The organism is Draconibacterium sediminis (assembly GCF_000949475.1).
In the GTDB taxonomy this organism is placed as follows: domain Bacteria; phylum Bacteroidota; class Bacteroidia; order Bacteroidales; family Prolixibacteraceae; genus Draconibacterium; species Draconibacterium sediminis.
Map to the genome: position 1 here is coordinate 288,358 of NZ_JRHC01000001.1, position 230,686 is coordinate 519,043.

Consider the following 230,686-nt stretch of genomic DNA (forward strand, 5'->3'; position numbering starts at 1 on the left):
TCCGATGAAAGATAAAATATATGCAGCCGGAGGATTTGTCGATACCATTTATTCGGATGGAGAGATGGCGACTGGTTATGGTATGCGCGATATTTATCTGGCATGTTATAATTCGAACGGAACAACGGATTGGATTAAAACACTTGGAGGAAAGGAGGCCGATAATGTTACCCGTTTGGCCGTTGGTGAGAAGTGTATTTATATGGTTGGCGTATTAAAGGGAGAAGCTAAACAAAACAAAAAAAGCTTTGCCGGAGACGGACAATCACTTTTTATTGCATCGTGGTCGTTTAACGGGAAAATAAACTGGTTAAAACGATTTGATTATGAAGGTGTGGTTACCATAGATGCCTTGGAAGTCAGCCCTGAAGGGAAACTGATTACAGGAGGAATGTTGCAGGGAAGCTTGACAATTAATGATGAAAAATTTGGTTATTCGGACAAAAAACGGGCTTATGTTCTGCAGTTAACAGAAGAGGGAAATCCCGAAAAACATTTTTTATCTGACGGAACAGGAGAGCATCGTCTGGTATCGGTTACTTTAGATAAAGATAACAATGGGTATTATTTATTTAGCACTACCGGAGAGTTCTCCTTTGGTAACAACACACAAAAATATGCTGATTCAAATGGTAAAGACGGACTTTTTCTTACCAAAGCAAAAGACCTAAATAATTCCGATTGGGTTAAGTTTTTTGATGTTAAAGACTACGCTGAAGGAGTTGGGGTGGTGAACTCTTCAAAAAACCTGTTCGTTACCATAAATTTTAGAAAAGAAATAAGCACACAGGATACAACATTAACAACAAATTCGAGACAGGCTGTAGCGTTATTCGCATACAATTTTAAAGGTGACCCGTTGTGGGGAGAGGTAATAAACGGTTCATCGCGTTGCCGTGCCATGGATGTAATGTGTAACATGGCCGGCAACGTTCTGGTAACAGGGTATTATGATCTGGCTTATGAAGTTGGGCAAACAACTGTAGAAGCCAATAATCTCGAGGGGAGTATTTTTCTGCTCCAATTCGATGAGCACGGGCAGGTTGTTTGGCATAACGAACCTGGCGACAATGCCCCAAATTTTAGTAAATCGTTTACCCTTAGCCGCGATGGAGACATACTATTGGCCGGAGGATTTAAAGGAGAGTTAGAGCTTGAAGGGAAAAAATTAGTATCGGAAGGAAGTACGGACATTTTTATTGCCCGGTATTTTAACTGCGATCAGCTGGAAACAAAAATTCTCGATCCGGGGCCGATTTGTAGTGGTGGAACGTTAGAGTTAAGTACATCCGGTTCCTTTGTGTCGTATGTATGGAACAATTCGGAGTGGAGCAACACGTATACGATCCATGAGCCGGGAACTTATGTAGTAGCAGCCTACAATGAACTTGGTTGTGCTGCGAACGATACAATCGTAATTACGGAAGCTGAATCAGAACAATTGGGATTACCCAAAGAACTGGAACTATATCCCGGAAAACAAGAGGTACTGGAAGCCAATGCCGGATTTTTTGTTTACGATTGGATGGATGGGACAAAAGGCCGTTCGCGTATTATTGATTACGATTCGTCGGCAGATTCTGTTCTTTATATTTTAAATGCAACAACACTTAGTGGTTGTGACATTGCAGATACAACTCTGGTTATTTTCTATACTGACGGTGCAGGACCCGAACTTATGGACGGAGAAGGACTGATCGTTTATCCAAATCCGGTAAACGACGATCTTTTTTGGTCGTACAGTAGTGCAAAGGAAGAAATTAAAGTACTACTGATAAACGAAAAAGGAGAGACTATTCTTCAAAAAAAGCTACTCGACTATTTGCCCAATACACAACAAAAAATTGATATGAGGATGTTGTCGTCAGGGAACTACCTTTTAACACTTTCTTTTCACGAACGAACGATTTCTAAAAAGATTATAAAACGATAAATCAGCTCAAACATAACCGGATAATACAAGAATATGCAAAGGTCAAAACAAAATAGAGTTAGCTTAAAAGGAATAATGACAAGTGTGCTGCTGGGTTTTGTTTGTCAGTTTGCACATGCACAATACCTCGAAGACTCGAATATTTACGATATTCCCGACAGCCTCGAAATTGTTCATTGCAAAGAGGTAAGGTTAACTCCGGGTTTTTGGGCTAAATCGGGTTCCGATATTCATGTTTATACCGATAGCACTTTAATTTGTTTTGATCCGGAAGAAGGTGAAATAGCGCAGGAAATAAATTTCGATGCCCTAAAAGGACATAACTATGTTTATACGGTTGTAATGCGCGAAGCCGAGACGGATGAAAGTAGTTTAGGAAGCAGGGAAAGAATCGAAACCATTGACTATTTCGATGGTTTGGGGCGACCTCTGCAGTCAATTACCATACAAGGATCGCCTTTGAATAAAGATATTATTCGACCTGTTGAATACGATGAGTTTGGAAGAGAAAAATATAAATATTTACCTTATGTTGCCGAAAACAATACCGGAGCGTATGCTGAAAATGCAACTACAGCAAGTACTAATTTTTATGGTAGCGAAATTCCAGGAAAGGAAAGCGATACTAGCCCTTTTGCAGAGATTCTTTTTGATGGTTCACCATTAAATAGGGTTACCGGTGAACATGGTGTTGGTGAAAATTTTCATGCCCACCCAACCAATATTAAGTATTTAACCAATACCCAGGCAATAAAAAACTGGTCCGTTTCCGGGAATCCGGCAGTTTTTTCGTCCAACGATTTTTTGGAGCATCAGCTGTATTTAACCGAATTTACCGATGAAGAGGGAAATAAAACACGCGAGTATAAAGATAAACTTGGCCGTGTGGTTTGTAAAGCTGCCCGCGATGATGGTACCTGGTTGAACACGCATTACATTTACGATGATTTTGGTTTATTACGTTGTGTTGTACCTCCAAAAGCAACAGGACCCTCCGATTCAGAACTTTGTTACTACTACCAGTACGACTATCGTAAAAGAATGATTGTAAAAGATCTGCCCGGGGCCGAACCTGTTTACATGGTTTACGATGCACGCGATCGACTGGTAATGGTACAGGATGGTAATAACCGTAGTGCTAAAAAACCGATCTGGCAATTTACTGAATACGATAATTTTAACCGCCCGATTCGAACAGGATTAGTGGAATCCCTGCATACGCACGATAAAGTAATCGAAAAGTTTAAAGAAGTTGTACAATTTGCAGCCGCGAAGTACTCCGTAACAGAAATACTTACAGAAACCAGGTATGATGATTACGAATCCGGTCTTGCTATTGCTTATCAATTTTCAAACTATAACGATGGAGGTTTACCCGTAGAAAAATCTGATTCAACAAATGGTTTGGTAACCCAAACCATCAACCATGTGTTACAAAACGACGATGACAACATTGCCAGTACCACGCTTAAAAGCGTCATCTACTACGACCGTTATGCACGTGCATCGCGGATAATATCCGACAACCATTTTGGAGGTATCGATGTAGTGGACAATAGTTACAATTTTGCCGGTGAAATTGTAGAAACCTTATTACGCCATGATGACGGTATTGGAGATAGTATTATTGCTATACTTACTCAGTACGATTACGATCATCAGGGACGAATAATTTCCGAAACCGTTCAGATTAACAACCAAAAACCGATTATTGTGGCCGCCTACGATTATAACGAGCTGGGTGAACAAATTGGTAAATACCTGCACGGGAATCCTTCGTCGAGTGTTTTTAACCAAAAAGTGGATTATACCTACAACATAAAAGGCTGGTTGCGCCAAATAAACGAGGGTAACCTGGATAACGACAACGATTTATTTGCTCTTGATCTGGAGTATGCCACCGGAGGTTATTTTAACGGGAATATTGCCAAAATGAGCTGGCAAAACGAGGGAGAAGAGTTAAAAGGTTACAGCTTTAGCTACGATAATCTGAACCGCTTGTTAACAGCAAACTACGGCGAAACTGCAGATTTAAACACCAACACCGGGCTTTATAATACTGCCTACGATTACGATGCCAATGGAAATATGCTATGGCTAAACCGAATAAAAAACGGAGCGCCAATTGATGAACTGGTTTACGATTACGGAACGGGTAACCAGCTAATAACTGTAAACGAACAAGTGCCAAACGATACAGCAGGTTACCTTGCAGGAGCACTGGCTTACGATTACGATGCCAATGGAAACATGGTGTTTGATCCTTCGAAAAACAGTGCAGTTACCTACAACCGTTTAAACTTGCCGCAAAAAGTTGTTTTTGAAAATAACGATAACCTGCGTTACATATACAATGCAGGCGGAACAAAACTACGTAAAGCCATTGCCGACGAGTTTGGAAATGTAAACAAACATTTTGATTATATAGGGCCCTTTATTTATGAAAATAACGAATTAAAGGCTATTTTTACCAGTGCCGGGCGGGCGGTTCCCATTAGCCAAAACGGCGAAGTTCTTTACCAGTTTGAATACAACCTGCAAGACCACCTGGGGAATACACGTGTGGTATTTAGCGGAAACAGCAATGGCCGGCCCGAAGTGTTACAGCTTAGCGAATACTACCCCTTTGGTATGATAATGAATCAGCAAAACAGCTTTGCCGATGGTATATTGGCCAATAAATACCTCTACAACGGGAAAGAGCTACAGGATGATGATATTGGCGGCAGTAAGCTGGATTGGTATGATTATGGTGCTCGGTTTTATGACCCAAGTCTGGGGAGGTTTCATAGTGTTGACCCATTAACTGAAGATTACTATTCTTGGACTCCATATCACTATGTTCACAATAATCCAATTCTTTTGATTGATCCGACCGGTATGGGGGCTGACTGGTTTGAAAATGAATTGACAGGGGATGTTTACTATAACAGTAGTATGAAAAAGGGAGATGAAGGTACCGGGGCAATGAAAGGTGATGGATGGAAACACATGGGAGAGAATGGTATGTTCGGCACTGATGATAATACAGTAATTGAAGCCAATAAATCTTTAGCAACCGATTTTAAAACTACCGGAAAGGAATTCACTACTGAAGCTTCATTTAGAGGAGAAAATGCTAAAGGTTTTATGAAGGGACAAGGATATGAATTTAAACCTACCCAGCAAATACAGTATGAGGCAAATTCGTGGATTGGTATTCCACTACAAGGAAGACCAAGCTTAACAATTAATATAGGTCTAGATATTTATATAACGGAAAAATCAAGTTACATATCACAAAAAGCAGTTGAAACGTCAACAATTCCAATAAGTAAAACTATATCCGGGCGTGATAAAATATTTCTTGAAACGGTGAATAGATTTCAAATTAGTTATAGTAATGATCGAACTTCAATAGCTATATCAAGATTTAATTCGCATATGGAAAAGGGACTTGGTAACCGAAATTCAAAAGGTCGGATAATTTATAATAGTAGTAAGCAATACACAGGTAATAATAAGCTTATTAACGAATTTATGGAAGGTAATATTAGATGATTTCAAGATTTTTAATTATTGTTCTACTATCAATATTATTTAGTTCTTGTCTTGATAGTATTATAGGAGGAAGGTATGTGAAGTCGATTAAGATTGCACAACGAGGTATCGAGGAGTGTTATCAAATCGATGGGTTGTTTAATCAGTTTCCTAAGTCAATCTCGTACAAATCTTTTATAAGAATCAAATCATGCATCCCAGCTAAGACTTTTGATCCAGAGAGTGTCTATTCTGCATATTTATTGCTCTTTTTAGAAATGGAAGAGGATTATGAAGAATTCTATCCGGACACATTTTTATATAAGACTAAGTATGATAGATTAAACTTCATTTTGGACGATTCTTTTTCTTATTACCAATATACCGATACCTTAAAAACTCGTAATGTTGTTCAACCAGATGCTTATCCAATACCATATTTTGAGCGTCATGATTTTGGATTGGGTTTTGAAAGAATTGATTTAAGAGGCTCAGGAGTTACCCTTGTAAGAGATAGGCATAATGTTCCAGAAGATTTAGAAGTTTTTGTTTTTAAAGCAGGATATGGGAATTTCTGGGAAATAGAATTTGAGCAAGATCGCCCTGATACCCTTGGAAATTGGAAAAATGGTTACTCCAGTGGAATTGCCATTTCGAAAGAACTTAATATGGCTATTTATTGGATGATGGCTTGGTAAAAATGCCTCGCTACCACAAGATTTTAGCGTATGGTTTAACGAGTACAGTTATTCGAAAAATTAGTACGGCAGCTTTAAATCCTTTAATAAGTCAAACCTACTTCTCCCACGAAAAAAATAACAGTCCGCCAGTAGTAAATCATTCCCGGTCATCCGGGAATTAGTGCTGGCCATCCGGGAATCAATGCCGGTCGCCGGGAAATCGTTCCCGGTCACTCAGTAATTAAAAAAGGTTGCCTGGGAGTGATTGAAGGTCACTCAGAAATGATTGCCGCTCATCCGCAAATTAGTCCGGGGCATAAAGAAATGACTGCTGCCCTATTGGAAGTGATACCTGCTTACCAGGGAATTGGTTAAGGGCAGGCAGAAGTACTTCGCTGCTTTCCCGCTTTCATCGCCGCTCCCGCACGAATCCTTTCGCGTGGTTAAGAGTAAAACCAACAGTTTAACTTCTTAATCTATTTCTCCGGGTTTGGTAATGCAATAAATAAGCCCGTTTTGTTTTTTCATTTAGAAACGAACGTTGGGTTAGTTCTTCCACCATGGGTTGCAATTGGGTGTAAGCAGCCAGTATTTTATCACTTCTTATTTGCTTAATCTCAAATCTTTTTGCCAGTTCCCGGAAATCATCTAATCCGGGATGATGATTTTTTTCCATTGCTTCCGACTGAAATGCGTCGCTAAACAAGCCCTCGCTCAGGGCAAAATCCGAATCATCTACATGAATTCGTGTGTTCAAAAGGTCGTAGGCCGGGCTTAGCACATAATCGCCGGCCGATGTTTCCAATAATGAGAAGTTCTTTAGGTGCGCATCACCGTTCGAAAAAAGGTAGTTAAAAACAATCAGCGAAAACAACTTTTCAATCTCCACCCGCCAGGCAGAGGCATATTTTTTTAATAATTCTCCCAGAGCTTCATAGCTGTAATCGTATTTAAAATTCGGCCCTTCGTTTTCTTCTGTTTTGCCTGCAAGGGTGGCAAAATCTTCTTTCCCCCATTTCGAACCGTCTTTTTTTACATCAAATCTTTTGGTAATATAGGCAGGTTCGCCGTTATTAAAAAAGATCATCGCATTATCGGCTGTTTGTAACCCATACACTTGTTGGGCAATTTGCATGGTTAAATGTTCGTTGGCCGGAACCTGGTCGGTGTTTTTTAAATCTATGGGGATTGGCTTTAAAATGTAGGTGCCTTGCTCTCCCTTTTCGGTCAGCCGAAGTTTGTTTTTGTCGAGCAGCAAGGATATTTTTTCCTGCACTCCCGAAATGGAAATACGCTTCCGGTTTTCAATAAATTTTTCGGTATCTTCCTCATTGCTTCGAGGTGGGGCATAGGGTAAAATGTGGTTCACTTTTTTGCCTGCAAAAACCTTTCGCAGGCAGGTGGTGCTGTAGGTGTTAAATCCTTCAGCCAGTGTTCCCGGGCAGTATTTGATTTTAGGTAAACTCATTTTGTAATCTCTGAAACGGTTATGGCACCAATGGTATCGGTTTGGGCAGTAGCCAGCAATAACCCAAAATAATCATGCTCGTCAATCTTCAGATGACGGGACTGTAATTGCCTGTTCACTCCTTCCGATAACATATTAAAGAAAAAAGGGAACAAGCAGTTCGATTTGTAAATCTTCTGGCTTTTGGGCATCGTCAGACTGATTGGTGGAAGATCTTTATCAGCGAACCAGGTATCATCATACCTGAATTCATAATCGTTGGTAGAGTGTTGGGTGAGAACTCCAACCAATTGTCCGTTTCTGAATACCTTCGCTTTTCGCATGGTTTAAAGTTTTGGTTGCTTTACTTCAAGTTTTATTTCCATGCCCAATACATTGGCAATTTTGTTGAGAATCTCAATAGTTGGATTAGCCTGGCCGCGTTCTATTTTATAAAGTGTATTGACACTTATTTCGGCCATTTCTGCAAGGTCGGGTTGTGTAATCCGAAGTGTTTTCCTCCTTGCTTTTATTTGCTCACCAATTTCTAAAACTGACATTATAATATGATTTTGTAGTAAAGTTAGTTCATTAGATTTATAAAAGCAACAAATATCACATTTTAATGTGATTTACTGGCAATAGTGAATGATGTATTTGAAATATTATTCGTTAATCATATTTTAATGTGATTAATGGGGCTGGAAATTATATCAGATTCAACATAAGTTCTTTTGCATGGTTATTCTTTAATTATTAACAAAATTAATTTTAGAAATAATTACAACATATGAAGGCTTGATACAGAATTAATTACTATATTTAACAGTAGTTAGTCTATACTAATTTTCATGAGCCGAAAACACATATCTCATACCCGATAAAAGTAGAAGTTTACAGTAAACAATGTAACCAGATACATGCCTGAATAAACGGCTAAGTAGCCATGGATGAAGATAAGAATCGTGATCTTTCATAAGTATTATAAAAAATAAGAAAAATGGAAAAATCTAAACTTTTTATTGTAATCGTTTTAATTGTATTTGCCTTAATTGATGTAAATGGCAAAACGTATTCAAATGGTAAATTTCCGGAATTTAAAATGGAACCGGAGAATCAATTAAAACCGGATGACTTAATAAGCAGGGAGCTGCTGGCTAGTATTGAAGCGTATATTGCGGTGGCAGACACTTTGTTTCCTAAGGATAGCCCGGTAATTTACTCAGCTTATTTTTTTGAAAAGGAAGGGAAAAACTATTTCTCGATATGGGGAAATTATTTATTGCCTTATTACATTGAATCGCACAATCCAACAAAAACTTTTGACTATACCCTCTTTACCATTAATAACAAGAATGTTGTTCTGATTAATAGTAAGGATTACGATCAACCAAAACTGTACAAACTGGATTCAGCCATAACCGGAAAAGATAAGGTAGATAAGATTAAAAGGAAAGAATATTCATACGATGGACACAGTTTCCCAAAAACATTTGAGTATTATTTGGAGAACAATGAATACATCATATCTGAGATAAATTCGATGTATTTTGATTTTTTAGGAGAAGATTTTATGAAATACGGGAAATTGTTAAAAGAGAATAAATAAAAGATTGTTACTCTTAATTTGACAATCATAAAATAGATCAGACAAAGATCTTTCGTTCGCATTCTTTATACCCAGACGGTTTATCTGTCATTTAAAATCAAACCATAATCCTACCTACACATGCAACGCATAATAATCACCACCGCACGTTACTCAGAGCTTGTTAATACTCAGACTATTGTTTACTGTAAAGCAGAAGGAAGTTATACCCGGCTTGTACTTGAAAATAATAAACAGATACTTATTTCAAGAAATTTATCGTGGTTAGAAAATTTTATTGAATCATCTTTATTCATAAGGCCTCACAGATCTTTTCTTGTTAATCTCGGATATATTAACAGGGTTTTTGTTAATGAAGGGAAAATAGGTCTTACTAAAGGTGTTGATATTCCTGTTTCAAGGTATAAATCAAAGCAGGTCCTTGAAGCTCTTCATAAATTTTGTCTTGAATAAATATTTCTTTTCAATTGTTTAGAGTTAAGGATAAACAGGTTTATAAGTAATATTTAATCCTTCCAATTTAAGTTTATCTTTGCCTAAAAATTCAACAATTGAATCCTTTTAAGAAATTAGCAAGCGATACGGCTATTTACGGGGTTAGCAGCATTGTGGGCCGCTTTTTAAACTGGTGGCTTGTACCCTATTATTCGTTTATGTTTTTGCCCGGCGAATACGGTGTGGTAACCAACATGTACGCGTATGTGGCATTTTTACTGGTTTTACTCACCTACGGAATGGAAACCTCCTATTTCCGTTTTGCCTCAAAAAGCGAAAACCCCGAAAAGGTGTATTCCACATCGATGGTATCCTTGTTTTTTACCACTTTTTCGTTTGTATTGCTGGCAGCAGCTTTCCGACACGAAATAGCTGGCTGGATTCAGTATCCCGATCATCCGGAGTATATTTTGTGGTTTGCCATAATATTGGGTGTCGATGCGTTTACAGCTATTCCTTTTGCACGGCTCCGTTTAAAGAATCGACCCATAAAATTTGCCTTTATTAAACTGGTAAATATTGGTTTTAACATTGGTTTTAACCTGTTCTTTATTTCCTTGTGCCCGAGGATCTTAGCCAATAATCCCGATTCAATAATTTCAACCGTTTATTCAGCAGATATCGGCGTAGGTTATGTGTTTATTTCCAATTTACTGGCATCGTTGATTACTTTGGTTTTACTGCTTCCCGAGATATTTAGAATCTCGTTTCAGTTTGACAAGAAGTTGCTGAAACAAATGTTGAGTTATGGTTTCCCTATTCTGATCGTTGGATTAACGGGAATGATCAACCAGAATATCGATAAAGTACTGATTCCGTTTTTGGTACCTGATAATCAGGATCCGATGTTTCAGCTCGGCATTTACGGTGCCAATTACAAACTGGCAGTGCTGATGAATATGTTTATTCAGGCGTTCCGTTATGCTTTCGAACCTTTCTTTTTTGCCCGCGAAGGATCAAAAGACGACCCAAAAATATATGCCGTTGTAATGAAATACTTTGTCATTTTCGGACTTGTTATTTTCATAGGAATGGTATTGTTTATCGATGTGATAAAAGTGATTGTCGACTCACAGTACCACGAGGGATTAAAAGTGGTGCCACTTGTGTTAATGGCCAATCTTTTTTATGGTATGTATTTTACGCTGTCGTTGTGGTATAAGCTAACCGACAAAACGCGCTACGGCGCTTATATGGCTTTAATTGGTGCCACAATAACCCTGGTTTTAAACCTTGCTTTGGTTCCGGTGATAGGTTATATGGGATCGGCAATTGCAGTGTTTGTCTGCTTTTTGGTGATGCTGCTTCTCTCCTATTTTTTGGGGCAAAAACATTTTCCTGTGCCATACGATCTTAAACGCATTGGCAGTTATTTTTTGGCGGCAATGGTAATTGTGAGCATCGCTCAATTTACACTCGATTTACAGGTAATAATTAAATATTCCATCAACATAGTTTTATCACTGGCATTTATTGCACTTGTTTTTAAATGGGAAATAAATGAGCTTAAGCGATTTATTCCCTTTATAAATAAGTCATAATAATCAGAATATTAGGTTATTACTAAAGGTAAAATCTACTAATGTTATCCTCTCGTGCAACAAATATTAGGAATAAATGAAATAAATATCAAAAAGTATTAATTTTGTGCAAATGAAGAATTTAGAGGGAAAAGTAATAGCATTGGCAAGCGATCATGCCGGTTTTGCTAAAAAGCAGGTGATTATAAAATTTTTGAGCGATAACAATATTGCTTTCAAAGATTTTGGATGTTACACCGAAGAAAGCGTAGACTACCCTATTTATGCCCATAAAATGGGTGAAGCGATTGAAAGCGGTGAATACGAAATTGGTATAACATTTTGCGGAAGTGGACAGGGAATTAGTATTGCCGCAAACAAGCATCAGGGCGTACGTTCGGCAGTTTGCTGGACAGAAGAAATTGCTGCACTGGCGCGTCAGCACAACAATGCAAATGTGTGTGCAGTGCCCGGTCGTTTTGTGAGTGATGAAGAAGCCATTGCTATTGTTACAACTTTTCTGAATGAAGATTTTGAAGGCGGACGACACGCCAAGCGAGTAGATCAGATTCCTCTTGAGAAATAAATGACAGCGCAAAAAAATATATTTCTGAAGGATTCAAAAATTGCTTTCGATAAAAAACACCGGAAGACCTTAAATTTTAATATTTCGAAATACGATGAAGCCGTTGCCAAAGGCAAACTTCGTTACCGAAATATGGATTTGGCGAAACACCGTGCTTCTTATCTCAAAAAGAAAGTAGTTTCCAATCTTGCGCACTATCTCGAAACATTTGAAACAAATGCCAAAACCAACGGAATTGATGTGGTTTGGGCACGCGACAGCAAAGAAGCTGTTTCGGAAATCATAAAAATTCTGAATGAGAACGAGGCTAAGCTTTTGGTAAAAAGCAAGTCGATGATCTCGGAAGAAATAGAATTAAACGAAAACCTTGAGAAAGCTGGTTTTGAACCGGTTGAAACCGATCTGGGCGAATTTATCGTTCAGGTAGCGGGCGAAAAACCGTACCATATTTTAACACCGGCAATGCACAAATCGAAAGAAGATGTTGCCGAGCTTTTTCACAAAAAGTTTGATACTCCCGCGGATTCTACGCCAACAGAATTAACCGTTTTTGTGCGAAAAGTATTGCGCGAAAAATTTACTTCGGCAGAAGTTGGAGTAACGGGTGCTAATTTTTTGGTGGCCGATGTTGGAGGAGTGGCACTTACCGAAAACGAAGGAAACGGTTTTATGTCGGTGGCCTTCCCGAAAGTGCATATAGTAATTGCAGGAATAGAAAAACTGATTCCGTCGATCGACGATTTGCAGCTGATGTTTCCCTTGCTTTCGGCTTTGGGAACCGGACAACAGGTTACGGTTTATAATTCGTTGATTACCGGCCCTAAACGTGCTGATGAAGCCAACGGACCGGAAAAAATGGTGGTGGTTCTGCTCGACAACAACCGTACAAAAATTGCTGCCGAACCCAAACATGTCGACGCACTGAAATGCATTCGCTGCGGTGCCTGTTTAAACGCCTGCCCCATTTATAAAAATGTGGGTGGATACACGTACAACACTACTTACAGCGGCCCTATAGGATCGGTAATAACGCCTTTTATGAAAGGCTTTGATAAATACAATCATTTAAGTTTTGCCTGCACGGTTTGCGGGGCTTGCACCGATGTTTGCCCGGTAAAAATTCCGTTGCACGACTTGTTGCTTTTGAATCGAAAAATAGCGGTTGACGAAAACCACGGAACTTTTGCCTGGAATAAGGGAATGAAAGCCTATGAATGGGCATTTAAAAAGCGAAAAAACCTTGATAGGGTAAACGGGAAAGTGAAAAATGCGCTGCTAAAAGCCAACAAAAATGTATTGGGAAAACAAAAGAAGTTTCCTGCTTTTGCAGAACAATCATACAGTAAAACAATCTTAAATTTAAAATAGATGTTATCGAATACATGCAAATATGCACTCAGAGCGTTGATTTATCTAGGTAAATTTTCGAAAGAAGACAAACGAGTTGGAATCAAAAAGATTTCGGAAGATTTGGGTTTATCGTCACCGTTTTTAGGAAAGATCCTGCAAAACCTGGTAAAACAAAAATTACTGGTTTCAACAAAAGGACCAAATGGAGGATTCTCGCTTTCGCGCGATGCGTCTGATATTTCGTTGTGGGATATTGTGATTAAAGTTGACGGCGAAGAGTTTTTCACCAACTGCCTGATCAGTTTAGAGCCGTGTAAAACGCACGATCCGACGAAACCACTTTGTCCGGTACACGCACAATACGAAAGGTTACGCCAGGACATTTCAAATTTTTACAAAACCACTTCGTTGGAAACGGTTGGAAAAGACATCGACAAATACGAAGATCTGGTAAAACTTTAGGTGCGGCAGAATTTCTAATCGCGGAAGATCAGAAAAAGCGTTCCAGCCACTTTTTATTTACAAAGAGGGCATAAAAAAAGGTGGCAAACGATAATCCGGCGGCATTAGCCCACAGGTCGTAAACATCGCTGTGGCGGCTTGGCGATATTTTTTGCTGAACGTATTCAAGTACAATGGCAGCAACAAGTGTCAATAAGGGCGTCCAGAAATAAAAGTTCGGTGTGAACTGTTTTACCGGCCTGAAGCTTAGCATACAAAGGATAAAAAACATCCCGAAATGAACGATTTTGTCGAAATTCGGAATTTGTAAAAATGGTTTGCTTGGTAGTTGGTTTGCCGGCATAAAAAGCAGGTAAAGCATTATAAGGAACCAAATTGCAAGTCTCCAGTAGGGATCTATCTTCATGTTTAAAATTGTTTTATTAAAAATTTTTCAGGTCGTGTAATGGCGGGTATTTACATTCATATTCCTTTCTGTCGTCAGAAATGTTATTACTGCGATTTCTACAAAACAGTAAATACTTCGCTGCAGCACGATTTTATCGGCGCCCTGAAAAACGAGGCTAAAGTACGTAAAAACTACCTGAACAACGAAACGGTTGAAACCATATATTTTGGTGGCGGCACTCCATCGGTACTTACAGCACCGGAAATTGCTGAAATACTGGCTGTGTTGAACAAGGAATTTACAGTTAATTCGAATGCGGAAATAACCTTTGAAGCCAATCCGGACGACTTGAGCAACGCTTACCTGAAATACTTAAAACAAGAGGGAATAAATCGTTTAAGTATTGGAATTCAGGCCTTTCAAAACCGGCATTTGGAAAAAATGAACCGCCGGCACAACGCTGCTCAGGCTGTTGAAGCCATTGAAAATGCGGCGAAAAACGGTTTCTCGAATTTAAGTGCCGATCTCATTTACGGTCTCCCTGATTTAACGCCAAAAGAATGGGAAGAAAGTCTGAACCAGATGTTCAAACTCCCGGTAAAACACTTGTCGGCCTATCATTTAACTTACCACGAAGGAACAGCTTTTTACACCTGGCTGAAAAAAGGAACATTAAAGGAGCTGAAAGAAGCTGAAAGTGTTGCCCAGTTTAACACACTGGTTGATCTGTCGATTGCCAATGGTTTCGAGCATTACGAGATTTCAAACCTGGCAAAAGATCAGCTTTATTCGCGCCACAACACAGCCTACTGGATGGGCACAAAATACCTCGGACTGGGGCCTTCGGCACATTCGTTCGACGGTGTTTCACGCCGCTGGAACGACTCCAGCGTTGAGGCTTACATAAAAGCACAAACCAATAATCAAACGTATTTCGATGAAGAAAAACTGAGCGAAAACGACCAGTATAATGAGTATATTTTAACCCGGATCCGTACCAAATGGGGAGTGTCGGAAAAGGAATTAGAGCAACGTTTTGGCCATGAAAAGGCAAGCTATTTTTCCCGTCAGTTAGCCAAATACAACGATACCGGCGTACTGCAAATCAATAACGAAATCATTACGCTAACCCGAAAAGGGCTTTTTGTTTCCGACGAGATCATGGCCGACCTGATTATTATATAATTGTTATACAATCAGTTGATTCGTTTTGCTTCAATCATAAATCTTGTTAAACCTACTGAACGGACGCATTATTTATCTATCTTAGCGGTTCTTTAAAAAAAACAGATTGATGCAGGTTAAAATCGTTAATAAATCAAAGAATGAACTACCGGCCTACAGTACAGCATTTTCGGCCGGAATGGACTTACGCGCAAATCTTGATGAACCGGTTGTTTTAAAGCCGCTCGAACGGAAATTGGTTCCAACCGGATTATTTATTGAATTGCCACAGGGTTACGAAGCCCAGGTACGTCCGCGTAGCGGTTTGGCTTTGAAAAAAGGAATTACGGTTTTAAATACTCCCGGAACAATTGACGCCGATTATCGGGGAGAAATTGGTGTTATTCTTATCAACCTGTCGCAGGAAGATTTTGTTATAGAGAATGGAGAACGCATTTGCCAAATGGTTATTGCCGCACATGAAACTGTGGAATGGGATTTGGTAGAAGTGCTGGAAGAAACAGAAAGAGGAGCAGGTGGTTTCGGCCACACCGGAAAACATTAACATGAAGAGAATTTTTATAAAGGGACTTGGTATTGCATCTTTTACGCTGAGTTTACTGTCATGTTCAGGACCAAAACAGGTTACCGAACAGCAAGTGGCACAAGCTGCAATAAATACACCCACTACTGAATTAGTAGATCAAAAACAGATGGAGTTTGAGTACCTTTTTGTGGAGGCGCTAAAACAGAAAATGTTTGGCAACGCACAAAAGGCTATTCAATTATTGTCGAGCTGTTTAGAGATTGATCCAAACTCGTCGTCAGCTATGTACGAGTTGGCAAATATTCACGCCGCAAATAACGACTTTACCAGCGCTTCACTGTTGCTGGAAAAAGCCATCAGTATAAATCCTGATAACCCGTGGTACAAACTGTTGTTGGCACAAATCTATCAGCAAACACGAAAGTATTCAGAGGCAGCCGATCTGTATGCCGAGCTGGTGAAAATGGAGCCCGAAAACCTGGAATACATTTATATGAATGCTGCGCTGCTGGCCACTGCACAACGTTACGATGAAGCTATTGCCGCCTACGAACGTATGGAAAAAGAAACCGGCGTTAACGAGCAGATTTCAGTTGCAAAGCAGCAGATTTATGTATCAACAGGACAGGTAGATAAAGCTTTTGAAGAGATTTATAAACTGATTGAAAACGATCCGAACGAAGCAAAATATTACGGACTGCTGGCTGATTTGTATCAGAGCCAGGGCGATTCGGAAAATGCTTTGGCCAATTACAAAAAGATTCAGGAAATGGATCCTGAAAATGGTTTTGTACACTTTTCGCTGGCCAATTATTACCTCGAAAATGGTGATGCTGAAAAGTCGTTCGAAGAAACAAAAGCCGGTTTTGAAAGCGATGCAGTTGATATTCAAACAAAAATGCAGCTGTATATGATGTTAACGGCCAATCCGGCACAGTCGCATCTTAACGAACAACAACGCGGTGAATTGATTGGCATTTTGCTCGAAAAACATCCCGATGAATCGTTGGTACACACCATTCACGCGGAATCGTTGCTGAAAGAAAATAAGCTGGCCGAAGGTCGCGAAGCCTTGTTAAAAGCCATTGAAATTGAACCCAACGATTATATGGTTTGGGAACGGATAATGTACATCGACAACGATCTGCAACAGTGGGATAAATTGTACGAACATACCGGAAAGATCATCGAATTGTTCCCGAATCAACCGCAGGGTTATTTCTTTAAAGCAATTGCCTGTGTTCAGTTGGAAAAATTCGACGAAACCATTGAACTAAGTGAAGAAGGAATGGATTATGTAGTTGAAAATCCACAACTGGAAGCCAACTTTTTAATGCTTAAAGGCGAAGCCGTTTACAAAAACGGAAACAGAACCGAAGCCTTCAAAATATTTGACAAAGCCGTTCAGATTGATCCGGATAATTACCTTACCCTGAACAATTACGCATACTATTTATCGGTTGACGGTATTGAACTCGATAAAGCCGAACGTATGAGTGGCAGAGTGGTTGAGCGCTTCCCGGATAATGCAACTTACCTGGATACACATGCCTGGGTGCTGTTTAAAAAAGGCGAATACACGCTGGCTAAATTTTATATGGATTCGGCCATAAAAAACAGCCAGGATGAAAGTGATACTTTGCTGGAGCACTACGGCGACATTTTGTACAAAGTTGGCAAAGTTGACAAGGCTGTAGAGTATTGGATAAAAGCCAAAGAGATTGGTAGCGAGTCGGAAACTTTGGACCGCAAAATTGCAGAGAAAAAATACATTGAAGAGTAGTAGGCGATGAAGTTTTTTAGATATTTCAGGATTTCCCTGTTTATGGCGGCTGTTCTGCTTGCCGTTTCGTCCTGTAAAACACCGTCGGAATTAGCTGTTGTTGATGCGCGTCCGATAAGCACCAATAAGTTGCTGAAACGTATTGAGCAAAACGCATTCGATTACGATTACCTTACCATAAAACGTATTAATTGTAACTTTTCAAGCAGCCAGTCGAAAGCGGCTTTTAAAATCAATCTGAAAGCAAAAAAAGACGATCGTATTCTGGTGTCGATTAGTAAACTGAATATTCCCGTTGGCCGCGTTTTACTGACGCCCGACAGCGTGAAATATGTGAATTACATCGACCGCAATTATTTCATCGACGATTATTCCTACCTCAGTAGTTTTCTGAATATTGACCTTGATTTTGCCACCATACAGAGCATTATTTCTAACAATGCATTCTCGTACCGAAATGATCCGCGCGACAAGGATTTTAAAACGTTCGATGCTTTAATTGAAGACAACCAGTATGTTTTGCAATCGGAAAAAACACGGAAGCTCAGCAAACTGGAAGAGAAAGAAAACAAAGCCGAGCGCCGTTTAAAACGGCTTGATGACCAGGCGCTTATACTGCAAAAAATGTTTTTTAATCCTGCCAATTTTGCTTTGAACCGCCTTTTGATCAGCGATAAAACAAACGACCGGAATATGAACCTTGTTTTCGACGATTATACCGAAGTGGAAAACAAAGACTATCCGGGAAGCATTGAAATGAACTTTCATTCGCCTGAAGAAGAAATAGAAATGAAAATCAGGATGAGTGGATTTTCAACCGAGAAGATCACTTCTTTCAGCATTAAAATTCCTGAAAAATACGAGGAGATTCGTGTAAACTAGAAACCTTTTTTCCTGCAGAATTATAACTTTCTGTGAAAATATTTTAAAGTTGAACTCAGGTTCAATCCGAAATCAATACATTCGTAAACATGATTTTACGAATAAAAATACTATTCGTCACACTGGCAGTATCGCTGGTGAGTCTAACTGTGTTTGCACAATCCATCGAAGAGCTGCAAAAACAAAAGGCTGAAGCTGAAAAGGAAATCGAATACACCACGCGCTTGCTCAACGAAACGCAAAAGAATGAACGTTCGTCTTTAGGTAAACTGCGGCTCATCAATACAAAGATCAACTCCAGAAACACGCTTATCTCGAATATAAAGCACGAAATCGAAATTTATGAGCAATGTATCGCCAACAACGATTTGGCTGTGGAAATGCTTAAAAACGATGCTCAGCAATTAAAAAACGAATATGCCGAGATGATAAGGATGGCGTATAAAAATCTGAATTCGTATGATGAAGTGCTGTTTTTGCTGTCGGCCGAAAATGTAAACCAGGCATATCGCCGATTACTGTATTTTAAACGGTATAAAACCTATCGCGAAAATCAGGCACAGATGATTGGTGCTTTGCAGGAAGTTTTGGACGAAAGTATACAAAAACTGGAGCAGCAAACCGTTACAAAACAAACACTGATAGAACAAACCGAAAAAGAAATGGTCGCGCTGAACCAGGAAAAGAGTACGCAAAGCAGTGAACTGCAAGAACTGCAAAAACAAAAGAACAGCCTGCAAAAAACCTTGCAACAACAACGGCGGGTAGAGCAGCAGCTGGAGCGCGAAATTCAGGCTATAATTGAAGAGGAAGCAAGCAAAAACCGGGAAGCCGGCGGTTCAGGTTTTGCCTTAACACCTGAGCAAAAACTGATTGGTGATAATTTTGAGCAAAACAAAAGGCGCCTGCCCTGGCCATTGGAAAGAGGTGTAATTGTGGAGCATTTTGGTGTACACCAACACCCGGTTTTAACCAATGTACAGGTGCAAAACAACGGGATAAACATTGCCACCGATGTGGGAGCCGAAGTGCGTGCCGTTTTTAATGGCGAAGTCAGCCGCGTGTTTGGTATATCAGGTGGTAATACGGCCGTTATAATTCGCCACGGAACCTACCTGAGTGTTTATTCCAACCTTCGCGAGGTAGTGGTTAAAAAGGGCGATAAGGTATCTACAAAACAACCCATCGGCACGGTTTTTACCGATACAAAAGACGCGAACAAATCGATCCTGAAATTTCAGATATGGAAAGAAAGCACCAAACTCGATCCGGAAGACTGGATTGGCCGCTAGAATGGTGAATTTCGAATGATGATTAACGAATGAAGATTTAAGAAGTACGTTCTGACAAAGTTGATTGCTTATTAAAACAGATCCATCTAAAATCGTTAATCTAAATTCATGATTCATCATTCAACTTTGCTTTTATCTCTTTAATGTTCTGCAGAATTTCCATCGTAACCGGGTTTTCGCTGGCGGCATTGCGCATTTCCTCTTTTCGCAGGCCCAGCTTGGTGTCCAGCCGCCCGAGGATCAACGAAAATACCATAAACACAACCATCATTACCGGGTAGGTGATCATTTTGTTTTCATCGAGAAAAGTTCGGATCGTTTCGTCTTTAAAATCGTTTAAAAACATAAAGGCGATCATTACAAAACTAATGTAGCCAATGTACATCCGGGCACGGTCAACGTATATTTTCCACCGGATAAATGTGCGTCTGTTCAATTGAATACCAAAGAGTTTCATATTATTTGAGTATTAATTTCATTTTATATTGTCTCAGAAAAGGAGTCATTCCAATGGCTTTCAGAAAATCCTGTGTTTGCCCCGATTGGTCGGCCACATTTATCACCATCGGCGTGTTTGATGCCAGCCCGGCAAAATGGCAAAAAAGCGATGTGCCCAAACCTTTCCAACGATGCGCCGGATCGACAGCAAACTGGGCTATTTTCCCCGAATCAGGATTTCCGGTAAGGTAGGCAATTTGGGTGTTATCGCCATAAATACTCCAGGTTTTGTACTGCCCTGATTGTAAAATGGTTTGAGTGGTATTTTGCCATGTGGGTTGCCAGTCCCAAAATCGTTCCGGGGGGATGAATCTTTCGGTTGATTCTTTCACTATCAAAGAATCTTTTGGTTTTGAAATGTCAGGATAACCCTTTAAACATTCCAATTCGGAAAGAACGGTAAATCCCACTTTTTTATAGGATCTTATTGCGGGAGTGTTTCTATCGATAACCTCAAGAACCACCTCGTTTACGCCACTTTTAGCCAGTTTCGGGAGTATAAATTCGTATAACTGTACTGTGGCATTCTTGCCTCTGAATTCCGGGATAACACCGGTTCCGGCATTGTAAGCCATTTTTCCTGAAGCAGAATCGCGTAAAGCATGAAAGATAAAACCCACCGGTTTTCCTTGGCTAAAAATACCCACCGAGTGCTCAAGACTAACATTCTCCGAATCAAATTTATCTTGTAAACTTTCGGGCGTCATTTCAATCTTTACCAGATAATCGGCAAATGCAGCATTAAACAATTTGCTGAGTTCTTGTATACTTTGGTTTTCTAGTGTATGAAATTGCATTTTATAGTTTAGAACGATTAGGAAGAGGTTTAAGTATTAAACAAAAAAACCGGCCATTAGCCGGTTTCTGAAAATATGTAGCGTGCTTATAAATTAGCCACCCGTGTTAGTGCAGGAGTATCTAAAAATTTAATTTTTCGTCCCTGCAATTCAATCAGTTTGTCGCTCTTGAATTCTGATAATAAACGAATTACCGACTCGGTTGCGGTACCAACCATGTTAGCCAGTTCTTCGCGCGTTAACGAAATTTGAAGCGTGTTTTGGTTATCCAGCTCAAAGTTTTCTTTCAAAAGTAAAAGAACTTCTGCCAGTCGTTCGCGAACTGTTTTTTGCGCAATATCCGTAATGTAATCGTTGGCCTCGCGCAATTCGCGACAAACAATTTGCAGCATGTGATGCGAAAATTGCCAGTTGTTTTGGATAAGATACAACAAGGTTTGATAAGGAACATGACACAACGCGGCATCGTCGATTACCTTGGCAGTTGTACATGCCAGTTCCTGGCTTAGCAACGACCGATAGGCAATAATTTCGCCCTTTTTGGCAAAACGAATAATTTGTTCTTTGCCGTCGATTCCTGTTTTAAAGATTTTGATAATTCCCCTTGTAACACAGAAAAAACCGGTTAGCCGGCTGCCCTCGCGATAAATGATGGTGCCTTTTTTATAAAGCGAACAAGTTTTTTCATAATTCAGCCGTGTAAATTCCTCTTCGGTTAACTTCTTAAAAAGTTGAAAACCACTCAAATTTGTTTCTTCGTCCGACGGCCTTTTAATTGCGCTTCTCATTTCCTGAACTGATTATACGTTTAATACTGGAATAACCTTTTTTTATTTTGGCTTAAAAATACAATTATCTGCATTATTCGAAAAACTATTTATATAGATAGTTAGATGTTGTATATTTGTGTACAAATTTAATGTAAAGTATTTTAAAATAAGGATGTTATGAAGCATATAATAGATATGGCCTGGACCGACAAGCTGGCTTTTGAAACGGATATGGATGGACATAAGGTAGTTATCGACGCCACAGAAGAAGTGGGTGGCAGCGATTTAGGACCGCGTCCGAAGAAATTAATGTTAACTGCACTGGCAGGTTGTACGGGTATTGATGTGGTGATGATTTTGAAAAAAATGAAGGTTGAATTGGAAGCTTTTAATGTAATTGTTGAGGGTGAACTAACAGAAGATCATCCGAAATATTACAACAAAATGACCATCGTTTACCAGTTTAAAGGAAAGGATCTTCCGATGGATAAACTGGAAAAAGCAGTTAAACTTTCAGAGGAGAAATACTGCGGTGTTAGTGCCGTGTATCGTCAGGCTATGGAAATGAAAACAGAGATCAGGATAGTGGAATAAATTCTGGTTCGTGAAAATATATGAAAGCAATCTTTTTATGGGTTGCTTTTTGTCTTTATGCCAGACGGGCAGTTCCTTTTCCAATCGATGAAAAGGAACCAAAAATCTTGTCAAAAATAACCTTTGCGTTTTTTCAGTGTTGCCAATTAGCCCGACTGACGGATTTTTGACGGGCCCGCACAAAATTTGCGCTCAGATCCGCCTTCGAGAAAAAGCGTAAAGAAAATAAATGGAGGGAACGTTAAAAAATCAAGTCTGTTTGACGCTCGTTAGCCCTGAAGTATGAAGGGCTAAAAGGAGGAGTTTCTTGATTTTAGTGAAAGGAGTTTATTTTTAGCTTTTTATCGTCAGCGGTGGCTTTTTTGAATCCTTTTTCAGCTATAGGAAAAAGGATTTCCTGTCTGGAAAGACGAAATGATTTTCAACTTGAATTTGTTATGTAATAGAAATAAAGCTGATTACCTATTGCAATATTGAGGGAAGTTTATCAAACAAATTACTTTATAAGAATCATACTTAAATTAAAATGTTTTGGGGCTAACGAAGTCCTGAAACTTTTATAATTTTATAGATCAATAAAGAATCTCACTATGTTAAAATCGATTAATCCGGTAACAAACGAAATAGTAAAAACCTATCAAAAACACTCTGAAGAAGGCGTTGAAAAGATCATTAATTCAGTAGATAAAATATGGCATCACTGGCGAAGTACTTCCTTTCATCATCGGGGGCAGCTGATGCAAAATGCAGCCAGTATTTTACGCAGCAAAAAAGAAGAGCTGGCTTTGCTGATGGCTCAGGAAATGGGGAAAGTAAAAAGCGAAGGAATTGCCGAAATTGAAAAGTGCGCATGGGTTTGCGAGTATTATGCAGCCAACGCCGAGGCGTTTCTCGAAAACGAAACCATAGCCACACAGGCCAGAAAATCATACGTTTCGTACCAGCCAATCGGAACTATTTTAGCTGTTATGCCCTGGAATTTTCCGTTTTGGCAGGTGTTTCGTTTTGCAGCTCCAACACTAATGGCGGGTAACACAGCCGTACTAAAACATGCCAGCAATGTGCCGGGCTGTTCCATGGCAATCGAAGAGATTTTCCGTGAGGCCGGATTCCCTGAAAACGTATTTCGTTCGCTGTTAATTGGCAGCCCGATGGTTGAAAAAGTGATCAAACATAAAGCCATAAAAGGAGTGAGTCTCACCGGAAGTACACCTGCCGGTAAAAGTGTTGCAGCCCTGGCCGGAGCAGAATTGAAAAAATGCGTGCTGGAGCTGGGCGGCAGCGATCCGTACCTGATTTTAAAAGATGCCGACCTGGAAATGGCTGCCAAAAAATGTGCTGCAGGCCGCCTGCTAAATGCCGGACAAAGTTGTATCGGTGCCAAACGTTTTATCGTGGTAGAAGAGGTTTACGCACATTTCCTCGAGCTTTTTACCTACGAAATGAACGCTGCACACTTTGGCGATCCTTTCGACGAGGAAAGTACAATGGGGCCAATGGCACGTGAAGATCTGCGCGACGAATTGCACCAGCAGGTTGTTGATTCGGTAAATAAAGGCGCTGAAATAATTATTGGAGGCGAAATTCCGCATCGTAAAGGGGCTTTTTACCCGCCAACCATTCTTGAAAATGTGAAGCCGGGAATGCCGGCGTATGAAGAAGAACTGTTTGGTCCGGTGGCTTCGGTAATAAAAGTAAAAGACCAGGAAGAGGCCATTCGCGTAGCAAACGACACCGATTTTGGTTTAGGAGCAGCCGTGTTTACGCAAAATATTAAAAAGGGCGAACATATCGCCGAAATTGAACTGGAAGCCGGTGCCTGTTTTGTAAATGATTTTGTGAAATCGGATCCGCGTTTACCTTTTGGCGGAATAAAAACCAGTGGATTTGGCCGCGAACTTTCCGTACAAGGTATCAAGGAATTTATGAATGTAAAAACTGTTTTTGTAAAATAAGCTTTTAAACCTAAACTTATGCTAAAAACCTTTTACGGTGGAGTATTCGCTCTGCTTCTTTTGGTTTCCTGCACCCAGAAGGAAACAATCATTAGTCGTGAAGAATCATTTGATAAGGACTGGAAATTTATCAGATCCGATGTTCAAGGTGGACAGAATGTGGATTTTGATGATTCCGGTTGGAGAACACTCGATCTGCCGCACGATTACAGTATTGAAGACCTTCCTGAAAAAGAAGGAGTAATACAGATCGGACCATTTTCGGAAGAAAGTGCAGGAAAGGCTTCCACCGGTCACGTTGTAGGTGGAACGGCCTGGTATCGGAAACATATTACACTCGCACCTGAAGATGAAGGCAAAACGATTAAGATTCTATTTGATGGCGTTTATATGAATGCCGATTTCTGGATCAATGGTAATCATCTTGGCAACCATCCGTATGGATACACTGCTTTTGCTTACGATTTAACGGAGTATTTAAATGCATCGGGCGAAGATAATGTTTTGGCTGTTCAGGTGAAAAACGAAGGCAAAAACTCACGATGGTACAGTGGATCAGGAATTTACAGAAATGTAAGTTTGTTAAAACTGAATCCGGTTCATATTGATTTGTGGGGCGTTTATGTAACAACTCCGGAAGTTTCTGAGGAAAAAGCTACCGTAAAGATCGAAACAAAAATTAAAGCTGACGAATCAGTTGAACGACTGACATTAGAGGGGCAGTTGCTAAACCCTGATGGACAAATCGTGGCAAAATGGAATTCACCTGTTGATTTAAATCAGGCAACTGCTGTTTTACAAACTGAATTGGAATTTCCATCGTTGTGGTCTCCTGACAGTCCGGCTTTATATACAGCAAAAATGCAGCTACTTGATGGCAATATGGTCATCGACGAATACGATGAAAGGTTTGGAATCCGATCTATAGATTTTTCTCCGGGAAAAGGATTTTTGTTGAACGGCAAAAGCGTTTTACTAAAGGGTGGGTGTTTACACCATGACAACGGCCCGTTGGGATCGGCAGCATTTAAAGCTGCCGAATATCGACGAGTAAAAACCATGAAGGAAAATGGTTTTAATGCTATCCGTACTTCGCATAATCCACCTTCAAAACATTTCCTAGATGCCTGCGACGAGTTGGGAATTTTAGTAATGGATGAATCATTTGATCAGTGGCAACGCGGCAAAAACGATCAGGACTATCATCTTTATTTTGACGACTGGTGGGAGCGAGATCTGGAATCGATGATACTGCGCGACCGAAATCATCCGTCGATTGTAGTATGGAGTGTCGGTAACGAAATTAACGAGCGTGCCGATTCTTCAGGTTTGGAAATATTTAAATTTCTTCGCGAAAAAGTACTCACCATGGATAATACGCGTCCGGTAACACAGGCCATTTGTCATTTCTGGGATCATCCGGGATGGGACTGGGACCGCACAATCCCGGCTTTTGCGCAAATGGATATTCACAGCTATAATTACCAATGGAAAAACTATGAACCTGATCATGAAAAGCATCCTGAACGTATAATTGTGGGAACGGAATCTTTCCCTAAAGAAGCATTTGATAATTGGGATTTGGTTGAAAAACATCCGTATATAATTGGTGATTTTGTATGGACCGGAATGGATTACCTTGGAGAGAGCGGAATAGGACATAATAACCTCGATAATGAGAATGTTGGCTTCTTGCCTGACTGGCCATGGTATAATGCATATTGTGGCGATATAAGCATCCTTGGCTACAAGAAACCACAAATGTATTACCGCGATGTAGTTTGGCGCAACAGCGAGCTTGAAATGCTGGTTCATGAACCTGTTCCTGATGGCAGAACAGAAGTGGTTAGTATGTGGGGATGGCCCGAAGAATGGAAAAGCTGGAACTGGGAAGGAAACGAAGGAATACCGCTACAGGTAGCAGTTTATACACGTTGCGATCAGGTACAACTGGAACTGAACGGGGAGGTAATTGGAAAAAAAGATGTAGCTCAGAAAAACAGCGGGGCTCAACAAATGGATGTTCCTTCTGAATCGCGCCAAATAGAAGCATTAGCTGCTTATTTTGATGTGTCTTACCAGGCTGGAGAATTGGTTGCCATTGGAATAAAAGATGGAAAAGAAGTGGTTCGGCAATCTTTAAAAACAGCTGGGAAACCGGCAGCGCTAAAAGTAGTTGCCGAAAACGAAATTGCAAAAGCATCGGGTAACGACCTGGCGTATTTTAATATTGAAGTTGTTGATGCCAATGGAAATTTAGTTCCAAATGCCGAACTTCCTGTTGAATTTACGATTGAAGGAAATGGTAGCCTGCAAGCTGTGGCTAACGGAAATCCATCGGATATGAAAAGCTTTCAGCAGCCGAGAGTGAATACGTTTCGCGGTAAATGTCAGTTAATCGTTCGTCCGAGAGAGGACGGTGCAGAAATTAAGGTTACTGCTACTTCAGAAGGCTTAGAAAGTGGTCATTCCACGGTTATAGTTCAGTAATTCTAATTGTCTGTTTTCTTACGCCATGGTTTTAATCCATAGATTTTCCGGCCAACAAACTGGCCAAGGAAAAAACTTCCGAAAAGAAAAGGAGCGAGGCTCCAGCTTAGTTGTATATCGAAAAACTTCCGGATTAGAATAATCAGCGGAACAGGTGCATGAATGGCAACAAACCACCAAAAGGATAGCTTACGAAAACCACCGCGCAGGTATCCAAAAGGCAGGTTAACCACAAAAGTGGCCAGGCAGGTATAAAAAAGATGCCATTCGTAAGTGTGCATTGTTTCTGTTTTTATGAAATGCTTTTGCGAACCAGGTATGCAAGCGTTTCCACCCAGCTTTTTTCAGTGTTTAAACTATCAACCAATTGTAATTTTTCTCCTCCTTTTTCAAGGAATTCTTCGCCGTATTCCACGCCAAGTTCCAGTGTTGTTTCCAGGCAATCGGTAACAAACGAAGGTGCAGCAATCAGTATTTTCTTTTTTCCTTCAGCAAGCTTTTCTGCCAGCAGTTCATCGGTAAATGGTGTCAGCCAGTTTTTCGACAAGCGCGACTGAAAACCTACCGAATAATTTTCGGGCTGCAATTTTAATTTGGTGGCCAACAAACGCGAAGTTTCGTAAACCGTAGCGCGATAACACATAGCACCGTGCTCCGGCATTGCGTTTTGGCAACTGCAATTTTCCACTTTAATTCCCGGATGGCACTTTTCCAAATGCCGGTTAGGTAAACCGTGGTACGAAAAAATAATATGGTCGTAATCCTGCAAATTGTATTGTTGAATCCGTTCGGCAAAAGCATCAATAAATTTTGGATCGTGGTAAAATTGACCAATCTCAAAAACTTCAGATTTTATTCCCAGCTTTTTTATCTCTTTTTGCGCGGCAACCAGCGACGTTTCAGTGGTTGACATGGCATGATGCGGAAACAGGGGCAGTAAAATCAGCTTTTCAAAACCTTTCTTTTTTATGTCTGCCAGAGCTGCTTTGTAACCCGGATTTCCGTAACGCATTCCCATAAAAACTTCATAATCCTCACCCAGTTCTTCCTGAAGTTTTTGCTTTAACTCGTCAGAAATATAAATCAGCGGCGAACCTTTTTTGGTCCATAACTGCTGATATAATTTGGTTGAATTTTTCACCCTGAACGGGATGATTATCGCATTTACCAAAAATTTCCGAAGCAGATACGACAGATCGATAACACGTTCATCGTTTAAAAACTCGGTGAGGTATTTTCGAACCGCCGGAACGGTAGGCTCGTCGGGACTACCAACATTCATTAACAAAACAGCTATTTTCTCCATCATTTATAGTCTTCTGCAAATTGGTTCGCAATTGTTCTACCTTGTTTTATCCGGTCGGCCATACCAATTCCGTCGCGCATGTTTCCGGCAAGCTTGAGCCCTTTAAATTCGGTCTCCAGATCGGAAATGGCCTGTAGTTTTTCTTCGCTTTCGAAACTGTATTGCGGAATAGCATGCGGATAGCGGAAAATCTCCATCAGATCGGGCTCAAAACTTTCGAGGCCCATCATTTCGCGTACTTCGCGCTCTGCAATTTCTTTTATTTTATCATCGGAATACTCAAACATTTCGGGTCTTTTAATACCGCCCATAAACACCGATAGCAACGCGCCGTTTTCAGGCGCCCGGTTTTTTAGGAACGAACCCGGCAACAAAATACCCAGCACATCGCGTTTTTCGGCCGAAGGTACCAACCCTCCAAACGATTTGATCGGGATGCCTTTCCAGTTGTTAAAACCAAGCACCACCTGGGTAACTTTGGCATAGCTCATCTTTTCAATCGGCTGAAGCTTCTCTTTCGGTAAGAATGGAAACAGACCGGGCAAAGCATGCGATCCGGCTGCCGAAATTACATGGGTAAAACTTTCTCCATCCAACGAATATTCAAAATCTCCTTCTTTTTTAACCTCAAGGTTTTTGCAGCCCAGCTTAATATTTTCCTTACCAATATTTTTAACCAACGCTTTTGTCAGGTTATCCAATCCGTTTTCAACCGAAAATACCTGGCGATTGGCTTTGCGTGGTGGTTCCTTTTTACGTGCCTTTTTTTGTTTGATACTACCGCCGATAAAACTGCCGTAGTTTTGCTCCAACCAGTAAAGTTTGGGCAAAGCAAAACGTGTTACCAGTTTCTCCGGATCGCCCGCATAAACTCCCGACAGAAAAGGATCGATAGCATTTCGCAGAAAGCTTTTTCCCATTCGGCGGCGTACCATATCGGCAATTGTTTCATTCGGATCGGTGCCCGGTTTACGAAATGGCTCACCCAGAATACGAAACTTGTCGTACCATGTAAAAAGGGGAGTGGTGATGGCTTTTAAACCGCCCATTTCCATATCGTGCCACTTGCCGCCCATCCAAATCCAGCGTGCTTCGGCGCTTTTGTTGGCGTATTCAATCGTACAATCATCAGCCAGATCTTCAAAAAGCTCAGCAGCTTCTTCCTGTCCCATCGAGCCGGTATTTGGCCCCGATTCGAATACAAAACCATTTTTTCGGTGGGTTTTAATCACTCCACCAGCTTGGTCATCTTTTTCATAAACCTGTACCTTAAAACCAAATTTTTTAAGGTAATAAGCTGTTGTAAGTCCGGTTAGTCCTGCCCCAATAACGGCAATGTTTAGTTGGTTTTTTTGCATGGTTTTTATAGCGCTTTTGAGAATTTTAAGGTCGCATTCCGCATGTTCGGATCAAGGCTGGCAGCGATGTTTCGTACAAAAAAACGTCCTTGTTTACTAACGTGCAGTTCGTCTTTCGAAAGCGATAAAAGTCCTTCTTCAACAAAACCGGCAAGGAACGATTCGTCGTAAACTATGCTTTGTTTAATTACATCGGGAGAAGTTTTTAGCATTTGTGCCGCTTCCTCCCACGAAATATAATAGTTGCACATCACTTCGTTGATGACGTGGCGAATGATCTTCTCCGTTTCATTCAGCTGATAACCTTTTTCAATGGTAAATTTACCGGCGTTGATCTGGTCAACGTAAGTATTGGTGTCCTTGGCATTTTGTGCGTAAGCATTTTCCAGCTGGCTGATTCCGGTGGCTCCAAAAGCATAAACCTGTCCGGTAGTTTCGCGAGTGCAATATCCCTGAAAATTACGGTGCAGCGTTTTGTTTTTAAAGGCAATACTCAATTCGTCATCCGGGCGGGCAAAATGGTCGAGACCAATGGCATCGTAACCGTTTTCAGTCAGTAAACGATAACCAACCTCGAACATGGCCAGTTTTTTAGTTGCTGATGGTAATCCACGTGCATCCAGTATTTTTTGTGCTTTTTTTACCCAAGGCACGTGTGCATACGAGAAGGTTACCAAACGATCAGGCGACAGATTAATAGCGCGCTCGATGGTTTTTGCAAACGATTCTTCGTCCTGAAACGGAAGACCATAGATAAAATCGAAATTCACGCTGGTACCCTCGTGGCTGCGGATCATCGCCACCAAATCTTCCTCGGGAAGAATCGACGGATCGCGGTTTACATTATCCAGCACCTCCTTGTTAAAATCCTGAATACCCAAACTAAAGCGGTTAAACTTTAGTGCTACCAGGCGGTCGATGTAATCCTTATCCAGCATCGCCGGATGACATTCCATGGCAATTTCCGGTTTTGGAATAAACTCGAAAAGCTCGTGAATTACATTCATAATGTCTTCCACCAACTCGATCGACAACGAGTTGGGTGTTCCGCCTCCCCAGTGCACCTGCGACACTTTACGGTCGTCGCTAAGCAGCTTTTTCACCATGCGGATCTCTTTTTTCAGCGCATCAACATAAACTTCCATTTTGTTTTTGTCGCGTGTTAGGTGCGTGTTACAGCCGCAGAAATAACAGATCTTTGGGCAAAACGGGATATGAATATAAATGGAAATATTCTGTGGATTCTCTGAATTGGATTGTTCCAACACTTTAACGTATTGTTCCGGAGTAAATTCCGGTGAAAAGAAGTTGGCCGGCGGATAACTTGTATATCGCGGTACCGGGGTGTTGTATTTTTCTATTAGTTTTTGTGATACTTTCATACTATTAAAGTTGTATATTTTTAATGGTATAGTATGGAACTCACATATATTTTAATCATAATCTGGGGTTTGAATAATATACATGTTCGTTTCATAATACTAATTTAAAGAGTCTTAATCGGTTTCTTGTTCATACTTCAGGTAAAAACTTTTTCTGAAGACAAATGGCAACAGGACAAGGATAAGAATTCCGAGCCCTATTTCTATGGCAAACAGCCCGCGGTAGGTAAGCGCATCGGCCACTTTTCCGCTCATTATGGCAATAACAAGGCTGCTTAGGTGTGTAATTACTATTTGAATGGTAAAATCGGTTCCTTCGCGCCCTTTTCGAACTACGTGCATGCTCATGGTATACACAAATACCGACGACATGGCGTATGCTCCCCAAAGCAGGGCGACACCCAAATAAACCAACCACAAAGCATGGTTGGTATAGGTTAGTCCGAAAAAGAAAGTGGCCACCAGCACATTAATTACCGGAAAGATCCACACCGCTTTGGTAATCCCTTTTTTACGGAGCAGAAATCCTGCGGGTACGGTCATGAGAACACCGCAGGCCGTTCCGAATATTCCGGAGATGATTCCAATTTCTTTAATGTCGTAACCCAGGTCGACGAAGTAGGGTTTTATCATGGTTAAAATCCCGATAATTCCTGAATAAAACAGGAAGAGTAACAAAAGGTGAGCACCAATTTTTCTTTGCCTGAAAAAGTAGATAAACTCCAGTGGCGATACATTTTTTGTTGAACGATCGGGTTCGTTTCCGTTGCGTGCGTTGTACAGCGACACCGGAATGAGTGCAAACAACACAAACAAACCGAGCGAGCGCAACAACCATAACCAACCAAAATAATGGTAGATAATGAGTAAAACACCGCTGCCCATCATGGTTCCGATAAAACTACCAGCCGATTGCATGCTGTTTCCAAGGCTGCGTTCGTTTTTATTCAGAATAAGAATGGCAAAAGCATCAGTGGCAATATCCTGCGTTGCTGATGCGGTAAATGCAATTACCATCAGAATAATAATGGTGGTAAAATCGGTTTGTAGGTTTAAATAACCAACCGACATGATGATGAGCGCATAAAAAGCCTCCGACATGATGATCCACCTGCGGTAGTGCCGTTTGTTTTTACTGGTTTTATCAACCATTGGCGCCCACAGCATTTTCAGAATCCACGGCAGTTTTATCAGCTGGATATAACCGATGGATTCCAGCGAGTAATTCTCCATTCGCATGATCACGGGGATCACCGTAGAGAAAAAACTCATCGGGATCGACTGTGCCAGGTAGAGGCTCAGCAGCGTATAATATTTTTTTATTTCGCTTTGTTTCATTTTAGAAGTTTACCTTCAAATTTACGCCCATTGTGGCCGGTTTTCCCGATTGGGCATACGAGTTTCCAACAGCCTGAAAATAAAACGAATTGTACTCAGCATCAAGGATATTTTTACCCCAGAAAGATAACTGAATATTTTTTGTATCGAAACTGATACGTGAATTCAGCAATCCGTAATAATCCTGATAAGCAATATTCGTTTCTTTCCAATAATGTTTTCCAAAGCCATTATAAGTCAGGTGCAAGCGAATTTGTTCAAGCCAGCCTGAATTAACTTCAATTGTATAATTTCCGCCCATGTTAAACGAAAAGCGGGGAACATAAGGCAGGTAGTTTCCGTTGTAAATTTCGTTTTCGTTTTTTTCGTATTCCACAAATTTTGCATCGTTGTAACCAAAGGCCAGCCAGGTTTCAAGGTTTTTCGCCGGCAGAGCTTTAATTTCAAACTCAACACCTTTACTTTCCGATTTACCGGCGTTGGTTAGCATCGATCCGGTTCCGCTGGGCACGGTTTGGTAAATTTGCTGGTTATCCCAGTCGATATAAAACAGGGCGAGGTTAGCGTAAATGCGCTGTTTTAGCCACTTTGTTTTAATCCCGGCTTCGTAGTTCCACGATCGCTCAGGATCGAACGAACGGTCTTCCTCACGTTCAAAAGTTGAGTTAAAACCACCGGAGTTATACCCTTTTGCAATGGTTGCATAAGGAACTAAATATTCTGAAATGCTGTATTTTACAGCCAGTTTCGGAAGAATTTCGAAGAAATCCATGTCGCTTTCAAAAGCTTCCTCATTTTTGAGATTTCCGTTTAACGAACGATCGTAAACATAGTCGAGGGTTGCTTTTTCGTAATCGGCACGAATTCCGGCGGTTAGCGAAAACTCTCCGAATTTAAGTGTTGACTGGTGGAAAAAGGCAAGGCCCGAATTGCTGTTGTCGTAATATTTGGTGTACGAATATTCGGTAAAAGGCATTTTAGCCAATTGATCTTCACCCATTTCCAGGTGCACTTCTTTATCAAGGCCCTGGTGAAAAGCAAACGCGCCAAACAGCCATTCGTACGTTTCGTTTTCATACGACTGGATATTTATCTCCTGCGAGAACATGTCAATATCCTGATCCTGCGTTACAAAGTATAAATCGGTGGTGGTAAAATCCTGGTCAATTCCCTGTTCGTCGTTTACCGATTGGAAGCTGCTTACAGCGCGGATTTGAAAGTTATCGGCAGCATAAGCGAGGTTTAATCCTGATGATAAAAGCTTGCGGTCGTAACCACTTTCGCGATTGTAATTTACTTCGCTGATTTCGTTGGTTTCGTCGTTATAAATTGCGTAGGGATAACCACTTTGGCGGCTGTCTTCGTATTGCACATTTCCTGTTGCTTTAAACCGGTCTCCCGGAGTAAAAAGTAGTTTCAAACGCCCGGAATAAGAGTCGAGTTCGTCAGCTTTTTTGTTGTTGTATTGGTTGGTAAAAAAGCCATCGTTATGGCGAAGCCCAAGGTTTCCTAAAACTGCAAATGATTTGCTGATAGGCTGATTGTGAGAAACCTGAGCATTTAACTGGTTGTAATTACCGTAGTCGGTTGTGATTTCGGTAAAGCGCTCATCTCCCGGTTGGCGCGAAATGATGTTAATCAGTCCGCCCATTGCATTTCTTCCGTACAAAGTTCCCTGGGGGCCACGTAAAACTTCAATTTGCTGAATATCAAAAAAATCGAAGTTAAAAGCAGCTTTTTCAAAGTACGGAATACCATCGACATACAAACCTACCGATGGCGTGTTTATGCGGTTTCCAACCCCGCGAATGTACACCGGCGAAGTAAGTTTCGATCCGTAATCGGGCATAAAAAAGTTGGGAACAATAGCCGATACGCCGGTCAGGTCTTCTACACCGTTGTTTTCAATAAGCCGTTCGGGGACCATTGTTGCAGCTGCCGGAATATTAAAAATGTTCCGGTTATATTTTGGCGATTTTATTTCAATATCTTCTAACTGATAATGTTTGATGGAGTCGGTTTTTTCATCTTGTTGGGCATTTACTGTGCTGTTAATCAGCAATGCCATAAAGAGTAAGGCATAAATATTTTTCATGGATTTTCTTTAACAGAATAAATATGATTTGCTTGCAATAAGCAAAGGTTAATGGTATAAATAATAGGTTGAATGCAATCAGGCTATTGCGGGAGGGGGACGACAAAATGAACCTTCTAAAAAACAATCCTGACTGGCAAATGGAGTGAAGTAGGTTCTCCATTTTTGTTTGATTATTAAGTTGTTATAGTTTTTGAAACCCGAGGAGTCGTAGTTTTCGGGCTGGAAAAAATGGTACACACTAACTGACGAAGCTTTTGTTTGATTTACATGGTACTCGATCTGGATCGATTTTTCGGCAATCTGTATTTTCCCTTCCTGAACCTGCTCAACGCCAAAAAGCAAAAACCAGGCATAACAGGCAATAAACACCAGGTAGGGGAAATGCGTTGTAAATATGCCGACTGTAAACATTCTTGCCTTTAAGTTTCTGTAAGTCGCGCAAATATAATAATATATAGTTGGAAAAGGCCCTCGGATTTGCTGTTTTAAAATATGCCCGAAAAGGCTACATTTGTGGCTAACCAAAAAATAAACTATGAATTTTTTTAAGGCATTAATTCTATTATTTGTAATGACATCGTGTACACAAAAAGAAAAAGCAGACCTGATTGTTTCAGGAGCTTCGGTTTATACTGTTGATGAGGAATTCACAGTTGCTGAGTCGTTTGCCGTTAAAAACGGGAAAATTGTTGCTGTTGGTACCTCACAGGAAATCAATGATAAGTACGATTCGGATAATATTATTAATGCAGAAGGCAAGTTTATTTATCCCGGTTTTAACGATGCGCATTGTCATTTTAATGGTTATGCGATAAACTTGCTGCAATATGCCGATTTACGCGGAACAAAAAGTCAGGACGAAATTTATGAGCTTTTAAAAGCACACCACGATAAATTTGGTGGCGAATGGATTTTAGGCCGCAGCTGGGATCAGAACGATTGGGAAGACACCCGCTTCCCGGACAAAGCAAAACTGGATGAGTTATTCCCTGACATTCCGGTTTACCTGGTTCGTGTTGACGGACACGCGGGTTGGTGCAATTCAAAAGCGTTGGAACTGGCAGGTATTTCGGCAAATAGCAAAGTTCAGGGCGGGGAAGTGCTATTGAAAAATGGTGAACCTACCGGAGTTTTAATCGATAACGCCATGGGTTTTGTTGGAAAGCTGATTCCCGAGATGACTGCTGCTCAGCAGGAAAAGGGCTTGCTTGAAGCACAGAAAAACTGTTTTGCTGCGGGCCTTACATCGGTTACCGATTGCGGACTGGATAAAGCAACCATTTTACTGATGGATGAATTGCAGGAGGCCGGCACATTAAAAATGCGGGTGAATGCCATGCTGAATCCTACGCAGGAGAACTTCGATTATTTTGTGAAAAAAGGAGAAGCTTACAAAACCGACCGTTTGCTGGTGAATACCATAAAAGTTTATGCCGATGGTGCCTTGGGCTCAAGAGGTGCACTGCTGATGGAAGATTATTCGGATGACGAAGGAAACAGCGGTCTGCAAATTGAAACGCAGGATTATTACGATATGATTTGCCAGCTGGCTTACGATAATAATTTCGTGGTTGCCACACACGCCATTGGCGACGGTGGTAACCGTTTAATGCTGGATACTTACGGTAGGTTTCTGAAAGGGAAAAACGATCGTCGCTGGCGGATCGAACATTCGCAAATTGTTAATCCTGATGATTTTAAAAAGTTTGCCGAGTTTTCAATTGTACCTTCTATACAGCCAACGCACTGCACCAGCGATATGCCTTGGGCCGAAGATCGATTGGGGCCGGAGCGCATAAAAGGTGCTTATGCCTATCAAACCTTGCTGAAGCAGATTGGATGGGTGCCTGCCGGAACCGATTTCCCGGTAGAAGATATTTATCCGCTATATACTTTTTATTCAGCGGTATTCCGTGCCGATCATGAAGGTTGGCCTGAAGGCGGCTGGCATAAAGATGAAGGACTTACACGCGAACAAACGCTACGTGCCATGACAAGCTGGGCGGCCAAATCATCGTTTGAAGAAGATGAAAAAGGACAGCTTGTTCCCGGAATGTGGGCCGACTTCGTTGTATTGGATACCGATTTGATGAAAGCAGAACCAAAAGAAGTTTTAAACACTAAAATATTGAGTACCTGGAGTGCCGGGGAAAAAGTGTTTGAGTTATAGAAATTACAATACGCTCATGGAAAAGGGATAGGAGCCGGTTGGCTTTTATCCCTTTTTTATTGGCTTTTTGATTTGATGGTTGCAATGTACTCTACAGGCTACTTTTGAAAGCTGTTTCCTTTCAGAACGATCTTTCTTAAGGGGTTAAATATGCGTCGTGTCTGGTAAAATTAATTTTGCTCTTAATGACCTATTCTGAATCGTTGCAGAAATTCTTTGCACTGCAAATAGATTCTCCCTCGGCACCTCTTCCCTAAGGGGACTACCTTTTACACACAAATATTTTACGTTTGATTTTTGAAAAAGGGCTTCTATATAAGGCGCATGGCACGTTTCATTTTCACTATACTTTCGCATTTGCGCCATTTCTAATGCTTAACATTAACCCCGGGCGACACTTTCCGCCATCCGGCGGTTCGTTTGCCCGGGGCTAAATTGCTACGGACTTTCAGCCCTATTGTATAATTCTGTTGGATTGTAGTTTAAAAGGAGCGCTGAAAGTGCGTTCTATTATAGCCCAGGGCAAAGTAATTCAACGAATTACGTCGCCCTGGGGTAGGATAATTTGATTAAAATCGTCCGGCGAAGAAAAAATGATCGAAGTTAATTGGTTCTTCCGGACGAAATGGATGGATAGAAACTATAAACTGATTGCATAAGCAAAAGCCGAAACTTATATCCTCCGACTTCCATATTTCCTTCTATAATCTCCTTTTTAAACTGTGATTACCACATCATTTCTTCCAGAAATTGTAATGCTTTTATTGACGTATAAGAAATCCTCATTTCTTTAAACTGCTAAATACTTTTATCGCACTATATTGAGAAAAAATTGAAGTATATATTACAAATAGATAAGAATATATATTAATAAAAATAAAAGAATTATATTTGTAATAAATAAATTGTAATGCTTTTAAAATCAGACTTAAAAATACTAATCGATTCACAAAAAAATTCTTCTGAACTGATTAATTCCTATATAAACAGAGAGTTAGTTGATCAGATAATGAATGAAAAAAGTGAGTTAGTTATTATAAAGGGTTTAAAACGGACCGGAAAAAAATCGGTGCTGTATCAGTTAAAAAATCACTACTCCGATGCTGCTTTTTACGTTAATTTCAGGCATCCCGGATTTTATGGTTTTGATCAGAACGATTTTTTTAAGCTCGATGAAATTATTGCATCAGTCGAAAGCAAAATACTGCTGCTTGACGGAGTTACAACAATGGAAGGCTGGCAGGATTATATTCGCCAGAAACTGGATGAAGGCTTTCGGGTTATTTTCACCACTTCGAATGCAGGAGTGCTAAATAATGAAAAGGGGAGGAGTTTGACAGGTAGGTATATCAGCAGAGTGATTACGCCGCTGTCGTACGATGAATTCTGCACCTACCATTCGCTGGAACGGGATGAAAGCTCAGTAAAAGATTACATGGAAAAGGGTGGTTTTTTTGTGCCTGAAACCAACCGTGATGAATTTTTAGGTCAGTTGTTTGACGACATTGTTGTGCGCGAGATTGGATTAACTAACGGTATTCGCGATTTGAGGGCGTTTAAACGGCTCAGTTTACATTTACTGCGCCACGTTGGGGAAATGATCACCGCCAACCAGCTAAAGAATACATTAGGCATAAAAACCACAACTACGGTGGTTGACTATCTGAATTTTCTGGAGACCGGCTTTTTAATGTATTATGTTCCAAAATTCAGCTATTCGCTGCGCAAACAGCTGGTAAATCCGCGCAAAGTGTATGTGGCCGACACGGGTTTTGTGAGTGCGGCAACTTTTAATATCGCCGATAAAACAGATCAGCTGCTTGAAAATCTGGTGTTTCTGTATTTACAATCGAAATTCACAGAACTCTTCTATTTCTCGGAAGACGGGTACTGCGATTTTATTGGCTTTGGAAAAGATCAGGCAAAAGTTGCGGTTCAGGTGTGTGCGAATTTGGAGCAGGATAAGCTGGAGCAGGAATTAAATGGTTTGTTGGAAGCTATGGATTTCTTCGGTTTCAAAGCGGGGACCTTGGTTACTTTAAACCAAACAGACACTTTTATTCGCGGTGATAAAACTGTTCATGTGGTTCCGTTTCATCAGTTTGCCACTCAGAAATAACGTCTCACCGTTTTCGTGTAATCTTTGTATTCGTCGCCGTAATTTTCATGCATAAAACGCTCTTCTTTTAAAATAAAAAGGTGTATTGAGAGCAGTGTTAACAGACTAATCGCAATAAAGAACGGGGTGGGGAATACCAGCGAAATTCCAATAAATAAACAGTTAATAGCCAGGAAAAAAGGATTGCGCGACCAACCGTAAATTCCGGAAGTTACCAGTTGGCCCAGATTGCCTTTGTTTAATCCAAAACGCAGCGATTGGTTTAATGCACGCAATGTTAGCAGCATTAACAGGTTACCCAATAAAATAAATACGATTCCGCTAACAACGAGAATAATCTTTCCGGTAAGTAAAGGTTGCAAAGTTTCTGGAAGGAAGGAAAAATGAATCAATCCTGCTTTGTAGCCGAGTTCGTTTAAAAACACCATGAAAAAAGCGATAAGTAAAAACGTGCTAATTCCTTTTGAGGACTGCTTTTTTCCACCAGATAAACGCGTTCCTTTTTGATGCAAAACGAAAGCCCGGATACCAATCTGTAAACAGAAAAGCAAAAAGCCGATCAGCGGTATCAAACGAATGATTTCCATGAACTAAAAGTACGCGAAGCAACGGTTAAAGCAAAAAAATCCCCGGCAAAAATTACCGGGGACATGAGTTATATATGTTGTTTGATTTCTAGATATTTGGGAACGAAACACCAATCATCAGTGGGTATGCTTCAGGGCCTCTGCCATCTTTAAACAACGAAGTCATGCTGTAGTTGGCAAAAATACAGAAGTCGCCAAAACCAATACGTCCGGTAAGTTCGTATTTCCACTGGTTAACGTTGTAACCACTTTTCGATTTTTCTTTGCCACCCTTGTAATACTTGTATTTGGTGTGCGAGCCCAGGTAAAGACTGCCAATAACACCTCCGGCCAGGTACATGCGCGAACTGCCCATACGAAGCGGGGTTTTCACCTCAAGAATTAAGGGAGCAGTGATATAATTTACGTGTAATTTCGATTTTTTTATTCCGCGGCCCTCGTCGTCGTTAGGCAGGTATACAGGGACTGTCATTCCACCACCATCCAGTTTTTCAATGGTTACCGGATCGTTAAACGTATAGTCGTTAAAACTCAGCCCAAGACCGGTTACCACACCAAACGTTTTGCGTTCGTTTTTAAATGCGAACTCGGCAAAGTTCAGATTCCAGGATAAGGATTTGCCCGGATTCAGGTCGAGAAAATCGCCGAAATCGTCATACTGGCCATCGTAGATCGAATAATCTGTGCCGGTCATGATGTTTACACCAACTTCAAGGCCTGCCCAGTGTGGGTTAAATCTTCCTGACCACTTCTGACGATTTACATCTTTTTCAACTCTAACGTAGGTTCCGTTGTGGCCTTCAATAACTTTAAAGGTACGTCGGCCAATACGAACATGAGTAGTGTCGCCCCAGTCGTCGGTAATTACTTCAACGCCGTCGCCAACGGCTACCTGTACCTTGTCGTCGTCTTCAATTACTGTTACAACGTTCTTTTTTAATACTTTAACCTCGGTGGTGTCGTTTTGTGCGAATACATTTGTGCTTAATACGCAACACAAAATTAAGATCAATAATTGTTTCATTATTTCTACGTTTAAATGTTTCTGATGCTGTGACGGACGTGTGGTTTTAAAAGTTACAGGGAAATTTAAATAAATATTTGGCAAACTGATCTGAGAAAAATTTTAGAATGTTTGATGGGAGTCAATTTCAAATTTACACCACTAATAACACCAAGCCACAAAGGTTTTCATAAAGTAGCAAGAATCTTAGTGTACTTTGTGCCTTCGTGGTTTTTCTTTAAAAATTATTCACCAGCATCATTTCTTCCCGGAATAGAAAAGGCCAATAAGCGTGATTCGTAGGTGTAATTTACCACTTTGCCGTTGTTGTTGGTTTCGTAATCAAAGCGGTCGTCGGAAATGTTTGCAATTAAATCGAGACCGGCCTGGGATATCTTACGCAAATTGATTTTTTCTTTTACACGATCAGCCAGCAACATCTCATCGTCGTAGGTTTCTGCCGGGTAGATAATGTACATCGTTGCCAGTGTTGCACTGGTTTGTTCAACCTCTATTGTAGCGTTGATGGATTTCAATTCCTCCGGAATAATAAGAGTTTCGCGCATGGCTAGTAACTCATCTGGTGCAGAAGTGACGCTGTTGTCTTCAATAATGTCTTCAACGATTGGCTTCTTCGGAGTGATTTGTTCTACCGGAGCCGGAGCTTCCACAGCGGTATTTCTGGCAACTTCAGTGTTTATATCATTATCCGGGATTATTACCGGAGTTTCTTCGATTGTTTGTTGAGGTGCTTTTTCCACTTCGGCAATTTGTTGCGATGTGATTTCTTCAACCGTATTGTTATGGTTTACCAGGTTGAAGATTACGAGGCCAAGAACTAAAACTGCCGCCACACGGCTTGTCCAGAGCAGAATCGTTTTGCCCGGTGCTTTTTTGTACAGCTTTTTCTTATTGGCAAAAACAATGCTTTCATCAGCCGTTAATATGGCTTTTTGAAAAGCTGCAGCCTGTTTTTCCTTTTCTGGATCATTGGTCAGGTAGGTTTCAAACTCCTGTTTTTCATGCTCGTTTAAGTCGCCTTCAAGCAATGCAATAGCAGCATTATCAAATGCTTCGTGATTGTCGTATTTGCTCTTATAAAGTTCTGTTTTATTGTTGAACGTTACTTTCTCGGGCTCCAGCGAAATCGGTTCGTAAAGTTCCAGTTCTTGTTTCAGGTCGGGATTCGCTTTCAGAAACGCAATAAAGCTATCGATCATCCCTTCATCGAGGTTGCCCTCGAGGTAATCGATAAAATAAGCTTCGTAATTTGTTCTGTTAATCTCCTTCATGTTCTGCCCCTCTTTCTATGCCACAGCCTCGATGCTGCCAATATATTTCTTCAGAAACAACCTTGCCCGGTAAATGTATACTTTCACCTGCGATTCGCTTAAATTCGTCAGCTCGCCAATTTCCTGGTAGTTGTATCCCTCATAATCGCGCAACAAAACTACCATTCGTTGAATCTCCGGTAGTTTGTTAACGGCCTCTTTCAGTATTTCGCTTAAGTCGGAATAGTTGCTTTCGTGTCCTTCTTCCGGCAAGCTCATATCCTCGGCAAATGCCGAACGTTTTTCCTTGCGTATGCGGTCGATCATCGTGTGGTAGGCCGTTGTAAAAAGGTACGATTTTACTTTCGTGCCATCCACATTCTCGCGGTTCTTCCACAATTTCTCGTAGCTGTCCTGCACAATATCCTGCGCGGCATGCACATCTTTTATACTTTTCAGTACAAAGCGGTACAGACGATCTGAGTAATTGTCAACTGCAAGGTTATATTCGGTAATTGTCATTTGTTTCTGAACCTCGTTCGTAAAATACGACGGACAAGTTACGGGATAGTTACAGTAGAAATAAAAAAAGCTCCGAATTTTTTTTGAATGGAATAAGGATAATAAGGTTTGGGTAGGTGGCTGGACGGATTTCTACTAAGGTTTAGGTTGAAGAATAAGGTTTTTCGATCATATATATGGGGAATATTTTTTAATATTTCAATTTGATCGGGATGCCTAAAAACCTTATTTTTAAAAGAATAAACCTTAGTAGCACTGTAAATTTTTCGAAATGAAATAAGGATAATAAGGTTTGGTTAGGTGGCCGGACGGATTTCTACTAAGGTGAGGTTGAAGCATAAGGTTATCTTTTGAAACTTTAAAACTAACAGATGTTACGAACTTTTGAATTTGATTGGAATCTATAAAAACCTTATTTTTAGAGGATAAACCTTAGTAGCACTAAATTTTAAAAGAACTATAACCTTATTAACCTTATCAAACATGAAAATTGAGTATAACAACCTCTACACACATTTTATCCTGACCACTTACAAACGAGTGGCAATTATCTCTGAAAAAAATAGAGAACGGATTGAAAAGTATATTACAGGAATTGTGTCGCATCAACATTCAAAATTATATGCCATTTATGCCAATCCTGAACATGTTCATTTTTTGGTTTCGCGTTCGCCGCATATTTCGGAAGAAGAGTTACTCGAAATTGTTTCCAGTAGTACGGAAAGGTTTATCAATTCGAATAAACTTGTAGCCGGAAAATTTGCATGGCAGCAATCAGCTTCGGCATTTTCAGTTTCAAAATCGGATGTAGACCGGGTTTGCAAATACATTTTGAATCAACCGGAGCACCACAAGAAAACTACGTTTGAGGAAGAGTATCAGAAGTTTATTGAGCATTATCAGACTGGGATTAATAATCAGTAAGATTTTATTTCAATTATAAAATAAGGTTAATAAGGTTCGGGTGCGTGGCTGGAAGGATTTCTACTAAGGTTGAGGTTGAAGAATAAGGTTATTTATTGCTTCTGAAAAGCCTTTGAGAATTTCATAAGCCATTTCAAATTGTTTCGCATTCGAAAACCTTATTTTTAAAATATAAACCTTAGTAGTATAAAGTGTAAAATAGAAATCAAACCTTATTAACCTTATCGGTTTATAAAACAAAAAACCGCTCCTTCAAAAAAGGAACGGTTCTGATATACTTTGTTAATAGATCTTACTCAATTATCTCTACCCAACCATGTGTGTCGGGCTCGTCGCCGTATTGAATAGCGCGTAGTTTATTGTATAATTTTGTCGACCATTCGCCGGCTTCTTCCTGGTTGCCGTACTTAAACCACTTGTCGTTGTCGTTGTCGTAAATACCTTTAATTGGCGAAATTACGGCAGCAGTTCCACAGGCTCCCACTTCGTCAAACTCGGCCAGTTCTTCGTACGGAACTTTGCGGCGCTCAACATTCAATCCCATTTCTTCGGCCAAAACGATAAGGCTTTTGTTGGTAATCGATGGAAGGATGGAAGCCGATTCCGGCGTAATGTAAGTATTGTTTTTTATGCCAAAGAAGTTAGCTGGTCCGCACTCGTCGATGTATTTTTTCTCTTTACTGTCGAGATAAAGCACAGCCGAAAAACCATTCTGTTTGGCTTTTTTGCCTTCGTACATACTGGCAGCATAGTTTCCGCCAACTTTATATTTTCCCGTTCCTTGCGGAGCAGCACGGTCGAATTCGCGGTAAATTACCAGGTTGGTAGGTTTAAATCCTTCAGGGAAATACGGTCCAACAGGCATTACAAATACCATAAACAGGTACTCTTCGGCCGGAGCAACACCAATTTGTGGTCCGGTACCAATTAACAACGGACGAATGTACAGCGCAGCACCCGATTCGTAAGGCGGAACAAAACGTTCGTTCATTTTTACAGCCATTCGAACGGCTTCCTGAAATTTCTCAACCGGAAGTTTCTGCATCAGAATACCATCGGCAGAATTTTGCATACGTTTGGCATTTTCATCCATGCGAAAAACCCTGACCTTGCCATCTTTTCCTTTAAAGGCTTTTAGTCCTTCAAAAGCTTCCTGCCCATAGTGCAATGCCGTTGCCGACATATGAATATTAATGACGTTTGATGAGCTGATTTCAAGTTCTCCCCACTTGCCGTTGCGATAGTAGCAACGAACATTATAGTCGGTATCGCGGTATCCAAACCCAAGGTTTTTCCAATCGAGATTTTCCATTGTTTACGTTTTAAGTCTGCTTGTAATGTATTCTATATGCAACTTTTGTTGCATTAGCAAAGTAAGCGATTTTTCTTTAATGAAAGCAGGAAATTAGTCATGAAACCCGTTTGTAGTAAATGTTTTATAACGTACAGGTAATTTCTGATATTTTTAAATGAATAAGATTTTGCTGTTTTTTCTTAAAATTTTATCCGGATGGCCGGATTTTGATTTCAAAATAACAAAAGTGCAGTTTTACAGGCTTATTTCAATTTCTCATTGTTTTTATGTCGCTCCCCGTCACGTTTGTTTTTCTTCTCCATGTTTTTCTGAAATGCCTCATTCAGATCAACTCCGGTTTGATTGGCCAGGCAAATCAATACCCAAAGAACATCGGCCATTTCATCTGCCAGGTTATATTCTTCATCCGACTTCTTAAACGACTGATCGCCGTATTTCCGGGCCATAATGCGCGCCAATTCTCCCACTTCTTCGGTAAGAATTGTCATATTCGTCAGTTCGCTAAAGTAGCGCACGCCAATGGTTTTTATCCATTCGTCAACCCGTTTTTGAGCTTCGGATATTGTAAGTTCGTTTTTCATTTTGCTTGTTTAACTGATGAAACAGGTTAAAAATCTTTCTGTTTCGAATCGATGATAATGGTTACCGGACCGTCGTTAATCAGCGCCACATCCATCATGGCTCCGAATTTTCCGGTTCCTACTTTTTTGCCGAGAGCCGTTTCCATGGCGACTACAAATTTTTCATACATCGGAATGGAAATATCAGGTTTGGCAGCGCGAATATAAGATGGTCGGTTACCCTTTTTTGTGTTGGCCTGCAGTGTAAACTGGCTCACCACAATAATTTCGCCGTCAACATCCATAACCGAGCGGTTCATCACGCCGTTTTCATCGTCGAAAACCCGCAACTGTGTCGACTTTTTTACCAGGTAATCAATGTCTTCCTGTGTGTCTTCGTTTTCAATGCCTACCAAAATCAACAGTCCATTTTTTATGGCCGATATTTTTTCGCCTTCAACCGTTACCGAGGCTTCTTTTACTTTTTGAATGACAACACGCATTTGCTTTTCAATTTTTCGAGGACTAATTTATAAAAACAATAAAGCTTTCTCAACTTTTATTCATTAGTTTTGTTTGGGTTTTTGACGGAAAAATTAAACAGAATCAATGAGGAAAGTCGGATTAATTTTGCTTTTATTTGGATTGCCAATATGCATACTTGCACAAAACGCAGCAGTTACCGGAAAAGTGGTAGATGCAGTGAGTAACGAGCCCTTACCTTTTGTAAATGTGCTGGTTTCGGGAACTTCAAACGGAACAGTAACAGACGAGACAGGCCATTTCGAGTTTAGAAACCTGACCCCGGGTTTTATTCGTATCGAAGCCAGTTTTGTTGGGTATAAAAAGGCCATTTCGTCAGAGGTGGAGGTAAATAATTCGAGCGCTCCTTTTGTTGAAATTCTGTTGGAAAAATCAGTATCAGAGCTGGATGAGGTTACGGTTACAGCTTCGCCATTTAGAAAAACAATTGAAAGCCCTGTTTCTTTGCGAAGTATTGGTATTGGCGAAATTGAGAAAAGCCCCGGTGCCAACCGCGATATTTCTAAGATCATTCAGTCGTTTCCGGGGGTGCAGTCAACACCGGCTTTCCGAAACGATATTATCATCCGCGGCGGAGGCCCGTCGGAAAGTCGTTTTTACCTCGATGGTGTTGAGGTGCCGTTTATCAACCACTTTGCCACGCAGGGAGCTTCCGGAGGCCCGGTTGGTATTTTAAATGCCGATTTTATTCGCGAGGTAAATTATTACTCCGGCGCTTTCCCGGCCAACCGTGGAAATGCCTTAAGTGGTGTGATGGAATTTTACCAGATCGATGGGAACGAGGAGAAACTAAATTTTCATGGAACGCTTGGCGCATCGGAAATTGCAGCAACTTTGGATGGCCCCATTGGAGAAAAGACAAACTTTGTTGTTTCTATACGTCAGTCGTATCTGCAGTTTTTGTTTAGCGCGCTGGAATTACCGTTTTTACCCACATTTACGGATATGCAGTTTAAGGTACGCACCCGTTTCGATAAAAAGAATGAGTTGACCCTGATTGGTTTGGGAGCCAACGATTTGTTTGAGTTAAATGAAGATATTGAAGATCCCGACGACGAGCAAAAGTATATTCTTAGTGAGATTCCGGTGAACAAACAATGGTCGTATACGGTGGGTGCCGTATACAAACATTACCGCGATAACAGCTACCAGACTTTTGTGGCAAGTCGCAGTCATTTAGACAATAACGCCTATAAATACCTTGATAATGATGAGAGTTCGGAAGAGAATAAAATTCTGGATTACGATTCGCAGGAGGCCGAAAATAAGTTTCGTTTCGAGAACACTTCGCGTATGGAGGGTTTTAAACTGAATTTTGGTGCCAACCTCGATTTTGTGAGTTACAAAAACAGTTCGCAATTCCGCCGTTTTTACGAGGGCCAGCCGGTTGATGTGAGTTACAACACCAATCTTAACCTCGTGAAATATGGATTATTTGCACAGCTCAGCAAGTCGGTTTTTAGCGAGCGTTTGGCACTTTCGCTGGGCGTGCGCGCTGATGCGAATAATTACTCGTCGAGCATGAAGAACTTGTTGGATCAGTTCTCGCCACGTTTTTCGGCATCGTATTCCTTAAGCGATCAGTGGAGCCTGAATTTTAATACCGGACGTTATTACCAATTGCCGGCCTATACAACGCTGGGTTATAAGGAGAATGATGTTTTGGTGAATAAGGCCAATAACCTGAAATACATTGCAGTAGATCACCTAATTGGCGGGTTGGAGTATCGTCCAAGACCTACCTTACAGTTGTCTGGCGAGGCATTCTGGAAAGGTTATTCACAATATCCGTTTTCGGTGAACGACCAGGTAAGTCTGGCGAATCTGGGGGCTGATTATGGTGTGGTTGGCGACGAAGAAGTAACCTCAACTTCGGAAGGAAGAGCTTACGGAGCCGAGTTTCAGGCGCGTATTAATTCAACCGACGGATTTAATTTTAACTTGTCGTATACCTTGGTACGTAGTGAGTTTAATGACGGAGAAGGCGCTTACATCCCTTCAAGTTGGGATGCGAAACACCTAATTACACTCACTACCACAAAAGACCTGAAACGTAACTGGCGCGTAGGTGCACGCTGGCGTTTTGTGGGTGGTTTGCCTTACACGCCGTGGGATATAGAAAAATCGTCGATGGTGGAAGCCTGGAACCTGCAAGGCGGACCGTATTACGATTATACGCAGCTTAATGCCAAACGCTTTGACCCTTTTCATCAGCTCGATATTCGCGTAGATAAATCCTACTATTTCGAAAAACTCACCGCTAAATTTTATATCGACATTCAAAACCTTTATAATTTCCAGGCGCAGGAAAACGATATTGTTGTTCGTGCCGAGGATGCCAACGGGAATTTTCTAACAACCGACAATGGAACGCGTTATGTGCTGAATGAAATTGAAAGCAAGTCGGGAACGGTTTTACCAACCATCGGAATTATTATTGAATTTTAATTCTGTGAGACGCTAATTTCAGAAACAAAGTGCCCTTAAATTATAAAGTCGAGCTTATCCCGATGCCAAGCCGTCGGGAACTAATGGGTTTAAACTTGCCTATCGAGAATCTGATAACCAGTTCCCTGAGGCAAGTTGATAAACATCATACCCTAAGGATACCTGCATATTCTGCGGTGGTACAGTTCATTCTCACAAGCTGTTGATTCTAGTAAAATAAATCAATACGACTAGGTATAAAACAGTGTTTGGTGAATCCTTATGAATGGGAGTTCATAACAATACAATATGGTTCTTTAAAATCCGTACCAAAAATTTTTATGTGAGTACCGGAAGTAAACAGAATAGAACAGAAAGAAGTAGATGTATTTTATTGCATCCTTAAAAAGAGTTCTTAATTTTATGAAATAATACTGAATCAATATAAACTAAATAGATCATGATGAATCGAAAACTTCGTATGGGAATGGTTGGTGGAGGCACCGACGCGTTTATTGGAGCAATACACCGGTTGGCAGCTTTTATGGACAACCAAATTGAGCTTGTTTGCGGTTGTTTTAGTGTAAACCCTGAAATATCAAAACAATCGGGAAAATTATACTATTTACCAGAAAACAGAGTCTATGAAACCTATCAGGAAATGTTTGAAAAGGAAGCCAAACTTCCGGAAGGCGAACGAATGGATTTTGTTTCGATAGTAACGCCCAATTTTGTGCATTTTGCACCGGCCATGATGGCACTTGAACATGGTTTTAATGTGGTGCTGGATAAACCGATAACTTTTACCTTGGATGAGGCATATCAACTAAAAGAACAAATCAACAAAACAGGTTTAACTTTTGCCTTAACGCATACTTATTCGGGCTACCCGGCTGTAAAACAGGCAAAACATATGGTTGCCGAAGGACGATTGGGAAAAATCAGAAAAGTATATGTTGAATATCCGCAGGGATGGCTTTCATCGAAAGTGGAAGATGCAGGAAATGCCCAGGCAAGTTGGCGTACCGACCCAAAAAAATCGGGGAAAGCCGGTTGTATGGGCGATATTGGAACACATGCACATCAGCTGGCCGAATATATTACAGGATTAAAAGTTACAGAGCTTTGTGCTGAAATTAATGTTTTTGTTCCTAATCGTTTATTGGATGATGATGGTGCCGCTTTGTTGCATTTCGATAACGGAGCCAAAGGTGTTCTTATGGCCAGTCAGGTTGCTGCCGGCGAAGAAAACGCAGTTAAAATTAGGGTTTACGGCGAAAAAGGTGGGCTGGAATGGAACCAGCACGAACCCAATACTTTAATTTTAAAATGGATCGACCAACCGGTACAGATCTTACGGACCGGAACCAGTTTGGATGCTCCGGCAGCCTTGCATAATACACGAACTCCGGGTGGACACCCTGAAGGTTACCTGGAAGCTTTTGCCAATATCTACCGCAATTTTGCACTTACCGTTCGTGCAAAAGCCAACGGCGAAGAACCTACACCTGAAATGCTGGATTTCCCGGGCGTTGAAGACGGTATTCGCGGCATGCAGTTTATCGATACCGTTGTTAGTGCCGGCTACAACGACGAGGTGAAATGGGTAAAATTTGGCGATATAATTTGAAATGAATGAGCAGGTGATTACAAGTCACCTGCTCATTAAAAATATATGAACTTAAAACTACAACAATAATGGCAAGACCAGTAACACTTTTTACCGGACAATGGGCCGATTTGCCTATTGAAACCATGTGTCAGAAAGCAAAACAATTTGGCTACGATGGTTTGGAACTATGTACCTGGGGCGATCACATGGAAATTGCAAAAGCCGACCAGGCATACTGCGATAACAGAAAAGAATTACTCAATAAATATGATTTACAGCTATTTACTATTTCCACGCACCTTGATGGACAATGTGTTTGCGATCCTATCGATAGGCGGCACAAAAGTATTGCCAGCCCACATGTTTGGGGCGATGGCGATCCGGAAGGTGTACGTCAGCGGGCAGCCGAAGAAATGGTAAAAACGGCCGAAGTTGCTAAACGCCTGGGAGTGGATACCGTGGCTGGATTTACCGGAAGCCCGATTTGGCACCTTCTTTATTCGTTTCCACCGGTATCGCCCGAAATGATTGAAGAAGGTTATGCCGATTTTGCACGGCGCTGGAAACCGATTCTCGATGAATACCAAAGCCTTGGGGTAAAATTTGCGTTAGAAGCACATCCTACCGAAATAGCTTTTGATATTCACACTGCACACCTGGCACTAAAGGCATTGGATTATCATCCGGCATTCGGATTTAACTACGATCCCAGCCATTTTGGCTATCAGCATGTGGATTATGTGCGTTTTATCTACGAGTTTGCCGATCGTATTTTCCATGTTCATATGAAAGATGTTTACTGGAGCGATGTACCTACCGGAGTTGGTGTTTTTGGTGGTCATATGGAATTTGGCGACAACCGACGTTACTGGAATTTCCGCAGTTTGGGACGGGGTAAAATTCAGTTCGAGAACATCGTACGGGCGCTGAATGATATCGGTTATAACGGACCGCTCTCCGTAGAGTGGGAAGACAGCGGAATGAACCGTGAAGCAGGGGCGGCAGAAGCCTGTGAGTTTGTTAAAAAGATTGATTTTGCACCATCAGACGTCGCGTTTGATGATGCCATGCAGAAAGAATAAAAAGAATAATAAGAAGACTATTCAGGCCGGAAGCAAATCGTTTCCGGCTTTCTTTTTTTCGTACTTTCACGAAAATCAAATACTAAAAGAATGACCGAATCAAAATATCACAAAACATTTGAGAAAGATGTGTTTGCCGCCAAAAACGGGATAAAACTGGTGGAAGCTAAACCCGGCTATGCAAAATCCAGGATGAAAATTAAACCGGATCATTATAATTCAATAGGAATTGTGCATGGTGGTGCTTTGTTCACATTGGCTGATTTTACTTTTGCCGTAGCCTCCAATTCGCATGGCAGGGTGGCACTGGCTATCGATGCTGAGATTTCGTTTTTTAAAGCCACATCATCAGGTACTTTAACTGCCGAGGCAAAGGAGATTTCGCTAAATGGTAAACTCGGAACATACCTGGTGGAGATTACCAACGAAGCAAACGAGCATATTGCTCATTTTAAAGGAACTGTTTACCGAAAAAAGGACGAAATAGCGTTTGGATAAATGTTTTGTTTTAGATATTGTGTTGTAAAATAGGTTAATAAGTGATAGTGAAAGGGCAAAAAAACGGCATTAAAAATGGATAACTTAAAATTATTCTACAAATTTGGGGTCGGTTACGCGATGGAAGGTCTTCCTGAACGAATTACAAATGAATTAAGATTTATTTTCTAATACCAACTAAAAATAAAATGACTAATAGAAGAGACTTTATCAAAACATCGGCAATGGCAACAGCTGGCGTAGGGATTGCGTCAGGAATGCCTTTAGCGATGGAATCGTGCTCGGGAGCAAACGATAAACTGGTTTGTGCTTTGATTGGGGCAAAAGGAATGGGATTTAGTGATTTGCAAGCCTTTTTAAAGCAAAAAAATACCGAGTGTGGCGCCATTTGCGATGTTGATGAAAACGTTTTGAATCAGCGTATTGCCGACGTTGAAAAAATTCAGGGAACAAAACCAAAAGGATTTAAGGATTTCAGAAAATTACTGGAAGAACCCGGCATTGATGTGATCATTATTGGTACGCCCGACCATTGGCACTGTTTGCCGTTTGTTTATGCGGCGCAGGAAGGAAAACACATTTACTGTGAAAAACCGCTTGCAAACTACATCGAAGAAATCAACATCATGGAACGTGCGTGGAAACGTTACGGAACAATTGCCCAGGTAGGGCAGTGGCAGCGTAGCGATAAGCACTGGAAAGAAGCCGTTGATTTTGTATATACCGGCGCGCTGGGTAAAATTCGTACCGTACGTTGCTGGTCGTACCAGGGATGGATGAAATCGATTCCGGTAATGCCCGACGGACCTGTTCCTGAAGGTGTTGATTACGATATGTGGTTAGGACCGGCAAAAGCACGTCCGTTTAACCCGAACCGTTTTCACTTTAATTTCCGCTGGTTCTGGGATTATGCCGGTGGATTAATGACCGACTGGGGAGTACACATTATCGACTACGGTTTATTTGGAATGAAAGCCAAAGCACCTAAATCGGTTATGGCAATGGGTGGCAAATTCGCTTATCCTGAGGATGCTTGCGAAACTCCTGACAGCATGCAGGCTTTATACGAATTCGACGACTATACTTTACTTTGGGATCATGGTCTGGGAATCGATGGTGGTTACTATGGCCGCAGCCACGGTGTAGGTTTTGTTGGTAACAACGGAACTTTGGTGGTTGACCGTAACGGATGGGAAGTTATTCCGGAAGGTGGAAGAAACCCCAAAATGGATCGCGTGGAATTGAAAAAAGGCGATGGACAGGGGTTGAACAACCACATGGCTAACTTTATCGATTGTATCAAAGATGGCGATCAGAATACAAACTGTAACGTTGGTATTGCTGCCAATACCGCTCGTGTGGCTCACCTGGGTAACCTGGCCTTAAAAACCGGTCAGCGCCTGTACTGGGATGCCGATAACAGCAAATTTATTGGTAACGATGCGGCTAACGAACTATTGGTGCCAACTTACCGCGCACCATGGGAGTTGCCTAAAGTATAAAAAGACAAAAACCAGATATTTTGAAAAAGCAGGCTCATTTCGGGTCTGCTTTTTTGTTTCAAATAGTCTCTCCGTTCATTTTAAACTATTACACAGAGTTACACGGAGAATCCACAAAGGTTCACAGAGATAATTTTATTGTCTTTGTGTTTCTCTGTGTCTCCTTTTAGAAGCTCTGTGGAATAGCTTCTAAAAGTTTAATTTATAATTCTTTTTATCCCGTTTTTAAGAATTGAAACATTAAAATTCAAAAGCAATCCAAGACGATAATGGCCTAATTTTAAATAAGTGAGTACCTGTGCTGTGTGAACATCATTGAGTTCTTCAACTGTTTTTAACTCAATAACGACTTTATTTTCCACCAGCAGGTCAATTCTGTAGCCATGATTTAGCTTTACTTCCTTATAAACAATCGGCATAGGTACTTCTTTTTTTACGTTTAGTCCTTTTTGCTGTAATTCGTAGAATAAACATTCCTGATATGCAGACTCAAGTAGTCCCGGGCCTAATTGTTTATGCACATCTATTGCACAACCGATAATTGTTTTGGAGATTTCATTTTCTATCATGTTATATAATTTAAGTTTATTGAGAGTCTGGTTTATGCTTGGATTACACTATTCAATTTACAAATTTTTTAAATTAATACCCAACTATCCCACAGTGTTACACTTAGAGTGCGCAGTTTCACAGAGTAATTATTTCATCTTTGTGGTTCTCCGTGTTTTCTTTGAGAAGCTTTGTGGAATAACATATCTTCATTTGTAAAATAGCTTGCTCTATCCGTATATTTGAAAGAAAGTAGAAAAGCATGACACCGAGAAAACAGACTGAGTTGATAAATAAGATTCCTAAAGCCGAATTGCATGTACATATTGAAGGCACTTTTGAGCCGGAACTGATGTTTACCATTGCCGAAAGGAATGATATTCGGTTAAAATATAAATCAGTTGATGAGCTGCATGCGGCCTATCAATTCAATAACCTCCAGGAATTTTTGGATCTTTATTATGCAGGTGCGTATGTTTTGCTTTACGAGCGGGATTTCTACGACCTTACTAAGGCCTACTTGAAAAAGTGCTACGAAGATAAGGTGGTACATACCGAAATCTTTTTCGATCCGCAAACACACACACAGCGCGGCGTTCCGTTTGAAAATGTAATTAACGGCATTTTACAGGCCTGTATCGATGCCCGTAATGAATGGGGCATAACTTACCGCCTTATTCCAAATTTTTTGCGTCACCTGAGTGAGGAGGATGCCATCAAGACGTTTAAAGAGTCGTTGCAGTTTGGCGAATTATTCACCGCTTATGGTCTCGATTCAAGCGAAAAAGGTCATCCACCGGCCAAGTTTGAAAAGGTGTTCGAAATGGTACGTGCCGAAGGATTCTTAACAGTTGCACATGCCGGCGAAGAAGGTCCGGCACAAAACGTTTGGGATGCAATAAATATGCTAAAGGTAGCGCGTATCGACCATGGAGTACGTTCGATCGATGATCCCGAATTACTGAATGAACTGGCGCGTATTAAAATGCCGTTAACCGTTTGTCCGCTGTCGAACCTAAAGCTGAAAGTGGTGAATGATATGGTTGATCACCCTTTAAAAAAGCTGCTGGATCATAACATTGTTGCTACTGTTAATTCTGACGATCCGGCCTATTTTGGTGGTTATATGAATGCTAATTTCCATGCTGTAAACGAGGCGCTTGACTTAACAAAAGAGGATATCGTAAAACTTGCAGCCAATTCGTTTACAGCCAGTTTCCTTGCAGATGAGGAGAAACAAAAGTGGCTGGATGAGATTGCTAAGTTTCTTGCTTAAAAACGGATGATTCGTTTGATGTTTTTTAGATGTTGCCAGTTGAATTGTATTGTTTGATTATTTAAGTAGCTTATGTCTTCAAGCCAGACGGGCTCTTTCTTTTGCAGTCGATCAAAAGAAAGCAAGAATCTTGTCAAAAATAACCTCTTCGTTTTTTCAATGTGACTAATTAGCCCGACTGACGGATTTTTGACGTGCCCGCACAAGATTTGCCTTTTGGACCGCCTTCGAGAAAAAGCGTTAAGAAAATAAATGGAGAGAACGTTAAAAAATCAAGTCTGTTTGACGCTCGTTAGCCCTGAAGTATGAAGGGCTAAAAGGAGAGCCTGTCCCGATCGGTAGCATCGGGAAGTTTCTTGATTTTAGTGAAAGGAGTTTATTTTTAGCTTTTTATCGTCAGCGGTGGCTTTTTTGAATCCTTTTTCAGCTATAAGAAAAAGGATTTCCTGTCTGGAAAGACATGGTTAGAGTAGACTTTAATTGAAAATAGCTATCAGGTTAATTCACTCTTATTCCAGCATATGAATCCTTGAAGTCAAGATTATTATAAACTTCTAGCGATTATCAATCTTCTCAGGATTCAAATCATGGTTTTGCATACGAAACCAGGCCATCTCTTCATATTTCGTCCCCGGTTTTCCGTAATTTGAAAACGGATCGATGCTGAGGCCTCCACGTGGCAAAAATTTTCCCCACACTTCAATGTACTTTGGATTCATCAAAGCAATCAGATCCTTCATTATAATGTTGATACAATCTTCGTGAAAAGCACCATGGTTGCGGAAACTGAACAGATAAAGTTTAAGGCTTTTGCTTTCCACCAACTTCTCATCAGGAATGTAACTAAGGTAGATGGTAGCAAAATCGGGCTGCCCGGTAATGGGGCACAAACTGGTAAACTCAGGACAGTTAAATTTTACCCAATAATCATTTTCAGGATGTTTATTATCAAACGATTCCAGCACATCAGGACGATAGTTAAAATCGTAATTCGTTTCGTTTCCCAGGTGTTTTAATTCGCTCATTGTTCTGTCTAGTAATAAATGTTCTAAAAATCCTCAATTACTCATTCACTCAATTACGTATTCTCCTTCTTTTCCAAATATTTTTCCAGCCCTTTATTCCGCAACTCACAAGCCGGACATTCACCACACCCTACGCCCTTAATGCCATTGTAGCAGGTAACGGTTTCGTTTTGTACCAAATCAAAAACTCCAAGCTCATCGGCCAGTTGCCATATTTCGCTTTTGTTCTTCCACATCAGCGGTGTATGAATCTGATACGGATAATCCATCGACAGGTTCAGCGTTTCGTTCAGCGACACGATAAAATCGTTGCGGCAATCGGGGTAGCCGCTAAAATCGGCCTGGCCTACACCTGTTACCAGATGGTGTATATTATGCACCTTGGCAAAAATAGCGGCGTAGGTTAAAAACAACATATTCCGGCCTTCCACCAGCGTATTGGGTGGCGTGTCTTCCGGTTTATTGCGATCTACCTGCATGCTATGGTACGTTAACGAATTCCGGCTGAGTTGCGAGATCAGATCCATCGGAAAAACCTGCAAAGGCACACCGGCTGTTTCGGCGATTGTTTTTGCCGATTCCAGCTCAACAGCATGGCGCTGACCGTAGTTAAATGCAATGGCATAAACCTCTTCGAATTCGCGTTTAGCCCAAAACAGGCAGGTGGTAGAATCCTGTCCGCCCGAAAAAACCACCAGTGCTTTTTTCTTGTCTATAAAAGTCATTTTGCCTAAAGTGTATTAAAGCATTCTTGCAATGAAGCATTTCTGCATTCATAAATCAATACCTCAGTCCTTCAAACTTCAATTTGAATGGGTTATACGAAACGTGGTAGTCATAGGTATCAATACCTTCCACTTTTTTCACTTTGCCAACCACCCAAATGGTAAGCGGAAGAACGGCAATTTCGTAAACGGTTTTGATAATTGCCTGTGTTACGATCATGGTTAGCAGCGCATTTACAGGGAATATTCCGGCAAATGCAATGGTAATAAAAATGGCCGAATCAGCTCCTTCACCAGCAAGTGTTGAAACCACTGCACGCAGCGAAAAGCCTTTTCCTTTGGTAAGTACCTTAAATTTACTCATAACATACGCATTCAGGAACGAGCCCATCAGGTAGGCGAGCATACTGGCCGCTACAATGCGCGGGGTACTGCCCAAAACGGTTGCAAAGGCATTCTGGTTTTCCCAAAAAGGTGCGGCATTTACCGAAATTGCAAGCGTAAAGAAAATTACGGCGAGCACATTTACTCCAAATCCTGCCCAAATAATGAGGCGGGTTTTCTGGTAACCCCACACTTCAACCAGCACATCGTTAATAATATATGCCAATGGGAAAATCAATACTCCGGCCGGGGCTGACCACGGACCGATCATCATAATTTTTGAAGCAAGAATGTTGGAAATCAATAAGCAGGTGGCGAAAAGAATACCTGCAAGCATAAACAGAACGGATACTTTATTCTTCATTTCTCTTGTTTTTTACGTGGTTATCAAGAACACGTGGTTAATACGCCGCGAAGATATAAAAATTTCAATATCAGTAAACAAGGGTTTTTTATTTTGGGAATAATGAAGCTCTTACAGATGGGGTAGAAGCAGATCCTTTACCCCTTTGGCTGTCACCATTTCCCCTCGGAAGGGGAAACAGCTTTGAAAAGCCAAAGCGGATTATGTTGCAGGTCCGGCTCAGAGCATGCTTCCCTTGCAAGGGGAGCTCCCGTTGGCTGACGGGTGAGGGGTAGGGGAAGAATGGCCTAAGTAATCCCCAAAAGAGAATAGTTACCCTATTCACGAACCAAACACTTTGTTTATTGTTTTGATGTATATGATTAAACAAAAAATGAATAAAAAAACAATAGTACAACACAGCGCCTATGTTTCGCTAATTCTGCTTAGCTTTATAACAAGCTGTTCGTTAACAGGCTGTTCAGGGCAAAAGCAAATGATAGACAATAGTGTGGTGAAGGAACTGGACCTCGAAAAGTACCTGGGAACATGGTACGAAATTGCCCGTTACGATCATCGCTTTGAGCGCGGAATGGTGGGCGTTACTGCTAATTACTCTTTGCGCTCCGACGGCAAAATAAAGGTAGTAAACAGTGGCTACCAAAATACGCTTGATGGTGAATATTCCGAAGCGATAGGAAAAGCCAAAATTCCGGATCCGGAAAATGAACCGGCTAAACTAAAGGTCTCCTTTTTCTGGATATTCTATGGCGATTATTACGTGCTGGAGCTGGATGAGGATTACCAGTGGGCCGTGATTGGCAGTAGTTCAGATAAATATTTGTGGATATTAAACCGTACTCCGCAAATGGCACCTGCAGTGTACAACGATTTGTTGAAGCGAATTGCAGATCGGGGATACGATACTTCAGCATTAATAAAAGTAAAACAAAAAGTAAACAGTTAAAGAGATGGCATTCTATCAATTTAAACGCGAACAATTTATAAAAAGCAACATCAGCGAGGTGTGGGATTTTATATCCAGGCCACAAAATCTGAAGCGCATTACACCAATTTACATGGGTTTCGATATACGCACACCCGATTTGCCCGATGAAGCTTACGAAGGGATGATCATCGCCTACACGGTGCGGCCATTACTGGGAATTCCTACCACCTGGGTAACCGAAATTACACATGTGGAACCGCAAAAATATTTTGTTGATGAGCAACGTGTTGGGCCATATAAACTCTGGCATCACGAACATCATATCGAGGAAGTAAAGGATGGCGTGTTAATGAAAGACATTGTGAGCTACAGTCCGCCATTGGGTGTTCTGGGGCAAATTGCCAACGCATTGGTTATTCGCAAAAAGCTGGAGGAGATTTTTGATTACCGAACAAAGGCTTTTGAGGAGATATTTCCGGGATAGATTGTGTTAAGAACCGAAATCTTCCAGGTTACAATCCGTTTTGCACTCCGCCAATAATTCCTTAAATTATACCAATTGTTTTGAGAGTGAGCCTAAAGCGAAACTCTGAGATTACAATGGTTGATGTCGATAGTAAAGAGAAGAATCTTTGGGAATAAATGAAGCAAGGGTTTAGTTCGATTTCTAATCGGTATTATTCATCAGAAAATGTGTTGCTGATGCAGAAATTTTACATTCTAACCACTTTTATTTTCCTGTTTTTCACCTCGCCTTTGCTTGCCGGTGCGACATTTGTGCAACAGGATACCACACATACCGACACTACGCTGGTCGACCAGTTTCTGGGTTTGTTTCAGGAAAGCGATCTCGACCGGATTCCTGAAATCAAACGTTCGCGGAGGCAGCAGGTGGATGCACTGTTAAAATCCATACTGGAAGAACCCGGCAAACTGCAGTTTAGCGGAGTGGCAACAGCATCGGTTCAGGTACCGCTTGAAAATGATCAGGTATGGAAAGGGGTTGGCACGTTTGATATTTTTGCTTTTGTAAGTTTTGGGCCGTCGGCGCTATTGTTTTTCGACCTGGAAGCCGGAGGAGGACAAGGCCCTGATGCTCTTATTCCGAATGTTTCGGTGTTGAATGCTGATGCGGGTGGTGGCGATGGTAAAGGCGAGAACCTCATCGTATTGGAAGCCTGGACCGAATTTAAAATGTTGAAAGATATTTTCACAGTTACTTTTGGGAAGCTGGATCCAACAAACTATTTCGATAATAACCTGCATGCCAACGATGAAACCTCCCAGTTTATAAGCGGAGTGTTTGTTAATAACCCGGTTTTGCCGGTGGGAGTCAACAGTCCGGGAATTCGTTTTCGTACCACATTTGTAAAACGTTTTTACATTCAATACGGGCAGTTTATGGCCAACCCGCAGGAAGAGAATATTATGAAAAATCACCTGAAACTATTGGAAACCGGTATTAAACTTTTCGCAGAAAGCGGATGGGAGGCCAATTTCAGAGTGTTCGGTCATGAACAACCTCTGGCCGGCGATAGTCGGGGATTTGGTATTTCTTTCGACCAGTTGATTGCCAACCACTTCACCATTTTTGGGCGTTATGGTGCAAACAGTAAGGAACTGGCCCAATGGCAAGGCATAAAAAATGCCTGGAGTGGAGGTGTTGGTTTCCGGCAATATATCCTGAATCGTGAGCTCAAAGTCGGGCTGGCCTATGCCGAAACGCAAACAACAGCTTACGAAAATCCCGAGCAAATGGCCGAATTCTATTTCAGTACCCAACTCAATCGGTGGGTATTTATCTCGCCTCATGTGCAGTGGATTAAAACCTGGCGCTCCGAAGATTCTGAGCATTTTCTTGCAGGGCTACGAATTAATTTGAGCTACTAAAATTGTAAGCAGGAAAATATTTCACCGGCCGGTAAACAAAAAGAAACTAAAAGGTCTTAAAATATATTAAGAAGGTTTACGTTTTGTAATTACACAACGGTCATAATAAAATTACTACTTATGAAAACAGAAAAGAAATTTTTAGTTGCACTGGCCCTGATGACGGCCATTTTTATATCCTGTAGCGATGATGGGGATATGATGAACGACGGCGAATCGTTATTTGGTGTGCGTATTGAAGCACTGAATACAGAATTTAGTTTACCGGTTCAGACTTCAATGAAATCTGTAACAATAGACGCTGAATCCATTGCCTGGGATTCGGCACATCTTGTGGTTTCCAGCATTAAGTTCGAGGCGGAATTAAAAAGTGTGGTTACCGGCGAAGACTCGATTGAAATTGAATACAAATGGTATGGCCCCCAAATGGTTGACTTGCTGAACAACGAACTTACCATGGGTAACTTTGTGCTTCAGCCGGGGTATTACGACGAAATTGAACTAAAAGTAAGCGGATTACAGGAAAATGCCGGCGACAACCCCGTGTTCTACCTTGCAGGAACTTATACCAACGACACCGGAACGACGCCTATTGTAGTGATGGTGAATCACGATGTATATTTTAAAACCGAAAAAGAAAATGTGGAAGTCACCGAAGAGGAAATCGATTTTACCTCAATCATTCAGCTTTATTTGGATGAACTGATGGCTGATGTAGATGTGGCCGATCTTGATAATGCAGAGTTGGTAGATGGTGTGTTGCTGATATCATCTGATCACAATACCGGAATTTATCAAACCATTATCGGTAACCTGGAGCACGATCATCGCACGCATTACAAACACAAACATCACGACGATGACGATGAGCATGATGGTTATGATGATGATCACGACGGTCATGACGATGATTAAGGAATACTATATCAAATAAAAAAAAGACGCCTGAAGAAATTTCCGCTTCAGGCGTCTTTTTTTCTGAAAGTCCTCATCTTTTTATATGTATTGCCGTTTGAGTTTCGTCCGGGAGCACCATCTGGCTTCGATCTGCTTTCTTTGCCGGACGATTTCCCTTTGGTCATTTCATCCCGGCGCTACACACCGGGTTATTCTCATTCGACGCTTCCAGCGTCATAAAAAACTTGCAATTCCTACATTGCAGGTCTAAAACTCGCCTTAATTTTGTGATTCAGTTCAATATCCCGAAGGGATAAAATGTGACTAACCTCGGGTGAAACCCGGGGTTGGTGTGCGGTAGTTTAAAGGCGCAATCAGTAAGCGATTCAACGCACAATCGTTATATGCGCCTTGTAATCTGTCCATTTCTATGAAATGCAGTCAACAGGACTCACTTCCATCTCTGTTGGTGAGAATTGGGAATCATGCATGTTCATTTTATTCTGTCCACCCCGGATCGTATTTCAATTTGAATTCGCGAATCAGGTTAAAACCAAAATACAGGTTTCCATCGCCCCAACTACCTGTACTGTTGGTATAAACAGCCTGGTGAAACATCCTGTTGTTGTTCGACAAAACCAGTTGAAACAGGTGTCCTCCGGTGTCGATGTCAACACCTAAAGAAAGCGCATTGTCTCCCATAATATCAGAATTAAACGGAGCCAGATATTCCAGGTTTGCGGATACTTTTTTAGAGATTCGGACCGCGGCAGCCGTTCCAAGAGTAAATACCGAAAGGTTTTCCCCAACATCATAGAGATACCCGGTTTCTAAAAACCCCGGCGAAAGATGCAAGGCAAATTTACCAATGGTTTTCGATAGGTGAAGTTGTGCATTCCACGACAATTTATCCGAGAAGTTGTCTGAAGCTTCAGGGAAATAATCGCGAATTGTAGGTATAGAACTTCCAACGCTTAACACAGCCGAAAAAGGAAAATCGCTCTTTTGCTGAACAAGCCGGTATTTCGCAAAAGCGTCGTAAGTTTTTAACCAGGTACTACGCCCCACGCCAAGGTTAAAGTTATCGCCAAAGCCATACTCAAAACCCAGTCGCATTGAGGCATCATCAAGGCCAAATAATTCGTAAAGGCCGCCGCTGATGTCGCCAAAACGGTGTTGGATCAGCAGTCGTAATTCGCCATCGCCCGCCAGGTTGGCCGATTGACCATTTACAATACGCGTTCCCTGGAAAGCATTTTCAATCCCATTCTCTTCTTCCTGTCCCGAAGCTGCACACGTAAGAATTACATGAAGCAGTAAAAACAAACTAATTCTTTTCATATTATTCGTTTAGCGTTTAATTAATTTTCTGATTTGCAATTCGTCGCCATCCTGTACGTGAACAAAGTACAATCCTTGAGGTAAGTCAGAAATATCAAGTTCAGTTCTGTTACTCCTATTTGTTTGGCGAACCGAGCGTGTTTTTCCACTGATATCGATCATCCGAACCTCTACGTTTGTAATAAATTCCTGGAATTCGAGTGTTACTCTATCGCTTGCAGGATTTGGATACAGGATAAATGAACTAAGTTGCTGTTCACGAACACTGGTAACATTAAAAATGTCGGTGAAATTTGTATTATGACTGAAATTCAGAATGGTATCGCCAAGTACCTCATTGAGCTCCAAACGCCAGGCGTGGTCGGTTGGAGGAGCGTCATAACTGCCGCTGCTGTTGTGGTCAGCATAAAAATCAATGGTATACGACTGGCCTGTTTCAATTCCGTATGCCACAATTTCAAAATCGGCTTCAACTGTAACTTCGGTTTTGTATAACTCTGTGCCGTCACTTTTATCGATTACCCAAAGATGAAGACTTTGGCCCTCGTGAGGATTCATTCCCGAGAACTGCACCGTAAGTTTATTTTGCCACATAATGTCGGTAAAGTTTGTATTGTGGGCAAAGTTAAGCGTGGCATCGCCCGTTACATTGTTCAGCTCCATTTGGTAAGCGTGGTCGGTTGGCGGAGCGTCGTAGGTGCCGTTTCCATTGTGGTCGGCAAAGAAATTTACAAAGTACGAATGATCTGTCTCCAATCCTGAAACCTGTACCTGAAATTCAGCATTTATAGTTTCTGTGGTTCTGGCAACCTCTTTCCCTGAATCCTTTTCAACTACCGATAAGTAAAGCATTTGCCCAACATGAGGATTCATGCCCGAGAACTGAACGGTTAGCATATGTTTGCCGGTGTTGTTTGCCGGTTGTACTACTATTGTACCACGCATTCCCTGTCCTGCGTGCGGATCGCATTGGTAATTGTTCGTTCCGGCAGTAGTAAAAGTATGCGAAAAGGTCCATCCCGTTCCAACTGAGTTTCCAAACGATTCCGGATTGTCGGGATACGTGGATGTAGTGCCATTTACATTGTGCGAGCCGTCGGTGTTTCGCCATTCAACAACATCGCCAACATTTATGGTTAGTTCACTGGGAGTAAAAACATTGCTCGTAACCTGCACAACGTGCGTGGTTTGTGCGTTGCTCACCGCGGCCGAAATTAGCACAAGAACTACTAATAATCCGCTAAGTTTTCCGTGTAAAGTAAAATTTGTTTTCATAGGCCTCAATTTTAGATTTTAATGGAATAGAAGATGATTATATCTATAATCGGCAGAAAAAAGAGGCAAATCTGTTGTTAATTGTCCTTATTTGTTTTTAACCCAAGTGGCAAATACATTGGACAAACACTAAAAATACTGGTCAGTAAAAAGACGATTGCAACCACCAGTAAAATGATTCCCAGCGTTCCACTTACAGTTCCTGTAAAATAGAGTACAGCAAGCACTGCGGCCACAATAATTCTTAAAACCCTGTCAACGATTCCCATGTTTTTCTTCATCTCTTATATTTTAATTTTGTTAACGATCTAATTGTCAATTTTATACATTGTTGTTGATACATCTGTTGTCCCTGAACCTTTCCTGCCATTGTAAACAAGTGAAAGGTATAAAGTGTTGAGAGTTATCATTTCTAGTTAACACTATTCTTGTTTTTCAAGCTTATCTTTCAACCATTTATTGGTCACACTTTTAGGCCGTATAATTGGTTGGTTCAATCCCAGGGCAAGAACACTTTGGGCACAAAATCCAAGAACCCGGGAAAGGCCGAATAATACAGTATAAAAACCGTATTTTTTAATTCCGTAATGATAAAGCAGTGAACCGGAAATAGCATCTACGTTGGGATATGGATTGGCTACTTTTCCTCCTTTATAATCTTTTAAAATGTTGGGTACCACATAGTATAGTTTTTTTACGGTTTGCAGGTAAGCAGAATTGGGGCAGTACTTATTTCCAAATTCCATAAATGCTGAGAAGCGCGGATCGGTAATCCGAAGCACAGCATGTCCGTAACCAGGGATAACTCTTCCGTTTTCCAGTTCATTATTGATGTAGGCGGTAATATCGTCGGTTGTTGGCGAATCGCCCAATTGAGCGTGAATACCCTGAATAAACTGCAGACATACCTGGTTTGCCAGTCCGTGTAATGGTCCGGCCAGTCCGTTAAGCCCGGCCGATGCCGCATAATAAATATTTGAAAGTGCAGAGTTCACTACCCTCGAGGTAAAGGCACTTACGTTTCCGCCCTCGTGGTCGCAGTGCAAAACCAAATAAAGCCTTAACAGCTCCGAAAATGAACGCTCGGAATTTACTCCTAACATTTGAGCAAGGTTGTTGCTCCAGTCGAGTCTCGGGCTGTAATCTATAGGCTGCTTTCCCAACAAATGAATACGATAAATAGCAGCGGCAATTGTTGGTAGTTTTGATAAAAGATTCAACGAATCTTCAAGGGTATATTCCCAGTACTGCGCTTTGGTCATTTCCGGTGTGCCATAGTTTTGTTTAAATACCGACCGCCCTTCCATGGACAGAATACACATGCTAAATAGGGTCATGGGGTGCATTTTTTTTGGCAGGCTGCGAATAAACGACCACATAAACTTCGGAAGTTTCGATCTGGCGTTGATTTCTTCCCGCAATTCCGCCATTTCATCGTCATCGGGAAATTTTCCGGCACAGAGCAAATAAAATATTTCTTCAGGAAGACGGTCTTCAAATTCCGGAATTGAATATTCGCTGATAAACAATCCTTTGTAAGGATCAACAAAAGATGTATTACACACCAGTGAAGTCATTCCCCGCATGCCACCCAGCAACTGTTTTACTTTAATTTCTCCAACGGTTGTATCGGCATGGTTCTTCAGAATATCGGCAATTTCCCCGCCCAGAATCTCCTTTCGCTTGTTTACATTCTTTTTTAATAGTTCCATGGCTTACAATTTATCGACGAAAGTTTAGGCCACTTTATGAGCAGCCTAATCTTGCTGTCCGTTACATATTTATTTACTGCGATTTAAACGATATGGTTTCACATCCTGGCTTACTTGTAATCGTATACTCTTACATTAAAATCGGATAGAAATAGGAGCCTGCTTCAGATGAAGAAACGCTGTAGTAAAAAATTAAATAAAAAGGCCGGGGCTGTGTATTTTAAATCAATACAGCCCCAGTATATAGAGATTCAATCTATTCAATAATAACTTGTTTCACTTCACTATGCATTCCATTGTGGAAATCCAGAAATTCTTCCTGACCGCCATAAATTTCCCATACTAACTTCCGATTAAGTTTTGTCTTTTTTTGACCGGATAAAGCATTATAGGAACTGAAGAAATAGGTTTTGAAATTATTGGAAAGACCATGTTTTTCAGGATTATAATGAGTATAAATATCAAGTATTCCAAGTATTCATGTTGGTCAATTTCTAATCTTTTGAATTTTGGGTCAAATAGGTTACTAACTCCGTTTTCCTGTTTATTTATAGCCATTGCATAGCTTGTAAATAATCGTCCTAGTTGTTTACTGGCAAGTTTCCCAATCTCCTCTTCATTTTGAAGTAAAGGCCGGGGCTGTATTTTCGATTCAGATACAGCCCCGGCCTCTACCTCATCTTTAATTTTTACTATTAGGTGAAAATGGTTGGGCAACAAGCAGTATGCAAGAATATCCATATAGTGCATTAGGTATCTTTCAATTAGCAAGAGGAAATAATGATAATTTGGAGTTGTGAAAAAGATCTTTTCCCGATTGATACCGCGGTTAAACAGATGGTAATAACCACCTCCCAAAAGTGGTGTCTTTGTTTTTATTGAAGGCATAATGCCATCAAGATAAGCATTATATAAATTTTTGAAAGAGATTGGAGATAAACTTAACGGCCGGGACTGTGTATTTTAAATGAATACAGCCCCGGCCGTTATTTCAGAGTAGTGGTGGAATTACCAAATTTGCTTGGTTATTGCTCAAAATTAAGCGACCAATCGGGAAGGAACCAACCCGTTACCACCTCTGTTTTGCGAAGATGTGGTTGTATATTCCCCCATAACTCGCTTAGTTTTTCCGAATAGTTTTCCTGAAGAGATGCTTCCAGTTTGCGCATCGACAACGGATTTTCCGCCCGGTCCATAACGATCCAGCATGGCGAGTCGTAACCCAAGGTAACGGTATACAAATCCCAGCCCCAGTTTGCGTCTGTGCTCTTGCTAAATTCAATATATTTTTTCACAGCTTCTGCCATTTCTTTATCGTGGCCGGCTTTTAAATAGAAAAAGGTCCATTCGCAATACCGGTTGTCTCTTGTCTGGCCGGCATAATCGTCGGTATGGTACGACAGGTCTTTATTCCAGTGAATAATTGTTTCGCGCGTTGTAGATAGATCCCTGATTTTTTTGTTGGAATCAAAACCATCATCTTTCATTTTTTCGCCTAATTCGCCAGCTTTTGCAAACACCTGGTCTAAAGCTGCAAAATTCTCGAAAGGCACTACCCAGTAAAACGAACTTACATCGGTTCTGTAGGTATACACTGGCACTTCGAATTCAAATTTTTTCCAAAGATCAATCGCCTCTTGCTGCATTTTGTTAAACGATGGCAGATCGGCAGGTTGTACAAACTCTTCAAATACTAAAAAGTTCTCGGGCATGGCAGGTGCCTCTTGTGCCTGTAGCGAAACAATTCCCATAAAAAGGAAAAGACAAATAATAATTCCTGTTGTTTTCATTTGGTTAATTTTTTTGATTTACTCTTGTCTTTACGAAATCAGATTGAATTGGTTATCAATGTGTTTTGTGGTCAGTTTACCTTCTTCTAAAACATTTAATGCCATTTCCAATAATCCTTCATCGTTAATCCTTCATCGTTAGTCCTTCATTCGTAGTTGTTTATCGAAATCATTTCGTAAAACCGATGATACGTGTAATTTTTGCAAAGAATTATGGGAAACTTGTTTAATGAGGATTCCGTTAAAGCCAAAATGAAGTTAACAGACTAAAAACTACCGCTGCCATGTCATCAACATCTCGCTTATTTTACATCGATAACCTTCGCATTTTTCTAATCTGTTTGGTTGTATTGTTACATTTTAACATCACCTACGGAGCGCCAGGCGACTGGTACTACAATGAATCGGAAGCCGGTATGCCGGAAATGATACTTCAGGCCATGTTTAATATTACCAACCAGGCCTTTTTTATGGGTATGTTCTTTTTTATATCGGCCTATTTTACGGCCGCTTCCATAAAACGAAAAACAACGGGACGGTTTTTAAAAGACCGCCTGGTACGCCTGGGAATTCCTTTGGTGGTTTTTTATTTTTTCCTGAATCCGTTAACCAATTTTATTCGCGATTATTTTATCAACCACCATGCGATAACTTTTACTGATTATCTCACCAATCCGCGTGCCTGGGGTTTTGGTCCCTTATGGTTTGTTGAAACCCTTTTTATTTTCACCCTGCTTTACCTGCCATTCAGTAAGCTGAAATGGAACATTAAAATGAGTTTTCCCGGTACAGGAATGTTGGTGTTGGGAGCATTTATTGTTGGCTTAAGCCAGTATATTATACGGCTGTGGTTACCGGTGGGATGGAGCATGCCTTATACCAATTTACAGTTCCCGTTTTTTGTGCAGTACATTGTTATGCTGGTTTTTGGGGTTATCGCCTACAACAACAACTGGCTCGAAGCCATTAGCTTTAAAAGTGCCAAACGCTGGTTTATTTTTGCGCAGGTAATGATCTGGGTAGCGCTGCCTGTAGTGCTGTATGTTGGTGGAAAGGAAAAAGGTATTGAGGCTTTTGTGGGAGGTGCAACCTGGCAGAGTTTTGTATGGGCTATTTGGGAGCAACTGGTTTGTGTGGCAATGATCATCGGACTGTTTGGCCTGGCAAAAAGATATTTCAATAAACAAGGTATTTTGGCGCAGCAATTATCCGGTAGTGCATACGGCGTTTTTATTTTTCATGCACCCATAATTGTGGCATTAAGTGCCCTTTTTGTGGGTTGGCAAAACATCAATCAATTGCTTAAGTTAGTAGTGCTGGCACCGCTGGCCTTGGTGGTTTGTTTTGCACTGGCCTGGCTCATCCGGCAAGTGCCGGGAGTGAAAAAAGTGGTGTAAATTCACGTAATAAAACCAGAATTACTAAGACGAATAAGCTTACTTTTTTAACGAATACAAACTATGCTGAAACGCCTGCTTTACTTTGTACTGTTGGGTTTTATTGCCGGATGCAGTAATCCCGGCGGAGAACTTCTTTTTATCGAACCCAAAGAAACAGATGCTTTTCAATACCCCTATTTCCTGTTTATACCGAAGGGGGTGTCAACGGATGAAAAGGCTTTTGTGTTAATAGAACCCAATAATTCGGGATTTGCCGACGATGATCTGCAAAATCATATTGAAAAAGCTAAACGTACCGCAACGAAAGACTTCTATCTCGGAAATTATGTAGCCCGAAAGCTCAACTGTCCGCTTCTGGTTCCGGTGTTTCCCCGCTCAAAAACAAACTGGAAGATTTATACGCATGCCCTCGACCGCGATGTGATGTTGCAGGAGGAACAACCCTTAAAACGAATTGATCTGCAGCTTATCGAAATGTATAAACACGCACAAAACCTGCTAACCGATAAAGGAATTCCGTCGCACTATCAGTTTCTGCTAAGCGGATTTTCTGCCTCAGGAACGTTTGCCAACCGCTTTACCCTGCTTCATCCCGACCGTGTTCGTGCTGTGGCCGCCGGAGGACTCAATGGCTTATTAATGCTTCCTGAAAACAGCCTTGATGAGGAAATACTAAACTATCCGATTGGCACCAACGACATGAAAGAATTAACCGGTAGTGCTTTTCAGAAAGAAACCTTTTTAAAAACACCACAGTTTTATTTTATGGGGCAGCTCGACGATAATGATGCCGTGCCCTACGACGATGCTTTTTCGCAAGCAGAACGGGAACAGATCTTTAAACTGCTGGGCGAACAGATGCTTCCCAAACGATGGAAAACGTGTAGCCGGATGTATCAGAATGCAGGTGTAAATGCCGACATCAGGCTTTACGAAAACATCGGGCATGAACACCCACAGGAAGTAAAGGAAGATGTTGTTGCGTTTTTTGAGGAGGTCGTGAATGAAAATCAAACACCACCTCCCCTCTGATTCCGTTGCACTACATCAGCGGTACTCCTCCTCAAAGGAGGAGAAACTATTTGCATTTCAATTCGATTTTGAACTAAAAATAAGCATGGAGCACGAAAATTTAGCTACGCTGATTTTCAATTCCCCACTTGTCAGGAGGGGGTATCCGTCAGCCGACGGATGGGGTGGTAGTACTATCGCATTTTTTACCCCTTGTTTTTATATAAGAGTGATTAAGATTGCTTCTCCCGATTCGTTTTACTCATCGGGATCGCAATGACACCCGGTTTAGGGTTATTGGGCAGCGGAAAGGATAGAATCGTGCAGGGATGAACATGTTTATTGTCCGCTGCCTACTTAAACTTGAATCCCTGTCATTGCTAGGAGGGACGACGAAGCAATCTTCCTTAACAACCTATTAACCTCACACCCATTTGCGCCAACTACTTTTTTGTTATTTTTGAGAAAAACCATTTTAAAATCTCATCATGAAGAATCGACTACTTCTAGCCGTATTTACATTTATTTTAGTAAGCTGTTCGCAGCAAAAAGGAAACAACTGGCCGCAATACCTTGGCCCCGACAGAAATGCCACAATCACCGATGCAGGAATACTGCGCCAGTGGCCCGAGAATGGCCCAGATAAAGCCTGGGAATTCCCGCTGGGACCCGGTTATGGCGGAGCTGCAGTATATAACAACGAGGTGTTTGTCCTCGACCGCATTAAAGGTGAAAGCGATGTGTTACGCTGCATCGATCTGGAAACAGGAACCGAAAAGTGGAACTTTACCTACAAAGCTGAGGGCGAATTGCCCTACCCGGGTTCACGGGCCGTGCCGGTGGTTGACGATAACTATGTGTGGAGTGTTGGGCCGCACGGGCACTTTCATTGTATCGACAAAAAAACACAACAATCCGTTTGGTCGCATAACCTGCTGACAGATTATGGTGGCGAACTCGACAACTGGGGGTTTTCGGCATCGCCAATCGTTACCGGCGATTTGGTAATTGTAGCTCCGCAAGGCGAAAAAGCCGGGGTGGTAGCCTACAACAAACTCAGTGGCGAGGTGGTTTGGGAAAGCCGTCGTTTAACAGGCTACCGTTTTCATGTGTCGCCGATTTTGGGCAACTATGGCGGTGTTGAGCAGGTGATTATGACCAGCTCGTGTGTTAAAGGCGATGGATTTACCACCGACGAGGTAGTGTCCTTCGAAGTACAAACCGGTAAAGAACTGTGGAGTTACAAAGGCTTCGATTCGTTTGCCTGTATTGCGCCTCCGGTTGCGGTTGATGATACCCATTTACTACTCACCTCGTGTGCCTACAAAGACGCGTACGATCCGGTAACCATAATGCTGCAAGTAAATAAGGAGGATGAAACATTCAGCTTTAATGAACTTTTCCGCACCGAAGAGGCCGGATGTAAAATGCATCCTCCGGTGGTGATCGGCGAGCATATTTACCTGAACAACAATCACCGTGTAAATGAAATGTCGTGTTTAAACTGGCAGGGCGAAAGCTGCTGGCCCGAAAAATCGGCACCGGGTTTCGAGTTGGGAGCCATCATCATGATCGACGGAATGATTATCAACCAAAACGGTAAAAACGGCGATCTGCACCTGATCGAGCCCACACCCGAAGGCTACAAAGAAGTGGGCAAAGCCTCGTTTTTTACCATGAAAGGGTCGCAAGCCTGGTCGCCAATGGCCTATGCCAACGGAAAACTATTGGCCCGCGACAACGAGAAGCTTGTTTGTGTGCAGTTGAAGGAAAGTTAGGTTTGTAACCACAAAATCAAATCCGGAGGATTTAAACGTTTATAGAAAATATGGATGGCATGAAGGTACGACTCCAGCCGGAGTCGCATCTCTTCACCGGGGTATTTTCTATAAACGTTTGATGTCGCCGACATCAATCATCCAGCCATTCATATAAATATTCATTTTTAATTTCAATATCGAAGGCTTTCAAAAACGCCCGATATTCTTCTTGAAAAGATTTCTTTCCATCGCTGCCGCGCGAATCCTTTCGCGTGGTCTAACTTACCAGCTGAGTATATATTTTCAGGTGTCGATACAATCGACGGTGAGTTAACCCATCGTTGCAAACGAGTGGCAGAGTTAGACCGAATTAATCTCATTCCCATCTTCCCAATTTTTCACTACCTTAGTAAGGATAACAAATGGTTTACGGACATTTAGGGCAACCGATCGTTCGTAACACAAATCCCTGCAAAATGTTAGTATTCATTTTAATCGCTTTTTTGCAAATGAACACCGAGGTATTGTATGATTTTACAAAAACTGCCACACTCGATGGCTGGTACACCGTTAACGACGATGTAATGGGTGGGCGTTCTACCTGTTCTTTTGAAATTGACCCGCAAGGTAATGCCGTTTTTCAGGGGCAGGTATCGCTCGAAAACAATGGAGGATTTTCATCGGTGCACTACCGCTTTCCGGCTATTGAAACCACCGGCTATAACTTTCTTTCGTTGCGGGTGAAAGGCGATGGAAAACGTTACCAGGTACGCATTAAAAACTGGGCTGACGACTACTACTCGTACATTGCCTATTTTTCCACCAATGGCGACTGGCAGGATATCAAAGTTCCTTTAAGGGATATGTACCCGTCATTCCGGGGCCGTACCCTCGATATGCCCAATTTTGCGGGAGGGAAAATTGAAGAATTCGCCCTGTTAATCGGCAATAAAAAGGAAGAAGCCTTTCGTTTAACCATCGATAAAATTGAGCTTCTGAAGGAATAGAGCAATAGACTTCTGAAAGTCAATCCGAATATCTTAATTATTACCATCTTCTTTTCTGTCTTCTACATAAAGCTGGTTCATTTCTGTAGCTTTTGTCTTCATGCCAGACGGGCAGTTCCTTTTGCATTCGATCAAAAGGAACCAAAAATCTTGTCAAAAAATAACCTTTGCGTTTTTTCAATGTTACGGGTTAGCCCGATTGACGGATTTTTGACGAGCCCGCACCAAGTTTGCTCTCAGGTCCGCTTTCGAGATAAAGCGTGAAGAATATAAATGGAGAAAGCGTTAAAAAATCAAGTCTGTTCGACGCTCGTTAGCCCATAGGGAGGAAGGGCTAAAAGGAGAGCCTGTCCCGATCATTAGCATCGGGAAGTTTCTTGATTTTAATGAAAGGAATTTATTTTTAGTTTTTTATCGTCAGCGGTGGCATTTTTGAATCCTTTTCAGCTATAGGAAAAAGGATTTCCTGTCCGGAAGGAACTCCTCTACCCCTCGTTTGCAACGAGGGGTAAGTAATTTTTTCGTTTGTAACGAAGCCATCCTTTTCTTGTAATCACGAACACCGAAAACAAAGTACCAGAATATTCTTTCTATCTTTAATGAATATGCATCCAATAAAACAAATAAAAGCATTGTTTCACCCCGAACGTTACCACGGCTGGGGGCGCAGCAAACGATATTTCGAAGGCTGGTACTATAAAATTTTGTCGGCGGGAGGGAAGGAGGCTTTTGCCTTTATCCCCGGTATTGCCATGGACGATCAGGGCAATCAGCATGCTTTTATACAGGTGCTTGACGGAAAGGCGCAAACAGCCGAATACCTTCAGTTTCCGGCCGAAGCCTTTACTGCCGATTCCGGTTCCTTCTCTGTTGGTATCGACGGGAGTAAATTTACAGGCAACAGCATGCAACTGGAACTCAACAACTATTACGGAACGCTGCAGTTTAAAAACATGGTTCCCTGGCCCAATAAGTGGTATTCGCCGGGGATAATGGGGCCCTATACTTTTGTGCCTTTTATGGAGTGCTACCACGGTATTGTAAGTATGGATCACGAGTTGGAGGGCACTTTAACCATTCACGGGCGGGCAGTCGATTTTAGCGGCGGACGCGGTTATATCGAAAAAGACTGGGGCCATTCCTTTCCATCGGCGTATTTCTGGATGCAGTCGAACCACTTTGCCCAGGCGGAAATTTCCTTTAAAGCTTCGGTGGCAAAAATTCCGTGGTTGCGAAGTTCTTTTGTGGGCTTTATTGCCGGTTTGTATGTCAACGGAAAGCTGTATCAGTTTACCACCTATAACGGCACCAAACTGTTGCGCTCGCTGGCCGACAAAAAGCAGGTAGAATTGCTGATGGAAAACAAAAAATACCGCCTCGAAGTACTGGCACACCGCCATTTGGCTACCGAATTGGCTTCTCCCATAGCCGGTTTTATGGACGGGCGCATCAGCGAAAGTATGACCGCTGAACTCGACATTACCCTTACCGATAAAAAAAGCGGGAAAGTTATCTTCCACGATACCGGCCGTAATGCTGCCCTCGAAGTAGCCGGAAAAATTAAAGAAATTACCCTGGAAGATTGAAAAGGGAACAAACCAGGCACAAACAGAAATCTGAGATGCTGGAATTCAGTTCCAACGATCTTCCTTATATTTAGAAAATAAAGCAATAGCAGGGATACTTAAAGCTTAAACAAACGCATTGGAAACCGAAATTCATGAAAGAAATAAGACCACTTCCCTGACAAAAAGAAGAAACGCTTTAACGGTCAGAAAACTGGTACATCTGGTAACCGGGCTGCTTATTCTGTTTTTAACCTTCACCATAAGTCGCCAGCTTTTGTTGATCCTGATTATTGCCGGTTCTGTTTTTTCGTTTGCCACTTTCCGGCATAAGTGGCTGCAGCTTGTTCATAAAACCGATAACAAGAGCCTGGGTACCCTGTTTTATCCGCTGGGTATACTGCTGTCGTTCCTGTTATTGGGCGGTTTGCCCGTCTATTATTTCCAAACTGCACTTATGGTGTTGACACTTTCCGATCCGCTGGCCAACCTTTTCGGAAGAATCCGTGCCGGCAATATCCTGTTCCGGATAGGCCAGGATAAAAAAAGCCTGTACGGACTAATGGCTTATTCGCTTGCAAACCTGTTTGTGTTTGCCGTTTTTTTGCCTCAGGCTCTATTCGCCAATGTGTATTTTGTTGTTGCATTACTATTGCTTGCCGCCTGTTTTGAACTTGTTTCGTGGCGCGGCTCCGATAATTTATCGATACCCGTTGGACTGACATTGTTTTTTATATTTCAGTACACCCAACAGCCCGATTTTCTTTTTGTAAGTGTGGTATTGATAATCGTATTTGTGGGTACCTACCTGCTGAATTCATTAAAACTGCTCACCCGCTACGGAAGTTTGGCAGCCGGAGCACTGGGATTTTATTTACTGGTTGTTGCCGGATGGAATTGGTTGTTGCCGGTATTGTTTTTCTTCGTGAGTTCGGTGATTTTTACACTGCTAAATCCAATGCGCAAAAGGAAGAACAGGCCATCGGGCGGAAGAAATAGTTGGCAGGTAATGGCCAATATTTTATGGGCACTGCTGAGTTCGGTGTTGTATCTTGCGACCGCGAATGAGCTGTTTATTTTCTTTTTTATTGCCAGTGTTGCCGCCGTTACTGCCGACACATGGGCCAGCGAGGCGGGTCCGCTTTTTAATAAAAGAAGTTTTTCGGTGGCCGATTGGAAGATGCACAAAGCAGGCGTAACAGGTGGAATTTCTTTGGGCGGAACAATGGCGGCACTGGCAGGAGCTTTCCTGGTCTCAGCCGGGGGCTATTATTTGTTTTTTGATATGTGGAACCTGCCTGATATTGGAATACTGACCTTGTCCGCATTTCTGGCCTGTTTTGCCGATACCTTTTTAGGGGCTTTTGTCGAGGAGAAACTCTATAAGTCAGCTTTCTTTAAAAAGCTGCAAAAACCTGAATCTTTCACGCCAAACGACCTGGTAAACCTGGGAGGATCATTTACGGCCTTGGTGTTTTTCCTGCTGTTACATTTCCTGTTTTTGTAGATTGACCCAAAAGAGTTTTATCAATTCAAAAAATTATAGATAACAAACCCAGCTATAAACATCACCGAGAAAACAAGGTGGATAAGCACGGTTAGTTTTGCACCGGCCTTTAACTGGTCCGGGTTATCATGTTGTTTCAGAACGATACCTGCGGCTTTTGGAAACAACAAAATATATGGAAGCAATGCCAGTAAGAGCGGCCATGTATTGCCCGGATATTGCGTAAACAGCAAAACGATATTTGCGGCCAGAGCCAGCTGCACCAATACATACAAAACCGATGTAAAGCGTGTTCCCAAACGCGATGCCACTCCGTGTTTTCCTCCTTTCCGGTCGGCGTCCAGATCGATCATTTGTCCGACCAGTAATATCGACGAAGTGCTGAGCCCTGTGGTGGGCAGTAACCAAAGCAGTTGCGGATGAAAGACCAGGTTTTGACTTACCGCCGCTATAAGAATGGCCATGGGACCAAAGGCCAGCCACACCGACACTTCGCCCCAACCACGGTAAGCAAGTTTAAACGGCGGAGCTGTGTAATATTTGCTAAAAAAAGCCGACACCAGAAATAATATCCACAGTAGCATACGCAATTCCTCTTCTATCAGGAAAGTGAGTGCGACGGTTCCCATCAGGGCAATAACAAGGGCTGTGCGCGCCAAAAAGTACATCTTTCCCATCAGATCAGGATTGTCGAGCAGCACCCCCGAACCTCCACTTGATTCATTACGGTGTACATTCACTTTATCGGTGCCCTGCAGTGTATCGTAAATATCGTTATACACATTGGTGGCCACGTGCAGACCAAGCCCGATAAGCAGTACAACAATAAAATTCAGCACATCAAAACTTTCTTTTACGCCGACACTCCATAATGTACCAATTACTATGGGCGCAATAATACTGCTCAGGAATGGTGCCCGAATCATTTTCAAAATACCGGGATTCTCGTTCATGTTTTTTGTTTTAGGTCGTGTATAGTTTCTATCAACAGGCTGTAAATTACAAAGAAATACGGCAAATGAAGAACCATTTTATTTTTATTCTTGCAGGCGGTAGATTTCCGTTTTGTAATAAAACCATAGTAAACTGTATTTATTTAGCAGCGAGCGAGATAGCCGAAAAATTCTTGTACACAAAGAAGATAAAGGCATTATTCGTCCAGACGATCAAAAAAAACCAATACGATGAAAAACAACCGCATGCGAAACCAGATCATTATCATTCTTACCACCTTTTGTTGTTGGATTGTTTAATACCCTTTTATTGAAACCGGAAGATACAGGAACCTGGAAAAACTATGTGGGTTATGGTTTTCTGCTTATCTGTCTGATAAACGTTTGTTGGTTTTTGATACTCATCGGTAAAAAAAGCACTAAATAAGTCTGCACTCATTGGGGGGTATGTCAAGCAGCGGACAGAAGACCATCGTGCCGGGATAAACTAACTCATTGTCCGCTGCCTTGTTGGCAATCTCTGTTTCACCCGCAGCCCATTCATCCCCAAAAGCCCCACATTTGTCGAAAAATATTTTGCGTACAACGGGCCGGGGGTATATTCATGGGTAGAATAAAAAACAAGTATTACTAACCATTTATCAATCTCATGAAACTCGATTTTAAAAAGGAGCTAAATCTCTGGGGGGTGTATTTTCTGACCATTTTTCTAAGTATTTATGTGCACGAACTGGGGCACTGTATTCCGGTTTGGGTAAAAGGGATCGGGGCCATTCCCACGCCGGCAAAAGAGTATATTTTACAAACCATACCGGAGGCTTTACAACAGCAGGTATCACTGGGAGGTATTTTAGGAACTGTGTTGGTTACTCTTGGAATAATGGTGTTGTATGGGCTGAAAAAATTCAGGTACGATTCGGCTGTACTGGCCGGTGTATTGGCCATGCCCGGTATGTATACGCTTCGGTTTATAGTGGTGGGACGCGGGCACGATGCCACCGAGTTTCAGGAAGCACAGGCAGCGCTGGGGGCAGCTTACAACGGCCATTTTATTGATTGGCTTTTTCTTGCGCTTTTTGTGACGGGTACAGCTTTATGGGTGCTGAAAGCACAACCCCAACTCCGCATTGCCGGGCGTTTACTTATTGGTTTTGTACTCACCGTACTCTTTGTAATTGCCCACCAGGTGGTAAACAACGCGGTTTTCGATCCGATGTTTTTGTAAGATGTATTTTCAATCCCCCCTTTTAGTTCCCTCTTCGCCAAGGGGGACTGGAACGAACTTGCAACCAAAACGATTTCACTCCATTATCCCAAAGGGATTAAATACGCATAACCCCGGGCGAGGACGATAGTCCGCTGCCCGGGGAAAGAAACACTGTATCGTTACATCCCTGAAAGGGGTGAATCATACTCTTCCCAATTAATGGTTTACATTCAACCACTCCATGGCTGTTTCGTGTTAGGCATTCTTTCACGGGTTGCACCCGCGGTTATTCGGATTTTACCACTTCGTGGTATTTTGTTGTTCCCAACCCTCACCCAAAAACCGTAAATTAGCCAAAACATTCGCTGTTGTTTGATGAACAAAACGGGTTTTGCAACCTTTTTCAAAAAGATCGTCTACTTAGTATAGAATGAACAACAATGGAAAATAAAGATTACATCCACATCGAGACTGTCTGGAATGAGTATTACGATCAGCTATTGCGCTTTATACGCAAAAGTGTGACGGACAAGGCAACGGCAGAAGACCTGCTTCAGAATGTTTTTCTTAAGATGCTCACCAACATCGAGTCTTTAAAAGACAGTACCAAAATTAAAAGCTGGTTGTTTCAGATCACCCGGAATACCATGGTCGATCATTTCCGGAAAGCACAAAAGGAGGGAGACATCGCCTCGTTACCGCTCGAAGAAGATGACGAGATAAGCGACGATGTTATGGACGAAGTAGAAAGCTGGGTAGCACCCTTTATCAACCGGCTTCCCGAAAAATACCGCGAAGCACTCATCTTATCCGAAATAAAGGGAATGTCGCAAAAAGAGCTGGCCCTTCACCTGGGTATTTCGTATTCGGCAGCAAAAACCAGGGTACACAGGGGCCGCCTGCTGCTCAAACAAAAACTCACCGAATGCTGTATTTTCTACACCGATAAATATGGCAATATCATGAATTACGAATCCAATCCGAACTATTGCAAATCATGCAATAATTAGTGCTGCTTTTACCCCTCGTTTGTAACGAGGGGTAGAGGATGATTAAAAAAATCAATCTGTTTTACCCTAAGCCCTAAAGGGAACCAGATTGATTTTTAGGATTTCACCCTTTAGGGCTGGGGTAAAAAATCCTAAAAATCATATTGAAACGATATTCTGTTAAAAGTTTCTTTTTTCGTCATCCTGAACTTGTTTCAGGATCTTTAATTGCTGAATATCGTTCCGGTAAGATTCTGAAATGAATTCAGAAGGACGTCTTTTCGGACTTTCTACCCCTCGTTTGTAACGAGGGGTGTATTGTTTTTCGTTTGTAATTAAACAATCGATTATCTTTTCATTTTTGGCGCAAGTAGTAAGACTCGTTTCAAGTGAGTACATATTTCCTGTTGTCGATACAATCGACAGTAAGTTTGCCCCTCGTTACAAACGAGGGGCAGAGGGCAGAGGGGCTGGTTTGTGCGGAGCAGAATGAAATCTGGGTTCATAAGAAAAAATCAAATCCGGAGGATTTTAATGTTTATAGCAAATATGGATGGAATGAAGGTACGACTCCAGCCGGAGTCGAATGTTTTACCATTGCTAATGGCTATATACATTTGATGCCTCTGGCATCTCTTCTATCCCTGGGTTGTAACGAGGGGCAGAGGGTGGTTAAAAAAATCAATCTGTTTTACCCTAAGCCCTAAAGGGAACCAGATTGATTTTTAGGATTTCACCCTTCAGGGTTGGGGTAAAAAATACTAAAAATCATATTGAAACGAAACATTTGACCTTCTTTCCAAATACAGTGCAAGCAGATTTCCTTCTCTGGTCTATTCAATAGCCGAACCAGATAAATAGTGGTACGATTGAATCTCCTATAGACTTTATGTTGTCGATACAATCGACAGGATGTTGGCCCCTCGTTACAAACGAGGGGCAGAGGCAGACAGAAGGAAATCCGGGTTCATAGGAAAAAATTAAATCCGGAGGATTTAAATGTTTATAGCAAATATGGATCGAATGAAGGTACGACTCCAGCCGGAGTCGAATGTTTTACCTCGCTAATGGCTATATACATTTGATGCCTCTGGCATCTTTTCTATCCCTGGGTTGTAACGAGGCGCAGAGGGTGATTAAAAAAATCAATCTGTTTTACCCTAAGCTCTAAAGGGAACCAGATTGATTTTTAGGATTTCACCCTTCAGGGATGGGGTAAAAATCCTAAAAATCATATTGATATATAAGCTGTTCAGGGGGAAGAGGCAGGTCGTACAACAGAATGTTTGCAACCTTTTTTTTATTCTCCGTCTACCCAATAGACATTAAAACAATTACAATGAAAAAGAATCACGACGAGATCAGAGAGGCTGTGCGCGAAAATTACAGCCGGGTAGCCGAAAAGAATGCGGCAAACAGTTGCGGATGTCTTACCGAAGACGGAAAAACTTGTTGTGCACCCGAACCCGCCGAATCGTTTTACCACATATCGGCACAACTGGGCTATTCTGAAAGCGAGTTACAAAACATTCCCGAAGGGGCCAACCTGGGACTGGGCTGCGGAAATCCACAGGCCATTGCGGCCATAAAAAAGGGCGAAACGGTTTTAGACCTGGGCAGCGGTGCCGGCTTCGATGTGTTTTTGGCAGCCAACCAGCTGGGAAATACCGGCCTCGCTATTGGTGTCGACATGACTCCGAAAATGATTTCCACAGCACGCGAAAATGCCCGTAAAGGAGGGTACACCAACGTGGAGTTCCGCCTTGGCGAGATCGAATATCTTCCGGTGGCCGACAAAAGTGTGGATGTGGCCATCTCAAATTGTGTGATCAACCTCTCGCCCGAAAAACAAAAGGTTTTTAACGAGGTGATCCGCGTGTTAAAACCCGGCGGGCGAATTGCCGTTTCCGATGTTATTGCCACCACCGTTTTACCCGAAAAGGTGCTGGAAGATATGGCCCTGTATTCCAGTTGTATCTCGGGAGCCTCTACCACCGACGAACTGGAGACGATGCTTACCCAATCCGGATTTACCGACATAAAGATCAGCCCCAAAGACGAAAGCCGTGAGTTTATCCGCGAATGGGCACCGGGCACTTCCATTCACGATTATATCGTTTCGGCAGCTATTGAAGCCCGTAAACCTTAAGGTTTTTGTTTTTTCTACCCCTCGTTTGCAACGAGGGGTAAGTAATTTTTTCGTTTGTAACGAAGCGGTTGATTTTCTTTCTGATTGCAGAGCACCTAGGCATCATTCTCCAGCATAATCCATAGCCTAACTAAATAACTATTGGTGCGATTGTGTCACTGTTAAAGCCTATTACCGTGTCGATACAATCGACAGAGAATTGGCCCCTCGTTACAAACGAGGGGCAGAGGATACGACTCCAGCCGGAGTCGCATTTCTTCACCGGGGTATTTTCTATAAACGTTTGATGTCGCCGACATCAATCATCCAGCCATTCAAATAAATATTCATTTTTAAATTCAATATCGAAGGCTCCTACTACCCCTCGTTTGCAACGAGGGGTAAACGGTTTTTCGTTTGTAACGAAGCAATCGATTAATAGTCTGTTTGTACGGAAACCAGTCCTTGTTCTCCGGCATAATCAACAGCCGAACTAAACAAATATTCGTGTGGATGAGCTACAATTAAAGCTTTTACAGGATTTTCATGGATATAATTAATGCGTTGATCTATCTTATCTGTTGTGTCAAGAAGTATGGCATGATTTGTTTCCTGCCAGAATTTGTATTTTTTGATTCTGTTATCAAACTTACCTGCCAGTTCAAAACGATAGAGTAACCAGTCTCTTCTGCTTTCGGGTATTTCCTGAATCAGCTTTACAATTGTCTTCGAAGTAAATTTTTTAAAATCCCGGATTATATCACTAATTCTGAATCCTTCTTGTGCACTACACACCAAATGCAGATGATTAGACATAAGTACCCAGGCATATACGGTCAGGCCTTTATTAGCAACACAGTAATTTAGAGAATTAACGATTTCCAGTTTATATTCTTTTCGTGAAAATATATCTACCCAATCGGTAACAGTAAAGGTTAGAAAATAAGGCGCATTTTGGTCTTCAATGAAATAATTGTCTGCAGGCATTTTTGTTTAAAGGTACATATTTCCTTGTGTCGATACAATCAACGGTGAGTTAGCCCCTCGTTGCAAACGAGGGGCAGGCCGGAGTCGAATGTGTTTCCTCCTTTCGAATAGCTATTGAAGCACGCAAGCCGTAACGGATTGCATGGCTATGTAGCACGAACGTTTCCCCTCCTCCAAGGAGGGGGGTACCGCGTTTACGGGGGTGGGGTGGTAGATGAAAATATTATAAATGGTCACCACCTCGACCTTTTACTCCTTTGTCGCAAAAGCCCACTCCTCCTCAAAGGAGGAGAAATTTCTTATTTCATTCATGACTTGAGCATAAAATCAAGCCAGAAGCACGAATATTTCCCCTCCTCTCAGGAGGGGTGGCAGCGATGCAATATTTGCTATGGAATACCAGAAACGAATTCGCTGACGGGGTGGTTGGATTCACTTACCATCCCCAAAAATTACTACATTTAAACGCTGTTTAATCATAATATTCATAAATCCGTTCGTATGACAAACCAAAAATCTGCCCTTACGCTATTGTTGTTGTTTCTTTTTTGTTTTCCGGTAGTGGCACAAAATCCGTATTTCCCCAAAACGCTTGATATGCAACAACGTGCCGAGGTGGTAAATGCCTGGCTCGAAGAACGCGTGGAAACCGTATTGCCCGAAGTAATGCGCCGGGCCGGTGTTGATATGTGGCTGGTAATGGCCCGCGAATACAACGAAGATCCGGTGATAAAAACACTGTTGCCCGCCACCTGGCAATCGGCGCGCCGAACCACCATGTTAATCGCCTACGATCCGGGCGACGGAAAACCGCTGGAAACCTTTGGTGTGTCGCGCTACGACACCGGCAAAACCTTTAAAACCATCTGGAACAAAGAAGAGCAGCCCGATCAGTGGAAAGCACTGGCGGAGATCATCGCCGCCAAAGATCCGGCAAAAATAGGTATCAACAAATCGGAGACTTTTGCCCTGGCCGACGGACTGTCCTCCACACTGTACGACAAGCTGATGGAGGTGCTGCCCGGCAACTACCGCTCGCGGGTGGTAAGTGCCGAAAACGTGGCCATTGGATGGCTCGAAACCCGCACCCCCTCCGAAATAATCGTTTACCCGAATATTGTACGCATGGCCCACCAGATCATTGCCGAAGGATTTTCTGAAAAAGTCATTCAGCCGGGCGTTACCACTACCAACGATGTGGTGTGGTGGTACCGCAATCGCATTCGCGAACTGGGGTTTACCGCCTGGTTTCATCCCTCGGTGGAAATTCAGCGTGCCGACACCAAAAAGTTCGATCATTTGCAGGCCTTCTCCGAAAATCCCGACGAGCAGGTGATTCTGCCGGGCGATCTTTTACATGTCGATTTTGGCATTACCTATCTGCGCCTGAATACCGACACGCAGCAACATGCCTATGTGCTTCAGCCGGGCGAAACTGCCGCACCCCCTTATCTGAAGGCCGCCTTTAAAACCGCCAACCGCGTGCAGGATATTTTTACCTCCAACTTTAAAGCCGGTTTATCGGGTAACGACATACTTAAAGCCGCGCTCGCACAATTTAAGGCCGAGGGCTTAAAAGCAAGTATTTATACCCATCCGCTGGGTTTTCACGGGCATGCTGCCGGGCCAACCATTGGGTTGTGGGATCAGCAGGACGGCGTTCCCGGGGCCGGCGACTACCCGCTTTATGCCAATACCGCCTATGCCATTGAGCTAAACGCTGCGGTAACCATCAGCGAGTGGAACAAGGAGATTCGTATTATGCTCGAAGAAGATGCCTTTTTCGATGGCGATACCGTACGTTATATCGATGGACGCCAAACCGAACTGTTCACCATTCCGCGGGCGCTGCCGGGTGTGGAGTGAGTTGGTGAATCAGCTGCAAGTCACAAGTTGCAAGACAACTACCAGTGACTGTTGACCAGTGACTAACTCTCTCTTTCCCCCGACGCTTCGGTCGGGATTTGGCTACGGCCGATTTTCAATTCGCTTCGCTCAATTTTTGCCTTTCCACTTTTGCCTTTTACCTTTACAGTATTATGGCCGATGTACACAACAAAACAACCCGCTCGTATAATATGAGCCGCATTAAAGGCAAAAACACAAAGCCTGAGATGCTGGTGCGGAAGTTTTTATTAAATTGTGAGAGTGATCTTTGGATATTGTTAAACAAAATCTAACTTTAAACAAAGATTAAAATTCAATCTAACCAATATTCTAATGGAAAATTTTACCCGCGAAAGCATATTACAAGCCATTAAAAGAATTGATGAAAGTCCTGCGTTAATTAATGGTAGAGAATCAGTTATGTATGATCTCGTTCATGATGGGAAGAAATATCCACCAATACTAGTTTTATCAGAAGCCAATAAATTGTTAGGGGGGGAAGAAATCACAATACGTGATTTTTATAATTCAACAAGAAGAGCATTTAAGTATTTGACAGATTTAGGTTTTACTATTATGGAGAAAGATAGATTCACGCAGGAGTTATATAAATTCTTGGAGCAGTCCAAAACCAATGACCTGACCTATTCACATTACAAAAAAAAGTTCTTGGAATTAAAGGTTAGAGTAAGCTTTGGAAAGGGAAACGCTGCCCGGATTCCATGGATATCATTCCTTGGGGAAGATCAAAAAACAGATAATGGAATTTACCCAGTCTATCTTTTGTATAAATCAAGTCATAAGTTAATTCTTGCATACGGAATAAGCGAAACAAATCCACCTCTGTTAAACTGGAATTTCGATGACGAAAAAATAACCATCAAAAATTATTTTAAAGAGAAGGATTTAGGAATTCCTGAAAGATACGGGGATTCTTTTATTTTTAAGGTTTATGATGTTGAATCACTTCCTTCACAAGAAATTCTTGAAAAAGATTTACGAGAAATAATTCATGAATATAAAGCAAGATTAGGAAACAAACCAACGACTCCGACTAAGCCTATTGAACCCCGTCCTTCAATGTCTGAAAAAAAATTTGAAATAAACTTATTTTTGAACCATTTAATGAATGCCGGTTTGCTCTTTGAGAACAAACTTGTGACTCGTTACTGTTCTTCGTTATTAACAAAACCCTTCCTAATTCTCTCCGGCCTTGCCGGTTCAGGAAAAACGAAATTAGCGCAAGCTTTTGTTCAGTGGATTTGTGGTGAAGAGGAACAATATAAAATTGTGCCGGTTGGTGCAGACTGGACGAACCGTGAGCCTTTATTGGGTTACGCTAATGCTTTGGATCAAACAAAGTATATTAAACCTGATAACGGTGTTGTAGATTTAATTCTTCATGCACGAGATAAAGATCATTTACCTCATTTCCTGATTCTCGACGAAATGAATCTAAGCCATGTGGAGCGTTATTTTGCCGATTTTCTAAGTGTGATGGAGTCAAATGGAAAAGTCAGTTTTCATTCAGGTGATGAAGAAAAAAGCGGTGTGCCTGCTTACGTAACTATGCCTTCTAATCTGTTTATAATTGGAACTATAAATGTGGATGAAACAACATATATGTTTAGTCCGAAGGTATTGGATCGCGCTAATGTTATTGAATTCAGGATTTCAGAAAAAGAGATTACAGATTTTCTTAAGAATCCATCAAAACCCGATCTGGGTCAGTTAAAAGGCGAAGGTGCAGACATGGCGCAAAGCTTTATGCAAATGGCGCAAACTAACGTGTTTGAAAATCCGGCCAACGGAGATTTGAACGATACTCTGATTAAGTTCTTTAGTGAGCTAAAGAAGACAGGCGCAGAATTTGGTTACCGGAGTGCATACGAAATTCATCGTTTAATCAATCAACTTACTGTTATAGATCCGCAGTTAAAAGATGAGGAAAAGCTGGATATTGCAATCATGCAAAAGTTGCTTCCAAAACTTCACGGCTCACGCCGTAAACTTTGCCCTGTTTTGGTTACGCTGGGCGGATTCTGTGTTGAGGAAGATTTAATTAAAGATGTAGAAAAGGAAGTCTTTGAAAAAGAAGAATTTGATTATGAAACAGAAGGCGTAAAATATCCCTTATCGCTCGAAAAAATTACGCGCATGCACAAAGGAGCGGTTGACAATGGTTTTGCCAGTTATGCAGAAGCTTAAAACGGAAACAACTTGGCTTACCTGAAAAAAATAGAAATTCCCTTAGCATTTGATGACGAAGTAAAATTTTGCTTGTTTGCCGAACAGGAGAACAGAAATTCACTTTTTGTCATTGATCCAAACGAAGCTGCCGATTATGGAGAAGCTTGTCACCAGTTGGTTGAAGGCTGTAGCTATGAATATTCTTTTAACACCGATAGATACAAATTGCAAGCCGATGATGTTGTTTCTGTATCAAAAAGAGATAATTCAGGTGGTCGCATAGTTCCAAATATATTTGTTGGCCGTTTATCATTGAGGGTGTTTGATGTTAAAACATCGGAGTTTGTAGGGAATATTGATTTAGAGGTGAGATCGGTAAAATCAAATTACCGCGACGACTATCGGTACATGTTGGAGTACATTACTGAAAAATGCACCGAACTATTGTTGCAAGCCAGTTCTCCGGTAAAACAGTATTTAACTCCTGACTATTTAAATAATCCGAAAACTCTTTATCAACGATTTGCTTTTATTCAATCGGTTATTCAAACCGATGAATTTGGTGAAGCTGTTCAACGAGTCATCAGTTCTCCGGTAACTCAGTGGAAAGAAGAGGCGGAAACAGCAGATATTAGAAAGGTAAAGCGGATTTCGGGGAAAGAAATAAGGCAAATTGCTTCTGGCCGATCGAGAATGGATATTCCCGATGGTCATTTCTTAAGAGAAAAAGGCTTAACAAGTTTGCCAACGCATATTCAGCTTTATCGGAAAACCGATACAGTTGATACACCAGAAAATCGCTTTATAAAACATGCACTGGAAGTATTTTTAAAGCTTTGTCTTGACATTGAATTACGGACTCAAAAAGGAACAAGGATAAACGTTGAATCCAATCAGGTAATTAAATCGCTCGAAAACCACCTTAGTCATTCCCTTTTTAAAGAAATATCGCGGCCTGCAACACTTCGATTAAACAGCCCGGTACTACAACGCCGGGAAGGTTATCGCGAAATTCTGCGGGCTTGGCTAATGTTTGACTTGGCGGCACTTTTAGTTTGGAAAGGTGGCGACGATGTTTACGATGCTGGTAAGCGTGATGTGGCAACGCTGTATGAATATTGGCTGTTTTTTACTTTGCTCGATTTGTTTGCCGAATTGTTTCATTTAAAACCTAAAGATGTGGAAGATTTGATTGTCAAGTCTACCGACGGACTTAGTTTAATGTTGAAGCAAGGAATTGAAACAGCCATAAAAGGAGTTTATGATGCAGGAAGCAGAAAGTTAAACGTAAAATTCTGTTTTAACCGAAGTTTTGGAGGAGGGAAAAAGTATCCGGACGGCGGAAGCTGGACAAAAACTTTACGCCCCGATTATACGCTTTCAATCTGGCCCAATGGTATAGGTGAAAAGCAAGCTGAGGAACAAGAGTTAATCGTACATATTCATTTTGATGCAAAGTACAAAATTGACAATCTGACTCAGATTATTAACCGTGAAGATGATGACGAAAATGTTGTTCGTGGAAGTATTCGAGGAAAGTATAAGAATGTTGATTTACTAAAAATGCATGCCTACAAAGATGCAATCAGGCGAACGGCCGGGGCATATGTGCTTTATCCGGGAGATCAAATAAGTAAAGAAGCAGGATTCAGAGAAATAATTCCGGGTTTGGGAGCTTTTCCTGTTCGGCCATCAAAATCAAACAATGGTACAGCGGAGTTAAAGGATTTTGTGAAAGAGGTAATTGCACATTTCTTAAACCGGGCATCGCAAAGGGAGAAAATGTCGTTTCGTACTTACGATATTCATAAATCTGACTCTGATCAAATTGTTAAAGAAACACTGCCTGAATTAATCGGAGAAAATAGAAGTTTGATTCCTGATGAAACATTTGTTTTAGTTGGATTTTACGAGGTAAATAAATGGCAGTGGATTACAAGCGAAGGATTATACAACGCTCGTGCTGACAGTAATCGTGGATCGTTAAAACTAGGACCGAAAGAAGCTGGTGCAAAATATTTGCTTCTTCATACAAGGGGCGAGACTTCAACAGGTAAGATTCTAAAAATTGTTGATACTGGTCCTCGTGTATTCTCAAAACAAACTTTGAAAAAGCATAAATATCCTACTGAACCTTCTCAGGATTATTATTTGGTTTACAAAATCGAAAATATTGTAGAAAAGGAATTATTAGGGTGCAAATGGGATATTACAAAACTTAAAGAATATAAAACTGGTCGAGGATCTGGATTACCTTTTGCTGTTTCATTAACTGAGTTGATGAAAGTGAAAATTTAGCCATTCAACTTTAAAAATTCAGTTTCAAATCAGGAATACATTAATATGATTGACAGGAAGTTTTTTTATTAGACGATTGCCATTTTGTCTTTTGTAGAAACTTTCGAGAGGATTGGATAAGTTTTAGATTGGGCTAAAGCTATTTTATTATTTTAGCGGATCTCAATCCAATTATTGAATAAGGACAGATTTCTGTCTTAACTGCAATTGGACAGAATATTTAAACTTACATTATGAGGATTCTTCAACCACACCGCATTAGTAGTGAGATTTTTGATGTTATTTACCAAGCACGTGATTCTTTAGTAATAGTATCTCCCTATGTCAATTTTAATAATTGGAGGCAGATGGCTGATGCCTTAAAGCATGCTTTGAAAAGAGGTGTGAAAATTGACTTTTTTGTTCGGAATGACCCTGATAATGCAAATTCGTGGGAACAGGTTGAACAATTAGGCCTAACTCCCAACCTTGTGGAAAATCTTCATGCGAAATTTTATTACAATGAAAGGACTGGTGTAATTTCATCTATGAATCTGCTTTCCTTTTCCAATAGCAATTCTATAGAAATTGGTTGTAAACTAGAGACTAATGAGGAGTTGGATGAATTAAAGAACTTCGTAAATGATTTTTTACAAATAAACAAGGTTAGTGAGAAACCATCAGAAGAGTACCTTTATTTAAGTCGAGAAAAATTTACTGTTGTTCTGGCCAATTTCCTTGAAAGTTTAACTAACTCGTCAACATCGGTATATTTCCAGAAAGGATCACTAATAATCTATGCTTTGTCAAATAAATTCTTTTTAGACATTGATAAGACAAATAACTCATTATTTGTTAGTGCAATAATCTCAAGGGATGAAGCAAGTTGTTTTACCAGCTACAGCTTTAGTCAGCCAGTAACAAGTGGATTTAATTTGACGTTAATTCGTGGTGAGGCAAACTATTATGATCTGATTCAAGCCAACTATAAATGTAGATTATCTACAATATATCTGGATAATTTGAAAGTGCAGGAAAAGATAAATTTAATGGGATCTATTCACAATCTCATTGAGGATGTTGTTACATTCAAGAAATATGTTTATCAACAAAATTAATTCCCTGCTCCCGCACGATCGTATGGTTTATTTACAGCTAAAAGATAATTAAAATACGCGATAGAATCGCTCACCAACACCGGTAGCACCGTACATAAAAAAAACCTTATCAAATAAATGATAAGGTTTTAAACTGATTAGAGCAGGTGGAAGCCAAGCCCTAAAAAGCAGGGCAAAAGTATTCTTTTCTGTCGCAATTCGCCTATACTTTGAAATAAAATTTTAATTCCCCGCCAAGCTCATTCGCGCAAATGCGTAATCCGGTTCCTGTTTTTTATAAAGGATTCTTCTAAACTTCCTAATCCCACTATTCATAGGCCTTTCCGCGCTTTTCACACTTTGGGTACAGGCCTTTTACCCAAGGGTAGAAGGACAATTACCAAGGGTATAATAGATATTCCCAAGGGTAAAGCAGCAATTCCTTAGGTAATATCTATGATACCCAAGGGTAAAACCATTATACCCAAGGGTAGAACGATAATTCCCTAAAGGATAATAGCTATTCCCTATGGGATAGGAGCAATTACTTAGGTAAAAACTATTATACCCAGGGGGAGCGGCCTTATTACCAAGGGTAAAAGCATGATTACCGGAGTTCAGAAATAAATTTTAAGTGATTTTGTAAGCCGGAAATCTGTCTTCAATTCGGGAGAAGAGAAGTTTTGTATAAAAAAGGTCCCGAGTGCAAATCGGAACCAGCGTAAAATGAAAAACCGGAGCCGGCAAGCTCCTCCGGTTTTATCACGTAAGTAGTTATTCCGTTACCGGAACTTTTTTTGAAGGTCGCCCGGTATTACGGAGTTTTTTTATCTCCAGTACCAGGTTGTCTTTCTTTCCCAGTAAACCGGTAATAAGGTCAACAGTGGCCGAACAATCGGTGTAAGCAACATCGAGGGTGTCGTTGGCCAGTTTAGTAGCATCTTTGGCTGCAGCCGCCGCTTCAAGCTGTTTACCCTCGGCGTCGTCGGCTGTTGCCAATTCAGTTTGTAACTGTGTGATCTTTGCTGTAGGGTCGAAACCCTTGTCGGTTAGAAGGCTTGAATTTTGTTGCAGGATCACGATTAACTGCGAAACAAAATCACGCTTCTTACTCTCGGTTAAATTTGCCATATTTAGGCGATTTAAAAATTTACAAATAGTTTTTAATTCGGGCCACCTGTTTGCTTGCCGGCGCAGGTGGCCTTTTTCGTATTCACGCCGGGATTCTATAATGGCGTGTACATGCTATCCCTGTAGCATGTGATCGTATCAGTGTTAAAATTTTTACGGTATTTTCAGAGGGTTCTGGGTTAACCGTGTTTTTTGGTTTTTAACGAGTATAAAATTATGGAAAATAGACTTGGTTGTCAATATGTTATGTAGCAGGGTAGATTGCTTCTCCCGATTCGTTTTACTCATCGGGATCGCAATGACAGGAATTAGAATAACACATCGCCGCGGACGGGAATGAACTATGCCGGGATGAACAAGTTTTTCGTCCGCGGCCTTAACTATGTTTATCATGAAGTCATTACGAGGGATCCGTCAGCCGACGGAGACCGAAGTAATCTCTTCTGTCGCTCTTTTATAAAGCTAATCATTTGCGTTGCACGGTGTCGTTACAAACGACAAGATATTTACCCCTCCTTACAAACGAGGGGCAGGGAGGGTAATTCCACTTATGTTAAAGGTGTGTAGATCTTGCTTATCTCCGTCAGAAGTTAAACTGCAAATCCTATATCAGTAAACTTATCCCTCTATCTGATTTAATACATTGAACTTGGCCAATAGCCGACACACTACAAAAACCACCATCCTGTATGTTTTTTAGCCGTCGTGTTTAACGGGTAGGCCCAAAAGCAGTAAAACTAGGGGCTTAAACCAAGAGGGCGCCCCATAAAAAAACCTTATCAAATAGATGATAAGGTTTTAAACTGATTAGAGCAGGTGGAAGCCAAGCCCTAAAAAGCAGGGCAAAAGTATTCTTTTCTGTCACAATTCGGCTATACTTTGAAATAAAATTTTAATTCCCCGCTAAACCCACTCGCACAGAGCTGCAATCGGTGTTTTGTTTGTCAAAAACAGGAAAGTTGATCGCATCAATTTCGGGCCCTCCGATTTAGGAACGCTGTATCTGGTATTGTTTTGATCTTTTCTGTGCCTTAAAAATTTGCATTCAGCGTGTATTTCCTTTTTATTATCAACACCTGTTTCTCAGGCAAATTGATTAAATTAGGGGGAAGAAAAATGGCGTTTAAGCACGAGCAGGGAAATGTTTATACACAGAAGCTGATTAAAAGTCATGCGAGTTACCTACTATACTTTTGAAAACAAGCAATTTTAGTAGTATGAAAAAACAAAAAGAGTTAAAGCTGAACCCCTTTCAATTAAATGTGTTGCTAAACGAGGAGGAGAAACAGGATTTTCAATTTTTGTTGGAGAATGGGGTGTATTGCAACAACTGCAAAGCTGTTTGCCCCAAAGGAGTGGTGGATTACACAGCGAGTCTCGACGATCTGAATGATATCCGCATTGAAGGGCATTGTGCTGCATGTGGGCATAAGGTTGTGCGCATTATGGAACTGGGCGAGGATCGGTCTTTTTTTGAAAAAGTGATGGAGTTCCGCCAATCGATTCAGAATTAGCAGTCGGTTCTCGGGTTCGGCACATCTGCCCCGGAAAAATGGTAAGCATATTTTAGACTCAGCTCAATCTTTTAGTTCTCTTCAAAGCTGCTACAAACAAGCCTTTCAGCGAATCCCTCATCAACCTCTCGTTTGCAACAGCCAGTCCCGAATTTTTCGGGAAGGGGTTGGGAATTCCGTCGATTGTATCGACAGGTAGAAATTATGGTATTTACCTGTTACAAACTTTTTAATTGTCGTTACAAACGACAAGATATTTACCCCTCGTTACAAACTAGGGGCAGGTGGAGAATTGAAAATCAGCGTAGCTAAATTTGGCCGGTAGCAATATTGGAAATGAGAATTTAATTGGTAGCACGAAATTTCCCCTCCTGCAGGAGGGGTGGCAGCGACACCTGATTTGCCATGGAAAATTTAATACCTTTTCGCTGACGGGGTGGTGTTTATTTCTACTTGGATTATTATTTTAAAACCACCACCTCACCAGCTGCGCTGGTCCTCCCGATGCTCGCTTTGCTCGATCGGGACAGGCTCTCCTCCTGTGAGGAGGAGAATTGAAAATCAGTATAGCTAAATTTGGCCGGTAGCAATATTGGAAATGGGAATTTAATTGGTAGCACGAAAAATTCCCCTCCTGCCAGGAGGGGTGGCAGCGACACCTGATTTGCCATGGAAAATTTAATACCTTTTCGCTGACGGGGTGGTGTTTATTTCTACTTGGATTATTATTTTAAAACCACCACCTCACCAGCTGCGCTGGTCCCCTCCTCCTCACAGGAGGAGAATTGAAAATCAGCGTAGCTAAATTTGGCCGGTAGCAATATTGGAAATGAGAATTTAATTGGTAGCACGAAACATTCCCCTCCTGCCAGGAGGGGGGTATTCGTCAGCCGACGGATGGGGTGGTGGTGATTGATATAATAAGCTCAAATCATTAACTTTAAAGAAAAAATGAAACTCCACAATCGCAGGTTCTTCAAGCCAATCCGAAAACATTTGCGCAATCACGGTACAGCTGCCGAAGCAACTTTGTGGAAAATACTTCGGCAAAGTCAGGTTGGTGGTTATAAATTCAGACGACAGCACTCCATTGGAAAATATATCGTTGACTTTTTTTGCTTTGAGTTGATGTTGGCGATTGAATTGGATGGAGAGGTTCATGCCGATTTAAATAGTATTGCCAGGGATACCGAACGCGATGAGGAATTAAATAAATTGGGAATAACAGTATTGCGTTATGAAAATCGCTGGGTGTATGAATATCCGGAGGTTATTAAACAGGACATCATTGATTTTGGGAAGAAAAGAGAAATAATGGGGTAATTTCACCACCTCCCCACTGATTCCGTTGCACTGCATCAGCGGTACTCCTCCTCAAAGGAGGAGAAATGTTCGTATTTCAATTTAAATTCTGGACTTGCAACCCGGCCTGAAGCACGAAAAATTCCCCTCCTGCCAGGAGGGGGTATCCGTCAGTCGACGGAGACCGAAGTAATCTCTTTTTGCCCTTACTCTTTTCGGGAGTTGCTGCTTACTGCCCAAACGGTGATTCCTGCAACGGTAATCAGGCTTCCAACAATAATGGCCAGATTGACATTACGTTGTGTGCGTTGTGCTTTTTTAAGCTGTTTTGCACCAACTCCTTTTTCAGCAATCAGGTCTTCCAGTTCTTTGATTTTTCCTTCTAATTCGGTCTTTATTTTTTCGGTAAATTCCATGTTAGTAGTGTTTTAAGATTCATATTAGTAGAACGTTGTAAAAAGTAAAATGTTTGTTTTTTATTCCTCATCTCCGCCGCTCCGTCTCCCCTCGTTTGCAACAGCCTGTCCCGAATTTTTCGGGAAGAGATTGGGGTTTCCGTCGATTGTATCGACAAAAGCGGATGTTGGCAAATAGCTTTACAAACTTTTTAAGACGTCGTTAAAAACGACAAGATATTTTACCCCTCGTTACAAACGAGGGGCAGGTGGGGGGATGAAGTAATCTCAGCTATCGGGGGGTAGGCAGACAGGCGATTTTAATTCGCTTCCTGGTGTTCTTCAAACGGTACAACCGTGCATTCATACTCCGGGTTGGTAATTTCGGTTTTGGTAAGCCATTTTTCCGAAATTGTTAAGGTATAAACATCGTCTCCCTTGTGTTGCAACTCCCATACAATTCCTTCGGCTTCGGGAAAAGCTTTGTGTCCCTCAATCTGGTCGCTAAGCAGGCGGTTAATTAAATTGTTTTCCGACAGCCCGTAACTCAGCGCTTTTAGTGCGGTTTCTTTTGTTAGCTCCTCCACATTGTCGTCGCCCTTTATTTCCATTTCCACAAGGTTTACCGTACCCAGAGGAAACTTTCCGTTGTAGGCACTGTAAAGCAACTGGTTAATGTTAAACAAATCGTGGTGAAGATCGATTTCGGAATAATTTTCAAAGGTTTTGGTTCGTAGCATTTCGTGCGAAAGATTGTCGATTTGTCCGTCGACTAATTGGTCCGAGCATTTGTAATCAAGTAGAATGGCGGCTGCCTCATGGGGTTCAAAATCGGAAATAGCCAGAAAAAGATATTCTTTTAATTCCGCGGGTTTTAACTGTGCCGCATCGGGATATTCAAAGCGTGCCAGCAACGCTTTGTAGTCTTCGTTACTCCAGGCATCTTCAAGTTCATTAGTCGTTTTAACAGCATTAATTTTTACTAAATAGTTCATACAAAAAATTTTGGTTTCTATTAATTCCAACTGACAGAACGGATAATTGTTTGATTTTTTTTTTGGAATGCCGCTGTTTGTGCACGATAGATTCGTGTTCAGTTCCGGGTTATAGTTGGATGGTATCGACTGGTTGCCGTAAACAGAGATTGCTTCTCTTCGCTCGCAATGACAAATATTAATAGGGATACATCGCCGCGGACGGGAATGAATCGTGCCGGGATGAATGAGCTGGTCGTCCGCGGCAGATCATTTTAAACTACTTTGTCATTAAGAGGGATCCGTCAGCCGACGGAGACTGAAGTAATCTTTCTTGGCCGTTTATAAGTTGTTACAGCGCAAATTAATCTTTTATGCACCGTACTGAAAGACCGGTTTGTTTGATATATTCTTGTTTGTGAATGGATTGATAGGAATCGAATAAATAATAACCGTATGCATTTTCTCCATCAAGAGGTGTTGTAGTCCAGAACATTCCCAGGCTGTTAACAGGATATGAATATCCGGGGAAGGCACTCTGGGCTCCTCCCGGCAATGCGGTAAATCCACTGCTGTTCGTCGCAAAATCGTTGAATGGAAGCCAATGTGCCGTTCCTGTTTCTTTCAGTTTATTGCCTGCCACATCACTGCCGCCTAAGTAGGTAATAAGGGTTTGCCATTCTTCATCGGTGGGAACGTGCCATCCTGCCGGGCATACATTACGGGAGTCGGTTACAGCAAACCAGTTATATAACTTGCCATAGGGAACCTCAAGGGCAGTAATATTTTCATTATAGCACCAGGCTCCGGATGTAGCATTCTGCCAATCGCTATTATCAATTATATTGGGGATATTATCTCCATTGGCATATTTTGTAGTCCTCAGATTTTCGATCAGCCAGGTTTGTGTTCCAATGGTCACTGACGAGTAAGGATTTCCATCCGGATCAAAAACCGTTGCTTCTGGCATGGTAACTACAAGTTCGTTACCATATCCGGTGCCTGCAATATTGGTTGCATAACTTCGGATATAGTAGGTAGTAGCCGGTAATAAGCCATAGGGATCGCTGGTAAAAGATGAATAATTGAGCTGGTCTTCGGTTTTGTTATCAGCAATGGTTGGCGAAGGATCAGTACTCCAGCAAACACCTGCGTTTAGGATGATACCTGGTGACAAAATATCGCCCCCGGTTGATATTACGAAAGTTCCTGCATTGTTTATTTGTTTGGTAGTAAGTTGTGGGAATCCTATGGTTGTGAATTCATAATTGCTGCTGTAGAAAACTTCCTCGTTCGCAATAGCATAGGCACGTGTATAATAGCTTGTACCGGGTAAAAGTCCGGTTATTGTGGTTTCAAAAATTCCGGTTCCGCTTCCTGCTTCGGTTTTACTGTCGGCGATGGTTGGATTTATGGTGGTGCTCCAGCAGGCTCCTCTTGAAGTAACCGTTTGGTTCGACTCAATACGCCCTCTCATAAAAGCCTCGCTACCGGTGATATCACCAAAATCCACAATAACAGCTTCAGTAAAGGGGAGTGGTTCCAGTGTGATGGATAAAACATCTCCATATCCAATACCAGCGCCATTTATTGCATAAGCCCTAAGGTAATAAGTCATTTCAGGAGCCAGGTTTAGGATCGTTGTAAAATCGTCATTCCCAACGCCATCCATCGTGAAAATACCTTGCAGTGTGGGTGAGCTGTCGAAACCTATGCAGATACCCTTTTGAAAGATCTCTGTACCGCCATCGCTGGTAATATTTCCTCCGCTTGTTACTGTTATTGCATCAATAAGTTCTATGGGCTGTGTGGTGAGTTCCGGTGGGAAAGGATTTTCAAAACAGGAATTCAGAACTATTCCCTGGCAAACGATAACAAGTGTAAGAAAACACTTATTGAGTTTGCTTTTATAGCGAGTGAGCCGTGGATTCATTTCGTTAAGATTAAAATTTTATATGATAACCGATAGAAAATGCTACCGGCAAGGGATCTTTAATATCATATTCCATTGACTCAAGATCGTCAACAGCATCTTTATAGGCCTGAGGTCGGAATGGAACCAGTAACTCAGCACTTAGGAATGATTTTTCCTTTAATTTGAATTGAACACCGACACCTGCCGAAAAGCCAAAATAAGTTGTTTTGGTTTCCATTACCACGGCGTCGACAATCAGTACCACATTGTATCCGTACATAGCTGTGAGATATGGACTCAGTCTTTTTTGAGAGGGTACATGATACTGTACTCCGAGGTTATATCCCAGGCCATCCAGGTTGTATCCCAACGAACCAAATACACCGAGTTGTTCGACGGGGCTATAGGTCAATCGCGTCCCAAATCCACCATAACTCAATCCCGCACCTGCACCGATATCACCATGATGTGAGGACTGTCCAAACAATAGGGGGGTACTCAGCAATATAACCATGGTGAAAATTGTAATGCTCTTTATCAGAGGCGATCGCAACAATGTTGTTTTCATGGCTTAGTGGTATTAATGTATAAGAAAGTTACTGCTTTTTACTGATATTTCAATCGGTTTTGTGCAGTTCGTTTCTGACAAAACAAAAGGCTTTTTGATGGCATTACGAGGGATCCGTCAGCCGACGGAGACCGAAGTAATCTCTCGTCTACCCCGCGTTGCAAACAAGGGGCAGGAAGAGCTACCGCGCCCCCGAAGTTGTGGGGCTTTCGCGTGGTCTGTTAATTATTACAGCATAAAAATACCCCGGGCGTAACCTTAAATCGCTCGCATCGTTATTTTAGAAGTAACAACAGACAATTCTGTCTTAAATTGAAATAGTATGGCAAAGTACCTGGTTTGTGGAAATTACATTGGCGAAGGAATGAGGGGATTAATGAAAGAGGGAGGCTCAAGCCGGCGTTCTGAGATTGAAAAATTAGTGGCTTCGCTGGGCGGAAACGTAGAGTGTGTGTATTATGCTTTTGGCGATTACGATATTTACGGCATATTCGATATGCCCGACAGTGCCGGTATGGCGGCCTTTTCGCTGCAGGCAGCATCGAGTGGACTGGTAACGGTAAGTAGTATTCCATTGCTTACACCCGAAGAAATTGATGAGGCAGCAAAACGAACAGGCGTATACCGCGCTCCGGGAGTAGATTGGTTGCCGTAAACAGAGATTGCTTCTCCCGGCAAATCGGGCTAATCATTTGCGTTGTACAACGTCGTTAAAAACGACAAAATAGTTCCCCCTAGGTGCAAACGAGGGGCAGAGGGAGTTTGTGCTGTTTAGCAATAAAATCATGGGATCACTTTCATGCTGCTGCCGCGTGATTCGCAACTGGTTACTCTTTGGAGCTTTCGTGTGCTTTATCAATAAATCTCAACAGTTACGTGTTATTTATCTTGTTGCTTGAGGGCAATGATCTTTTGCATCACGGCCTCGGCTTCGGCATACTTTTGGTCGGCCAGCTTCCGGTTGGTCTTCGACAAATGGTAATTTTCTTCCATTAATTTATCGTATTGTTTTTGTAAGCGTTTAGCAGGGTCTTTTTTAAAGATGTTGAACATGGTGTTTATATTTATTGTTTAACGTTGGCATCAAATAAATAAACAGCAGTGCACATCGAAAGTTCATAATGCTTTCGCTCTGTGCAGTAAAGCATTTGCGGGCACCGTTGTCTGGCTTATTAATGCCTCATCATACCAAACCATGAGCAGTTTTACATCGAATATAACATCATTAACCAAATATTAGTAGTAATGTTGGAATTAGCAGAATTAAAACCCATCTACCCCTCCCTGCTATCGGGCGAATTCCTGTCTGCCCCTCGTTTGCAACGAGGGGCAGGAGTTAAGTCGATTGTATCGACAAAAGCGGATTTTGGCAAATAGCTTTACAAACTTTTTAGGATGTCGTTTAAAACGACAAGATATTAACCCCTCGTTGCAAACGAGGGGCAGGTGAGTATCAGTTTTGGAGGCACGACAATAAGCCAATCGAATTATGGAGCGATAAGGTAATCGATGAAAAAATAGAATATGTTCATCAAAATCCTGTTGAAGAAGGATATGTTACCAGGGCGGAAGATTATTTGTATAGCAGTGCTGTTGATTATGCGGGAGAGAAAGGACTGTTAGATGCTGTTATTGTAGTAAAGTAGTTATCAACCACGCGAAAGGATTCGCGCGGTAGCGGAGCCCCCTCGTTACCAAGGTGGGGTAGGATTTATACCGACAGTAATTGAATGGCCTCTTTTACCGTCATCTTTTCGCTGATGTTTGCCGCCTTTGCCAGCTGGTTGCAAACCGTTATTATGCCGTTGTCCAGAACGTCCTGTCCGTTGAAGATCTCTGCACTCATGCAGTCGACCGTGCAGGCAGGGATTCCTGCCTCGTTCAGCGATTCGAGGCTTTTTATGCCTGCATTGTTTTTACCTATTCCGGCATCGTTAAAAAACACGGCTTTTACGTGGTATTTTTGTGCATAAGCTCCTGCGCTCAATCCACCATGCGATCCACATACCACGATATCTCCTGCATTGCTTTTGTTTAAAAAAGTGATGCTGTCAGTTACGGTAACAGTTGTTCCGGCAACTTGAGTTTGTTTTTGTTTTTTGAGGTCTCCCGTGGTGCTTTTGTCCTGCACATTATTCTCTGCAGTTGATTCATCGATCTTGCTTTTTGTTTCAAATGAAAGCGCCTTTGCAATATGACTTATTTTGGCAACGGCCTCTTTCACCGAATCGCCGGCTTTTATTCCGGCAGCTTCCGCTTTCGGGCCAGTGTGACTTATAATTCCGCTTTCCCAGGTATCTTGTGAAATACCAATCTCGGCGCTGTAATTATCCACGGCACAAGCCAGAATATTCGCTGCATCGTAATGAGTGATACCTCTTATTCCTGCCTGATTTTTTCCTACACCTGCATTGTTGAGAAAAGCAACTTTTACACCACAGTTTTTTATGTGTGCGGCCAAATCGCTACTGCCTCCGCAATGCGACCCACAAACAAGAATGGGGTGGCTATTATCGGATTGTAAATCCCCTAAACTGTCGAGCAGTACTACACCTTCAGGCAATTCCATAACAGAACAATTTCAACTTAACAACGAATGGCTACACATTCCTCAGCAACAAGTTCTTCCCGGGCAATTTGGCTTCCCATCTCGTAGGCCTTTATGTTGCCTTCAACAAACTTTGCAGGAACGTTTTCCCGAACGATCTGAATCATTTCGTCGTGCGGATAGTTTCTCAACTCGGCATAGTAGCCCAGCATCACCACATTCATCATTTTGTTGATATCGAAATCCAGGTTTTTATGCGCATTCGGTTCGATGATAAATTTTGTATTCTCCGATCTTTTTATCATCTCGGTTTTGCACTCAGGCAAATCTTTTTGCAGTCGGGCATTAACGCTGGTTGAGGTAAGCTCGTAGGTGCTGGTCAGTAGCACACCGTCTTCTTTTAGCGCATGCAAATGCCGCAGTGTTTCCGTTTGCTCAAAAGATATAACGTAATCAACATCTCCTGCTTTAATAAACGGCGATAACACGGGTTTGGCGGAATAACGGAAATGGCTCTCGACACCTCCACCACGCTGGCCCAAACCAATCACGTCTGAGATTTTCAAGTGGTATCCCCGTTTCAGATAAAACTTACTTAAAAGATTGCTAAAAAGGAGAATCCCTTGTCCTCCAACACCGGCAATGATGATATTCTTTCCTGAGTCTTGCATATCTAATTTTTTATTGCTTCAAATTGGCAGGCCGTAGAACACAATCCGCAACCTGTACAAATATCTTCGTTGATCACTATTTCTGTCGATCCGTTATTTCCTTTACTTTCAATGGCCAAACAACCAACACCCACACATTTGCGGCATTTTGTACACGCATCCTGATCGATGTAATACTGCTTTTCTTTTGGCAGTTTGAATTTTGTAACACAAGGTTTTTTCACAATCACCACCGAATTGGTTTTAGAATTTACCGCTTTCAGTATTGATGCTTCAAGATTTTCAAATTCATAGGCGTCAACAGTTACAACATCTTTTACGCCGATCGCTTCGCATACTTTGGCAATATCCAGTTTGTTCTCCGGTTTGTAATTGAACCCAAATTCGCTGGATGCCACATTCTGTCCGCCGGTCATTGCCAGGCAGCTGTTGTCTACAATAATCACTGTCGATTGACTATTGTTGAATATCAGGTTCATCAGCCCGTTTACTCCGGTTGCCCAGAAGCCACCATCACCAATCATGGCCACAAAATTTTCGGTATTGTTTTTTGCCACGTTGTAACCGTGCGCCAAAGCAATACTCGATCCCATACATTTTTGCAGGGAATACGATTCCATATGCGGGAAACAACCAATAAGACCACAGGTAACATCGGCCGCCGCCTTTATTTTATGTTTCTTTAATACGCGCGAAATAAAAAGGTGCGAACAACCGGCACAACTCACCGGCAACCTAAAAGGTACGCCTTCCTGGGGTGTTCTCTTTGGTGCATTGGCCACCAGTTTTTCCTCGATAACATCAGGAGTAAAACGCATCATCTCCGGAAATTTTGGCCACAGTTCTTTCCCGATAACCGAAATGCCCAGATCCTTGATATTCTTCTCCATAATATCGTGGCCATCTTCAATCACATAAAGTTTGTCTACGTGTTCGGCCAGTTGTTTTATCTGCTTTGCCGGTAGCGGCGTAACAAGCCCAAGTTTAAGCACAGAGGCTTCGGGCAAAACTTCTTTTACGTAATAGTAAGGAGTACCGGCAGTTATTATCCCGATCTTTTTGTCATTCAGCTCCAGCCTGTTTATTTCGAAATCGTTGCTGTCTTCAGCCAAACGGTTCATATGCGCAGGAAAGTCGTTAAAGCACTTGGTCAGTTTTGGATGCTCCGAACCCTTTGCTTTGGTCATAATGGTAGTCATTATCACCTTACTGAAACTGATGGGATATTTATTTCTGTATTTTTCTTCGTAGGTATAATCCGGATCAATTTTTACGCCGCTGCTGGTTTTGCAAATTACAGAAGTGATTTTAAAGATCACCGGAGTGCTGTATTCTTCACTTATCTCGAAGGCCTTTATCATAAGGTCTTTGGCTTCCTGGCTATCGCTTGGCTCCAATACCGGAATGTTAAACATATTCCCGTAATGACGGCAATCGTTGTAATCGTCGCCAGCAATTCGGCCCACATCATCGCCAACCACCAATACTAATCCGCCGTTGATTTGACTACCGGCAGCTCCGCCCAATGCATCAGCAGCCACGTGTAAACCTACGGTCTTCATTATTGCCATACTCCGGTAACCTGCAAATGAAGCACCAATGGCAACCTCCAAAGCTACTTTTTCATTCGTCGACCATTCGCAATAAATCTCCGGGTGTTTCAGATGTGTATAATCCATTACCTCTGTAGAAGGTGTTCCCGGGAATCCGGAAGCAATTTTTACACCTGCTTCAAAAGCACCTCTGGCAACTGCCTCGTTACCATTCATCATTTGCATTGTTGCAAGCTCAACTCCAATGTCCATAGTTCAAAAGTGATTCCTCTCTGCAACGAGAATGTATTTATAGATTTTTAGTAAATGCGGGCAAAAATATATTAATTATAGTTTTATTAAAACTTTTACTATCAAATTGATAAGGATGATCTGTATTTTGCAATAAATGTTGCACGAGAGCAACCCTGCTAACGCGCCCCCGAAGTCTTGGGGCTTTCGCAGTGGTATACTGGCTGGATGTATTTACAAGGAATGAGTACAAAAACATTGTACCTGACACTTTACGTTATTGTCAGCAGGAGAAAATGGGGTGTTGAATGATGTTATTGTAGTAAAATAGTAAGCACGCGAACCCTTTCGCGTGGTTCTGACAGTTATTTTAGTTTTCCCCACAAACGCCCCGCTTTACGAAAGAGCTTTTTGGTGGCGTCTTCCATTTTTTTATCGGCTTTGCGGTAGGCTTCGCTTTGGTGAAGTTTTTCAGCCGCTTCGTCTATTTTGGCTTCTGTTTTTTCAATCCAGTTTTGGTCTTTCTTTTCTTCCGGTTTGTTTTCCTGTTCTGTTGGCTTTTTCTTTTCTTCTTCCATAGCTGTTGTTATGCTTTTAATCATTCAAATTTATAAAATTAAAGTTGGCTTTAGCACTACTTGTTTTATGTGTGGTATCGAGGGAATAGATTGCTTCACCACCTCATCTGCCCATTGTTGCCAACGAGGTGTTAAGATTTCTGTCGATTTTAACGACAAAAGCGAATGCCGGTAAACAGCTATTACTAACTTTTTAAGACCTTGTTAAAAACGATAAGCGATTTTACCCGTTCCCGAAAATCCGGGACAAGCTGTTACAAACGAGGGGCATGAGGGCTTTTTTTCGCTGACGGGGCGGTGTTTATTTCTCACGATTAACGCGCAAATCCATACTGGTGGCTCAGGAATATGATTTTTGTCTTCTTTTTAGCATAATTTTTAATTTCCATAAAGCTTTTTCCCTGCAACAGGCTACTAAATGTTGTTTTTATTATAGATTTGGTTTCAATATGTAATTTAATACTAAGGTATCTGATCACGCTGCCTGAAATAATTCAGAACGATCTGTTTGTTTGTTGATCAAAAAAAAGATGTTGCTGAAGTGATTGCCGTTATCAGCTGCCTCGTTTCAAACTTTAAGATTTATGGTTAAAAGAATTTTTCCAATCCTTACCCTGTTGATGTTTGTTTATGGCTGGTCGGCCGGTCAGAAAATTTATACCGAAGCCGATTACGACCGTGCTGCTGCTATGCTGAGATCGAACCTCACGCGTTTTGTCGATAATGACGTTCGCCCGCAGTGGTTGGATGATGGCCGCTTGTGGTATACCTGCCTGTCGGACGACAAAATGGAATATAAACTTTTTGATCCGGGAAATAAGAAAATGCAGGTTGTTGCATCGCGTCAGGAACTGGTGGAAGCCATGGGCGCTCAGCAGTCGCAAAGAAGGAGGTATTACAGCAAAGAGGTGCCTTCGCCCGACGGGAAGTACGAAGCTTTTATACGCGACTGGAACCTGTGGATACGCGAAGTGGAGACAGGTAAGGAAACTGCGCTGACTACCGACGGCGTGGAAAATTTTGGCTATGCAACCGATAATGCCGGATGGAAAAAGAGCGACCGACCTGTTCTTAGCTGGTCGCCCGATTCGAAGAAAATTGCCACCTTTCAGCAGGATCAGCGACATGTAAGCGATATGTACCTGGTGAAAACCAAAGTAGGGGCACCTGAATTGTCGGCATGGAAATACCCGCTTCCCGGCGATGAGGATATTATCCGGATTTACCGGGTGATTATCGATATTACAAAAGACGATGGAATGGTAAGGCTGAAAATGGCCGGCGATGCACGCCGTGGTTCGCAGTGCGATGACATTTCGTGCGAAGGTGGTTTTGACGATGTGAGCTGGAGCGACGACAGTAAAAAGCTGGTGTTTGCCTCAACATCGCGCGACCATAAAGAGGAGTATGTGCGAATTGCCGATTGCGAAACCGGGGAAGTGCAGGATATTTTTGAGGAGATAGTTGACACACAATATGAATCGGGGCAGGGAACCATTAACTGGAAATATTTTTCGGCCACCAACGAGATTATCTGGTATTCGGAACGCAGCGACTGGGGCCACCTGTACCTTTACGATGCTACCAGCGGCGAATTGAAAAACCAAATTACTTCGGGTGATTTTGTGGTTCGGCAGGTTCTTCGTTATGACCAGGAAAACAGGCAAATCTATTTTATTGCCGGAGGAAAAGAAGCCGGCGTAAATCCGTATTTCCGCTACCTCTACCGGGTTGACTTCAGCGGGGAGAACCTGACTTTACTGACTCCGGAAGAAGGCGATCATTCAGTAAACTTCTCTCCCGATGGAAACTATTTTACAGATACTTATTCGCAACCGGATCTTCCGGGAGTAACGGTGGTACGAAATGCACAGGGGAAACTGATCGCGACCCTCGAAAAAACCGATGTATCGCGTCTGCAGGCTACCGGATGGAAAGCACCTGAAGTATTCTCGGTTAAATCGGCCAACAAAAAATGGGATTTGTATGGTTTGCTGTTCACGCCCACAAACATGGATAAAACAAAAAAATATCCCGTAATCGTATACATCTATCCCGGACCACAGGGAGGAAGTGTGGGGTCATGGAGTTTCAGTGCTTCGCGCGGAGACCACCAGGCGCTTGCCGAACTGGGCTTTGTAGTGGTGCTGCTGGAAGGAAGCGGTAATCCAAACCGCTCAAAATCTTTCCACGATGCTTCTTATGGCAATATGGCCGAAAACACCCTTCCCGACCAGGTTTCCGGTTTGGAACAGCTGTCGGAAAGATATGGATTTATCGATCTCGACAGGGTGGGTATCTGGGGACACTCGGGTGGAGGCTTTGCAACCGCATCGGCCATGTTTAAATATCCCGATTTTTTTAAAGTGGGAATTTCTGAATCCGGCAACCACGATAACCGGAATTACGAAGACGATTGGGGCGAACGTTACAACGGGCTGGAAACCTTCGACGATAACGGTGTATCGAATTACGAAGATCAGGCCAACCAGGTATATGCCAAAAACCTGAAAGGCAAGTTCCTGATTATTCACGGCGGAATGGACGATAATGTGCCTCCGTACAATACCTACCTGGTGGTTGACGCTTTGATAAAAGCAAACAAGGACTTCGACATGATTATTTTACCCCATGCACGGCACGGATACGGCGCCGACAGCTACTATATTATGCGCCGGCGCTGGGATTATTTTATCACCAACCTGATGAATGCTGTTCCGCCAAAAGAGTACGAGATAAAGATCGATTCTGATCCGCGTGCCGCACGCTAATGGATACCGGTACAGTTGGTGCTGCCTCGCAAATCCTTTAACAAAGCTTAGATTGCTACTCCTGGTGAACCGGGAGTAGCAATCCAGGCATATCGGTAGCAATTCTTACACCCAAATTCCTTTTTTAGGCGGATTGCCGTATGAATCGAAATCATCGCCGTTTTCGCGTAAAGCAGCTTTCAGGTCGTCAACCGAAAACTCAAATCCATCTTCAGCGGCCATTTTACAAAATTCTTCCATCGAGAAGCAGTTGTCGTACTTAATACGAAACTGGCGGTCGTCGGCACCTTTATCCAGAAACTCAAAAACTCTTTCCTTTGACATGCTTATTCAATTAATTGATTAATAAAATGAAATTATAACATTGGTTTTATTTGATAAGTATCGTAAAAAATCGCAATATGATATCATAATGTAAACAGTGCTGAGGTTTGAGTTAACAATTTGATATTGTAATAAAGCTTCATCTTTACACTTTGGTAGCCAGAAGTAAATTGAATTGCTCACGTGCATCGGGTGTACACGGATAGGGATATGGTGCAGGTTTTATGGTGTTAACTGCCAGGCCGAATTTTTTACATTCGGGAGGGACGACTACCCGTAGAAAAAATGCCGTAGATCCACACAAAAGCAAGAAGAAGATTTCAGCTTACCAGTCTTCGTAATCGTCCAGGTCGTCAATATCAGATACTTCGCTGTATTCCTTATGTAAGAGGGCGGTCATAGCCGACGAAAGCACCAGCTTAAGCTGCTCATCGAGTTGATGGTCGATCCAAACCAGTCCTTTATTCAATCCAAGAAGGCCTCCCCCGTAGTATTGTATGGCCGATAATGCCTGCTTGTTTTCGATAAACTGGTATCCCAATGCCGGTATTTTCCGGGCATTTTTAAGGTTGCTGTTGGAGCTGGCCGAAACGATCAGAATTTTGCGTTGTCCATTGGTTAAAAAGGCCGTGCCGGTATTGTTCGACTGACTGCCGGTTTCGTAGTTCATAAACAATAGCCAGAGATTGGAGGTATCGTTATTCAAAAAAATTGTGGCCGAAAAGTTATGTTTATCCAGTAAAACTTCATTTTCACCGATATAAAAAAACGCAATGAGTTTCTGTTCTTTTGATGATCGATGTTCCTGGTTGATCCTTGCATTAACCGTTGCACGATTCTCTGCCCGGTCGGTCATTATAAAGGAAAACTGTGTTTTTCCTTTTTCCTGTTGCTTGGTGTCGAAAAGGTTTGAACTACCCGACGACTTTACAGCGCCCACTTTGCTTTCAACAACGGCATAATCGCCGAATTCATATTTGGGAATTTTATTTAAGGCCTGTCCTCCCATTTTAATTTTTAGTGCAGTGGAGTTGGCTTCCAGGCCAGGGTCGATAACTATATTCTTTTGTTTTTGGGCTAATGCAGGGATGGTGATCAGTGCCAGGGCGGTTAGCAAAATTTGTCTGATGATTTTTGTTTTCATGAGTCAGATTTTGGAATAAATACTAAGCATGGTGCACTGCAGCCTACCCGCTGGTGTACGAAATATTTGCGCCGATGTTTTCTAAAGGATACAGGATTACAGGCCTAAAACCTAAAAGATTTTTGTATACGATCGTTTAAAATGATAACCGTATACGGCATAGGTTATGGCCATTGGAAACATGTCGCGGCGGTGGATCAAACTCCAGAAAAACAGTTTCCAGTAGTATTTCCGGTCGCGGTCGAGGATTCCAATAATAAACACCGACCTGAAGAATGCTTTTACTTTGGTAGCATTCATTTTGTTTTTGGATTTTACTTTTGGGTCGAAATCTTTCAGGAAATTTTTTACCCGCTCGTAAAATGCTTTGCCACTGTATATGCCCCTAATAACCTGGTTAAATCCATTCCGGAGCTTTTCGCTGTCCATTTTCGGAATAAAATTCATGGCATTGCTGGTATTATCGCCATCCCAGTCATCAAGAATCCGCCCTTCGGATTGTAGTCTTTTATAGAGTTGAGATTTGGTTGGGGCATTCAGCAAACCAACCATTGCCGAAATGATTCCGCTTTCCTGGATAAACTGTATTTGTCGCTGGAAAATATTGGGTGTATCGCTGTCGAAACCAATAATAAAACCGCCCAATACTTCCATGCCGGCTTTTTGAACCTTTTTTACACTGTCGATGAGGTTTCGGTTTTTGTTTTGCACTTTGTTGCATTCGTTCAGCGACATTTCCTCGGGCGTTTCTATGCCAATAAAAACACTCAGAAAACCGGCCCGTGTCATTAAGTTCATTAACTCTTCGTCGTCCGACAGGTTTATCGATGCTTCGGTGGTAAAATGAAAAGGATAGTTATGTTGCTCCATCCAGGTAATAATGGCTGGAAGCAGTTGTGTTTTTATGCGCTTTTTATTCCCGATAAAATTATCGTCAACAAAAAATACCGACCCCCGGAAGTTTTGATCGTAGAGATTTTGTAATTCGGTAATAATCTGTTGGGTAGGTTTTAGCCGGCATTGGTGACCCAGTAAAGCTGTAATGTCGCAAAATTCGCAGTTAAACGGACATCCGCGCGAAAACTGGATAGATTGTGATGTGTATTTATTCAGCTTAACCAGCGAATAATCGGGTACCGGCGAATCCTTCATGGTGGCAAACTGTTCGGTTTGGTACAGGTGTTTCGGTTTGCCGTTTTCCAGGTCTTTAAGGAAACGAGGCAAGGTAATTTCTGCTTCGTTTAAAACCAAATGATCAACATTGCCAAACTTCTTATAATCGGCAGTAAAAAGCGGCCCGCCGGCAACAACCGGAATATTGAGATGATTGCAACGAGCTATTACCGTAATTGCCGATAGAATCTGGGTGTTCATCGCACCGAGAAAAACATAATCGGCCCAGACCAGGTCTGATGAATGTAGTTTTTCAATATTCATGTCAACCAGTTTTGTTTCCCAATGGCCGGGTAACAACGAAGCCACAGTAATTAACCCCAGTGGCGGGTAGGCGGCTTTTTTGGAAACAAATTTCAGCGCATATTTAAAACTCCAAAATGTATCGGGGTATTCCGGGTAAACCAGTAATATTTTCATCGTCGACTGTTTTTTTTTGATTGCGTAATTGTAAAGTTCGGAACGATGATCCGGAATAAAAAGTAAATGGGATTAGAGGCCGGGAATAGTGACCGATAAAGGAATTTAGGGAAAACTGTCGTTTATGAGGGGCGAACGGCAGTTTTCCCTAACCCGTGTCTTTTTAAGGAGTATGGTGGTGTTGGAAGGGCTATTTTTTGTTTGTTGTCTTATTTTTTACGTCTTAAAGATGGTGAACTTTTACACCGTTATCCGGCCACAAAATTCAGCCACGAGGTGTTCTCGTCGTAGCCATCAACCACTTTTTCTTCGTTTTTAAAGTTAAAGGCCGACATCAATTTTGTGATCTCCTGTTGCAGGAATGCCACACTTCCATCGATCAGATCTTTGTTAAAACCTTTCTCCGAGAGGTCTAAAACCTGGTTCAGCGAAATTACGCGGCCAATGATTTTGCCCATCTCAACAAGCTTGCGTTGTGGTATCTGAAGGTCAAGATTAAAATCAACCTGGTTTTTTACAAAATGCACTGCTTTATCGGTCAGGTCGTAACCTTTCAAAAACTGAAACAGGTTACGCTCTTTGGCGCGTTTCATCATTTTTACCAGCCCCTCCGAAATTTGTGCGTAAAGAATATCATTCGATCCTTCAAAGATCTGAAACGGACGGCTGTCGGCAGTACCGCGTCCGGCAATATGGTTGAGTTTGTATGCTTTTGCACCCACCAGCTGAACCACCGATTGGGCAGCTTCCTGCATTAAATCGGTAATTACACTTTTTACGGCGTTGGCTTCCATTCCCTGCGATGACAGGTCGACATCCAGCCCCGCTTTTTCGCTACTGTTGGCACACATGGCCGAGCAGATGGTATACGAAGCCTGCAGTTTCGATAAACGATGTTGCACGCGGTCGTAGTTAAACAGGCTTTTTCCACCCACCATTCGTTCTTTGCAGTGTGTTAGTGCTTCGTCGAGCATACGCTGAATAAAGCCCATGCCCATTCCGGGAAATTGCATACGGCTGCGGTGCAGAAGGTCGAGCATCATTTTAACACCGGTTGTTTCGGGTACCAGTTTATGGGTTTGCGGCAGCTGCACATCAATACGGTTGCGTCCGTAGGGGATGGCATACAAACCCAGATTCTCGAAAAACTCTTCCACCACAATATTTTGTCCGGGAGCGGTTACATCGCACAAAAAGAAGTCGATGTCGCGCTGCAGTTTTTCCGATTTTGACTGCTGACGTGCAGAAAGCAACCAAAAGTCAGCCCATCCGGTTAGTCCTGCCCAGTGCTTTTTCCCTTTCAGGTGATATTTCGACTCCGACTCGGTGTACGACGTTTGCATGTTTAAGGCATCGCTGCCATAATCCGGTTCGGTAATCATTAAACCGCCCATGGCTTTATCGTTTAAAAAACGATTAAAAACGTTTGCTTTTACCTCATCTTGTCCAAATTTTCCAAAAGGTTGCAGAAACAAAGCCGAGTTAATACCAAAGGTTAGCGACAATGCCAGCGATTCGTACGACGCTGTTGCCAGCAGACCTATGTTTTCTTTCATTACTCCACCGCGTCCGCCATATTGTGTTGGAATACCCACCGATAGTGGATTTACCGACATAATTTCACGCATTACAAACGGTGGAAGTCCGCGTTTTAAACTCAGTTGATCGATATCGGCCCGTACATGAAAAACCTGTTTCATTTTCTCTTTCAGGTTATCCAGAAATTCTGAAAACGGGATAGATGAGGTTTGATTTTTATTGGAAACCGGTGTTGCTCCGGTTGTAGCTATTTGCATAAATTCAATTTATAATGATAGTGGCTTTTTAGCGCCACCGGATTTACTTAAACGAAATCGGCACCATATTGTTCTGACCAAAAACATTCTTTGCTGAATTAGGCATGAAATTTTTGAAAGTCGAATGAGTCCAAAAAGTGGGTTCTATTGCGTATCTTTCTGTTTTTTCGTAACTTTTTGTTCCTGTTTTGCATGGACGAAAATGTTGACACTTTAGCACACAGATACAAAAACGACATTCGTGTCATGCCCCGATTGTTTTGTTGATGAGAGCTGAAAACCTAAGGCTGGTTGCAGTAGCAAAACAATTTTCAAAAGCCGGCGATCCCTTTTCTATAATTATCCTGATCCATTATTTACCAAAATTCAATACATGAGATGACTGTATCCGAATCATTCTCTTTGGGGACTGATCGGTGTTTCGGGATCAAAAAAAAGGACAAAACAACTGGTTACCTGTCTGTTCGTTCATGCCAATTATTAAAATAAAAAAACCATGAAAAATCGAATTCTGCTTGTTATTGCGACACTGCTTTTTGCCTGTACTACTACCCACCACGAGGGCTTAGAGGGTACCTGGAAATTGGTTGAATATGAAAGTATCGTAGACGGAAAAGCAACCTGGACCATCCCCGGAAATGCGGAAGGTGAACAACTAAAAAGCTGGTCGGGCGAGCATTTTATGTTTGTGGGTGAATTTATTTCAAACGGCACTACCAGTGCTAATTATGGCAATGGTACATACACCCTCAACGGAAATCATTATACGGAACATATTACCATTCATGTTTCGGAGGATTATGTGGGTGCCGACGAACGATTACTGATTGAATTTAAAGGCGATACACTGATACAGATTAACCCGGTAAACGTTGACTGGAGCTACGATAAAAACAATTACCGCATGGAGAAATATGTACGGGTGAAATAACCAAAAACCAAAATTTTAACTAAAAACTTACAACATGAACAGACTTATTATTGTATTATTTGCATTGTTGGCTTTTCAGGCGGGCATTGCGCAAAACAAAATTAAAATTGAAAGTGCTGAGGAACTTCCAAAACACTACTATGACCTGCAAGGGAACAAAGCCATGGATTACATAAACAACCGCGATTTATTGCTGGAACTGGCCATTACGCTTGAAAAAGATCTAAGAGATGATCTGGAGAAATATGATATTCAGGATAAAGCAACATTACGTGGATATCATTCAAATTTTTCGATGATCCATTTCCTTAAAGATGATATGAAATCTGCCTTAGAGGAGATCGAAAAAGGAAGAAAACTTACCGAAAAAGAATCGGACAAATACATGTATAACTTTACCCTCGATGAGTTTATAAAAACCCGGCTTGAGTATTCTGATCTTCAGGAAGATGAGTTTAAGGAGGCATTTAAAGCAAACCTGAGTTCGGTTTTGGAAAGCATGCCTTTTGAGGTAGTGCAGGAAGATATTGAAGGAATGACCGGATCACTTGATATTGCGAAACCCAATCTGATTCAGGGAATGATAGAAGGCCAGATGCAACCCATAATTGACAAGGCTGGAAAACAGGTGCCCAAATTTATAGTACTCCAGATTTTGAATGCGGCACTAACTTACGATATGTATTTGCCTTATGTTGATGAGGTGTATAAACCAGTATTTCAAACCTACTACGATAACCATCATGTTGATGTTGTGATGGTTGATATTTGGAAAGAACGTGACGTTTCGTTCAAAGACGATCTGGATTTAGATCCTGTGGTAATAGGAATATGGGATTCCGGGGTCGACGAATCAGTACTTCCTGAAGAGAATCGTTGGATAAATGGATTAGAAAAGAGGGATGGCAAAGACAACGACAATAACGGTTTTGTTGATGATATAAATGGAGTAGGGTTTGATTTGAATGGTAATAAAGTTACCGAACTGTTATTTCCTATTAAAGAGAAAAACAGCAATTACCAGCAGTACGAGAAATATTTAAAAGGCTTGCTCGATTTGCAGGCCATGATAAAAAGTGATGAAGCTGACGAGCTAAAAAAGTATATTGTGACATTACCTCCTGAAGAAGTAAATCCATTTATCGAGAACCTCAATATGTACGCTAATTTTTCGCACGGAACGCATGTGGCCGGAATTGCCTGCAAAGGAAATCCTAAAGCAAAGATTATGGCCGTACGCTTAACTTTCCCGTATGAGAATATACCTGCTCCGCCAACACTCGAAAATTCAACATACTGGGCGAAAATGTATAAAAACACGGTACAGTATTTTGAAGATAACAACGTAAAAGTGGTGAATATGAGCTGGGGATATTCGCAGAATTCATACGAAACGAGACTTGCAATGAACGGAGTTGGAGAAAATGAAGAGGAGAGAAAAGCTCTTGCGAAAAAGCTTTTTAATACAGAAAAGGATGCTATGTATTCTGCTATGAAAGATGCTCCGGAAGTCTTGTTTGTAGTAGCTGCAGGAAATTCCAATAATGATGTTGGTTTCGCAAATAATATTCCTTCCGGATTAAAACTCTCAAATCTTTTGGTTGTTGGTGCAGTTGATATTGAGGGCAAGGAAACCGGCTTTACAACCATGGGAAAAGGTGTTGATGTATATTCCAACGGCTATGAGGTTGAAAGTTATATACCGGGAGGAGAGAAACGTAAGTATTCGGGAACCTCAATGGCAGCACCGCAAGTGGTAAATCTGGCAGCTAAAATCTGGGCTGTAAATCCAGATTTAAGCGTTGCTGAAGTAAAAGACCTGATTGTTAAAGGAGCCACTCCATCGGAAGAAAATAAAGATATCCTGTTAATTCATCCGCAGCGTTCGTTGAGCATGATACAATAAATCGCATAACAAACTTTTAATGACGATACTGCGGATTTAAAAGGCTTCGGGTGGCGTGACGTCGCCCGGAGCCTTTGTTTTTGCTCCTGATGTTAACTTTAACAAGAGTGGTGAAACTGTCTTTTAACCAGCGATTAAAAATGGTAAAGGAGAAAAATTTAATTGGTTACCCTTTTTTGTTCTTCTTCGGAGGCCGTATTTCGTTCGCGTATTTTGATTGCCTTGTTCCCAAAATTGTGCGTAAACGTTAAACGCAGCACGCGGGGTTCAAAATCCAGTTCATAATAATTGTCGATATTCAGTTCAGGAATATGAGCTTCCCGCTTAAGAAGTTGTGTTTTGAAAACATCAGAAATGTTCAGGTTTAACCTACTGTTCTGACTTTTCGATCGCCACTGTACGCCAAGATCAAGTCTGCCCAATGGTTTTTGCACAAAAATCCCGGCCAGCGATTTCGAACGGTAAAAACCACTTATTTCTGCCGAAAACTGCTTGCTAATTGTAAAACTCTGATTGGAACTGATGTTGTAATAATTCTGCTTGTAGTCGATGTCAGTTCCCTCATAATCGGTTGCCAGCCGCTGCCAAACCCAAGAAATGCTATTTTGCATTTTCCACCAGTCAGTTACCGTTATCGGTAGTGCAAGAAGTGCCGAAATATTTTCTGATTTATCCATGTTCTTCGAAATAAAATACTGCCTCTCACCATCTTCACTATACACCGGCTGAAACCTGGAAATTGAGTTATCGGTAGTGGTATAACTAAACGAAAGAATGTATGATTTTAACTGGTAATCGATCCGGAAGATGTTGCTCATAGCCGGCAAAAGGTTTTCGTTTCCTGCTACAAACGTTTCGGGTGTTACAAAGGTGACGAAAGGAGCCAGTTCGTTAAAGGTTGGCCGATCGATTCGTTTGCTGTACGAGAACTGAACGGTGTTGTTCTTGTTTAATTTCTGCGAAACATAAAAGGTTGGAAACAATTTTCCGTAATGAAGATCAACAATACCTTTCTCTTCTTTTGTGTCGAGTACCGAGTTCAGGTATTCGTATCGCAATCCAGCTGTTACTCCCGTTTTTTCAGTCATTTGCCAGTTTGCCGATCCGTAAACAGCCGTAATATTTTCATTTAGCCACGATTTATTGGTGAGTTCCGGGTCGTATTCCCACTGTCCATCGCGAAAATATTGCACGGCCACATCGTTGGTAAACCATGTCAGTGTTTCTTTAAATCCGAGCTCCCATTTTAGCTTTTCGTTTTTACTGTTCGAGTAATCCACAGCCCCCACCAGTATATCAATGGGGGTGGTTTTAGTGATCTCGATATCCTCGCCGTCAATGAATTCTCCTGATGAGCCATAATTTTCAAGCGTAAAGTCAGATGGATTATCATTGTGATAGTTCAGGTAGTCAATATTAAAATCCAACACCTCCTCCTCATGAAAACGATGGTTTAGATTAATGTTTCCCATGCCATGAATCCACTTGTTGAGTTCTTCGGTTTCTAATCTTGAACGGCTCGATTCTACATTGTCGGTAAGGTAGTTGATGTTGTTCCAGGCATCCATTTCGTAATCGCGGATATAGCCGTTTGTTAGTAAACTGAGGGTGGTTTTGCTGCTTAAAGTATAGTCGAAACCCATCCTGATATTCTGATAAAGCACCAGGGCCGAACGAATACTTTTCCCATTGGATTCAACCACATTATCGTTTTCCGGAAATGAACGATAAGTGGTGATACTCGACCTTTGGTTGTTGAAGTTAACATTGTACATGCCATAAAAGTTGAACTTTTCAACGTGGTGATTCAGGTTGAGGCTGGCATTCATTTTTTCGCGTTTGGCCACTCCGGCACCCAGCGAAAATGTACCATTGGTTCCAAAGTCCTCGCTTTTTTGCAACACAATGTTAATTATACCCGCGTTTCCTTCCGCTTCATATTTTGCCGGAGGAGTGGTGATCAGTTCAATCCTTTTTACATTGTCGGCATTCATACCGTCCAGCATCTGCATCACGGCCTCCAATGGCATCCGGTTTTGTTTGCCATTAATAATAACCTGAACTCCGCCTTTTCCGGCCATCGATATGTTGCTGTTTTGGCGATCAACGATAATACCCGGAGATTTTTCAAGTATTTCCAGTGCCGTATTTCCACTTGATGTGATACTGTTTTCAACATTCACCACCATGCGGTCCATTTTTAACTCGTAAATGGGTTTTTTAGCCACAACGTCAACATCCTGTATTTGCTGTGCTTCATTTTCTACAATTATGGGTTCTTCATGAAAGTGATCATTCGAAGTTTTTATCTCAAAAGGTGCCGACCATGCCGGTTTGTAACCAATCAAACTAACACCTAAAATGTACTTGCCGGGCTTAAATTCGGTAAAGATATAGGTGCCTTCTTCGTTTGCCATCACACCTGAAACCACAATAGAATCAGCTTCGTTAAGCAAAAGAACATTTGCAAACGGAACAGGGCGGTTAAGAGGATCTTTTACTGCTCCCTGAATTTGAGCGAAAATAGTACCGGAAATACATACTAATAGGCTCAATAAGAACGCTTTTTTAAACTTTGTGATTTTCATGGTGCGAGAAATAAGGATAAAATAGTCTGTAATATACGATATCTCAATGGAAAATCAAATAATGTGCTGAAATATAATGAGTTGTTAGCTCGCTGGCCATTTGCGTCATGCTATCTGGTAACACTGGTCCAACCCAACCTTTTCATAAAAAATTAGTATAAAGGAAGAGAACAGCAGTCAGACATATATGTCGCTGTAAATGATTAAATAACAAATGCACTAAAAACAAAACCGATGCTACGGTTAAATCAACTTTCTGAGCGCTTTGAGCTATTCCTGCATCGTTTAACCGAAGATGAAGCGTTAAGCGATTGGGATAAACTGGGGAAAAAATACATGATGGTGCAGGGCCTGTTTGCCATTACCGGACTAACTATTATGCTGGTTGTTTCATGGATTATTTCGGCCAAATTGATCTTTGAATTTTGCTTTATTTATATTCCTATCGTTTGTGTGTCGACAACCATTTTCTATTACTCACGGAAGATGGATCTGGCAATCAAACTGTTTAAAATCCTGATGATTGTGATTTCGTCGGTGTATGTGGCGCGCATGGGTGGCTTGTTAACGTGCGGAGGTTTGTTTTTGCTTTCTATACAGGCGGTCACCAGCTCGGTGATTTTACGCAAACCAAGGCTTATTTTGCCGGTAAGTGTGGTGTTTGTGATAGCCATGCTGGCCTTGTTTGTTCTCGATCCGTATTTCCCGAAAGAACAGGCGCTAAACCCGCAACAAAATCTGCTTTTCTTTTTTGTGAGCCTCCTAATTATTACCGGTTATATTTTCTTTTTTAGTCTTTATGCCGTAAACCTGTTTACAAAAATGGAGGAGCGCGAAGCACAAAGACAGAAAGAAATGAACGATGCAAAAACCCGACTGTATACCAATATTACACACGAATTTCGTACTCCATTAACTGTAATTCTTGGGTTGGCCGATTCGCTGCGATCGGTGAAAGAAAAGAGCTGTCAGGCAAAAGCTGATACCATAATTAAAAATGGCAAAAGCCTGCTGCAGCTTGTCGATCAGTTACTGGAACTGAGTAAAATGGAATCGGGGAACCTGTCGGTAAAAAAGATACACGCCAACATTGTTCCGTTTTTGCGCTATGTGTTTCAGTTGCAGGAGTATTATGCCGAAGAGAAGAAATTGAAACTGACATTTGAGGCGGATTCACAGCATTATATGTTGGATTTCGATCCGGAAAAAATAACGGTTATCGTTTCTAATTTACTGGGTAATGCCATTAAATTTACTCCGGCGGGTGGATCGGTAAAAATGCATGTGCTGGTTGAAAACGGAATGTTGAATATCATTGTGAGTGACACCGGTATTGGAATTCCTCCAGAAAAGCAAGATAAGATATTTGATCGTTTTTATCAGGCTGATGACAAAAATACCCGAAAGGTTGGTGGTGCCGGGATTGGACTGGCACTTACCCGTGAGTTGGTTGCATTGCTTAACGGTACTATCGAGGTAAATTCTGTACCCGGAAAAGTAACTGTGTTTAAAGTAAAATTGCCTGTAACAAGTGCTTTGCACATCAAAGAATTTCTGCTGCCCGAGCAGGAAACAGAAGATAGAGAGTTGGCAGAAATACATTCTGCAGAGAATAAACATGCAGGCAAGGAGCGTTTGCTTATTGTTGAAGACAACCCCGATGTTTTAGGTTATTTGCAAGCCTGTTACAGCGATTATTTTAGCATACAGTTGGCAAAAAACGGCAAGGAAGGTTACGAAAAGGCGGTGAATGAAATTCCGGATGTGGTGATCAGCGACGTAATGATGCCCGAAATGGATGGTTTTGAACTCTGTAAAAGACTAAAAGAAGATATTCGCACCAGTCATATTCCAGTTGTTTTGCTAACGGCAAAAGCCGATATCCCTTCCCGTATTGAAGGATTGGAGCATGGTGCCGATGCTTATGTGGTTAAACCTTTTAATCAGCAGGAATTACTGGTACGTCTGCAAAAACTGCTTGAGCTTCGTAAAAGACTCTACCAACGATTTAGTAAAGGCAATGGCTTTGATTACAGCACCGACCCGTTGATGCAGCGCGAAGACCGTTTTATGAAAAAGCTGCATTCGGCCATTAGCGAAAACCTCAACAACGAAGATTTTAACGTACCTGAACTTTGTGAAGAAATGGCCATGAGTAAATCGCAGCTGTACCGCAAGTTTAAGGCACTTACCAACCAGTCCGTGGCACGATATATACGGTCGTTACGAATGCAGAAAGCAAAACAGCTGTTAAGCACTTCATCGATGAATATTACCGAAATTGGCTACGAGGTGGGAATGAAAAGTTTAAGCACCTTCAGCCAGGTGTTTAAAGAGGAGTTTGGCGAAAGTCCGCGCGAATTTCTGCTGCACGAAAACGAAAAAAGCTACAACTAACAGCCGGGAAAATTCAGGAAGTATTTGGGAAAAACCGGAAAGCCTCCTGAGGCATTGTACAGTACATTGCAGATGAGTTTAATCCAAAAAATGTACTACAATGAAAACAAAAATCTTAATTCTGGTCTTATTCAGTATATTCTTTTTGACCGCCTGCCAGGATGAATTTGAAGCGCCTGACACTGCTGCTTTTTTACCTGAAAAAGCAGCAATAGCAGGAGAGGGAACTATCGTTACTGAAATGATGCATGTAAAAGCCCTGGAAGGTAATCTTTTGGGCGATCCGGTGGACCGAATGATTCGCGTGTACCTTCCAAAAAGTTACTATACCTGTCCGGAGAAACATTTTCCGGTAATTTATTTCCTGCATGGTACACCGGCCTGGGGCGGCATGCTGATGGAACCCGAACCATACGAGTTCTTTTATCTGTCGGCACAACTTCCGGCCCGTGTTGATTTCCCTGAAGAAGGATTTTTACCCTGGCTCAATAATTTGGTGGACAACGAGGGCATGAAAGAGGCCATTATCGTTATGCCTGATGCACAAACCAAATACGGTCCGAGTCTTTATGTGAATTCTTCTGTTGAGGGAAATTACGAAGATTACATCGTAAATGAATTGGTTAGCTTTATTGATCAAAAGTATCGTACGATACCGCACTTTAACTGGCGCGCCATAAGCGGACATTGTGCCGGTGCAATAGGCTCCTTGAATATTGCCATGAAACACCCAAAAGTATTTCGTTATGTGGGAGCTTTGTCACCTTCTCATTTTCCTGAACCATTGATTTTATTCATGGCTAATGTAATGGCCGTAGAAGACGAGATGTGGGGAGTTGAGGGCCCGCTGCCGTATGATCCTTTTGCTCCTTTTAAATTTATAAACAACGGTGCTGTAATGTTGGCACAGGCCTGGTTGCCCAATCCTGATAATCCACCATATTATTGCGATTTACCTGTTGAATTTATTGATGGAGAACCTGTTATCATTCCTGAGTTAATGGAAAAGGTGAATGAGCAGGGTTTGCTGGCAATGGTTCAGAAACATCGTATTGGGCTAAAACAGTTGAAAGAAGTTTATTTTGATTGTGGTGTGAACGACAATTTTTACATTGAAGCTAACACCATGATGCATGAACAGCTTGATGCCATGAATGTTAAACATCAGTTCGAGACGTATGACAATCCCGGAACACATATCAGCAATTTGTATGATAGACTTGGGAAAGCCTGGATATTGTTATCAAATGATTTCCCGGATCATGAGTAATTGAGCTAAAAGATTGTTGTTGATGCAGAGCGATTACTTTTTGAGGCAAAATGATTGATGTATATTTTTGCAACTCCTTTGCTATCTGCTCGTATAGGAGAACAGTTTAAATTGGAGGAAGTATGCACGAAAATAATCTGGCCTTATTATTTGGGGTAATCGCTTTGCTGTTTTTGGTGTGGAACTTTATTATTGTAATGATTATCAAAGACCATCTGCAGCAACGAGGCGAAAAAGTCAATCCTGCAACTATGCATTTTCAAATTTTTTCGATGGCTAAAAAATACCGCGAATTCAATCAGAAAGAGATGGGAACATCGGGCAAACACTACGGTACGTTTTGGATAAGCATACTGTTGTTTGCACTCTTTTTATTGTTGGGAATTTTATTTGTCGCCTAACTACGCCTGCGGAAGGGTAATAATCACAGATGTACCTTTTCCTTTTTCGCTTTCAATATTTATCGTACCCTTGTTTTTCTCAACAAAATCTTTCACAAGAATAAGTCCCATTCCATTACTTTTTTCATTTTCAGTTCCTTGTGAATGACTTTTTGAGCTGATGTCGAATAGTTGATTTAACTTTTCGGAATCCATTCCCAATCCGTTGTCGGTAATTTGTATGGTAACTTCTTTTTGCACCGAGCCGAAAGTTTTTACATTGATTGATCCGCCGCGAGGGGTAAATTTTATGGCATTGCTGATAATATTCCGGACAATCGTTTGAAGCATATTGGCATCAGACAATACTTTTAGTTGGTTATCAGTATCAAGCAAAATGGCTATTTGTTTAAGGTTTGCGGATTGTTGCAGTTTTTCAACCGTATTCTGAATCACACCTTTAAGCTCCAACTCTACGGTTTTTACTTCTATTTTTTCCACTTGCGATTGTGCCCACAGCAACAGGTTGTCGAGCAGATCGCTGATGTTTTCCGAGGCCGACACAAGTAGTTTCAGCAGGTTTTTCAACTCATCTTTTTTCAGCGAATTAAATTCCTGGTGAAGGTGGTCGAGAAAAGCTGTTTGCGTGTGAACCGGGCCGCGAAGATCGTGGGCAATAATGGCAAAAAACTTGTCCTTTGCCTGGTTTGCTTCTTCCAGCTGGTTATTTTTTTGGCGCATGCGCTGGTAAAAAATATAAATTATGCAGCTAATAATTATAGCGAGCAAAACAGCAATTATCATCAAAATTCTTGATGTGCGGTGTTGCCGCAGTTCCAGCCTGTTTATTTCGTTTTGTTGTTCCAATGCTGCAATCTGGCTGTTTTTTGCATCCAGCTCGTAAATTCCTTGCAGCTGCTCTATTTTTATATTGGCGGCACCAAAAAGCAAGGAATCCTGAATGTTGATTTGTTGTTGCTGACAAGCCAGGGCTTTGTCGAGGTCGTTAAGATTGAGGTAGATGTCGCTGAGTTTGGAATAGATGTCGAGTTGAATACTTTTTTGATTGTTAATAATGGCCTGGTCGAGTCCTTTAAGAATGCTTGTTAATCCTGCGTTGGTTCGTTCGGTGTCGATGTAGCACAACCCAATGTACAAATAAAGGGAAGGCTGGCTAAGGTAATCATTCAGCTTAATCTTCGAGTTTAGCGATTGTTTCAGGTATTTTTCGGCCAATGCATAGTTTCCCGATTCATATTCGATGCGGCCCAGGTTTTTATAGGCATTGGAGGTTCCATATTCCGAGTTATTTTCTTCGAAAATTTGTAAGGTATTTTCGATGTATTTACGCGCTTCATCCGTATTCCCCTGCAGTAAATTTAAAATACCAATCTGTTCGTAACAAATCACAACACCGTTTTTGTTTTGGTCTTTTTGTGCCAGTTCCTCATAGGTTTCAAGCGAAAGCATGAAGTATTCCATCGCTTTATCCATAAGCCGAAGATCATTGTATATGCGCCCAAGCAGGTAGGCCGACCAGGCATAACCTTCTGTAAAATCGGCTTTTTCGTAATTCAACCGTGCTTTAATAATGTATTCAATCGCACGGTCGTACAAGCCGTTTACCCTGAAAACGGTTCCCATCATAGAATAGGCAGCTCCAACAACCCGATAATTATCAGACTGACGGCCTGTTTGAATTGCCTGATTAAACGATTGCAATGCCTCTAAATGATGTCCACTGGTGTGTTGATTTATGCCGGTTCGTAAAAAAATATCACTTTGATACCAAAAGTCATCGAGCTGATAGGCTATGTTTAAAGCACTGTCGTAGCAGGCCAGAGAACGGCTGTTGTTGTTAAGATCGTGATAAATACGTCCGAGAGTTAATAAAGCCCTCATTTGTAGCTTTTTGTTATCTCGTTCTTTTGCTGTGTTTAGTGCAGTCCGGGCCAGTGTCAGCGCCTGGTCGTTATCCTCACCCATAAAAGCCATTGCCAAATCAAGCTGTGCGTCTGTTTTTTTCGCTCCCTGGTTATTCTGAATTACCTGGCGAAGGCTATCAACCAAGGTATTTGCGCCCGAAGCAGTACAAAATGCATATTGAGTAATAAAAAGCAGCACAAGAAAAATACTATGGGCTGACTTTCGGATTTTAATCATTGGAGACTTCGTTTTTTTCAAAGTATTCTGCAAAATCTAGTTTATGTAGATTAGTAGTTTAGTAAAAATAGCAATATACTAAACCTATTAACAAAGTAAAATGGAAAACGTGTTTATTTACCATTTCAGAAATTCGCTGCGAATGTATAAAATACAGAAGGAAACGGATCTTAAAACGGCCTTAAAAAAAACTATCGTTCCGGTATGTTTTTGTTTTATTTTTGAACAATGACAGTCACCCTGCATTTGCCAGGTTCTGTAAATACGGGGTTAAAATAAATTTGAGTTGTTGTATGAACTTAACTCAAAATAAACTCTTTCAGGCGTGAAATACCAGCAACGGAATTTCAGTATGGAACACCATTTTACGTGCTAAGCTTGGGTTGAAAAGCCTCGATATCATTCCTCTTTTATGTGTGGTAAGTGCCAGAATATCCACCGGATCGTTTTTAATTGTGCTTTCAAGTGTGTCTAAAACATTGTTTCCCATAATCAGTTTGCACTCAAACTCCTTTTTCTCGTATTTTTTGTGCAAAATATCTTTCATACCTTCCAACCGGGCGATGTCCCAGCCATATTCGTCGGGTAGTCCAACGTGCGCACAAACTACTCTGACTTCATACGATTTTACAATGCTCATTAGCTTGTCAAGAGCGGTAAAGTCCTTTTCATCGAAATTGGTGGCGTACAGCACTTCTTTAAAATCGACAACCGGTTTCGGCTCCATATTTTCGGGGATAACCAACACCGGAACGGGAGCATTGTACATTACATCAGCGGTTACACTACCAACTGTTCCCGGCCACGATTTGTCGCCTCCACGGCCAATCACAATCAGTCGAACAGGTTGTTCGTTGGCAAAGGCCAGAATGTCTTCTTCTGCATAACCGGGCTTAACAATATATTCCGGATTTACTTTTTCCCATCTCTCCGGTCCGATACTTGATACCAAAGGGGTCAGAAAGTTTTTAAACTGGCGATTGGCCTCTTCTTCTGCATCCTCGGTTTGTTTTAACAGGGTGGTGTCGTACGGATAAATGTCGCCGTATGGAATTGAAAAGCGCACCGGACTTATGTACGAGTGCATAATTACCAGCTTGGCATTCAGGTGTTCGGTAATGTTAAAAGCCATTTCAACGGCTTTTTCCGATACGGTAGAAAAGTCAATGGGTACAAGAATCTGGCCGGGTTTGTTTACTTTTTTCTGTTTTCCGGCTTTTAGTCCCAGCAGTAAGTCAACTTCTTTAAAGGCTTCGTTCAGGTCGTTTTCCAGTATTTTAACCCGAACAGTTGAGGTGGCTGCTCCTTCAATTAAATGTACGTCTTCAAGCTCACATTTAATTCCTTTTTCCTCTAAACGCATTTTCAAAATATGGGCGCGCGCCAGAGGTAATACTACGATTGTAACTAGTTTTTCACTCATGGCCAATTAATTTTAGTTTCTATATTATTTATATGGTTTTAAGACCGATTAGTTTCAGAAAATGACTGAAATCTTGTGCACTTGGTATTTTCGAAGGGCTCACGTATATAATGGTTATGAATTGATTTAGAGAAGTGGCAAAAGAATAATAACTTTGAGTTTTGCAAACGGATTTGTTACCCAACAGGTCAGTATGCTTTTTTTAGCAATAACCAATTAAATTTAATAGTATGACCTATGTTCCAAATGAATCGAGATACGATGAAATGCTGTACAACCGCTGCGGAAAATGGGGGCTGAAACTGCCTGCCGTTTCGTTGGGTTTGTGGCATAACTTTGGCGGAATTGATGTTTTTGAAAATGGCCGGGCTATGTTGCACCGGGCTTTTGATTTGGGCATTACACATTTCGATTTGGCCAATAATTATGGTCCGCCACCGGGATCGGCCGAAGAAAATTTTGGTAAAATATTGAAGCAGGATTTTAGTGCTTACCGCGATGAGCTGATTATTTCGAGTAAAGCGGGTTATCTGATGTGGCCGGGGCCTTATGGCGAATGGGGAAGCCGCAAGTCGGTGCTGGCCAGTCTCGACCAGAGTTTAAAACGTATGGGATTGGAGTACGTGGATATTTTTTATTCGCACCGCCCAGACCCTGACACGCCGCTGGAGGAAACAATGATGGCTCTTGACCGTGCAGTTCGCTCGGGAAAAGCCTTGTATGTGGGTATTTCCAATTATCCGGCTGATATGGCCAAAGAAGCGTCACGTATTTTGAAAGAACTTGGAACGCCGTGTTTGATACACCAGCCAAAATATTCGATGTTTGTTAGGTGGGTGGAAGACGAGCTGCTGGATGTACTGGAGGAAGAGGGAATTGGATGTATCCCGTTTTCGCCACTAGCCCAGGGTTTGCTTACCAATAAATATTTGAAAGGAATTCCGGAAGGATCGAGAGCAACCCGCGAAGTATTTCTTAAAAAAGAACACGTTGAAACGGCACACGATAAAATTGTGGCTTTAAATACCATTGCACAGGAACGTGGCCAGTCGTTGGCGCAAATGGCACTGGCATGGGTATTACGCGATAAAAGAATTACAACGGTACTGATTGGCGCCAGCTCGGTAAAACAAATTGATGACAATGTGAAAACGCTAAAGAACCTTAGTTTTTCGGATGAGGAATTGGCAGCCATTGAAAAGGTATTAAAGTGATAGTTGAAGAGTATAAAGCATAAAAAAAGGCTCGCAATTGCGAGCCTTTTGTTCTATAATACCGTTGGTTTACATTCCAAATAACTTTTCCAATCCCCAGAAGAGACTGAAAATAATTGCCATTCCGGCAATAGCACCTGCGGCCAAAGTAAAAACAAAGTTCAATGGCAGCATTTTTTTCTCATTCTCAGTGTTCATCTTAATGACGATCTGATTCTGATTTGCTTTCGTTTCCATTCAATATATATTTAATTACCCAATCCTAAAAAATGTAAATAGTTTAATTGTTATTTTCTGTGTATTAGCAGATCGGGCTGTTTCTAATTTTATCTTCCCAGTCTAATAAAAGACTTAAAAGTATGGTACAAAGGTATGGCTTTTTTGTTAAACATGCCAAAAAGCATGTTTTCGACGAGTGGTTTGTTAAATTCGTGTTACGTGGGTGTTGCAGAATAGAATGGAATGATTCGTGAAAAAGGCGTCTGAAAATATGGGCATTATGTAGCAAAAAGAGGAGCTTAAAAAAAGCCCCTCTTCGTATCATTTTTTATGTATTTTCTTATTAAGTAGCCGATTCGAATTGTTTTAAAAACCGAACATCGTTTTCGAAGAAATGGCGGATATCTTTAATTCCGTAACGCAACATGGTAATACGTTCGATACCCATTCCAAAAGCGAAACCAGTATATTTTCGGCTGTCGATATTACACAGTTCCAATACGTTCGGATCTACCATTCCACAGCCCAGAATTTCGAGCCAGCCGGTGTATTTACAAACATTACAACCTTTGCCACCACAAATCGAGCAGCTTACATCCATTTCGGCACTAGGTTCGGTAAACGGGAAGTACGAAGGACGCAGACGAATTTTTGTGTCTTCGCCAAACAACTCTTTGGCAAATTGCAATAAGGTTTGTTTCAGGTCGGCAAACGAAACATTCTCGTCAACATACAAACCTTCAATTTGGTGGAATATACAGTGCGAACGTGCCGAAATTGCTTCGTTACGGAAAACACGTCCCGGGAAAATAGCACGAATAGGAGGTTCGGTGCGCTCCATAACGCGGATTTGCACACTTGAAGTGTGAGTACGCAACAGTACATCCGGATCTTTTTCAATAAAGAAAGTATCCTGCATATCGCGGGCAGGGTGCTCCGGCGGAAAATTCAAAGCTGAAAACACATGCCAGTCGTCTTCAATCTCAGGGCCTTCGGCAACTGTAAATCCAAGACGGGCAAAAATTCCGATAATCTCGTTTTTAACCAGCGAAAGCGGATGACGGGTTCCCAGTTTCATGGGCTCGCCCGGCATGGTTAAATCCTGTCCGGCCGATTCGCTGCCATTGTTCTCAAAACCTTCTTTTAGCGTGTTAATTTTTTCTAAAGCGAAAGTTTTAAGTGTGTTAATGGCCTGTCCAACCTCTTTTTTCTGTTCAGCAGGAACAGTTTTAAAGTCGTTGAATAATTGGCCAATCAATCCTTTTTTGCTGATGTATTTTATGCGCAGCTCTTCTACCTCTTCCTTGCTTGAAGCTACAATAGCGTCGATTTCTTCCTGTAATGCTTTGATTTTGTCTAACATCCTTGTTCGTTTAAACTGAGGTGCAAAGATAATGATTCAGTTTTAGTGAATAAGAACAGGGCACAATATTTTAGACTGATTTGCCGGGATTCAGGTTTTTAACTACTTTTGCGCCACATTTATGGTACTTACTTCAATGGATACCTGCCTGTTTGATAACCGGAAAACAGGAGTTGGGATTTGTTGAAATACAGAATTTATAAAAAAATGGTCCCGTAGTTCAACGGATAGAATAGCAGTTTCCTAAACTGTAGATATGGGTTCGATTCCCGTCGGGACTACTTTTTAAAATTGTAATTGCCTGAAAGAGAGGATTAAAGATCTTCTCTTTTTTGTTTTTAGTCAATATTTAGTCAACGAATTAAAAAATCTAAGACTCAAGCTTAATGTTACAAACTCGTATCATCTTGCCTCAATGTTATTATCGTTATTAGAGAGTACGTAAAATGCAAAGACAAATTATAGAACTGAGTATAATTGAAGCAATATTAATTAAAATGTATATCTGATTTAGAAGATTCAATTTAGTGGATATTCTTTCATTAATTCGTAGGATTTATAATCCCCAAATTCTCCAGCTTTGCTCCAATCTGAATGAGCTTTATATTTGTCATTAGTATTATATTTTGCCAATCCACGTATTCTATATAGATATCCATCTTCTGGTGATATTGAAATTGCCTTATCAAAAGCTCTTATTGTCCCAAAGTTATCATTCAAGAAATATAGAGATAAGCCTTTGTATTTATATAATTCTGACTCATTTGGATAGGAGGGTATAAGTTCGTTTGCTTCTTTCAAACAGCCCATATAATCTTCTAAACTATATTTTGTTTCAAGTACCCAAACCCTATAATTATAATCTGATCGAATCTCGGGATAAACAACAGCCAATCTATCCAAATCCTTTAATAGTTCAATGTAATTTTTTAATCTGTAATTGATTATGGCACTTAGTCTGTAGTACTTTTCAAGTTCATATGTGTCCGGACTAATTTTATTAACATACGATATCTTTTTCTTAATATAATATTTTGCAATTTCAAGATCTCCATCTGTTTCTAACAAACATCGACTTTTCATATAAAGTGCATCATAAGTATCAAAGTGATATTCGCTATTAATTATTGAAGCCAAACATCTATCTGGTAGGGTTCTTAAGACTTCTTCAAACTTTTGGTTTTCAAATAAAAATTCAGCTTTCTTCAAATAAGCAAGACAACTGTGATCATTTTCAATGGTTTTATCATAGAATTCCAAAGCCTTTTCATACATTTCAAATGCAGCATAGACATCTGCCTTGATTGAATATGGAATATATACTTTATCAGGGCTTAATTCTTTATAAACAATAATTAATTTTTCTGCATAATCTATGGATCGTTCAAAATCCCCTGAATCTTTATAAATGGATGTCAAATACTCATAAGAATGAATAAGATTTTTTTTGTCAAAATCCCCATATTTCTTAAAATCACTTATTGCAATGGGCATTTTGTCAGTTAATGGTTTTCCTCCTCCCGCGAATGAGAATTTGCTATTATAGATTAATTTTGCTCTTTCAAAATATATCGATGCATTAGTGGGATCTTTCTCTAATGCCATGGATAGATTGTCGAAGGCTTTTTCTCCATCCCAGCTTCGATAATTTAAGCCTTTCATATAATAACCATAAGCGGAATCTGGATACATTTCTACAAAATCTTCAATGCATTCTGGAATTTTATAGAATGAGTGGTCGTATTTGATGCAGCTATCCAGTTTGGCTTTAGCTAAATTATAATCTGGGGCAATAATCTTTTCTATTGCAGCAGATCCTCTTGCTTGTGATTGAGAGTATAATTGTAGATTAATACATAGCAATAAGAAGATAAAAATATTTTTTTTCATTGTATTTATTTTGCTTCAAGATTCACTTTTCTTGTAAAGAAATGGTCTATGAATTAATTTGTAAAAAAGTCATTTTCACTAATTGTTTTGCCTTCTAAGTTGCCATTCTCAACAGCGAAAAGTGTCACCTCATATTGTGTAAGATCATTTTTAAATGAAAACCAATCATCAGAATTTGCAAATGTTTGAAATGAAACGTTTTTTTCAAATCCTCCGACAATCGTTTGGTTAAAATTATTTTTTTCAGGATTGAAATTATTACCAAAAGCCACTTTAAGAAAGTAAACTCCATTAGCTATCCCATGCATTGTATAATTGTTTCCTTTATTTACGTAGATGTTTTTTATTACACGATTTGAATTTGGTAAGCATAAAAATATAATAGCGTCCCTATCATTGGTATTTTTAAAAGTAATTGAATTATTTGTTCCCAAAGCAATTTGATTATAATCATTAAATTCTTCATATGGGATAAAACCATCTCTTATGGGAAATCGGAAGTATTCATTCAAGTCTATTCTTTTCTTATAGATTGTGTTCAATTCATCAACACTCTGACTTAAGGTATACCTTGAAATCAGATTGCTTATGATGCTCAAATAGTGATAGTTGCTAACTTTTTTTAGTTCTGTAAGATAATCTTTGGTTATAAATTTCTCCAAATATGGGCGAAAATCATGATGAATTTCAACAATCAAAATATCTAAATTATCTAACTTTTCATCACAATGGAATACGTTCTTTAGTGTGTCGATTTTATATATTTCATTATAAAATTTATCATATTCAGAAGGAAGTTCACTGAATTTTCCTTCTAACTGTTCGTAAAGTTTTTTGCAATTTTCGGGATTTTGCATTTCAAGTTTTAACTGCTCATATGACAATTCGGAATCTAAATTTGTCTGATTAATAAAGTTGTGGATATTTTTTAGAAGCACTTCTGAATTTTGAGGAGGGAAGAAATACTCAAAACATTCTTTTGTGGTGGGGAGCTTATCTCCGATTACTATTAGTACAAATGCGCTAACTATGATAATGACAACTTTGTTTTTATAAAAAAACTTCTTACTCATAATGGATTATAAATTGAATGTTGATTTCTTTAAAAATGCAGTAAGGCAGAATCTGGTCACATTATAATGTTTTAGGTTTGGTAAAATAAAAATAATATTGATAATATGGAATCCTAATTGGCGAATTATGAAAAAACACTTTAGCCGTAAAGACGGTTAAGAATATTGGTACATTAAGAATTGATGGATCCGATCAACTTCATACTTAGTTCATTCTGCCATTTTCTAACATTAGCATCAGGAATATCAATTCTAATCAAACTGCATGAAAATTCAGGAGCTTCTTTAAATTCAGGACAAAACTTTCCAGGACAGGAATCCATTCCATTACCCGGGTAAACAAGAGCTGTATAAGACGAATTGTAGTACTTTGAATACACATACATTTGTTTCAAATCGTCATCAGAGGGACGGTTATCTTTCAAAACCTTCCATTTTGTATCCAGCACGTAGGTTGCTTCACCATGTTCGATCACAATATCCGGTTCTATAAATGCTCGATTGCCGATTTCTGGTTTCCAGAATGGTTTTCTTATTTTGCCTTTAACTCTGATGTCCTTCGGAGCATATTCTTTTAAACTTTTTAGAATAAACCGCTCCCAAAGAACATTCATATCGAAAAGCAGTGCCAAAACATTATTCTGTCCTTTACTTAAATCAGGGTGATAATTTAAAAGAATAAGCCTTGCGATATTTAATGCTTCACGGTACGGTTCGGTCTTTCTGCTAAAGGTTAATCTGTTAAAGGTATTCTCGGTTACTTTAATAGAAGAAAGTTCTGGAAATGCCATTAAAAGACTTTCTATTCGGCTTTGCAGAGCCGAGGAGGTATTAATGGTTTGGATTACTTTGAGAGCAGCCAATAATATTTGGTTGTGTATATTTTCCCAGTCGTAAGTTTGATGATTGACAAAGAATCGTTCCTTATGAATAATATTGTGTTGTAGTTGTTTTGGGAAGTGGAGCTTACCTTTCAGTGAGGACCTGTTTCCTTCATCTCTTCTGTATTGCTTTATTAGTCCTTGGTGAATTAACAGTTCCACTTCGGTTATAAACAATTCAAAGTAAAGATCGAGAATAGAATTTGATCTTAATTTGAGATTAGTGGTACCAGCATTAAAAACCTTCACTGTGCCTACGACTCTTAGCATGCTGATTAAAAGTTTTCGCCAATCAATATTTTCACTTTTATCGGTTTTAGGTAATACTTCAATAACCAATTTGCCAACCTGGAGAACACCAACATATTGATTAAATTTTACACCGTTATTAATCAGGGAAAAGTAGTTTGTTCCTCTTTCTCCATAATAACGTTGCAATGCCTCTAGATGATGTTTTTTAAATTCATCATTATCTGACAATTTTAATGCTTGATGTTCAAATACTGTAATTCTATTTTTATTCTTATCGCCCATTATTCCGGATTCACCAGGTCTTTTATCGCCTGTTCAAATTCACCATCTTTCCAATAATGTCTCAATTGTAACACCTGACGGGCATTTAAATCATCAATGGCATCATGAGAAAAATTGGCAAATTTAATGTTATCACCATTATTCTGTTTTTCAAAAAATGCCTCACCTAGCACCAATCCGATCTTCGCCATATCGCCATAAAAATATTCTTGCAGCAAGGGGACAATGTTGCGTTGAAATACATTCTTCAATCCCTCCAAATCATCAACTGACAAGAAATAGCTATGGCCTATAAGGTGATCTTTGTCCAGTAACTTTTCAATTCGACCATTAATGGTTTCAAGTATAGTTAATAGAGAAATACCTGCGACTTCATTTTCCAACTGGCTGAGTTCATAATTTGGAGGCATTTCAATAAACGAGAATCTTCTTCTCAGTGCTGTATCCAAGGCTTCCACACTTCGGTCTGCAGTGTTCATGGTTCCTATGATATAAAGGTTTGAAGGCACTCCAAAATTCTTCTGTTTACTGTAAGGCAGTGATACTGTAATTTCTTCTTTGGCTCCAATACGTTTATCGGACTCCAACAATGTGATGAGTTCTCCAAAAATCTGTGCAATATTTCCACGATTTATCTCATCAATAATCATTACATACTTATCCTCTGCAGCTGTAGTAGATGTTTCTCCTCTTTCTAAAAGCATTTGTAATAATGGCTCATAATACGACTGCATTCCTCCCTTAATAATTTCATTTTTTCGTGCCAGGTACATATTCTTTAGAGTCCCAACATTCATTGTATGCTTGCTGTTACCAGTATCTTTATCAAAGAAGATAGTTCGATCATTAACATCTGTTATGTGGTACGATGATTTTTTCATTTTCACCTGGATGTACTCTCCTTCGGTTAACGGTTCTAGAAAGTTGTTCCACACTTCACTAAATGGTAAAAGAGCAACGCTTTCTTTCGATCGTCTATAATTTAATTCTGCGTTCTCCGATATGACCTTAAACAAGCCTTCTTTTACTTCATATTGTAAATCACCTTCAACTTCAACAGGCTTAATTCCTTCAACAAAATCTTCATAGCTCATGCTTTGGTGAAAAGTTGTAAAGACAATTTGTCCACTTTCAACCAAAGTCTTATATCGTCCTAATACCTCTTGTCTGTTCTCTTCACTTTCAGTTTCCAGCTCTTCCAATTCTTTACCTTCAATAATTGCTAAAGCATGGTTAATAGAATTGTATGTTTTACCAGTTCCTGGAGGTCCGAAAAGGATTTGATTTAAAGGATATTGATTGGATTCTTGCTTCAGCATCTCTTTATAGCCTCCCTCAATAACAGCCATCAACCGTTCATAATATTTTTCATACTCAGCATGTTCAGAAGAATACTTTGTAATATCTGTTAAAGTCTTTAATACGAGACTGTGGTCAAGTTTCCAATTTCCTTTTGTTTTCCAATCTACTTGTCTGCAACTCTTAAAATTATCTCTGTTTGTATCGAAGTAGTAATCGGAGTCAACAATTCCGTAGCCCAGTAATTCTCCCCTGCCTTTTTTAACCAATATTACATCTCCAATATTAACTCTGTTGATGAAATCATCGTTTGCAGAAACGTCATTTTTCTTGGAGCCCTTACCTCCATATGCACTTATTAATTTATCCCTAATTTCATCTCTTGTTTCGTATTGTGTTAAATCACCAAGCTCTTCCCATCCTAATGCCATTATTCCCTTTTCATAAAACTCCTCCCATTTGAATGCATTTTTGCCTGGAGAATACAACCAATATCTTTTATTAACTATGTTTTCGGATGTACCATTGAGTTTATTCATAAATATTTTTTTTATGTCAGATTCTTTAGAAACTTCTAAAATGGGATACTGCCAATTTTCACCATCTATAGGAATGGGGCCTTCGTAAATTTGACTTTTTATTAGCCAATCGACGTCAAAGGTTCCGTTTTCAGGGTTAATTTCTTGGTTAATAATACCTAGACCCTTTATTTGCATAAAATTACTGTCATCTGTTGATTTTACTACAACATAATCACCCTCTTCCATCTGTTGAAACAAGTTCAGACATATTGGATCATCTGAAGGCGGAAATCCAGTTTCCCAGAAAGATTTATCAAACAGATTTTCAAGTGTCTGTTGATTGTAGATAAGAGGATTATGCTCTACGGCCCAATATCGGGTTTCCGGAGTTCTATTTATCGAAGATTCATATAATATGTTCTGAGCCAATAGCAACAAATTTGGATCATCATAACAATCCTTGTCTTTTTGCTTTTCAACTAACTCCAAAAGCTCTTTATCATTTTCAATATAAAGCGATACAAAATCTTTCAACAACTCAATATAATGCACATATTTCTCTCTCGTTTTTGCAGTTTTCTCCCCAATTAACTGGCAATAGTAATTGTAAATTGAGCTTTTATAGATTGGATACTTATCTGGATTGTGATAACATAAATATGCTGCAATAGCCCTTTCATCCTGATGGTGGTTTTGGTCTGGATTTAACTCTCGGTAAACAGAAAGAGTGTTCTTATTAAACTGTTTTACTCTTTTAATTAATGGGATTTCCTCGTCAAATAGAGCCTCAAAACATTCACGGGTTTCAGTAGGACGGTCAGATGCTAAATGCACTAATACTGCCTTAGATAGGTGATATATGAGATTGCTGAAATCAGTTTGTTTTATTTCATCTGCAAGGTCACTTGCCTTAATATTTGGGCGACCACGATATTTCTTAATAAGTTTCCATTTATAAATCTCGTCATTTAACCCTGCTGTTTTTAAGCGATTCTTATATTTTGAAACCATTTTCAGAACTTTATCAGTCGCTTTTTCAACAATCTCAAATCCCAGTTCTCGGAGATAATGGTTGGTTGGCTCTCCTCCGGTTATATTCCAGATTCTTTCCCCATTCATTTCCTCGTGGGCATACCTTAAGATATCCTTTGCTGGATAAACTTCACCATCGATGATCACATCAAATTTCGTCGACTTCTTTAGCTTAATTTTTTGAGAAGAAATACGGTTAGCTGCTGCCAATACATTTTCTCTTGTAATATTTTGTGGTTGAAAAGGCATGATTTTCTGTTTTATTGGTTTATCGGAAAATATGAATAAAATTATATCAATTTCAATTGCTTGGCAATATCATAAGTAAACTTTGCCATTGGTCTTTTGTGAATTTCATCCGGATTAGTATAATTACCAACAATTAATCGTTTAACAATTGTTGAGTCAGGGAAGAGAGATTCATAATTGCGAACTAAATCTTTACGGTATGATTTGTTGTAAACAAACGCTTTATGAATTAATTCTTCAGCAAGGTCTTTTTGAGTTTCATAAACCTGAGGTATACAGAATAACTCAGTATGATTTTCTAATAGTCCATCATTTCCAAGAACGGTATTAAATTCAATTTTTATATGTTCCAGATTTTTGTTTAGCCAATACTTCTCAATACTATTCTTTTCTAAAGAAAATCTGAATACATCCAAGTTGTCTCCTTCAGTATAAAGTTGAAATTTAGCATCTTTATCATGCTTTGCTCTATTACAATTTGAACAACAAGGGAAAAGATTATAAAATGAAGTACATAAAAAAGGATACTTAGATTTTGGAAAAAAATGGTCTAATTCCAAATTTGCTTTTGCCTGTTGATCTATTACCTGTTTTCTTCGTTTACCAGTTTTATAGGTCTTATCCAGAACTACTGTTAACATGGCATTGCAATATACACAGGCTTTTATACCTACTTCTTTAAGAATTGGAATAATATCTTTTTCCCGGAGGTCTTTGTACCTCATGGATTCGACTATCTTTTTATAAAAGTCCTCTGAAATCTGAGTATTCGGGATAATATTTTCAAACTCAGAAATTAATATATTCTGTTCCGTTGGTTTAGCTTTTAAGATCCTGTCATAGTTATCCACGATGTGTTGAATATAACTTTTCTTCTTTCTCCCTAATACTGATGATTTTAACTTAATCAAGCTATCCTTTGGATGTTTAAAATTTCTGTCATTAAACAAATTGGTGCAAAAGGAATTAACCTTTGTCTCCAATGTGGAATCTATTTTTATCCGCCTCATTGCTTTCTGTTTTTAAGTATGGACTGAAGTTCGGCGATCTGAGCTTCTATATCATCATCAGATCGAAAATTTCCATTATACTTTGCTTGCAACATATCTTTTATGAGTGGCTCGCCAATTATGTCGATTAGCTCTTGGGCAGTTGTTTCGTTATATTCAGAAGGTTTATCAGGATTATTTAAGAAAGAAATTAATCTTTCTATTTTATCTTTTGCATAATTCCCTATCAAGCCATCTTCAAGAAAAAATGATTCTGCAAGGAGTTCATGAATATTGGCTGCGAATATTCTCTTTTTAGAGATGTCCTCAATGTTGGTTACTCCTTTTTCATCCTTTTTTAAAAGAATAACATTATCATTATGTAAATCAGAAAGAAAATAAGGACTATGTGTTGTCAATATTAGTTGGACAGTAACGTCAACAAATTCTTTATTAAAAAACTCAACCAACCACTTTAAAGAGTGCTTTTTCCACTCAGGGTGGAATCCAATTTCTGCTTCGTCAATGAATATAATGAGTGAGTTTTTTTTCCCCTCTTCATCAATTTGGTTCTCCTTTACAACTCTATATAATCGAGAAAACAAGGAATAGAATGATTTTTCACCCGAACTTAACCCATCACCCAAATAGTAATTGTTGCATCTCTTTCTAAAACTATAACCATATTTTAATAATTCTTCCTCTTTAGTGATGTGATTATTTAACAGTTCTTTTGTCTCGGGATCATTATCAACATAAAATACATCCATCATATAAAATCGCCAATCAGTAGATTTTTCATTGTTAGATCTTGTGTAAGATGGATGATATTTATGGTTATACTTTGCTTTTTCTAATATTCTACTAAAAGTTTCAGTTAAATCTAAGATTGATTGTTTTTCTTCAAAATCATTTGAACTATTATTAAGTACAAACTCAGAAATCAACTCATCATCGTATTTTTCATCGGGGATTAAAATTCTAGATAAATTTAATTTGTAGAGTTTGAATTGCAATTCTTTGAATAAAACAATATCTACGTCCAATTCTGAATCGACCTTTTTATTATACTCATAATAAAGTTGATCGAAGATATTATGCTCAACAGATTGATATTTTCCGCCCGATAAATAACGATTTGTGCCTGAATAATGAAGCTCAACTGTGAAGTATCTAGGTTCTTTAAACGGAAAGAAGTCGGGAAAATTTAAAACAAATTTTGTGTAATGATAATTCTCCTCAATATAAAAAGCTTCTATATCTGAAACTTCATCACCTCTATGTTCTTGTCTTATCCTTAAATCATGGCGGTAAGTATTTGATGGACCATAATGTATATCATCAGTTAAGTATCTCTCGGTAGAAATATTTTTCAAATTAAATTCATCAAGATTACCGCTGCTTAGATCAATCACATTTGAATAATATACAAAACCGACCTGATCGCTGTTCTCCCTCCATTCGTGAGCTATATGTTCAAATAATGGGGATTGCTCAAAAGCCAGAACTTTATAACCTTCTTGTTCCAAAACTTCAGCATTAACACCTAAAAGATCTTTCTGGTAAAAGATAAAATTTCCGATACACAATATTCCATCGAAAGGTCGATTAAATGTTGCCCCACTGTTATTATACGTAGCTATTGACCTTATTAATAATTCACTTAAACTACTTTTTCCACAACCGTTCTTGCCGGCAATGGCATTTATTGAAGTAATGTTTTTACCAAAATGAAGTACCGGTTTCTCTTTTGTTAATACTTCAAATTTTTCCCCGTTATAATTAAAATAGTCTGTACCGGAATGACATAAGTTTACCCCAAAATCTTTAAATACTCGGAAATCTTTTGTCCAAACGTATTTGAGTTCCATATTATGCTATTTACTATTAATATATCCCAAATCTTTATCCTCAATAAAAGCGCATCTCTTACAAAGTGTTTTTACTCCTTCAAATGCTAAATATCTCTGTGTTGATTCATGCAATAGATTTATGGCTTCTATTACAATTTTATTCTTGTTTTTTTGAAGTAGTATACGGATAGAAGAGTAGTAGTCATCTTTTGCAAACTTCTCTATAAAATACTCTTTGTTTGTATCAATATCCACATATCCTCTGTCGGTTTTTATTGCAAATTTTAGTAATGGCTCATCAAATTCATGATGACATTTAATACACCGGAACTTCGGTTTCATTTTTGACCTTTCCGATAAGGTAGCTGATTGGCAGTTAGGGCATTTTTTAACTTGCTTTTTATTCTTGGTGATGTACTTTGAGAAAGCCGTATTTGAAAACGTCCTTTTTAGGAGTTTAGGCATTGCTGCAGTGATATATCTTTCTTGAACTTGACTAAGAATGATACTATATTCCGGTTTCCATCCATGTTGAATGGTCAAATTATCTGTAGAACCACAATTCTCACATTGGTCTTTGAGATATTCTTTTCGTTTATTCTTCCACTCGGCGGTTTCCCAAGGTTTTGAACCTTTCTTAATTAATCTCCAATATTCTTCAATGGATATTTCATTATTGTTTAATTGATCTAACAGTTTAGTACGTTTATCTGAGGCTTTCATTTAGCTTGATTTATTCGTTACTTCCCATACTTCATCCCAGGTTCAGCAACCATCCTACCACCATCACCTTTCATCTTTCTTACTTTTCCACCTTTAGGTTTGCTAGGTTTACTTAATTCAGACTTGGCCTTCTTAATCTCTGCCAACAACTCCCGGGCATCACCATCAGTAGGCAATTGCTCCACCAACTCGCCTTTAAAGGCTTTGGTTAAAACTGATTGTTTAAGTGAATCTATTTTATCAAGTATATTTGATTGCCATTTAATACTTGCAGAATCACATACTTCGAGAAAACGCTCAGCAACTTTTTGTATTTTTTCAGGAGCAACAGGATATTTAATGTTTATGAGATATTTAAAATAAAGTCTCGATCTTACACTTCCCTGAGTGTTTGCACTAATTTCTAATAATCCACCCTTAGATTTTAGGAATTTTAATAGCAATCTGGGTGAAAGTAAATTTGTTACTCTAAAAACAATATAGTCTGGACTTGTGATGGCTACCTCATTTCCTTCATAAATGCCTATGGAGCCTATATTAACTCTCATGGCATTATAAACGAAATCTCCCGGACGAACAATCTTATATTTTTCAAATGTTTTCTTTTGACCAACATCCAGATCAATGATTCCTTTTTGAGCCGAAATCCCGACCTTTCTTTTTCCTTCCCAATCTTCACCTATTCTCTCTGTACCTTCTTCTAAATATCCTTCAAGCGTCTTTCTTTGATAATATTTCTTAGTCTTTTCATCAACAAGACAAGATTCAACAAAATCATTAACCTTGCCTTGAAAATTCTGCCATCGGCTTTTTATTTGCTCCAAATGCCCAAATAGTACATCGAGCTTTTCTACAATGTGGTTTTGCTCTGGGAGTGGGGGAAGTGGGATTTGTATAGTTGAATAATCTTTGAATTTTAGGTTCCTTAAGTTATTACTTCCTCCTTGATAATTAACGACTTCCCCAGTCTTATAAAAATATTGTAGATAGTGATTAATGAACTTTTTATTTAAAACAGGAACTATTCTTACCAATCTTAGAAAGTTGGTACAAACCCGTGGAAGATCCCGTTGAAAAGAAAACACATCTTCATCAATATAAACAGTTCTACCTACAGGCTGATCTGGTCCTCCTCCTGATATTTCCAAGAGAATATCACCGATTTGTAATTCACGATTTGCTAAACTGGAGTTTTTTACCGCTCTAACAGAAGCCGTATTTCCTTTATCTTTTTCCCAATTTTTTATTTCACTTCCTCTAATACAAATTACTTCAACAAATTCATCATCAGAAATTTTTTGAGGGTCCTTTCCCCAATCCCCTCCAATTACATGAAGAAATAATTGTTCCAGTTCAATATTAATCCAATTAGTTGGCAATTCCTTCCCCATTAGTTTATCTCCTTAATTATTGCCTCCAGTTCGCCCATAATTCCTTTTAACTCGTTCATTACTTCGTTGGCAATATCAAGGGGATTGCCCAGGTTATTGCCGTTGCTTACGCTTTCGTCAGCAATCAGTCCCAGATCGAGCGAGTCGTTTTTTTTGGCAATCTGCTCACGGGTAATACATTGCCAGCGTTCGTCGGTAATAGCTTCACGTTTTTGTTGGTCAATATCTCCGTTGTAGGTTGTGGCTACATCTTCGAGGCCAATACCTCCAGTATAGGCTTTTATAAAGTCACCAAAAGCAGCGCGGGTAAAAGGAGTACGTTTGCCATAACTTGGTACGTTTGTACGCATATCGTAGTACCACACATGGTCGGTGTTTCCGGTTTCGGTAGTTCCTCGTTCAAAAAACAGTACATTGGTTTTTACACCCTGTGCATAAAATATTCCTGTAGGTAAACGTAGTATTGTGTGTAATTTGCATTTGTCCATCAGGTCGCGGCGTATTTTGGCTCCGTCGCCATCTTCAAACAAAACATTGTCGGGTAACACAACTGCTGCTCGTGCACCGCCTTTTTTGTGCAACGAGCGGTATATGTGTTGTAAAAAGTTCAACTGTTTGTTGCTGGTGGGAAAAGTAAAATCATCACGGCTGGGGCGTTCTCCTCCTTTTTTGGTTCCAAAAGGCGGATTAGCTAACACACCATCGTAACCGTTTAGTTTTTTACCGAACTCACTAAGTGTATCGTCGAGGAAAATAGGACTTTCCAGACCGTGCAATTTGGCATTCATTAATGCCAAACGGTGGGCATCTTGCACCAGTTCCACTCCACTTAGTGCTTCCTTTTCCTGGAAATCACGTTGTTTCTCGCCTACACTGTATTTGTAATCGTAACGGTGCAAAAGGTATTGGTTAATCGAGATTGGGAAACCAAAAGTACCACAGGCCGGATCGTTCCATCTTTCACCCAGCTTTGGAGCCATTAATTCCACCATTACATTAATAAGTGGTCGAGGAGTAAAATACTGTCCGGCACCACTTTTCTTTTCTGTGGCGTTGCGTTCCAGTAGGTCCTCGTATATGTCGCCCATTACATCGCGGTCGTGTTCTTCATACCAGTCCAGTTCATCTATACTGCTAATCAGTGTTTTTAGGTTCACCGGTTTACGGAGCGTGGTAGAAGCATTGGTAAAAATTTCTTTTATGCTTGCACTGGTACTTTTTGTACTAATTGTGGCCAATAACTCTCGATAGGTATCAAACAGCTCTTTGTTGTCTTTAATTGCCGTTAGCGTTCCCCAACGGTATTCCACGGGAATTTCATTTTCAAATCCTTTAACTTCACTAAGTTTTATAAAAAGAATAAAGGTTAACTCGTTTAAGTATTGGTGGTAGGTAACGCCATCATCACGAAGGACGTTGCAAAGCATCCATAATTTTTGGGCTATTTGTTCTGCGCTCATTTTGTATATTCCTCACTAAGTCTAATTCCACAATAACGCGCCCAGAGCAGAATGCTCCATTCACGTGTTTCCTCATCAATTTCTTGCTTCTGTATTGTTGATATGAAGTCTGTAAAGGTGATTATTTTAAAGCGATTTTCACCGTCTTTCAGCATATTTTGAAAGGCTAATCCTTTGGTTGTGGCATTGTCATCTTTCTCATAACAAAACAATCCGCTGTATACCACATCATAAGCTCCGTTTTGCAGTGCCGACTCCAGAATAAGTTGGTTCCTGAAAAGCTGATTGTATTTAGTTCCGGTTACTTTATCATAGTCGGCAGAAAAAGCTGCCGATTCATCAAACAACCTTTTGTACTTATCGTTTCTGTATACTTTGGGAGAGAAAGGTTCGGAGTATTTAGATTCCAGTCCGATCAATCCATTTTTACCATCACCTGAAATAAATTCAATAGCAACATCGTGGGCAGAGTTATCATTATTTCTTGCAGCATTTGGAGCAAATTCAAAATGAATGGCTGTTACATTTTTGATGGCGGGATAAAAGTATTGGAGTACTTTGGTAGCCATGTTCAGATTATATTTCAACCGACCAAAAAAGTTAAAACATAAGGGTTGACTTGAAAGAAGATTGTTGAACAGCCTTTTTTCATTGATCATTCCCTTTGATTTATTATTCCTTTGTTCCAGTGTTTCCTTCACCGCTCTTATTGCATATTCATCAAGAAAATTTGAGAATGATTGTTCGCCTCCCGAAATACTACTTCCAACCGTTTCACCTGACCTCATCGGATGTGGCCCGGATTCTTCCCCCAAAACAAATGTTCTCCACCAGCTTTGATGTAAACGCAGACGCTTTTGGAGCTGGTTATCAGAAGGGGATTGAGGTCCTATTCCCAGCGCATTTTTCATTTAGAAGATTAAAATTGATTATTTTACCTTAAAACCATATTTCAACAACATTCTCGGCAGATAATCATCCAGACTTTCAATATGTGCATTCTCCAACTCAAGAAGGTTAAGATGATTGTCTTTATAAATCATTTTTTTCTTTTCTTTTCTGGCTTGGTATTTTTCATCGTTTTCCATCCCCCAGTATTCAATGTAAACTGCTTTACCATTATTCTGAGATGGAATGTAGAAGTCACAATATACCTCATCCTCAATGGGAAGTCGGCGTTCATAGGCATGAGCAAGTCCGTATTCGTACAGCGAATTATCAATCAGTATTTCACCCCGGGAACGAACCAGATGTCCATCTTTTGTTCGGAGGCCTGCCGGAAATTTTTCTCTGAAGTTTTTAGAATCTTTTAGATCTTCAATAACTTCTGTACTGTCATTTGTCTCTGGTTGAAATATGTCAGTACTATTATTATCACCGGTACTAATCGAACTAATTAAAGTCTTATTGTTTAGCAATTCAGGAGGCCATAATACAAAGGTGGCTCCGGATGTGTGCTCAAATTCAACTCCACCAACTTTCTTCCCCAGGTTGGTCACCGACCATCCTTTGATTGCTTTTTCAATCCAGCCAATTTCAGATAAAATCAGATTTACCTTTTGGGATGACAGTTTAAATCCCTGGCCGATTACTGTTGCATTTATTAGTTGATTATTATCGGTAGGTTCAATGGTGTCTGGATCAAAATCATAAGGCCAGACAACATACTCTCCGAATTTAGGATGTGAGGACATTTCGCCACCACAATCTAAACCCCTTGGTGTTAAGCACCATTTCCCATTCTCTTTATAAATTAGGTTTAATTCACTTAAATACTCAAATAATTCTTTACTGCTCATTCCTAAGTCTTTCGACAGGGCAGATGTGCTGATTTTTTGTGTTAGTCTTGACATGGTTCTGGTTGCTATGCTATGATATTGTATAACTGCTCATTCAGAGTTGTAAGAATATCATCAAGTTCATTATTAAATATCTTATTAAGTCGTTTGTATCCTCCACTTTCAGCAAAGGGTGCATTGTCCAGATCTTCTTTCTGGATAATGTTTTCTTGTAAAAGTTGCTTTTCAAAACGTTCAATCCATTTGATTTGGATTGTATTCCACTTTTTAAGTTGCTTTACCTTTTCAATAGCTTTGCGGATCCGTTCTTCGTGGCTTATTAGTGCGTCTCCAATCGCAAAGGTTCGAATCAGGGAAATTATATCGGCAGCAATATCTTCGTTTTTGGTATCATTCCATGCGGCATTAAGAGACTTTATGTTATATCCCTTAGCATCCAATATCAGATATAACTCCTTTAGTGAGTTTCGATCAAGTTCTTTGGGCCGTGTGCAAATCAGTTTCAGTGCTGAAATTTGATTTAGGTTCTCTTCTATGAACTGTTTAAAGCCATCAAGATAATCTTCAGGTTTTTGTCCTTGCCCATAACCACGTTCAATTCCTCTAAATTCATCCTCATGATCAGAAACCAATTGAACCGATGGAGCGGGTTTTAATTCATCTAAAAAGTGCCAAAAGCCTGTTTTATATTCTTTTATCGCTGCCTTTGGATCATTGTTCTTTCTATCGCTCAAGCCTTGAATGACTGTATCAAAATCTTTACCACCGGAATGATATTCAAACTTATCTGTATTCCCTGGATTCAGATATTGTTTTTTTCGTTGCATCTTGGCAATTATCTGTTCTATTTGTAGTTTGCAACGATCTTGTGATGTTATATCTTCTATCTCATCAGCCAGTTGCTTAAATGAAGTTTTTGGTTTAATGGCAATTGGCTTCATTTGTGTATAATCCTGCAAGACTTCATACAAACGAACGGCATCGTATACTTTAAATACTTCCTTATTAATCTCGGGACATAAACGGGTAGCACGCCCAAGCATCTGCTCGTACAATATCCGTGATTTGACACGGCGAAGGAAAACAAGATTTGAGATTTTAGGAACATCAATACCGGTAGTTAATAAGTCAACGGTAACTGCAATATTAGGCATCTGCTCATTTTTATAGCGACGAACCGATTCAGAAGGATCATAACTTTTGCCTGTGATTTTCTTTATACACTCGTCGCCTACATCAACACCAATATCTTGGTATTCCTGCTTGAAAATGTCAACTACCAAATCGGCGTGTTCGTCAGTCGCGGCAAATACCAATGTCTTTTCTTCGCCATCGGGATCAATTAACTGAACCAGTTGTTTAATTACTGTCCGATTGAAACTCTCAGTAATTACCATTTTATTGAAACCTTCAATTTCAATGTTCAATTCATCTTCTAGTTGATCTAATTCAACTACTTTGTTGCTTTCTTTGTCAAATGCTTTAGGTCGTTCTCCTGCTTTCCAGGTTATCCCTTCCTCACTTAATTTGGTTTTAATTACATGTGGAGGTTCATGATCGATAAGGTAACCATCAAGAACAGCCTCACGATAAGAATAAGAATAAATGGGGCTACCAAATATCTCGGTAGTATGTAATGCAGGCGTAGCTGTTAATCCAACAACGGTTGCGTCAAAATAGTCTATAACTCTACGGTATTTGCTCACATAATCGTTCTGGTCTTTAAAAGTAAGTTCCTCATCGTCCATTTCACGATCAAGTAAATAACCACGATGTGCTTCATCAACAATAATACAATCATAGGCATCTACCGGAAGTATTTGTGAGTCATTCTCTGTATTGAACAACCTTTTAACCATACTTTGTACGGTGGCAAAATGTAGTCGGGTTTCTTTCTCCGGGATAAGATCAGTTAACTCTTTTACTTCATAAATCTCGGCAAAAGTATTCAAGTCCTCCACCTTATTGTCCTTGAAATTACCGAGTGCCTGTTTGGCCAATAACCTGCGGTCGACCAGAAAAAGTATTCGTTTAAAACGATTTGTCTGAATCAGGCGGTAGCATAACCCGATAATGGTTCTTGTTTTTCCTGTTCCAGTGGCCATAGCCAGTAGCATTCTGTCTACCTCCGGTTTTTCAATCAATGATTTCTCAACTTTACTAATTGCCTCCACTTGGTAATCACGGAGACCTAAACCTGATTTATTTTTCAAAAAATCAAGAGAGTTGTCTTTCAGTTTCTTATTGGCTTTGTTGATGTCCTGCTCTAATAATCTTTTCAATCCTTCCGGAGAATACCAACCTCTTAATGGTTTAGCCAAATTGTATTTGTTTCGTACATCAAGAAACCATATTCCACTTTGTGTCCTGATCTGTTCAAGGTATGGCCGACCGTTGGTTGAAAATAAAAATGGCGCGTTATATTTCTGCCATTTCCCTATGAGTGTTGCATTATTCTCTTCTTCAGCTAATTCAGCGTATATCTTTGACTGACCAAGGTTGGTTGATATTGCTTGTCCATACCTTTTTGCCTCTACAAGACCATAAAGTTCTGTTCCGGTAAAGAGAGCATAATCGGCCCATTTATTACCAACCTTCCATTCTGCAATGGCCAAATTCTTACCTTTTACTGGTTGAGTGCCATTCAATTTAAAGTTTAGTACAGAGGTGTTAACTTCCCATCCTGCGTCGCGAAGCTGTGCATCAATCAATTCTCGTGTTTCGGCCTCATTCATATCAATAAGCCGAGCAGCTTTAGAAGCCTTTTCCTTGTACTTCTTCGTTTCTTCCTCTGTTAACTCACCAATCTTTCGTTGTTCGATGAGGCTTTTATGTTCTCCCTCTAGGTGCTGGTGCTTTTCTTCCAACTCCTTTAGTTGTTTCAAGAGATTTTTGTAATCTGACTCCAGGTCAACTTTTTCAGGTTTATGAAATCTAACATCTGAAATATCTTTCTGGTCATCAGAATATGAAAGATAAAACCACTTAGATACCTTGAAACAGCTAAACAAAGTTGTCATGGCATATCCACTAAGATCATTAGTAGAGTGAGCTGCCTTATTTCCTGTTTTTCTTATGTTATGAAATAAACTGCTTATGTTATTCTCCAGGAGGCCATCCTCAGAGAGCAGACAAAGCCTTGAAAAAGTACTGTCGTCATAAGGAAACTCAAGCTGATGGATTTGGAAAATAAGCTCCACAATCCTTTCCCCAAGCAGCCTCATCTTTATTAAGGATGAACTTGGATCATTGTGAATGTAATTTTCAGCCAACTCTCCAAGCTGGTGAAGTATTGGAAATTCTTCTTTTAAAAAGCCAAAATTACTTTTCATAGTCTGGCTTGGGATAATTGATGGTTTGCTTTTCTAAATTTAACAAATGCTAAAATTAGCAAACCAGCAACAAAAATCAAGTTGTTTTACAATAAATTAATTGAGGTCTATTATGGTATCCTTTAAGAGTAGAAATATTTAGAGAACATTATTAGTTTTCAAGTCTTACTTGATGATAATGTTTTTTAACCTATGAGATTGAATTCTTTTGTGGAGTTTAAGTCCCGGTATTTAATAAGTAGACAGTGAAAGGAACAAAGCTAGGGAGTATAGATCAATTAATAAAGACGTGAAATGACTATTGGTGGTATTAGAGTTTGATATCGCGGAAATCCAATTTATTTAGATCAATTCTAATTATAGTTAATAATACTACATTTTAAGAAATCGATAAATATTATTTTTAAATTTGGTTACTTTGATTAAACCTGGCTGAGCCCTATACAGATGCAGAATTGAGTTGTGGAATAGGCAAAGCCCCATAAATGCATTATCATGACCATCAAAATTAAAACAAAGGTGCATTGTTGCTTTCTTGTTTTTCTTACCATTATCGCGCAAAGCTGCGAAAGTAAAAGTACAAAAACTGCAAAGAATATCACAAATTTTGAGTCCGCCAATATAGAGGAAGTTAATCAAATTGATATTCCAGAGGCAAAAGACGCAAGAGTAGATTTCACTATTGAGAATTCAGGTAGTATGTTTGGCTACGTTAGTTCTGCCGGAAAGTTCACGAATGTTGTTAATAGACTAGCAGGTGATCTTGATCTGAGCTGTAAATCTATTAACTACAGTCTACGGAATGGAGCCAGAATACCTATTGGGAATTCTCTGAATGACTTAGGCAGTACATTGACTGTTAAAGGCATGAATGTTGGGAATGTCCTGACAAGTGATATAAATTTAATGTTGAATGAAGCGCTTGAGAAAGCAAAGAAAGGAGAAATAGCTGTTCTTATAAGCGATGGAATTTATTCTATACCTGGAGATCCAACTTCGATCTTGGCAAGTCTTCAATCGCTTTCAATGCAAACACGCAATAATTTTGTAAAAGCCTTACAAGACGCAGACCTTATCACCTATATGGTTAAACTTAATAGCAATTTCGATGGTCGATATTATCCCGCATGTGGCGGAGTGAATGTAATAAACCAGAAGCGACCATACTATGTTTGGATTATTGGCCATGCAAATCAAATGCAAGAATTATTTCCAGATGGTTACTTCGAGAACCTACCAGGATTTGAGAATATCGTAAAATTTATTAAACTGGAAGAAATGGCCCCAAATTGTGGTCTTGTACAGTATAATCCTAAAGGAAGATCAAGATATAGGAACGACCTCGAGCTTTCTAACGTCAGTCTGCACCATGGCGAGTTTTCTTTTTCCATCGCATTCGATTTTTCAAAGCAGCTTCTGCCGAATAGTTACTTTGATGAATTAGATATTTATGAATGTAACTTGGATTATTCGATATCTTCTGTTGTTCCATTTGATAACCTTTCTCCAGATCAACAGGCTGGTGCCCAGGAGCCTATTAAAACGCACGGTGCGACCCATGTCGTAACATTTGAAAAGACCGGAGCTCCATGGGGAGAAATGGAAATTTCAATTTTAAATAAAAAACCTATATGGATTGATGAGTCAAGCACTACAGATGATTGTGCAGTCGTTGACACCACGAAAACGTTTGGTCTTTCATATCTAATAGATGGCATTACCAAAGCATATGACAAAGTGAACGAGACCCCAAACTTAGCTGAATACAGAATTAGTATAAAACAATAAATTTATCAATATGAACCTGAATGATGTTCTTGCAAATTTGTATGAAATGGATTGGTTATATGACCAGCCCTTTAGTCTAGAGTTGTATAACAATGGGGCATATGTCCTACTTTTCTTATCTGCTTTAGCACCATCGTTTATTTTTATGGCAATTTTTTACTTTTTAATCAAGTATCCATTCTGCAAATGGTATCATTGGCTCATTGTATTAATTGCGGGATTAATAGTAACCGATGTACTCACCCAGCGAGTCTTATATAATTTTCTTGCAGTTCCTATTGCTAACTCAGCACAAGGAATAAACAGTTTTCTTTTAAAACAAATACTACTTAACTCATTCCTTTCACTGCTGTTTGGTTTTATTGCTACACTAATATTTAAACGTGCGCCGCTTCCACAGCATAATATTCCATGGTCTAAATCATAAAAAAATATACTATGCCTAAATTATACATATTTGGTATTGGCGGAACTGGATCCCGCGTTTTGAAAGCATTTACGATGCTTTTGGCTTCGGGCGTTAAGCTTGGGAATGATATAAACTCTGTAGTTCCCGTCATAATAGATCCCGATGCTTCAAATGGTGATTTAAATCGTACTGTTGATATAATCAAATTATATCAAAGTATTAGAAACGAAATTACTGATCCTGGCGAATTCTTTGGGACGAGGTTGGAAACCGTTTATCAAACTCAAAATAATTCACCATTTGCCGCTGATCAGCTACAGTTCAATATAAATGGTGTCGAAACGAAAAAATTCAAACAATTTATAGGAGATGGTGCTTTTTCCCCACAAAATGATGCAATAAAGGAACTTTTGTTTTCCGACAACAATCTTGAAGCGGATATGAGTGTCGGATTTAAAGGACACCCTAATATTGGTAGTGTTGTATTAAAGTCACTTGTCGATAATCCTCAGTTTGCTCAATTTGCCCAATCTTTTCAAAGAAACGATAAGATATTTATTGTTAATTCAATTTTTGGAGGTACAGGTGCAGCTGGCTTTCCATTGTTATTAAAGGTATTGAGGAGTGGGGATCCCAAGATTACTAATTGTCAGGATATTCAAAATGCTCATATTGGTGCAATAACCGTATTACCATATTTTAATGTAACTAACGATACTGAAAGTCAGATTAGTTCTGACACGTTTATGGAAAAGGCGAAATCGGCTATGGGATATTATCAACGATCAATTATTGCCAACAACGAGCTGAATGAGTTATATTACATTGGAGATGACCTTCAAGCTACTTTTAAGAACAATGAAGGAGCAAAAGCTCAAAAAAATGATGCGCATTTTGTTGAACTTGCTTCTGCACTTGCAATATTTGATTTTGTTAAGCAACCAGGGAATAATACTCAAACACAATTCAAGGAATTTGGAATACAAGATGGTTCTAAACAAGATTTCACAATGTTGGATGCTACAACACGTCAACTTATAACAAAGCCAATGAGTAAGTTCGCAATGAGCAAATTGTACTTAAAGGTTGGATTGTCAAAAGTTCGAAGTGCTAATACATTATGGTATGTAGGAGACTTAACAAAAACAAATGAGGCTTTTTTCAATTCCCCATCTTATACACATGAGATTGAACGATTCCAAGATTACTTTGAAGAATGGCTAAATGAAATGGCACTTAATAAAATGCCCTTTTCACCTTTTAATTTAAAAGTAAATAATAAAAATGCCCTATTTTTTATAGAAAATGTTAAACCAAGAAAGAAAGGAGTGATAAGATCAGATGATAGTTTTGATGGTCTTACCAAGGAGAATAACGAATGCTTTAAAAATTTTAACTCACACACTCCAACACACCAGTTAATAAAAATGTTGGAGGCATCAACGGAAAAGATATTAAATCAAAGAAATCTGATCTAAAACCTATTGTTATGGCAAAAAAAGTTCTTCGAATACATAGTGGAGCGGTTAATACCGGCTGGTTTAATTCAACTCCGCCCTCTCCAAATGCAATTGCAGAGATATCTTCAAATAACAAAACCGGGAAGGTTGCAACCTCAATCCCAAGTCCATTTGCTCGAATTGATCTAGTTAAAAATGCATTTAAAGAAATTGCGGATTCCGGTAATCTGGATGGAACAGAAGATAACCACAAACTCGTTTCCGATGCTTTGGATGTTGCCCAACTGTTTTTTGAATTCGATCAAGTAAAAAATCGTTACCCTAATGCAGAGATTATAGCGTGGAATCCTGTTACCGATGTTCAATCGGCACAATCAATTGCTAATACAAAAATATTTGCTGATACTCTTGAATTGTTTTGGAAGCAAGATGGTTCGACGTACAACTTTAATTTAACGAATCATCTTTTTATTCTAAAGATTAATTATAAAGTTATTGGCGCGACATCACCGGCAACTCTATTTTTTGCAGCTCCTGACGCACATAGAACTGATCTTAATTTTAGTTTTGGTAACGTTGTATTATTTGATGCCAACTACGAAGCAATTTACGACAGAGATGACGAATTTATCGAATTTATCTATGCAATGTACAAACAGCCCAATTTTGCATCACTTTTCCCAGAGGTATATGATTATTTGACCAAGGCTTTGGCGACTATACAACAGCAAAATCCAACTCTTTGGAACAAGTTAATGCAATTTAGTCAAAATACACTTTCAACCTTTACTCCCCTAAATGTAACTGGATTACCATTGGTAAATGTATGTGGATTAACTGTTTGCAAGAATGTCCTTAATCCGGTTATAATTGAGAGCAATAGCGGCTTTACGATTAAAGCCTCAAAAAATATTTCTAACTTAAAACACAAGCCATTAGTTCTTCCAGTGGAGAAGTTCTTTTCTGCCTGGGTATATACAAAATCTGGTTCTGTTTGGGATTCGACTACAACTGTACCTGAATCTGATCCAACTCCTGTCTCCAAGCGCATTTTACCCGGCCAAGCAGTTCAGTATCCCTATCTGACAATGAATGATTTTCTGGAAGATGCTATCATTAAACTTCCTTATGAAATTAATAAAGATGCTTTTGATGATTGTGAATTTGGAGAATATTTACTTCCATTAAAACCGTTGTTTTTTGAATTATTTGATAATGCGGAACTGGTTTCAAACAACATGATCCAAATTGATACTACTGTACCTAATGCAGTTAGGGTATCTTTGACAATTCCTACAGCTAGTGGTGCAATTACCTATAACAAATTATACCGCCAAGACTCTATTTATGAGCGTGATTTCCATCTAGGAATGTTCCCGTTAATTGAATCGCATGAACATAGCATACCAATTAATTATCATGTTGGGTTAGTGGATAACGAAGATGGAATATCAATACCATTTACTCTTGAACTTTGGGAAAAAAGTCATCAATTGCAAAATTTACAGAGTGTAACAAGAAAAGAAAAAGTAGTTGGATTGTCATCGGTTAGCTATAAATCCCGTGAATTCTTTGACAAAATTAAAATTGTTTCCAGTTCTTCTTCTGGCACAATAAGCGGATTTATTATTCCAAAGTTTAGAAGGTATCAACCCTCCTCTACGATAGCCAAAATTGCTTTCGATTTTGGAACAACCAATACTCACATTGAATTCAAATATGATGCTGCTGCTGAGAAACCATTTGAAACGGAAGGATTATATGCTTCATTCTCACGAGAGGTTAGTATCGCAGATCATATCTTAGCTGACAAGCTTTTAAAAATGGAAATCTTCCCTGATAAAATACACAAGGAAAGTCAATGTAACTATCCTTTGCGTACTGCATTGCTTACCAATCAGAATACAAACTGGGGAGCTAATCCTGAAACATTTCAAGACAGTAATGTTGCCTTCTATTACGAAAAAGAAGGATCTCAGGAGCACCATGAGATTGTTACTGATTTAAAGTGGAGAAATCTCTCAAATCCAATTGAAGGTAAAAAGTTGCAGCATTTTATTGATGGGATGCTGGAGGGTGTGAAGTACAACTTACTTTCTGATGGTATTTACCCGGCAAAGGCGGAAATAACTTGGCTTTATCCAATTAGCATGAGTATAAACCAAAAAAATCAGCTTTCAAATATATGGACTTCAGCTGTTAACAATCAATTCGGCAGTAGCACTAAAGTTTTTGATTTTCCCGAAAGTATTGCACCATATCAATATTATGCAAAAAATATGGGTCTAATGGGGCTTACTGCAAGTATTGATATTGGAGGAGGATCAAGTGATATATCTGTTTTTGATCATCAAAACCCAATACTGATTTCTTCCGTAAGCTTCGCTGGTAATGCTGTTGTTGGTGACGGGTACAATAGTAATCTGGAAATCAATGGATTTTACAGGCAATTCAAAGATAGGTTCAACCATTCTTGTGATTTGAATGAAGGGAGTGAACAGAAAGTGATTTTAAATCAAATCATTAACGGGAAAAATCCAAGCTCTTCAAATTTTAGTAGTTTCCTATTCTCAGTTGAGAAATCGATTTTTAATTATGGCGATGAATTAACTCACTCTAATTTGAAATTTTTATACCTGATTTTTTATGCTGCCCAGGCCTACAGTTTAGCAAAGACTATGAAGGGTATAGGATCTGCTAAACCATCAAATATCATTTTTAGTGGTTCAGGGTCGAAGTCACTTAATATTTTAGATAGTGATAGAAAATCACGCACACTAACAAAAGGAATATTTGATTATATATTTGATGCGGTGTATGATTCTGAAGATGCCGACATTCGCATTGAATTAACTGATCAACCAAAAGAAGTTAGCTGCAAAGGAGCCCTTAATGCATCAGCGGTCAACCTAATAGGGAAAATTGGATTTTGGCTTGGAGGAAATAACTCAAATGATAAAGTTTGTTATTCTGACAGTGACAGTACGCCTGCATTGAATTATACTTTTACTTCCGATTTTAAAACAGATATAATCAACTCAGTTAAAGATTTCTTCACCATTTTCGATGCTTATGTCAAGAAGCATAATCTAACGAATTATTATGGTATAGATAATGACGTAATGAATGTTTTTGTTGGAATGAGGGAGAAGCATTTGGAGGATTATCTTGATGCTGGTTTAAAATTAAAAAGTGAGTTGGCAAGTAGTAACGATGAAACACTAACAGAAGGAGCTTTCTTTTATCCACTTGTAGGTCTGATAAACCGACTTGGTACAGAACTCACAGAAGGTATAGACGATTAATTTAACTCTCACAGTTGTTTGGATAATTTTATCCAGACACAATACAATACAAATAATGAAATATATCCATATCCTGGGACTATTGGTGTTTTTTTTTGCAGCCTGTTTGGTCCAAGCTCAAAACAAATTGCTTGAAACATCAGAATTGAATGCGTATCAGAAGGAAGTCAAAAGGTTTGTTCCTGAATTAATTGATGCAGCGATGGGGCATTGCTTCGAAAAAACGAATGAAACCGAGAAGGAGATAGCTGGTAGAAAATTGTTCAAGGAAAAGTACATTCGAAACGTTGAATGGCAAAAAAGAGAAATGCAAATTTTCTTGCAAGATAATTCGTGGCCAGGCATAAAAGGAAGCTACGTTGAAAGACTAATTGATAAGTATATCGAACTAGAGAAACATGTAATTGATGAACAGAGCGCATTATACGCTCTCGACGATTTGGCAAGGTTTGATCCTCTGAAATATAAATTCTATTCAAATGAGATAGCATTAAGTCTTGCCGCAAATTATAAAGCAGGTATTAAAGGCCTTTCATCAAATATTGAACTAGAAAAGCGAATAGAAAAATCTACAGATGCCACTACGAAAGAACAAGAAAAGAATTATGCTGAAGACACTCCAGAACCAACTGACGATATCCTTCAGTCCTTAGAACAGGTAAATTTTCATGAGGCTACTGATAAAACTACCACAATGTCAACCATTAATTTCTATGTACTTGTAGCTGTCATATTTGTGCTTTTTGTCATTATCATCATTTTGCTTTATAAATTAAGACTGAAAAACATGCAGTTGACACACAAGAAAGAAGACCTATATTGGCAAAAGAATAATTCCAATACTGTAAGTAAAAGAGACTATGATCATCTTGAAAGAATGTTTAAAGACCTTGAATCGGATTATATCAAATTAAAAAATATAAATACAGGATCCTCTACGCCGCAGAACGTTGATCCATCAGAAAAAATATTTGAAACACTGCCCGGTGATGGTCAGAAGAAAGTGGATGAACAGGCGGCGAAGCCGAACAGTCCTGAATCAGAGATGATTGGAGAGAAAGAAAAACAATCAAAACAAGATCCAAAGGAATACTTTTTTGATGATTTTAATAACGGCATGTTCTTATCAAAAGCAAAATCGGAGCCCAAAAAATGTGTCTATAAAATTACTTCCACCAACGATTCATTTGACATCCTGGAATTAATAGTTGATAAAAATAGGATGGCAAATTACATCACAAACAAGAAAATATATTTACCTGAATATTTATGTAATATCAAATATGTACCTGGAGGTAATCAATCAAAAATTCAGAATATGATTCCAGGTAAAGTTCATCTTGAAAATGACAAATGGATTATTCAAGATAAAATTAAGCTGGAAATTAAATAAGCATAACCATATGAATAGTATAGAAGAATATATTGTAAATCATCCTCTTCATATTGTTGAAATAGTACTTATTTCATTTATCATTTTACGCCAGTTCTACTTGTTTTTTCAATCAAAGGCAAGAATAAAAAGACTGAAAGATTTAGACCTGCACACCGTGGGAGTGATTAATACACCTTTGACATTTGATAACATTAGAGAGTGCAATGATGATGAGATTTTTCATGAGGTTTTAGAAGCCAGACAAGCGAAGGAAGATGGGATTCCTATTCCTCAAAGCAAAAAGATTGTGGTTATTCCACTATTGTATTCAGACAACAAAATATCAGAGACTGCACAAATAATAAAGGAATTAAACAGATATATCGTTAAAAACGATGGACAAACAGTAAACTTTCATATCATTCAAGATATTGTTGAACGCAATTACCAGGTATTGGATGATGAAATAAATCACACCATGCCCACTCCTTTGTATTTAGGGTTGGCTGCAACAATGCTTGGAATTATCTTCGGACTGGCCGGGATGAGCTTTACAAAAGCAGATGATGTGGATATCATGTTATTAATTCAAGGTGTAGGAATTGCCATGGTTGCAAGTTTTATTGGCCTGTCTTTAACAACAATACTGTCTACTTTCTTTTATAAAAAATCTAAAACGGAAGCTGAAAAAGAAAAGAACCTCTTTTTCTCAAAACTTCAGGCAGAACTTCTTCCTGAATTACTACGTCAGGGAATTAGTGGAATTGAGGGTCTCTCAAGACAGCTAAAAAGCTTCGCTGGTGCTACGAAGGAATCTACAAATCAGTTAGTTGCCATAAGTGAGCAAACTCAAACTACATTAGTCAAACAAAATGAGTTGATTAAAAGAATAGAGAATTTGAATATCGCAGAACTCTCAACTGCCAGCATGATGGTGTTTGATAGGCTTGAAAGCAATCTGGAATCATTCAAAAGCTTCTCGAATCATTGGGAGGCATTGATAAACTCCATCTCTCAGACTGAAAAATTGGTCATCCATTTGGAGACTCTTGTTTCGAAGATTACTGGTGTTGATCAGCTTGCTGAGGGAATAAAGAGATCCATTGAAGAGTACAGGTCTACAATGAATTTCTTCACGAAACATATTGCATCATTTGAACAACTTGAAGAAAGTGCCGTGTCGGCTGTACAAAAATGTGATACTGGCGTAGCCGACGCTGTCAATTCCTTATTGAAGAATATTCATGATAGGATGAAGCAGTTTGAAGACCATAATACCACTATAGATGTTGAGCTTAAGGATGCGGGTGTGGCTCTAAGAGAATCAGTACATCAAGCAACTCAAACACAATTATCTTTACTCACACAAGTTTATTCTGAAAAAATTCCAGCTTTCGACAAGTTGAATGTATTGCCAGAAATTGAAGCTTCAGCAGCAAATATTTCTAAACGATTTAGCGAGCAAAATCCTGTTTCAAACAGTGAACTAATGCAAAAGTTTGATAACCTGGAAGAAGTACTAGGAGTTATATCGAAGAATTTAATTGCACTAGAAAAGATAGCGAATCAAGGTATAAATGTTAGTAATGCTTCTCTTAGTACTAACGGCCACGAAATGTCTACGCGAAAAACGCTTCTTAAAAAAGTTGAGCAATTGCTGATAATTGGTGCTGCAGCATCGGTCATTGCTTTTATTGTTTTTATTCTTATTGTTATAATTCTTCCAACTTCATGAAAAAACATAATTTCTTCTGGATTAGCTACTCCGATCTGATGACATCAATGTTTTTTGTAATGATGGTGCTTTTTATTGTTACTATTATTAAATTAAGAGGCACCATTGAAGCGCTCGAAGAAGAAAAAGAGATTCTTCAAACAGTTCAAAAGAATGTCGAACAGTTACAGGATCGAAATGATTTATTCATCTACGATTCTAAATACAAACGATACACTTTAAAATTTGATGTACAGTTTGTTACGGATAGCAGTGCCATAAGCTCAACAAGTCTTGAGAATTATCATACAACTAGAACGAAGCTGGTGGAGACAGGGACTGAGTTAAAAAAGATTATTGATAATCTCAAATATTTGCAAAGAACCGATAGTGCCTATCAAAATGTTAGTTACATGATTGTGGTTGCTGGAAGTGCATCTAAATCAGGGAAAGAGGATCATAATTTTGAATTAAGTTATTTAAGAGCATATAACCTATATAAGTTTTGGAGGGATGAGGGTAAAATTGATTTCGATGAGGAGAGCTATCATGAACTTGTGGAGTTTCAGATTGCAGGAAATGGGATAGGAGGAGTTGGGCGCTTTGAACCTGATCCAGGAAAAAATTTTACAACTCGCAATCAAAGATTTATTATCAATGTAGTTCCAAAAATTGGCTCTTATAACGTAAATAAAGACGAAACGTCTACTAATTTAGACTTTAGATAATGAGAAAGTGCCTATTAAACCATCTTGTGTTCTCCTTAATGATAATCAATATTGTAGGTTGTGTGCCTAAAAGTAAGCTTAATTTAATTGCACAGGCCCAGATTGAAAAAGCAAATACTCCGGAATCAACACCAGTACCGGGTAATACAATTTCAAAGGAAGTTACGCCAAAAATAATTGAAAAAAAGGGAAATGCTTTAACACCAGCATCGCCTGTTGAAGGGAAACTGATACAGATTGGGGGAAGCATTGAAGCCTTAGCAACGGAACTAGCAATTGAACTCGATATTGAAGGAAATAATGTTGTTCAAATACTCGCCATCAATGAATACCTAACAGACCACTGGCATTACATACACGACCCATATAAGGACAAGGATACATGGCGCTCTGCAGAAACTACCATTGCATTGAGATATAATGGAAAATTCCCAGGAGATTGTGATGACTTTGCGATATTGAACGCATCACTAGCTAAGCAAATTGGATTGAGAGCTCGAGTAGTAGGAGGTTATGACGGTGATTCAGGCCATGCCTTTGCTGAATTTTTTCTTCCGGATAACAGAGAAAATAGACGTTTTGCAGAGAATTTCGATAATAGAAAGGACTATAGTGGCATTTGGATAAGTCTAGACTGGTTTAAAGGTACAGACCACAATCGCTACGTTCGTGATATTCAAATTTTGGGTGGAGATTAATAGGGTTAAGCAGATAAAAACTTAAAAATTGTCCGGCTCATGGTTAAATACATTATTTACATCAGTTGTTTCGTAACGCTTATATTTGGCTGCACCAATAAAAACAAATCTGTCTCAAATATAGAAGATAATGTAAATTTCATTGAGTTATACAATAACCATCAATGGATAAATCTTGTTGAAAAGGAAAATATACTGTTAAAGCAAGCTGAAAGTAATTTTGTATACTATCTGATACTATCTGAATCCTTCGCCGCCATTGGAGATATTAATAAAAGCATTCAGTATGCGAAACAGTGGATTGTCCAAGATTCTTCAGACTATAATGCATATCTCACGCTTGGCAATAGTTACCTTATTGCTGACTCTCTATGGAAAGCAGAGCAATGCTATTTGAAGGTTTTAGAAATGGGGCCATATCATGCCAGAGCTATGCTGCATTTGGCAGAAGTTTATAAACAGCTAAATCAACCAAATTTGGCAATAATTCAATACTTGAATGCAATAGAATTATTTTCCGAAAATGGATTTCAGGAAGAAGTAATTCAATATTCTAGTGAAGTGCTGAAACTTGATTCAGCAAATTTTAAGGCTAAAAACTATCTAGAACAAATGTCTAAAAGTCCATAATTAAAAAGTACTTTTTGATATTAATAACGAAGAATATTTTTTTACTTAAAACACTTATCAAGATGAAATGGCTTCTCGCTTTTTGTGCAATCATTCTCTTTGTGGGAATTGCAAATTTGCCGATTGGATATTATACTTTCCTTAGAATAACAACTATTACTGGTGCCATTGCTGTGATTTTGACTGAGTATGAGAAAGGAATCAATCTCTGGCTAGTATCCTTTGCTGTTGTCGGAATTCTTTTTAATCCACTAGTTCCCATATACCTTCATAGCAAAGATGCCTGGATGGTACTTGACCTTATAGGAGGATTTCTTTTTTTAGGGAAACTGATTGATTTAATGCGAAACAATAGGAAAAATGAGTAACTGGAATATTATTCACCAATGATACTAAATATTCTTACATTAATATATCTAGCGACATTTTTTGTCGCAATTAAGCCTGCTGAATATTTACCCGTATCCAAAGGAGAACAGGTTGTTCATAAATACTTCATACTAGATTATAATGAAGCAGAAGAGCAGGCGAATTGGGTTTATTATAAGTTAAATAAGGGCATGTTGGTAGGTGAGGCTAAAAGAACAAATTTCAGGATGGACCCTATGGTTTCGACAGGATCTGCGTCTGTAAAGGACTATACAAATTCGGGCTATGATAGAGGGCATTTATGTCCTGCTGCTGATATGAAATTCGATGATTTGGCTATGTACGAAACCTTTTACATGTCGAACATGACTCCACAGGTACCGGCATTCAATCGTGGTATATGGAAGAGTCTGGAAGAAAAAACCAGAAATTGGGTATATGAAAAAGATAGTTTAATAGTAGTTGTAGGTCCTATATTTTCAAAGTCACAATTACGAATTGGAAGTAATAATGTGGCCGTTCCAATTTACTTCTACAAAATTCTATTTGATGAAGGGAAAGGTAAGATACTGGCATTTAAGATGACGAATGAAGGCTCAGCTCAAAACTTGAGTTCATTCGTAACCACTGTGGACTCTATTGAAGAATTGACGGGTATTGATTTTTTTAGTCAACTACCTGATCGTATTGAGGAGAATTTGGAGTCATCAATTGAATTATCTAACTGGTTTAATATGGATTATGAATATTCAACATCTTTACAAGATGTCAGAATTGCTAAAAGTCATTATTCAATAATTATTATAGCAGCAGTAATTCTTTTTGTATTACTATTTATTCGAATAAAGACCAGATAGTTGAAGTTGTAATATCTATCAACCACCAATGAGAATAAAATTGAGAATGAAAAAGTCAATTACAAATCATCTATATCAGACAAATTATGAAGTCAATTACTTGTGCTAAATGTGGTAAAAAGGTTCATTGGACTTCCTCGTATTGTTTCAATTGTGGTGTGGCAGTTATAAATCAAGATAAGCATGATGCTTCTATTGATTCCCAAAATGAAGGAAGCCTTTTAAAAACAATTTCGAGAGAGATTATCTTCGCTTCGAATTTTCAGTCTTCGTGGCCGTTATATATTGCTACAAAACTGATTGAAGATGAGGATGGAATAATGAAAATGAATTTTGGTTATATAAACTTACAAAATGAATGGGTTTTTCTACCTGTTTTTGATGGAATTTCTTGGTTTAATGAATTAGGGTATGCTGAAATCAGTATTGATTCGAAATGGGGTTTAATTGATAAAAATGGTCAAGTTATTTTTCAACCTAGATACGATGGAATTCAACGCATAGAAAATGACAACGAGCATTTTGTCGTTAGTATGGCTGACAAGGAAGGAATACTTAATCTCAACAACAATTGGGTAATTGATCCAATTTACGAAAGTGTTGAATGGTTTGTTGGAGAAAAAGCGATAGTTTATTATAAGGGAAAGGCTGGGATAATAAACACGAACAAAGTTTGGGTAATTGAACCAATTTACGAAAGTATAGCTGTTTATGGTAATTATGTAATTGTAGAAAATGAAAATGAATATGGAATTATCGATTTCTCAAATAATTCTATCAAAGACATTCAATACGAAGAGCTCATCTTTGATGAAGAAAGTAATTGTTTCGTGGCCAGACAAAATGGTTTTTATGGCATAGTGAATCCTCAAGGAGAGTGGCAGGTTGAGCCTAAATGGGAGCAGATAATCATCGTAAACAGTAGACATCTTATCGTTCAAATAAATGAAAAATCTGGAGTAATTGATTACTCCGAAAATTGGCTGATAAAACCTAGCTATGTTAATATTTTTCCTGCAGCCGATAACCTATTTCTCGTGCAGACAGAAAGTGATTACTATGAACTTTACTACGGACTTGTGAATATAAATGGGGACTTTATCTTAGAGTGCGAATACAAAGAAATAACACCTTTTTATGCCCCTGGGATTGCGGTAGTTGTCAATAAAAGTAATCAATGCGCCTTATTGAATAAAAATGGCTCCTTTATTACACCATTTGAGTTTCATAAGATCCATAACATTGATGGAGATAAAGAAATAATTGTCTTTGAGGTTGCTCAAAAATTTGGGTGTATGGACTTAAGTGGAAACCTGCTCATATCTCCAACATTCGATTACATGGAGTCATTCGATGATAATAATATTGCATACGCAGAAATAGATGAACATTATGGGTGGATAGATATTAATGGGGTCTGGGTAATTAATCCGGATTATCCAATAAATAGTCCCAGCAATTGAAAACTAAGATGAATTACACTCAAACAATAATTAAATAAAACTTTAATAATGAATATAGACAAATGCAACTAGTCCTTGAAAATATAATTCTTTACGGCCTTATACTTTTTCTTATTGTAATTGTGGCAAAATACTATATATCAGAAAAATGGAAAAAGAGAAAACAAAAAAGTCGTTTTGAGCGAGGTATAGTAATGGAAGAGAAAGCCAAAACATTGCTGCAAAAACGAGGCTACAAGGTTGTTAATTCCCAACAGCAGTTTGTTCACAATTTTGAGGTTAACGGAAAGCCCTTCAAATCAGACTTGAAAGTGGATTACATTGCAAAAAAAAATGGAAAAACATATATTGTCGAAGTGAAGTCGGGCACATCTGCCATTGATATCAGAAATCGCAATACTCGACGACAGCTTCTTGAGTATGATTTTGTTATAGAAAGTGATGGTATTGTATTACTTGATATGGAAAACCAAAAATTGCAACATATACAGTTTTTTTCCAAGTCTGAACGAGGTGAAGTATTTTTAATTAAAAGCATATTGGTTGTTTCACTATTGGCAATAATCATTCCATACTGGAAGGTGAAGCTGTTTATAATTCTAATACTTGGTGTTATATGGTTCTTTCATAACAAAGTCGGAAATATTATAAATACCATTTTAAAACCGGGCCAACATGTGTGAATTTTATCATATTAGGGAATTTGCTTGTGCGCATTTCTATATCTGGGAAACAGGCGACGATTTTGATTGGCTCAGAAAAGAGTGGAACAAGTTCGAGCCCCGACTAAAAACTCGTACCGAGGCAGAAGATTTTATATTGGTACTTGCCGATCTATACGAAGGATTTTGTAGTGAATCATATTTTCTTAAACCAACGTATGAACTTATGAAAGAATTCCCATTCATTGTTGAGGATCCAAATCCGGAGAAAGAAGATCCGGAAATTAGAAAAAGAATTGAAACTTTTCGAGACCAAACACTAAATATCCTGTATGAGGTTTATGAGAGTTCTGAAGAAATATTAAGGAACTTTGTTTCAGTAGCCATCGATTTTGAAGTGCCTCATCCTGATGGCTATGTTTATGTGCAAGAGTTGTTTAGCGAATTAGAAACGAAAAAAGATATTGAAAAAGGTGCTTTTTAAGAAGTGGCTTTAATGAAAAAGCTGTCAAATAAATGAACGTACTTCATAAATATTGTAAAAGTGTATTTTTCTTAAGAATTGTAAAATTGATCAAAAAAATGAATGATTAACGATTATTGAAACTAAAATGCAAATCCATAAACAGAAAATTGATGATAATCATTTCATTTGGACACTTTAGTTTATTGCATGTACTGAAATAATTCCAGTATCATAGTCAACTGTAAATTGAGAAAAATTCTCCAGAAATGATTTGCCGACTAGCATGGGAGCTTCAATGTCATCAACAATAGTAGCACCAATATTTTTCAAAATAATATTCCCAATACATAATTCTCTCAATATAATCTTAGTATCGTTCTTTATCTTTCCATTAGCCAGTGAGAAATCTTTTGTTCCAAATATATCGTCCTCAGATAAACTGCCTTCCTTATACATAAAAAGCACTTCTTCCAAGGAGATGGAAATAGCATCTTTATGTTCATCTATAATAAAGAACATATCTATATTATTCACCCTCATTGGCACATGGTATATATTATTGATTTTTGCCATATAAATTAATTTCTGTGCATTTGGACCGTTGGTATTATTGGATAGAATTAATATTTGTTTTTTGAATTTTTCTGCTTTTAAAACTAGTTTAATATTTATCTTGTCGATTTCATCAAGGCGTTGACTCACGTCTCTATATTTCGGTTTGTACCATCCCTCTTTCGAGAATACTTCTTGTAGTACCTTTGAATTAAAAATATATCCACGTCTGGCGTAAATCTCATTTCTTTTGATCCGCAGTTCGGATAAATTCATATCCATTAACTCTTCAAAATTATAGACCCCGCTATCGTGATAAGTCTTTAAAAACTGTTGTTTCTTCTGTTTAATATTGGAGCATGAAAAGAAAAATGAGACAAATAATAGCAAATAGACTTTTCTCATGGAAGTTTTAAATTATTAAATCTATACTCTTTCTAGGAAATTACTTTAAATCTACAATTTAGTTATTTTTAAGAAAAGGTATAGAGGAAATTACTTATTATATCAAATATAGGCTGTGTGTTTTTCTAATACAACAGTAATAATCAGAAAAAATTACGGATTGGTGTTGTAATCGGAATGATTGATTCATCAATTAAAAGTTCATTCTTTTTTCAAGCATAAAATAAGATTCTCGAACCACTCTTACCTTTAATCTATCTTATTATTCTAATAAAATTTAAAATGCAAATTATTGATCGATTTTCAGAGTGATAGGTGTCAGAATATTAGTCATAAAACATTGATTGATAGTAGCGTTGCGAATATCCGTAAAAGTTATCATTCTAAAAGTAACGAAACAAAAAAATCCAACTTTTCTTCAATTTCAGCGTATTTCTTTTCTGAAATGTATCGAGAATGCTTTAAGTAACTGAATCCATCAAGAAATAGAACAACTGACCCTTCTTTGAAAAGCATTTTTAAGGTATTTCCATCATCGTCATAAATCTCATCCTCTATTTCCCAACCATCATTCTTATCCAGATCATAGAAATCTAAACCTCCTTCAAAAAGGGCATCATCGTAATATTTCTGAAGAAAATTGTTAAGTCTGATTTCTTCCGGCTTTAGTTTATTGGCTAATTCCGGATATGATTCCGGAGAATCTTTGAAAATGTAATTTATTATATCAATTTGTTCCCCGGGAGACAGATCTTGAAACAACTTTAGCCAATTTCCTTGTTCTATCCCGGCATAGCCAGGCAATAGGGCATAAAACTCCTCAGGAAATCCGGAGTATGCTTTCCCGATTTCTACATATGTTTTGAACTCATTTGAGTCTTTGCTTTTAAGGCTTATTCGTGACATGTCTTTTGGTTTCATTTTAGTAACGATTCATCCACCAATGGTTTAAATTCCTGTCTGACTCTCCTTTCACCATCTTTGACAGCATTATTTGGTCATAAAGTCTTGACAAATCCTTAGCTACAAAACGCGCTAAATTTTCATGTTCTGATTTTACTATTTTTCTGTAATAAAGGTGCTCTACCTTGTAAATGAGAAGATAATTGAAATGAAGTTTTACCCAATTTTCTCCTTTTCGTTTTGGTGTATATAGGATGCCACTTGATAGATTCTGGAAGTTCTCGTCACATGAGAAATAATAAAGGTCCGAACTCTGGGTTAGTTGAGTCAGTATTGAATTCGAAAAGGAGCTTTCTAAGAAAAGTAGTTCGTACTGGGGATTGTCCTCATGTAAAAGCATGCTAATACCCATATCAAGCTCCTGATAATTATCAAGATAAATAACAGAGCGATGAAGTTGTATAAGTTCACTTCTTGATAAAGATAGATTACTAAAATCAATGTTTAAAAATTTCATTTTGCACAAATTTTATGTGTTAATACTTGTGCATCATTTTATTTCGGATAATGTCTGAATTGTTATTTTATTTGACAGACTGTCCGCATACTAAACCACCGTGGCTTTTCTTGCTCGGTTGGCGCCGGATTGCTCCGGGCTCATGATGCATTACAAAGATTATAAATTTAATTTAAAAAATACAATTATGTTTCTTGGAATATCAAGTATTTACCTTCATATAGTTTATTGTTAGGACTTCCTTAAAGTCTTGACAACTATGGGCTCTTAGATTTTCGGAGTTAAAAAACCTCATATAACCTTTAGGTATTTGAATCTCTTATTATCGTCTGGATAGAATTCATGCAAGTTGGAATAGAGCTATGGTTTATGGTAATTCTTTAAATCGTAGATCTAAGATTGTTATGTAAGTGACGAAGTGAGATATTTTGGCTTCAATTCATGCAATGGTATGCCACAATTATTAAAAGGAGAAAGTGGCAAAAATTTGAGTTCGTCAGGCTTAAAATGGCAATAGTGATAGTGTAAAGACTATTTCACGCCAAACTCAAAAAAAGACAATCATGAACTTTAGATTTAATCTGAATTTTTATCCTATCGACAAAATGCAGGTAGTGAATTGTCAAGACTCAGACAGTGAGTGTCTTAGATAGGCTCTAGCATCATATCACTTCTTCCTCTTCCTCTCCCTTCCTTTCCTCCTCTATACCTCTTTATGTCTGTTAATTGATATTTTAGGTGAGAAACCTGTAAAATTCTGAAAAGAGTTCGTCAAGATTTCCTCAACGGCCTCAACGTTATCGACTAAAAAAACAGAATCATGTTTGGTTAGGAATGGGCCCAATTTTTGGTTTTCAATTTCTTTGGCAACAATATCAAGTATAATATGCGACTCTACTCTTTGCAGAAGAATAGCAAACCGGTTATAAATATGATAATCTCCTTTGATCTGACTAAAGAGATTCCACACTGTAGGAAACTTTTCTTTAAACAATAATGTCATTTCCCTTTGTATCCTATTCCCAGATTTTTCAGCTGGCACATATGATAATCCAAACATAATTCTAAAAAGTTCCTTTTTTACTTGAGACCTGGCATCCTCAGGATCGTTGGATAAAGGGATACCTCTTTGCCATGCATGATCACGCAGAAATTCATAAATTTCGCCCTTAGTAGTCAATGATGTATAAGTCTTAACATCCTGATTGTCGGGCACAACTAAGGAGTTTAGCATCATAAATAAGTCCTCGTCTAATGTAAATTCTGCGAATCGCTGAGGGTGTTTCAGTAAGCCAGCAGTTAAATATGGCTGACAGTTATTGACATCGGCCTCATTAAGTGACTTACCATTAATTCTCAAATATGGAATCAAGATTTTTGGCATGTTTGTTATGTTTGAATGAAAGCGTTGGGAGGTTTTATCCACACTAAAAGAAAATGATCGATTTTGTATTTTTGTCGCTGAAGCCAAGGCATAATTGTAGGAATCAGTCTGCTTATAACTATAATGCCTTTCAATTGCATCGAATACGTCTTCTGTCATTGTCAATTTTCGGAGATACTTAACTTGTTCAGACCTTCCGCGTACGGATTTGGAATTCTTAGTTTTTTTATTGTTATAGACCACTTGCAACCTTCTAATCAGCTTTGCATTTGTCAAAGGTAGCCTAGCATATGGCGATTTGAAGTTTGGCTCGATGGAGTACTCAAAACTTCGTTCTCCTGGAGTGTATTGCCCCGATCGTCTGATAATATTAGTATTTACTAATCCATCAAGGTACTTATCCCCCTGTGGAATAAGTTTCTTTAAATACGATTTCTGTATTTGTGCAGGTAGATATTCTCCATTATCATTTTTCCGCTGTCGTGTAGCAACGGCACTTATAGTCTCAAGAAGATAATCCCGTTTGTAGCCACTGATATCGCCCTTTATCTTCTTCTCGATTTCCTCAACGCAGGCCATCACCTTCTCCGGAATGAGCTGAAAGTTTTTAACAGATTGGCAATGCTTTACCACTGTTCTTCATTAAAGTGTTTGAAGTTTTGCAATTGCAGCATTTCGACTTTGAAACGTCCACGCCCAGATTCCGAATGAACTTGATCCAGGATAGCTAATGCACCCAAACCTTTTGTTAATTTTTCGTCTGAAAGTTTCGTAGTGAGTCACAATACCATTAAGAGTAACTTCATAGCAAAAACCTCGATCTGTCTTTTGGACAAGAGAAAAATAATAGGGCTTAACCTCACCGGTACCTTTGAAATTTTCAGGTAATGATCTGGTATATCTTTTTTGCTTTTGGTTATTTGAGGATTTACTTAAGCGTTCCTCAGGAATCTGCAATATTTTCTTTGGCTTCATTACAGATCCTCCTTTGAATTTAAGGGTTTAATTGCTGCCTCGACTTCTGTCCTCTTGTAGTATACACGATTGCCTAATCCATAGGCACGAAGTTTACCACGTTTTGTCCAATTATGAACAGTGCTGAGATCAACTTTGAGAAGATCTTTAACTTCGTTTCTTGTTAGATACTCTGTTGCCTGTTTCGGTTGAAACTCTTTTTTGATTTGTTCGAGATGAACTTTTACACCATCAATTATTGCCTGTTGCAATTCTTTCGGTGTTGTTTGAATAAACTGTAATGATTTTTCCATAGCACTCAATATTTATTTATTGAGTGCAAGATTTTAAAAGGGGTAAACTGTGGTTAGTATCATTTTGTACTATTTTCAGTACAAGTGATTAATAACTGCTTTTTATGTTATTATATTCTTTCTTTCTTTGATTAGGTGTTTTTCTATGTTCAGAATATAGCTGAAGTACCTCTTCCTGTAAATAATTATTATGCTGCAACCATGTTAGGAACTCAACTGGCCTCACTCCATAATGAATTTCACCATCTTCTCTCATTTGCCAATAAATATAGCTATAGTCTTTTACCTTATAATTACTGCGTACAAATTCATTGTTGATATGCTCAAATAGCTTAAAATTATTTTTTGTAAATATTCTAATATGTTTTAGGTCCTTATAGTCTTCGGGTTTCTCTATATCAATTGCTACCTTATCAATTCCATCAGCATTGGGGCCAATATCTTTATTGTCAATTATTTCTTCAGAATTTGTTTTTGAATCTTGTTCTGAAAACTGAATTATTGAACAACATTTTGCCTTTAAAAATTCGATCTTCGCTTTTTGTGTATATTCTATCTTTTGTATGATATCTGGCGTAAGGAAATTCAGGATCAAATTTTCGGGATCAAGACCTATGAATTTAAATTTATAGCAATATGAATTTATTTCAACATCTTCAGGGACGGGATATCCATGGTCAGGATCTATATATACTTTTTCCTTTATTGAAATATAGTTTTCCTGAATTTCCTTTAATTCATTTTGAGCAAAATCTTTATCGTTAGCATCGGGATATTGATTGATAAATTCTTTCTCCCTTTGAGCATAGTGTTGTTCATATGTGTTAAGAGTGCAATATTGCCAGTAATAATCATTTTTATTGCTCTCTGAATAAAGCTGATTAAAAAGAGTATTAAATTCAAGCTGATCATTTAGAATGTCAGTAATATTTCTTTCATTATTATCTGCAAATATCATAGTAGCCAGTAGATTTAACTTTTGTTGTAGTTCTTTTGATATTAGATATTTGTCGTTTTCCATCTTAGAGCAAAATATTTAAGGATTTTTAGTTTGCTGTTTTTATGAGTTCTAATTTGCTTTCTTTTTTATCCTTCATGGCCTCTTTATTCCAGAAGTCCGCAAGTTGAACTGAGAAATCTTTTGCCGGTTTACCAATGTACTCTAAAAATTGTTTTTCGGTACTATGCGCTGTGATGTTTATAAGCAATGCTGTTGGTGTTTCGGCGTAAAAGTTTGTTGCAAAAGACCGACGACAAATGTGAGAGGTTATTAGCTCCCACTTTTCAAAAATACCGAAGTCTTTTCTTTTTGTCTTCTTATTCATCTTACCTCCAAGTATAGCTTCTTTTATTCCAGCTTCTTTTACGACGTCCTTTAAATGAAGATTGAATTTTTGAGCACTTATGTAATCGGGAAATCTCCAATTTCTTTTTTCAAGGATTGGCTTAATCTTGTCGTGTATTGGAATAGCTACCTCCTTTTTTGTTTTCTTTTGTGTTAGGACAATCATTTTGTAACCTCCGAGTATCTGGATATTATCCTCTGTTAATGTAAGTAGATCTGAAACGCGTTGACCAGTATAACATCCGATGATTAACCAATCTCGTGCATTATTTAATGCATTTCGGCCATAGTCTTTATTTTGAATTGTGTCTAATTCTTCAAAACTTAGAAAGGGGTGATTTGTGGATTCGGTGAAACCCTTAATCTCTAAAAGTTGCGTGTGTGTTTCGATTTCATTTATTCTGGCATCCAGGCACACTGTTTTAACACATTTAATATAGCGGCCTACGGTAGAAACAGAAAGTTTATCTACATCTTTAAGGTATTTGATGAAGTCATTTCTGAACCTTAGGTTTACATCTCGTACCTGATATTGTTTCTTGTTCTGTTCCTCGAATTTAGCAATCTTCTTTTTTACTGTTCGGTACTTTTTTGTCGTTCTTTCTGTTACTCCCTGGGTGTTGTTTCGTTGTGTTTTAAATGGTAGGTTGTCGATAAAGTATTGAAAGTAGTTGACAAGAAGATTGAGGTCCGTGTCTTGTTTTCTGTTTTGAATGTCATCAATTTGTTTCTGTACCCAATCACCATTTATATTGAAGCCTGAGGATATTGCATCGTTCAGGTTTTCCTTCAATCGTGAAGAAAGTAAATTTAATTTTCTTTCAATATCGCCTCTTCGTTTCTTCTGTTCTTCATCACCTCCATTTTTAGGCATACCTGTTGTGGCACTCCAGTCATTAGTGTTAATTACATATCCGGTTTTTCGTTTAAAAACCTTTTTACGATCGATTGACAAACGCAAATAGATATTGGCTGGAGAATTTGTGCTTTGAATTAGAAATTTGATTGATGCCATTATGTCCTCTTGTTTATGTAGGTAGTGTATTGCAAATATATAAATTTAGTCAACGCTTAGTCAACCAGATTGCAATATCATACTATTATATACTATTTTATTCAATTGGCTCTCTTCCTTTTGTTTGGCTAAAAGAGTTGAAAATAGGGATATATACAGGGTTTTTTAATATTTTTGAAGAGCTATAAAAATGATAGTTGTGATTCCCGTCGGGACTACAAAGGTCGCTGATTTTCAGTGGCCTTTTATTTTAATCAACCATGCATAAACACCGGTTTGGTAGTTTTGGCCAGTGCCAGCAGTTCTTTTGTCTCCTCTTCATCAATCGGGTTAAAATCCTGCATAAACTCCAGCGCTTTTAAAAACAGGGTGTATTCGCCCGGAGGAATAGCTGCCGTTACTTTTTTCGAAAGGGTATAACGAAGTGCCAGTTTCATTACTTTTTCGTCGTCGATGGGTTTGTACCAACAATTTTTAAAGATCAGGTCTTCCTTTTTGCCAAACGTGGTAAGTGCCATGGCTTTTAAAGCCAGAATCCCGATGCCTTGTTTTTCTGCTTCGGCATAAACCTGGGGGCCAAAGTCGCCGGCATTCCAGCAGGCAAAATTAATGGGGAAAAGTATCGAATCGAAATCAAAGTTTTTTAACGCAAATAAAGCCGCCTTAACCGAATGTGCCGAAAACCCAATATGTTTTATTTTTCCGTCTCTTTTGGCTTTTACCAGGGTTTCCAGCGCACCTTTTTTACCAAAAGCGGTTTGTACTTCTTCATCAGTAGTTAGCTCGTGCAGTTGGTATAAGTCGAAATAATCGGTTTGTAGTTTTCGTAGCGAGTTATCGAGGTCTTTTTGTGCTCCGGCAGCATCGCGTTGCCGGGTTTTGCAAGCCAGAAAGGTATTTTTTCGGTAGGGTTTAAGTGCCGGCCCCAAGCGTTCTTCGGCGTTTCCGTATTTGGGTGCCACATCGAAATAGTTTACACCTAAATCAAAAGCTTTGGCCACCAATTCGTTTGCAAATTCCTGCGGATTATCGTTCAGCATAATGCCTCCAAACCCGATTATCGACAACTCTTCATTCGTTTTTCCCAATTTACGTTTGGGAATGGAATAATCTGCCGGGAAATCTTTACCAAATGCTTTTATTGCGGAAATATGAGTTGCCATGATTTTGGTTTTTATAGATGAGAATTAGTATCAAAGCTACAAATTTTTCTGGAGCATATAAAAGAAGTAGACTGGCTACTGCATTAGAAAACAGAGAATTGAAATGCCTGCAAAAGAAATTGTGAAGGCAGAAAATGTAAAAAAATCTAAAAAAATAGAAAAATATCAATCATTGTTTTGATAACTAAATACTTTTTTGTTCATTTGTATTGTCGTGCGTTCAGCACGATGTGTGTTTGGGGGTTAACATTAGTAAAAGGGCAGTTGTTGAACTGCCCTTTCTTCGTTTATATACACTCCTGTTTCAATAAAAGCTCTACCAATTATCCTTGTTGTTTTTTATAATGAATGCATTGTTAAATAGCAGGTTCTTAGTTGTTTAGCGAGAAATAATTATTCTTTTCTATACGTGTTTAGACTTATTTATTGTACCTTGTAAGGGTTAAACTTAATGTGCTGTATATAGATTTTAGCAAGCATTAAGAGAAACACATTCAAGATAGGCCGGTTATTGAACCGGCCTTTGTTTTAATAAAATACTAATAAACCTTTTGTTTGTTTTCAGGTTGTAGATAGAAATTTTAAGCGGACAAAATGTGTCGATTATATCCTTTTCTAATCATATTGTTTATTGTTTCTGTTGCCTGTAATTCAAAAAAAGAACCAAAAACAGCACCCGATGTGGCTAAGGAAGAGTTATCGTGTTGTAATGTAAATTCCAAATCGCGGTTTTTGGTGCAGCCCGATTCGTCAGAGATAATTCCACAAACTTCCGGGACGGAGGGAATGGTTTTTATTAAAGGGGGGCCTTTTGAAATGGGTGCCGACAACGATCAGGCCCGACCTGATGAATATCCGAAGCACGCGGTAGAAGTAAAAAATTTTTGGATGGATGAGCATGAAGTAACCAACGCGCAATTCAAAAAATTTGTGGATGAAACCGGCTACATCACTGAAGCTGAAAAGGATATTGATTGGGAAGTGATGAAAACACAGGTCCCGCCGGGTACTGCCAGGCCTCCGGCAGAAATGTTAAAAGCAGGATCGATGGTTTTTACGCCGCCATCGCAGGCAGTTCCCCTAAACGATATTTCTCAGTGGTGGTCGTGGGTGGTTGGTGCCAACTGGAAACATCCTGAAGGGCCTGAAAGTACGATCTTTGGTCGCGAGAATCATCCGGTAGTTCATATTTGCTGGAATGATGCAGTTGCATACTGTAAATGGGCAGGAAAACGATTACCAACCGAGGCCGAGTGGGAATTTGCTGCGCGCGGCGGACTGGAAAACAATATTTATCCGTGGGGAAACGAACACATTGAAGACGGCTCGCCAAAAGCCAATTCATGGAACGGACACTTTCCGAACATCAATACCCAGAGAGACGGACATTTTGCTACAGCTCCGGTAAAGTCGTATGCCCCAAATTCTTATGGTTTATACGATATGGCCGGCAATGTGTGGGAATGGACAGCCGATTGGTACGACCAGGACTACTACAAAAGTCTGCCAACCGATGAAGTTACGGTCGATCCGAAAGGACCAGAGAAAAGTAATGATGCAAGAAATCCTTACGATAAACGAAAAACCATTCGGGGTGGATCATTTTTGTGTAACGACAGTTATTGCTCAAGCTACCGGGTGGCAGCCCGCATGCCCGGCGAAATTAATACAGGCATTAGCCACACCGGATTCAGGTGTGTAATAGACTAACAGTTCGGCACACGAATCAAGTAGCTGAGACAAAGGTGCTATTTATCGGTTTTAATAACTGAGCTACTGTCAATTCAACTCCCCCAAAGCAGCCAGTCATAATGATTGGACTAAAACGACCACTTTTTGCAGAAAAGCAAAAAAACATTGCGGATTAAGGATCGGTTTTGAACGTTTCCTCGCTCAGGAAGAGTTTTTAATGATGAATTATTGCAGAAAATATGCGGGATGCTAAATCCGGTTTAAGCTCGCTATGTTTTTGTAAGGGTTCTAATCATTTCGGAACGTTCCACAATCATTCTGACCTTGTCCATCATAGATCTGACCCAATCCAAAATCATTATCCCATGCGAAATATCTATTACGGAACGCTCCAGAATCATTCTGACCCGTTCCAAAATCATTCTGACCCTGGTCATAATAGATATGACCCACTCCCTAATCGTTATCCCATAGGAAATATCTATTATGGAGCACTCCGGAACTATTCTGACCCGATAAGTTTCAGTCATTTTCAACTTTAGTCTGCAAAGAAACAATATGCCCATCGTTTCGTATAGTTTCAATACGGTTGTATAAGCCAGATTCCAATATACAGGTACTCTTAAAATTTCGTTTAAGAGTAGTTATTAACTTAAATGAATTGTTATGAAAAAGAAGTGGAAGATTATGGAGTATTCTTGTGTCGCCGTGTTTGGTGTATTCATTTTGGGAGTTCTGTTTTCCGGTTGTAATGTAACCGGAGAAGACACTCCGATATTAGATGAAGATTCACAGGTAGCTCTGAAAAGCATGTCTTATCTCCCTGAATTCCCTGGAGCCTGGGAATTTGTTCCCGGTTTTACAAACGAATTTGTTGCTTTTGAAACCGGAAAAGTTTTTGTGTATGAAGGCGAAACTGAAGATGGAATGGAAACCATTAAGGTAACGGTAACAGACCGTACAAAAGAAATAAAGGGAGTAATGACAACCGTTGTTACCGATACGGTTTGGCTCGATGGTGAACTTATGGAAGCAACCGACGACTGGTTTGCAGAAGATAATGAAGGAAATGTGTGGTATTTTGGCGAGTACAGCGAAGAATGGGATGATGAAGAAGAAGAATGGAGCACCGAAGGTTCGTGGGAAGCGGGAGTAGATGGTGCATTACCGGGGATGTTGATGCCTGCCCATCCTAAAATGGGGATGAAATACCAGCAGGAATTTTACGAAGACGAAGCAGAAGATATGGCCATGGTTATTAATCTGAACAAAACCGTTGAGATTGAATACGATACTTTTGAAGGATGTTTGGAAACCATGGAATGGACTCCACTTGAGCCCGGAGGACGTGAGCACAAGTTTTACGCACCTGGCGTAGGTATGGTTTTGGAACTGCAACCGAAAGGAGGGAGGATAATGATTGAATTAGTGAGTATTGAGATGCCTTAAAATTTGCAGCAAGTTAGTATCTGCAAAATTGCCTGACTATTTACAGTCAGGCAATTTTGGTCTGATAAAAAATACCACCTCAAACCAAGCGATATTTTTATAGTTCAAATAAATGTTTTAGCTCCTTAGCGTACGTAGCTTGTGTACCAACGGATCGTCTTTACCCAGTAACCCCTCAATCAGGCTTACCACTGCCGATGCATCTTTGTAGGCATCGTCGAGTTTTTCGTTGGCTACTTTTGTGGCTGCCATAGCTTCGGCCTGAATTTCTTTTTGCCGGCCTTCGGCACTGTTGGCTTCATCTCTTTTGGTTTGTAACTGTGTTAAACGGTTGGCAGGGTCGAAACCTACATCGGTTAAACGACTGGTGTTTTGTTCTGTAATTACATAAACTTGCGTAACATAATCGCGTTTTTCTTTTTCGTTTTGCGATCCCATAACTAAATTTGTTTTTGTGAATAATTTATTTATTTGCCTGGGTCACCCAATAGCTTGTCAGGGCAAGGGTGGCCCATTTTTTAGTATAGCTTGAATGGTATTATTTGTCTGTTTTCGGGTTCATTTCTAATAAGATTCCTGTAATCTGAGTTCGGTTTTTATTCTGTTTTCAATTAACAGTATGTAAGTTAAGATCTTACACATAAAAATCAAAATATTCCGTGAAGTATTTGAGTTTGTTGTGAATTTTTGCTCAAAAACCTCCGCTAAATAAAAGAAAGGATCAAAATATAGCACCAAAACAGCCTATTTTGTATTAAATACCTCCAAAACATTTGGTGCAACCGGGAAAAATTTCCGAACTTACTACTCCGATGAAACACAAGTACACAACAATTACAAATATCAAATGAAACAAAAAATTAAAGTTATTTCCGCAATTATTGTTTCGGCAATAGTGTTAATGGCTTGTAATTCAGTCATTACCTTTCCCCCGGTGTCGCAAACACCAACCAACAATCATAATCAGGGGCAGTTTGTTTGGCACGATCTGGCAACCTATGATCCGCTAAGCGCCAAAGATTTTTACGCCGATGTTTTTGGATGGGAATTTGAAAGCCTTGGTGCCGGCGAAAACATGTATTATGTTATAAAAAATGATGGTGTAGCCATTGGCGGCCTGTTTAAATTAGCCGATGAATATGGCAAAGCAGCCGAGTGGATTGGCTCAATGTCGGTTCCGGATGTTGATGCTGCACTGCAATATAATCAGGCAGCAGGCGGTAAAACCATTTTCAAAAAAGCAGCTTTTAAAGGACGTGGCGAAACCGCTTTGGTGCAAGATCCGCAAGGTGCATTCATAGCTTTTCTGAATTCGGAAAGCGGTGATCCAAATCCTCGACGTGCCGGGAATATCAGCATGAATTCGTGGCTTTGGAATGAGTTGTGGACCAACGACCTGGAGGGGTCAATAGAATTTTACAAAGGATTAACCGGTGCCGAATCACAGGAAGTTGAAGCTGCCAAAGTGCCGTACTATTTATTTAGCAACGATGGGAATACCTTCTCCGGAGCCATTGGAAATCCTGTTGAAGGTGCCCGAAGCGCTTGGATGCCCTACATTAAAGTGAAAGATGTAAATGCCACAGTGGAGAAAGCCAAAGCTGCAGGAGCTCATGTAATGATGGAACCTACATCATCAATTCGTAAAGGAACCGTTGCCGTACTTATGGATCCAACGGGAGCACAGTTTACAATACAACAATGGATTTTAAGATAAGCGTCATGAAGAGAAAAATAAAATTAATAATCGTTTTAGTGATTTTGGCAGCCGGATTTACCTTGTCAGCTTGCTTAAACATGCGTTGGGGAGCCAATGCCGGTGTTGATGTTCGCTTTGGCCCGCATGGCCCGAAACTTGATCCTCACGTCAGTCTTGATATGTACAGTGGAGGCCGGTTATAAGAAACTGTTTAACGTTAAAACTCAAGAAATGAAAAATATATTAATAGTTGGAATTATTCTACTTTTTGCTGCTTGTAATCCGGGCGAAAAAGCAGCTATTTATTGGGTGAATAGTTATCGTGTCGACTGTGTTGGAGTAGGCCCGATGAAATGTATGTTGGTTCAAAAAGGTGAAACTCCTGAACCCGGTAAATGGACCAACTTCTATTCAAAGATTGAAGGTTTTGAATACGAACCCGGATTTATTTACAAGCTGAAAGTAAAAGAGGAACAGCTTGAAAATGTTCCTGCCGATGCTTCGTCGATTAATTATACTTTGGTGGAAGTGCTGGAGAAAAAAGAAGATACCAAACTTGCTTTGGATGGAAGCTGGGAGGCCCTTAAAATAAATGGATCGGTGATTAAATTACCACGGTCGCGTGGTGCCGGAGTGCTACCCAATTTGCAAATTAATATTCGCGACATGCAAATAAGCGGCATCGATAACTGCAACAATTTCACCGGACAAATTATAGCAATTAATGGAAATACCATTGAGTTGGGTGCCATAGCCGGTACACAGAAAATGTGCCCTGACATGAGCATTTCAAAAGCGTTTAACGAAGCGCTACTTGCTGTAAAAAAGTATGAGTTGAAAGAAAACAGCTTGGTATTTACCGATGAATCGGGCACCGAGTTGTTGGAGTTTACCAAAGCCACCGAAGCAAAAGTTTTGCTGAATGACATTTGGGTAGCCGAAATTGTTGATGGAGAAACAGTAGCCGATGCAGATAAAGCACCACGACTTGAAATTAACAGTGCCGAAATGAAAGCAATGGGAAGCGATGGGTGCAATAATTTTACCGGGGCTATAGCAACATTAACCAACAACGAGCTGGTATTTGGCCCGCTGGCCGGCACCCGAAAAATGTGTCCCGACATGACCTTTGCCGATAAATTCAATAAAGTAATTCCACAGGTTCGTAGTTATAAAATTGCGAATATGAAACTTACGCTGCTCGACGAAAAGGGCGAAGTTTTGCTGGTATTAAAAAAAGTGGATTAAAGAGTATGATTTCGTAAATTGTAGATCAGTAGTGAACAATGTATAACCAAAACAGATATTAAAATGGAAAAAAAAGTAGTATTTATAATTGCGATTATTATCGCTTTTGCCGTTCAATCGATGGCACAACCCGGCGACGACTGGATTAAACTGGGCGAAAAAAATGTGGCTTTTAAAGCAGATAAAGACAAAGTTACCTTAACCGGAAAAGAACGTAATGTCTCTAAAATTAAAATTACCTGTGTTCAGGGAGCGGTAAAAATCAAAAAGATTCATGTAAAAATGTCAGATGGCGAGAAGAAAGAAATCGACCCGGCTGCCGGAGTGCTTAATAAGGGAATGTCGACCATGAATTTTGATTTGCCCGGAAAAGACAATAAACTAACCGACCTGGAATTGGAATACGATTCGATGGGAACCATTGTAACCAATAAGCGTGCAAAGGTGGAGATTTGGGGCAAAAAACGTAAGGAGGATAAAAAGAAGGACTAGTATTATGCTCTTAGGAATTATGAATTTCGGAGTGGATTAAATTAGTGCTAAAACCTACGAAAAATTCTATACCTGAATTGAGAATATAAATGTTATTGACAACAAATATTAAAAATATGTATCGATTTGCTCGTGTATTATTTCTGGCTATGGTTACGCTTTGTCCGTTTCTTGTTACCGGGCAGGATGAAGCTAAAAACGAAGCTGCGGAATTGGCAAAAAAGCTGTCAAATCCGATTGCCAGCCTTATCAGTCTTCCGCTACAAAATAACCTGGATGTGGGAATTGGCGAATTTAACGGATCCAGAAATACCTTAAATATTCAGCCGGTAATCCCCGTGTCTCTTTCTGAAAATCTTAATCTGATAACGCGCGTTATTTTGCCGGTGTATACCCAATACGACATCAGTGGAGAAGGTACCAGCCAAAGTGGGATTGGCGATGCGGTAATTAGTGGTTTTATCAGCCCAAAAGTGTCAAAAATAACCTGGGGAGTGGGGCCTGTTCTTCTGCTTCCAACCGGAGGAGATGCATTTTCGGCTGACAAATTTGGGATTGGGCCTACTGCTGTGGCACTTTATCAAACCAACGGAATGACGTTTGGCGGATTGGTAAACCAGATTTGGAGTCTGGATGAAAACAACACGGTTAGCAATATGTTCCTTCAGCCATTTTTTACCTATAACTGGAAATCGGGTGCCGGTATTGGCGCTAACCTGGAACTCACCCAAAACTGGAAAGCCGAAACTACCAATGTGTGGCTGAACCCTGTAGTTAGTGCAGTTACTTCCATGGGAAAACAGAAAGTGCAGTTTGCTATTGGTCCGAGATTTAATCTTGCCGCGCCCGACCATGCCAAATCGAAATTTGGTGTACGTTCTGTACTTGTATTTTTATTTCCAAAATAGAAAAATATTGAATTATGAAACGTAAATGGATAGTTGCAGCTCTTATTAGTCTGTTATTTTCAGCTTGTGTTCCAACAATGAAATACACCTGGACAAAAGAGAATTACACCGCAAAAAGTTTTGATAATATTTTGGTTTTGGCCATTTCTCAAAACCTGGAAGCCCGGACAGTTTTTGAAAACACCATTGTGAAAGCTTTGCAGGAAGAAGGATTTCAGGCAGAGAACAGTTTGAAATTATTTCCGCCTGTTGTTAGTATCGACAAACTAAGCGAGGAGGGAATCGAGTCGAAGATCAAAGCATCCGATTACGACGCTGTAATTGTATCGAGCCTTGTGGATGTGCAATCGCAGGAAGTTTATGAGTACGACAGTTTCTATCGCCCCTATCCTTATTTTTTTCCACGGCACATTTATTACGGTTATGGTTATGTTTACCGCCCGGGTTATTACCGGCAGGAAACTTCTTTTGTAATTGAATCGCGTTTGTTCGATACGGCTGCAACAACAAAAGAAAATGCCATTATCTGGTCGGGACAATCCGAATTAATCGATCCTGTTTCGTACGAATCAGGAGCAAAAGATCATGCCTATTCAATGGTGAAAACCTTGTTAAAATCAGGAGTTTTAAAACAATAATCGTCAAACGAATTAAATTAATTTTTAATCGGGTTTAGCCACTCCGATCGGAACATTTACTTTTAAAAGCAAGGAGTGATGAAGACTTGATGAGCGGTTTTTGAACACATCGGTCAGTCCCTGGTAGTAGCGAACTCCAATGCTCCAGCCTGTACCGCGAAAAAGTTTGTACCCGGCACCAACGGCAACGCCGGCATTAAACCAGTTCAGCAAGTCTTTATTATAGTCTTTTATTCTGATGTCTTTGTTGTCTTCGTCCGACGAAAAGGCTACCCATCCTTTGTACAACCAACCCACTTGAGGGCCGGCTTCCACGTAAATGTGGTTATCGAATTTGTAGTTGGCCAAAACCGGCACCATAAAAGCATTCACCTTTTGGTTGTATCTGCCTTCCACATTGTATGTCTCTGCTTCCAGAAATTCTAGATCAGAAGCCGAAAGATTACGCATTCCAAGGTTCGAAATGCCCTGAAATCCGGTGTGCAGAAACCAGCTGTCTTTCACTCTTATATCGAAATACATTCCAAGGTTAAAGGCACGGAGGTTTCCGGTGTTATCAAATCCGTTAACGTTCGTGAAGTCTAATCCTCCTTCAAGTCCAAACTCAATGTTAGGAGAGTTTAACTTGTCGCCCAGCAGCAAAGAAATGATTATCTGTGCGCCTGATAGGTTAGCCAGCAGAAGAAATGTGCTTATGATCAGTATTCTCTTCATTTATCAGTTTTACAAACGATTTGTCCTGAATTAAACAAGTGTATACAAGATAGGAATAAAACCAATGATGGGCAATGCCTTGTGAACAGTAAAAAGAACATTTGTTTAAGGGGTATGCGGGTAATTTTATTTGCGATTCAGAATTAAAAGTCCGAACTTTTGTATTGTGATTTTATCAAACATAATCAATTTATTTTTTCATGAGAAAAACCTTTGTTACAATGCTTTTCCTGTTTTCCGGATGGGCACTTTTTGCGCAGAGCATTGAAGTAACACCAATTTTCGGCTATTCAATTGCCGGGAAAGTACAAAATTACGGGCGTTACTTCGATGTAAAAAACGATGCACTTTACGGTGGTTTATTCAGTGTGCAGTTTGATGATATGATGTATGCCGAATTGAGTTACGAACGAAGCGATACAAAAGGAAATACTTTTTTGAACACGGTTGATATGGCCGTTGAGCACTACCAGGTTGGTATGCTTCGCGAATTCTCGGCCGGAACAGTAGTGCCGTTTGCCAAAGTAAGTTTTGGTACATCGCGTTATGTGCAAACGTCGGGTGGCGACGAGCGCACATGGCTTTTCTCCGGAGGAATCGGGGCAGGTGCCAAGGTATTTCTTTCCGACAGGGTTGGCCTGCGCTTGTTTACCAACCTGATGTTGCCACTTGAATTTGATGGCGCCGGGTTTTGGTGTGGAATCGGAACAGGTGGGAGTGGATGTTCCGGTGGAGTAAGTTTTAACGTGCCCATAGTACATTGGGATTTAGGCGCCGGGTTAATTATTCGTTTACAAGACTAGAAACAAATTAATTTATACTATGAAGACTTTACGGTTTATTTGCCTTTTACTGGCTACGCTTACCGCTTTTACGGCAAACAGCAAAGAAAAGCTTGTTTGGCCGCGCGAAATTGAGGCCTCAGGAAATGTAATTACGCTTTACCAGCCACAACTCGAGTCGCTGAACGGAAACATGCTCGATGGCCGGATGGCTGTTTCGATTAATACGAAAGACGACGAAATGATTTTTGGTGCCTTGTGGTTTAGCGCAACGCTTTTAACCGATATGGAAAACCGGACAGCCGACCTGGTAAAACTGGAAATTCCGATGGTAAAATTCCCTGATGTGGAAGATGAATCAAAACTGGAAAAGCTTAAGGAATTGGTTATCGCAGATTTGGAAGCTCTGGATGTGCAAATGTCGCTCGATCGTATTTTGGCCGACCTCGAAAATGAGGAAAACCTGGAATTGTTGAATGACCAACTCAACAACAATCCGCCCGAAATTTATTATCGCTCGTCGCCATCGGTGTTGGTGATTATCGATGGTGATCCGATTATGAAAACGGTGGAAAACTCAAGCCTGGAATATGTGCAGAATACACCTTTCCTGATTCTGAAACGGAAATCGGATTATTTTCTGAAAGGTGGAGATTATTGGTTTACGGCCTCTGATGTGTTGAGCAAAGATTGGAAACAAACCAAGTCGGTTCCGAAAGAGGTGAAAAAGGTGGCCGATAAAATGATGGAGAAAGAGAAAGAACCGGAAGTTGAAGGAAGCGATGCGATTCCGGAGATCATTGTTAGTTCGGTACCTGCCGAGCTCATCAGTTCTGACGGTAAACTGGAGTACGAAACCATAAAAGGCACATCGCTGCTGTACGTGAAAAACTCGGAAAACGATATCATAATGGACATCAATTCGCAGAATCATTTTGTGTTGCTGAATGGAAGGTGGTTTAGCTCAAAAACACTGGCCGATGGCGATTGGGCATTTGTAGAGCCGAATGATCTGCCCGAAGATTTTGCTAAAATTCCGGAAGATGAGTCGATTGCGACAGTAAGAGCCAGTGTGCCGGGAACACCCGAGGCAAAAGAGGCAAAATACGAACAGCAAATGCCGCAAACTGCAGTAGTTGATCGTAAAACAGCAACGGTTACTGTGGAATATGATGGTGATCCTAAATTTGAGAAAATTGAAGACTCAGAAGTGGAATATGCTATAAACACGGCAAGCACAGTATTGCGCATTAAAGGAAAATATTATTGTGTCGACGATGGAATCTGGTTCGAATCAACAAAAGCAAGCGGCCCGTGGATTGTTAGCGATTCGCGTCCTGTAGAGGTGGATGAAATTCCGCCAAGCGCCCCGGTTTACAACGTAAAATATGTGTATATCTACGATTCAACGCCCGATGTGGTTTATGTAGGTTACACACCAGGATATTGCCACTCGTATTGGTACAATGGCTGCGTTTTTTACGGAACCGGTTATTACTACCGCCCATGGTATGGCAGTTACTATTATCCGCGCCCGTGGACCTTTGGTTTTGGTGTACACTACAATCCGTACACAGGTTGGGGCTTTAATGTAGGATTCAGCTACGGATGGTTTCATATGAATTATTACGGTGGAGGTTATGGCTGGTGGGGGCCGGCAGGTTATCGTCACGGATACCGCCATGGCTATCATCACGGGTATCATCATGGCTACCGCGATGGCTATTTGCGGGGTTACGCAGGTGGTTATGCCAACGGCCGGTACAACTCGCGAAACATTTATAACCGCAGAGACCGTGGAATAAGAAGTACAAGCGATGTGCGAAATACAAATCTGCCCAACCGCAGAGACAATGTTTCTTCGCGCCCGTCATCTCGCCCGAACAATGTTTATACCGACCGCGATGGAAACATCATGCGTCGTGATAACAACGGCAACTGGCAGCAGGAGAATAAGCGGCCAAGCACACGTCCCGATCTGCCAAACAAATCGGGAAATACCAATGCAACGCGTCCAAGCACACGCCCAACTCAACCAACGCAGCGCCCGTCGACCCGGCCAACTCAGCCAACGCAAAGGCCAGCAACAAGACCAACGCAACCCACTCAGCGTCCGTCGGCAAGGCCATCAACGCGACCAAATACTTTAGAGCGTGATTTTAACAGCCGAAACAGGGGTACAACCCGGTATAATAATTTTAGGAATACCCGACCGACAACTACTCCGCGAAGCCGCCCAATGCCAACACGAGGTGGTGGAATGAGACGATGAGGCATAAAAAAGAGCAGATATTTTTGATATCTGCTCTTTTTTCGTTTTGTCTCGACTCTATTAGCGCGAAACCACTTTCTTGTTAATCAGTTGTTTGGTAACAAGGTAGGCCAAAGCTTTTGCCTCGTCTTCAACCGATTTAATATTGGTAGATTTTGATTGAGCGCGGTAAATCAATTTTTCCGACTCAACATCGTACAGGTTACATTCAATAAAATAGGTAGCATTGTCGGTATAGTAGCCCGAGTTGTAAATAGTTCCGAGCGAGTAGGCATAATAATCGTGGTACATTCCGCTTATCCCGTAGGGTGTACCATAGTAACCGGTTCCGCCAACGGCAATATTCCGGTCGTTCACCCATCTTTTTTCATGCGTTATATCAAAAAGGGTAACAATCATCAGGGCATCAATATTGTTTTCTTTCACTTTGGTTACCACCGATTTTCTAACAGCTTCCGAGTCTTTTAACAGCTCTTCGCCCTGGCTTATACGCGCTGCCAACGGAAATACATCAACGGTTGACATGCCGTTTAATCCTTTTTCTTTTAACTGATCAACTATGGCGTGTTCGGTAACATACCGGTTCGACGAATTGGGGAAAAGAACCGTTACACCAATATTGTCGTAGTGTTTTGGCGTACTGTCTTTGTCCGACCATGAATTGATGAGTTTGGTTGATGCGCAACTGGTAAGTAGAAAACCTACGGCGATTAGAAGATAACTTAATTGTTTCATTGTAACTAAATGTGTTGTTGTTATGTACAATATAACAAAATTTATCAAGAGTGGTTGTAATGATGAGTGAAGAGAAATGGTAAACAGCAGCTCTTATTTCAACAAAATAACTGAATGACATTATCTTTGCTTAATCACGGTGTTGTAAATCAGCGAATTAAATACCTTATATTTGAACTAAACAGACAGCAATGAAGCGTTTAATATTTAGTCTGGTTTTATTATTGCTCCTGAATTGTACTTATGCGCAGCAAACTGCCGACAGTGCACTTTTTTATCCGGTTGCTGATACGCTTACCGATATTCGTTTTTTTGATAATGAAGAAGCACTAACCATTACCTTAAAATACGATATCTCATCATTTATCAGAACAAAAGCCAAAGGAGCGTATTTTCCGGCCGAGCTTATCATTCATCCAACCGACAGCACCTCGATTGTGAAAAATATAAGACTGAAAGCACGTGGCAATTTTCGTCGGGGGCATTGTTTTTTTCCGCCGATTTACCTGAACTTTAAAACCGACCCCATTGAGCAAACCGAGTTAGCCGGAATTAAAAAAATAAAAATGGTAACTCATTGTTCTGCCTCAAAAGCCTACCGGGCTTATGTTTTGCGCGAGTTTCTGGCCTACAAAGTCTATACTATTTTAACCGAAAACAGCTTTCGGGTGAGGTTGTTGAATATTCATTACATCGATACCGGAAAGAAAGAACGCCACTATGAGCAAATTGGTTTTTTGATTGAGCCGATGGATTTGTTAACCAAACGACTGAGTGCGGTTGAAGTTCGCCAGGAGATCATGCTGGGGAAGAACCTGTTACCCGAAGAAAGTACATTCGTGGCTCTGTTCGAGTATTTCCTGGGAAATACCGACTGGCGTTTTAACGGTGGGCATAACATGAAATACATCAAGTTGTCGGAGCTTTTAAAACCCTATCCCGTTCCGGTTCCCTATGATTTCGATCACGCAGGATTTGTGAATACCAGTTACGCAATGTCGCAGACATGGAGCAGCGCCAGGAAAGTTACCGATCGCGATTTCCTTGGCTACTGCCAGGAAAACGAGGACGTTTACCGGGAGGCAATCGATTTATTTAATGCTAAAAAGGATGAGATAATAAATACCATCGAAACTTTTGAGTACCTCGACGTTAAGGATAAGAAGCATATATTATCGTTTGTTAATGAGTTTTTCGTTTTGGCTGAACGACCTCAGGACCTGATTTGGAAGCTGAAAAATGAATGCAGAGATATTGATTTTTAAAACTTACAGAGAATGACAGAGCAACAACTTATGCATATTACTGGAGAACCCTGGACTGAGTTTCTTATCCGGCTGGCAATAAATATTGTTTCCATTTTCTTTCTTATCAGGGTGGTTTACTACCCCAAAAACAGCCGGATTAAATACCTTTTCACTTTTTTCCTCATGGGAATGATGATCTTCCTGATCGCATCAATCCTTGATCGGGTGAGTTTAGATATGGGATTTGCACTCGGGTTGTTCGCCATATTTGGCATTATTCGCTACCGCTCGCCTTCTATCGATTTGAAAGAAATGACCTACCTGTTCCTGGTTATTGGTGTTTCCATAATAAACGCCTTACTCGAATTTAATATGCAAACCCTTTTCGGGCTTATACTTGCCAACCTGTTGATAAACGTTTCGGCGCTGCTAATGGAATATTATAAACCCCGGGCTTATGCGCTAAAACGGGCTTTGGTTTTTACTCCATCCGATTTTTCGGTGCTTAATGATAACCAGAGTTTGCTGGAAGAGATCAGGCAAAATACAGGTATTGATGTGTTACGGGTTGAACTGGATAAAATTAATAAAACCAGAAACGAAGTTACTGTTTGGATCTACTTTCACGAAAATAACCCCGAAAGGGTTGTTGAAAACCCTGGAGAAGGTTTGCCGTCGGCCGAATCGCCCACAATTTGGGAGAGCAACGATACCAGCAGTTATTAAATCAGCGTAGTTGCAGAGGCTGTTTTTTGGTGGGAATGATTTGTCAATCAATTGACTTGGTCCCCTGGTGGGGATATTTTCACCCATTCGGGGAAGTTGGGAGAGGTGAAATTATGTAACCGGTCTTCAATAAAAAAGGTCCGGGAAAAAACCGAACCTTTCGTATGTATTCAAACTCTTATAAGTCTATTTTAATCCAATTCCGAGGCCTAAGCTAAGGAACGACTGACTGGGGAATTCTCCCGATTTAAAGCCGTAATTGTATTTTAGTTTTACCGAAAGCCAGGCTTTGTAGTTCATATCGTAAAGCATCCCGATTTCGGGAGCAAGGTTAAATAGCCACTTGTCTTCGGTTAAGGTAAATACGCCAACATCGTTTCTGCTTTCGTTGTATGAAGTTCCTAAACCAAAACCAGCATATGGAATGTAATCGCCTTCTCCGCTGAAATATTTCTTTACATTCACCTGAAGCGGAACTATATTGGTGTAACGAAATTGTACAGCAGTAATGGTAAGGTCGTTATGGTAAAATGTTTCTTCCGGAATTTTTTCCCTGAACAAGTTCCAGGCAATGTTAAAACCCACCGATAGCTCTTCATTTAAAAACCGTTCAACTTCAAAATCAACACCACGCGGGCTAATGTTATTGCTGAAATCGGCTGTTCCTCCCATCGGAATCGAAGGCAGATAATTAATAAATATACTTGTTCCTTCCTGCGCTTTTAATGTAATGGTAGCCAAAAGTATAAATGATATAATGATGTATTTCTTCATAATTGCAGGGTTTATTTTTGTAAGTAAGGGCTTTGTTTAAATACCTGGTTAATCTCGTTGGTCAGGCGTTGCTGAAGAAATGTGTCCGATCCGGCCAGAATACCAATAGCAGCACCTTTCCAGGGCATTGGTACTTTAAACGAACTGTCGTCGCCTTCAGGCATCTCTGCGCCGTTCATATCCAACATGTCGATAAACAGTGTTCCAACCGTATATCCTTGCGAAGGATAAGTAGGATATCCTGGCCAAACCGGGTATCCCGGATACCATGGATCGCCGTACCATGGATACCACCAATCCCAGGGGTACCAGTACCACCAATCCCACCAGTAGTAGTAATAAAAGCTTAAATCGGTTTCAAGTACCGAAAGCATTATCGATACATCGGCGTCCATCTCACCGTCGGTGGGGCCGGTAACTTCTGTCCAGCCCATGTCAAGAAAATTTTGCCTAACCAAAGAAACTATAAGGTCGTTTTGCGAGTGGTCGACACTTGCCGATCCTGATTCTTCATCGTTAATATATATGATGGAATCTTCCAGGTAAAAAGTCTGGAGTTGAGAAAAATCCTGCTCTTCATCGTATTGCGTAATGGCAACGTCCAATTCTTCAACGGTGGCATCGTATTCCGGATGACACGAAAAAAGAACAGCCGAAACAAAGAGTAGAAGTGCAAAAATGGGGTAATTTCTATTCATAGTATCGAGTTTAAAATTTTACCTATAATGATAGGGTGTTTACATGTTAATCTTTTGCATTTTTAACATCTGTGGCTTCTAATTGTTCTTTAACGCCATCCAACCATAGCTGCAGGATTTGGTAGCCCAGCGCCAGAACTACTGCGCCAATAAACAAACCGATCATTCCCATCAATAACATGCCGCCAATAGCCCCAATTAAAATAACAAGCATAGGGATATTGAGTCCACGGCCCAGCAACATAGGTTTAAGTACATTGTCGCTTAAGGCTCCCACAACTCCCCAAATGGTAAACAACACTGCGGGGGCCCCGCCAACTGCCGAAAACATGTAAATAATAAGTGGTATGATAATTAGAAATACCGGTATCTGCGCTACTGCAAAGAAAAATGTAACCAGCGTTAATAGTGCTGCCAGAGGTATTTTAAACACAAAAAATGCTGCAGAAATAATGGCTGTTTGTATAACTGCTGTTCCTAAAATACCGGTAACTACACTACTTACGGTTTTCCTTGAGTTATCTACAATCTCAGTACCTTTTTCTTCGCCCACCAAACGATTGAAAAGCTTGTAGATAAAAGGATAGCCCGAAGTTGCATTGGCCAAAAACAGGCCCGAAATAATAATCGACAGCATAAAAACCAGTATGCTTCCCATAAAACTTTTAAAGAAGTTGAGCACCTTGTGTCCTAACGCCTCTATTTGTGGTTTGAATTGTTCGGCTGCCTCCCGAACATCAACAGCAAACTGGTGCCACGAATTGTATATCGATTTCCCAACCAACGGCCATCCTGCAACATTTTCGGGTGGCTCGTTAACTGCCAGGTCGCCTGCTTTTAGGTGCCCCGACAGTTCTTTTACATTCTCGAACAAGTGATCGACAAATGTACCAGCGGGAATGAGCAATAGGGCTAAAAGGACAAGTGTAATTATTGTTGCCGACAATCCGGTTTTACCTTTTAGCAATTTCGATAAACGAAGGTGTAAAGGGTAAAATGCAATTGCAATGATCATTCCCCAGATTACAGGCACCAAAAATGGCTTAAAAATGAGGAAGCAGATTACTACTATTAAGAAAATTAGTGCAGTTTTTACGTAGGTCTCAATGTTCTCTTGTGCAAATGTGTTGGTTGCTTTTTTTATTGACATGATGTAGTTGTATTTAGTTATGTTACATGGTGATTGACTTTTTGCTGAAATAGTATGCTCTATTGTGTATTATCGTGATATCGTAATTAACTTTTGACTAAATTTACGGCATTAAATTAAATTTGTCAAGTGACATCGAAATTGAAAATATCGAATCTTCTGATAAGCTACCGGTGCTTGTTCGAGTGCTGGATCTTGTATGCTTAGAATTTCCCCCAAAAGTTACCCCTGTTTCTTTATTGTTTAATTTAATTTTTTTGAAGTCATGTCTTTAGCAGATGAACTAACCATAAAGACACCCGAGCGCCCGGCTGGCGCTGAAGGTAATTTTTATACACCGCACCCTGATGCCATTGGTCCCGGTATGAACGAACGCATTCAGCGATTGCGTAAACTAAGTGTTGAAACACAGGAGTCGCTGTCGATTGAGCGCGCTTTGATCACCACAAAGTTTTACAAAGAAAACTACGGCAAGTACTCCGAGCCGATGATGCGTGCCCTGAATTTTTTGGAGATTTGTAAGCAAAAAACCATTTACATAGGCGACGATGAATTGATTGTTGCCGAACGTGGCCCGGTTCCGAAATCGGTTCCTACCTTCCCTGAATTAACCTGTCACAGCGTTGAGGATTTTCATGTGTTAAACACACGCGATCAGCAACAGTATACCATTTCGCAGGAAGATATTGATACCTACGAACAGGAAGTAATTCCATACTGGCAGGGCCGAACCATGCGCGAGCGGATTTTTAATCATGTTCCGCAGGAGTGGCAGCGTGCGTACGAAGCAGGTGTGTTTACCGAGTTTATGGAGCAGCGTGCTCCCGGTCATACCGCGCTCGATGGGGCGATCTACAAAAAGGGAATGCTCGATTATAAAAAGGAGATCAACGATCACATCAATCGGCTCGACTTTTTGAATGACCCGGAAGCCACTGAAAAGCTGGAGCAATTAAAAGCCATGGACGTATCGTGCGATGCAGCTATTGTATTTGCCGAGCGCCATGCCGACCTCGCCGAGGAAATGGCAAAAACCGAAAGTAATCCGAAACGTGTTGCCGAACTGAAACGAATAGCAGAAGTGTGTCGTTGGGTACCTGCCAATGCGCCACGAAACGTGTGGGAAGCCATTCAGATGTACTGGTTTGTGCACCTCGGAACCGTTACCGAATTAAACGGTTGGGATGCGATGAACCCGGGCCATTTCGATCAGCACCTTACACCGTTCTACGAAAAGGAACTGGCCGAAGGAACACTGACCCGCGATGAGGCCAAGGAACTGATCAGCTGTTTCTGGATAAAAGTTAATAACCACCCTGCGCCACCAAAAGTAGGTATTACAGCGCGCGAAAGTGGTACATTCAACGACTTCACCAACATTAACATCGGTGGTGTTAAACCGGATGGGACTGATGGCGTAAGCGAGGTGTCGTACATGATGCTGGAAGTTATTGAAGAGCTGCACATTTTGCAGCCTGGTAACTCGGTACACATTGCAAAGGTTACTCCCGATGCGTTTTTACAGGCTGCCGGTAAACTGATCCGCCAGGGACACGGTTACCCTTCGGTGTTTAACCCCGATATGTATATTCAGGAAATGGTGAACCAGGGAAAAACCCTGCAGGATGCACGTGAAGGTGGTTGTAGCGGTTGTATCGAGGTGGGAGCGTTTGGTAAAGAAGCCTATTTGCTGACAGGTTATTTGAACGTTCCGAAGGTTCTGGAGATCACACTGAATAACGGTATCGATCCGCTTACCGGGAAAGTAGCCGGTATTGAAACCGGCGATCCACGCAGCTTTAAAAGCTACGAAGAGCTGTACGAAGCTTTCCTCAAGCAGCTGAACTTTGTGGTTGACCAAAAAATTCGCGTAAGCAACTACATCGACCAGATGTTTGCCAAATATGCACCGGCGCCCTTCCTTTCGGTGGTGATTGAAGATTGCATCTCGAAAGGAAAAGACTACTACAACGGTGGACCGCGCTACAACACCAACTACATTCAGTGTACCGGTTTGGCTACGGTAACCGACAGTCTTTCGGTGCTGAAAAAGCATGTTTTCGAAGACAAGACTTTTCCGATGGATACCCTACTGGATGCAGTAGCCAAAAACTTTGAAGGCGAAGAAGTGTTGCGTCAGCGAATTCTGAACCGCACGCCGTTCTTTGGCAACGACGATGAATATGCCGATACCATTGCCGTACAGGTGTACAACGACTTGCTGGCTGCCATTGAAGGCAAACCAAATACCAAAGGAGAAGTATTTCATTTAAATATGCTTTCAACCACCTGCCACGTGTATTTTGGGCTGGTGCTGGGAGCTACACCAAACGGACGATTTGCCGGTAAATCGATTTCTGATGGTACATCGCCATCGCACGGTTGCGATACACACGGACCAACAAACGTGATCCGCTCGCTGGGGAAACTCGATCAGTCGAAATCGGGAGGTACCTTGCTGAACTTACGTTTTGTGCCGAGTTTGCTAAAACGCGACAAAGACGTGGAGAAACTGGGGCACCTTATCCGCAGTTATTTCTCGTTGGGAGGTCACCACATTCAGTTTAATATTGTTGATACAGCAACGCTTTTGGCGGCACAGGCTTGTCCCGAAGATTACAAAGACCTGCTGGTGCGTATGGCCGGTTACAGCGATTATTTTAACGATATGAATGCCGATCTGCAACAGGAAGTAATTGACCGTACACAGAATGAGGTGCTATAATGAAGCAAGTGAGGATAAAGTTATAAGTACCCCCCGTTTCCGCCGGGCCTTCTTCGAAGCCACCGGCTCCAACTGTCCCCCTGAATCAGGGGGACAGTTGAGGCCGCAAGCTCCGTTGACGGAGCGAGGCCGAAACGGGGGGTATACAACAATCATTTGGTAAACATTAATCAATGAATCAACCACTAATATTCGATATAAAACGATACGCCATTAACGACGGGCCGGGTATCCGAATCACCATTTTTATGAAAGGATGCCCCTTGAGTTGTAAATGGTGTCACAATCCCGAAAGCCAGTCGCCGGGTGTACAAAAGCTATACACCGAGTCGAAATGTATTGGTGCGCAGGAGTGTATAAAAATGTGCCCGGAAGATGCGCTGACACTCACGCCAAAAGGAATTGTTACCGACTACCAAACCTGTACCCTTTGTGGTATTTGTGCGGACGTATGCCCTACGAAAGCCATCGAAATGTCGGGGCGGCCCTACGAGGTGGAGGAGCTGATGCAGATCATCGAACGCGAACGCGTACACATCGAGCAATCGAACGGTGGCGTTACTTTTTCGGGGGGAGAGCCTTTGTTGAATGCCGGGTTTCTGATGAAAATGCTGGATGCCTGTGGCGAAAAGAAACTACACCGAACCGTTGATACCTGTGGATTTTCCGACAGCGAAACCTTGCTGGAAGTAGCTAAACGCACCGAACTTTTTCTGTTCGACCTGAAGCTGATGGATGAGGCAAAACATAAAAAGTGGACGGGCGTAAGCAACAAGCTTATCCTGAAAAACCTTCAGTTGCTGGCCGAAAGCGGCGCGAACATCAATATTCGTGTGCCCTTTATCCGCAATGTAAATGCCGACCATAACACGCTTACAGAAATGGCCGAATTTATTGCCGCATTGCCGGGTAAAAAGCCGGTAGTAAACTTATTGCCGTACCACAATATTGCCGCCAACAAGTACAACAAGCTGGGATCGGAATACAAGGCCTTTAATATGGAAGAGCCTACCGAAGAGGAGCAAAACAGGGCGATAGCTATATTCGAGAAATATGGTATTGAGGCTGAGATTGGCGGATAAGGATTTAATGAAATTTAGGCAGGAGTAAAGCGACCAATCATAAGAAACTGGCGTTGCCCTATCAGGCGGATTCTACTTTTTGGTTTAGCCCAAAAAGTAGACAAAAAACCCAAGGCTGCGCCCGCTTCCCTCGGAAAAGCTACGCGATGCCAACTAAAATTCCTGAAACTCGTCGTACCTCCTCAAACATCAGTAATTTTTTTACGTTGTCACCGCTTGTTTTCCGGCTCACCGGCCGAGGCCGAAGCCAGGAAGTAACTTATGATCATTGAAAATGCTGCATAAGCGGAACGGCCTCTTTTGGTATTTGCCCAGAGTTGAAATGAAACCTTAATGAGAGCGGGAAGCTCCGAGTGAGCGAGGAGATCACCCGTCCGAATTTAGGTTTTATGAAAACGGAGGGTGAAGATCAAAAGTAGCCTTGAACTTTCTGCTTCGTCTTTGCTTTAAGGCAAAGATGAAGGCCTCCGGCAGGAGAATAATGGTTGTAAAACGCACTTCAAACGGTTGCCCTTTTGTCCTTTTGTTAATATCCTGCTGACTTTCGCATTAGCATATGTTAATTAAAAACACGAACTTTTTAACGGTTTTTATTGTGCATTTCTGAACTGATCTTCTTAACTTATACAACATCAAAATAAATATTCATTCAATAACACACTGATTAAGTGCATAAACATTGACAACTATGAAACACAGCTTTAGATTTTTAAAGAAGAGTTTATTAATCCTGCTCTTCTTACCATTTGTAACGTTTGCTCAGGATAAGCCTAATATTTTAATCATTTTCCCAGATGATGTGGGCTGGAGCAATGTAAGCGCTTATGGACACGGCGTAATGGGATACACCACTCCCAACATCGACCGGATTGCCAATGAAGGTATCATGTTTACCGAACATTATGCGCAACCATCCTGCACAGCGGGTCGTGCGGCGTTAATTACAGGACAGTATCCCATTCGTAGTGGCATGACCACTGTTGGCAGACCGGGAGCTGAACTTGGTCTCAAAAAGGAGAGTCCTACTCTTGCCGAAGTTCTTAAAGAACAGGGTTATGCAACCGGACAATTTGGGAAAAATCACCTGGGCGACAGAAACTCGCACCTCCCAACAGTTCACGGATTTGATGAATTCTTTGGAAATCTTTATCACCTGAACACCCAGGAAGAGTACCAGCAAATGGATTATCCGCAAGATCCGGAGTATTTTAAAAAATTCGGAACACGTGGCGTACTACATACCTGGGCAACCGACGTGGATGACCCAACGGTTGATCCAAGGTTTGGAAAAGTAGGGAAACAAAAAATTGAAGATACCGGTCAACTGTCGAGAGAAAGAATGGAAACCGTAGATGAAGAATTTATGGAGGCAATGGTGGACTTCATGAAAAGAGCTAAAAATGATGATAAACCTTTTTTCGCCTGGTTTAATCCGAGCAGAATGCACATGTTCACCCACTTGAAACCCGAGCATCGATATCTGGCGTTACCTTACACTACCGAGCACGATTTTTATGGAAGTGGTATGATTGAACACGATATGATGATTGGAGAACTGCTCGACGAGCTGGAGAAAATGGGTGTATTGGAAAATACCATTGTTGTTTATTCAACCGATAATGGTCCTGAACACAGTGCCCGTACGCACGGTGGAACTACCCCTTTCAGAGGCGAAAAAATGACGACTTATGAAGGTGGTGTTCGGGTGCCAATGATGGTGATGTGGAAAGATAAAATTAAAGCAGGCCGGACACTTCGGGGCATTCAGGCGCATATGGATATTTTTACTACACTGGCCGCAGCAGCCGGGGTACCTGATGTTGTTGAAAAAATGGATAAGGAACGTCATCAGTATATCGACGGTGTAAATAACCTGGATTACTGGCTGGGTAAATCGGATGAAAGTAACCGGAATAATTATATTTATTACCACGAGTCTGATATACGGGCAGTGCGTATAAATCAATGGAAAATGCACTTTCAAACCAGTGAAGATTATTACGCACCTTATGTGAAGCAAAAGTTTCCGATCATGTACAATATCCATTTCGACCCCTACGAAAGTTTCGACAACCTTACGGACAGGTCGGACATGCTGCAACGAAAGCAATTTATTAACGAACCGATGCAGGAATTGCTTACTGAACACATTGAATCGCTGGTGGAATATCCACCCGTTCAAAAGGCAGCCAGCTTCGATTTTTCTGAGATAATCAGACAATTAAGTGAAGGAAAACAATAGCGAAAATTTAACGCGCTATTCATTAGTTTAAAAAACTTAAATAGCGTACCGGAGATATAAATGAAGGGCATCCACTCGCGATGCCCTTCATTTATTTTATGTTAACACCTTAGGTCTTTTTCAATAACATATGTTGATTAAGTAATAAATACTTTTTTGCCGTTTTTATTGTGTTTTTCTGATCAGATCTTCTTAACTTATAAAACCTTTATATCAGGTATTGTAGAAATTGATTCAATAACACACTGATTAAGTGCATAAACATTAAGAACTATGAAACACAATTTTAGCATGTTAAAGAGGAGTTTATTGATACTGCTCTTTTTTCCATTTGTAACTTTTGCACAGGATAAACCCAACATTCTTGTAATAATGGTAGATGATGTTGCGCCCAACGCGCTAAGCTGTTACAGCTTAGGATTGCAATATCCAACACCAAATATCGACAGGATTGCAAAAGAAGGCGTACTTTTTACCGACCACTATTCGCAACCCAGTTGTACGGCTGGTCGTGCTGCTTTTATAACCGGACAAAAACCGGTTCGTACAGGCTTAACCACCGTTGGGCAGCCCGGTAATCCGCTGGGTTTGCAAAAGGAAGATCCAACACTGGCCGAGTTGCTGAAACCGCTTGGTTATATGACCGCACAGTATGGTAAAAACCACCTGGGCGACCGTAACGAACACCTGCCAACCGTGCATGGTTTCGACGAATTTTTCGGAAACCTGTATCACCTGAATGTTTCGGAAGAAGAAGAACAGGCTGACTACCCGAAAAGCAAAGAATTCTATGAAAAATATGGCCCGCGTGGTATTATCGAATCGTATGCTTCCGATACTTACGACAATACGGTAGATACGCGTTTTGGTGTGATTGGAAAACAGAAAGTTACCGATACCGGAAAACTCACCAGTAAGCGTATGGAAACTTTCGACGAAGAGCTGGTAGCCAAAACCGAAGATTTTATGAAACGCGCACACGATGCCGGCAAGCCATTTTTTATCTGGCATGCAACAAGCCGTATGCACGTTTACACGCACCTGAAAGAAGAGTCGCGTAACCTGGCAACACCGATAAGTACCGATATGGATTTGTTTGGTTCGGGATTGATGGAACACGACGGACATGTTGGTGAAATACTGGATTACCTTGATGAGTTAGGCATTGCCGACAATACCATTGTAATTTATACTACTGATAATGGCCCGGAACAAAGTACCTGGCCCGATGCCGGAGTAACCATGTTCCGTGGCGAAAAAATGACGACGTACGAAGGCGGTGTTCGTGCGCCGTTCCTGGTACGCTGGCCTAAAAACATTCCTGCAGGATTAATCCGTAACGGTATTTCGGCGCACGAAGATGTGGTGCCTACCATTATGGCAGCCGTTGGCGAGCCTGAAATAAAAGACGAATTAAAAGCCGGGAAAACCATTGGCGATATGACCTACAAAGTGTATATCGACGGATTTAACAACCTTGATTACTGGGAAGGAAAAACCGACGAATCGGCACGAAACTATTTCTTCTACTACTATGAATCGGGTTTAACAGCTATGCGAGTAGGGCCGTGGAAAATGCACTTTGCCACCAAAGAGCGTTATTTCGACGATATGGTAACGCATACCATGCCACAGCTTTTTAACCTGCGGAAAGACCCGTTTGAAAAATATGACGATATCTATGGTTTCGAATTGATTATGCACAAATCGTGGGTAATGCAACCTGCCATTGGTATGTTAACGGAGCATTTGTCGAGCTTTAAGGATTATCCACCGCGTCAGGCTGCTGCTTCGCTCGATATTAATAAAGCGATTGATGCTATTTTGAAATCGGATACACGACAATAGAAACTATTTGATCAGTGAAACATAGTAAAAGGGCATCCAAACGGATGCCCTTTTTTATGATCGAAATGGATCGGATCCCTATCTCAAACACATTTGTTTGTGTACTCATCAGGTTAATGCCCCTGCCCAAAGCTTTTGCTACCACCAGTTGTGTTATGGGTATAAGAAAAAACACGATTTACACCAACTTCGGTTACCTGATGGCCTTAGAAAACGTGTTTGATACCCACTTCTTTCGCCTGTGGGTGTAAAAAAACAGGTTTGAAAGCTTCCCCAGCTGCTGGGGAAGCGATAAAACACGTTTGAAATGGACTTCTGTTACCTGGGGAAGAAAAAAAACACGTTTGAAACCGACTTCTGTCACCTGAGGGTGCAAAAAAACGCGTTTGAAACCAACTTCTGTCACCTGCGGAAGCTTTAAAATCAGTTAGATACGGATTTTATTGATTGTGGAAGTTTCGAAAGTCTGCGTGGAGTGTGAGTTTGGGGTTAAAACCCATCGATGCCCATTTGCTTAACCCCAGGCTTAAGCCTGGGGTTAGTGAATTCCCGCCAGTAAATGGGCTTTAGCCCCCAGTGCTATGTATTTATATACTGAGAGATAAACGATATGCGAGGATTTAAACCAATGTTGTTTTATTTTTTTATTATGCTAACTTTAAACTCCGAATAAAAACCATAGCCGTTGAATACATACCCTGAAATAACAGATAAAAAATTAGTAAGCATAATATGTGTTGTTATCATCCCGATATGGAGGTATAACAACCCCTTTTATCGCGCTATAAGCGATATAACAGCAATGATGATGCTCAGTAGTTGGCGGTAATATTGAGAGACCACCTGCACATGGAATAGACTAAAATAATATATGGAAAAACAGATATTTTACTTTGGTAAAACAACAAAATGGGATAGGATTACTATTTTCTTGTATTTAATCTTATCAATTGGATTAACTGTTTATTATAGGAACAATCCTCTTAACTATAAATTGCACAGAGATATTTTATTTGCGTATGCTTTTGGAACGCATTTCTTTCTTTATCTGTTTAATTACAAATCCTTGAGAAACTTGAAAGTTTATTTTGTTTGGTTCGCCTTTGGATTAATACAGCTGTTTATTTATTTTAAACTAAAAGACATTGATTATTTACAGAATGTAAAAGGACATGCTTCAACAGGATTAAGAAATACCGTTCCTCTGTTGATTCTTTTCCAAATATTACGATTTATAAGTGCAAAAACTCAAGGACAAGAATTGGTCGCTCCTGGCAAAGGTTCAACAACGGACTTGTTTGATGAGAGAAGAATTACAATTATTGACTTTATAGCATTTGCAATTTACATGGCGGCAATGATTTTATTATTTTTCTATGACTGAAATTAAACTATATAAATCACCATGGAAAGCAATAAAGCTACTCGGATTGACTATTCCACTCGTAGCTGTTGGAATTTGGTTGATTTTAAGAAATGAGAGTAGTCTCTTGGATAGGATTATGGGATGGATTGGTGTTCCATTTTTCGGATTTGGATTTTTCTTGGCATTTTTTCACATGTTCGATAAAAGACCTCAGATTATCATAAATGAAACTGGAATTTGGGATAGAACCACAAAACAGGACTTGATAAGCTGGAACCTGATTAAGAATGCGAAGCCTTTAAATATATTTGGACAGAAGTTTATAACCTTGACAATGGATAAATCATTTAAATCAAGGAATAAACAATATCGTTGGGCAAGAAAGTTAAGCAAAGAAGTTGGTTCGTCTGGATTGGATTTGCAATTAAGTCAAATAAAAATTAACCCTATGACAATGACCAAATTTATAAAAGAAATGATAAAAACAGATAAACAAAACAGACAAGGTTTGATAGATAAATACTTTGATAATCAATAAAATACTACCGCCAACATGCGGTCATAAAACATTTGGGGTGAAGTGGTTATTCGAGCATCCTGCCACGCATCAACTTTTGGTAACGGTGGATAGTAACGCAGCTCGCTCTCCCAAACGTTTCATACCGCAAAACCGTTGTGGTGCATTTTGGGAAATTGAATCTAAACTGAAAATATAGAAAATGACAGATGATGAACTAGATGATATTGAAAAAGAAATGAATGAAATTCATGAAAATTTCAAAAGATCAGAAATTGAAGGAGCTCAAAATATTTTAAGATACTTTGATCGAATTCATGATAAACTATTCACATTCAACAATATTCTAATTGCTGGTTATTTTGCTCTTTCTCAATTTTTCGAATCTTTTTCTGTATACGGAATTATTATACCTCTTCTCAATTTAGCATTGTTAATAATCATTGAATATCGTATGATGGAGAAAAGTAGATTTGACTCTCAGGTAACAAAAAAAACTAGTGAAGAAATTAATAAAAATGGAACAAACATAAATAAAACTACGAGGTATTCACTTTACTCAATTATATCAACATCGATTGTGGTCATTATTTTTATTTTTAATCTGTTCTCTCTTGATTCAAAAGCAATTAATACAATAAAAAACAATCAACCTATACAACAAGTCGTAGACACGATAGGGTCAGACGTTAATAACAACCTAATTATTGCTGCTTGGACTGACAATGAAACAGAAAATGCAACTCTTGCCTTTGATATAGATTCCGTTATCTACGTGGACTTATTGAAATACTATAAATACGAGCTTTTCAACGATACCTTGATTAGGTATTTTGAAGAAATGATTGACACCTCAATAATTGTCAAATTGAACAACGACTCTTTGATAATTAAAAACAAATATGGAACTGAAGAATATAAAAAATTTAATGAGTAATAAACCACCCCGCTAGCGCGGATTTGTAATCCGTGCCCTGGTCAAACAGACCCGGAAAGTGCAATTTACTGTGATTTTAATAGGACTAATAACCGTCAAAGAGCTAATGGATAGTAGTATTAAATAGTATTGCTTTTGGCAATGGCACGGATTGCAAATTAGCTTGAGGCTGATCTTCGATTCGCACCGGCGATGGGAAATCCGAACATAATATGTATTGTATGATTATAAAGTGACAGAAAATCACTATTTTACATAGAAATTAGTCTTTTAAATCCTACAATATGAAAACCAAGAACCTTCCTTATTTTATTCTGGTAGTAGTTATGTCTCTTACTTTTGCCAACAAAACGTATGGACAGGAAATATTACCATTTCCACCAACGCCTTCAGCTTCAAAGGCAGGAATAACCTTATCCGAGTCAACTCACCAAAAAAGACAAACGGTTAATCACCTCCCCGAGGACGCTCCCAACATTGTCATCATATTGATCGACGATGTAGGTCCCGGACAAGCCGGAACTTTTGGTGGCGAATTTAACACGCCTACTTTAAGCAAAATTGCTGAAGAAGGGATTTCTTACAACCGATTTCACTCTACAGCTATGTGTTCGCCTACCCGGGCTTCGTTACTAACCGGGAGAAATCACCACAAAGTTGGAAATGGTCAGATTCCGGAATACGCAAACGACTGGGATGGTTATACCGGAGTGATTCCCAGAAGTGCAGCAACCGTTGCAGAAGTACTAAAAAATTATGGTTATTCCACCTCCGCTTTTGGGAAGTGGCACAACACTGCGCCTGAAGAGTCAAGTGCTGCCGGTCCCTTCAACCACTGGCCTACGGGTTATGGCTTCGAATATTTCTACGGTTTTATGGCTGGCGATGCCTCGCAATACGAACCTACCTTATTTGAGAATACAACATTGGTTCCCGAGGAACACTTTCACAAAAAAGGCTATCACCTGAGTGAAGATTTGGCAGACCAGGCGATCAACTGGATGCGTCAACACAAAGCAATAGAGCCCGACAAGCCTTTTTTAATGTACTGGTCGAGTGGGGCGGTACACGGCCCCCACCACGTAACAAAAGAATGGGCTGATAAATACAAGGGGAAATTTGATGATGGCTGGGACGAGTACAGAAAGCGTGTTTATGAAAAGGCCAAAAAACTGGGATGGATACCTGAAAACGCAAAACTTACACCACGTCCGTCGACAATGCAAGCATGGGATGACATTCCTGAAGATGAAAGAGCATTCCAGCTGCGTTTGATGGAAGTGTATGCAGGATATGCAGAGCATGTGGATGCACAAGTTGGTAAAGTAATCGATGAACTTGACAATTTGGGCTATGAGGACAATACCCTGGTTTTCTATATATGGGGAGACAATGGCGCCTCGTCGGAAGGGCAACAAGGTACCCTTGCAGAGTTGCTGGCACAAAATGGTGTAAAAACAACTACAAAACAGCAAATTGAAGCACTCAATAAGATTGGTGGTTTGGATGAATTGGGAGGAAATAAAGTGGAAAATATGATGCATGCAGGATGGGCATGGGGAGGTAGTTCTCCTTACAAAGGAACCAAACTTGTAGCAGCTTACTTTGGTGGTACCCGTCAACCAATGGCGGTTAGATGGCCTAAGGTAATTAAACATGATAACATACCACGGTCTCAGTTTCACCATGTTAATGATATCGTTCCAACAATATATGATATACTCAATATTACCCCTCCGAGAGTTGTAAATGGGGCAGAACAAATGGAACTTGACGGGACCAGTATGAAATATACATTTGACGACCCAACTGCTGAAGGTAGAAAGGGTGCCCAGTATTTTGAAATCCACACAAGCCGGGGGATCTATAAAGATGGTTGGTTTGCCTGTGCATTTGGAGTTCGAACTCCGTGGGTACAAGGTCTTCCTGACTTCGATAATTGGGATCCAATGAAAGAACCCTGGGAATTGTACAATTTAGAAGAAGACTGGTCGCAAGCCAATGACCTGGCAAAAAGTAACCCGGATAAACTTGATGAGATGAAGAGTACCTTCCTGGTGGAGGCGGCCAGAAACAATGTATTGCCTATCGGTGGGACTTTTTGGTCGACAGCAGCCTTGCACCCCGAAGATGCTCCGGCTAGCCCAATGACAGAATGGAACTTCGCCGGGCCAATAAAACGAATTCCCGAAGCTGCTTCGCCTCGATTTGGAAGCACATCAAACCAAATGGATTTTGATGTTACGGTTCCCAAAAACGCGAATGGTGTATTGTGTGCTGTGGGTGGTTATCCAGGCGGAGTAAGCTTTTTTATAAAAGATGGATATCTGAACTATGAATATTGTTTTTTTCTGATGGATCGCACCAGGATTGTTGCCAGTGAAAAACTTCCTGCGGGTAAAGTAAATATTCAGCTTTTGTCGGAGCTGGAAAACGGGCCGGCCTCAGCTTTGAATATCACTATAAAAGTAAACGGGAAAGAGGTAGCAAAAGGAAAAGTACCTCGTTCCATTGCATCAACTATTTCCTATAACGATGGCTTTGATATCGGCCAGGACCTGGGATCGCCGGTTTCTGATGCCTATTTTGACAGCGCTCCATTTACTTTTAACGGGCAAATAAACAAGGTTGTGGCGAGGTATCTGGAATAGAAAGTATTTACGAATAGACACCAGTTGCCACATTTTTTATAAGTCATAGCAGGCAATGTAGTAAATATCAAAGTTTGTAGCCCGCTCAAACGGCATAGCGGTTCGACTGGAAACTACCACACAATCTGCTACTACTCATGCAATTTATCGTTGTACCCAAGCTTAAAAGCAAATTTATTTTCATGGTAGCATTGAGCCGAAAGAATCAATTGTAATTACAAATAATAATGATGAAGAATGGCTAAAGAATCGGAAATATTCAGTGACAAGATTCAGGATGATGCAATCATTATCAGGGAGGCTAAACCGGATATAGAAGATGGTCTTGTATTTGCCCAATTCTTTGATGAAGCTTCTGAAGGATTTTTTAAATCAATTTTAGGAATAAAAACATATGAAATTATAGCAGATGCTTTTGTGAAGTCAAACAATGAATATTCATTTGAGAATGCAATAATGATTGAATATAAAGGCAAAATTGTTGGAATGGTATCGGGTTATACCTATTCAGAAAAACAAGGATTTAAGAAAAATATTCTTTCTGAATTCCCTAAAGGAGCAAAACTAAGAATCATGATGTTTTTAGTTATTGGAAAAGTGCTATCACGTTTTCTTGGTCCTCGTGGAAAAGAAGATTATTATTTACAATCCATTGCAGTAAGTATTCAAATGCGTGGGAAAGGGCTTGGACAAAGATTGATGAAACATATAGGCGAAATTGCTATTGATAAAGGATCTAAAACTTTGTCATTGGATGTTTCAAGTAAAAATGAAAATGCAATAAACAGTTATAAAAAATTTGGAATGGAAATATTTTCCTACTGGCCTAACTTTTTAAAATTACCACCTGTATTTACACGAATGGTGAAAGAACTTTAAATTTGTTGATGACTGATAATAAACTATTCTTACGTTGCCAATTCATAAAATAAAAATAGAAAAAGCCAGTTTACAACAAATAATAAAGAGCAAATGGCAGTTTAGTTGAACGCGACAATTTGGAAATCAAAGAAATCGTCGCAATATGGAAATTTACGCAGGCTAATGTCAAACGCACCATATTCAAACCGTTGTTATTCATTACAAAAATAAACTATACAAACCATGAAAAGCAAAATTCTAACAATAATATTAGTCTTATTTACTCAAATAAATTTCGGACAAAATTTACCGTTATTAAAAATTAGCAATGACAAGAATTATATTGTAAATCAATCTGACGAACCATTTTTTTGGTTGGGAGGAACTGCATGGGAATTGATACATCGCTGCGATACAGAGGAAATTGATACATACCTGACTGATAGAGCGGAAAAAGGATTTACCGTAATCCAAACAGTAATTCTTGCAGAATTGGACGGATTAAATACTCCAAACGTTTATGGGGAAAAACCACTAATAAATAATGATCCGACGAAATTAAACGAACGATATTTTACCACAGTTGATTATGTGTTGGAGAAAGCAAATGAACTAGGTGTTTATATAGCCTTGCTGCCGTCATGGGGCGATAAATTCAATAAAAAATGGGGCGCCGGACCAGAAATATTTAATACCGAAAATGCTAAAATTTACGGCAGACTTTTGGCAAAAAGGTATCTTAAATACAATAACCTGGTATGGATTCTTGGAGGTGACAGACCTCTTGAGAATGAAAACCATTTTGAAATAATTAGTGCAATGGCAATGGGTATTAGAGAGGTCGATAAAAATCATTTAATAAGTTTTCATCCTGTTGGCGCAAAAAAGGCCACAGATTTCATTAATGACAGATGGCTTGATTTTGATATGTACCAAAGCGGACATAGCAGAACTGCTAAAGAGTATTCTTATGTGCTAAATAGTAAAAAATCGTCAACAAAGCGACCAATAATAAATGGTGAAGCCAGATATGAAAACATACCTGACAGGTTTTGGGAAGAAAAGCCGCATGGTTGGCTTGACGATGCTGATGTTAGAGTTTCTGCATATTGGAGCATAATTGCAGGAGCTGCAGGATATACATACGGCTGTAATGATATTTGGCAAATGTATGAAATTAGCAAAGAGCCTATAATAAATGCACGGACCGATTGGAAAGCTGCACTTCAGTTACCTGGTTCAACTCAAATGGGTTACATGAGGCAAATCTTCGAGAAACTACCATGGCAAAAAATGATACTTAATCAAAGTTTGATACTAAACACCAATCCAGAGGACGAATCATATATTTTAAGTGCAATTAGTTCAGACCAACAAGTTGTTATTGCCTATACACCGAAAGGAGATCCAATAAAGATTGATCTGTCAAAAATAGATTCAAATAGAATAAACGCATATTGGTTTAATCCGCGAAGTGGAACAACAAAACGTATTGGTAATTTTGAGACGATCACACCCCATGAGTTTGAGCCTTGGTCAGGCGGCTGGGGAAGTGATTTTCTTTTAATATTGACAGCAGAAAATTATAAGATAGATTTTCAGGATTTGAATTAATAACGTTTTGTAACACTATGCACTCGCGCCAATCCTTCAGCCGACGGAAGGTGTGTCTTCGGTAGAATTGAGATGAACAAACTTTCAGCCGTTGGCTGACGGATCGGGACGCACCAGCAGTGTTTAACCTCCCTGCTGCGCAAATCCTTTCGCGTGGTGTTGAAAACAATAAGGAAGAAAATAGTAAGATTGGAAGAGCAACTAAATCAAAACAAAGATTAAAAACAATATGGAATACCACGGATCTTGTTTGTGCAAAGGAGTTCAATTTAAAATTATTGGCGATTTTGAAAGTTTTTATCTGTGTCATTGCAGCTATTGCCGGAAAGATACCGGATCGGCACATGCCGCCAATTTATTTTCAACAAGCGCTAAGCTGGAGTGGACAAAACGAGATACTGAAATCAGCGTTTTTCAGCTCCCCGATAGCAGACATGCCAAAGCATTTTGTGCCACATGTGGTTCGGCATTACCCAACTTACAAATGAACGGTAAACTTTTGGTGGTTCCGGCCGGATGTTTGGATACTGAACTGGATAAACGCCCCGATGCCCATCTATTTATTTCCAGTAAAGCGGCCTGGGATGAGGCGCTGGAGGAAATAAAAAAGTTTGAGCGTTTGCCCGAATAATTGGAAATGGGTACCGGTTGGATTTACAATCCGTGCCCTGGTGAAAATAATTCACTGTTGGTATAAGCTTCATTTATTCGGCTAATTTCTTTTTCATTTTCTCCAGCAAAGTGCTTATTCGTATTGGTTTAACGATAAAGTCGTCACACCCGGCTTTCAACGCATTTTCTTTATCGGTGGTAGAGGCATAAGCTGTTTGTACAATTATTTTTATTTTACTGTGGCTTTGTTTAATTTTTTTTGCCACATCAAGCCCGCTTATATCGGGTAATCCTATATCGAGTAGAACAATATCAGGAGGATTATTTTGTATTTGCTGAAGTGCATCGTTGCCTGTAACAGCAAACGAAAGTAAAGGATAGTTTTTGCTGAGTACATGTTTGAAAAAAAGACGGCTGTCTTCGTTGTCCTCCACTACCAACACCTTGTATTGGCTCGACAAAGATTCGGAATGTGATTGTTTGTCAGACAGGTTTTTATCGATATTGTCGAGGAGTGATTTGTTGTAAACAGGCAGACTAAACCAGAATTTAGTTCCTATTCCCGGTGCCGATTTCATATGAATTTCGCTACCCATAAGTTCGAGTAGTTTTTTTACTATCGATAATCCCAGTCCGGTGCCGCCGTATTTTCTTGATACGCCCGATTCGGCTTGCATAAAACGTCCGAATATACTTTGCTGTTTTTCCAAAGGTATTCCAATACCGGTGTCGGTAACAAAAAACTCCAGATGTGTATTATCAGAGTTTGAAACACCAAATTCGATGGTTCCTGACTTCGTAAAACGAATTGCATTATCAAGTAAATTGGAGATAATCTGTGTTATTCTTACGTCATCGCCATTAATCATTAGCGATTTATCGGTTTCACGCAATATTAATTCAACATTAGTATTCGGCGAGGTCTGCATCCGGTTCTGAAAAATAGAATACAGATTGTTTAATAGGGCGTTTACGTGGAATGGTTTCACTGAAAATGAGACCAAGCCGGTTTCCAGACGCGACAAGTCCAGAATATCATCAATTATTTTCAGCAATCCGGAAGAGCTTTGATTAATGATATCGGCAAATTCACGCTTGTTGGCTGTGCTGATATTTTCTTCTTGTGCTAAAATATTGCTGAATCCGACTATACCATTCAATGGTGTTCTTATTTCGTGGCTTACATTGGCCAGAAATGCCGATTTCAGGCGTTCGCTTTCTTCTGCCTTTTCTTTTGCATCAACAAGGTCTTGCATCAGCCTTTTTTTCTCCGTGATATCATGAATAATACTGTGCCACACGATTTGCCCTTTGTAATCGATTTCATTTCTAAAAACTTCCACATCGCGAATTTCGCCAGATCGTAGCCGGTGTTTTAATTCAAGGTGATATCGTTTCCAGTTCTTCTGTTGCACCATCACCTGTTCTTGTTGTTCGTTTTCAGAGGCATTTATGTTTGTGATGGTCATTTTCTCCAGTTCTTTAACACTATAACCATAAAAATCTGCAGCAGCTTTATTTGCTCTTACAATTTGCCCGTTTTCAGGATTTATTAGCAATTTAACAGCAATATGTTCCTCAAAAAGCTGACGATAGGCTTGCTCGTTGGCCTCCAGCTCTTTTTTTATCTGCATTCGTTGTGTAATATCGGGAGCAACACTTAGTGCCAGCTTTTTCCCTCCACTTTCGCCAAGCGGAGAGGTATGGAAATTCCAAATACGCTTTTCTCCGTTGTGTGTAGCAATTTCATAATCGCCGCTAAAAACTGTTTGGTCGAGGTCGACGACTTCGAGAAGGTGATTCTCCACTTCTTCAGCTTGTGTTTTTGTGAAAACCCTTCTTGTCCACTCTTTTATGGTAGGCATTTCATCAATTGTATAACCCGAAAGCTGCTGCCATCCCTGGCTGAGATATAGAATTTTTCCGTATTCGTCGAATACCATGATGGGTATTGGAGCCAGGAGGACAGCTTTTCGAAATCGTTCCTCGCTCTTTACAAGTTGTTCTTGCGATAGTTTACGCTCAGTTATATCTTGAATTGTTCCGAGCATTTGCACCGGATTCCCTTTTTCATCGTAGCGAAGTTCTCCAAGTCCGTGCACCCATCTTTCAGCTCCATCGCTTTTTCGAATAATTTTATATTCCTTATTAAATATTTGTTTCTTACCAATTACTTCGTTTAGCAGGTAATCCATCATCTGTTCCTGATACTCCGGATGAATTATGGTACTCCAACTTTCAGAGGTTCTGGAATGTTTATCGTCTATTCCAAAAATATTGTCTAAGGCCGCTGATGAAGTCCATATATCACTTAAAATATCGAATTGATAAGTGCCGATATTTCCTACTCGTTGCGATTCTGTAAACCAATACTCACGTTCACGGTAACGTGCTTCACTTTCTTCAAGTGCTTGTTGATGTATTCTGTTTTCGGTTTGGTCCCGAAAAACAAGAACCACTCCTACAATCTGGTTATTAATAATAATTGGTGCACCACTATCAGCTATAGGAATTTCGTTTCCATCTTTCGATAGTAGTATAGTGTGATTAGCAAGTCCAACAACTTTTCCGTATTTCATAACCTTCGAAAAAGGACTTTCCACCTTTTTACGGGAGTGTTCGTTAACAATATGGAACACTTCGTCGAGATTCTTTTTATACACGTCTTTGGCCTTCCACCCGGTAAGCCTCTCAGCCTCCGGATTTATTTGAGTAATTCGGCCTTTTATATCAGTACAAATAACAGCATCACCAATGCTTAATAATGTTGTTCTGTACATTTCTTCTGCTTTCCTGATCTGTTGTTCATTCGATAGATATCGTTCGATTAGCTGAAATAGTTTGCCGATTAGCGTTAAGGCAACAGGAAATATAAGCATAACCGGAAGCCATATATGTTGTAAGGTTTGCATGGGATGATCGGGCAAGAGTAGCTGACTTGCTAGCATTGCAAGGTGGCTTATAATGCCAACTGCATACAAAACGGCAGTATTGATATTTTGGGTTTTCTTCTTAAGAATAGTTCTGAAAAATAAGCCAATAATCCCTGAAGCAACAATTGTAGCCAGTCCTGCCCAGATTCCGGCACCACCCAGAAATACCCTGTAAGCGCCTGCTATAATTACAGTAAGCAGTGTCGCCAATCCTCCTCCCCATAAACCTGCTAGGGTTATAACAATAGAGCGGCCATCGTAAAATATGCCCGGTTCGTGTTGGTAAGGCAAAAGCATTGCTGCAATAGCTACTATCCCGAACCAAACACCGCTAATAATTTGAAATTGTAACTTTTTTTTACCAAAGTAATACTTAATGGTTCCATACAGGAACGAAAGGGTAATAAGAAGAGCCGCATTTTGGATTAAGGCTTGAAACATTTCCAATGGTTTTTTAGTTAAAAATTTACGCAGTAAGCGGGCAATGTTTTTCCTTCAATACTGGCGTGGAAAATAATAAAAAATATTGTTGTATACAGATTATATAAGTGATATATACTTTATAAAGCAAGAGTAGGATGCTAATGAAAGAGGCATTCTGGCACTGACCGCTGGTGATAAATCAATTCTTGCATGCAGTTGTTTTGCTATCAATGCTTTATATTTGATAGACAAAACTGTTAATCCATGAAGTTGAAAGAAATTCGAATACTTGTATTTCTGTTGATCTTGCCGGCACTTTTGTTTGCGCAGGAAGATTCATTGGTCGGTCAGAAAACAACACCTTACGATCTGCTGTCAAGCTATTACAACCAGGATTTTAAGCCCTTTCAAAAAGGTAATTTTTATGTGGGACTGGCCTTTTCGGTAACCGATAAAAACCTTACCAATACCAATTACCTGATTCAACAGGTGGTTGAGGGCGACCGGCTCGACTACAATGTGTTGTTAAAAGGCGGTTATTACACCGGCGATTACGGAATGGCGATTATTAACTTCAATTATTTCCAGGACCGCTTTGGTGGTACCGTTTTTCAGGATCCCGACACCGTGCAGTCGAACACCCTAAAACGCGGGTTTGCAGTTAGTCCGGGATTTCGTTCGTCGGTGCCGTTAACACCAAACGAGCGACTGAGTTTTTTCACCGAATTTGGGTTTACGCTGGGCGGCAACAGCTCGCTTACACGTGATATCAGGAATATCGACGAGATGAATAAAACACACAAAAAGGAGTTCATTTTTGGCGTGGGATTAAGCCCGGGAATAACCTTTTTTGCCATGGAAAATTTTGCTTTCGAAGTGCAGCTGAACAACGTTTTGGGCTACAAACTAAATGTTGCACGAAGCAGTGTTAACGAAGGCCCCGAATCAAAACAGGTGCGCCAGAATGTCGACTTTCGGATTAACCTGCTTTCGCTCGACCTTGGGCTGGCCTATTATTTTGGAGCCAAGAAAAACAGAAAGGGGGCAGGCAAATGAAAAGGTCAGTATACATAGCAGCAATTCTTTTGGTGTTGTTCTCCTGTGTTAAGGAAGATCATTTTGGATTGTCGCCCTACGGAAATATTAAAAAGTTCCTGGTAAGCAACCAGGCCGGCAATGCCATAATCGACACCGATAAGCAAACCGTTACCATTGAAATTCCCGGAGGCGTTGAGCTTTCGTCGCTGGTAATCCAGGAAATGGAACTTTCGTCGTTTGCCACTGCCGATAAAACTGTTGGCGATGTTATCGACCTGAGCGGTGAGGCCATCATCAATGTAGTTGCCGAAGATGGCAGTGCGTATGTGTGGACTATCGAATCGTTTGTTGCATCGGATACACCGCAACTGAATAACGCCGATTTGAATACCTGGTATAAAACCAGTTCGGGTTATTACGAGCCAGGCACCGATGCGGCTTCCACCATTTGGGGCACCGGAAACCAGGGCACCCAGATTTTGGGAAAAATTGCCACAACACCTTACGATTTGGGTAATGGAAATAATGCTGCTCTTATGGAGACCTATGATCTGGGGTTGGCCGGTGTTCCCTTAAAAACACCTATTGCCGCCGGATCGTTGTTTACCGGTTATTTTGACTCTGATAAACTGGATCCAACCGACCCCGAAGCTGCCGTGATATTTGGAACGCCGTTTACAGGGCGGCCCGATAAAATCCGTTTTACCTACTCTTATGTGCCGGGAGCGGTGAATAAAGACCGGTATGGCAATGTGCTGGATTACGACGATAATTGCGACATTTATGTGTTTCTGGAAGTGCGTTTGGGCGGAGAAATACAACGTTTGGGAACCGCCTGGTTTCGCAGCGATGAAAACCAACCGGAAATGATCACCAAAGAAATGGAGGTGGTTTATGGTCCGCTTGATAACTCGTACCCCGATTATATGAAACCGGATGACGGGAATTTTGTGTCGGGTGATTCCGCAACTTATATGTTGCCTACACATATTTCCTTTGTGGCTTCGTCGAGTTACGATGGTGCCAACTTTGCCGGAGCTGTTGGCAGCAAACTTATTATCGACGATGTGGAAATGGTTTACGATGAGGAATAAAAAAAGCTTCTACGGGTGCAGAAGCTTTAAATAGTTGAACTGAAGTGGATCTATTTGCTATCAATCTTTCTTTCCCCAGGTGAGCACAATAACCAGTCCCATAATTGCCAGTAATAAGGTATAGGCAATAACGTCAACTACCAATACCTTTAGGTTGTAAAGGGTGGTCATGGAGTACATCATCAAATCCATGGTTAGCGCCATTAGCAAACCAACCAGAGCACCTGTTTTTATGCCATCTCCAATTCCCGAAGCACCAGACCATTTAAGGATCAGCGTTAAAAGTAATCCTAAAATCAGGTTTGATAAGATCATGGCCCACCAAACCATTTCAGTGTCTAATCGGTTGGCACATGCGTTGGAATTGGCTTCCATAAAACCTGCCAGCAGGAATCCATAAACCAACCATCCGAGAAAGAAAAAGGTGATTCCGCCAAAAAGAGTTCCCCTTAAAATTTTCATAATTATTTTTTTAAAAGTTTAGTGGTGATAATTTATTCAAAAAGCTTCGATAAATCTTAACAGACGAGTCAATAGGTTTATATTTAGCTTATTAGTGTCAACAACCAAAACAATTTTCGAATTTTACATTCAACTTTTTTACAATTGCGGGCTGTTCGACCCAAAAAATTATAATTTTAACGATCCTGAAAAATTTAATGATGAGAGTAACACTATTTTGCGTGCTGCTATGGGCAGTATTTACACTGAATGGATTTTCACAGCAGAGTGATAATGATTTACGTTTAAAAAGCTTTCACACCATCTCGAGCAACGAGTTAATGGAGTTTGCCACCGAACTGAGCGCTGATAAATACGCGGGGCGTTTGTCGGGCTCCCCGGAGTATATGGAAGCTGCCAAATGGTGTGCATCGAAGTTCGAAGAGTGGGGTGTTAAGCCTGCAAACAACGGCAGTTACTTTCAGTATTTCCCAAACGAATATTCTGAAGTGAACTCCTTGGGGGCTGTGGTTTATTTTAACGGAGATGAAAAAACTTACCTCGATTTTCCGGAAGACTATATACCGGGCTCCAACTCGGCAAGTGGCACGGTTCAGGCCGAACTGGTTTATGTTGGCCATGGAATTACGGCTCCTGAACTGGGTTACGACGACTATAAGAGCGTAGATGTAAAAGGCAAAATTATCATTCTTGAAAGCGGAACGCCGTACACCAAAAACGATGAGACACTGGGCAAGTGGACGCCTTACGCTTATCACCGTTACAAATTCAGAAATGCGGTGAAACACGGTGCTGCAGGAATGATCTATGCCAGCAAGCTGGCCAATCCGAACACGGTTAATCTCGAGGATTTTGTTTATGCACACGTTGATACAAAAGTTGTTGAGCAGATTATGGCCGATGCCGGAAAAGATTACCGGCAAATTCGCGAGCAGTTGAAAAATATGGAAACACCATCGTTTGAGCTGCCGGCAGAACATAAAGTGTTTATCCGCGCCGAAACAAAATATTTCCCCGATGCGCAGGCTTGCAATGTGGTGGCCATGATCGAAGGTTCCGATCCGGAATTGAAAGATGAAGTAATAATTATCGGCGGCCATCTCGACGGGCAGGGGCAAATGGGCGATGTAACATTCTCCAGTGCACTCGATAATGTATCGGGTATCAGCGATATTCTGGGGGCGGCAAAAGCTTTGGCAACATCCGAAGTTAAGCCAAAACGTTCGGTACTTTTTATTCTTCTTGGTGGCGAAGAATGTGGTTTGTACGGCTCGAAATATTACTGCAAAAATCCGCTGTTCCCGGTAGAGAAAACCAAAATGATGATCAATCTGGATATGGTTGGAAACGGCAACGCATTTTATGTGTCGGGAGGAAAAACGCACAGCCAGTTGTTCAGTCATTTTGAAAAAGCCAATACTAATTTTATCCACCGCGAAATGGGGGCTTCGGCAGTTACGAAAAACTATGGTCGGCCACGTTCCGATGCATCGGTTTTTGAAGATGCCGGTATAAAAACATTTGGCCTGTGGACCCGCAACTCGGTGTATCCGGTGCACTACCATATGCCTGCCGACAAAACAAATGTGTTAACTCCCGAAATTATGGAAGATGCCGCAAAACTGCTTTATCTGGGCGTTTTAGGCGTGGCAAACGACACGAAACTCTAGCGGCGGTAAAAGATCAGTTCAACTTTTTATCGATTTGTCTTGTTACTCTGCTAATACTACTTGTATGGCACCTATGAAATCGAAAAAAGAACACTTTAAGCAAACCCTGCTCGATCTGGCGAAACGAAAAGATCTCGTTCCGGGGATTTATAATTATTGCGATCGTTGGTGCGAACGATGTACCATGACGCAGAAATGTTTGACCTATTTGCACGAACAGGAAAACAAAATTGAAGATGATGTGCTAAATCCCGATGAAGAGAATAAATACTTTTGGGACCAGATACGCCTGGCCTGGGAAGTGACCATTGAAATGATTGAAGAGGATGCCGACAAAGAGGGGATCGACCTGAGCGATGTTGAAGATATTGAATTGCCCGAACACATAGAAACACCACTGGAAGTACAAGCGAGGAATTACGGGATCAACATTCATAAATGGATGAATAAAAACAAGGAGTTTTTCGCGACCAAAGCTGAAAAGCTGGTGATGATCGACGACGATGAGTCGATGATAAAATACCGTGATGCAGCAGAGGTAATTCAGTGGTACAGTGCTTTTATCGGGGCTAAAGTTCACCGTGCTCATTTGGAGCTGGAACAGCGGCAAAACGATCCGGAGGATGAATACGGTTTGTACGCCGATAACCTGGGATCGGCAAAAATTGCCATAATTGCCATTAAACGATCAATGGATGCACTGTCGGTATTCTACTCCGGTTTTAGTGAAATGGAAGACGAAATCCTGCAGTTTTTACTCGAGCTGTCGCAAATAAAAAAGCAAATGCTAAAAACATTTCCGGGCGTAATGGAATTCAAACGACCGGGATTTGATGATTAATTTCCAAACTTTACTTGTATCCTGCTACTTCTGTATTATTTTCACGTCAGAAAATATTCATCATGGAATTTGAAGGCAACATACGAAAAATGATCACCGAGCTTCATGCGCCGGTAAAATATATACTACCCATTGGCGGCGAAAAAATTGATATGAACGCGCTAATCGGGAAAGAAATCTCGATGCGTTTCGACGGGCAAATAAACTGTGTGTCGTGCGGCAAGAAAACAAAAACATCGTTTAGCCAGGGATTTTGTTACAACTGTCTTCAAACGGCTCCCGAAGCCAGCGAATCGATCATTCGGCCCGAGTTATCGAAAGCACATTTAGGAATTGCACGCGATATGGAATGGGCCGAAAAACACGATCTGATCGACCATTTTGTTTACCTGGCCGTGTCGAGCGCTTTAAAAATTGGTGTTACCCGCGGTCATCAGATTCCTACACGCTGGATCGATCAGGGAGCCAGTTATGCCATAAAAATTGCAAAAACGCCCAACCGCCATATTGCCGGTGTTATCGAGGTGTTTCTGAAGGATCATTTTACCGATAAAACCAACTGGCGGTCGATGCTAAAAAACGAAGTGCTGAAAGATTTTGACCTGGCAGCCGAAAAAGAGCGAATTGCCAATTTATTACCACTAGAATTGCAGAAATACTTAGATCCTGAAAACGAGGTAACCGAAATAAATTATCCGGTTGAGCAGTTTCCTGACAAGATAAAAAGTATTGGATTTGATAAACTACCGGAAGTTACCGGAACGCTGGCCGGCATAAAAGGGCAGTATTTAATCTTTGATGACAGCCGGGTTTTAAATATCCGGAAACACAACGGTTATTTTTTGCGGGTGGCAATGTAGTTCATCAGCTCGATTAGCGATTCGCGAGCCTCGCAGTCAGGAAATTCTTTAAGGCCGGCAATTGCCCGGTCTTTAAATTCATTCATTTTTTGCTCGGCGTATTCAAGTCCGCCTTTTTCGGTTACCAGCTTAATCAGTTCTTCAACAACTGCCGAACTGTTATTTTTGCGTTTTATCAGCCTCAAAATTCGCTTCCTTTCACTTCTGTCGGCTTCGTTTAACACATGAAGCAGCGGCAGGGTAATTTTCTTTTCCTTAATGTCGTTACCCGTTGGTTTGCCCAAAAGGCCTTTCGACTGGTAATCGAAAATATCGTCTTTTATCTGGAACGCAATTCCGGCATCCTGCCCGATGCTGTACATTTTTTCAATGATAACTTCATCATCAACTGCCGATGCAGCGCCAATAGCCATACTGGTTGCAATTAACGAAGCTGTTTTTTTGCGAATGATCTCGAAATACGTTTCATCATCGATGTCGAGTTTGCGGCTTTTTTTCATCTGCAGGATTTCTCCCTCGGCCATATCCTGAACCGCACGCGAAATAAGATGAAGGAAATTGTATTTTTTGCTTTCGAGTTGCAGCAGCAGTCCGCGGGCCAAAATATAATCGCCCACCAGAACGGCAAGTTTGTTTTTCCAAAGCGCTTTTACGGAAAACGATCCGCGACGCTCGTACGACTCGTCAACCACATCGTCGTGCACCAGCGTGGCGGTGTGTAATAATTCCACCGAACAGGCCGCCAATTTCGAAGATTCATTGGTTCCGCCGTGTAATTTTGCCGATAAGAACACAAACATTGGGCGAAGTTGTTTGCCTTTGGTACGGTAAAGAAAGTTTAAAACAGTTGCCAGCAGAGGAATATCGCTCTGCAACGATTTCTTAAAATAAGGTTCAAAATCATGCAGTTCCTGTTCAATTGGGGCCTTTATTTTATTTATCGTGGTCATTCCTTTTTCCGCTTCACTTTTGATGAACGAACTTAGAATAATTTTAAATAAAAAACAGACATTTTATTTAAAAATTCTAAAAATTGCCGATTTTGTACAAATGTTAGATATCCGTGCGAAAAAAAGCAGTAAACAAGTCTCAAATATTTATATATTTGCATTTTTAAAGGTATAACCATGGTAGATATCAAGGAGATAAATGTAGAACGATTGGAGGTCGCTGCCAGTATGTTGAAGGCAATGGCACACCCGATGCGCATTGCTATTCTGAAGCATCTGGAAGGGGGAAAAAAACTAACAGTTACCGAGATTCACGAACTGCTAAAGATTGAGCAGTCAACTACATCGCATCACTTAGGCATTTTGCGCGACAAAGGTGTTTTGTGCTCAAAGCGCGAAGGAAAGAATACCTATTATTACCTGAGATACAATATTTTAAGCCAGATTGTAGACTGTCTGGAAACCTGCACCTGCGATTAAAAAATGATTACGATAGGAAAAGCCGCTGATGAAGATCAAGCGGTTTTTTTATGCAATAAATTAGAGGTTTTCTTATTTTGTAGTTCATTTTTATGAAACATTAGCCCGGGTATTTTTAATCTAATTTTCAACTAATTTGAAAACCGACCAATTTATCAGGAAGTACGGAAGCATATTGTTATTTGCTGTTTGTATTGTAGCATTTTGGCAGGTAGCCTTTCTTCAAAAAGGTATGAAATGGGATTTTGTGGATGCCTATTTGCCGGCTCGCTACTTTTTTTCAGAAGCGGTGTTAAACAATATTTTTCCTTTTTGGAATCCTTACTTATTGTATGGAGTACCGTTTTATGCCGATCTGGTTTCGGTTTTTAATCCGGAATTTTGGATTGTTGCCAATATGTTTGGTTATTCGAATATTACCCTTCAGTATGTTTTTTTAGCTTATGTATTTCTGGCCGGAGTTAATTTCAGGTATTTTCTGCAAAGGTTCAAAGCAAACGAATCGCTTGCCCTTTCGCTGGCAATTGCTTTCATGCTTTCCGGTTTTACGGTGGGCAATGCTCAGCATATTGGCTTTATTGCCGGATACGCTTTGTTGCCCCTTGTTGTTGCCGCTTATGTGCAGTTTGCAAGGCAGCCTGAAACAAAAAGTTTGCTGCGGTTGGCCCTCGTATTTTTATTGATGGTTTTTGCCAGCTACCCGGGTATTACAATCATTATTTCCTATTTGTTACTGTGTCTGTTTTTTTTCTATTTGGTTTTATCCATCAAAAGAAAAGAGCGTGTTAAGCGTTTTCTTGTTTTTCATCTGATTTTGGCAGGTATCGTACTTGTTGGAAGTTTCGTTTTGCTGCTGGCTTATTCGCAGGCACAACCCTATTTAAGCCGATATTCCGGTTTAACGCTAGAAGCTGTTTTGAGGCACCCGTTTTCTTTGCATTCATTCTGTTCGTTTCTGTTTCCATATAGTACAACAACAGATGTGGCTTTGTTTAACACCGATCCGTCCATGTCGAATGCATATTTCGGATTGTTCGGATTAACGTTGCTGGTTTATGCGTTAACCGGTAAGATCAAACAAAAAGTAGGTGTGATCTTTTTGTTGTTCGCAGTATTTTCTTTGTTAAACGCACTGGGCAGTCAGTTCTTTTTAAGAGAATTTGTTTACGATCATTTCCCCTTAATGAACATGTTTAAGTATCCATCGATTTTCAGGGCACTTAGCATCTTTGGTTTTCTGGTTTATGCAGGCCTCAACTTGAAGTTTGATGATATTAAATCCGTAAATAGAAAGAAGCTGCTCACGGTTACTGGTGTCTTGGCGATTATTATATTGTTCGTTGTTGTGCGATCGGCGGCACGGCTTGAAGCTTTTGTATTTTTCGACTTCGAATTGTCATTGATCGATCGTTTGCAAAAAACAACAATTAATGAGGCTTTTGTTTTGCAGGGCATTCTTCATTTATTGTTGTTGGGGTGCTTTGCTGTAGTGCTGGTTTTCAAACAAAAATATTTACCCGTAGCTATTGTATTTCTGTTTGTCTTCGACGGAATTCTTTCAACACAGTTGAATTTGCATTACACGGTTGCAGGAGATGTTGATCCTGTAAAATTCAAGACATATTTAGATTCAAAACCCAAAGGATTTCCTATTCCGGAGTTGCATCCGATTGGCGAAAATTCAGACGAAAATGCTTCTGGTACATTTACCTGGAGAAACAACAATGTGTTTCCAAAACGACCCACATTCGACGGGTTGGTTTCGTTTAAAACTGATGGTTATTCGACGTTAAGCGATGATTTTCCGAAACTGTTGGATGTGATGAAAAAGCAGCCGCTTTTTTTCTTTTCCGATGATGTGAGGGTAAACAAAGACACGGCTAACATTGGCCCGAAAACCGTTTTGTTAGAACCTTCCAACTTGCAAATCATTAACGGAAAAACTCTCCAGCATCATCAGACAGATAGATTAGAAATAACGAGCTTTTCTCCCAATAAGGTTGTTTTGCACACCGAAACAAAAAATGAGCAGTTGTTGGTTTTTCAACAGAATTACTTTTCAGGATGGAAGGTGAAAATCGACGGAAAAGAGCAGAAAGTAGTTCGGGCAAACTATACTTTAATGGGCACCCTTATTCCGGCTGGAGAACATATTGTTCAGTTTGGATACAGTAACAGGCTTATAGTCGTGTTTTTTGTTGTCTCAATGCTGGTGCTAATGGTATTGGCAAGTCTGCTTATTTATTTTCATTGGAAAGAGCAAATAAAAAACAGGCAGATTATTCTGTGGTTGGCCTTTGGGTTTATGCTGCTTTTCGTTGTTTTTACTGGGATAAACAGGTGGCGCTATCAAAAAAGTAAAAGCAAATTATTGCCTGAAATCACACAAGAATTCGAAGCGTTAAAAAATACCGATGTTACAACGTTTTTGAGTTATGCCTCAGACACTCAGGTTGAGGTGCCAAATACAGATCATCAATTTTACCTGGACGAAAATATGAACGTGGCCATCTTTGGTAAGGTGCTGGCCGAAACATATAGGCCTCAGTTTGCGCTGGCTTGGGTTAATGGAGCCATCAGCATAGAGGTGAAGGAGTTGTTTACTTCCTATTTTCCTGAGGTAGTGAAAGAGAGAATTTCCGAAAACTCGGGTTTTATTCTGGCCCGGGAAGGAGATGATAAAATATCTGAATTTGATGACGATTTTGAGCCGGAAACAAAACGTATTTGGGAAATAGACAGGAGCAGGATAAAAACCGACTCGATTACAGCGAATGGTTATTACACTTTTATGCCACGCCAAAGATGGGGAGCAGTATTAAATATTAACATCGATGAGACTAATAGCAACCTGCAAAAAATTACGGTGTTGGGCGATATACGTTTCCCTGAAGTATTTTCGGAGGTAAACATGGTTATTACTGTATCACAGGGCAAAGAGCAAATAGAATATTATACCCGGGAAATAAGTAATTTCACGTACGAAACTGGAGTTTGGTCGCGGTTCGCCGTCGTAAAAATGGTTGATTTTAACTTGCATTCAGGTGACGTAATTCATATTTATTTATGGAACAGGACAGTGGCCAGGTTTGATGTCGATAACCTGAAAGTGAAAATGTATAATGGTAATTAGAACCAATCTCCGAATGAGCCTGCAAAGTAGAGCCATTTTCTTATTTTTACCTAAAATTAATCGATTATGAAGCTCGTTTTTGCAACAAATAACAAACATAAACTGGAAGAATTACAGGCTATTTTGGGCGATCATTTTTCCCTGCTTAGCCTAAAAGATATTGAATGTTTCGACGAAATCCCTGAGGAACAGCCTACATTGGAAGGAAATGCCAGCCAAAAAGCTTATTACATCTACGACAAATTTGGCATGAATTGTTTTGCCGACGACACCGGTTTGGAAATTAAGGCCCTGAATGGAGAACCCGGAGTTTTCTCGGCACGTTATGCCGGCGAAGACAAAGATTCGGAGGCGAATATGAATAAGGTACTTGCAAAACTGGTTAAAATAAATGATCGGGAAGCACGTTTTAGAACTGTAATTTCGCTGGTTATTGATGGCGAAGAAAAACAATTCGAAGGCATTGTAAACGGCGAGATTCTCAAAGAAAAACGTGGAGGCTCGGGATTTGGCTACGACCCCATTTTTAAACCGGAAGGACTCGACCAGTCGTTTGCTGAAATGGGCCTCGACGATAAAAATAAGATCAGTCATCGGGGGAGAGCCGTACAAAAGCTGGTCGACTATTTAAAAAAGCTCGATTAAATGAAACGAAGACTTATACTTTCTGCATTTTTATTAATGACTTTTTTTCTTTCGCAAGCCCAGCGCCAACAGGGCTCGTGGCAAGACTATCTTTCGTATAATAAAGCCAGCAAAATTGCGGTTTCGCCCGATAAAGTTTTCTGTGTTACCGAGGGCGGACTGTTTTATTACGATCTGGAAGACAACAGCGTAAATAAATTTGGCGGTACCATTCAGTTGTCTGATTTTGGGGTAAGCACCATTGCTTACAGCGAGCAGAGCCAGGTGCTGGTCATTGCTTATTCAAACAGTAACATCGATTTGCTTTACGATGATGGCGAGGTGGTTAACCTGTCGGATATAAAGCGAAAAACTATCGCAGGGAACAAGGTCATCAATAACATTTCTTTTTCTGATAATGAGGCCTATCTGGCCTGTGGTTTTGGGATTGTCGTGCTCGATCTGGATCGTCAGGAAGTAAAAGATACGTATTATATCGGCAACGGTGGTTCGTCGTTGGAGGTGAATGACATTGAAACGGATAACAACTCGATTTTTGCCGCTACGAACCAGGGAATTTACCGGGCGGATAAAAATGAACCCAACCTGGCCAATTTTGCTAACTGGATTCATGTGGATGATATTCCGCATCCCGATGGTATTTTTAATCATTTGGTTTATCATGGGGGAAACGTAATTGCCAACTTCTCAGCCGGAGAGTGGTATCAGGACGAAATGTATATGCTGAAAGACGGAATCTGGGAACCTTATAATCCTGAAATACGCTTTGCTTTCGATCTGCAGGGTAATGGAAACTACCTGAGTATTGCCAGTCGCGATGTGGTTTTTATCATCGACAGCAATCACACGCAAATAGGACGTATTGATAGCTACAAATTTAACGACCGTTCGGTAGAAAGTATCGCTCCCAAAAGTGCGGGTGTATCGGCCGACGGCTCTGTTTGGATTGCAGACGACAAGGAAGTGTTGGTGCGCTATTACAGCGAAAATTTTGAGCAAACCTTGCCTCCCGGACCAATCAATAACGACATGTATTTTGTTGGTGCCTTTAATTCGGAGATATGGATGAGCGCAGGAAGTACCAATGGATATGTAAGCCCGGTTTTTCAGCGTTTTGGCAGCGATGGCTGGACCTACTTTACCGATCAGACGCATCCCGAACTGCGAGGATTTCATAACATATTAGCTGTTGAAGTGGATCCCCGCGATCCGGATCATTTTTTTGTGGCCAGCTGGGGGGGTGGACTACTGGAATACCGCAACGATGAGCTGGTAGAACGCTATTATAACCTGAACAGTCCGCTGGAAACAGCCTTACCTGAGCAGCCCAACGAGCCGTTTACACGCGTTGGCGGTATGAGTTTCGACTCGGAAGGCAACCTGTGGATTACCAATGCTGAGTGCGCACATAACCTGCATAAATTAACGCCATCGGGCGAGTGGGAATCGTTTGAGTTGCCCGAAATCGCCAACCGATACAATGTTTCGGATATTATTGTGAATGAAAATGATGACAAGTGGATGCTCATTCCGGGTGGACACGATGCGTATGTGATCAATAAAACCGGCGACCATAAAAAAAGACTGTTGGTGCAAACTTATTTCAGTAATGGTACCGACAATATTATAACCCCGATGCATGATGTTTTCTCCATTGCCGAAGACCAGAATGGCGCCATTTGGATTGGTAGCGGGCAAGGGGTGGCCGTTTACAGTAACCCGTCGCGAATTTGGAATTCGGAGAACTTTTATGCCACACACCCGGGGCTTGATTTGAATGACGGTATTTACCATCCGCTGCTTGAAACCGAAACCGTTACTGCTATTGCGGTTGACGGAGCTAACCGAAAGTGGCTGGGAACACAAAATTCAGGCGTGTTTTTGGTATCGGAAACAGGCGAGGCAGAAGTATTGCATTTCACTACTGAAAACAGCCCGTTGCTTTCGAATAATATCCTGTCGATTGCCATCAACCAGAAAAATGGTGAGGTGTTTTTTGGAACCGACAAGGGACTGATCTCTTACCAGGGAGAAGCAACCGGAGGGGCAGACACATATAGCAATGTTTATGTTTATCCAAATCCGGTGCGCGAAACCTACGACGGACCGGTAACAGTTGCCGGGTTAATTGAAAATACCGATGTGAAAATTACCGACATCACCGGAAACCTGGTATACAAAACCACATCGTTTGGTGGGCAGGCAGTTTGGGATGGTAAGAACCTGAATGGCAAGCGCGTAAAAACCGGAGTTTACCTGGTATTTTGTAACGACGAGAACGGGGAAGAAACCCACATCACAAAAATATTGTTCATACATTGATTGGGATTCACAAGCAGCTTAACTGAGTTATGATTACGGCTACCGAAGGCATTGTTTTGCACACAATAAAATATGGCGAGAGCAGTGTTATTACCACTGTTTTTACCAAAGAATTTGGGCGGCAAAGCTACCTGATAAATGCTGCCCGGAGCCGGAAGTCGAAAAATAAAGCCGGTTTGTTGCAGCCCCTGTTTATGGTTGAACTGGAAGCTTACCAGAAGCAATCGCGCGACCTGCAACGGATCAGGGCAATGAGAAGTCTGACTACCTACCAGGAAATTCCTTTTGACATTGTAAAATCAACGCAGGCCATTTTTCTGGCCGAGGTGCTCTATAAAACCATCCACGAACAGGAAAGTTACCCCGAACTGTTTGAGTTTATTAAAAGCGCTTTGCTGTATCTCGATTTGATGGAGGAGGGCAAAACAAATTTTCATCTGTATTTCCTGTTTCATTTAACCGAGTACCTTGGTTTTATGCCCGACACCACACAAACCGGTTTTGAAGGCTGGCTCGATTTGCAAAAGGGTGCCGTAGTACCTTTTGAGCCTTCGCACCCGATGTTTGTGAATAAAGAAGCAACGGCGGTTTTGGTAAAACTGGCTTTGTTGAAAATTAACGAGCTGGATAGCTTGAAATTAAAACGCAGCATGCGCGATACACTACTTGCAAAGTTAGTGGATTATTACCGTCTGCATTTTGATACGTTGGGTGAAATAAAATCGCTAAAAGTACTTCAGGAAGTTTTTTCCTGATCGTCTTTTATAATCACGACTTCATAAGTGTAAAGTTCGGCGGTTTTCCATCCGTCCCAACCAATTCCGGCTTTGTTCTTCGAACATCTTCCCAGAAATTCTTCTTTGCTCCAGCCCGTTTTTTCGGCTACCTGTGGCAAAAAGGTGCCCGAGTTTAAACCGCTTTTTATATAAATGCCGTGTTTTCCCAGTTCAAATTCATCAATCGATTTAATCTTTTTCAGTGGAGTTAACACCGATACTTCCAGTGTCATGTTGTCCAGATCGGAAGGTTCAATAGGGTCGAAACGCTGGTCGTTTGTGGCTGAAACTGCAAACCGTTTAGTCATTTCGCGTAAGGTTTTATTACCGGCAAATCCGCCAATACACCCTCGTAATTCATTGTTGATATAAATGCTGATAAAAGCACCGGCCTTCTGATTCAGGATGCTGTTATCGTTCCTTTTAGGTTTCTTTTCTTTTACGTCCTCGCCTAAAAAACGAGCAATCGAATTTCGGGCCAGCTGCAGAATTTCCTGTTTTTCAGAGGGGCTGATTTCAAAAACGGCTTTTTCGTAAACACCAATAGCCCAGTAGCCCACCACGCGGTCTTTTTCACCGTAAAGCCGGCTGTCGCCCGAGTTTTTGTAGGCCAGTTGTTTAAACTCAAAATCCCTTTTTTTAGTAAGGTGAAGCAGTGTGAGTACTGAAGTCCAGCCACATAACGAGGTGGCAAGGTTGCCAATCTTTTTCTTCTTGTTCTTTTCAATTGCTTTTAACAGTTTTTTGGGTTTGTTTTTGCAAATGGCATCAGCCGTTAACTGGTCCGCCAACTTTGCATTTTCATAGTCTGGGAAATGCGAAAAGTCGGTACTGATAACAAACAAATTATCAGGTGTAAAGTAAGGACGAAGCGCTTTGGCCAGCTTCTTGCAAATGCCGGTTGAGTGGGTGCCAAGAATAATAGGCACCAAGGTCAAATCGTTCCCCAAGCGGAATTGCAAAAACGGCAACTGAACCTCCAGGCTGTGTTCATAGAGGTGCGATGCATCGTGCTCAGTAAACACCGACGATGAGGCGAGCAATTGTTTTCCGATTTTTTTATTCACCGGAATTTCGCCCAGAGGCGTCTCGTAGTTTCCTTCGGTATAAATGGCGGCTCCGCCAAAAGTATAACGATGGCTCGATGCCAATACAAAAATATTCTGATAGTTTTTGTTTGCCGGAATTTGTTTGAAAGCGGCTGCTGCAACTTCACCGCTAAAAATATAGCCTGCATGCGGCGAAATAAGGGCGCGCAGCGGTTGCGAGGTTTTTACATTGACGGCACCGTCAAAAAGTTCTTCCAGCTCATTTCGCAAAGTGCTGGAAGACGAAGGGTAAAATTGTCCGGCCACTGCCGGCTCGCGGTTTTTATTTGTATTGAATAGCATAGTTTTCTTTCAGCTAAAAGGTAGTAATATTATTACGCAACGCAATGAAATTGGTTTGCGGACCGGTTTGTGAAGAAACATTTAAATAGCGTTTGTTTTCGTGGGCAGCGATTTTAAAGATAAAACAGATAACGTACATTTACGTGAATACTAAATTTAAATGGACTTAAACAAGGTACATAGCGTTATTGCAGTGCTGGCAGAAGCCGGGAGAGCGATCATTGAAGTGTATGAAAGTAACAACTTTGATGAGCAGCGGAAATCTGATAATACAGCAGTTACCCGGGCCGACAAAGCTTCGAGTAAGATTATTAATGCAGGCCTTGCACGAATTTTCCCCGAAATTCCTGTTTTAGATGAAGAAACCAACTTCCCGGAGTACGAAATTCGTAAAACCTGGGAGAATTATTTTTTGGTCGACCCGCTGGATGGTACCAAGGAGTTTATTAAACGCAACGGCGAATTTTGCATCAACGTCGCATTAATAAACAAAACAGCCCCGGTAAACGGATGGATTTACGAACCGCTGAAAGAAAAAGGCTGGTACTGTGGTAAAGGTGGCGGGATTTATGAGTTCGACAGCAAAGGGAATTTCAAAGAAATGCCGAAGCCGGAGCCCTACAACGGAAAAATAAGGGTGGCCACCAGTCGCTCGTTTTTTAAGCCCCGCGAAGCCGAGCTGATCGAAAAAATGAGAGGCACTTTTGAGTTGGAGATCCTACACTGCGGCAGTTCGAAAAAGCAAATAGAAATCATAAAAGGAAATGCTGATATGTACTTAAAAGCCGGTCCCTGTTCCGAATGGGATACTGCACCCGGCCAGTTGATGGTAGAAGAGTTTGGCGGCAGTGTTTTTCGTCAGGATACCTTTGAAACCATGGCTTACAACAAAGCCAATCTTAAAAATCCGCATTTTGTAATGCTTAACGAAAGGCTTAATACCCCCGATTTTATAGCGTTTATGCAGCAAATAATTCAGGAGTAGTTCGCAAATCCAACTTTTCTTTTTGATAAATATAAGCTAACTTGTTCAGCGTGCGCGGGATATTTTCGTCGCATAAATCAAAAAACAAAAAAGATGAAACGTACATTTATTTTATTGGCAGTGGTAGTAGCTGCAGCACTTCTTTTTGCCGGATGCGCAACACAATCGTTTGAAAATATTGGCGATCCCCCGGGGTTCATAAAAGGTGTTTTTCACGGTTTTATTTTGCTGTTTAGTTTTATTGCCAGTCTTTTTACCGATTACGAAATTTATGCTTTCCCTAATGCAGGAGGCTGGTATAACTTTGGTTTCCTGATTGGCGTAATGATGTTTTTTGGCGGTGGTGGCGCCGGTGCCAAATGCAAAAAATAGACTGCCCGAAAATAAATTTTTTAGTTGCGAACAACATGCTGTGCAAAACTTGCGTTTGATTACAAAAACGGACGCAGGTGTAATGCGTATCTTCGTGGTGAGTTTTAAACAGGAAAACAGATTTAAAATTATTAGACAGATGAATAGGATAGTTGTTCTTTTAGCGATTCTTGCATTAACTGCATCTTCATGTAAGATATTTCAAAAATCGTCGGGTCAGGCCGAATCGGCTTATACCACCGACACTACAGCACCAACAAAAGTGTTTACCGTACCGGGTAGCGAAACAACCACACAGCCAACAGCTGTAACAAAACCCGAACCGGTGGCCGACGAGAAACCGATTGCAATACGTAAAGAGCAGGTTTCGTTTACCAGCCAAACGGATCAGACTGCAAACGCCGGAAACACTTTCTTTGTGATTTTGGGCTCGTTTAGTCAGTTGGATAATGCAAAAAATTACCGTACAACGCTTATCGATGAGGGTTTTACGCCTATCATCCTGCACAGCGAAACAGGTTATTACCGTGTTTGTGTTAATTCGTACAAAAGCGAAAGCGAAGCACGTGGAAGAGTGGCTCAGGTACGCAATGCTTTCCCGAAATACTCGGATGTATGGCTTTTAATTAAAGAATAGAAAATATTTCAAATTGATTTGAAGACGCCGCTTTATGCGGCGTTTTTTGTTTTTGTATTTTATTAATCTTCATTTTCCGCGAGCTAAATATTTTTCTCGCAGATGACGCAAATTATCACTGATTGTCTTTCACCGCCAGGAATATTTTTCTGCGGAGATCTGCGTAATCAGCGTGAAATAAGAGAATTTGGCGGATATCAGGAATGTTTAAAAATTCTTAAAATCAACAACAAAGGGCTTACGGGTGTTATATTTTCAGAATTTATCGGAAATCAGTATTACATTTGTAATCGTTGCAAAAAACGAATACCCATTCTAGAAAGAAAACATTTATGTGTAAAGACGAAAAGCAGAAGTTACTGGATCAACGCTACCTGAAGATGGCCGATATATGGGCGCAAAACTCATATTGTAAACGCCGCCAGGTGGGAGCGTTAATTGTTAAGGATAAAATGATTATTTCTGACGGTTACAACGGAACGCCGGCAGGATTTGAAAATATATGCGAGGATGAAGACAACAAAACAAAACCATACGTACTGCACGCCGAAGCCAATGCCATTACAAAGGTGGCGAAGTCGGGAAACAGTAGTGATGGTGCCACTTTGTACGTTACTTCATCGCCTTGTTTAGAGTGTTCGAAACTAATTATTCAGGCCGGAATTAAACGAGTGGTTTTTACCGAAAGTTACCGCCTGGAGGATGGCATAAACCTGTTAAAACGTGCTGATATTGAAGTAAAGCAGGTTGATATTTAAAGGCAAAAGTGAAAATTTGCCGGACGCTACCGGTGGTTTGCCGCCGCGATATACATTAAAATCAGGTCAGGTTATTAGCTACTGACCATTGAAGAAAGCCTATGAACAAGAAAACAACAATACTTTTACCCGTACTGATTGCCATTGCCGTAGCGGCAGGTATTCTGATTGGAAATATAATGAGCCGGAATGCCGCACCGTCGTATCATGGCGTGGGATTTTCGCAACCCAATAAAATATCTGCCATTCTCGACCTGGTTAACAGGGGGTATGTAGACAGCGTAAATACCAGCGAAATTGTTGAAAGTACGATTCCGGAGATACTGAAAAATCTCGATCCGCATACCAGTTACATTCCTGCCCGCGACATGAACGAAGTGCAGGAGGAGATGAGCGGTAACTTCTCAGGTATCGGGGTACAGTTTTCTATTCAGGAAGATACGGTACGTGTAATTGAGGTCATTCCCGAAGGCCCGTCAAGCCGGGTGGGTGTTTTGCCCGGCGACCGCATTGTTACTGTCGACGACTCGTTGATTGCCGGTGTAAAAGTGCACAACAACACGGTGATGTCGCTGTTGCGTGGCGAAAAAAACTCGAAAGTTCGGGTGGGAATCGTGCGCTCGGGTTACGCCGACGAATTGGAGTTTGAAATTACCCGTGGCGATATTCCGCTGTACAGCGTTGATGTGTCGTACATGATTGACGACCATACCGGTTTTATTAAAATTAGCCGTTTTTCGAATGCCACCTACCGCGAGTTTATGGAGGGAATGCTGAAGCTGAAAGAGGCAGGTGCCGAAAAAGTAATTATCGATTTAAGAAGCAACCCCGGTGGGGCACTGGTTGGCGTGTTGCAAATGGTTGACGAATTTCTGGAAAAAGGAGAACCAATTTTGTACACCGAAGGCCTGCATCAGCAACGAAAAACCTACAATGCTTCGGCCAAAGCAACTTTCTCCGACATTGGTGTTTATGTAATGATCGACGAGTTTTCGGCTTCGGCAAGCGAGATTTTTGCCGGCGCTATGCAGGATAACGACCGTGGATTTGTGATCGGGCGCCGTTCGTTTGGAAAAGGATTGGTACAGGAGCAAATTCCATTGATGGACGGATCGGCATTGCGCTTAACAGTGGCGCGTTTTTACACACCCAGCGGACGTTGTATTCAAAGTTCGTACGAAGATGGCAACGACGAGTATTACGATCATATTTACGAGCGTTTTCACAACATGGAGCAGTTGGTAGCCGACAGCATTCATTTTGTTGATTCGTTGCGCTACGAAACCAAAGGCGGACGCGTGGTTTATGGTGGTGGCGGTATTATGCCCGACTTCTTTGTGCCGGTTGATACCACAGGAAATTCGGAGTATTTCAACCAGATTTACCGAAAAGGACTGATTTATTCGTTTGCTTATGCTTACGCCGATTCGCACCGCGAGGAGCTTTCGAAATTCACCTCAGCCGGCGAGCTCGAGAATTTTATGGACCAACACAACGCCATGAACGAATTTATTGCCTATGCCGAAGAAAAGGGTGTGAAAAGAGATGCTGAAGGTTTAAAGATATCGGGGAAGGTGATTAACACGCAAATGAAAGCTTATGTTGCCCGGAATATCATGGGCGAAGAAGGTTTTTACCCGATCATCAAACAAATTGATAAAACGCTGTTGCGCGCCATCGAGGTGTCGCAGCAAAACCTGATGGTGCAGAATGTGGTGGCTACCGATTCGGTGGTTTCAGTGTTGCAATAAGATAATTTATCCGCAGGTATAGAAAGATCCGGGCCGTATTATCTGAAAAGATAAACGACCCGGATTTTTTTTGAAAGACTATATTGAATTACGTCGCCCCGGGCTAAAATAAAACGCACTTTCAGCGCTCTTTTTATTATTTTAATCCGACAGCAAATATGTTAGAGGGCTGAAAGTCTGTAGTAATTTAGCCCCGGGTAAACGCACCGCCGGATGGCGGAAGTGTCGCACGGGGTTAATGTTAAGCATTAGAAAAGGCGCAAATGCAAAAGCATATTGAAAATGAAACGTGTCATGCGCCTTATATAGAGACCCCTTTTTAGAAAATTAAGCGTAAAATATTTGCGTACAAAGGGTAGATATCCCGAAGGGATAAAACATGATTAAGCTCGTATGAAAACCAGGAGCGGGTTTTTTAAGAGCTCCAAGAGGGTGGCAATAAGGTAATAAGGTTTTTGGGATAGATCAGGTGCAAAGACTACTAAGGTTGTGGTTGAAGAATAAAGTTTTTGTTTACCATGTAAGAATCAACGGCCTTTTGGGTTCCGGAACTTGATTGCAATGCATAAAACCTTGTCTGTAAAGAATAAACCTTAGTAGTAAGGTTTTAACATAGAAATCAAACCTTATTACCTTATTGGCAAAACCAAAACCACCTTTTTAGCGTGAAATGGCTGTCGGGAGAGCTGTTATTCGGAAAATAATTTATGAAATGGTACTGAATACTAAAAAGTTGGTATTGATATTTAAGGAAATAGAACTGTTTCCTAAAAAGCATAAAGTTATATTCAATGAAACTGCGGTGTATACTAAAAAGTATAAGTTGAGATTCAATGAAACAGCGTCGTATCCTAAATAATAGTGATCGATATTTAATGAAACTGTGCAAAATTCTAAAAACAATTAATTGAAATTTTAGGAAACACCGCAGTATTATTAAGAGTAATTAGAATAAATGTATTAACTTACAGAGGTATAATACCGATTAAATATCGAAATGAGCCTTTGGTTCGCTTACTCCCAAAGCCTCTTTCGTTTATTATCGGCATTAACTCCCGAATCAAGTTCGGGACAGGCTATTGCAATTTCACTGTTTCGTTTAAGGCTTACATTGAAATGCAATTGGTATAACAGTTTGTTTAAAGAGAATTAAGTAATGGCTATAAACAATCTTACACCGATTACTCCCGAATTGCTTTACGATGGTTTGGTTGAAAAACTTCCGGATAAAAAGTCGAGAATGACAGAATTTATCCGCGAAAACAAAAGTAGCGGGAATAGCTATATGGATTTATTTGCCCAAACGGTTCGCGTTTACGGAAAGCGTGACGTGGCAGACTATGGCGAACTTTTAGGTGTAAATTACAGGCATTTGGATGGTGCTGTACGATGGATGTCGGGGATGGGAGTACACGCCTGGATGACTGAATACCTGCGCCTGGTAGCGTGCGATTTGGTAGAGCACACCGATTTTAGTTTTAAGGAAATTGGTAAAATTATGGGCTTTTCGCAAAGCAGCTTTTCGCAGTTTTTCAGGGCCTATCAGAAAATGCAGGCCTGGGAATACCGGAACCTTAAACAGCATGGGCGAAAAAGAAGGTATTTTCGGCGATGATGGTTGGTCATTAGTCACTGGTCATTAGTCATTGGTCATTAGACATTAGTCAAAAGTTGGGTGATGAGAAAACAGTATCTGGTATTGAGTATTGAGTACTGAGTACTGAGTATTGAGTAACCAGTATCTTGCATCCAGCATCCAGCATCCAGTAACCAGTATCCAGCATCAAAAATCTAATATCCAATAATCAATTTTGAATACCCAATATCCAACGATCGAGCATCGAGCATCGAGTAACCAGCATCCAGCATCCAGTTGAGCGAAGCGAAATCCCGACCGGAAGCGTCGGGGCATCTAGTATCCAGTAGCACATTTCTCGCTGCGCTCGAAATGACAGCATCTCGGCACTCGTATCTTGTAACTAGTGTCTTCTAAAACTATTTCGATATTTCCAACATCCGTTGAATCGGAATCCGGGCTTTTTCAATTACATCTTGTGGAAGTGTAACCTCCGGCTGTTCGTGTTTTAAGCAGATGTACAGCTTTTGCAGGCTGTTTAGCTTCATGTACTCGCAGTCGTTGCAGGCGCATGTTGAATCGTTCGATGGTGCCGGAATAAATACCTTATCCGGACAAGCCTTGGTCATCTGGTGCAGAATACCGCTTTCGGTTGCTACAATAAATTTCTTCGCATCGCTGCTCTGCACGTAATTCAACAGGGCAGTAGTTGATCCAATATGTTTTGCCAGCAGCAATACCGGTTTTTCGCACTCGGGATGAGCGATAAATTCGGCATCAGGATGTGCGTCCATCAGGTCGATAATCTTTTCTACCGAATATTGCTCGTGAACCATACAGGCACCATCCCACAATACCATGCTGCGGCCGGTTATGCTGTTAATATAGTTTCCAAGGTTTTTATCCGGCGCAAAAATCAGCTTCTGATCTTCGGGGAAACTGTCGACAATTTTTTTGGCATTGGCCGATGTACAAACAATGTCAGACATGGTTTTTAACGCCGCCGTTGCATTTACATAGGTAATTACCTTGTGGTCGGGATATTTGGCTTTGAATTCGGCAAATTTATCAGCCGGAGCCGACTCAGCCAGCGAACAGCTTGCTTTCAGGTCGGGAAGGATCACTTTTTTATCGGGATTGATGATCTTGGCTGTTTCGGCCATAAAATGCACCCCCACAAAAACAATCATTTCGGCATCGGTACTGGCTGCTGCCTGGGCCAGGCCAAGGCTGTCGCCAACATAGTCAGCAATGTCCTGAAGTGCGCCTTCAACGTAAAAGTGGCTGAGTATTACAGCGTTCTTTTCCTTTTTCAGGCGTTTAATTTCTTCAACCAACTTAAGGCTCGGATCAATTGTCTCTTCAATATAACCCTTCTCGTCCAACATTTTATCTATATGAAGCTGTTCCATCTCTTAGTTTCTGAATAAACAGGGCGCAAAAATATAAATTCCTGTAAAAAAAACAGTGATATCAGTTAAATGTTTGGTTTTGAAGCATAAAAAAAGCCGCATAACAGCGGCTTTCTTTATATTGAGTTGGACGAATATTGTCCTTTACTGGGCACTTACATGGCTATAGTAAATACCATATCCAAGTTGATCTTGTCCGTTATAGCTAGTTCTTATACCAATTACCGATAGTGTATCACCAACTACAATGCCTTTGGCAGCTAACAAACCTTTTCTGTCGTCGCCGGTTGCACCCCAACCCGGGTAGCAGCCATATACATATACTTCAGTGGTGCCATCATTCAAATAAAGATTACCATACGGTGCATAATCAATGTCTGAAATTTGACCGGTTATCATATAGTATGTATTGGAATCTTCTGGTTTAGCCAGAAACTCAGCAATAGTAACGGGTGTTACGGGAATAACTTCTTCCAATACGGCACCTCCTACCTGTGGATTTCCGTTATAGGCCGAACGTTTTCCAACAATTGTAATAATGTCGCCTTCCTTCAATCCTTTATCCTGGAAATCCTGAATGCCATACACAAATGTTTCGCCGGAGTAATCGCGCAGGTATAAATTGCCGTAGGTAGTATTTGAAATACCGGTAATAACCCCTGATAAACGATATTGGGTATTGCCAACTTCAGCAGCAAGGAATTCGGCGATAGATACCTCTAAAATTGCTCCTTTCTGGCTAAGCGAAGTTTGCGAAGTATAGTTTTTCGATCCATCAGTAGTGCGGAATGTTAGCGTAGTTTCGCGATCTCCACCCTCATTGGCTTCGGCTTTAAATGTTACAACAGAATTGGTTCCTGCAGTTTGGATCGATGAAATGGATAACCATGACTCGGCATCAGCAGGAATTTCTACGGATAAACCATCGCCTTTGCAGGTAACGTATGCCACAAAATCGCCACCTTCGATAGGAAGTTGTGCGTTTTCTGTTGAATCAACTTTTACCAGCGATTTATTGATGTTGATAACGGATACATTTACCAACTGAGGAGTTCCTTTGTATGAACCTTTAGGTCCTTCTATTGTAATTTCATCACCTACCTCAAGTCCCCAGCTTAAGAAGTTTTTCTCTCCACCTTTTGAATCGAGCGTACCATAAATATAGATTGAACCTGTTTCATCCTCTAAATACCAGTTGCCGTAAGTTGTGTTGGTTATTGATGTAACAACACCGGTTACCTGGTAGGTTTTGCTTTCAGGGCCGGCGAGTATCTCTGCTACTGTGGCAGGTGCGACTATTGCCAAACCCTGAATGATGTTAATGCGTTGAGTTTCGCCTGCGCATTCAATAATAAGCTCTGCGGTGCGACCATCAATGGCAGATTCGGCCGAAAAGGTAAGTGTTGACTCACCGGCACTGCCAGAAGTAGATGAGAGCGACAACCATTCAACAGTGTTCTCAACTGTCCAGCTTTCTTTAGCCATTATGGTAATGGTAGTAGAACCACCATCTACAGGAATCGATACGTATGACGACGATACCTGAATTTCATCAAGCAAAGTCATTGTTTCTTCATCTTCACAACTCGTCATCAGGGCAAGTATGGCGATGAATATTGGAAATAAATATTTAAG

The 230,686-nt window shown here is 40.4% G+C and carries 191 protein-coding genes, 1 tRNA gene and 1 riboswitch (2 of these 193 running past the window's edge); of the genes, 109 read left to right on the forward strand and 83 right to left on the reverse strand.

The annotated features are described in order from the left end of the window. The 3 genes in view from LH29_RS01100 to LH29_RS24490 are tightly spaced (at most 33 nt apart) and all read left to right on the forward strand, a layout consistent with a single transcriptional unit that may run on beyond the window. Positions 1 to 1,933, forward strand: partial view of a T9SS type A sorting domain-containing protein gene (locus LH29_RS01100; protein WP_045025727.1) — the 3' portion only. Its footprint begins 137 nt before the window's first position; 1,933 of the gene's 2,070 nt are visible here — the last part of the coding sequence; its start codon lies beyond the left edge, outside the window; the stop codon is at positions 1,931 to 1,933. 33 nt (positions 1,934 to 1,966) lie between these two features. Further along, on the forward strand, positions 1,967 to 5,473 hold the full coding sequence (locus tag LH29_RS01105; RefSeq protein ID WP_082063370.1) for a DUF6443 domain-containing protein: 3,507 nt from the start codon (positions 1,967 to 1,969) through the stop codon (positions 5,471 to 5,473). Next, positions 5,470 to 6,150 (forward strand): hypothetical protein, encoded by a 681-nt coding sequence (locus LH29_RS24490; protein WP_157493522.1) that lies wholly within the window; start codon positions 5,470 to 5,472, stop codon positions 6,148 to 6,150. Before LH29_RS01105 ends, LH29_RS24490 begins: the two co-directional genes overlap by 4 nt. 445 nt (positions 6,151 to 6,595) lie before the next feature. On the opposite strand, the gene LH29_RS01115 is transcribed toward LH29_RS24490, so the two are convergent. Genes LH29_RS01115 through LH29_RS01125 form a run of 3 tightly spaced genes read right to left on the reverse strand, consistent with a single transcriptional unit; the run spans position 6,596 to position 8,139 of the window. After that, complete coding sequence (locus LH29_RS01115) at positions 6,596 to 7,600, reverse strand: type II toxin-antitoxin system HipA family toxin (protein WP_045025730.1); 1,005 nt, start codon at positions 7,598 to 7,600, stop codon at positions 6,596 to 6,598. Beyond that, positions 7,597 to 7,923 carry a HipA N-terminal domain-containing protein gene (locus LH29_RS01120; RefSeq protein WP_045025731.1) on the reverse strand — a complete coding sequence of 109 codons (327 nt, stop codon included), beginning with the start codon at positions 7,921 to 7,923 and terminating at the stop codon, positions 7,597 to 7,599. Before LH29_RS01120 ends, LH29_RS01115 begins: the two co-directional genes overlap by 4 nt. 3 nt (positions 7,924 to 7,926) lie before the next feature. Further along, positions 7,927 to 8,139, reverse strand: coding sequence for a helix-turn-helix domain-containing protein (locus tag LH29_RS01125; RefSeq protein ID WP_045025732.1), 213 nt, complete (start codon positions 8,137 to 8,139; stop codon positions 7,927 to 7,929). Between the two features lie 440 nt (positions 8,140 to 8,579). Between LH29_RS01125 and LH29_RS01130 the strand changes: the two genes are divergently transcribed. From LH29_RS01130 to LH29_RS01155, 6 genes are all read left to right on the forward strand, one after another. Next, a complete protein-coding gene (locus LH29_RS01130; RefSeq protein WP_045025733.1) occupies positions 8,580 to 9,188 on the forward strand; it encodes a hypothetical protein in 609 nt (202 codons plus the stop codon). A gap of 120 nt (positions 9,189 to 9,308) precedes the next feature. Next, positions 9,309 to 9,641 (forward strand): LytR/AlgR family response regulator transcription factor, encoded by a 333-nt coding sequence (locus LH29_RS01135; RefSeq protein WP_045025734.1) that lies wholly within the window; start codon positions 9,309 to 9,311, stop codon positions 9,639 to 9,641. A gap of 98 nt (positions 9,642 to 9,739) precedes the next feature. After that, positions 9,740 to 11,224, forward strand: coding sequence for a lipopolysaccharide biosynthesis protein (locus LH29_RS01140; RefSeq protein ID WP_045025735.1), 1,485 nt, complete (start codon positions 9,740 to 9,742; stop codon positions 11,222 to 11,224). Positions 11,225 to 11,336: 112 nt separating this feature from the next. Next, positions 11,337 to 11,789, forward strand: coding sequence for a ribose 5-phosphate isomerase B (gene rpiB / locus LH29_RS01145; protein ID WP_045025736.1), 453 nt, complete (start codon positions 11,337 to 11,339; stop codon positions 11,787 to 11,789). Next, complete coding sequence (locus LH29_RS01150) at positions 11,790 to 13,157, forward strand: lactate utilization protein B (RefSeq protein WP_045025737.1); 1,368 nt, start codon at positions 11,790 to 11,792, stop codon at positions 13,155 to 13,157. It begins immediately after the preceding gene. After that, the gene (locus LH29_RS01155; RefSeq protein ID WP_045025738.1) at positions 13,158 to 13,601 is read left to right on the forward strand and encodes an RrF2 family transcriptional regulator; all 444 of its coding nucleotides are present in this window, start codon (positions 13,158 to 13,160) and stop codon (positions 13,599 to 13,601) included. A gap of 28 nt (positions 13,602 to 13,629) precedes the next feature. Here LH29_RS01155 and LH29_RS01160 read toward each other — a convergent pair whose 3' ends face one another. Next, complete coding sequence (locus LH29_RS01160; protein ID WP_045025739.1) at positions 13,630 to 14,007, reverse strand: VanZ family protein; 378 nt, start codon at positions 14,005 to 14,007, stop codon at positions 13,630 to 13,632. A 39-nt stretch (positions 14,008 to 14,046) separates the two neighbouring features. On the opposite strand from LH29_RS01160, the gene hemW reads away from it, so the two are divergent. The 5 genes from hemW to LH29_RS23510 all read left to right on the forward strand — a co-directional run bounded on the left by hemW (position 14,047) and on the right by LH29_RS23510 (position 19,657). Next, on the forward strand, positions 14,047 to 15,174 hold the full coding sequence (gene hemW, locus LH29_RS01165) for a radical SAM family heme chaperone HemW (protein WP_045025740.1): 1,128 nt from the start codon (positions 14,047 to 14,049) through the stop codon (positions 15,172 to 15,174). Positions 15,175 to 15,283: 109 nt separating this feature from the next. Further along, positions 15,284 to 15,718, forward strand: a complete 435-nt coding sequence (dut, locus tag LH29_RS01170; protein WP_045025741.1) for a dUTP diphosphatase — start codon at positions 15,284 to 15,286, stop codon at positions 15,716 to 15,718. Position 15,719: 1 nt separating this feature from the next. Next, positions 15,720 to 17,483: a tetratricopeptide repeat protein gene (locus LH29_RS01175; protein WP_045025742.1), complete on the forward strand. Its 1,764-nt coding sequence runs from the start codon at positions 15,720 to 15,722 to the stop codon at positions 17,481 to 17,483. A gap of 6 nt (positions 17,484 to 17,489) precedes the next feature. Further along, positions 17,490 to 18,365 carry a DUF4292 domain-containing protein gene (locus tag LH29_RS01180; RefSeq protein ID WP_082063371.1) on the forward strand — a complete coding sequence of 292 codons (876 nt, stop codon included), beginning with the start codon at positions 17,490 to 17,492 and terminating at the stop codon, positions 18,363 to 18,365. An 89-nt stretch (positions 18,366 to 18,454) separates the two neighbouring features. Continuing rightward, on the forward strand, positions 18,455 to 19,657 hold the full coding sequence (locus LH29_RS23510) for a murein hydrolase activator EnvC family protein (protein ID WP_052670506.1): 1,203 nt from the start codon (positions 18,455 to 18,457) through the stop codon (positions 19,655 to 19,657). Positions 19,658 to 19,763: 106 nt separating this feature from the next. Here LH29_RS23510 and LH29_RS01190 read toward each other — a convergent pair whose 3' ends face one another. The 3 genes from LH29_RS01190 to LH29_RS01200 all read right to left on the reverse strand — a co-directional run bounded on the left by LH29_RS01190 (position 19,764) and on the right by LH29_RS01200 (position 21,740). Then, positions 19,764 to 20,114 (reverse strand): hypothetical protein, encoded by a 351-nt coding sequence (locus LH29_RS01190; protein ID WP_045025744.1) that lies wholly within the window; start codon positions 20,112 to 20,114, stop codon positions 19,764 to 19,766. Between the two features lies 1 nt (position 20,115). Further along, positions 20,116 to 20,952 (reverse strand): GNAT family N-acetyltransferase, encoded by an 837-nt coding sequence (locus tag LH29_RS01195; protein WP_045025745.1) that lies wholly within the window; start codon positions 20,950 to 20,952, stop codon positions 20,116 to 20,118. 86 nt (positions 20,953 to 21,038) lie between these two features. Beyond that, complete coding sequence (locus LH29_RS01200) at positions 21,039 to 21,740, reverse strand: Crp/Fnr family transcriptional regulator (protein WP_045025746.1); 702 nt, start codon at positions 21,738 to 21,740, stop codon at positions 21,039 to 21,041. A 159-nt stretch (positions 21,741 to 21,899) separates the two neighbouring features. Between LH29_RS01200 and LH29_RS01205 the strand changes: the two genes are divergently transcribed. The 3 genes from LH29_RS01205 (at position 21,900) to LH29_RS01215 (ending at position 26,761) form a co-directional block, all read left to right on the forward strand. Beyond that, positions 21,900 to 22,316 carry an OsmC family protein gene (locus LH29_RS01205; protein ID WP_045025747.1) on the forward strand — a complete coding sequence of 139 codons (417 nt, stop codon included), beginning with the start codon at positions 21,900 to 21,902 and terminating at the stop codon, positions 22,314 to 22,316. A 590-nt stretch (positions 22,317 to 22,906) separates the two neighbouring features. Continuing rightward, positions 22,907 to 24,271 (forward strand): NAD-dependent succinate-semialdehyde dehydrogenase, encoded by a 1,365-nt coding sequence (locus LH29_RS01210; RefSeq protein WP_157493523.1) that lies wholly within the window; start codon positions 22,907 to 22,909, stop codon positions 24,269 to 24,271. Positions 24,272 to 24,289: 18 nt separating this feature from the next. Then, complete coding sequence (locus LH29_RS01215) at positions 24,290 to 26,761, forward strand: glycoside hydrolase family 2 TIM barrel-domain containing protein (RefSeq protein ID WP_045025749.1); 2,472 nt, start codon at positions 24,290 to 24,292, stop codon at positions 26,759 to 26,761. A gap of 2 nt (positions 26,762 to 26,763) precedes the next feature. Here LH29_RS01215 and LH29_RS01220 read toward each other — a convergent pair whose 3' ends face one another. The 7 genes from LH29_RS01220 to LH29_RS01250 all read right to left on the reverse strand — a co-directional run bounded on the left by LH29_RS01220 (position 26,764) and on the right by LH29_RS01250 (position 34,654). Beyond that, complete coding sequence (locus LH29_RS01220; protein ID WP_045025750.1) at positions 26,764 to 27,042, reverse strand: hypothetical protein; 279 nt, start codon at positions 27,040 to 27,042, stop codon at positions 26,764 to 26,766. A gap of 11 nt (positions 27,043 to 27,053) precedes the next feature. After that, positions 27,054 to 28,070 carry a ferrochelatase gene (gene hemH / locus LH29_RS01225; RefSeq protein ID WP_052670508.1) on the reverse strand — a complete coding sequence of 339 codons (1,017 nt, stop codon included), beginning with the start codon at positions 28,068 to 28,070 and terminating at the stop codon, positions 27,054 to 27,056. Continuing rightward, positions 28,067 to 29,425: a protoporphyrinogen oxidase gene (hemG, locus tag LH29_RS01230; protein ID WP_045025751.1), complete on the reverse strand. Its 1,359-nt coding sequence runs from the start codon at positions 29,423 to 29,425 to the stop codon at positions 28,067 to 28,069. The genes hemH and hemG overlap by 4 nt, the downstream gene beginning before the upstream one ends. 5 nt (positions 29,426 to 29,430) lie before the next feature. Then, positions 29,431 to 30,807 carry an oxygen-independent coproporphyrinogen III oxidase gene (gene hemN / locus LH29_RS01235; protein WP_045025752.1) on the reverse strand — a complete coding sequence of 459 codons (1,377 nt, stop codon included), beginning with the start codon at positions 30,805 to 30,807 and terminating at the stop codon, positions 29,431 to 29,433. Between the two features lie 114 nt (positions 30,808 to 30,921). After that, entirely contained in the window at positions 30,922 to 32,145 is a 1,224-nt protein-coding gene (locus LH29_RS01240) for an MFS transporter (RefSeq protein WP_045025753.1), read from the reverse strand. A gap of 1 nt (position 32,146) precedes the next feature. Continuing rightward, entirely contained in the window at positions 32,147 to 34,240 is a 2,094-nt protein-coding gene (locus tag LH29_RS01245; protein WP_045025754.1) for a TonB-dependent receptor, read from the reverse strand. Positions 34,241 to 34,318: 78 nt separating this feature from the next. Beyond that, positions 34,319 to 34,654, reverse strand: a complete 336-nt coding sequence (locus LH29_RS01250) for a hypothetical protein (RefSeq protein ID WP_045025755.1) — start codon at positions 34,652 to 34,654, stop codon at positions 34,319 to 34,321. A gap of 124 nt (positions 34,655 to 34,778) precedes the next feature. Here LH29_RS01250 and LH29_RS01255 point away from each other — a divergent pair, with 124 nt between their 5' ends. After that, positions 34,779 to 36,413, forward strand: a complete 1,635-nt coding sequence (locus LH29_RS01255) for an amidohydrolase (RefSeq protein WP_045025756.1) — start codon at positions 34,779 to 34,781, stop codon at positions 36,411 to 36,413. Positions 36,414 to 37,422: 1,009 nt separating this feature from the next. Further along, positions 37,423 to 38,532: an ATP-binding protein gene (locus LH29_RS01260; protein WP_198152320.1), complete on the forward strand. Its 1,110-nt coding sequence runs from the start codon at positions 37,423 to 37,425 to the stop codon at positions 38,530 to 38,532. Here LH29_RS01260 and LH29_RS23515 read toward each other — a convergent pair. The 4 genes from LH29_RS23515 to LH29_RS01280 all read right to left on the reverse strand — a co-directional run bounded on the left by LH29_RS23515 (position 38,523) and on the right by LH29_RS01280 (position 41,915). Then, positions 38,523 to 39,119, reverse strand: coding sequence for a methyltransferase family protein (locus LH29_RS23515; RefSeq protein ID WP_052670510.1), 597 nt, complete (start codon positions 39,117 to 39,119; stop codon positions 38,523 to 38,525). The two genes, LH29_RS01260 and LH29_RS23515, sit on opposite strands and share 10 nt — an antisense overlap. Positions 39,120 to 39,207: 88 nt before the next feature. Beyond that, entirely contained in the window at positions 39,208 to 40,143 is a 936-nt protein-coding gene (locus tag LH29_RS01270) for an outer membrane beta-barrel protein (protein ID WP_157493524.1), read from the reverse strand. 224 nt (positions 40,144 to 40,367) lie between these two features. Beyond that, a complete protein-coding gene (locus LH29_RS01275) occupies positions 40,368 to 41,414 on the reverse strand; it encodes a hypothetical protein (RefSeq protein WP_045025759.1) in 1,047 nt (348 codons plus the stop codon). 15 nt (positions 41,415 to 41,429) lie between these two features. Next, complete coding sequence (locus LH29_RS01280) at positions 41,430 to 41,915, reverse strand: RNA polymerase sigma factor (protein ID WP_045025760.1); 486 nt, start codon at positions 41,913 to 41,915, stop codon at positions 41,430 to 41,432. A gap of 483 nt (positions 41,916 to 42,398) precedes the next feature. Here LH29_RS01280 and LH29_RS01285 point away from each other — a divergent pair, with 483 nt between their 5' ends. After that, complete coding sequence (locus LH29_RS01285; protein WP_045025761.1) at positions 42,399 to 42,839, forward strand: transposase; 441 nt, start codon at positions 42,399 to 42,401, stop codon at positions 42,837 to 42,839. Positions 42,840 to 43,131: 292 nt separating this feature from the next. Here LH29_RS01285 and LH29_RS01290 read toward each other — a convergent pair whose 3' ends face one another. The 3 genes from LH29_RS01290 to dtd form a co-directional block, all read right to left on the reverse strand. Continuing rightward, positions 43,132 to 44,151, reverse strand: coding sequence for a branched-chain amino acid aminotransferase (locus LH29_RS01290; protein WP_045025762.1), 1,020 nt, complete (start codon positions 44,149 to 44,151; stop codon positions 43,132 to 43,134). Between the two features lie 245 nt (positions 44,152 to 44,396). Next, positions 44,397 to 44,735 (reverse strand): nucleotide pyrophosphohydrolase, encoded by a 339-nt coding sequence (locus LH29_RS01295; protein ID WP_045025763.1) that lies wholly within the window; start codon positions 44,733 to 44,735, stop codon positions 44,397 to 44,399. A 26-nt stretch (positions 44,736 to 44,761) separates the two neighbouring features. Further along, a complete protein-coding gene (dtd, locus tag LH29_RS01300) occupies positions 44,762 to 45,217 on the reverse strand; it encodes a D-aminoacyl-tRNA deacylase (RefSeq protein WP_045025764.1) in 456 nt (151 codons plus the stop codon). Positions 45,218 to 45,323: 106 nt separating this feature from the next. Between dtd and LH29_RS01305 the strand changes: the two genes are divergently transcribed. The 5 genes from LH29_RS01305 (at position 45,324) to LH29_RS01325 (ending at position 52,378) form a co-directional block, all read left to right on the forward strand. After that, entirely contained in the window at positions 45,324 to 47,705 is a 2,382-nt protein-coding gene (locus LH29_RS01305) for a TonB-dependent receptor (RefSeq protein ID WP_045025765.1), read from the forward strand. Between the two features lie 439 nt (positions 47,706 to 48,144). Next, complete coding sequence (locus LH29_RS01310) at positions 48,145 to 49,314, forward strand: Gfo/Idh/MocA family protein (RefSeq protein ID WP_045025766.1); 1,170 nt, start codon at positions 48,145 to 48,147, stop codon at positions 49,312 to 49,314. Positions 49,315 to 49,382: 68 nt separating this feature from the next. Next, positions 49,383 to 50,378 carry a sugar phosphate isomerase/epimerase family protein gene (locus tag LH29_RS01315; RefSeq protein ID WP_045025767.1) on the forward strand — a complete coding sequence of 332 codons (996 nt, stop codon included), beginning with the start codon at positions 49,383 to 49,385 and terminating at the stop codon, positions 50,376 to 50,378. A 90-nt stretch (positions 50,379 to 50,468) separates the two neighbouring features. Beyond that, a complete protein-coding gene (locus LH29_RS01320) occupies positions 50,469 to 50,876 on the forward strand; it encodes a PaaI family thioesterase (protein ID WP_045025768.1) in 408 nt (135 codons plus the stop codon). Between the two features lie 188 nt (positions 50,877 to 51,064). Next, the gene (locus tag LH29_RS01325) at positions 51,065 to 52,378 is read left to right on the forward strand and encodes a Gfo/Idh/MocA family oxidoreductase (protein ID WP_045025769.1); all 1,314 of its coding nucleotides are present in this window, start codon (positions 51,065 to 51,067) and stop codon (positions 52,376 to 52,378) included. 197 nt (positions 52,379 to 52,575) lie between these two features. Here LH29_RS01325 and LH29_RS01330 read toward each other — a convergent pair whose 3' ends face one another. Beyond that, positions 52,576 to 52,947 (reverse strand): GxxExxY protein, encoded by a 372-nt coding sequence (locus LH29_RS01330; RefSeq protein WP_045025770.1) that lies wholly within the window; start codon positions 52,945 to 52,947, stop codon positions 52,576 to 52,578. Positions 52,948 to 53,189: 242 nt separating this feature from the next. Here LH29_RS01330 and LH29_RS01335 point away from each other — a divergent pair, with 242 nt between their 5' ends. Then, on the forward strand, positions 53,190 to 54,203 hold the full coding sequence (locus tag LH29_RS01335) for an adenosine deaminase (protein WP_045025771.1): 1,014 nt from the start codon (positions 53,190 to 53,192) through the stop codon (positions 54,201 to 54,203). Between the two features lie 554 nt (positions 54,204 to 54,757). On the opposite strand, the gene queF is transcribed toward LH29_RS01335, so the two are convergent. From queF to LH29_RS01350, 3 genes are read right to left on the reverse strand one after another with little or no spacing between them, the layout of a single operon-like run. Continuing rightward, positions 54,758 to 55,228, reverse strand: a complete 471-nt coding sequence (gene queF, locus LH29_RS01340; RefSeq protein ID WP_045025772.1) for a preQ(1) synthase — start codon at positions 55,226 to 55,228, stop codon at positions 54,758 to 54,760. A gap of 53 nt (positions 55,229 to 55,281) precedes the next feature. Continuing rightward, positions 55,282 to 55,953, reverse strand: coding sequence for a 7-cyano-7-deazaguanine synthase QueC (gene queC, locus LH29_RS01345; RefSeq protein ID WP_045025773.1), 672 nt, complete (start codon positions 55,951 to 55,953; stop codon positions 55,282 to 55,284). Positions 55,954 to 56,008: 55 nt separating this feature from the next. Continuing rightward, positions 56,009 to 56,701, reverse strand: a complete 693-nt coding sequence (locus LH29_RS01350) for a queuosine precursor transporter (protein ID WP_045025774.1) — start codon at positions 56,699 to 56,701, stop codon at positions 56,009 to 56,011. A gap of 373 nt (positions 56,702 to 57,074) precedes the next feature. On the opposite strand from LH29_RS01350, the gene LH29_RS01355 reads away from it, so the two are divergent. The 4 genes from LH29_RS01355 to LH29_RS01370 all read left to right on the forward strand — a co-directional run bounded on the left by LH29_RS01355 (position 57,075) and on the right by LH29_RS01370 (position 60,434). Beyond that, positions 57,075 to 57,647, forward strand: a complete 573-nt coding sequence (locus LH29_RS01355) for a lipocalin family protein (RefSeq protein WP_082063535.1) — start codon at positions 57,075 to 57,077, stop codon at positions 57,645 to 57,647. 4 nt (positions 57,648 to 57,651) lie between these two features. Next, positions 57,652 to 58,113, forward strand: coding sequence for an SRPBCC family protein (locus tag LH29_RS01360; RefSeq protein WP_045025775.1), 462 nt, complete (start codon positions 57,652 to 57,654; stop codon positions 58,111 to 58,113). A gap of 218 nt (positions 58,114 to 58,331) precedes the next feature. After that, complete coding sequence (locus LH29_RS01365) at positions 58,332 to 59,519, forward strand: carbohydrate porin (RefSeq protein WP_045025776.1); 1,188 nt, start codon at positions 58,332 to 58,334, stop codon at positions 59,517 to 59,519. A gap of 120 nt (positions 59,520 to 59,639) precedes the next feature. Continuing rightward, on the forward strand, positions 59,640 to 60,434 hold the full coding sequence (locus LH29_RS01370; RefSeq protein WP_045025777.1) for a hypothetical protein: 795 nt from the start codon (positions 59,640 to 59,642) through the stop codon (positions 60,432 to 60,434). A gap of 480 nt (positions 60,435 to 60,914) precedes the next feature. Here the strand turns inward: LH29_RS01370 and LH29_RS01375 are convergent, their stop codons facing one another. The 6 genes from LH29_RS01375 to LH29_RS01400 all read right to left on the reverse strand — a co-directional run bounded on the left by LH29_RS01375 (position 60,915) and on the right by LH29_RS01400 (position 66,534). Then, on the reverse strand, positions 60,915 to 61,757 hold the full coding sequence (locus LH29_RS01375; RefSeq protein WP_045025778.1) for a DUF5777 family beta-barrel protein: 843 nt from the start codon (positions 61,755 to 61,757) through the stop codon (positions 60,915 to 60,917). Positions 61,758 to 61,766: 9 nt separating this feature from the next. Beyond that, entirely contained in the window at positions 61,767 to 63,032 is a 1,266-nt protein-coding gene (locus LH29_RS23520) for a T9SS type A sorting domain-containing protein (RefSeq protein WP_052670512.1), read from the reverse strand. Positions 63,033 to 63,109: 77 nt separating this feature from the next. Next, positions 63,110 to 63,313, reverse strand: coding sequence for a YgaP family membrane protein (locus LH29_RS01385; protein WP_045025779.1), 204 nt, complete (start codon positions 63,311 to 63,313; stop codon positions 63,110 to 63,112). Between the two features lie 141 nt (positions 63,314 to 63,454). Continuing rightward, complete coding sequence (locus LH29_RS01390; RefSeq protein ID WP_045025780.1) at positions 63,455 to 64,744, reverse strand: citrate (Si)-synthase; 1,290 nt, start codon at positions 64,742 to 64,744, stop codon at positions 63,455 to 63,457. Positions 64,745 to 65,086: 342 nt separating this feature from the next. Next, positions 65,087 to 65,632, reverse strand: a complete 546-nt coding sequence (locus tag LH29_RS01395; protein WP_045025781.1) for a transposase — start codon at positions 65,630 to 65,632, stop codon at positions 65,087 to 65,089. 137 nt (positions 65,633 to 65,769) lie between these two features. Further along, a complete protein-coding gene (locus LH29_RS01400) occupies positions 65,770 to 66,534 on the reverse strand; it encodes a hypothetical protein (protein ID WP_045025782.1) in 765 nt (254 codons plus the stop codon). A 284-nt stretch (positions 66,535 to 66,818) separates the two neighbouring features. Between LH29_RS01400 and LH29_RS23525 the strand changes: the two genes are divergently transcribed. The 6 genes from LH29_RS23525 to LH29_RS01430 all read left to right on the forward strand — a co-directional run bounded on the left by LH29_RS23525 (position 66,819) and on the right by LH29_RS01430 (position 74,784). Further along, positions 66,819 to 67,931 (forward strand): acyltransferase family protein, encoded by a 1,113-nt coding sequence (locus tag LH29_RS23525; RefSeq protein WP_082063372.1) that lies wholly within the window; start codon positions 66,819 to 66,821, stop codon positions 67,929 to 67,931. 63 nt (positions 67,932 to 67,994) lie between these two features. After that, positions 67,995 to 68,966: an alpha/beta hydrolase family protein gene (locus LH29_RS01410; RefSeq protein WP_045025783.1), complete on the forward strand. Its 972-nt coding sequence runs from the start codon at positions 67,995 to 67,997 to the stop codon at positions 68,964 to 68,966. Between the two features lie 467 nt (positions 68,967 to 69,433). Then, positions 69,434 to 70,723, forward strand: a complete 1,290-nt coding sequence (locus tag LH29_RS01415) for an outer membrane protein assembly factor BamB family protein (RefSeq protein ID WP_045025784.1) — start codon at positions 69,434 to 69,436, stop codon at positions 70,721 to 70,723. A 458-nt stretch (positions 70,724 to 71,181) separates the two neighbouring features. Then, positions 71,182 to 71,712 (forward strand): CIA30 family protein, encoded by a 531-nt coding sequence (locus tag LH29_RS01420; protein ID WP_198152321.1) that lies wholly within the window; start codon positions 71,182 to 71,184, stop codon positions 71,710 to 71,712. A 605-nt stretch (positions 71,713 to 72,317) separates the two neighbouring features. Continuing rightward, the gene (locus LH29_RS01425) at positions 72,318 to 73,298 is read left to right on the forward strand and encodes a tocopherol cyclase family protein (protein WP_045028435.1); all 981 of its coding nucleotides are present in this window, start codon (positions 72,318 to 72,320) and stop codon (positions 73,296 to 73,298) included. A 118-nt stretch (positions 73,299 to 73,416) separates the two neighbouring features. Next, the gene (locus LH29_RS01430; RefSeq protein ID WP_045025785.1) at positions 73,417 to 74,784 is read left to right on the forward strand and encodes a DUF92 domain-containing protein; all 1,368 of its coding nucleotides are present in this window, start codon (positions 73,417 to 73,419) and stop codon (positions 74,782 to 74,784) included. A gap of 20 nt (positions 74,785 to 74,804) precedes the next feature. Here LH29_RS01430 and LH29_RS01435 read toward each other — a convergent pair whose 3' ends face one another. Further along, the gene (locus LH29_RS01435) at positions 74,805 to 75,737 is read right to left on the reverse strand and encodes a prenyltransferase (RefSeq protein ID WP_052670519.1); all 933 of its coding nucleotides are present in this window, start codon (positions 75,735 to 75,737) and stop codon (positions 74,805 to 74,807) included. Between the two features lie 649 nt (positions 75,738 to 76,386). On the opposite strand from LH29_RS01435, the gene LH29_RS01445 reads away from it, so the two are divergent. The 3 genes from LH29_RS01445 to LH29_RS01465 all read left to right on the forward strand — a co-directional run bounded on the left by LH29_RS01445 (position 76,387) and on the right by LH29_RS01465 (position 80,082). After that, positions 76,387 to 76,962, forward strand: a complete 576-nt coding sequence (locus tag LH29_RS01445; RefSeq protein WP_045025787.1) for a hypothetical protein — start codon at positions 76,387 to 76,389, stop codon at positions 76,960 to 76,962. A 422-nt stretch (positions 76,963 to 77,384) separates the two neighbouring features. Then, positions 77,385 to 77,954: an RNA polymerase sigma factor SigZ gene (gene sigZ / locus LH29_RS01450; RefSeq protein WP_052670521.1), complete on the forward strand. Its 570-nt coding sequence runs from the start codon at positions 77,385 to 77,387 to the stop codon at positions 77,952 to 77,954. Between the two features lie 1,318 nt (positions 77,955 to 79,272). Beyond that, the gene (locus LH29_RS01465; protein WP_045025790.1) at positions 79,273 to 80,082 is read left to right on the forward strand and encodes an arsenite methyltransferase; all 810 of its coding nucleotides are present in this window, start codon (positions 79,273 to 79,275) and stop codon (positions 80,080 to 80,082) included. 414 nt (positions 80,083 to 80,496) lie between these two features. Here LH29_RS01465 and LH29_RS01470 read toward each other — a convergent pair whose 3' ends face one another. Further along, complete coding sequence (locus tag LH29_RS01470; protein ID WP_045025791.1) at positions 80,497 to 81,048, reverse strand: REP-associated tyrosine transposase; 552 nt, start codon at positions 81,046 to 81,048, stop codon at positions 80,497 to 80,499. Between the two features lie 501 nt (positions 81,049 to 81,549). Here LH29_RS01470 and LH29_RS01475 point away from each other — a divergent pair. The 5 genes from LH29_RS01475 to LH29_RS01490 all read left to right on the forward strand — a co-directional run bounded on the left by LH29_RS01475 (position 81,550) and on the right by LH29_RS01490 (position 88,520). Further along, positions 81,550 to 82,914 carry a M24 family metallopeptidase gene (locus LH29_RS01475; RefSeq protein ID WP_052670524.1) on the forward strand — a complete coding sequence of 455 codons (1,365 nt, stop codon included), beginning with the start codon at positions 81,550 to 81,552 and terminating at the stop codon, positions 82,912 to 82,914. 173 nt (positions 82,915 to 83,087) lie between these two features. Then, positions 83,088 to 83,228 (forward strand): hypothetical protein, encoded by a 141-nt coding sequence (locus tag LH29_RS24905; RefSeq protein ID WP_262485556.1) that lies wholly within the window; start codon positions 83,088 to 83,090, stop codon positions 83,226 to 83,228. Between the two features lie 40 nt (positions 83,229 to 83,268). Continuing rightward, positions 83,269 to 85,143, forward strand: coding sequence for an McrB family protein (locus tag LH29_RS01480; RefSeq protein ID WP_045025792.1), 1,875 nt, complete (start codon positions 83,269 to 83,271; stop codon positions 85,141 to 85,143). A 12-nt stretch (positions 85,144 to 85,155) separates the two neighbouring features. After that, positions 85,156 to 87,423 (forward strand): DUF2357 domain-containing protein, encoded by a 2,268-nt coding sequence (locus tag LH29_RS01485; protein WP_045025793.1) that lies wholly within the window; start codon positions 85,156 to 85,158, stop codon positions 87,421 to 87,423. A 233-nt stretch (positions 87,424 to 87,656) separates the two neighbouring features. Beyond that, a complete protein-coding gene (locus LH29_RS01490; protein WP_045025794.1) occupies positions 87,657 to 88,520 on the forward strand; it encodes a phospholipase D-like domain-containing protein in 864 nt (287 codons plus the stop codon). A gap of 753 nt (positions 88,521 to 89,273) precedes the next feature. On the opposite strand, the gene LH29_RS01495 is transcribed toward LH29_RS01490, so the two are convergent. Further along, positions 89,274 to 89,630, reverse strand: coding sequence for a hypothetical protein (locus LH29_RS01495; protein WP_045025795.1), 357 nt, complete (start codon positions 89,628 to 89,630; stop codon positions 89,274 to 89,276). Positions 89,631 to 90,847: 1,217 nt separating this feature from the next. Here LH29_RS01495 and LH29_RS01500 point away from each other — a divergent pair. Both LH29_RS01500 and LH29_RS01505 read left to right on the forward strand, forming a co-directional pair. Continuing rightward, a complete protein-coding gene (locus LH29_RS01500; RefSeq protein WP_045025796.1) occupies positions 90,848 to 91,144 on the forward strand; it encodes a hypothetical protein in 297 nt (98 codons plus the stop codon). A 951-nt stretch (positions 91,145 to 92,095) separates the two neighbouring features. Next, complete coding sequence (locus LH29_RS01505; RefSeq protein WP_045025797.1) at positions 92,096 to 92,467, forward strand: endonuclease domain-containing protein; 372 nt, start codon at positions 92,096 to 92,098, stop codon at positions 92,465 to 92,467. A 185-nt stretch (positions 92,468 to 92,652) separates the two neighbouring features. On the opposite strand, the gene LH29_RS01510 is transcribed toward LH29_RS01505, so the two are convergent. From LH29_RS01510 to LH29_RS01525, 4 genes are all read right to left on the reverse strand, one after another. Beyond that, on the reverse strand, positions 92,653 to 92,862 hold the full coding sequence (locus LH29_RS01510) for a hypothetical protein (RefSeq protein WP_045025798.1): 210 nt from the start codon (positions 92,860 to 92,862) through the stop codon (positions 92,653 to 92,655). A 299-nt stretch (positions 92,863 to 93,161) separates the two neighbouring features. Continuing rightward, positions 93,162 to 93,836, reverse strand: coding sequence for a hypothetical protein (locus tag LH29_RS01515; protein WP_045025799.1), 675 nt, complete (start codon positions 93,834 to 93,836; stop codon positions 93,162 to 93,164). Positions 93,837 to 94,179: 343 nt separating this feature from the next. Beyond that, complete coding sequence (locus LH29_RS23530) at positions 94,180 to 95,748, reverse strand: FISUMP domain-containing protein (RefSeq protein WP_052670525.1); 1,569 nt, start codon at positions 95,746 to 95,748, stop codon at positions 94,180 to 94,182. Between the two features lie 10 nt (positions 95,749 to 95,758). Then, positions 95,759 to 96,298, reverse strand: coding sequence for an outer membrane beta-barrel protein (locus LH29_RS01525; protein ID WP_157493526.1), 540 nt, complete (start codon positions 96,296 to 96,298; stop codon positions 95,759 to 95,761). A gap of 322 nt (positions 96,299 to 96,620) precedes the next feature. Between LH29_RS01525 and LH29_RS01530 the strand changes: the two genes are divergently transcribed. Further along, the gene (locus LH29_RS01530) at positions 96,621 to 96,953 is read left to right on the forward strand and encodes a GYD domain-containing protein (RefSeq protein WP_045025801.1); all 333 of its coding nucleotides are present in this window, start codon (positions 96,621 to 96,623) and stop codon (positions 96,951 to 96,953) included. A 224-nt stretch (positions 96,954 to 97,177) separates the two neighbouring features. On the opposite strand, the gene LH29_RS24495 is transcribed toward LH29_RS01530, so the two are convergent. Beyond that, a complete protein-coding gene (locus tag LH29_RS24495) occupies positions 97,178 to 97,351 on the reverse strand; it encodes a Lacal_2735 family protein (protein WP_157493527.1) in 174 nt (57 codons plus the stop codon). A 192-nt stretch (positions 97,352 to 97,543) separates the two neighbouring features. Here LH29_RS24495 and LH29_RS25010 point away from each other — a divergent pair, with 192 nt between their 5' ends. Then, positions 97,544 to 97,675, forward strand: a complete 132-nt coding sequence (locus LH29_RS25010) for a hypothetical protein (RefSeq protein ID WP_262485557.1) — start codon at positions 97,544 to 97,546, stop codon at positions 97,673 to 97,675. 334 nt (positions 97,676 to 98,009) lie between these two features. On the opposite strand, the gene LH29_RS23535 is transcribed toward LH29_RS25010, so the two are convergent. From LH29_RS23535 to LH29_RS01550, 4 genes are all read right to left on the reverse strand, one after another. After that, positions 98,010 to 98,867 carry a hypothetical protein gene (locus tag LH29_RS23535; protein ID WP_052670527.1) on the reverse strand — a complete coding sequence of 286 codons (858 nt, stop codon included), beginning with the start codon at positions 98,865 to 98,867 and terminating at the stop codon, positions 98,010 to 98,012. A 17-nt stretch (positions 98,868 to 98,884) separates the two neighbouring features. Next, positions 98,885 to 99,517, reverse strand: a complete 633-nt coding sequence (locus tag LH29_RS01540; RefSeq protein WP_045025802.1) for a 2-oxoacid:acceptor oxidoreductase family protein — start codon at positions 99,515 to 99,517, stop codon at positions 98,885 to 98,887. Positions 99,518 to 99,519: 2 nt separating this feature from the next. Next, on the reverse strand, positions 99,520 to 101,322 hold the full coding sequence (locus tag LH29_RS01545; RefSeq protein WP_045025803.1) for an indolepyruvate ferredoxin oxidoreductase subunit alpha: 1,803 nt from the start codon (positions 101,320 to 101,322) through the stop codon (positions 99,520 to 99,522). Positions 101,323 to 101,666: 344 nt separating this feature from the next. Further along, positions 101,667 to 101,903: a hypothetical protein gene (locus tag LH29_RS01550; RefSeq protein WP_045025804.1), complete on the reverse strand. Its 237-nt coding sequence runs from the start codon at positions 101,901 to 101,903 to the stop codon at positions 101,667 to 101,669. 560 nt (positions 101,904 to 102,463) lie between these two features. Here LH29_RS01550 and LH29_RS01555 point away from each other — a divergent pair. Then, the gene (locus LH29_RS01555; RefSeq protein WP_045028448.1) at positions 102,464 to 104,650 is read left to right on the forward strand and encodes a S9 family peptidase; all 2,187 of its coding nucleotides are present in this window, start codon (positions 102,464 to 102,466) and stop codon (positions 104,648 to 104,650) included. A gap of 105 nt (positions 104,651 to 104,755) precedes the next feature. Here the strand turns inward: LH29_RS01555 and LH29_RS01560 are convergent, their stop codons facing one another. The 4 genes from LH29_RS01560 to LH29_RS01575 form a co-directional block, all read right to left on the reverse strand. After that, entirely contained in the window at positions 104,756 to 104,974 is a 219-nt protein-coding gene (locus LH29_RS01560; protein WP_045025805.1) for a Nif11-like leader peptide family natural product precursor, read from the reverse strand. A gap of 325 nt (positions 104,975 to 105,299) precedes the next feature. Continuing rightward, positions 105,300 to 106,118 carry a hypothetical protein gene (locus tag LH29_RS01565; protein ID WP_045025806.1) on the reverse strand — a complete coding sequence of 273 codons (819 nt, stop codon included), beginning with the start codon at positions 106,116 to 106,118 and terminating at the stop codon, positions 105,300 to 105,302. A 111-nt stretch (positions 106,119 to 106,229) separates the two neighbouring features. Then, complete coding sequence (locus LH29_RS01570; RefSeq protein ID WP_045025807.1) at positions 106,230 to 107,711, reverse strand: B12-binding domain-containing radical SAM protein; 1,482 nt, start codon at positions 107,709 to 107,711, stop codon at positions 106,230 to 106,232. Between the two features lie 248 nt (positions 107,712 to 107,959). Further along, positions 107,960 to 109,507 (reverse strand): acyl-CoA dehydrogenase family protein, encoded by a 1,548-nt coding sequence (locus tag LH29_RS01575; protein WP_045025808.1) that lies wholly within the window; start codon positions 109,505 to 109,507, stop codon positions 107,960 to 107,962. 496 nt (positions 109,508 to 110,003) lie between these two features. Here LH29_RS01575 and LH29_RS23540 point away from each other — a divergent pair, with 496 nt between their 5' ends. Further along, on the forward strand, positions 110,004 to 110,438 hold the full coding sequence (locus LH29_RS23540) for a hypothetical protein (protein WP_052670529.1): 435 nt from the start codon (positions 110,004 to 110,006) through the stop codon (positions 110,436 to 110,438). A gap of 34 nt (positions 110,439 to 110,472) precedes the next feature. Then, complete coding sequence (locus LH29_RS01585; RefSeq protein WP_045025809.1) at positions 110,473 to 112,344, forward strand: S8 family serine peptidase; 1,872 nt, start codon at positions 110,473 to 110,475, stop codon at positions 112,342 to 112,344. Between the two features lie 158 nt (positions 112,345 to 112,502). Here LH29_RS01585 and LH29_RS01590 read toward each other — a convergent pair whose 3' ends face one another. Next, the gene (locus tag LH29_RS01590; protein WP_198152322.1) at positions 112,503 to 114,899 is read right to left on the reverse strand and encodes an outer membrane beta-barrel family protein; all 2,397 of its coding nucleotides are present in this window, start codon (positions 114,897 to 114,899) and stop codon (positions 112,503 to 112,505) included. 267 nt (positions 114,900 to 115,166) lie between these two features. Here LH29_RS01590 and LH29_RS01595 point away from each other — a divergent pair, with 267 nt between their 5' ends. The 3 genes from LH29_RS01595 to LH29_RS01605 all read left to right on the forward strand — a co-directional run bounded on the left by LH29_RS01595 (position 115,167) and on the right by LH29_RS01605 (position 119,000). Next, entirely contained in the window at positions 115,167 to 117,329 is a 2,163-nt protein-coding gene (locus LH29_RS01595) for a hybrid sensor histidine kinase/response regulator transcription factor (RefSeq protein WP_052670532.1), read from the forward strand. 100 nt (positions 117,330 to 117,429) lie between these two features. Then, positions 117,430 to 118,599, forward strand: a complete 1,170-nt coding sequence (locus tag LH29_RS01600; protein ID WP_045025810.1) for an alpha/beta hydrolase — start codon at positions 117,430 to 117,432, stop codon at positions 118,597 to 118,599. 122 nt (positions 118,600 to 118,721) lie between these two features. After that, on the forward strand, positions 118,722 to 119,000 hold the full coding sequence (locus tag LH29_RS01605; protein WP_045025811.1) for a hypothetical protein: 279 nt from the start codon (positions 118,722 to 118,724) through the stop codon (positions 118,998 to 119,000). Here LH29_RS01605 and LH29_RS01610 read toward each other — a convergent pair whose 3' ends face one another. Then, positions 119,001 to 121,142 (reverse strand): tetratricopeptide repeat protein, encoded by a 2,142-nt coding sequence (locus LH29_RS01610; protein WP_045025812.1) that lies wholly within the window; start codon positions 121,140 to 121,142, stop codon positions 119,001 to 119,003. It abuts the gene before it with no gap. Positions 121,143 to 121,461: 319 nt separating this feature from the next. Continuing rightward, positions 121,462 to 122,565, reverse strand: a complete 1,104-nt coding sequence (locus LH29_RS01615) for a universal stress protein (RefSeq protein WP_082063373.1) — start codon at positions 122,563 to 122,565, stop codon at positions 121,462 to 121,464. A gap of 230 nt (positions 122,566 to 122,795) precedes the next feature. Here LH29_RS01615 and mgrA point away from each other — a divergent pair, with 230 nt between their 5' ends. Next, complete coding sequence (gene mgrA, locus LH29_RS01620) at positions 122,796 to 123,779, forward strand: L-glyceraldehyde 3-phosphate reductase (RefSeq protein WP_045025814.1); 984 nt, start codon at positions 122,796 to 122,798, stop codon at positions 123,777 to 123,779. Positions 123,780 to 123,848: 69 nt separating this feature from the next. On the opposite strand, the gene LH29_RS24500 is transcribed toward mgrA, so the two are convergent. Continuing rightward, positions 123,849 to 124,016 (reverse strand): hypothetical protein, encoded by a 168-nt coding sequence (locus tag LH29_RS24500; protein ID WP_157493528.1) that lies wholly within the window; start codon positions 124,014 to 124,016, stop codon positions 123,849 to 123,851. A 325-nt stretch (positions 124,017 to 124,341) separates the two neighbouring features. Continuing rightward, positions 124,342 to 125,361 carry a phenylalanine--tRNA ligase subunit alpha gene (pheS, locus tag LH29_RS01625; protein WP_045025815.1) on the reverse strand — a complete coding sequence of 340 codons (1,020 nt, stop codon included), beginning with the start codon at positions 125,359 to 125,361 and terminating at the stop codon, positions 124,342 to 124,344. Between the two features lie 209 nt (positions 125,362 to 125,570). Here pheS and LH29_RS01630 point away from each other — a divergent pair. Then, positions 125,571 to 125,642, forward strand: a tRNA-Arg gene (locus LH29_RS01630). Positions 125,643 to 125,880: 238 nt separating this feature from the next. Here LH29_RS01630 and LH29_RS01635 read toward each other — a convergent pair. The 12 genes from LH29_RS01635 to hsdR form a co-directional block, all read right to left on the reverse strand. Continuing rightward, a complete protein-coding gene (locus LH29_RS01635; protein ID WP_045025816.1) occupies positions 125,881 to 127,251 on the reverse strand; it encodes a tetratricopeptide repeat protein in 1,371 nt (456 codons plus the stop codon). 53 nt (positions 127,252 to 127,304) lie between these two features. Further along, positions 127,305 to 128,324, reverse strand: a complete 1,020-nt coding sequence (locus LH29_RS01640) for a hypothetical protein (protein WP_045025817.1) — start codon at positions 128,322 to 128,324, stop codon at positions 127,305 to 127,307. Between the two features lie 173 nt (positions 128,325 to 128,497). Next, positions 128,498 to 129,739, reverse strand: coding sequence for an McrC family protein (locus LH29_RS01645; RefSeq protein WP_045025818.1), 1,242 nt, complete (start codon positions 129,737 to 129,739; stop codon positions 128,498 to 128,500). Further along, positions 129,739 to 132,840: an AAA family ATPase gene (locus tag LH29_RS23545; protein WP_052670534.1), complete on the reverse strand. Its 3,102-nt coding sequence runs from the start codon at positions 132,838 to 132,840 to the stop codon at positions 129,739 to 129,741. The genes LH29_RS01645 and LH29_RS23545 overlap by 1 nt, the downstream gene beginning before the upstream one ends. Before the next feature lie 41 nt (positions 132,841 to 132,881). After that, positions 132,882 to 133,850, reverse strand: coding sequence for an HNH endonuclease (locus LH29_RS01655; RefSeq protein WP_045025819.1), 969 nt, complete (start codon positions 133,848 to 133,850; stop codon positions 132,882 to 132,884). Beyond that, a complete protein-coding gene (locus LH29_RS01660) occupies positions 133,847 to 135,700 on the reverse strand; it encodes an AAA family ATPase (protein ID WP_045025820.1) in 1,854 nt (617 codons plus the stop codon). The genes LH29_RS01655 and LH29_RS01660 overlap by 4 nt, the downstream gene beginning before the upstream one ends. Positions 135,701 to 135,706: 6 nt before the next feature. Continuing rightward, positions 135,707 to 136,405, reverse strand: a complete 699-nt coding sequence (locus LH29_RS01665; protein ID WP_045025821.1) for a hypothetical protein — start codon at positions 136,403 to 136,405, stop codon at positions 135,707 to 135,709. A gap of 17 nt (positions 136,406 to 136,422) precedes the next feature. Further along, positions 136,423 to 137,796, reverse strand: coding sequence for a restriction endonuclease subunit S (locus LH29_RS01670; protein ID WP_045025822.1), 1,374 nt, complete (start codon positions 137,794 to 137,796; stop codon positions 136,423 to 136,425). Further along, on the reverse strand, positions 137,796 to 139,256 hold the full coding sequence (locus LH29_RS01675) for a class I SAM-dependent DNA methyltransferase (protein ID WP_045025823.1): 1,461 nt from the start codon (positions 139,254 to 139,256) through the stop codon (positions 137,796 to 137,798). The genes LH29_RS01670 and LH29_RS01675 overlap by 1 nt, the downstream gene beginning before the upstream one ends. Next, complete coding sequence (locus LH29_RS23550; RefSeq protein WP_052670535.1) at positions 139,253 to 140,167, reverse strand: PGN_0703 family putative restriction endonuclease; 915 nt, start codon at positions 140,165 to 140,167, stop codon at positions 139,253 to 139,255. The genes LH29_RS01675 and LH29_RS23550 overlap by 4 nt, the downstream gene beginning before the upstream one ends. An 18-nt stretch (positions 140,168 to 140,185) precedes the next feature. Further along, positions 140,186 to 141,055, reverse strand: coding sequence for a hypothetical protein (locus LH29_RS01685; protein WP_198152323.1), 870 nt, complete (start codon positions 141,053 to 141,055; stop codon positions 140,186 to 140,188). A gap of 65 nt (positions 141,056 to 141,120) precedes the next feature. Then, positions 141,121 to 144,387: a type I restriction-modification system endonuclease gene (hsdR, locus tag LH29_RS01690; protein ID WP_045025825.1), complete on the reverse strand. Its 3,267-nt coding sequence runs from the start codon at positions 144,385 to 144,387 to the stop codon at positions 141,121 to 141,123. A 495-nt stretch (positions 144,388 to 144,882) separates the two neighbouring features. Here hsdR and LH29_RS01695 point away from each other — a divergent pair, with 495 nt between their 5' ends. From LH29_RS01695 to LH29_RS01760, 14 genes are all read left to right on the forward strand, one after another. Continuing rightward, positions 144,883 to 146,175 (forward strand): hypothetical protein, encoded by a 1,293-nt coding sequence (locus LH29_RS01695; RefSeq protein WP_045025826.1) that lies wholly within the window; start codon positions 144,883 to 144,885, stop codon positions 146,173 to 146,175. Between the two features lie 10 nt (positions 146,176 to 146,185). Continuing rightward, positions 146,186 to 146,602, forward strand: a complete 417-nt coding sequence (locus tag LH29_RS01700; RefSeq protein WP_045025827.1) for a hypothetical protein — start codon at positions 146,186 to 146,188, stop codon at positions 146,600 to 146,602. A gap of 11 nt (positions 146,603 to 146,613) precedes the next feature. Next, entirely contained in the window at positions 146,614 to 148,062 is a 1,449-nt protein-coding gene (locus LH29_RS01705; protein ID WP_045025828.1) for a hypothetical protein, read from the forward strand. Between the two features lie 11 nt (positions 148,063 to 148,073). Next, entirely contained in the window at positions 148,074 to 151,349 is a 3,276-nt protein-coding gene (locus LH29_RS01710; protein WP_045025829.1) for a hypothetical protein, read from the forward strand. Positions 151,350 to 151,404: 55 nt separating this feature from the next. Beyond that, positions 151,405 to 152,742 (forward strand): hypothetical protein, encoded by a 1,338-nt coding sequence (locus LH29_RS01715; RefSeq protein WP_045025830.1) that lies wholly within the window; start codon positions 151,405 to 151,407, stop codon positions 152,740 to 152,742. Positions 152,743 to 152,752: 10 nt separating this feature from the next. Further along, positions 152,753 to 154,459: a MotA/TolQ/ExbB proton channel family protein gene (locus tag LH29_RS01720; RefSeq protein WP_198152324.1), complete on the forward strand. Its 1,707-nt coding sequence runs from the start codon at positions 152,753 to 152,755 to the stop codon at positions 154,457 to 154,459. Continuing rightward, positions 154,456 to 155,166: a hypothetical protein gene (locus LH29_RS01725; protein ID WP_045025832.1), complete on the forward strand. Its 711-nt coding sequence runs from the start codon at positions 154,456 to 154,458 to the stop codon at positions 155,164 to 155,166. Before LH29_RS01720 ends, LH29_RS01725 begins: the two co-directional genes overlap by 4 nt. Next, complete coding sequence (locus tag LH29_RS01730; RefSeq protein ID WP_045025833.1) at positions 155,166 to 155,864, forward strand: transglutaminase-like domain-containing protein; 699 nt, start codon at positions 155,166 to 155,168, stop codon at positions 155,862 to 155,864. Before LH29_RS01725 ends, LH29_RS01730 begins: the two co-directional genes overlap by 1 nt. Positions 155,865 to 155,903: 39 nt before the next feature. After that, positions 155,904 to 156,494, forward strand: coding sequence for a hypothetical protein (locus LH29_RS01735; RefSeq protein WP_045025834.1), 591 nt, complete (start codon positions 155,904 to 155,906; stop codon positions 156,492 to 156,494). 62 nt (positions 156,495 to 156,556) lie between these two features. Next, positions 156,557 to 156,862, forward strand: a complete 306-nt coding sequence (locus tag LH29_RS01740) for a DUF6804 family protein (RefSeq protein ID WP_052670537.1) — start codon at positions 156,557 to 156,559, stop codon at positions 156,860 to 156,862. A gap of 18 nt (positions 156,863 to 156,880) precedes the next feature. Continuing rightward, the gene (locus LH29_RS01745) at positions 156,881 to 157,720 is read left to right on the forward strand and encodes a DNA/RNA non-specific endonuclease (RefSeq protein WP_052670538.1); all 840 of its coding nucleotides are present in this window, start codon (positions 156,881 to 156,883) and stop codon (positions 157,718 to 157,720) included. Positions 157,721 to 157,806: 86 nt separating this feature from the next. Next, complete coding sequence (locus LH29_RS01750) at positions 157,807 to 159,183, forward strand: WG repeat-containing protein (protein WP_045025835.1); 1,377 nt, start codon at positions 157,807 to 157,809, stop codon at positions 159,181 to 159,183. A gap of 62 nt (positions 159,184 to 159,245) precedes the next feature. Next, the gene (locus LH29_RS01755) at positions 159,246 to 159,866 is read left to right on the forward strand and encodes a hypothetical protein (protein WP_045025836.1); all 621 of its coding nucleotides are present in this window, start codon (positions 159,246 to 159,248) and stop codon (positions 159,864 to 159,866) included. Further along, positions 159,859 to 160,329 (forward strand): hypothetical protein, encoded by a 471-nt coding sequence (locus tag LH29_RS01760; protein ID WP_045025837.1) that lies wholly within the window; start codon positions 159,859 to 159,861, stop codon positions 160,327 to 160,329. The genes LH29_RS01755 and LH29_RS01760 overlap by 8 nt, the downstream gene beginning before the upstream one ends. A 177-nt stretch (positions 160,330 to 160,506) precedes the next feature. Here the strand turns inward: LH29_RS01760 and LH29_RS23555 are convergent, their stop codons facing one another. The 7 genes from LH29_RS23555 to LH29_RS01810 form a co-directional block, all read right to left on the reverse strand. Beyond that, positions 160,507 to 161,268, reverse strand: coding sequence for a YARHG domain-containing protein (locus LH29_RS23555; protein ID WP_052670539.1), 762 nt, complete (start codon positions 161,266 to 161,268; stop codon positions 160,507 to 160,509). Between the two features lie 378 nt (positions 161,269 to 161,646). After that, complete coding sequence (locus LH29_RS01770; protein ID WP_045025838.1) at positions 161,647 to 162,189, reverse strand: hypothetical protein; 543 nt, start codon at positions 162,187 to 162,189, stop codon at positions 161,647 to 161,649. 556 nt (positions 162,190 to 162,745) lie between these two features. Further along, positions 162,746 to 162,842, reverse strand: a riboswitch (SAM-I-IV-variant riboswitch). A gap of 549 nt (positions 162,843 to 163,391) precedes the next feature. After that, positions 163,392 to 164,705, reverse strand: coding sequence for a hypothetical protein (locus LH29_RS01780; RefSeq protein ID WP_045025840.1), 1,314 nt, complete (start codon positions 164,703 to 164,705; stop codon positions 163,392 to 163,394). A gap of 341 nt (positions 164,706 to 165,046) precedes the next feature. Continuing rightward, positions 165,047 to 165,340, reverse strand: coding sequence for a helix-turn-helix domain-containing protein (locus tag LH29_RS01790; protein ID WP_045025842.1), 294 nt, complete (start codon positions 165,338 to 165,340; stop codon positions 165,047 to 165,049). Positions 165,341 to 165,428: 88 nt separating this feature from the next. Beyond that, complete coding sequence (locus LH29_RS01795) at positions 165,429 to 166,361, reverse strand: hypothetical protein (RefSeq protein WP_045025843.1); 933 nt, start codon at positions 166,359 to 166,361, stop codon at positions 165,429 to 165,431. Positions 166,362 to 166,386: 25 nt separating this feature from the next. After that, on the reverse strand, positions 166,387 to 167,700 hold the full coding sequence (locus LH29_RS01800) for a tyrosine-type recombinase/integrase (protein WP_045025844.1): 1,314 nt from the start codon (positions 167,698 to 167,700) through the stop codon (positions 166,387 to 166,389). A 254-nt stretch (positions 167,701 to 167,954) separates the two neighbouring features. Beyond that, positions 167,955 to 168,863: an aldo/keto reductase gene (locus LH29_RS01810; RefSeq protein ID WP_157493529.1), complete on the reverse strand. Its 909-nt coding sequence runs from the start codon at positions 168,861 to 168,863 to the stop codon at positions 167,955 to 167,957. 594 nt (positions 168,864 to 169,457) lie between these two features. Between LH29_RS01810 and LH29_RS01815 the strand changes: the two genes are divergently transcribed. Next, positions 169,458 to 170,573 (forward strand): formylglycine-generating enzyme family protein, encoded by a 1,116-nt coding sequence (locus LH29_RS01815; RefSeq protein ID WP_052670540.1) that lies wholly within the window; start codon positions 169,458 to 169,460, stop codon positions 170,571 to 170,573. A gap of 648 nt (positions 170,574 to 171,221) precedes the next feature. Next, positions 171,222 to 172,004 carry a hypothetical protein gene (locus LH29_RS01825; protein ID WP_052670541.1) on the forward strand — a complete coding sequence of 261 codons (783 nt, stop codon included), beginning with the start codon at positions 171,222 to 171,224 and terminating at the stop codon, positions 172,002 to 172,004. Positions 172,005 to 172,121: 117 nt separating this feature from the next. Here LH29_RS01825 and LH29_RS01830 read toward each other — a convergent pair whose 3' ends face one another. Further along, positions 172,122 to 172,442, reverse strand: a complete 321-nt coding sequence (locus LH29_RS01830) for a hypothetical protein (protein ID WP_045025847.1) — start codon at positions 172,440 to 172,442, stop codon at positions 172,122 to 172,124. Between the two features lie 409 nt (positions 172,443 to 172,851). Between LH29_RS01830 and LH29_RS01835 the strand changes: the two genes are divergently transcribed. The 6 genes from LH29_RS01835 to LH29_RS01860 all read left to right on the forward strand — a co-directional run bounded on the left by LH29_RS01835 (position 172,852) and on the right by LH29_RS01860 (position 176,989). Continuing rightward, entirely contained in the window at positions 172,852 to 173,721 is an 870-nt protein-coding gene (locus tag LH29_RS01835; RefSeq protein WP_045025848.1) for a VOC family protein, read from the forward strand. A 5-nt stretch (positions 173,722 to 173,726) separates the two neighbouring features. Next, positions 173,727 to 173,906 (forward strand): hypothetical protein, encoded by a 180-nt coding sequence (locus LH29_RS01840; protein ID WP_157493530.1) that lies wholly within the window; start codon positions 173,727 to 173,729, stop codon positions 173,904 to 173,906. Positions 173,907 to 173,934: 28 nt separating this feature from the next. After that, a complete protein-coding gene (locus LH29_RS24220) occupies positions 173,935 to 174,951 on the forward strand; it encodes an META domain-containing protein (protein ID WP_157493531.1) in 1,017 nt (338 codons plus the stop codon). Positions 174,952 to 175,014: 63 nt separating this feature from the next. Further along, entirely contained in the window at positions 175,015 to 175,443 is a 429-nt protein-coding gene (locus LH29_RS01850) for a hypothetical protein (protein WP_045025850.1), read from the forward strand. A gap of 116 nt (positions 175,444 to 175,559) precedes the next feature. After that, positions 175,560 to 176,351 (forward strand): transporter, encoded by a 792-nt coding sequence (locus LH29_RS01855; RefSeq protein ID WP_157493532.1) that lies wholly within the window; start codon positions 175,560 to 175,562, stop codon positions 176,349 to 176,351. Positions 176,352 to 176,365: 14 nt separating this feature from the next. After that, positions 176,366 to 176,989 (forward strand): type 2 periplasmic-binding domain-containing protein, encoded by a 624-nt coding sequence (locus tag LH29_RS01860; protein ID WP_045025852.1) that lies wholly within the window; start codon positions 176,366 to 176,368, stop codon positions 176,987 to 176,989. Positions 176,990 to 177,013: 24 nt separating this feature from the next. Here LH29_RS01860 and LH29_RS01865 read toward each other — a convergent pair whose 3' ends face one another. After that, entirely contained in the window at positions 177,014 to 177,703 is a 690-nt protein-coding gene (locus LH29_RS01865) for a porin family protein (RefSeq protein ID WP_045025853.1), read from the reverse strand. Positions 177,704 to 177,903: 200 nt separating this feature from the next. Here LH29_RS01865 and LH29_RS23560 point away from each other — a divergent pair, with 200 nt between their 5' ends. Next, entirely contained in the window at positions 177,904 to 178,506 is a 603-nt protein-coding gene (locus tag LH29_RS23560; protein ID WP_052670542.1) for a hypothetical protein, read from the forward strand. A gap of 19 nt (positions 178,507 to 178,525) precedes the next feature. Beyond that, positions 178,526 to 180,757, forward strand: a complete 2,232-nt coding sequence (locus tag LH29_RS01875) for a PT domain-containing protein (protein WP_052670543.1) — start codon at positions 178,526 to 178,528, stop codon at positions 180,755 to 180,757. Between the two features lie 60 nt (positions 180,758 to 180,817). Here the strand turns inward: LH29_RS01875 and LH29_RS01880 are convergent, their stop codons facing one another. Beyond that, complete coding sequence (locus tag LH29_RS01880) at positions 180,818 to 181,492, reverse strand: hypothetical protein (protein WP_045025854.1); 675 nt, start codon at positions 181,490 to 181,492, stop codon at positions 180,818 to 180,820. Positions 181,493 to 181,683: 191 nt separating this feature from the next. On the opposite strand from LH29_RS01880, the gene LH29_RS01885 reads away from it, so the two are divergent. Together LH29_RS01885 and LH29_RS01890 are read left to right on the forward strand one after the other, a co-directional pair. Continuing rightward, positions 181,684 to 182,757 carry a hypothetical protein gene (locus LH29_RS01885; protein ID WP_045025855.1) on the forward strand — a complete coding sequence of 358 codons (1,074 nt, stop codon included), beginning with the start codon at positions 181,684 to 181,686 and terminating at the stop codon, positions 182,755 to 182,757. Positions 182,758 to 182,769: 12 nt separating this feature from the next. Continuing rightward, entirely contained in the window at positions 182,770 to 183,465 is a 696-nt protein-coding gene (locus LH29_RS01890) for a DUF4956 domain-containing protein (protein WP_045025856.1), read from the forward strand. A gap of 186 nt (positions 183,466 to 183,651) precedes the next feature. On the opposite strand, the gene LH29_RS01895 is transcribed toward LH29_RS01890, so the two are convergent. Genes LH29_RS01895 through LH29_RS01905 form a run of 3 tightly spaced genes read right to left on the reverse strand, consistent with a single transcriptional unit; the run spans position 183,652 to position 186,087 of the window. Beyond that, entirely contained in the window at positions 183,652 to 184,239 is a 588-nt protein-coding gene (locus LH29_RS01895) for a hypothetical protein (RefSeq protein WP_045025857.1), read from the reverse strand. Between the two features lie 11 nt (positions 184,240 to 184,250). Continuing rightward, the gene (locus LH29_RS01900) at positions 184,251 to 184,937 is read right to left on the reverse strand and encodes a DUF4136 domain-containing protein (protein ID WP_045025858.1); all 687 of its coding nucleotides are present in this window, start codon (positions 184,935 to 184,937) and stop codon (positions 184,251 to 184,253) included. 46 nt (positions 184,938 to 184,983) lie between these two features. Further along, on the reverse strand, positions 184,984 to 186,087 hold the full coding sequence (locus tag LH29_RS01905; RefSeq protein WP_045025859.1) for an AI-2E family transporter: 1,104 nt from the start codon (positions 186,085 to 186,087) through the stop codon (positions 184,984 to 184,986). A gap of 265 nt (positions 186,088 to 186,352) precedes the next feature. Here LH29_RS01905 and hypD point away from each other — a divergent pair, with 265 nt between their 5' ends. The 11 genes from hypD to LH29_RS01960 all read left to right on the forward strand — a co-directional run bounded on the left by hypD (position 186,353) and on the right by LH29_RS01960 (position 202,561). Further along, complete coding sequence (gene hypD / locus LH29_RS01910) at positions 186,353 to 188,812, forward strand: trans-4-hydroxy-L-proline dehydratase (protein ID WP_045025860.1); 2,460 nt, start codon at positions 186,353 to 186,355, stop codon at positions 188,810 to 188,812. A gap of 173 nt (positions 188,813 to 188,985) precedes the next feature. Next, on the forward strand, positions 188,986 to 189,894 hold the full coding sequence (locus LH29_RS01915; protein ID WP_045025861.1) for a glycyl-radical enzyme activating protein: 909 nt from the start codon (positions 188,986 to 188,988) through the stop codon (positions 189,892 to 189,894). A 688-nt stretch (positions 189,895 to 190,582) separates the two neighbouring features. Further along, the gene (locus LH29_RS01920; protein WP_082063375.1) at positions 190,583 to 192,136 is read left to right on the forward strand and encodes an arylsulfatase; all 1,554 of its coding nucleotides are present in this window, start codon (positions 190,583 to 190,585) and stop codon (positions 192,134 to 192,136) included. 273 nt (positions 192,137 to 192,409) lie between these two features. Continuing rightward, on the forward strand, positions 192,410 to 193,984 hold the full coding sequence (locus tag LH29_RS01925; protein ID WP_082063376.1) for an arylsulfatase: 1,575 nt from the start codon (positions 192,410 to 192,412) through the stop codon (positions 193,982 to 193,984). Between the two features lie 871 nt (positions 193,985 to 194,855). Beyond that, a complete protein-coding gene (locus LH29_RS01930) occupies positions 194,856 to 195,368 on the forward strand; it encodes a hypothetical protein (protein ID WP_045025863.1) in 513 nt (170 codons plus the stop codon). After that, positions 195,361 to 195,888 (forward strand): STM3941 family protein, encoded by a 528-nt coding sequence (locus LH29_RS01935; RefSeq protein WP_045025864.1) that lies wholly within the window; start codon positions 195,361 to 195,363, stop codon positions 195,886 to 195,888. The genes LH29_RS01930 and LH29_RS01935 overlap by 8 nt, the downstream gene beginning before the upstream one ends. A 181-nt stretch (positions 195,889 to 196,069) precedes the next feature. Further along, the gene (locus tag LH29_RS23565; protein ID WP_052670544.1) at positions 196,070 to 196,804 is read left to right on the forward strand and encodes a hypothetical protein; all 735 of its coding nucleotides are present in this window, start codon (positions 196,070 to 196,072) and stop codon (positions 196,802 to 196,804) included. 284 nt (positions 196,805 to 197,088) lie between these two features. Then, positions 197,089 to 199,455: an arylsulfatase gene (locus tag LH29_RS01945; protein WP_045025865.1), complete on the forward strand. Its 2,367-nt coding sequence runs from the start codon at positions 197,089 to 197,091 to the stop codon at positions 199,453 to 199,455. Between the two features lie 237 nt (positions 199,456 to 199,692). After that, positions 199,693 to 200,334 (forward strand): GNAT family N-acetyltransferase, encoded by a 642-nt coding sequence (locus LH29_RS01950; protein WP_045025866.1) that lies wholly within the window; start codon positions 199,693 to 199,695, stop codon positions 200,332 to 200,334. Between the two features lie 225 nt (positions 200,335 to 200,559). Beyond that, positions 200,560 to 201,930, forward strand: coding sequence for a glycoside hydrolase family 140 protein (locus tag LH29_RS01955; protein ID WP_045025867.1), 1,371 nt, complete (start codon positions 200,560 to 200,562; stop codon positions 201,928 to 201,930). A 229-nt stretch (positions 201,931 to 202,159) separates the two neighbouring features. Next, complete coding sequence (locus tag LH29_RS01960; RefSeq protein WP_045025868.1) at positions 202,160 to 202,561, forward strand: GFA family protein; 402 nt, start codon at positions 202,160 to 202,162, stop codon at positions 202,559 to 202,561. Between the two features lie 73 nt (positions 202,562 to 202,634). Here LH29_RS01960 and LH29_RS01965 read toward each other — a convergent pair whose 3' ends face one another. Continuing rightward, positions 202,635 to 205,916, reverse strand: a complete 3,282-nt coding sequence (locus tag LH29_RS01965) for a PAS domain S-box protein (RefSeq protein WP_045025869.1) — start codon at positions 205,914 to 205,916, stop codon at positions 202,635 to 202,637. 246 nt (positions 205,917 to 206,162) lie between these two features. Between LH29_RS01965 and LH29_RS01970 the strand changes: the two genes are divergently transcribed. Then, positions 206,163 to 206,954, forward strand: coding sequence for a hypothetical protein (locus LH29_RS01970; protein ID WP_045025870.1), 792 nt, complete (start codon positions 206,163 to 206,165; stop codon positions 206,952 to 206,954). Beyond that, positions 206,951 to 208,030 carry a PCMD domain-containing protein gene (locus LH29_RS01975; RefSeq protein ID WP_045025871.1) on the forward strand — a complete coding sequence of 360 codons (1,080 nt, stop codon included), beginning with the start codon at positions 206,951 to 206,953 and terminating at the stop codon, positions 208,028 to 208,030. The genes LH29_RS01970 and LH29_RS01975 overlap by 4 nt, the downstream gene beginning before the upstream one ends. A 60-nt stretch (positions 208,031 to 208,090) precedes the next feature. On the opposite strand, the gene LH29_RS01980 is transcribed toward LH29_RS01975, so the two are convergent. Beyond that, positions 208,091 to 208,492 (reverse strand): hypothetical protein, encoded by a 402-nt coding sequence (locus LH29_RS01980; RefSeq protein ID WP_045025872.1) that lies wholly within the window; start codon positions 208,490 to 208,492, stop codon positions 208,091 to 208,093. 200 nt (positions 208,493 to 208,692) lie between these two features. Between LH29_RS01980 and LH29_RS01985 the strand changes: the two genes are divergently transcribed. The 3 genes from LH29_RS01985 to LH29_RS01995 all read left to right on the forward strand — a co-directional run bounded on the left by LH29_RS01985 (position 208,693) and on the right by LH29_RS01995 (position 211,863). Beyond that, positions 208,693 to 210,162 (forward strand): M28 family peptidase, encoded by a 1,470-nt coding sequence (locus LH29_RS01985; protein ID WP_232302808.1) that lies wholly within the window; start codon positions 208,693 to 208,695, stop codon positions 210,160 to 210,162. Positions 210,163 to 210,226: 64 nt separating this feature from the next. Further along, positions 210,227 to 211,003: a hypothetical protein gene (locus tag LH29_RS01990; protein ID WP_045025873.1), complete on the forward strand. Its 777-nt coding sequence runs from the start codon at positions 210,227 to 210,229 to the stop codon at positions 211,001 to 211,003. 62 nt (positions 211,004 to 211,065) lie between these two features. Next, positions 211,066 to 211,863: a DUF2797 domain-containing protein gene (locus tag LH29_RS01995; protein ID WP_045025874.1), complete on the forward strand. Its 798-nt coding sequence runs from the start codon at positions 211,066 to 211,068 to the stop codon at positions 211,861 to 211,863. Here LH29_RS01995 and LH29_RS02000 read toward each other — a convergent pair. Further along, complete coding sequence (locus LH29_RS02000; protein WP_045025875.1) at positions 211,839 to 212,813, reverse strand: polyprenyl synthetase family protein; 975 nt, start codon at positions 212,811 to 212,813, stop codon at positions 211,839 to 211,841. The genes LH29_RS01995 and LH29_RS02000 overlap by 25 nt on opposite strands. 177 nt (positions 212,814 to 212,990) lie before the next feature. Here LH29_RS02000 and LH29_RS02005 point away from each other — a divergent pair, with 177 nt between their 5' ends. From LH29_RS02005 to recO, 5 genes are all read left to right on the forward strand, one after another. Next, positions 212,991 to 213,293 carry an ArsR/SmtB family transcription factor gene (locus LH29_RS02005; RefSeq protein ID WP_045025876.1) on the forward strand — a complete coding sequence of 101 codons (303 nt, stop codon included), beginning with the start codon at positions 212,991 to 212,993 and terminating at the stop codon, positions 213,291 to 213,293. 136 nt (positions 213,294 to 213,429) lie between these two features. Beyond that, complete coding sequence (locus LH29_RS02010; protein WP_045025877.1) at positions 213,430 to 216,426, forward strand: YfhO family protein; 2,997 nt, start codon at positions 213,430 to 213,432, stop codon at positions 216,424 to 216,426. A 66-nt stretch (positions 216,427 to 216,492) separates the two neighbouring features. Further along, entirely contained in the window at positions 216,493 to 217,071 is a 579-nt protein-coding gene (locus LH29_RS02015) for a non-canonical purine NTP diphosphatase (protein ID WP_045025878.1), read from the forward strand. Further along, positions 217,072 to 219,393, forward strand: a complete 2,322-nt coding sequence (gene porZ, locus LH29_RS02020) for a type IX secretion system anionic LPS delivery protein PorZ (RefSeq protein ID WP_082063379.1) — start codon at positions 217,072 to 217,074, stop codon at positions 219,391 to 219,393. A 29-nt stretch (positions 219,394 to 219,422) separates the two neighbouring features. After that, on the forward strand, positions 219,423 to 220,148 hold the full coding sequence (gene recO / locus LH29_RS02025; protein ID WP_045025880.1) for a DNA repair protein RecO: 726 nt from the start codon (positions 219,423 to 219,425) through the stop codon (positions 220,146 to 220,148). Here recO and amrB read toward each other — a convergent pair. After that, positions 220,130 to 221,560: an AmmeMemoRadiSam system protein B gene (amrB, locus tag LH29_RS02030; RefSeq protein WP_045025881.1), complete on the reverse strand. Its 1,431-nt coding sequence runs from the start codon at positions 221,558 to 221,560 to the stop codon at positions 220,130 to 220,132. The genes recO and amrB overlap by 19 nt on opposite strands. Before the next feature lie 160 nt (positions 221,561 to 221,720). Here amrB and LH29_RS02035 point away from each other — a divergent pair, with 160 nt between their 5' ends. The 6 genes from LH29_RS02035 to LH29_RS23575 all read left to right on the forward strand — a co-directional run bounded on the left by LH29_RS02035 (position 221,721) and on the right by LH29_RS23575 (position 227,678). Beyond that, positions 221,721 to 222,545 (forward strand): 3'(2'),5'-bisphosphate nucleotidase CysQ family protein, encoded by an 825-nt coding sequence (locus LH29_RS02035; protein WP_045025882.1) that lies wholly within the window; start codon positions 221,721 to 221,723, stop codon positions 222,543 to 222,545. Positions 222,546 to 222,638: 93 nt separating this feature from the next. After that, on the forward strand, positions 222,639 to 222,917 hold the full coding sequence (locus LH29_RS02040; protein WP_045025883.1) for a hypothetical protein: 279 nt from the start codon (positions 222,639 to 222,641) through the stop codon (positions 222,915 to 222,917). Between the two features lie 139 nt (positions 222,918 to 223,056). After that, positions 223,057 to 223,554 (forward strand): SPOR domain-containing protein, encoded by a 498-nt coding sequence (locus LH29_RS23570; RefSeq protein ID WP_198152325.1) that lies wholly within the window; start codon positions 223,057 to 223,059, stop codon positions 223,552 to 223,554. Positions 223,555 to 223,886: 332 nt separating this feature from the next. Continuing rightward, positions 223,887 to 224,312, forward strand: coding sequence for a deoxycytidylate deaminase (locus tag LH29_RS02050; protein ID WP_045025884.1), 426 nt, complete (start codon positions 223,887 to 223,889; stop codon positions 224,310 to 224,312). Between the two features lie 101 nt (positions 224,313 to 224,413). Then, positions 224,414 to 226,063, forward strand: a complete 1,650-nt coding sequence (locus LH29_RS02055; protein WP_045025885.1) for a S41 family peptidase — start codon at positions 224,414 to 224,416, stop codon at positions 226,061 to 226,063. A 1,156-nt stretch (positions 226,064 to 227,219) separates the two neighbouring features. Next, positions 227,220 to 227,678: a helix-turn-helix domain-containing protein gene (locus LH29_RS23575; protein ID WP_052670547.1), complete on the forward strand. Its 459-nt coding sequence runs from the start codon at positions 227,220 to 227,222 to the stop codon at positions 227,676 to 227,678. 380 nt (positions 227,679 to 228,058) lie between these two features. Here the strand turns inward: LH29_RS23575 and nadA are convergent, their stop codons facing one another. Both nadA and LH29_RS02075 read right to left on the reverse strand, forming a co-directional pair. Further along, a complete protein-coding gene (nadA, locus tag LH29_RS02070; RefSeq protein ID WP_045025887.1) occupies positions 228,059 to 229,051 on the reverse strand; it encodes a quinolinate synthase NadA in 993 nt (330 codons plus the stop codon). A gap of 144 nt (positions 229,052 to 229,195) precedes the next feature. Next, positions 229,196 to 230,686, reverse strand: the 3' portion of a protein-coding gene (locus tag LH29_RS02075) for a BACON domain-containing protein (RefSeq protein WP_045025888.1). The gene runs 6 nt beyond the window's last position; 1,491 of the gene's 1,497 nt are visible here — the last part of the coding sequence; its start codon lies beyond the right edge, outside the window; it ends in the stop codon at positions 229,196 to 229,198.

Coding starts and splice junctions, on each gene's coding strand:
- LH29_RS01330 (WP_045025770.1), bottom strand. CDS start 52,947: ATGATAGAAAATGAAATCTCCAAAACAATTATCGGTTGTGCAATAGAT.
- LH29_RS01800 (WP_045025844.1), bottom strand. CDS start 167,700: ATGGCATCAATCAAATTTCTAATTCAAAGCACAAATTCTCCAGCCAAT.
- LH29_RS01955 (WP_045025867.1), top strand. CDS start 200,560: ATGAAAAGCAAAATTCTAACAATAATATTAGTCTTATTTACTCAAATA.
- LH29_RS01130 (WP_045025733.1), top strand. CDS start 8,580: ATGGAAAAATCTAAACTTTTTATTGTAATCGTTTTAATTGTATTTGCC.
- LH29_RS01860 (WP_045025852.1), top strand. CDS start 176,366: ATGAAACGTAAATGGATAGTTGCAGCTCTTATTAGTCTGTTATTTTCA.
- dtd (WP_045025764.1), bottom strand. CDS start 45,217: ATGCGTGTTGTCATTCAAAAAGTAAAAGAAGCCTCGGTAACGGTTGAA.
- LH29_RS01770 (WP_045025838.1), bottom strand. CDS start 162,189: ATGAAACCAAAAGACATGTCACGAATAAGCCTTAAAAGCAAAGACTCA.
- LH29_RS01205 (WP_045025747.1), top strand. CDS start 21,900: ATGAAGCATATAATAGATATGGCCTGGACCGACAAGCTGGCTTTTGAA.
- LH29_RS01670 (WP_045025822.1), bottom strand. CDS start 137,796: ATGGGGAAGGAATTGCCAACTAATTGGATTAATATTGAACTGGAACAA.
- LH29_RS23565 (WP_052670544.1), top strand. CDS start 196,070: ATGACAGATGATGAACTAGATGATATTGAAAAAGAAATGAATGAAATT.
- LH29_RS01325 (WP_045025769.1), top strand. CDS start 51,065: ATGACTAATAGAAGAGACTTTATCAAAACATCGGCAATGGCAACAGCT.
- LH29_RS01370 (WP_045025777.1), top strand. CDS start 59,640: ATGAAAACAGAAAAGAAATTTTTAGTTGCACTGGCCCTGATGACGGCC.
- LH29_RS01685 (WP_198152323.1), bottom strand. CDS start 141,055: ATGAGCAGTAAAGAATTATTTGAGTATTTAAGTGAATTAAACCTAATT.
- LH29_RS01735 (WP_045025834.1), top strand. CDS start 155,904: ATGGTTAAATACATTATTTACATCAGTTGTTTCGTAACGCTTATATTT.
- LH29_RS01295 (WP_045025763.1), bottom strand. CDS start 44,735: ATGAAAAACGAACTTACAATATCCGAAGCTCAAAAACGGGTTGACGAA.
- LH29_RS01920 (WP_082063375.1), top strand. CDS start 190,583: ATGAAACACAGCTTTAGATTTTTAAAGAAGAGTTTATTAATCCTGCTC.
- LH29_RS01825 (WP_052670541.1), top strand. CDS start 171,222: ATGAAAAAGAAGTGGAAGATTATGGAGTATTCTTGTGTCGCCGTGTTT.
- LH29_RS24500 (WP_157493528.1), bottom strand. CDS start 124,016: ATGGAAACGAAAGCAAATCAGAATCAGATCGTCATTAAGATGAACACT.
- LH29_RS01840 (WP_157493530.1), top strand. CDS start 173,727: ATGAAGAGAAAAATAAAATTAATAATCGTTTTAGTGATTTTGGCAGCC.
- LH29_RS23535 (WP_052670527.1), bottom strand. CDS start 98,867: ATGGAATTGCCTGAAGGTGTAGTACTGCTCGACAGTTTAGGGGATTTA.
- LH29_RS01195 (WP_045025745.1), bottom strand. CDS start 20,952: ATGCAATTTCATACACTAGAAAACCAAAGTATACAAGAACTCAGCAAA.
- LH29_RS23515 (WP_052670510.1), bottom strand. CDS start 39,119: ATGGAAATCATTCGTTTGATACCGCTGATCGGCTTTTTGCTTTTCTGT.
- LH29_RS01905 (WP_045025859.1), bottom strand. CDS start 186,087: ATGTCAATAAAAAAAGCAACCAACACATTTGCACAAGAGAACATTGAG.
- nadA (WP_045025887.1), bottom strand. CDS start 229,051: ATGGAACAGCTTCATATAGATAAAATGTTGGACGAGAAGGGTTATATT.
- LH29_RS23510 (WP_052670506.1), top strand. CDS start 18,455: ATGATTTTACGAATAAAAATACTATTCGTCACACTGGCAGTATCGCTG.
- LH29_RS01925 (WP_082063376.1), top strand. CDS start 192,410: ATGAAACACAATTTTAGCATGTTAAAGAGGAGTTTATTGATACTGCTC.
- LH29_RS01480 (WP_045025792.1), top strand. CDS start 83,269: ATGGAAAATTTTACCCGCGAAAGCATATTACAAGCCATTAAAAGAATT.
- LH29_RS01760 (WP_045025837.1), top strand. CDS start 159,859: ATGTGTGAATTTTATCATATTAGGGAATTTGCTTGTGCGCATTTCTAT.
- LH29_RS01975 (WP_045025871.1), top strand. CDS start 206,951: ATGAAAAGGTCAGTATACATAGCAGCAATTCTTTTGGTGTTGTTCTCC.
- LH29_RS01385 (WP_045025779.1), bottom strand. CDS start 63,313: ATGAAGAAAAACATGGGAATCGTTGACAGGGTTTTAAGAATTATTGTG.
- LH29_RS01210 (WP_157493523.1), top strand. CDS start 22,907: ATGTTAAAATCGATTAATCCGGTAACAAACGAAATAGTAAAAACCTAT.
- LH29_RS01155 (WP_045025738.1), top strand. CDS start 13,158: ATGTTATCGAATACATGCAAATATGCACTCAGAGCGTTGATTTATCTA.
- LH29_RS23540 (WP_052670529.1), top strand. CDS start 110,004: ATGAAAAATCGAATTCTGCTTGTTATTGCGACACTGCTTTTTGCCTGT.
- LH29_RS01710 (WP_045025829.1), top strand. CDS start 148,074: ATGGCAAAAAAAGTTCTTCGAATACATAGTGGAGCGGTTAATACCGGC.
- LH29_RS01655 (WP_045025819.1), bottom strand. CDS start 133,850: ATGAGGCGGATAAAAATAGATTCCACATTGGAGACAAAGGTTAATTCC.
- LH29_RS01540 (WP_045025802.1), bottom strand. CDS start 99,517: ATGCAAGACTCAGGAAAGAATATCATCATTGCCGGTGTTGGAGGACAA.
- LH29_RS01795 (WP_045025843.1), bottom strand. CDS start 166,361: ATGGAAAACGACAAATATCTAATATCAAAAGAACTACAACAAAAGTTA.
- LH29_RS01575 (WP_045025808.1), bottom strand. CDS start 109,507: ATGCAAATAGCTACAACCGGAGCAACACCGGTTTCCAATAAAAATCAA.
- LH29_RS01985 (WP_232302808.1), top strand. CDS start 208,693: ATGAGAGTAACACTATTTTGCGTGCTGCTATGGGCAGTATTTACACTG.
- LH29_RS23520 (WP_052670512.1), bottom strand. CDS start 63,032: ATGAAAACAAATTTTACTTTACACGGAAAACTTAGCGGATTATTAGTA.
- LH29_RS01255 (WP_045025756.1), top strand. CDS start 34,779: ATGAATTTTTTTAAGGCATTAATTCTATTATTTGTAATGACATCGTGT.
- LH29_RS01980 (WP_045025872.1), bottom strand. CDS start 208,492: ATGAAAATTTTAAGGGGAACTCTTTTTGGCGGAATCACCTTTTTCTTT.
- LH29_RS23525 (WP_082063372.1), top strand. CDS start 66,819: ATGTCATCAACATCTCGCTTATTTTACATCGATAACCTTCGCATTTTT.
- sigZ (WP_052670521.1), top strand. CDS start 77,385: ATGGAAAATAAAGATTACATCCACATCGAGACTGTCTGGAATGAGTAT.
- LH29_RS01915 (WP_045025861.1), top strand. CDS start 188,986: ATGAATCAACCACTAATATTCGATATAAAACGATACGCCATTAACGAC.
- LH29_RS01960 (WP_045025868.1), top strand. CDS start 202,160: ATGGAATACCACGGATCTTGTTTGTGCAAAGGAGTTCAATTTAAAATT.
- LH29_RS01335 (WP_045025771.1), top strand. CDS start 53,190: ATGACACCGAGAAAACAGACTGAGTTGATAAATAAGATTCCTAAAGCC.
- LH29_RS01510 (WP_045025798.1), bottom strand. CDS start 92,862: ATGGAATTTACCGAAAAAATAAAGACCGAATTAGAAGGAAAAATCAAA.
- LH29_RS01730 (WP_045025833.1), top strand. CDS start 155,166: ATGAGAAAGTGCCTATTAAACCATCTTGTGTTCTCCTTAATGATAATC.
- LH29_RS01470 (WP_045025791.1), bottom strand. CDS start 81,048: ATGCCTGCAGACAATTATTTCATTGAAGACCAAAATGCGCCTTATTTT.
- LH29_RS01595 (WP_052670532.1), top strand. CDS start 115,167: ATGCTACGGTTAAATCAACTTTCTGAGCGCTTTGAGCTATTCCTGCAT.
- queF (WP_045025772.1), bottom strand. CDS start 55,228: ATGAGCGAATTAAAACACCTGGGAAACGAAACGAATTACGATTTTAAC.
- LH29_RS01950 (WP_045025866.1), top strand. CDS start 199,693: ATGGCTAAAGAATCGGAAATATTCAGTGACAAGATTCAGGATGATGCA.
- LH29_RS01890 (WP_045025856.1), top strand. CDS start 182,770: ATGACAGAGCAACAACTTATGCATATTACTGGAGAACCCTGGACTGAG.
- LH29_RS24220 (WP_157493531.1), top strand. CDS start 173,935: ATGAAAAATATATTAATAGTTGGAATTATTCTACTTTTTGCTGCTTGT.
- LH29_RS01285 (WP_045025761.1), top strand. CDS start 42,399: ATGAAAATTGAGTATAACAACCTCTACACACATTTTATCCTGACCACT.
- LH29_RS01965 (WP_045025869.1), bottom strand. CDS start 205,916: ATGTTTCAAGCCTTAATCCAAAATGCGGCTCTTCTTATTACCCTTTCG.
- LH29_RS01885 (WP_045025855.1), top strand. CDS start 181,684: ATGAAGCGTTTAATATTTAGTCTGGTTTTATTATTGCTCCTGAATTGT.
- LH29_RS01945 (WP_045025865.1), top strand. CDS start 197,089: ATGAAAACCAAGAACCTTCCTTATTTTATTCTGGTAGTAGTTATGTCT.
- LH29_RS01375 (WP_045025778.1), bottom strand. CDS start 61,757: ATGAAAAGAATTAGTTTGTTTTTACTGCTTCATGTAATTCTTACGTGT.
- LH29_RS01635 (WP_045025816.1), bottom strand. CDS start 127,251: ATGAAAAAAAATATTTTTATCTTCTTATTGCTATGTATTAATCTACAA.
- LH29_RS01310 (WP_045025766.1), top strand. CDS start 48,145: ATGATGAATCGAAAACTTCGTATGGGAATGGTTGGTGGAGGCACCGAC.
- LH29_RS01990 (WP_045025873.1), top strand. CDS start 210,227: ATGGCACCTATGAAATCGAAAAAAGAACACTTTAAGCAAACCCTGCTC.
- LH29_RS02040 (WP_045025883.1), top strand. CDS start 222,639: ATGAAACGTACATTTATTTTATTGGCAGTGGTAGTAGCTGCAGCACTT.
- LH29_RS01415 (WP_045025784.1), top strand. CDS start 69,434: ATGAAGAATCGACTACTTCTAGCCGTATTTACATTTATTTTAGTAAGC.
- LH29_RS01830 (WP_045025847.1), bottom strand. CDS start 172,442: ATGGGATCGCAAAACGAAAAAGAAAAACGCGATTATGTTACGCAAGTT.
- LH29_RS01315 (WP_045025767.1), top strand. CDS start 49,383: ATGGCAAGACCAGTAACACTTTTTACCGGACAATGGGCCGATTTGCCT.
- LH29_RS01565 (WP_045025806.1), bottom strand. CDS start 106,118: ATGAAAACAAAAATCATCAGACAAATTTTGCTAACCGCCCTGGCACTG.
- LH29_RS24490 (WP_157493522.1), top strand. CDS start 5,470: ATGATTTCAAGATTTTTAATTATTGTTCTACTATCAATATTATTTAGT.
- LH29_RS01865 (WP_045025853.1), bottom strand. CDS start 177,703: ATGAAGAGAATACTGATCATAAGCACATTTCTTCTGCTGGCTAACCTA.
- LH29_RS01490 (WP_045025794.1), top strand. CDS start 87,657: ATGAGGATTCTTCAACCACACCGCATTAGTAGTGAGATTTTTGATGTT.
- LH29_RS01720 (WP_198152324.1), top strand. CDS start 152,753: ATGAATAGTATAGAAGAATATATTGTAAATCATCCTCTTCATATTGTT.
- amrB (WP_045025881.1), bottom strand. CDS start 221,560: ATGCTATTCAATACAAATAAAAACCGCGAGCCGGCAGTGGCCGGACAA.
- LH29_RS01445 (WP_045025787.1), top strand. CDS start 76,387: ATGAAACTCGATTTTAAAAAGGAGCTAAATCTCTGGGGGGTGTATTTT.
- LH29_RS01515 (WP_045025799.1), bottom strand. CDS start 93,836: ATGAACTATTTAGTAAAAATTAATGCTGTTAAAACGACTAATGAACTT.
- LH29_RS01175 (WP_045025742.1), top strand. CDS start 15,720: ATGAAGAGAATTTTTATAAAGGGACTTGGTATTGCATCTTTTACGCTG.
- LH29_RS23560 (WP_052670542.1), top strand. CDS start 177,904: ATGAGAAAAACCTTTGTTACAATGCTTTTCCTGTTTTCCGGATGGGCA.
- LH29_RS01120 (WP_045025731.1), bottom strand. CDS start 7,923: ATGCGAAAAGCGAAGGTATTCAGAAACGGACAATTGGTTGGAGTTCTC.
- LH29_RS25010 (WP_262485557.1), top strand. CDS start 97,544: ATGTTGGAATTAGCAGAATTAAAACCCATCTACCCCTCCCTGCTATCG.
- LH29_RS01555 (WP_045028448.1), top strand. CDS start 102,464: ATGGTTAAAAGAATTTTTCCAATCCTTACCCTGTTGATGTTTGTTTAT.
- LH29_RS01365 (WP_045025776.1), top strand. CDS start 58,332: ATGCAGAAATTTTACATTCTAACCACTTTTATTTTCCTGTTTTTCACC.
- LH29_RS01355 (WP_082063535.1), top strand. CDS start 57,075: ATGAATAAAAAAACAATAGTACAACACAGCGCCTATGTTTCGCTAATT.
- pheS (WP_045025815.1), bottom strand. CDS start 125,361: ATGTTAGACAAAATCAAAGCATTACAGGAAGAAATCGACGCTATTGTA.
- LH29_RS01585 (WP_045025809.1), top strand. CDS start 110,473: ATGAACAGACTTATTATTGTATTATTTGCATTGTTGGCTTTTCAGGCG.
- LH29_RS01435 (WP_052670519.1), bottom strand. CDS start 75,737: ATGAACGAGAATCCCGGTATTTTGAAAATGATTCGGGCACCATTCCTG.
- LH29_RS02000 (WP_045025875.1), bottom strand. CDS start 212,813: ATGACCACGATAAATAAAATAAAGGCCCCAATTGAACAGGAACTGCAT.
- LH29_RS23570 (WP_198152325.1), top strand. CDS start 223,057: ATGAATAGGATAGTTGTTCTTTTAGCGATTCTTGCATTAACTGCATCT.
- LH29_RS01320 (WP_045025768.1), top strand. CDS start 50,469: ATGACCGAATCAAAATATCACAAAACATTTGAGAAAGATGTGTTTGCC.
- LH29_RS01290 (WP_045025762.1), bottom strand. CDS start 44,151: ATGGAAAATCTCGATTGGAAAAACCTTGGGTTTGGATACCGCGATACC.
- LH29_RS01475 (WP_052670524.1), top strand. CDS start 81,550: ATGACAAACCAAAAATCTGCCCTTACGCTATTGTTGTTGTTTCTTTTT.
- LH29_RS01260 (WP_198152320.1), top strand. CDS start 37,423: ATGAATGAAAAAAGTGAGTTAGTTATTATAAAGGGTTTAAAACGGACC.
- LH29_RS02050 (WP_045025884.1), top strand. CDS start 223,887: ATGTGTAAAGACGAAAAGCAGAAGTTACTGGATCAACGCTACCTGAAG.
- queC (WP_045025773.1), bottom strand. CDS start 55,953: ATGACTTTTATAGACAAGAAAAAAGCACTGGTGGTTTTTTCGGGCGGA.
- LH29_RS02015 (WP_045025878.1), top strand. CDS start 216,493: ATGAAGCTCGTTTTTGCAACAAATAACAAACATAAACTGGAAGAATTA.
- LH29_RS01995 (WP_045025874.1), top strand. CDS start 211,066: ATGGAATTTGAAGGCAACATACGAAAAATGATCACCGAGCTTCATGCG.
- LH29_RS01875 (WP_052670543.1), top strand. CDS start 178,526: ATGAAGACTTTACGGTTTATTTGCCTTTTACTGGCTACGCTTACCGCT.
- porZ (WP_082063379.1), top strand. CDS start 217,072: ATGAAACGAAGACTTATACTTTCTGCATTTTTATTAATGACTTTTTTT.
- LH29_RS01215 (WP_045025749.1), top strand. CDS start 24,290: ATGCTAAAAACCTTTTACGGTGGAGTATTCGCTCTGCTTCTTTTGGTT.
- LH29_RS01115 (WP_045025730.1), bottom strand. CDS start 7,600: ATGAGTTTACCTAAAATCAAATACTGCCCGGGAACACTGGCTGAAGGA.
- LH29_RS02055 (WP_045025885.1), top strand. CDS start 224,414: ATGAACAAGAAAACAACAATACTTTTACCCGTACTGATTGCCATTGCC.
- LH29_RS01645 (WP_045025818.1), bottom strand. CDS start 129,739: ATGGGCGATAAGAATAAAAATAGAATTACAGTATTTGAACATCAAGCA.
- LH29_RS01420 (WP_198152321.1), top strand. CDS start 71,182: ATGTTAGTATTCATTTTAATCGCTTTTTTGCAAATGAACACCGAGGTA.
- LH29_RS01425 (WP_045028435.1), top strand. CDS start 72,318: ATGCATCCAATAAAACAAATAAAAGCATTGTTTCACCCCGAACGTTAC.
- LH29_RS01240 (WP_045025753.1), bottom strand. CDS start 32,145: ATGAAACAAAGCGAAATAAAAAAATATTATACGCTGCTGAGCCTCTAC.
- LH29_RS01280 (WP_045025760.1), bottom strand. CDS start 41,915: ATGACAATTACCGAATATAACCTTGCAGTTGACAATTACTCAGATCGT.
- LH29_RS01220 (WP_045025750.1), bottom strand. CDS start 27,042: ATGCACACTTACGAATGGCATCTTTTTTATACCTGCCTGGCCACTTTT.
- LH29_RS01550 (WP_045025804.1), bottom strand. CDS start 101,903: ATGATTAAAAGCATAACAACAGCTATGGAAGAAGAAAAGAAAAAGCCA.
- LH29_RS01750 (WP_045025835.1), top strand. CDS start 157,807: ATGAAGTCAATTACTTGTGCTAAATGTGGTAAAAAGGTTCATTGGACT.
- LH29_RS01150 (WP_045025737.1), top strand. CDS start 11,790: ATGACAGCGCAAAAAAATATATTTCTGAAGGATTCAAAAATTGCTTTC.
- LH29_RS01560 (WP_045025805.1), bottom strand. CDS start 104,974: ATGTCAAAGGAAAGAGTTTTTGAGTTTCTGGATAAAGGTGCCGACGAC.
- LH29_RS01810 (WP_157493529.1), bottom strand. CDS start 168,863: ATGGCAACTCATATTTCCGCAATAAAAGCATTTGGTAAAGATTTCCCG.
- LH29_RS02035 (WP_045025882.1), top strand. CDS start 221,721: ATGGACTTAAACAAGGTACATAGCGTTATTGCAGTGCTGGCAGAAGCC.
- LH29_RS01505 (WP_045025797.1), top strand. CDS start 92,096: ATGAAACTCCACAATCGCAGGTTCTTCAAGCCAATCCGAAAACATTTG.
- hemH (WP_052670508.1), bottom strand. CDS start 28,070: ATGATGGAGAAAATAGCTGTTTTGTTAATGAATGTTGGTAGTCCCGAC.
- LH29_RS23545 (WP_052670534.1), bottom strand. CDS start 132,840: ATGCCTTTTCAACCACAAAATATTACAAGAGAAAATGTATTGGCAGCA.
- LH29_RS01610 (WP_045025812.1), bottom strand. CDS start 121,142: ATGATTAAAATCCGAAAGTCAGCCCATAGTATTTTTCTTGTGCTGCTT.
- LH29_RS01745 (WP_052670538.1), top strand. CDS start 156,881: ATGATACTAAATATTCTTACATTAATATATCTAGCGACATTTTTTGTC.
- LH29_RS01725 (WP_045025832.1), top strand. CDS start 154,456: ATGAAAAAACATAATTTCTTCTGGATTAGCTACTCCGATCTGATGACA.
- LH29_RS01715 (WP_045025830.1), top strand. CDS start 151,405: ATGAAATATATCCATATCCTGGGACTATTGGTGTTTTTTTTTGCAGCC.
- LH29_RS02005 (WP_045025876.1), top strand. CDS start 212,991: ATGGTAGATATCAAGGAGATAAATGTAGAACGATTGGAGGTCGCTGCC.
- LH29_RS01850 (WP_045025850.1), top strand. CDS start 175,015: ATGGAAAAAAAAGTAGTATTTATAATTGCGATTATTATCGCTTTTGCC.
- LH29_RS01395 (WP_045025781.1), bottom strand. CDS start 65,632: ATGCCTTCAATAAAAACAAAGACACCACTTTTGGGAGGTGGTTATTAC.
- hemG (WP_045025751.1), bottom strand. CDS start 29,425: ATGCAAAAAAACCAACTAAACATTGCCGTTATTGGGGCAGGACTAACC.
- LH29_RS01190 (WP_045025744.1), bottom strand. CDS start 20,114: ATGAAACTCTTTGGTATTCAATTGAACAGACGCACATTTATCCGGTGG.
- LH29_RS01665 (WP_045025821.1), bottom strand. CDS start 136,405: ATGAAAGCCTCAGATAAACGTACTAAACTGTTAGATCAATTAAACAAT.
- LH29_RS01705 (WP_045025828.1), top strand. CDS start 146,614: ATGCCTAAATTATACATATTTGGTATTGGCGGAACTGGATCCCGCGTT.
- LH29_RS01895 (WP_045025857.1), bottom strand. CDS start 184,239: ATGAAGAAATACATCATTATATCATTTATACTTTTGGCTACCATTACA.
- LH29_RS01250 (WP_045025755.1), bottom strand. CDS start 34,654: ATGTTTACAGTCGGCATATTTACAACGCATTTCCCCTACCTGGTGTTT.
- LH29_RS01935 (WP_045025864.1), top strand. CDS start 195,361: ATGACTGAAATTAAACTATATAAATCACCATGGAAAGCAATAAAGCTA.
- LH29_RS01500 (WP_045025796.1), top strand. CDS start 90,848: ATGAAAAAACAAAAAGAGTTAAAGCTGAACCCCTTTCAATTAAATGTG.
- LH29_RS01390 (WP_045025780.1), bottom strand. CDS start 64,744: ATGGAACTATTAAAAAAGAATGTAAACAAGCGAAAGGAGATTCTGGGC.
- LH29_RS01600 (WP_045025810.1), top strand. CDS start 117,430: ATGAAAACAAAAATCTTAATTCTGGTCTTATTCAGTATATTCTTTTTG.
- LH29_RS23550 (WP_052670535.1), bottom strand. CDS start 140,167: ATGAAAAATGCGCTGGGAATAGGACCTCAATCCCCTTCTGATAACCAG.
- LH29_RS23530 (WP_052670525.1), bottom strand. CDS start 95,748: ATGAATCCACGGCTCACTCGCTATAAAAGCAAACTCAATAAGTGTTTT.
- LH29_RS01200 (WP_045025746.1), bottom strand. CDS start 21,740: ATGAGAAGCGCAATTAAAAGGCCGTCGGACGAAGAAACAAATTTGAGT.
- LH29_RS01525 (WP_157493526.1), bottom strand. CDS start 96,298: ATGAAAACAACATTGTTGCGATCGCCTCTGATAAAGAGCATTACAATT.
- LH29_RS01835 (WP_045025848.1), top strand. CDS start 172,852: ATGAAACAAAAAATTAAAGTTATTTCCGCAATTATTGTTTCGGCAATA.
- LH29_RS24905 (WP_262485556.1), top strand. CDS start 83,088: ATGGCCGATGTACACAACAAAACAACCCGCTCGTATAATATGAGCCGC.
- LH29_RS01900 (WP_045025858.1), bottom strand. CDS start 184,937: ATGAATAGAAATTACCCCATTTTTGCACTTCTACTCTTTGTTTCGGCT.
- LH29_RS01270 (WP_157493524.1), bottom strand. CDS start 40,143: ATGAAACAATTATTGATCTTAATTTTGTGTTGCGTATTAAGCACAAAT.
- LH29_RS01180 (WP_082063371.1), top strand. CDS start 17,490: ATGAAGTTTTTTAGATATTTCAGGATTTCCCTGTTTATGGCGGCTGTT.
- LH29_RS01675 (WP_045025823.1), bottom strand. CDS start 139,256: ATGAGCGCAGAACAAATAGCCCAAAAATTATGGATGCTTTGCAACGTC.
- LH29_RS01305 (WP_045025765.1), top strand. CDS start 45,324: ATGAGGAAAGTCGGATTAATTTTGCTTTTATTTGGATTGCCAATATGC.
- LH29_RS01410 (WP_045025783.1), top strand. CDS start 67,995: ATGCTGAAACGCCTGCTTTACTTTGTACTGTTGGGTTTTATTGCCGGA.
- LH29_RS01855 (WP_157493532.1), top strand. CDS start 175,560: ATGTATCGATTTGCTCGTGTATTATTTCTGGCTATGGTTACGCTTTGT.
- LH29_RS01755 (WP_045025836.1), top strand. CDS start 159,246: ATGCAACTAGTCCTTGAAAATATAATTCTTTACGGCCTTATACTTTTT.
- LH29_RS01125 (WP_045025732.1), bottom strand. CDS start 8,139: ATGTCAGTTTTAGAAATTGGTGAGCAAATAAAAGCAAGGAGGAAAACA.
- LH29_RS01640 (WP_045025817.1), bottom strand. CDS start 128,324: ATGAGTAAGAAGTTTTTTTATAAAAACAAAGTTGTCATTATCATAGTT.
- hemN (WP_045025752.1), bottom strand. CDS start 30,807: ATGAAAGTATCACAAAAACTAATAGAAAAATACAACACCCCGGTACCG.
- LH29_RS01495 (WP_045025795.1), bottom strand. CDS start 89,630: ATGGCAAATTTAACCGAGAGTAAGAAGCGTGATTTTGTTTCGCAGTTA.
- hypD (WP_045025860.1), top strand. CDS start 186,353: ATGTCTTTAGCAGATGAACTAACCATAAAGACACCCGAGCGCCCGGCT.
- LH29_RS23575 (WP_052670547.1), top strand. CDS start 227,220: ATGGCTATAAACAATCTTACACCGATTACTCCCGAATTGCTTTACGAT.
- hemW (WP_045025740.1), top strand. CDS start 14,047: ATGGCGGGTATTTACATTCATATTCCTTTCTGTCGTCAGAAATGTTAT.
- LH29_RS01790 (WP_045025842.1), bottom strand. CDS start 165,340: ATGGAAAAATCATTACAGTTTATTCAAACAACACCGAAAGAATTGCAA.
- LH29_RS01530 (WP_045025801.1), top strand. CDS start 96,621: ATGGCAAAGTACCTGGTTTGTGGAAATTACATTGGCGAAGGAATGAGG.
- LH29_RS23555 (WP_052670539.1), bottom strand. CDS start 161,268: ATGAGAAAAGTCTATTTGCTATTATTTGTCTCATTTTTCTTTTCATGC.
- LH29_RS01545 (WP_045025803.1), bottom strand. CDS start 101,322: ATGGACATTGGAGTTGAGCTTGCAACAATGCAAATGATGAATGGTAAC.
- LH29_RS01275 (WP_045025759.1), bottom strand. CDS start 41,414: ATGAAGGAGATTAACAGAACAAATTACGAAGCTTATTTTATCGATTAC.
- LH29_RS01970 (WP_045025870.1), top strand. CDS start 206,163: ATGAAGTTGAAAGAAATTCGAATACTTGTATTTCTGTTGATCTTGCCG.
- LH29_RS01245 (WP_045025754.1), bottom strand. CDS start 34,240: ATGAAAAATATTTATGCCTTACTCTTTATGGCATTGCTGATTAACAGC.
- dut (WP_045025741.1), top strand. CDS start 15,284: ATGCAGGTTAAAATCGTTAATAAATCAAAGAATGAACTACCGGCCTAC.
- LH29_RS01615 (WP_082063373.1), bottom strand. CDS start 122,565: ATGAGTGAAAAACTAGTTACAATCGTAGTATTACCTCTGGCGCGCGCC.
- LH29_RS01105 (WP_082063370.1), top strand. CDS start 1,967: ATGCAAAGGTCAAAACAAAATAGAGTTAGCTTAAAAGGAATAATGACA.
- rpiB (WP_045025736.1), top strand. CDS start 11,337: ATGAAGAATTTAGAGGGAAAAGTAATAGCATTGGCAAGCGATCATGCC.
- LH29_RS01135 (WP_045025734.1), top strand. CDS start 9,309: ATGCAACGCATAATAATCACCACCGCACGTTACTCAGAGCTTGTTAAT.
- LH29_RS01815 (WP_052670540.1), top strand. CDS start 169,458: ATGTGTCGATTATATCCTTTTCTAATCATATTGTTTATTGTTTCTGTT.
- LH29_RS01700 (WP_045025827.1), top strand. CDS start 146,186: ATGAACCTGAATGATGTTCTTGCAAATTTGTATGAAATGGATTGGTTA.
- recO (WP_045025880.1), top strand. CDS start 219,423: ATGATTACGGCTACCGAAGGCATTGTTTTGCACACAATAAAATATGGC.
- LH29_RS01695 (WP_045025826.1), top strand. CDS start 144,883: ATGACCATCAAAATTAAAACAAAGGTGCATTGTTGCTTTCTTGTTTTT.
- LH29_RS01400 (WP_045025782.1), bottom strand. CDS start 66,534: ATGAAAACAACAGGAATTATTATTTGTCTTTTCCTTTTTATGGGAATT.
- LH29_RS24495 (WP_157493527.1), bottom strand. CDS start 97,351: ATGTTCAACATCTTTAAAAAAGACCCTGCTAAACGCTTACAAAAACAA.
- LH29_RS01160 (WP_045025739.1), bottom strand. CDS start 14,007: ATGAAGATAGATCCCTACTGGAGACTTGCAATTTGGTTCCTTATAATG.
- LH29_RS01350 (WP_045025774.1), bottom strand. CDS start 56,701: ATGAAGAATAAAGTATCCGTTCTGTTTATGCTTGCAGGTATTCTTTTC.
- LH29_RS01740 (WP_052670537.1), top strand. CDS start 156,557: ATGAAATGGCTTCTCGCTTTTTGTGCAATCATTCTCTTTGTGGGAATT.
- LH29_RS01880 (WP_045025854.1), bottom strand. CDS start 181,492: ATGAAACAATTAAGTTATCTTCTAATCGCCGTAGGTTTTCTACTTACC.
- LH29_RS01570 (WP_045025807.1), bottom strand. CDS start 107,711: ATGAAAATATTACTGGTTTACCCGGAATACCCCGATACATTTTGGAGT.
- LH29_RS01930 (WP_045025863.1), top strand. CDS start 194,856: ATGGAAAAACAGATATTTTACTTTGGTAAAACAACAAAATGGGATAGG.
- mgrA (WP_045025814.1), top strand. CDS start 122,796: ATGACCTATGTTCCAAATGAATCGAGATACGATGAAATGCTGTACAAC.
- LH29_RS01360 (WP_045025775.1), top strand. CDS start 57,652: ATGGCATTCTATCAATTTAAACGCGAACAATTTATAAAAAGCAACATC.
- hsdR (WP_045025825.1), bottom strand. CDS start 144,387: ATGAAAAGTAATTTTGGCTTTTTAAAAGAAGAATTTCCAATACTTCAC.
- LH29_RS01605 (WP_045025811.1), top strand. CDS start 118,722: ATGCACGAAAATAATCTGGCCTTATTATTTGGGGTAATCGCTTTGCTG.
- LH29_RS01660 (WP_045025820.1), bottom strand. CDS start 135,700: ATGGAACTCAAATACGTTTGGACAAAAGATTTCCGAGTATTTAAAGAT.
- LH29_RS01465 (WP_045025790.1), top strand. CDS start 79,273: ATGAAAAAGAATCACGACGAGATCAGAGAGGCTGTGCGCGAAAATTAC.